This window comes from Dactylosporangium thailandense (assembly GCF_059739745.1).
In genome coordinates this window covers 2779524-3002176 of the sequence record NZ_AP029195.1, presented here as the reverse complement: position 1 = coordinate 3002176, position 222653 = coordinate 2779524, and the positions used below count along the sequence as shown (strand labels likewise).

The following is a 222653-nucleotide window of genomic DNA, read 5'->3' as shown; positions in this document are numbered from 1 at the left end:
CGCAGGCGGTTGGCGGGCAGGGCCGCGAGGTGGTAGCCGCGCGTGATCGTGCGCGCGAGCAGGCCCGACAGCGGCACCTGCAACGGGTTGGCGACGGCCTCCCTACCACCGAGGTCGACCACGAAGCCGAGGTCGCGGTGGCGGTACCGCCGAAGCCGCCCGATCCCGTAGGAGGCCGCGACATTGCTCGCGACGAGCCGCCCCTGCCGCACCGCGTGCTGCGCGGTCGTCGGCGTGTAGCGGCCGGGGTTGTACAGGTCCGGCACCGCGGCGCCGTCCCCGCAGGCAAAGACGTCGGGAAAGCCGAGCACTCGCAGGTGCGCGTCGACGCGGACGCGGCCCGCCTCCGTGGGCAACCCGGCGCGTTCGACGACCGGGTCGGGCCGTACGCCGACGCACCAGACCAGAGTGCGCGAGGGCACATCGCGCCCGTCGGTGAGCGTGACGCCGCCGGCCGTCGCCTCCCGCACCGAGGTGCCGAGCCGCACCTCGATGCCGCGCCGCCGCAGGACCCGCTCGGCGCCGGCCGCCATGCGCGCGTCCATGCCGGGCAGCACCTGATCGGCCGTGTCCAGCAGCAGCCAGCGCGGCGGCTCGTCGCGCAGGCGCGGGTGGCGGGCGGCGATGTCGGCGGTGAGCAGCTGGCCCTGGGCGGCGACCTCGGTCCCGGTGTATCCGGCGCCGACGACCACGAACGTCATCCGCGCCCGGCGCTCGGCGGCGTCCTCGGCGGCGTCGGCGAGCTCGATCTGGCGGATGAGGTGGTCGCGGAGGTACAACGCCTCGGGGATGCCGCGGAAGCCGTGCGCGTGGTCGGCCACGCCCGGGATGGGCAGCAGCTTCGTGACGCTCCCGGCCGCCAGGATCAGCCGGTGGTACTCCAACGAGCCCACATCCCCCTCCGGGCCCACGTACCGGACGGTGCGCGCGTGCGGGTCGACGGCGTCGACCTCGCCGAGCACGAGCCGCACCCCGGGCAGCGTGTCCGGCAGCGACACCGAGATGGCGCGCGCGTCAAGGGCGCCGCCCGCCACCTCGGGCAGCAGCGGCAGGTACAGAAAGTAGTCGGTGGGGTTCACGAGCACGACTTCGGCCGCGCCACGGGACCGGCGCAGCAGCGTCCGCGCCGCCTGGTAGCCCGCGAACCCCGCCCCGACGATGACGATGCGGGGGCGCCCCACGTCAGCGGTTCCCGAGCGCCTGCACCAGCTCGGCCTTGGTCATCGCCGACCGGCCGCGGATGTTGCGGCGCTTGGCCTCGGCGTACAGGTCGTCGCGCGAGCGCTCGGACCGGGGCTGGTTGCTGGTCGCCTTGTTCGGGGTGCGCGGCTTGTCCGAGGACTTCATCGTGCGCGTCGGCTTGCCCAGCTCCTGCCAGCTCGTCTCGGTCATCTCGACGCCGTGGCGCTTCGCGGCCCGCTTGATGCGCCGGAACGCCTCGGCCCGCTCGTCGTCGCTGGCGTCGCGCACCTGATCGAACCGCGCGATCGCGTTGCGCACGTGCGTGGCGTCGTTGAGCGGCTCCTTGCGCAGCCGCGGGAACGCGAAGGTGCTGTCGGACATCGCGTTGCGCTCGGCGGCGTCGAGGGTGCCGGAACGCTTCCTGTTTGCAGCCATACAGCACGGTTACCCGAAGCGGGATGATGTATTCGGGCCGCACTGCCGCCGTCGCGGCGACGCAAGGCCAACGGCGACGCAAGGCCAGACGCAAGGCCGACGGCGACGCAAGGCCAACGGCGACGCAAGGCCAGACGCAAGGCCGACGGCGACGCAAGGCCAGACGCAAGGCCGACGGCGACGCAAGGCCAGACGCAAGGCCGACGGCGACGCAAGGCCAGACGCAAGGCCGACGGCGACGCAAGGCCAGACGCAAGGCCAGACGCAAGGCCGACGGCGACGCGAGGCCAAGAGCGTCGCCCACGGGAGCCGATGATGCCGTGTCGTCCGGCGGAAGGGGGGGTAGTGGATCGCGTCGACGACGAAGGAGGCGACATGGAGACGTCCGCCACGTTCATCGGTACCGCGACCGTCCTGCTCCGGATCGGCACGTTCACCCTGCTGACCGACCCCAACTTCCTGCACCGCGGGCAGCGCGCCTACCTCGGCCACGGGGTGTCGAGCCGCCGCCTCACCGAGCCCGCACTCGGCCCCGACGACCTGCCCCCGCTCGACGCCGTCGTGCTGTCGCACCTGCACGGCGACCACTTCGACCGGATCGCCCGCCACCGGCTCCCCCACGACGTGCCCGTGCTCACCACCGTCCCGGCCGCGCGGCAACTCCGGCGGTGGCGCTTCCACGATGCCGTCGGGCTGCGCCCTTGGAGCGACATGGTGCTGCGCCGCGGCAACGAGACCCTGCGCATCACCGCGGTCCCGGCCCGCCACGGGCCGACCGGGCTGCACCTGGCGATGCCGACGACCATCGGCACCATCCTGGACTGGGAGGTCGACGGGTTCCGCCGGTTGCGCCTGTACGTCTCCGGCGACACCAGATTCAACCGGCGCCTGCTGCGCGACATCCCCGAGCGCTTCCCCGGCATCGACACGGCGCTGCTGCACCTGGGCGGCACCCGCATCCTGGGCGCGCTGGTGACCATGGACGCCCGCGACGGCGTGGCCCTGGCCAACCTGATCCGGCCGGACCGCGTGATCCCCATCCACTACGACGACTACGGCGTGTTCCGCGACCCGCTCTCGAACTTCCTCCAGCCGACGGTCACCGCCCACATCCCGGCCACGGTGCTGCCGATCCTGCGCGGCGAGACGGTGAGCCTGAAGGCGAGCCCGGTTCCGGCGTACGGCTAGCGGCGCTCGCGGGCCAGGCGCTCCAGGGCCGGCAGCGCGGCGGCGATGAGCTCCTCGTCCTGCTCGGTCAGGCCGGCCATCAGCCCGGCCAGGTGCCCGGCCCGCACGGCGCGGCGCCGCTCCAGCAGGTCGATGCCGGCCTGGGTGACCTCGATCAGCACGACGCGGCGGTCGGTCGGCTCGGCGGAGCGCACCACCAGGCCCTCGCGCTCCAGGCGCTGCACGAGCTGGGTCATGGCCGGCTGGGTCACGCCCTCCGCGGCGGCGAGGTCGGTCAGCTTGCGGGGCCCCTCCTGCTGCAGCCGCCAGATCGTCGACGCGGCGGTCAGGCTGATGTCGTTGGGCGGGTTGCCCTGCCGCAACAGGCTGAACACGCGCTCGACGGCGACGGTCAAGCGGGCGGGATCCAAGCCAGTCCGGGGCGCAACCATGCCCATATTGGAACACGCCGAGGTCAGGCCGGGCCGGGAAGCTCACGCACGGCGAGTTCCGAGCTGGTCGCCAGCACGATGCGCAAGTTCTTGCGGGCATAGCGACGGTTCTTGCCGGAGACGGTACGCTGAGCCCGTGGCGACGAGGCTCTCCGAGGTGGCGAAGTACGCGGGGTACAGCGAGGCGACGGTCAGCCGCGTCCTGCGCGACGTGCCCGGCATCGGCGCGGACACCCGCAACGCGGTGCTGACCGCGCTCGACGTGCTGGGCTACCAGCGCCCGACCCGGCACCGGCGCGAGCTCGGCAGCCTGGTCGGCATGGTGCTGCCCGACCTGCACAACCCGATCTTCCCCGCCTACGCGGAGGCGATGGCCGGCGCCCTGGTGCGCCAGAAGCTCATCCCGGTGCTGTGCACCCGCACCGCCGACGGGGTGTCCGAGGCGCACTACATCGAGATGCTGCTGGCCCGCAAGGTCGCCGGGATCATCTTCGTCGGGGCCAGCTACGTCGACGCCGGGCCCGAGCAGGCCAAGGCGCTGCGGGCCCGGCGGCTGCCGATCGTGCTCATCAACGAGGCCGACGAGAACCTCGGCGTGCCGCGGGTCGCCGTCGACGACGCGGTCGCGGTCGACCTGGCCGTCACGCACCTGCGCGACCTGGGCCACCAGCGGATCGGGCTGATCGTCGGGCCGCGCGGGCACGTGCCCTCGGAGCGCAAGCTGACCGAGTTCCGCAAGCTCGCCACCGACAGGCGGCTCGTCGCGCACACGATGTTCTCCATCGCCGGCGGGCAGTCGGCGGTCGCGCCGCTGCTGGAGGCCGGGGCGACCGCCGTGGTCTGCGCCAGCGACACGCTCGCCCTCGGCGCCATCCGCGGGGCCCGCAAGCAGGGGCTGCGGGTGCCCGAGCAGCTGTCCGTCGTCGGCTTCGACGACTCGGTCTACATGCCGATGATGGACCCGCCGCTGACCACCGTGCGCCAGCCGATCGGCGCGATCGGGGTGGCCGCGGTGCACTCGCTGGTCGCGCAGATCGAGCGGCGGCCGGTGCCCCTCGAGGAGGAGCTGTTCGAGCCCGAGCTCATCGTCCGGTCCTCGACGGCCGCCGCTCCGTAAGCGGTTGCGATCTACGCGATGGTTTTTGCACTCATCAGGCCGAGGGTGTCGACGACCCGGTTGGCGAAGCCCCACTCGTTGTCGTACCAGCCGACGACCTTGACATGCCGCCCGTCGACCCTGGTCAGCGCCGAGTCGAAGACGCACGACGCCGGGTCGCCGACGATGTCCGCGCTGACGATCGGGTCGGTGCAGTACGACAGGATGCCCTTCAGCGGGCCCTCGGCCGCCTCGCGGTAGGCGTCCAGCACCGCCTCGCGCGTCACGTCGAGCTCGACGGTCGCGTTGAGCTCGACCAGCGATCCGACCGGGACCGGCACCCGGATCGAGTCGCCGGACAGTCGCCCGGCCAGGCCCGGCAGCACGAGCCCGATCGCCTTCGCGGCGCCGGTGGTGGTCGGCACGATGTTCACGCCGGCGGCCCGGGCGCGGCGCGGGTCCCGGTGCGGGCCGTCCTGGAGGTTCTGCTCCTGCGTGTACGCGTGCACGGTGGTCATGAACCCGTGCTCGATCCCGGCCAGCCCGTCGAGCACGGCGGCCAGCGGGGCGAGCGCGTTGGTGGTGCAGGAGGCGTTCGACACGATGGTGTGGCGGTACGGGTCGTAGGCCTCGGTGTTCACCCCGTACGCGAGCGTGACGTCGGCCCCCGCGGACGGCGCGCCCACGAGCACGCGCTCGGCGCCGGCCTCCAGGTGCGCGCGGGCGGCGTCGGCGGCGGTGAACCGGCCGGTGGACTCGAGCACGATGTCGACGCCGAGCTCGGCCCAGGGCAGCTTGAGCGGCTCGCGCTCGGCCAGGGCCCGGATGCGCCGGCCGTCGACGACCAGCTCGTCGCCCTCGGCCGCGACCGGGCGCCCGAATCTTCCGAGGGTGGTGTCGTACCGCAGCAGCTGCGCCAGCGCCGCCGGCGCCGCGAGATCGTTGACGGCGACGACCTCCAGCTCGCTGCCGCGCTCGACGATCGCGCGCAGCACGCTGCGGCCGATGCGACCGAAACCGTTGATGGCAATTCGTCCAGACATGCGGCAATCGTCCCCGTCCGCCCGATCAGGCGACAGCGGACGGCTCGCCAGTCTCCGCAAGCATCTCGCCATGCGGCCGGGCGAAGGTCCGCCGGTACTCGCTGGGTGACGTGCCCAGGATCCGCTGGAAGTGCAGCCGCAGGTTTGCCCCGGTGCCGAGCCCGACCCGCGCCGCGATCTGCTCGACGCCGAGCCCGCTGCGCTCCAGCAGCTCCCGCGCCTGGTCGACGCGGGCGCGCAGGATCCACTGGGTCGGCGTGTAGCCGGTCTCCTGCACGAACCGGCGCGACAACGTCCGCGCCGACACGTTCGCGTTGCGCGCCAGGTCCTCGAGGGCCAACGGCTCCCCGAGCCGCTCGAGCGCCCACTGCCGGGTGGCGGCGAAGTGCTCGCCGACGGCCTCGGGAACGCTGCGCGGGATGTACTGCACCTGTCCCCCGCTGCGGTACGGCGCCGCGACGAGCCGCCGGGCGACCACATTGGACAGCGCGACGCCGTGGTCCCGCCGCACCAGGTGCAGGCAGAGGTCGATCCCGCTGGCCGCCCCGGCCGAGGTGAGCACCTCCCCCTCGTCGACGAAGAGCACGTCCTCGTCGACGCGGATGGCGGGGTGGCGCCGGGCGAGCTCGCGCGTGTAGTGCCAGTGCGTGGTGGCCCGCTTGCCGTCCAGGAGCCCGGTCGCGGCCAGCGCGAACGCGCCGGTCGAGATCGCGGCGAGCCGCACCCCGCGCGCGTGGGCGGCCCGCAGCGCGGCGACGACCTCGGCCGGCGGCTCCTCCCGGTCGGGATGCCGGTACCCGGGGATGAAGATCGTGTCGGCGGCGTCGAACGCGTCGAGCCCCTCGGCCACGTGGTAGGCCAGCCCGTCTCCCCCGGCGACCAGGCCGGGCGCGGCCCCGCACACGTGCACGGCATAGGGCATCCCCGGGCGGTTGGTGAAGACCTGCGCCGGAATGCCCACGTCGAGCGGCTTGGCCCCGTCGAGCACGAGCACCACGACTCGGTGGATCGTTCTCACCCGAGCAGCGTCACACCCGCGGCGGCCCCGGGGGAAGTGTCTGGAAAGCCACGGACCGCAAGTTTCCCGCCAGGGGTCCGGACGCGAACGACCGGACCCCGGCGGGTGGCGGTGCCGTCAGAGCGCCAGCCAGGCGCACCCGTCGGCCGGCAGGAGGCCGCCGAGCAGGGGCTCGCTGGTCAGGAGAATTTCGGTGTGGGCGGGGAGGCGGGCCGGGGCCGCGGTGAAGTTCACGACGCACGCGAAGCCCTCGCCGCGGCGGAAGGCCAGGACGCCGTCGTCGCTGGTGATCCAGGCGATGTCCTCCGGCAGCGTGGTCAGGTGCTCGCGGCGGATCGCGAGCGCCTGGCGGTACAACCGCAGCATGGAGGTGGCGTCCGGCTCCTGGGCCTCGACGGTCAGGGCCGACCAGCTCGCGGGCTGCGGGAGCCACGGCTCGGCCGCGCCCGGTGGCGAGAAGCCGAACGGGGCTTCGCCGCCGGACCAGGGCAGCGGGACGCGGCAGCCGTCGCGGCCGCGGTCGGTGTGCTCCGAGCGCTCCCACGTCGGGTCCTGGATGCGCTCCAGGGGGATGTCCTCGACCTCGGCGAGGCCGAGCTCGTCGCCCTGGTAGACGTACACGCCGCCGGGCAGGGCCAGGGTGAGCAGGGCGGCGGCGCGGGCGCGGCGGGTGCCCAGGGCCGGGTCCGTGAACGCGCCGTGGCGGCGGTTGCCGAGGTCGAACGTGGTGTCCTCGCGGCCGTAGCGGGTCACGTGGCGGATGGTGTCGTGGTTGGACAGCACCCAGGTCGGCGGGGCGCCCACGAGCCGGTGCGTGTCGAGGGTGTCGTCGATCGTCTTGCGGATCGCGTTGGGCTCCCAGGCGCAGCACAGGAACTCGAAGTTGAAGGCGGAGTGCAGCTCGTCCGGGCGCAGGTACCGCACGAACTGCGCCGTCGTCGGCAGCCAGACCTCGCCCACGAAGACCCGCGGGTCGGCGTAGGCGTCGGCGATGCGCCGCCAGGCGCGGTAGATCTCGTGGACGCCCTCGTGGTCCTGGTAGGGCAGGTCGGCCGGGTCCGGGTCGGCGCCCACGTCCGGCAGGCCGGGCGTCTTCATGAGGCCGTGGGCGACGTCGATGCGGAAGCCGTCGACGCCGCGGTCGAACCAGAACCGCAGCACGTCTTCGAACTCGGCCCGCACGCCCTCGTGCTCCCAGTTCAGCTCGGGCTGCTGGGGCGCGAACATGTGCAGGTACCACTCGCCGTCGGGCAGCCGGGTCCAGGCCGGGCCGCCGAAGTACGAGCGCCAGTCGTTCGGCGGCAGCTCGCCGCCGGCGCCGCGGCCGGGCCGGAACCAGAAGCGCTCCCGGGCCGGGTCGCCGGGCGGCGCGGCGAGCGCCGCCCGGAACCACGGATGCGCGTCCGAGCAGTGGTTCGGCACCAGGTCCACGAGCACCCGCAGGCCCTGCTCGTGCGCCTCGGCGAGGAAGCCCTCGGCGTCGGCGAGGGTGCCGAAGAGCGGGTCGATGTCGCGGTAGTCGGCGACGTCGTAGCCGCCGTCGGCCATCGGGGAGACGTTCCACGGCGTCAGCCAGAGCGCGTCGACGCCCAGTTCCCGCAGGTAGGGCAGCCGCGCCCGGAGGCCGGCGAGGTCACCGACGCCGTCTCCGTCGCCGTCGGCGAAGCTGCGCAGGTAGATCTGGTAGATGGCGGCGGTGCGCCACCAGCCGTTCGAACGCATGGAGCGTCTCCCCAATGAGGTTGCGGGTTTACCAGCCCGAGTTGCCCGGGCCGCGGGTGATCGGGTAACCGCCCGGGTTGTTGAGGCCGCCGGATGCGGCCCCGGTGACGGTCACGTAGTTGGCGGTGGCGGCGCCGCTGACGTTGAGCACGTCGATGCCCCAGGTGCCGGCGCCGGTGATGGTGAGGTGGTCCAGCAGCAGGTTGCCGATGCGGTGGCTGTCGCTGAGCAGCACCGCCTGGTAGGTGCTGTCCGCGATCGTGTTGTAGGACAGGGTCACCGGAGTGGTGATGTCGGACTGGTTGGCGTAGACCCACAGCGCGCCGAGGTTCGACTGCCAGTTCGGCTCGTAGCCGCCGGTGCGCGTGAGAGTGTTGCGGGTGACGGTCGTCGGGCCGCTGAACGGGATGCCGAAGCGGCTGCTGACGGTGATGCCGGCCGAACCCGTCACGGTGTCCGACACCAGGTTGTCCGCGGCCACGTTGCCGCTGCCGCCGTAGATGCCGATGCCGTTGGCCAGCAGCGGCGTCTGGACCGTGTTGAAGGTGTACGACGAGTTCGTCACCGGGTTCGTCTGGGAGAACATCGCCAGGGCGTCGTCGCCGGTGTTGCGCACCGAGGACTGATCGAAGCGCGTGTTGCTGACGTTGCCCAGGTAGGCGTTGAGGTTGGCGCCGTCGGCGAACGTGTTCGCGATGCGCAGCGCGGCGACGTAGAGGCCGTCGGTGCCCGCGGAGACCCACACGCCGGTCTTGGTGTGTTCGACGCGCACGTCGAAGAGCAGCGAGCCGGTGCCGAAGTTGCCCTCGATGCCGGTGTCGAAGTTGGCGTCGTCGCGGTAGGTGACGTCGCCGGACATCGTCAGGTCGGCGATGGTGACCCCGGAGCCGGTGGCGAAGAACCCGCCCTTGCCGTTGCGGCCCTTCACGGTGCTGTACCACTGCCCGGCCCCGCGCACCGCGACGCCCGCGAGGTTGATCCGGCTGGTGATGTCGAACGTCCCGGCCGGGATCCACACGCCCTGTCCGGCACTGCGCGCGGCCGACACGGCGTTGTTGATCGCGCCGGTGTCGTCCGAGCCGTCGCCGGAGGTGGCGCCGTAGGTGGTGATGGACACGAAGTTCGCCGGCATGGTGTACGCGGCCGCGGCCTGCTCGGCGTCGACGATGTCGATCGTGTACGAGCTCGCCGTGTCGGACGCGTCCTTCTGCAGCTTCAGGACGGTCCCGGCGGGCCAGTCACCGATCGTCGCGCGGGTCTCGTCGAAGAAGTGGTGCGCCGAGCCCTGCGAGGGCACGTTCGTGTACGGGTACGACCCGTAGACCCACGAGTAGCGGGACGTGAGCGTGATGTCCTTGACGTGGGTCCCGTTCGCGTAGAGCGAGATCGGCGCGCTCGCCCCGGCCCCGTCCGCGCTGTCCGGGATCGAGTAGCGGATCGTGAGCGCGTTGGCCGGCTTGCTCAGCGTGAACTGCACGTACTGCCCGGTGCCGGTGAGCTGGACGGCCTGCCGCCCGGTCGCCTCGCTGGCCACCGTGAGGAAGGTGCGGCTCGCGGCGAGCTTCGTGCCGTTCGTGGTCGCGTCGGCCGCGCGGTACTCGGTGTAGGGCAGCGTCGCCCCGCGGGCGGCCAGGGCCAGGCCGCCGGTGACGCCGACCGAGTCGATGTCGACGCCGCCGGTGTCGCCGCTGTCGACCTGCCAGCCGATGAGGTTGAGCCCGGCGCGGAGGGTGACGGTCTGGTTGGCGGTGAGCCACCCCGACCCGGCCGGCAGGTTCACGCGTCCGATCTTGATGCCGTTGACGTACTGTGACAGCGTGCGCACGGCACCGGACGTGTTCGTGTAGCGCAGCGAGACCTGCCGCGCGCCGGCGGCGGGCGCGTTCACGGACACGATGACCCGCGCGCCCACGGCGGAGAAGCCGGTCAGGTGATCGCCGGAGACGCTCGGCCCGCCGGAGAAGAACGCGGTCTCGGCCTCGTAGGTCGACGGAGATCCAGGCGGGGTCGATGTGGACGGGGTCGGCGAAGGGGCCACGCCGACGGTCAGGTTGTCGAGGTTGACGTTGCCGGAGTCGGTGCTGTCGAACCGGTAGGCGACCGTGGTGCTCGCGGCCGTCAGGTTCACGGCCTCGGTCGCCGTGGCCCAGGTGTCCCAGTTCGCCGTCGCCGGCAGGGAGATCTGCCGCAGCTTCACGCCGCCGGTGTACAGCGACAGCGTCATCGCGGCCCCGGTGCCGTTGGCGTAGCGCAGCGTCAGGGACGAGGTGGCCGGCACGGTGAAGCCGACCGACGCGCTGCCCTTGTTGCCGTCGGTGAACCCGCCGACGAACCCGGTGCCGGTGTATCCACTGTGGTCGGTGGCCACGACGGCCCCGCCCGACAGCGTGGCGTTCTCGGCCTCCAGGCCGCTCGAGGCGGCGGTCGACACCGTGACGCTGTCGAGGTTCACGTTGCCGGAGTCGGCGCTGTCGAACCGGTAGGCCACCGTGTTGCTCGCGGCCGTCAGCGAGACGGACTCGGTCGCCGTCGACCACGTGTCCCAGTTCGCCGTCGCCGGCAGCGAGATCTGCCGCAGCCTGGCGCCGTTGACGTAGAGCGAGAGCGTCTTGGCCGAGCCGGTGCCGTTGGCGTACCGCAGCGCCAGCTGGTTGCCGGCCTGCACGCTGAACGTGGTGGCGGCGCTGCCCTTGTTGCCGTCGGTGTACCCGGCGACGAACCCGCTGCCGGTGTATCCACTGTGGTCGGTGGCGACGGCGGCGCCCCCGGAGAGGGTGGCCGACTCGGCCTGGTAGGTGGCGGTGGCCGCGTCGGCGGGACGGGCGGCCAGGGCGACGGCGGCGGCCGCGATGGCCGCGGCGGTGGCGGCCGCCGCGACGATCAGTCGTCGTTGCATGTGGTGCTCCCTTCTAATGCGCGTAGACCTCGAACTCGGACAGCTGGGCGGCGGGCCAGCCGTTGTTCGCGGTGAAGGTCAGGGTGATCGTGCGCAGCGCGGCCGGCGGGAACGTGATGGTGACCGCGTTGCCCGTGTCCGGGTCGAGGGTGTAGTCCGTCGCCGGCACCAGGCCGTTGACCTCGATCGTCTCCGTGCGGGCGCCCCAGTTCGGCGGGAGCTTGAGCACGAGCCGGTCCACGGTGCGGGTGTCGCCGAGGTCGAGGGTCACGGTCTGCGGGAAGGCGTTGTTGGCGCTCTCGAAGTAGGTGCCGGGGTCGCCGTCGATCAGGTTGGCCGGCCCGGTCCAGGACAGCGCCTGCGAGCTGGACGTGATCTGCTGGCCGAGCGCGAGGTTGCCGTCCGGGTCGAAGCCGATGCCCCGGACGGAGACGACGTACGGCCCGGCGGGCGAGGTGGTGTCGACCATGATCCGCTCGGCGAAGACGCCGGCGTGGTCCGGGTCGAAGGTGACGGTGACCGTGCAGGTCGCCCCGACGGCGATCGTCGAGCACGGGGCGGTGGCCGTGTAGCCGGCCGGGGCCCGCAGCGCGCGGACGTCGATCGGCTTCGGGCCGGGGTTGGTGATGGTGAAGGTCTTGGTCCCGGCGGTGTGCAGGGCCAGGTTGCCGAAGTCGAGGCTGTCCGCGCTCAGCTTCAGCGCGCCGGCGGGCGGGAAGCCGCAGCGGGTGCCCGTCCACCCGAGGTTCCCGGGGCCGCGGTCGATGACAAAGCCACTGCCGCAGTCGTACTTCCCGGCGGTCGCGACCACCCACGAGAAGCGCGCGGAGCCGGGCGCCTGCAGCTGGAGCGCGAACGTCCCGGGCCGGATGATCGCGACCCGGTCCAGGCGCACGTTGTCGATGCGCTTGCCGAAGAACTGCACGGCCGCGAACGGGCTGTCCACGATGGACACGTCGTGCACGTCGACGGCACCGGTCATCGGGGCGTCCGCGGCGTAGAACCACAGCGCCGCGACCTCCTCGGGCGGGTTCGGCACCAGGTTCCCGGCGCGCAGCAGCACGTTGCGGGCGATGGTCGTGGTGCCCGCGAGCGGCACGGCGCCGAAGCGGTTGCCGACGTGGATGCCGCCGCCCTGGGTGACGGTGTCGGCGGCGACGCTGTCGGTGACGGCGTTGTCGCGGCCGCCATAGATCGCGAAGCCGTTGGCCAGCAGCGGGGCGATCACCGTGTCGTGCACGAACGCGTTGTCGTGGTCGGCGTTGCCATCCGACCACATCGCGAGCCCGTCGTCGCCGGTGTTGCGCACGAACGTGTCGCGGATGACGGTGTGGGCGACGCCGTTGTGGAGGTTCACGCCGTCGGCCATGGTGTTCTGGATGCGGGCGTGGCTCACGGTGAGCCCGTCGCTGGGCCCGTCGAACCACATGCCGACCTTGGTGTGCTCGATCCAGACGTCGTCCACCGTGGACCCGTGGCCGTAGGTCCCGCCCAGGCCGCTGTCCGAGGTGGAGTCGTCGCGGACCGTGGTGTCGCCGGCGATGGCGAAGCCGGACAGGTGCACGGCGGCGGCGCCGGTGCCGAAGATGCCGACGTTCGCGCCGCGCAGGACGGTGTGCCACGGCCCGGCGCCGCGCAGGGTCACGCCGTCCGCGGTCAGGTGCCGGGTGACCGCGTAGGTGCCGGCGGGCAGCCAGACCCCCTTGGCCTGGGCCTTCCCGGCGTCGAGGGCGGCCTGGATCGCCGCCCCGGAGTCGGCGGCGCCGCTCGGGTCGGCGCCGAAGTCGGTCGCGCTGAGGAAGCCGGACGGGCGGGCGGCGGGCGGGCCGGCCAGCTCGAAGTCAGCGAGGTCCACGACGACCGGGGCGGTGGCGGTGAACCGGACTCGGGAGCCGGCGGCCAGGGTGCGGCCGAGCAGCGCATGGACGTCGTCGAAGTAGTGGTGCTGACCGCCGTCGGCCGGGTTGTTCGTGTACGGAAAGTTGCCGTAGACGTGCGAGTAGCGGGTGGTGAGGGGCAGGTCGGTGCCGGTGGAGACGCGCAACCTGGCGTCCGGGCTGCCGTCGGGCAGCGAGTAGCGGACGTTCACCGCGTCGGCCTTGGCCTTGAGCGTGAACTCGACCCATTGGCCGGCCCGCAGCGAGACCGCGCGGCGACCGGACGCCTCGGCGGCGAGCTGGGTGAAGTCCACGGACGGGCCGACCCGACCGCCGTTGGTGGCCGCGTTCTCGGCCTCGTAGGTGGTGAAGGGAACGTTGGCGCCGGGCGGGGTGACACCGGCGGAAGCGGGGACCGGATACAGGATGACGGCAGCGAACAGCGCCGCCGCGAACATGCGACGTGACATGGGGTGTTTCAGCCCTTCAGGCTGCCGGTGGTGAGGCCGGACATGATGTTCTTCTGGAAGATGAGGAAGAACACGACGGTCGGAACGGCGGCGATGACGGCGCCGGCGATGACAACGTTCTGGGTGAGGCCCTGCGAGAAGGCGTAGATGCCGACGTTGACGGTCCGGTTGTCGGCCGAGGGCTCCACCAGCAGCGGCCAGAGGAAGTCCTTCCAGATGGCCGTGAGCGAGAAGATGGACACGACGCCGAGGATCGGCCGCGAGATCGGCAGGACGATCGACCACAGGCTGCGCAGCGGCCCGGCGCCGTCGATCGCCGCCGCGGCCATGAGGTCGGTCGGGATCGAGTCGAAGAACCGCTTGAGCAGGAAGATGTTGAAGGCGTTGGTGACCGCGGGCAGCCAGATCGCCCACGGGGTGTCGACCAGGTTCCAGTGCACCAGCGGCAGGTCGATGGCGGTGACGTACTGCGGGATCACCAGCACCGTCGAGGGAATCATGAGCGTGGCCAGCATCAGCGCCAGGATCCCGTTGCCGAACGCCGGGCGCAGCTTCGAGAACGCGTAGGCGGCGGCGACGTCGAAGACCAGCTGGAAGGCGAGGGCGCCGAAGGCGTACCAGACCGTGTTGAGCAGCAGCCGCCCGAGGCTCAGGGCCGTCCACGCCTCGGCGTAGTTGGCGGGCTGAGGGTCCTGCGGATACAGGGTCGGCGGGATCTGGGCGACCTCCGGGCCGGACTTCAGCGCGCCGGTCACCATCCAGTACAGCGGGCCGGTGAACACGATCGTGAAGAGGACCACGACGGCGATGACGATCGCCCAGTAGGCGCGGCGGGCGGCCGGGCGCTGGAGCCGGGCCGGGGAGATCAGCGTGCGGGCGGCGGTGTCCATGTGACTGCCCTCAATCCTGCTTCGGGCTCAGCCGCGCGTAGGCGACGGAGAAGCCGGCCAGCACGACCATGAGCATCACGCCGAGGGCGGCGGCGCCGTTGAGGTCGTTCTGCTTGAACGCGTGCTGGTACATCAGGTAGACCACCGAGGTCGCCGAGTCCTCGACACCGGCCCCGCCGGCCAGGATCAGCGGCTCGATGAAGACCTGCATGGTCGCCACGACCTGCAGCAGGAACATCAGCGACAGGATCAGCCGGGTCTGCGGCACGGTGACGTGCCACAGCCGCCGCAGCAGCCCGGCCCCGTCGAGCTCGGCCGCCTCGTAGAGCTCCCCCGGGATGTTCTGCAGCGCGGCGAGGTACACCAGGATCGAACTTCCGACGTTCATCCACGTCGCCGCGATGACGAGCGAGGGAGTCGTCATCGTGGTGGACTGCACCCACTGCGACGTCGGCAGGTGGACGGCGTGCAGGAGGTGGTTGAAGATGCCGGCGTCGCCCGGGTCGTAGGCGTAGCGGAAGAGCAGCAGCGCCGAGGCGGGCGGGAGCATCACCGGCAGGTAGACCACGGCCCGCAGGTAGCCCCGGGCGTGGCGCAGCTCGTTGAGCAGCACGGCGATGAAGAACGGCAGCGCGTACCCGATGACCAGGGCCAGCAGCGTGAACATCGCGGTGTTGCGCCACGCCGCGGCGAAGCTGGGATCGTGCCAGAGGCGCACGTAGTTGTCCCAGCCGACCCAGGTGGTGACCCCGCGCCGGGTGCGCTGGAAGCTCATGATGAACTCGCGGACCATCGGATACCACGAGAACACCGCGAAGCAGACCACCGCCCCGGCGAGGAAGCCGTGCCCGGTCAGGTTGTGCACCAGGCGTCGTTGCCACAGACGCTGCGTCTTCGGGATGGCGCGGGCCGGCCGCACCGCGCTGTCGAGCCGGACCGCGCCGTCCACTCAGGACTCCTGGGACAGGATCGTGTTGACCTTCTGCTCGGCCGTGCTCAGCAGGCCGTTGATGTCGGCGCCGGGCTGGGTGAGCACCGCGGACATCGCGGCGTCGAGCACGGCGTAGATGGCCTGGGCGCGCGGCGGCTCGGCCTTGATGGTGATCGGGTTGTTGGCGTAGGGCGCGTAGTCGGCCAGGTTCAGGTTGCTGTTGGCCTTCTTGAGCTCGTCGTCCTGCTGCTGCACGTCGGTGCCGGGCTTCCAGATGAGCGGCTCGGGCAGGCCGACGGGCACGCCCATCGCCTTCTGGGCCACGTAGTTGAACTGGCCCTGGCCGGGCGTGAACTCCTCGAAGGCGAGCCACTGCAGGCCGGCCTTGATCTGCGCCGGGGAGAGGCCCTTCTTGAAGAAGTAGCCGCTGCCGCCGCCGAGCGTGGTCTTCGCCGGGCCGTTGTCGCCGGGCATCGGGCCGATCGCCCAGTCCTCGTAGGCGCCCTTGAACTGGGTGACGATCGCCTTGATGGTGTCGGGCGCGCCGACGTACATGCCGACCTTGCCGGCGCCGGCGTTGGTGAGCAGGTCGGCCCACTGCAGCAGCTGCTTCTCGCCGACGCTGTTGTCGGTGAACCGCATGTCGTGCAGCTGCTGCAGCACCGCCTTGCCCTCGGTGGTGTTGAACGCGGCCTTCTTGCCGTCGTCGCTGACCACCGAGCCGCCGCGGGAGTACAGGGCGGCCGAGAAGTGCCAGCCGCCGGTGTTGCCGGCGCTGTACTCCTGGTAGCCCGCGATCCCGTTGCCGAGCGCGCTGATCTTCTTGGCCGCCGCGGCGACCTCCTGCCAGGTGGCCGGGGGCTTGGTGGGGTCGAGGCCGGCCTGCTGGAAGAGCTTCTTGTTGATGACGAGGCCGAGTCCGTAGCCGGCGTAGCCGATGCCGTAGGTCTTGCCGTTCTCGATGAACGGGTCCTTGATCGCGGGCAGGACCTTGTCCCAGTTCGGGATCGTGTCGGCGGTGATGTACTTGGTGATGTCCTCGGCCGCGTCGGCGTCGAGCACCTGGTCCAGGTCGGTCATGTACCCGTAGAACAGGTCGGCCTGCGTGCCGCCCTGCAGCCGGGCGGTGAAGTCCGGCGGGTTGTCGCACTGGCTGCCGACGGAGACGGTCTTCACGGTGACGCCGGGGTGGGCCTTCTGGAACGCGGCCACGTCGTCGTTCCACAGCTGCAGCGACTTGCCGCCGTTGTCGGTCTTCTGCGGCGGGCAGTCGACCACGATGGTCGTCGGGCCGTCGGCGGCGGTGTCGTCCTTGCTGTCGCCGCACGCGGCGAGCGTGGTGGCCCCGAGCGCGACGACGAGCGCCAAACGGAGTGCTTTTATCGACATCGATCTATCCCTTCAGGCGGACGGGATGCGGGAAAGGCTTTTGTTTCGTTTCGGTGTCGCAGACAGTACGAGTATTGCCGCCAGAAGTCCAGCGTTCGTTGCAAAAACTCGACAAGCCCGCCGCCCCGTCAGCGCGGTTTACCGGACCTGAAACCGCACTACAGCCCAGGTAGCAGCCGCTTAACCGATTCAGCCAGTGCGCTTTCCCGTCGATTCCGACGGCAATTGCCGTCGCCTTCTTGCGCAATTTCTGAGCCCATGATCGCAAGTCGTTGCAAACGATTCCGGGACACAAAAACAGAGCGGCGACGACGCGGGTGCGTCGTCGCCGCTCTGTCTGGTTGCGCCGGGCTTCAGCCGGGCCAGTACCCCGTCGCGCGGCGCACACCGATCGCGCCCGCCCGGTCCACCGCCGCCTTCACCACGGCGAAGATGGCGCCCTGCAACGCCGCCGCCACGAGGATCTCGCCCCAGGCACGATCCTCGTCGGTGGCGTTGGGCGCGTCGTCGTCACGCCCGGCGACGCGCCACACCTGCTTGAAGATCAGCCCGGCGGCGGCCCCGGCCGCGGCGCCGAGGAGCACCCCCACCGGCTTGTACGCCAGCTTTGCCATCCGCCCACTCATGCCGATCCGTTTCCCGGCCCGCCCACGGGCCAAACGCCATGCCGCCGCCGCGCCTGCTACCCACGGCGTCCGCCGCGAAACGAGACGTTTGAAATATTTGCCATTGGGCAAGTACCCGGCCATGGAGCTGTCGGTCACGATGTCGTGCCGCGGGGACGAGACGCTGCTCGAGTTATGCGGCGTACTCGACTACGCGTCGGTACCCTACCTGCGCCAGGTCGTCTACCGGCGCTTCGACGCGGGCAGGCACACGATCACGCTCGACGCGGCCGCGCTGCGACTGATCGACGCGGCCTCCATCAAGGTGCTGCTCTACCTGCGCGAACGCGCGCTCGGCGCGGGCGGCGACCTCCGGCTGACCGACGTGCGCGGCACCGCCCTCACCGCGCTGGAGATCGCTGGCGTCGCCAAGGAGCTCGACGCCTACGCCGGCGCCGGCTGGCCGGCCGAGGACCGCGCGAGCACCCCGGTCGACCTCGGGACCGTGCACCTCGGGCACGGGCACTGGCCCGTCGGCGTCACCGAGATGCTCCAGCGGCTGTCCGGCCTGAGCCCCGCCGACCCCCGCCGCGCCCGCCTCCGGGACGAGGTCATCGAGCTGTGCCTGCCGGCCGCGCGACACCTGGCCCGGCGCTACGCCGGCTCCGGCGAGCCGCTCGGCGACCTCGCGCAGGTGGCCGCGATGGGGCTGGTCAAGGCCGTGGACGGCTACGACCCGCAGCGGGCCGTCGAGTTCGGCGCCTACGCGAGCCCCACGGTGACCGGCGAGCTCAAGCGGCACTTCCGCGACCACATCGGCGCCGTCCGCCTCCCCCGCCGCCTGCAGGAGCTGCGGGTGCAGCTGAACCGGGCGCGCGACGAGCTCACGCTCACCCTCGGCCGCCCGCCCCGGGCCGAAGACCTCGCCGCCCACCTCGACGCCGGCGTGGACGAGATCGCCGAGTGCGTCGCCGCCGGTCACCTGCAGCGCCCGATCTCGTTCGACTCGCCCGCGACCGTGTCGGGCGAGCACGAGAACACGACCGTGGCCGACCTCGTGGGCGGCGACGACCCCGGCTTCGAGCTGGCCGACCTGCGCGCGTCCCTGCCGACGGCGATGGCCGGCCTGCCCGAGCGGGAGCGGCGCATCGTCGCGCTGCGCTTCTACGGCAACCTGAGCCAGTCCGAGATCGCCGCGCGCGTGGGCATCTCCCAGATGCACGTCTCCCGCCTGCTCACCCACGCGCTGGGATTCCTGCGCCGCCGCCTGGCGTAACCCCCCGGTACGCCAGACGGCGGCCGCTCATCACGGCTTCAGCAGGACCTTCAGCGTGCCGTCCCGCTTGGCCTGGAACGCCTCGTACGCGGCGGGCGCGTTCGCCAGCGGCACCCGGTGCGTCGCGAAGGACTCGACGCCGAGCGGGTCGCCGTCGCCCGTCAGCAGCGGCATGATGTCGTCCACCCACCGCTTGACGTTGGCCTGGCCCATCCGCAGCTGGATCTGCTTGTCGAACAGCACCATCATCGGCAGCGGGTCGGCCGTGCCGCCGTACACGCCCGAGATCGAGATCGTCCCGCCCCGCCGGACGGTGTCGATGGCCAGCTGCAGGGCCGCGAGCCGGTCGACGCCCGACTTCTCGATGAGCTTCTGCGCGAGCGCGTCGGGCAGCAGGCCCGCGGCGGTCTGCGCGAGCTTCCCCGCGGGCGCGCCGTGCGCCTCCATGCCGACGGCGTCGATCACCGCGTCCGGGCCGCGCCCGTCGGTCAGGTCCCGCAGCCATCCGGCCACGTCGTCGTGCGCCTCGAAGTCCACGACCTCGAACCTGTTCGCCCGCGCGCGGGCCATCCGCTCCGGCACCACGTCGACGCAGATGACCCGGTAGCCGCGGTGCACCGCGACCCGGCACGCCATGTCGCCGATCGGGCCGAGCCCGAGCACGACGATCGTCCCGCCCGGCGGCGCGCCGGCGTACTCGACCGCCTGCCACGCGGTGGGCAGCACGTCGGAGAGGTACACGAACCGGTCGTCGGTCGTCCCCTCGGGCACCTTGATCGGGCCGAACTGGGCCTGCGGGACGCGAAGGTACTCCGCCTGCCCGCCCGGCACCCGCCCGTACAGCCGCGTGTAGCCGAACAGCGCCGCGCCCTTCTCCTCCGAGCGCACCTGCGTCGTCTCGCACTGCGTCATCAGCCCCCGCCCGCACATCCAGCAGTGCCCGCAGGAGATGTTGAACGGGATCACCACCCGGTCGCCGCGGCGCAGGTGGGTGATGGCGGACCCGACCTCCACCACGGTGCCCATGGGCTCGTGCCCGAGGATGTCGCCCTCGGTCATGAACGGCGCGAGCACCTCGTACAGGTGCAGATCCGACCCGCAGATGCCGCTGGACGTCACCTTGATGATGATGTCGTTGGGCTGCTCGATGCGGGGATCCGGCACCTTGTCGACCCGCACGTCCCGCTTGCCGTGCCAGACCACAGCCCTCATGCCGCGGACCCCGGCACGGTGAGCGACGGCTGCGTCAGGTGAGTCATACGGCGCCCACTACCCGAGCGCGTCACCCGGAAACAAACCGGCCCCGCACCTCGCGGGAGGAGGTGCGGGGCCGGCGCAGAGCTGTCAGCTGCCTGAAGGGGGTACGTCGCCGCGCCAGGTGCCGGTCGCGGTGCCGCGCTTCTCGATGAACTCCTTGAAGCGCCGGGTATCGGCCTTCACCTGCATCGAGTCGGCGCCGATGGCGCTGCCCGCCTTCTCGGTCAGGCCCTGCGGCTGCCAGTCGAGCTGGACCGTCACCCGCGTGTCGGTGTCACCGAGCCGGTGGAACGTCACGACGCCCGCGTGCCGGGTGTCGCCGTCGGTGCTCTTCCAGGCGATCCGCTCGTCCGGGTGCTGCTCGGTGATCTCGGCGTCGAACTCGCGCCGCACGCCGCCGATCTTCGTCACCCAGTGGGTGTGCCGGGCGTCGACCTGCCGGATCGACTCGACACCGCTCATGAACTGCGGGAAGGACTCGAACTGGGTCCACTGGTCATAGGCCGTGTGCACCGGGACGTGCACGTCGATGCTCTCGGTGACCGTGCTCATGTCAACCTCCTTGCCGGTTCGGCTCTCCCCAATCGGATGCCCGGCGAGGAACGAGGAAAACGTAAGCGAGATCACGAACCGCCCGGAAGAACAAGCGCCCCGGCCTCGCAGTCCTCGGTCACGTTTCCTGACCGGTAAAGTCCCGGGCATGACGACGCTCGAACGACCCGGGCTCCGCGGGCTGAGCCCCGCCCTGATCCCGCTCGGCCTGATGTTCCTCGCGGTCGGGATGTCCACCGCCGTCGTCTACCCGTTCCTCGCGCTGTTCCTCAGCAACGACGTGCACGCCGGCCCGGTCCGGGTGACCGTGTTCCTGGTCGCGTCCCCGCTGGCCGGCGTGCTCGTCACGACGCTCGTCGGCCGGCTGTCCGACCGGGGGCCGTACCGGCGCAGGGTCCTGCTCGTCGCGGCCCTCGCGGGCCTGGCCGGCAGCGGCTTCACCGCGTTCGTGCGCGACTACTGGGTGCTGCTCGGCCTCTCGGTGACCGCGATCGCGCTGTCGGGCTCGCTGTTCCCGCAGACGTTCGCGTACGCCCGGCAGGTCCTCGAGCGCGACACCCCGGGCCGCGCGGCGCTGGGCATCAGCGCGATGCGCACGGTGTTCTCCCTGGCCTGGGTCGGCGGCCCCGCCCTCGCCGCCGTGCTGCTGGACGTCGGCGGGTTCCGGCTGCTGTACGGCACCGCCGCGGCCCTGTACGCGGTGGCGGCCGCGGTCGCCCTGCTCCGCCTCGAGGACCTCGAGGCGCCCCGGCCCGAGCACACCGACGAGTCGGCGTCGCCACTGAGCGTGTCGCGGATGATCCTCGGGGTGACCGTGGTCGCGTTCGTGGTGCTGCAGGTGCCGATGACACTCTGCGTGCAGGCGCTGCCCCTCTTCATCGAGCGGGACCTGCACCGCGACGCGTCCGCGGCCGGGCTGGTGCTGGGCCTGTGCGCGGCGCTGGAGATCCCGTTCATGCTCGGCCTGGGCGCGCTGACCACCCGGTTTCCCGTCCGCGCCCTGATCCTGGTCGGGGCCGTGGCGGGGGCCGCGTACTACGCGATCGCCTGGTGGGCGCCGAGCCTGTGGGTGCTCGTCGCGGCACAGGTGGTGAACGCGATCTTCATCTCCGCCATCTCCGGCGTCGCCATCACGTACATCCAGGACATGATGCCCACCCGGCCCGGCACCGCCACCACGCTGTACACCAACACGTTCCCGATCGGCGCGATGATCGCGGGGTCGCTGCTGGGGGTCTCGGCGCACTTCGGCTACCGCAGCGCCTTCGGCCTCGGTGCCGTGCTGTGCGCGGCCGGCTTCGTCCTGCTGCTGGTCACCCGCCCGCCACGGTCACCGGCCCGGCCGCCCGGCCAGGTCAGCTCCGCCAGTCGTCCGGGGGCTCCAGAGTCGGGTGCCGCACCGGTGGCAGGACCGCGGTGACCGTCGCGTAACCCTCCGCCAGCAGCGCGAGGTCCGAGCCCGGCACGTGCTCCGCCTCGCGCTCCCGTAGGGCGGTGCGCACGAAGCCGGTGCCGTGCTCGGCGACCGTCATCTGGACCTGGCCGAAGGGGGCGAGCGAGGCCGGGCGCAGGCCGGCAACGGCGTCCAGCGGGCGATCGGGCACGTTGAGGTTGAGCACCGTGCCGTCCGGGGCCGCGGCCAGCCAGTCCAGCAGGCCGGTCGCGATCGTCGCGGCGGTCGGCCAGTGGCGGGTCTCGTCGTCCACCGTCGACAGCGCGTTCAGCGCGACCTCGCCGAGGATGTTCAGGGACACCGCGAGACCGCGCAGGCCGTCGGCGGCGCCGGTGAGCACCGCGCCGACGGTGCCCGAGTGCAGGATCGCGTGCCCGGCGTTGGCGCCCCGGTTCACCCCCGACAGCAGCAGGTCCGGGGGGTCGCCGAACGCGCCGAGCCCGGTGAGCATGGCGATGTAGGCGGGCGAGGCCGGCACGGAGTACGCCCGCACCCCCGGCAGCCCGTCGAGCTCGACGGGCTCGTAGACCACGCGGCCGTCCGCGACCGTCGCGCTCAGTGCGGCCCCGGCCCCGCTGACCTCGGTGTCCGGCGCGGCGACGAGGACGTCGTGGCCGGCCTCGTGCACGGCCCGGGCCAGGTGCAGGATGCCGGGCGCCGCGAACCCGTCGTCGTTGGTGACGAGAACCCTCATGACGCCTCCAGCGGTTCGAGGTGCGTGCGGGTGAGCAGCTCGCGGACGGCCGAGCCCGGGCCGGAGCCGAGGCCGTGCCGGGTCACGTTGAGCGCGCCCGCCGCGGCGCCGGTGCGGATGGCCTCCTCCACGTCGCCGCCGCCGGCGAGCACCGCGGCCACCCCGGCGCTCATCGAGTCCCCGGCCCCGCGGTGGTCGACGACCTGCAGCCTCGGCACGTGTACGGCCGCCACCCGATCCTCGCCGTAGACCGCCAGGGCCGGCTCGTCCGCGCGGCTGACCAGCACCGCCCCGGCGCCCTCGGCGCGCAGCTTGCGAGCGGCGTCGACGAGCGCGGGCACACCGTCGTCGCCGGCGCGCCCGTCGGTGAGCAGCTCCTCGTGGCTGACCTTCACGAAGGCCGGGCCGCCCGCGACGACGGCCGCGAGCAGGTCGCCGGAGAGGTCCGCGACCACGGTGCCGCCGTTGGCCCCGATGTCGGCGGCGAGGCGCCGGTACGCGTCCGCGTCGACGATCGCCGGGTCGGCCGGCCCGCTGAGCACGCTGACGTCGGCGCGCAGGCCCTGCTCGAGCGCGGTGTCGTAGAGCTCGTCGAGGTCGTGGCGGGTCAGCGGCGGGCCGGGCTCCTCCGCGATCTCGGCGCGCTCGCCCTCGCGGCGGTCGTGGACGTACCAGCCGCTGCCCGCGCCCAGGGTCACCGCGTGCAGGGCGATCGCGGGGTCGAGGCGGCCGAGCACGTCGGCCAGCACGGCGCCGATCTCGCCGCCGACACCCACGCACAGCCGCACCTCGCACCCGAGCGAGGCGAGCATGCGGGCCTGCCACACGCCCTGCCCGCCCGCGTGCACGTGGAGGTCCTGCCGCCCCGCGTGGCGTTCGATCGTCACCGTGAGCACCGGCACGGGGGCGAACACCATCACCCTGCCGCTTCGCTCCGGACCGCTCATGCCCGGGTTTATGCCCCCCTCAGGGGCGGCCGAACCAGGTTTCGAGCGCCTTGTCGAGGCCGTCGAGCGTCGCCCCGCCCCAGGCCACCACGCCGTCGGGGCGGATGAGCAGGTTCTCGGGGCCGGGCACGGCGCTCACGCGACCGGCCCAGGCCGACGCGGCCCGGGCCCCGGCGCCGTCCGGCGTGGCGTCCAGCAGCAGCCCGCCCGGCGTGCGCAGCAGCTCGTAGAGGCGCGACGACCCCACGGGCCGGTCGGCCACGACGCGACCGGCCGCGGGGTGGTCGCTCGCGATCGGGTACGGCCGGTCGACGCCGGTCATGAGCCGGGAGAGGTGCGCGTTCGGCTCGTCGTAGGCGAGCAGGTCGGCGAAGAGCTCGCGCAGGGCCGAGGTCTGGGGGTCCGGCCGCATGAGGGCGATCTGCGCGCGGGTGTTGGCCAGCGCCGCCGCGGCGACCGGGGCGCGCTCGTCGCCGTAGGTGTCGAGCAGGCCCTCGGGCGCCCAGCCGGCGATGGTCGCGGCGAGCTTCCAGCCGAGGTTGGCCGCGTCCTGGAAGCCGAGGTTGAGGCCCTGGCCGCCGAAGGGCGGGTGCACGTGCGCGGCGTCGCCGGCCAGCAGGACGCCGCCCCGGCGGTACGTCGTCGCCAGCCGCGTGTTGTCGGTCCAGCGGGTGCCGGTGACCAGCGACTCGACCACCACCTCGGTGCCCGACACGCGGCGGAGGCTCGCCTCGATCTCGGCCCGGTCGAGCGGGCGGTCGCGGTCGGCGGGCGGCCCGTCGAACTCGACCGTCAGCACGCGCTGCGGGCCGGGGCCGTAGACGATCATGCCCGTGCCGGTGCGGTTCCAGCCCTTGGCGAGCGGGTTGGGCTCGGCGATGTCGACGAGCGCCTGCCGGCCGGTGATGGTGGCGGGCGTGCCCTCGAACCCGAATCCGGCCAGCCGCCGCACGGTGCTGCGGCCGCCGTCGCAGCCGACCACGAACCGCCCCGTGACGGTCGTGGCCGAGCCGGCGTGGGTCACCTCGACGCGCTCGCCGGCCAGCCCGGTCACCTCGTGGCCGCGCAGCACCGGGACGCCGAGCTCGCGGGCGTAGGACTCCAGCACCGCCTCGACCTGGGGCTGCTGCGCGAAGACGGGCATGGTGCGCAGCTCGGGGGCGCCCCGCAGGAGCCACAGGCCGGCGAAGTGCCCGAGCGGCCGGCCGGAGCCCAGAGCCGCGAGGACCGCCGGGTCCGGAGACGGGAAGCGCTCCAGCAGGCCCCGCTGGTCGAAGACCTCGGCCGACGCCGGGCCGACCGAGCCCGCCTTGATCTGCTGCGAGGGCTCGGCGAGCCGCTCCAGGACGACGACGTCGACGCCGTATCGGCGCAGCTCGGCGGCGAGAAACAGCCCGACCGGACCGGCGCCGACTACGATCGCCTCGTACGAATGCTTGAGTTCCACAAAATTTAGGGTAACCCAAAAATGCTCCGTGAGGAAAAGAAGGCGCTGGCCCGGGCCGCCATGGCCGACGCGGCCGCCGCGCTGTTCGGCGAGCACGGCTACGACGGCGTGGCGATGACGCAGGTCGCGCGGGCCGCCGGGGTCTCCGAGCAGACGCTCTACAACTACTTCCCGACGAAGGAGTCGCTCGTCTTCGACCAGGCCGAGGCGTTCGAGGCGAGCCTGCTGGCCGTCGTCGGCGACGGCGAGGACCCGATCGGCGCGTCCCGCCGCTGGCTGGAGGGCTTCCTGCTCGGCCGGGCCGCGCACCGCGCCCTCGAGTCCCCCGGCGGCATGGTCCGGCTCGTCGCCGGAAGCGACACCCTGCGCCGCGGCCTGCTCGACCTGGCCCACCGCGTGGCGGGCACGCTCGCCGGGCGGCTGCACCGGGCCGGCTACGCGCCAGCGGCCGCGACCGCCCTCGCCGACGCGCTGCTGGCGGTGTTCGTCCGGACCGTCGAGGACCTCGGCGCCGCCTCGAGCCGCCGCGCGATCCCCGCCGTCACCCGCCGCGCCCGCGAGGCCTTCGAGGCCCTGCGCCCGCTGGTACGGTCATGATCGTGCCGCCCCGGAGCGCCCTCTGGACCTCGAACTTCACGCGCTACTTCCTCGCCCGGACCGTGTCGGTGTTCGGCGACGCGATGCTCATCGTGGCCTCGGCCCTGGCCGTCGGGCACCTCTACGGCGCCACGGGCGTCGGCCTCGTGCTGGCCGCGTTCTCCGTCCCGTTCGTGGCCAGCATTCTCTTCGGGGGCGTGTTCGCGGACCGGATCGGCGCCCGCCCGCTCATGCTCGGCGCCGACATCGTGCGGTTCGCCGCCCAGGGCACGGTGGCGGCGGCGTTCTTCGTCGGTACTCCCGCGCTGTGGCTGCTGCTCGTGTGCTCCGCCGTGCACGGCGTCTCGTCGGCCGCCTTCCAGCCCGGCGTCAACGGCATCGTCCCGCTGGTCGCGACCGACCTGCACCGGGCCAACGCGACCATCAAGGTCTCCCAGTCGATCGCCCAGCTGCTCGGCCCGGCCACCGCCGGCGTGGTCTTCGGTTTCCTCGGCGCCGGGCCGCTCTACGCCACCGACGCCGCCACGTTCGCGGTGAGCGCGGTGTGCCTGGCGGGCCTGCGCCTCGGGACCGTGCCGCTGCCCGACGGGTCCACCTCGCCGCTGCGCGACCTCGTCGCCGGCTGGCACGCGTTCCGCTCGCGCACGTGGATCTGGAGCGTGATCCTGGTCTGGGTGGTGTACGGCGTGCTGCTCTTCGGCCCCCTCATCCCGCTCGGCTCCGTGCTCGTCAGCGGCCGCCTCGGCGCCCCCGCGTACGGCTGGACCGAGTCGGGCCTCGCGGCCGGCGCCATCGTCGGCGGCCTGGTCGCGCTGCGCCTGCACCCCGGCCGGCCGCTCGCGGCGGGAGCGGTCGCCATGTTCGGCTACGGCCTGCTCCCGCTCGCGATCGCCCTGCACGCCCCGCTCGCGCTGCTGCTGGCGGCCGCGGCGGTGAACGGCGCCGCGTGGTCGTTCTGGTCGGTGATGTGGCAGACGAGCGTCCAGACGCATGTCCCGCCCGCGATGCTGAACCGGATCACGTCGTACGAGGTGTTCGGCTCCGACGGCAGCCTCCCCGTCGGCCAGGCCCTCGCGGGCCCGGTGGCCGCGGCCCTGACCGCCGAGGCGGTGCTGGGCTTCTCGGTGGGCGTGAGCGTCCTGGGCTGCGTGGCCCTGCTGCTCATTCCCGCGGTCCGGGGCCTGCGCCGCATCGAGCACCGTGAGCCCGCCGCGGCGACCGCCGCCCGGTAGAGTCGGCCGCGTGGATCTGCAGGACACCGCCGCCCGGCTCGGCGTAGCCGTCGAGGACGTCGACCGCGTGCACCGGCTCGCCGGCGATCGGCCGTCGGCCCCGCTCCCCGCCCGGGCCGACGCGCCCGCGATCCTCGCCCGGCTCGCCGTGCCCGCGGACGACGCCGCCGAGATCCTGGCGGCCTGGCCGGACGCGGAGTCTCCACTGTGGACGCCGGAGCTGCGCTGGCTGCTCGACCGCTCGATCGCGCTCGTCCGCGCCGACCTCGGCGGGCACGGCTGGCTGCCGCCCGGCCCGGAGCTGCCGCGCGAACGGGGCCCGGCCTGGCGGCACCTCTACGTGTACGCCTACCTGGCTCTGGTCGACGTCGTGCTGGCCTACCACCGCGACCACGGCGTCCCCGAGTCCGTCTCCTGGGCATCGCTGGCGGACCTGGGCCGCAACCTCGCCGTCGACCGGCGGATGCGGGGCGAGGGCTGGCCGGTCATGCAGAGCTGGCTGACCCTGCACGCCCGCGGGGCCATCTACGAGCTCGGCCGCCTGCAGCACCACCGCGGCGGGGCCGTCATCGACCTGCACATCCCGGAGTCCGGCCCGATGACCCCGGAGGCGGTGACGGCATCGCTCGACGCGGGCCGTGCGTTCTTCCGGCGCCACTTCCCGGACGAGTCCTACCCCGCGTTCGCCTGCGGCTCCTGGCTGCTCGACCCGCAGCTGCTGGAATACCTGCCCGAGGACTCCAACATCGTGCGGTTCCAGCGGCGCTTCGAGCTGGAGCCCTACCGGGAGCCGGAGGGGCTGGACGCCGACGTCGAGGTCATGCGGTTCGTCTTCCGCACCCTGACCACGCCGCTGGATGAGCTGCCGCGCCGCACGGTGCTCGAGCGGGCGATCGCCGACCATCTGCGGGCCGGCCGCCACTGGCAGATCCGCCGCGGCCACATCCCGTTCTAGGTCCCGATCCGGCCGGCGTCGGACCGGCCGGGTCAGTCGCCGTCGAACCAGACCCAGACGTCGGGCTGCCACGGCAGGCCCGCGGCGACCAGCAGCTCCGCCACCGCGTCGCGGTTGGACTCGATGACCCGGCCGTCGCCGAGCACGCCGCGCTCCAGCAGCGCCCGGAAGCACGCCGCCAGGCCGTCCGGCCCCTCGCCGACGGCGACGAGGCCGAGCCGGGCCGAGATGTGCGCGGTCAGCGGCGCGAGGGAGTCGAAGGGCGTGACGGCGCTGTAGCCGTACTCGCGGCCGGGGTCGCCGGGGAGGGCGCCGTAGTCGTAGAACTCGGTGAAGGTGATCTTGTCGTCGATCGAGGACACCAGCAGGGTCAGCGAGAACAGGCAGCCGGTGTCCTCGCGGTTCGTGTCCAGCAGCCGGTACCGCCGCTCGTAACGCTCCTCGAACTCGAGGCCGAGGCCCCGGTAGAGCTCGAGCACCTCCGCGTGCGAGGCCGCGGTGAAGGCGGCAACGAACCGGCCGATCCGGTCGCCGGGCGCGATGTCCACGATGGACTCCGGGCGGGCCGCCGCCAGGTGCTCGGTCAGGCGGTCGATGTTGCCGTACTCCGTGACGATCTGCCGCCGCCCGTCCTCGCCACTGGACGAGGCTCCGGACGAGGCTCCGGACGAGGCTCCGGACGAGGCTCCGGACGAGGCGAACGTGATGGCCGGCCGGCGGCCGTCGGGCGCGATGGTGAGCGTCGCGTGCCCGGGCAGGTGCACCCACGGCACGGTGCTGTCGCGGCGCACGAGCAGCCCCGCCGCGGCGAGCAGGTCCGCGACCCGATCGCGGGCGCCCATCGGCGGCAGGTCGAGCTTGCCCCGGCCGGCGAGGTCGGCCATCGCGGCGATCAGCGCGCCGGGCGGGCCGTCGAGCCGCGCCTCCGCCCGGAACGACGTGAAGCGGCCCATCCAGCCAGAGCCGTCGCCGGTGTACTTCTCCCAGAACGTCAGCGTCCGGCCCACGGTAACCGCGAGGGTGCGCCGGTGACCGGTCGGCGTCGTGGAGACGTGCAGCACCTGCTCCGCGCTCATTGCTCACACGGTAGAACGCACGCGCCAGCGTGCCCGTCAGGGACGGGTGGCCCGCTCGAAGGCGATCCGCGCGTGGTGCAGGTCGTCCTCCTCGGCCGGGATGTCGAGGATGAACGACTCGACGCCCCGCGCGAGGTACCCGGCCAGGTAGGCGCCGACCTCGTCGTAGCCGCCGACGAGGTACGGGCAGAACGTGCGGTACGTGCCGAACGGATGCAGCCAGTAGACGTCCTCGACATCGCCGTCGGCCCGCACGCGCGACGAGAGCTCCGCGTGCCAGTGCGAGTCCGTCAGCCGGCGCACGATCCGGTGGCGGCGCTCCCCCATCGGGTCGCCCGGGAACCGCTCGTGCGCCGCCTTCCACGCCGCGGCCCGATCGGCGCGCGCGATGATGCCGAGCCGCACCCCGTTGCCGCGCAGCAGCGGGCCGCCGGCCGGGTAGTCGCTCACCGGGCGCGGGTAGGCGAACCGGAGGATCCCGAGCTCCTCGGCGCACCGGACGCTGCGCTCGCTGGAGCCGGACAGCACCAGCCGGGGCGCCAGCGCCGCCGGCGGCCGCTGCGGGATCGACGCCGCCTGGAGCCGGTAGTACCGGCCGTCGAAGGTGACCGGGCGCGGGGACTCCAGCAGCTGCCGCAGGACGGTGGCGTACTCCGTCAGCCGGTCGTAGCGCTCGTCGTGCCCGACGCCGGCGTCGCCCAGCGCCTCCAGGTGCTGCCGGGAGCCGCCCGTCACCAGGTTGATGTGCAGCCGGCGCCCGTGCAGGAAGGTGAGCGTGGCCGCCGCCCGGGCCGCGGCGTAGGGCGACGCGTAGACCGGCTGCACCGCCACCAGCGGGGCCGCCCGCTCGGCGCGCTCGAGGATGAACTGCGCGACGAGCCACGGGTCGATGAGCGTGTTGTCGGAGTAGACCAGCAGCCCGGTCGCGCCCGCCGCGTCCGTCCAGCGGGTGACGTCGGCGAGCCGACGCCGGAACGCTGGCCCGTCGACCTGCACCGATGCGGGCGCGGTCGTGTAGACCTCGACGGACGCGAATGGTTGCACGAGGCATGCTAGCGCGGGCCCGCGCAGCGCGATGTCCCGCGCGCGCACGCGCGGTTTAGCCCGGCGGGGAGGGGGTATTCGGGCAGTCCGTGATGGGGCCGTGGAAAGCGTAGAGTCAGGGAGCATGGCGGAGCCTCGGGGGATCGTCGTCGTCGGCGCCTCCGCCGGCGGGGTGGAGGCGCTGCGCACCTTCGTGGGCGGGCTGCCCGCCGACCTCCCCGGGGCCGTCTGCGTCGTGCTGCACGTGCCCCGCACCGGCACCAGCGCGCTGCCGCAGATCCTGAACCGCTCCGGTCTGCTACCGGTCGTGCACGCCACCGACGGGGCCGCGCTCGAGGCCGGCCACGTGTACGTCGCCCCGCCCAACCGCCATCTGCTCGTCCGCGACGGCCACCTCTCGCTCTCCCACGGGCCGGTCGAGAACGGCCACCGGCCCGCGGCCGACCCGCTGTTCCGCTCGGCCGCCCGCTGGTGGGGCGCGGCCGCGCTCGGCGTGGTGCTGTCCGGCAACCGCGACGACGGCGCCTACGGGCTGTCCGAGATCGTCCGGCAGGGCGGGACGGGGCTGGTCCAGGACCCGCACGAGGCGCTGTACCCGTCCATGCCCCGCCACGCCGCCGCCCAGTCCCCGTCGGCCCGGCCGCTGCCGGCCGCGATGATGGGGGCCGCGCTCGCCGAGCTGCTCGGCGAGCTGCCCGGGCCGGCCCCGCGCGCGGCGGTGGAGCAGGCCAAGATCGATGCGGAGGATGCGATGGCGGCGATGGAGGACGTCACCACCGACGAGATCGGCGGGATCCCGGCCGGGTTCGGCTGCCCGTCCTGCCACGGCGCGCTGTTCGAGCTGCCGGGCGCCATCGGGCGCTTCCGCTGCCGGGTCGGGCACGGCTGGTCGGCGACCGGGCTGCTGGACGAGCTCGGCGGCTCGCTCGAGGGCGCGCTGTGGATGGCGCTGCGCAGCCTCGAGGAGAAGGCGGCGCTGAGCCGGCGGATGGCCGGCGCGGCGAGCGTGCGGGGCCACCAGAGCACCGCGGAGCAGTACGCCGAGGCGGCCGGCGAGGCCGAGGCGGCGGGCAAGACCATCCGGCAACTCATCGAGCGGCTCGCCGCCCTGGAGAACGAAGCACCCGAGGACGCCCTGCCATGATCCCCGAAGCCGACGAGCTGATCTGCACCCACGAGCCGGACTTCCCCGTCGCCGTCCTGCGCGCGACCGGCCGGCTCGGCTTCGCCACCGTGCCCATGCTGCGCAACGCGGCCCAGAAGGCGCTCACCGACCATCCGGAAGTGCTGCTCATCGACGTGTCGCGCCTGCACACCGCCGACGACATCACCCTCACGGCGTTCCCGATGCTGGCGCGGCAGGGCGTGGACACCGGCACCGACGTGCTGCTCGTCGGGCCCGACCAGCACCTCCACGAGCAGCTGGAACGGCTCGGGATCGCCCGGCAGGTGCCGGTACACCGGGATCCCGAGGCCGCCCTGGCCGCCCACGCGTGCCTGCCCGGCCCGCGGCGCATGGAGGTCGAGCTGTCCCCGGAGCCGGACGCCACCCGGGTGGCCCGCGACCTCGTCGACCGGGCCTGCGAGCAGTGGAAGGTCGCCCCGCTGGCCGACACCGCCGCGCTGATCGTCACGGAGCTCGTCGCGAACGCCGTCGAGCACGCCGGCACACCGATCCAGGTCAGCGTCGCCCTGCGCAACCGGCATCTCCACCTGGCCGTCCGCGACGAGAGCCCATTGCCACTGGAGCGCTCGGGCGGCGAGGACGAGGAGCCGGGCCGCGGATTGTTGATCGTGGAGGGCATGTCCTCGGCGTGGGGCTGCGTGCGAACCACGGGCGGAAAGGTGGTGTGGGCGACGCTGCGCCTGCAGCCGAGGCGGTAGCGTGACGCGGTGACCCAACCCGATCCGGACTTCGAGGCATTGCTGGTTTACCTGAAGGAAGCTCGCGGCTTCGACTTCACCGGCTACAAGCGCTCGAGCCTGATGCGGCGCGTCGAGCGGCGCATGGCGCAGGTACCGCCGAACGAGTATTCGGAGTACCTCGACTACCTGCAGGTGCATCCGGACGAGTTCACGGCGCTGTTCAACACCATCCTGATCAACGTGACCGGGTTCTTCCGCGACCCGGACGCCTGGGCCGCGCTCAGCCGCGAGGTGCTTCCCCGCCTGGTCGACGGGCACGAGGGGCCGCTGCGGGTGTGGAGCGCCGGGTGCGCGTCCGGCGAGGAGGCGTACACCCTGGCCATCGTGCTGGCCGAGGCGATGGGCGTCGAGCGGTTCCGGGAGCGGGTCAAGATCTACGCGACCGACGTCGACGAGGAGAGCCTGGCCCACGCGCGGCAGGCGACCTACGCCGAGCGGGACATGGCGCAGCTGGAGCCGGAGCTGGTCGAGCGGTACTTCGAGCCCACCGGCACCCGGTTCACGTTCCGCAAGGACCTGCGCCGCTCGGTCATCTTCGGCCGCAACGACCTGGTGCAGGACGCCCCGATAAGCCGTATCGACCTGCTGGTCTGCCGCAACGCGCTGATGTACTTCAACGCCGAGACCCAGACCCGCATCCTGTCCCGGTTCCACTTCGCGCTGTCCCCCGGCGGGGTGCTGTTCCTGGGCAAGGCCGAGATGCTGCTCAGCCACGCCAACCTGTTCACCCCGCTCGACCTCAAGCGGCGGATGTTCCGCAAGGTGTCGCGGCCGGTGCTCAACGGGGGTGTCTACCTGGCCGAGCCGCCGCACACCCCGCCCCGCACCGAGCTGTTCGGCCTCGACCGGCTGCGCAGCGAGGCGTTCATGGCCAGCCCCGTCGCGCAGGTCGTGGTCACCGCCGACGGGCTGGTCGCGCTCACCAACCGGCACGCCGAGACGCTCTTCGGGGTCTCCCCGCGCGACATCGGCCGGCCCTTCCGCGACCTCGACCTGTCCTACCGCCCGGTGGAGCTTCGGGGGTACATCGAGCAGGCCCAGGTCGAGCGCCGGGTGGCCCGCATCGACGACGTCGAGCTGGTGACCGCGGCGAGCGAGAAGCAGTACCTCAACATCCAGATCCACCCGCTCGTCGACTCCGACGCCGGGCTGCTCGGCGTCGTGGTGATCTTCCAGGACATGACCGCGTCGCGGCGCCTGCAGGACGAGCTCGAGCACGCCAACCGACAGCTCGAGACCGCCTACGAGGAGCTGCAGTCCACCAACGAGGAGCTGGAGACCACCAACGAGGAGCTGCAGTCCACGGTCGAGGAGCTGGAGACGACCAACGAGGAGCTGCAGTCCACGAACGAAGAGCTGGAGACCATGAACGAGGAGCTGCAGTCGACCAACGACGAGCTCCAGTCGATCAACGACGAGCTGCGGGAGCGCACCGCCGAGCTCAACGACGCCAACTCGTTCATGGAGGCGATCCTCACCAGCCTGCAGGCCGGCGTCGTGGTGCTCGACCGCGAGATGCACATCCTGGTGTGGAACCGCCGCTCGGAGGACCTGTGGGGGCTGCGCCCCGACGAGGCCGTCGGCCAGCACTTCCTCAACATCGACATCGGGCTGTCCACGGACCGGCTGCGCCCCGCGATCCGGGAGGTGCTGACCGGCCGCTCGGAGCGCCAGGAGGAGGAACAGTCGGCCGTGAACCGCCGCGGGCGCACGGTTGACCTGCGCGTTGTGTGCTCGCCGCTCACCAGCGAGACCTCCGGGGTGATCGGGGCGATCCTCGTGATGGAGGTGGCCGGGGGCGCGAATCCGGCCGCAACGGGTGCATCGGCGCCGCCATCGGCATAGCGTGGGGGCTGAGGGGGCGGTCATGGACTTGACGATCACCATGTCACGACGCCCGGAAGCGACCCTGCTGGAGTGCTCGGGAGTGCTCGACTACGCGTCGGCGCCATATCTCCGCCAGATCGTGTTCGAGCACTTCGACGCGCGCACCGGCCGCGTCGCGGTCGATGTCGCCCATGTGCGGCTGATCGACGCGGCCGCGATCAAGATCCTGCTCTACCTGCGCCGCCGCGGCGAGCAGCTCGAGGCGGACGTGCAGGTGAGCGGGGCGAACGGGGTCGCGCTCTCGGCCCTGGAGATCGCCGGCGCGGCCAAGCAACTGCGCGCCTACGAGGAGCTGGACTGGCCGGTCGAGATCCGCCAGCGCCGGCCCCTCGACCTCGAGACGATCGAGCTGGGCCACGGGCAGTGGCCGGCCGGGGTGACCGAGCGCCTCCTGCGCCTGGCCGAGCTCGCCCCGGACGACCCGAACCGTTCCCGGATCCGGGACCAGGTGATCGAGCAGTGCCTGCCGGCCGCGCACCGGCTGGCCCGCCGCTACGACGGCGGCAGCGAGCCGGCCGCCGATCTCGCCCAGGTCGCCGCGCTCGGGCTGATCAAGGCGGTCGACGGGTTCGACCCGCAGCACGGCACCGAGTTCGGCACCTACGCGACGCCGACGATCACCGGCGAGCTCAAGCGCCACTTCCGCGACCGGGCCTCCGGCATCCGGATCCCGCGGCGCCTGCAGGAGCTGCGGATGGCGGTGAACCACGCCCGCGACGAGCTCACCCAGCGGCTCGGGCGCTCGCCGACCATCCCCGACCTCGCCGCGCACACCGGGCTGGACGAGGAGCAGGTGGTCGAGGCGGTCGGGGCGACCCAGGCGTACCGCCCGCTGTCGCTCGACGTGCCGACGCCGGGCATGGACGAGGACGGCACCATGCTCGACACGCTCGGCGGCGAGGCGCCCGAGTTCGGGCTGGTGGAGTACCGCGAGGCCCTCAAGCGCCTGATCGCCCGGCTGCCCCGGCGGGAGCAGAGGATCCTCTCCATGCGCTTCTACGGCAACCTCTCCCAGCTGGAGATCGCCAAGCAGGTCGGCCTGTCGCAGATGCACGTGTCCCGGCTGCTCGCGCACTCCCTCGACTTCCTGCGCCGCCACCTGCAGGCCGAGGACTAGGGCTACCAGCCACCCGGCGGAGCCTCGAGGTGGACGACCTTGGTCGCGGTCATCTCGTCCAGCAGCTCGGGGCCGTAGCCGAAGCCCTGCCCGCTGCCCCGGCGGGGATGGGCGGCCCCGCCCGGTGCTCCCCCGAAGACCGCGTTGATCTTGACGGTACCGGCCTCGAGCTGCTGCCAGGCCCAGTGCGCGTTGCTCATCGAGCCGGTCAGCACCGTGGCCGCCAGCCCGTAGGGCGTCCGCGCGGCCCGCCGCAGCGCCTCGTCGAAGGAGCCCACCGTCACGACGGGCGCGATCGGCCCGAACGTCTCGGTCTCCACCACCCGCATCTCGTCCGTGCAGTCGGCCAGCACCGTCGGCGGGTACCACGCGCCCGGCCCGTCCGGCGCCACGCCCCCGGCCAGCAGCGTCGCCCCGCGGTCGAGCGCGTCGACCACCTGCCCGTGCACGGCGGCCCGGTGGCGCAGATCGACCAGCGGCCCGATCTCGAACGCGGCCGCCTCCTTGACCAGCGCCAGCAGGAAGTCCTCGGCCAGGGCCGCGTGCACGTAGATCCGCTCGACGGCGACGCAGATCTGCCCGGCGTTCGCGAAGGCGCCGAGCGCGGCCTGCGCCGCGGCCCAGGCCGGGTCCACGTCCTCGTCGACGATGAGCGGGTCGCTGCCGCCGTTCTCCAGCAGCGCCTTCGCGCCGGTGCGGGCGGCCGCGGCGGCGATCCACCGGCCGGCGGCCGTCGAGCCGACGTGCGCGACCACGTCGACGGCCGACTCGGCGAGCGCCGCGCCGGTCGGGGCCGCCCCGGCGAGCATCGACAGCACGCCCGGCGGCAGGTGCGGGGCGAGCAGCTTCGTGAGCAGCCAGCCGGTCGCCGGGGCCCGCTCGCTGGGCTTGTAGACGACCGCGTTGCCGGTGACGAGGGCCGCGCCCAGCAGCCCGCAGGCGACCGCCACCGGGTCGTTCCAGGGCGTGATCGCGGCCACCACCCCGCGCGGCTCGGGCACCATGAGATCCAGCGCGCCCGGGTCGCCGCCGAGCGTGCGGCCGCCGCTCAGCGGGCCGAGCTCGGCGTACTGCCGCAGCGTCCCGGCCCCCGCCGCGATCGACGCGGCCGCCTCCGCCTCCGGCCTGCCCATCTCGGCCGACATGGTGCGGGCCAGCACGCCGGTCGCGTGCTCCACCGCGCTCGCCGCGGCCCGCAGCGCCTCGGCGCGGGCGTCCGGCGCGGTCGCCGCCCAGTCCGGCTGGGCCGCCCGGGCCGCCGCCACCGCCGCGGCGACCTCGTGCGCGGTGGCGGCCGGCGCGCTGGTCACCGGCGTGCCGTCGTGCGGGTCGATCACGGTCGACCGGTCCGAGCCGGCCGTCCACGCCCCGGCGATCAGGTGCTCAACGGTGTGCATAGGCCAGCGACCTTCCCCGCCCCGGTGCGCTCAAACGGTTCTCTTCGGAGAAGTGTTTTGGTTGATCCCGCGGCGGCGGGGGTAGGCGGGCCGGGCATGAGGGTCCTCGGCATCAACGCGATCTTCCACGACCCGGCGGCCGCGCTCGTCATCGATGGGCGCACGGTCGCCGCCGCCGAGGAGGAGCGCTTCAGCCGTCGCAAGCACGGCAAGCGGCCGGTACCGTTCTCGGCCTGGGAACTCCCGGAGCTCGCCGCCGCCTGGTGCCTGCGCGAGGCCGGGCTGCGCCCGGAGGACCTCGACGCGGTCGCGTACTCCTTCGATCCCGCCCTGTGCGGCGACCTCGGCAGCCTCGGCGTCCACGACCCGTGGGACGCGATGCGGGTCGACTACGCCCGCCGTGCGCCCTGGTTCCTGGCCGAGGCGCTGCCGGGGCTGGACCCGCAGCAGGTGCGGTTCGTCCCGCACCACGTCGCCCACGCCGCCTCCGCGGGCCTGTGCGCGGGCGGCGACGGGGCGGTCCTGGTGCTCGACGGGCGCGGCGAGACCGCCAGCCACCTCGCCGGCGTCTACCGGGACCGGGAGCTGACCACGCTCGCGGGCCAGCGCCTGCCGCACTCGCTCGGCCTGCTCTACGAGGATCTGACCAGGCACCTGGGCTTCCAGCACTCCAGCGACGAGTACAAGGTGATGGCCCTCGCCTCCTACGGCCGCCCGCGGTTCCTGCCGGAGCTGCGGGAGCTGGTGTACCCGACCGGGGACGGCGGCTTCGCGGTCGAGCCCGTCGACTGGGCGGCCCTGGCCAAGGCCCGCGCGGCCGACGGCGAGCTCACCGACGGCCACGCCGACCTGGCCGCGTCGGTGCAGGCGCGGCTTGAGGAGGTGCTGCTGGCCCTGGCGCAGTGGATCTTCGACGTCGCCGGGCGCCCCGCGACCCTCACCATGGCCGGCGGGGTGGCGCTCAACTGCGTGGCCAACGCCCGCATCGCCGCCGAGGGACCGTTCGAGCGCGTCTGGGTGCAGCCGGCGGCCGGGGACGCGGGCACCGCGCTCGGCGCCGCCCTGCACCTGTCCTCAGCGGCCGAGTGCCCGATCGCGCCGATGCGCGGCGCCGACCTCGGCCGCGGCTGGAGCGAGGCCGCGCTGGAGGACGAGCTGCGGCGGGCCGCGCTGCCCTACACCCGGCCGCCCGACATCGCCGCCGAGGCCGCCGCGGTCCTCGCCGGCGGCGGGATCGTCGCCTGGTACCAGGGGCGCGGCGAGTACGGGCCGCGGGCGCTCGGGCACCGCTCGCTGCTGGCCCACCCGGGCGAGAGCGCGATGACCGCCCGGCTCAACGACGTCAAGGGCCGCGAGCAGTTCCGGCCGATCGCGCCGATGGTGCGGGCCGAGCGGTTCGGCGAGGTCTTCGACGGCGTCTACCCGAGCCCGTACATGCTGTTCGTGCACCGCGTCCGTCCCGAGTGGACGGACCGGATCCCGGCCGTCGTGCACGTCGACGGGACCGCGCGGGTGCAGACGGTACACCCGGATGACGAGCCCCTCGTGGCCCGCCTGCTGGCGGAGTTCGAGGCGCGCACCGGCCTGCCCGTCGTGGTCAACACGTCGCTGAACACCGCCGGCCGGCCGATGGTGGACACGCCGCGCGAGGCGATGGAGCTGTTCGGCTCCGCGCCCGTCGACCTGCTCGCGCTCGGCCCGTTCGCGGTGCACCGGGCGGCGGCGTTCGGGGCGGGCCGGTGAACGTCAGCATCGTCGTGCCGACGCTGGGGCGCGGGAGCCTGCGCACGCTGCTCGACGCGCTCGGCCCGCTGCCGGACGGCGCGGAGCTGATCGTCGTCGAGGACCGGGAGCGCCGCGGCCCGGCCACCGCCCGCAACGCCGGCTGGCGGCGGGCGAGCGGCGACTGGGTCGTGTTCCTGGACGACGACGTGGTGCCGGAGCCGCAGTGGTACCGCCACCTCCAGGCCGACCTCGACGTCGACCGCACCGTCGGCGGGGTCCAGGGCCAGGTCCGGGTGCCGCGGCCGGCCGGGCGCCGCCCGACCGACTGGGAGCGGGTCACCATCGGGCTCGAGCACGGCGCCTGGCTGACGGCCGACATGGCGTACCGCCGCTCCGTGCTCGAGGCGACCGGCGGCTTCGACGAGCGCTTCCCGCGCGCCTTCCGCGAGGACGCCGAACTGGCCCACCGCGTGCGGCGGGCGGGCTGGCGGCTGCGGCCGGGCCGGCGCACCGTGACCCATCCCGTGCGGCCCGAGAGCCGCTGGGTGAGCCTGCGCAGCCAGCGCGGCAACGCCGACGACGCCCTGCTGCGCCGGTTGTACGGCCCGCACTGGCGCCGGTGGCTCGGCATCCCGCCCGGCCGCCGGCCCCGCCACGCGCTCGTCACCGCCGCGGCCCTCGGCGCGCTCGGCGCCCTCGCCCTGCCGGGCCGGTGGCGGTGGCTGTCCGCCGCGCTCGGCCTGGCCTGGGCCGGCGGCACCGCCGAGTTCGCGGCCACCCGCATCGCGCCCGGCCCGCGCACCCCGGCCGAGGTGGCCACCATGGCGCTGACGAGCGTCCTCATCCCGCCGCTCGCGATCGGGCACTGGCTCGCGGGCCGCTGGCGCTGGCGGGCCGCCGCATGAACCTCTTCGACGCCGTGCTCTTCGACCGGGACGGGACCCTGATCGAGGACGTGCCGTACATCAACGACCCCACCCTGGTCCGCCCGCTGCCCGGCGCCCGGGCCGCCCTCGACCGGCTGCGCGCCACCGGGCTGCGCCTCGGCGTGGTCACCAACCAGTCCGGCGTGGCCCGCGGGCTGGTCAGCACCGAGCAGCTGGCCCTGGTCAACGCCCGCATCGAGCAGCTGCTCGGGCCGTTCGACACCTGGCAGGTCTGCCCGCACGACGACGGCGACCGGTGCCCGTGCCGCAAGCCGCGGCCGGGCCTCATCCGCGCGGCCGCGCGGGCGCTGCGCACCACGCCCGAGCGGTGCGTGCTCATCGGCGACATCGGCCGCGACATGGAGGCCGCGCTCGCCGCCGGGTCCGCGGCCGTCCTCGTGCCCACGGCGGTGACGCTGCGGCGGGAGATCGCCGCGGCGCCGCTCGTCGCCGGAGACCTGCGCGCCGCGGCCGAGCTCGTGCTGGACCGCGACGAGCTGTTCCCGTCCGGCCGGCGCCGCCCGCACAACGCCGGGACCGTCGTCGTGGTCCGCCCCGACTCGGCCGGCGACGTGCTCCTGACCGGCCCGGCGATCCGCGCGGTCGCGGCCGGGGCGGCCCGGGTGGTACTGCTGTGCGGGCCGCGCGGGCGGGCCGCGGCCGAGCTGCTGCCGGGCGTCGACGAGCTCGTCGAGTGGCGGCTGCCCTGGATCGACCCCGAGCCCGACCCCGTGGACCCCGACGCCATGGACGCGCTCGTCGACCGCCTCGCCGCCGCGCGGGCCGACGAGGCGGTGGTGTTCACCTCCTACCACCAGTCGCCGCTGCCGACCGCGCTGCTGCTTCGGGTGGCCGGGGTCGGGCGGGTCAGCGCGATCAGCGACGACTACCCCGGCTCCCTGCTCGACGTGCGCCACCGCGTGCCGCCCGGCATCCCCGAGGCCGAGCGGGCGCTGTCGCTCGCGGCCGCGGCCGGGTTCCCGCTGCCGCCCGGCGACGACGCCCGCCTGCGCATCGCACCCCCCGCGGCCGGCACGACCACCCCGCTCAGCCCGGACGTCCCGTACGTCGTCGTGCACCCGGGCACGTCCGCTCCCGCCCGCGCCTGCCCCGCCGAGGTGCACCGCCGGATCGTCAAGGCCCTGGCCGCGGCCGGGTGGCAAGTGCTCGTCACCGGCTCGCACGCGGAGAAGGCGCTCACGGCCGAGGTCGCCGGCGACTTCGGCGTCGATCTCGGCGGCGCCACCGATCTGGCCGGGCTGGCCGGGCTGCTCGCCGGGGCCGGCTGCCTCGTCGTGGGCAACACCGGCCCGGCGCACCTGGCCGCGGCGGTCGGCACGCCGGTCGTCAGCCTCTACGCGCCGACCGTCCCCTTCGGACAGTGGGCGCCGTTCCGGGTGCCCGTCGTCCGCCTCGGCGACGCCGCGGCCGCCTGCCGCGACACGCGCGCCAAGGTGTGCCCGATCGGCGGCCACCCGTGCCTGTCGAGCGTGGACCCGGCCGCCGTCGTCGCCGCCGCCGAGCTGCTGTGGGCCGGGAGGCGCGGATGAACATCCTCCTGTGGCACGTGCACGGGTCGTGGACGACGGCGTTCGTGCGGGGCAAGCATCGGTACCTCGTGCCGGTGACCGAGGACCGCGGCCCCTGGGGGCGTGGCCGGGCCCGCACGTTCGACTGGCCGGACACCGTCGAGGAGGTCCCGCTCGACGGGCTGTCCGAGGCGGACGCCGACCTGGCCGTGCTCCAGCGGCCCGAGGAGCTGCGGCTTGTCCCGCCGGGGCTGCCCAAGGTGTACCTCGAGCACAACACCCCCCAGGGTGACGTTCCCCGCACCCGGCATCCGCTGGCCGACCGGGCCGACCTCGTCATCGTCCACGTCACCCACTTCAACGCGCTGTTCTGGGACTGCGGCGGCACCCGCACCACCGTCATCGAGCACGGCGTCGTCGAGCCCGCCGCCCGCTACTCCGGGGAGCTGGAGCGGCTCGCCGTGGTCACCAACGAGCCCGTGCGCCGCGGCCGGGTGACCGGCACCGACCTGTTCTCGCGCTTCGCCGCGGCCGCGCCCCTGGACGTCTTCGGCATGGGCGTCACGGGCCTGGCCGGCGAGCGGATCGCGGTCCACGACGACCCGCCCCAGGCCGCCATGCACACCGAGCTCGCCCGCCGCCGCGCATACCTGCACCTGTGCCGCTGGACCTCGCTCGGGCTCAGCCTCATCGAGGCGATGACGATCGGCGTGCCGGTCGTGGCCCTGGCCACCACGGAGGCCGTCGAGGCGGTGCCGCCCGGCGCCGGGGTGCTGTCCACGAACGTCGACGCGCTCGTCGACGCGGCGCTCTGGCTCATCGAGTCGCCCGGGGAGGCCCGTCGCCTCGGGGCCGCCGGGCGGGCCGCGGCCCTGCGCCGGTACGGCCTCGACCGCTTCCTGTCCGACTGGGACCGTCTGCTGGAGGACGAACTGTGCGTATCGCGATGATCTCCGAGCACGCCAGCCCGCTCGCCGCGCCCGGCACCGAGGACGCTGGCGGGCAGAACACCCACGTCGCCGGCCTCGCCGCGGCCCTGGCCGCGCTCGGGCACGACATCCGCGTCTACACCCGCCGCGACGCCGCCGACCGGCCGCCGATGGTGGTGACGGGCGATGGGGCCGGTAATGGGGTCGGCGTCGTGCACGTGCCGGCCGGACCCGCTCGGGCGCTGCCCAAGGACGCGCTGCTGCCGTACATGGGCGAGTTCGGCCGCTGGCTGGGCGCGCAGTGGGACGGCGGCCCGTGGGTGCCCGACGTGGTCCACGCGCACTTCTGGATGAGCGGGCTGGCCGCGGTGACCGCCGCCGGGCCCCGGGACATCCCGGTGGTGCAGACGTTCCACGCCCTCGGCGTCGTCAAGCGCCGCAACCAGGGCGCCGCGGACACCAGCCCGCCGCAGCGGATCGGCTTCGAGCGGCACCTCGGGCGGATCGCCGACCGGGTCGTGGCCCAGTGCCGCAACGAGGCCCGCGAGCTGACCCGCATGGGCGTGCCCCGGTCCCGGATCGCGCTCGTGCCGTCCGGGGTCGACCTGGACGTGTTCGCCCCCGAGGGCCCGGTCGCCCCGCGCACGGCCCGGCCCCGCATCCTCTCGGTGGGCCGGCTTGTCGAGCGCAAGGGCTTCGCGGACCTGATCCGGGCCATGCCCTACTGTCCCGGCGCCGAGTGCGTCATCGCGGGCGGCCCGGACCCGGCCGAGACCGAGCGGCTGCGGGACGTCGCCGAGCGGTGCGGGGTCGCCGCGCGGGTCCGCTTCGCCGGGCAGGTTCCCGTCGCCGGGATGCCGGCCTGGTACCGCTCCGCCGACGTGGTCGCCACGGTGCCCTGGTACGAGCCGTTCGGCCTCACCCCGCTCGAGGCGATGGCGTGCGGCCGCCCGGTCGTGGCCAGCGCGGTCGGCGGGCTGCTGGACACCGTCGTCGACGGCATCACCGGCGACCTGGTGCGCTCCCGCGACCCGCGCGCCCTCGGCCACACCCTGCGCCGGCTGGTCGACGACGACATGCGCCGCTACGCGTACAGCGCGGCCGCCCTCGACCGGGCCCGGCAGCGCTACTCGTGGCCGCGCGCGGCCGGGCGGCTCGAGTCGGTGTACCGCGCGGTGGCCGGCCGGAGCGTCGCGGCGGTGGCCCGATGAGGGCGCTCGACGCGCACCTGACCGCCCTGGCCGCCGCGATCGGCCCGTTCCGCCACGCGGCCGTACGGCTGGAGGCCTGGGGCGTGCGGCTCGCCGAGATCCTGGGCGACGGGGGCCGGCTCCTGGTCTGCGGCAACGGCGGCAGCGCGGCCGAGGCGCAGCACCTCGCGGCCGAGCTGACCGGCCGCCTGCGCGACGAGCGCACCCCGCTGTCCGCGATCGCGCTGTGCGCCGACTCGTCCGCGGTCACGGCGATCGGCAACGACTACGGGTACGAGGAGGTCTTCGCCCGCCAGGTCCGCGCCCACGGCCGCGAGGGCGACGTGCTGCTGGCCCTGTCGACCAGCGGCCGCAGCGTGAACGTGCTGGCCGCGGCCGCCGCGGCCCGTGAGTGCCGGATGCACACGTGGGCGCTGACCGGGCCCGGCCCGAACCCGCTCGCCCTGGTCTGCGACGAGGCCGTCTGCTGCGCCGGCGACGGGCAGGTGGTGCAGGAGCTGCACCTCGTCGCCGCCCACGTCCTCTGCGAGCACGTCGACGCCCACGTGGCCCGGCGCCGGCTGGTGGTCTCGTGAGCACGCGGCTGGTCGTCGTCGGCGACACGCTGCTGGACCGGGACGTCGACGGCTCCGTCCGCCGCGTCTCCCCCGACGCCCCGGCCCTGGTCCTCGACGAGGAGTCCACTGTGGACCGGCCGGGCGGAGCGGGCCTCGCCGCGCTGCTCGCGGCCGGCGACGGGCTGGACGTCACGCTGGTGACCGCGCTCGCCCACGACGCGGGCGGCCTGCGCCTGGCCGAGCTGCTCACCGCGGCCGCGGTGCGGCTGCACGCGGTCACGCTGCCCGGCGCGACCCCCGAGAAGATCCGGCTGCGGGCCCGCGGCCAGGTGCTGCTGCGCCTCGACCGCGGCGTCGATCCGGCGATCCCGCCCGAGCCCGAACCCGGCGACCTGCTCGACGTCGCCGACGTCGTGCTCGTCAGCGACTACGGCCGGGGCCTGACCGGGCGGCCGGGGCTGCGGGCGGCCCTGACGCAGACCCGCACGCCGGTCGTGTGGGACCCGCATCCGCGCGGCACCGCCCCGGTCCCCGGGACGCGCCTGGCCACGCCGAACGAGGCGGAGGCCCGCGCGTTCAGCGGGGACGCGGGCGGCGGGGGCCGGGTCGCCGCCGCCACCCGGGCCGGGCAGGAGCTGCGCCGCCGCTGGCGCACCGGGGCGGTCGCGGTCACCACCGGGTCGAGCGGGGCGGTGCTGTGCCACACCGGGCCGACCCCGCTCGTGGTCCCGGCGCCCCGGGTGTTCGAGGGGGACACCTGTGGCGCCGGCGACCGGTTCGCCACGGCGGCCGCGGCCGCGCTCGCGTCCGGGGCGCTGCCCTCGGAGGCGGTCGAGGCCGCGGTGGCCGCCGCGACGGGCTACGTCGGCCGGGTGCCGGCCGGGTCGCGCGAGCGGGAGAGCGTCGAGCGGGAGACCGTCGCGCGGGTCCGGGCCCGGGGCGGGACGATCGTGGCGACCGGCGGCTGCTTCGACCTGCTGCACGCCGGGCACATCGCGACCCTGGAGGCGGCCCGGGCCCTGGGCGACTGCCTCGTCGTGTGCCTCAACTCCGACGCGTCGGTCGCCGGCCTCAAGGGCCCCGAGCGGCCCGTCGTCGCCCAGGCCGACCGCGCCCGCCTGCTGCTCGCGCTCGCCTGCGTCGACGCCGTCGTCGTCTTCGACGAGCCGACCCCGGAGGCGACTCTCGCCTGGCTGCGGCCCGACATCTGGGTCAAGGGCGGCGACTACGCCGACGGCGGCCCGGAGCTGCCCGAGGCCGAGCTCGTCAAGCGGTGGGGCGGGCAGACGGTCATCGTGCCGTATCTCGAGGGCCACTCCACCACCAAGCTGATCGGGGGAAGACCATGAGCCGCTCCGTTCTCGTCACCGGCGGCGCCAGCGGCCTCGGGGCCGCCGTCGTGCGGGCCGCCCTGGAGGCCGGGCACCGCGCCTACGTCATCGATCGCCAGGACCCCGGCGGGGTGCCCTGGATCGAGTGCGACCTCGCCGACACCCGGGCCGCCGAGGCCGCCACCCGCAAGGCGATCGCCGGCCTCGGCGGGCTCGACGCGGTCGTCACCGCCGCCGGGACCGACGTGCCCGGCCGGCTCGCCGACGTGCCCGCCGAGACCTGGGAGCGGGTCGTCGCCGTCGACCTGCTCGCCCCGGCCGCCGTCATCCGGGCCGCGCTGCCAGCGCTCACCGAGTCCCACGGGCACGTCGTCACCGTCGCGTCCACGCTCGGCGTCAAGGCCGTCAGCGACGCGACCGCCTACTGCGCGGCCAAGTTCGGGGTCGTCGGGTTCACCCGGGCCCTGGCCGCCGAGCTCGCCGGGCAGGTCGGGGTCACGCTGGTCGTGCCCGGGGGCATGCGCACACGGTTCTTCGACGACCGCGCGGAGCAGTACAAGCCCGGCCCCGACGCGGTCCTCAACGACCCGGCGCACGTGGCCGCCGCGATCCTGTTCGCGCTCGGCCAGCCTCGCGGCTGCGCCGTGCGCGAGCTCGTCGTCTGCGCCGAGACGGAGACGTCGTACCCGTGATCCTCGTGCTGCGGGCCCTGGGCGTCGGCGACCTCGCCACCGGGGTGCCGGCGCTGCGGGGGCTGCGCCGCGCGTTCCCGGGCGAGCGGCTGGTGCTCGCGGCCCCGCCGTGGCTCGCCCCGCTGGCCGGGCTCACCGGCGCCGTCGACGAGGTGCTGCCCTGCGACGGGCTCGACGACGAGCTGCCGCGGCTGCGCCCGGCCGTGGCCGTCAACCTGCACGGCCGCGGGCCGCAGTCGCACGCCCTGCTGCGGGCCACCGATCCCGGGCGCCTGCTGGCCTTCGGCAACGGGCCGCGGTGGCGCCCCGACGAGCACGAGGTCGCGCGCTGGTGCCGGATGCTGCGGTGGTACGGCGTGCCGTGCGACGAGGCCGACCTGAGCCTGACCCGGCCCGCCTCCCCGCGACCGGGCGTCACGATCGTGCACCCGGGCGCCAAGTCCGGCCTGCGGCGCTGGCCGCCGGATCGCTTCGCCGCGCTCGCCCGCGCGCTGGCCGGGGCCGGGCACGACGTCGTCGTCACCGGCTCGCCACCGGAGGAGCCGCTGGCCCGGCGGGTCGCCGGGGAGGCGGGGCTGCCCGCGACCGCCGTGCTGGCGGGCGCGACGCGGCTGCGGGACCTGGCCGGGCTCGTCGGCCACGCGCGGCTGCTGGTCAGCGGCGACACCGGGATCGCACACCTCGCCACGGCCTACGGCACGCCGTCGGTCGTGCTCTTCGGGCCGGTACCGCCGCACCTGTGGGGCCCGCCGCCGGACCGTCCGCAGCACGTGGCCGTCTGGCGGGGCCGCGCCGCCGAGCCGGGCGACACCGCGAGCGAGGTCCCCCACCCGGCGCTGCTGGCCGTCACGGTCGGCGAGGTGCTGGCCGCGGCCCATAGGATTCGCGAGTGGAGACCTTCACAGCCGTCGACGGCACCGTCCTGGCCTGCCACCGCACCGGCGACGGGCGGCCCCTGATCTGCGTGCCCGGCGGGCCCATGCAGGCGTCGGCCTACCTCGGTGACCTCGGCGGGCTGGGCGCCCGGCGGCCGCTGCTCACCCTCGACCTGCGCGGCACCGGGGACTCGGCGGTGCCGGACGACCCGGGGACGTACCGCTGCGACCGGCAGGTCGACGACCTCGAGGCGCTGCGCGAGCACCTCGGGCTCGACACGATCGACCTGCTCGCGCACTCCGCGGGGGCGACGGTCGCGGTGCTGTACGCCGGCCGCCACCCCGGACGCGTCGGCCGGCTCGCCCTGATCACCCCGAGCCCGCGGCCGGTCGGCATCGAGGTCACCGACGAGGACCGGCGGGCCGTCGCCGAGCTGCGCCGGGGCGAGCCCTGGTTCGCCGGGGCGTTCGCGGCGCTGGAGCGGATCTGGGCCGGGACGGCCGCCGGGGACGACTGGGCCGCGATCACCCCGTTCGTGTACGGCCATTGGGACGACGAGGCCCGCGCGCACGCCGAGCGCGGCGAGCGGCTCACCAACCGGCAGGCCGCCGCCGCGTACTACGGCGCGGGCGCGTTCGACCCGGCCGGTGTCCGGGCCGCGCTCGGGCGCCTCGCGGCGCCGGTGCTCATCGTCGCCGGCGAGCGGGACATCCAGCTGGCGCCTCGCCACGCGGAGCGCTACGCCGCGCTGTTCCCGGCCGCGGAGCTCGTCATCGCGCCGGGCGCCGGTCACTTTCCGTGGCTGGACGATCCCTCATGGTTCGCCGACCGGCTCGCGGCCTGGGTGTGACGCACGCGGCTCGCAACACTCGGCGACACACGGAGATCCGGGGCTGAAGCGTCGCCCGCCTTCTGGCAAACTGCCCGAATGCAACCACCGGCGAATGGCTGGACCGTCGGACCTCTGCCACCCTCCGTGTACTGGCGCCGCCGTGCCATGGTGGTCGTCGCCGTCGTGGGCGTGCTGCTCATCGTGTGGATCTTGGTGCGGGGCGGGGGCGACTCCAAGCCGTCGGCGGTGAGCAGCGGCGCCGCCTCGGCCCGGCCCGGCCCGCTCGGTTCCAGCGCGGCCGGCGGCGGCCCCGCGACCGAGCCGTCGGCGCCCCAGATCGTGCCGGCCAGTCCGGACACCGGGGCGGACACCAGCGCGCCGCCCGCGACCGAGCGCAGCGCGCCCCCGGCGAACGTCGCCCCCTGCACCGACGAGCAGATCGCCGTCACGGTGACGGCGAGCCCGTCCCCCGGCCCCGTCGGCGGCACGTTCACGTTCGGCATCAACATCGCGAGCAGGGCCGCCGACTGGTGCTCGCGCGACCTGGGCCCGGGCGCGCAGGAGATCCGCGTCATGCAGAACGGCACCCTGCTGTTCTCCTCGGACGACTGCGACACCAAGACGACCAGCGACGTGCGGGCCTTCGCGGCCGGCGACGCGGTGCGGTACCGCTTCGTGTGGAGCAGCTACCGCACGACCCCGCACACGTGCGCGCCGGCCCAGAGCCCGGCCCCGGCCGGCACCTATCAGGTCGTCGCGCGCGTGGGCTCCAAGGTCAGCCCCGCGACCGACTTCACCATCAACCGCTGACGTCAGCGGACCGGGATCTGGGCCGTGACGGTGGCCTGATCGAACTCGGACACCCGCAGCGTGATGGTGAGCTTCCACGCGCCGGGCGCCGGGAACGTGATGTTGCCGAGGCCCTGGTTGCCCGTGACCGTGAACACCGGGTTGTCCATCGGCTCGATGCCGCGCTCGGGCAGGGCCGCGGTCACCGTCCACTCCACCACCGGCAGCGGCCGGCCCTCGGGCGTGTACGCGAACGCGTGGAAGCTGTTGTACTCGCTCACCGCCGCCGGGTACACCGCGAGCTGCAGCGCGTAGAGCGGGCTCGTCAGCGTCGTGGCGAAGCCCGCGGCCCGGGCGGCCGCCTGGGCCTCGACGTCGATCGTGCGCCCCGGCGTGAGCTGCACCAGCACGGCGCTCGCGGCCAGCACCAGCGCCGCGATGCCGGCCTCGAGCCCGACGGCCCGTCGCAGCCGTCCCGGCCCGCCGCCCGGGTGTCCGCCGGGCCAGCGGTCGCGCTGGACCATCCGGCGCGAGCCCGCGGCCACCGCCAGCACGGCCGCGACCAGCCCGGCCTTCACCACGAGGGTCCGGCCGTACGCACCGCCGGTGAGCGCCGCCCAGTCGCCCATCTGCACGAGGGCCTGGACCACGCCGGCCGCGACCAGCCAGTACACCGAGGCCATCGCCCAGCGCGACCACGACGGCAGGATCGTGCGCAGCTCGCGCGGGTCGGCGCGGCGCAGGAGCACCGCCCAGAGGGCGACGAGACCGCCCAGCCACAGGCCCATGGCGCCCAGGTGCACGACGTCCGCGGCCACCACCAGGGCCGCGTTCGGCGAGGCCACCGGGTGCCCGGTCAGCGGCCACGTGAGCAGGCCCGCCACGGCCGCCGCGAGCAGCCCGGCCGCGACGCGCCGGTCCGGGCGGCGGCGCAGGCGGGCGACGAGCGCGGCGGCGACGGCCAGGGCGAGCAGGCGGACCAGCAGCGTGACGCCGAACGGGCTCAGCACCACCTCGCGCAGCTCGGCGGGCGACACGTCCAGGAGCGCGGCCCCGGACGCCGCCGGGGCCTGGAGCCACAGCGCGCCGACGGTGCTCGCGGCCACCGCGACCACGCCCGCGCGGGCCAGGCGGAGCAGGGGGCGGCGGGGCAGCCGCCGGGGGTACCACAGCGCCAGCATCACCGCGGAGCCGATCAGCAGGACCAGCCCGAGGTAGCCGGCGTACTTCGCGACCGGGATCGCGACGCGCACGATCGGGTCGGTGCCGACGGGCATCGCCCCGGACGCCGCCCCGGCCGCGGGCGTGGACGGCGCGCCCACGGAGAACGTGAACGACCCCGACACCGGGTGGCTGTCGCCGGAGATGACCCGGTAGCTGACGACGTACGTGCCGTCGGCCCGGTCGCCCGCCCGCAGCCGGAAGGCGAGGCCGTCGTGGACCGGCCGCGGGTCGCCGTCGTCGACGCGCTTGCCGTCGGGGGCGAGCACCTGCGAGCGGCCCGGCACCACGCGGACGGCCTCGTTGAACGTGAGCCGGATCTCGGCCGGCCGCGACGCGATGACGGACCCGGCGGCCGGGCTGGCGCTCGTCAGCACCGCGTGCGCGGAGGCGGGCGCCGCGGGCGCGACGAACACGCCGAGCAGCCCCGCCAGCATCGCCAGGACCCACCATGTCGTACGCCGGCTCACGTCCACGCATACGAGCCCGGCCCCGCCGAGGTTCAACGGGGCCGGGCTCGGATTTCCGCGCTCTAGCTCAGCGCGTCCTTGACGTCGTGGGCGGCGTCCTTGACCCGGTCGCCGGCCTGCTTGAGGTTGGCCTCGTCCTGGTCCGCGCGGCCCTCGGCGCGCAGGTCCGGGTCGCCGGTGGCCGTGCCCCAGCCCTCCTTCGCCTTGCCCTTGACCTCTTCCGCCTCGTGCTCGACCTTGTCACCGAAGCTCATCGCCGTCTCCCAGGTGTGAATGCGGTGTTCCCACCCTTGTGGATGCCCGAATCGACCCGGGTCAAACGGCGCCTCGGCTCAGCGGTGCAGCACGCCCTCCTGCGCGAACGGTGCCAGGGTCGGCTCCGTGATCGGCACGTCCCCGAGGGCGGCGTCGATCGCGGCCAGCACGTCGTCGCTCAGGGGCACGCCCGCCGCGGCCGCGTTCGCGTGGACCTGCTCGGGGCGCGACGCGCCCGTGATGGCCGAGGCGACCTCGAAGCGGCGCAGCACCCAGGCCAGCGCGAGCGTCGGCAGGCTCACGCCCAGCCCCTCCGCGATCGGCACGAGCCGCTGCACCGCCTCCAGGAACTCCGGGCGGAGCACGAGGTCCTTCGACGCGCTCATCGCGTCGCTGGCGAACCGCGACCCCTCCGGCAGCGGCGCCCCGGGCCGGTATTTGCCGGTGAGCACGCCCTGCGCGAGCGGCGACCACACGATCTGCGAGATGCCGTTGGCCGCGCACAGCTCGAAGACCTCGGCCTCCGGGGCCTGCCACAGCATCGAGTACTGCGGCTGCGACGAGACGAACAGGTCCGGCCCCGCGATGTCGAGGGCCGCGCGGATCTGCTCGGGCGTCCATTCGCTGAAGCCGAGGTACCGCGCCTTGCCCTGCTCCACCACCAACTGCAGCGCCTCGACGGTCTCCTCGATCGGGACGGTGGTGTCGAAGCGGTGGGCCTGGTAGAGGTCGACGTGGTCGGTGCGCAGCCGGCGCAGGGAGGCGTCGATCTGCTTGGCGATCTGGGCGCCGGACAGGCCCTGATCAGTGTCGGACATCTGGCCCCACACCTTGGTGGCGAGGATGTACGAGTCGCGCGGGTGCTTGGACAGGATCTCGCCCCACGCCTCCTCGGCGGCGCCGCGGCCGTAGACGTTGGCCGTGTCGAAGAAGTTGATCCCGGCGTCGAAGGCGGCCTCGGTGCAGGCGCGGGTCTGGTCGGCCTCGATGCCGCCCGCGTAGGTCAGCCACGAGCCGATCGAGATCTCCGACACTTCCAGGTCGGAGCTTCCGAGCTTGCGAAAACGCATCACATCTCCAGCATCGCGGTGTGCAGTTGGGTCCTGGTCAGCGGCGGCTCCGGCAGTGCCGGCCCGGCCGCCCGGGCGCGCAGGCCGTCGAGGTTGAGGGCCAGGGCCCGGCGCCAGGTCTGCGGGGCCACGCCGCCGGTGGCGCGCACGATGGTGGACGTCGCCCAGAAGAGGTACGCCAGGTCCTCGACGGTGCAGTCCGGCCGCACGGCACCCGCCGCCTGGGCCCGCTGCAGCAGGCCGCGGGCGTGGTCCATCTGGGCGTCGCAGATCGCGGTGAGCGCCTCGGCGTCGGGGAAGCGGCGGCTCACCGCGTCGTTGAGCGCCGGGTTGCCCGCCTGGAGCTCGCAGACCATCGTGACGTACACCGTCAGCGCCTCCCACGGGTCCTCGATCGCCTCGGCGTGGGCGAGGGCGTCGCGGACCGCGGCCTCGACCAGGGCCGGCATCACGGCGTCGATGAGCGCGTCGCGACTGCGGAACCGGTTGTACAGCGTCCCGGGGCTCAGCCCCGCCCGCTGGGCGATCTCCTCGAGCGGCACCTGCAGCCCCCGCTCGCGGAACGCCTCGGCCGCGGCCGCCATCAGCCGCTCCAGGTTGCGCTGGGCGTCACGCCGCAGCCGTACCCCCTCCGTCACGCCCCAATCCTACGAGCCAGGAAGTTGACCCTACCCTCAAGTTATGCGTAACGTGAGGCCACCGTCAACTTCGGGAGGATTCGTGAGAACCATCGCCGTGCTCGGCGCCGGAACCGGCCTCGGCACCGCCGTCGCGCACCGCTTCGGCGGCGAGGGCCACCGCGTAGCGCTCGTCGCCCGCACCCCCGAGCGCCTCGGCGCGCTCGCGGCCGACCTGTCGGCGCGGGGCATCGAGGCCGCCGCGTTCCCGGCGGATCTGGCCGATCCCGCCGTCGTACCGGACCTCCTGCGCCGCATCGAGGACCGTCTCGGGCCCGTGGACGTGCTGGAGTACGCGCCGATCACCACCGAGCTGTTCGCCTCGACGGCCGGCCTGGACGCGGACGCGCTGCGGCACCACCTGAACCTGCACCTGCTCACGCCGGTCGAGCTCGTGCGCGCGCTGCTGCCGGGCTGGCGCGAGCGCGGCGACGGCGGCTTCGTGCTCGCCCAGGGCATCTCCGCCCTCAACCCGATGCCACGGCTGGGCGGCCTCGGCCCGGCGATGGCGGCCGCGCGCAACTGGGTGCTCGCGCTGCACGCCGAGCTCGCCGGCACGGGCGTCTACGCCGGGGTCGTGCACGTCGGGGCGATGGTCACCGGCAGCGCGGGGCACCGGGCGATCACCTCCGGCGCCCTGGGCGAGGGCGTCGACGTCTCGAACATCCCGCTGCTCGACCCGGCCGAGATCGCCGAGGCCATGTGGGAGCTGCTGGCCCGGCGCGACCGGGCGGAGCGGGTGCTCCCGGAGTCCTAGTAGGGCGCGATCGGGAAGTGCGCCGTCACCCGGAAGCCGCCCGTGCTCGCGGGCCCGGCGGTCAGCGCGCCGCCCGCGGCCTCGACCCGCGCGCGCAGGCCGGTGAGGCCGTGCCCGCCGCCGGGGCCGGCGACCGACCCGGGCACGCCGCCGGTGTCGGTCACCTCGACGGTGAGCCCGTCCGCCGCGTACCGCAGCTCGGCGGCGACCGTGGCGCCGGCGGCGTGCTTGGCGGCGTTGGTGAGGGCCTCCTGCACGACCCGGTACGCGGCCCGCCGCACGGGCTCGGGGAGGTCGCGGGCGGCGACGATGACCGGGACGAGGATCCACCGCGGGCACGTACTCGTTCGGCACGGTGGGCAGCGACGAGTCCGGCGCGGCCGCGGCGAGCACGGCGGCGGCGGCGAGGCTGGTCAGCGCGGGAACGCGGTGGGGACTGTAGGCGGCGGCGCTGTACGCGGCGATCGCGCCGGCGGTAGCTCACAGCCCGGTTCCGGCGGTCGAGAGGCCCTGGACGCCTCGGCGACACGCTCGTGTGGTGCAGTCTCCGGCGATGACACCTGTCGCCTCCTGGTCCGACGCCCACGCCACGGCCTGGGCCGCGGCCGGCCCACCGGCGCCCGCGCTCACGCCGCTCGGCGACGCGCCCGGCCGCGTCCTCGCCGCGCCCATCGTCGCGGCCGCCCCGTCGCCGGCCTTCGACGCCGCGGCGATGGACGGTTACGCCGTCGCCGGGCCCGGGCCGTGGCGGGTGGTGGGCCGCGGCCTGGCCGGCGGGCCGGCGCTCGCCGGGCCCCTGGCGCCGGGCGAGGCGATCGAGATCGCGACCGGCGCCCGGGTGCCCGCGGGGTGCCGGGGCGTGGTGCCGTACGAGGACAGCGAGCGCAGCGGCGAGACGGTGGCCGGTGCCGTCATGAGTCCGCACATCCGCCGGGCCGGCGAGGACGCGGCCGCGGGCGAGGTGCTGGTGCCCTCCGGAGGCCCGCTGACGGCGGCCGCCGCCGGGCTGTGCGCGCAGATCGGCGTCGATCGCGTGTGGGTGTACCCGAGGCCGGTCGTGGACGTGTTCGTGACGGGCGACGAGGTGATCCTGCACGGGCGGCCCGGCCCCGGCCAGGTCCGCGACGCGTTCGGCCCGCTGCTGACGGCGGTCGTCGCGCGGGCGGGCGGAACGCTTCGCACCTATGCCGCGGTCCCCGACGACGCCGGGGCGCTGGCGTCGTGCCTCGACACGTCCGCGGCGGACGTCGCGGTGGTCACCGGCTCGTCCTCGGCCGGGGCCGCCGACCATCTCCGCGCGGTGCTCGACGCGCGCGCGGCCGCCTGGCCCGTCGACGGGGTCGCGTGCCGCCCCGGCCACCCGCAGACCCTCGCGCGCACCGCGGCGGGCCGGTGGGTCGTGGGGCTGCCGGGCAACCCGTACGCGGGTCTGGTCGCCGCCCTGACCCTGCTGGAGCCGCTGCTGTCGGCCCTGTCCGGCCGGACGCGCCGCCCGCTGCCGATGCTGCCGGTCACCGGCCCGGCCGCGACGCACCCGGCCCACGCCCGGATCGTCCCGGTCGCGATGACGGCCGAGGGGCCGCGGATCGTGCCCGGCGCGCGCTCCGCGAGCCTGCGCGCCGCCGCGGCGGCGGACGCCCTGGCCGTGCTCGACGGCGCCTGGACGACCGGCTCGCCCGCCCCGCTCCTGCTGCTGCCCTGACCGGCCGGGCCGGTCAGTCCCGGCGCGGCGGCACGCCCTCGAGGACCTCCACCGTCACCTGGTGGTCGTCCCAGCGCACCCGGACCCGGCTCAGCAGCCGCGTCCCCGGCCACAGGATCTCGGCCCGGCCGACCACGACCTGCGGCAGGGCGAGATGACTGGGCTTGGGCAGGAAGCTCTTCACGTTCCCGGCCACGATGTTCATGAGCTCGCCGGCCGCGTCCTGGATGTCGTCGGGCTTGACCGACGACAGCTCGAGCATCTCCGCGGCCAGGGCCGCCGCCGCGCCCAGGCCGCCGCGCAGCACGACCGTGCCGAGCCAGGCGCCGGCCACGCCGACGCTCGCGGTGATCTCCGCGTCGGCCCCGGGCGGCTCCTCGTCCAGGACGACGGTCGGGCTGGTGCCGAGGTAGGCGGTCCACACCTGCCAGATGATGCCCTCGAGATCCTGGGGCGTGAGCGGCTCGTCGGCCATACCACCAAACCTACTAAACGAAACCCGCTGAATGCTGCCAAATACCGCTGAACCAGCTGGAATCGGGCCACGATCTGCCGCAGGTCGGAGGGAACCGGGTCACCAGGAGTGCATCGTCCCGTCCATCAGGCGGTTCACGGGCAGGGCGGCCGGCTGGTAGGGGTACTCGGCGGCCAGCGACTCGTCGATGTCCACGCCCAGCCCGGGAGCCTCGGAGGGGTGCAGGTAGCCGCCCTCGAAGTGGTACCCGTGCGGGAACACCGCGTCGGTCTCCGGCGTGTGCCGCATGTACTCCTGCAGCCCGAAGTTCGGCACCGCCAGGTCCAGGTGCAGGGCCGCGGACATGCACACCGGCGACAGGTCGGTGGCGCCGTGGCTGCCGGTGCGCACGTGGTAGAGCTCGGCCAGGTCGAAGATGCGGCGCAGGTGCGTGATCCCGCCGGCGTGCACGACCGTGGCCCGGATGTAGTCGATGAGCTGCTCGCGGACCAGGGTCTCGCAGTCCCACACGGTGTTGAACACCTCGCCGACGGCGATCGGGGTGGTCGTGTGCTGCCGGATGAGCCGGAAGCCCTCCTGCAGCTCGGCCGGGACCGGGTCCTCCATCCAGGTCAGCGAGTACGGCTCGAGGCTCTTGCCGAGGCGGGCCGCCTCGATCGGGGTGAGCCGGTGGTGCACGTCGTGCAGGAGCTTGAGCCGCGGCCCGAACTCCTCGCGGACCCGCGCGAAGACGGTGGGGACGTGGGTGAGGTACGCCTCCGTCGACCACGTCGCCTCCGAGGCGATCGCGGCGTCGGCCGGCTCGTAGAACAGCTTGTCCTTGCCGACCCCGTAGGTGGTCTGGAGGCCGGGCACGCCCGTCTGCACCCGGACCGCCCGGTAGCCGAGGTCGGCGTAGCGGGCCACCTCGACGAGCACGTCCTCGACGGTCTCGGCGTTGGCGTGGCCGTACACCGTGACGCCCTCCCGGCTGCGCCCGCCCAGCAGCTGGTAGACGGGCAGCCCGGCGACCTTGCCCTTGATGTCCCACAGGGCGGTGTCGACGGCCGCGATGGCCGACATGGTGACCGGGCCGCGCCGCCAGTACGCGCCCTTGTACAGGTACTGCCAGATGTCCTCGATGCGGTGCGGGTCGCGCCCGATGAGCGCCGGGATGACGTGCTCGGTGAGGTAGGCGGCCACGGCGAGCTCGCGGCCGTTGAGGGTGGCGTCGCCGACCCCGGTGACACCGTCGTCGGTGACGATCTTCAGGGTGACGAAGTTGCGGCCGGGGCAGGTGACGATGACCCTGGCGTCGGCGATGCGCACGTCAGTCGACCTCTTCCTTGACACGGGCGACGAGCTGGGTCGGGTTGACGATCCGCAGCGCGATCACGAGCAGCACGAGCATGGTCGCGGTGTAGACCACGGCCATCGCGTCGATGGACTGCTGGGCCCGGATGCCCGGCGACGCCATCTCCGCGTAGAGCTTCACGACCAGGGTGGAGGACTCCTCGTCGGCTGTGAGGAACGTCAGCTCGAACATGCCGATCGTACGCACCAGCACCAGAATCGACGCCGCGAGGATCCCGGGCACCAGCAGCGGGGCGAGGATGCGCAGGAACACCTGGCGGGTGCTCGCGCCGCACATGCGGGCCGCGCGCTCGATGGTGGGATCGATCTGCTCGATGAACGGGGTCATGGTGAGGATGACGAACGGCACCGAGGGCACCAGGTTGGCCAGGATGACACCCGACAAATGCCCGGCGAGGTCGTACTTGTACAGCACCGTCGCCAGCGGGATGCCGTACGTCATCGGGGGCATCAGGATCGGGAGCAGGAACGTGAGGTACACCAGCCGCTGCCCCGGAAAGTCGCGCCGGGCGAGCACGTAGGCGGCGGGGACCCCGACGAGCAGGGACACCGCGACGACGGCGAGGGACACCTCCAGGGTCACCAGCAGCACGTGCGGCAGCCCGAACTCGTCCCAGGCCTGGGCGTACCACTGCGCGGTGTACCCCTGCGGGAGCCAGGTGTCGAACCACTGCCGGCCGAACGAGCTCACGAGCACCGAGCCGACGACCCCGGCCAGGTTGAGCATGAAGAACACGACGGCGCCCCACACCAGCCACGCCGCGGGGCGGGCGACGATCCGGCGGCTCATCCCTTGCCTCCCGTGGGCCCGGTGTACAGCAGGGAGCGGCCGCCGAGCACGATCCCGATCACGACCAGCTCGACGAGGCCCATGACGATCGCGATGGCGCTGCCCTGCGCGAAGTCGTAGTGCTGGTAGCGGGCCTGCCACGCGGCGTACGCGATCACGCGCGTCTCCCCCGCCGGGTCACCGACGAGCACCGCGGACGGGAACACGCTGTAGGCGAGCACGAACGTCAGGCAGAACGTCGTCGCCAGCCCCGGCGCCAGCAGCGGCAGCGTGATGCGCCGGAAACGCTGCCACCAGCCGGCCCCGAGGGTCGCCGCGGCGCGCTCCAGGCTCGGGTCGATGCCGGACAGGTACGACAGCACCAGCAGGAACGCGAACGGGAACCCGGTGATGACCAGCGACAGGAACACGCCCCAGGAGTTGTGCACGAGCCGGATCGGGCTGTCGATGACCCCGGCGTCGAGCAGCAGCCGGTTCAGCCAGCCGGTCGGGCCGAGGTAGTTCAGCAGGCCCTGCGCGGTCAGCACCGTGCCGAGCGTGATGGGCACGACGAGCAGCGTGGTCACGGCCCGCTTGCCGCGGAACCGCCCCCGCATCCGGTAGGCGATCGGCACCGAGGCGGCGACGTTGAACACGGCGGCGGGCAGCGCGATGCGCAGCGTCGTCCAGATCGTGTCGCGGTCGTAGGCGTCGGCGAAGAAGCTGCGGTACGCCTCGAAGGGGCCGCCTCGTTCGGGCTGGAACGACAGCCCGACCCCGTAGGCGAACGGGTAGATGAACAGCAGCACGACGAACGCGGCGGCCGGTGCGAGCAGCCACAGCTGCCGGTCGATGCCGCGCTCGGCGAGCCGGTGCCGCAGCGCGACCATCAGTCCCACCCTTCCGCCGGGTAGACGAGGGCGTTGCGCATCGCGACGGTGAGCGGGTCCCCCGGGGCCAGCCGCGCGGTGGTGCGCAGGTGCAGCCGCAGCCCGCCGCCGGTCAGTGCCTCCGCGGCCATGTCGCGGCCCTGGTACTCCGCGACGTCCACGACGCACGGCAGCCCGTCCTCGGCCGGCACCAGGTTCTCGGGCCGGACGGCCACGACGACCCCGGCGCCCGGCCGGACGTCGCCGACGGCCGAGCCGGTGCACGGAACGCCCTCGATCCGCAACCTGACCCGGTCGCCGTCGACGGTCTCGGCCGTGGTGCGCAGCAGGTTGCGGAAGCCCATGAAGTCGGCGACGTGCGGGTTGGCCGGCCGGTCGTGCAGCTCCTCCGGCGAGCCGATCTGCTGCACCTGCCCGGCCCGCAGCACGACGAGCCGGTCGGCCAGCGACAGCGCCTCCTCCTGGTCGTGGGTGACGTAGACCGTGGTGAGGCCGAGGCGCTGGTGCAGCCGGCGGATCTCGGTGCGCATCTCCAGCCGCAGCTTCGCGTCCAGATTGGACAGCGGCTCGTCCATGAGCACCAGCGAGGGCGAGACGACGACCGCGCGGGCGATCGCGACCCGCTGCTGCTGGCCGCCGGAGAGCTGGCCGGGCAGCTTCGCCGCGTGCTCCTCGAGGCGCACCAGCCGCAGCGCCTCGTCGGTGCGCTGCCGGATCTCGGCCCGGGGCAGCCGGCGCATCCGCAGCCCGAAGGCGATGTTGCCGCGCACGCTCAGGTGCGGGAACAGCGCGTAATTCTGGAACACCATGCCGAAGCCGCGCCGCTCCGGCGGCAGCGTGTCGAGGCGCCGGTCGTCGAGCCAGATCCGGCCCTCGGACAGCGGCAACAGCCCGGCGAGGCAGTTCAGCGCCGTGGTCTTGCCGCAGCCGGAGGGGCCGAGCAGGGCGATGAACTCGCCCCGCTCGATGTCCAGGGTGAGGTCCGCCAGGGCGGCGTGACCCGCGAACCTGCGGGTCACGCCCTCCAGCCTCAGGGCCGGCCCGGTCATTTGTTCACCTTCGCGCCGCCGATCTCGCGATCCCACTTGTCGAACGCGGCCACGAGCGACTTGGCATCCAGCGGCGTCTCCAGGGGGTTGCCGGAGATCAGCGCGTCGTACTCGGGGCGGCCGTAGTCGGCGATCGCCTTCTGGCTGTCGGCGGGCGCCATGGACAGCGGCACGTCCTTGACCGCCGGGCCCGGGTAGAAGTACCCCTTGTCGTACGCCTTCGCCTGCTGCTCCTTGGTGAGCATGGACTTGAGCAGCAGCAGGATCGCGGACTGCTTGTCGGCCGAGACGCCCTTGGGCACGGTCACGTAGTGCGCGTCGGTGACCCAGTGGAAGCCCTGCAGCGAGCCGATCGCCGCCTCCTTCGGTACCTGGCCGAGCACGCGCGGGTTGATGTCCCAGCCGGTCGTGCTCGCGATGATCTTCGCGGAGCCGTTGGCCAGGCTCTTCATCGTCTCGCTCGTCGTCGACGGGTACAGCGTCACGGACTTGTTCAGCTCGGCGAGGTAGGCCCACGTCTTCTCCCAGCCGTTGACCGGGTCTTTGGGGTCCTTGTCGCCGAGCAGGTACGGCAGGCCCATCAGGAAGGTGCGCCCGGGGCCGGAGTTGGCGGGGCGGGCGTACTGCACCGCGCCCGGGTTCGCCTTGGCGTAGTCCAGCAGCTCCTGCGCGGTCTTCGGCGGGTTGGGCACCTTCGCCGGCAGGTACTCGATGAGCGGCCCGGACGGGTAGTACGTGACGGTGACGCCGAACTCGCCGGCCAGCTTCTGCATCGCCTGCGCGCCCGGCAGATAGTCGGCGGTGACCTTGCTCGCGATCGGCAGCCACAGGCTCTGGTCGATGCCGGCCGCGAGCCCGTCGACGCCGGTGAGCACGAGGTCGATGTCGACCCGCCCGGCGTCCTGCTGAGCCTTGATCTTCCCGGCGAGCTCGGGGGCGGTCGCCTTGGCGTACGTCACCTTCGAGATGACCTTCGGGTTCTGCTTGGTGAACTCGTCGATCATCCCCTGCGTGAGCTGCAGGTTCCCGGCGACGTCGAGGATGTTGAGGCTGACCGGGGCCGACGGGGTGTCCGGCACCGGGCCGCCGCTCTCGGCGGTGCTGCCGGCGGGCTTGTCGGGGGCGCCGCAGGCCGCGAGCGCGAGGACCGCGGTCAGGGCGAGGGCGCGTCGGGTGAGGGACATGGCGGAGTTCCCTTCACTTGCTGTCGCTTCACTTCAGGCGGCGGCGGGTCCGGTGCTGTCGCGGACCATGAGGTGGGACTCGAGCTCCCGGCGCCGGATCGGGTGGGCCGGGTCCTCGAGCAGTTGCAGGAGCAGGTCCACACCGGCCCGGCCGGTCTGCTCCTTCGGCTGGGCCAGGGTGGTCAGCGCCGGGCTGACCATCTCGGAGAGCACGATGTCGTCGAAGCCCATGACGCTGATCCGCCCGGGCACCGCGACACCGCGCGCCGCGAACCGGCTGAGCATGCCGATCGCGACCAGGTCGTTGTAGCCGAAGACCGCGGTCGCACCGGTGGCGAGCACCTGGTCGGCCGCGGCGACCCCACCGGCGAAGTTCGGCACCGCGTTGCCGGTCTCGACGAGGTCGACCCCCGCGGCCGCGGTGACCTGCCGCAGGGCCCGCAGCCGCTCCCGGTTGGACCAGGAGGCCTTCGGCCCCGGCACGTACGCGACCCGCCGGTGGCCGAGCGCGCTCAGGTGCCCGACGGCGTGCCGCAGCCCGCCGACGCTGTTCACGGTGACCGACGGCACCCGCCCGACGCGCCGGTTGAGCAGCACGATCGGGGTGTCGCCGGTGAGCGCGCGCACCTCGTCCTCGCTCATCCGCGGCGAGCACAGGACGATCCCGTCGACCTGCTTGCTGAGGTTGCGCACCAGGCCCGCCTCGGCGGCCGGGTCCTCGTCGGTGTCGGCGAGGAAGACGGCGTAGTCGAACTCGCGGGCGCGGGCCTGCACGCCCTTGACGACGCCGGGGAAGAAGGGATTGGCCAGGTCGGGCACGAGCAGCCCGAGGTTGCCGGTGCGCCCGGTGATCAGCCCGCGGGCGGCCCGGTTCGGGTGGTACCCGAGCGCGGCGACGGCCTGCCGCACCCGCAGCCGGGTGTCGGCGCGCACGAGATCGGGCGAGGCGAGCGCCCGGCTGACGGTGGACGCGGACACCCCGGCAGCGCGAGCCACGTCCTTGATCGTCACCGGCATCGATGCCTCCCATCGATCACCGTCGAGTTTGCAAACCTTTTCAGAATCTTGTCAAGAGGCCGGTCGCGCTTCGGGCGGCGACGGCATGGCGCATCGCCGCCGCCCGATCGGTGCGGAATCTTGTCACGAGCCCGGTCGCGCTTCGGGCGGCGACGGCACGGCACACCGCCGCCGCCCGATCGGTGCGGAATCCTGTCACGAGCCCGGTCGCGCTTCGGGCGGCGACGGCACGGCACACCGCCGCCGCCGCCCGATCGGTGCGCGGTCCCGGTTGCGCGGTCAGCGCCGGTGCAGACGCAGCAGCACGCCGGCGGTGGTGGCCACCCACACGGCGAGCGGCAGCCCGATCGCCAGCCAGTTCGGCACCCCGGGCAGCAGCAGGCAGAGCACGCCGAGGCCGGCGCCGGGCACAACGCTGACGCCGACGCCGATGGCCAGCGCGATGGCGGTCACCACCTCGCCCTGGTCGCCGCCCTCGGTGTCGGCGCTGCCCTCACCGTCCACGCCCCGCCAGCCGAGCCTGGCGGAGAAGCGGAGCGTGGTGCGCCGGCGCGCATCGCCGGTTCGCTGCGGATGGGCGGTCATCGATGATCGTTTCCTCCATGGAGTCCGTCTTGGACCACCAGAGGCCATCACGCAGTGTGTCGGATTTCAACCAGACGTCCCCACCCGCTCCGACCGCCCGAACCGTCAACACCCGGACCAGGGCCGCCACCTGGGAAATCGCCGCCGACCCCCGGTTGACCGGGAATGACCTGCCACGAATGGCCGACCGATGACCGTCCACGGTGGACCGGCCGGTCACGCACCGGTCACTCGACCCGTCATCGCAAACCGGACACAAAGCACGGCTACGGGGCTGCGCGGGCGTCCGTGGATGCTACAGAATGTGACATCTTCCGGCGCTGATCTCCCGCGAAAGGACCCCCGTCACCATGCCCCTCGCCGAGCGCGAGCCCGCCGCCGACGCGTCCCGCGGAACCAGCCGACTGCTCGCCGAGACCGAGGTCAACCGGCGACGGCCGAAATCCGCGCAGTACTGCCTGGAGGTCCGCCGTGAGCTCGTGACCAGGTACGGCGACCGGCCGTGGGCCGGCCTGGCCCGCGACGTGAAGCGCCGGTACAGGGTTCACGCGCACGAGAAGCCGCGGGTCCTCGCGCAACGGTTCGCCGGGCAGTTCGGGGCCGAGGCCGGTCCGCCCTGGAAGACCGTGGCGATGGTCCTCGACATCGCCGTGGACGTGGCGCGGCGGGATGAGGCCCGGGAGCGCTTCGCCGAGCTGTACCGGCAGGCCCGCGACGAACCGCCGCCCGGCGACCCGGATCTGAGCGCGCGGGCCGACGAGGGCGAGGAGGCCGACCGGCTGCGCCGGCGCCTGAGCCGGGTCGAGTTCGACGCCCTCGACAAGGGGCACAAGCTGCGCAACGAGATCCACTGGGCCCGGGCCGAGGCCGGGAAGGCACAGGGGGCTGCGAAGCGGGCGCGCTCGGAGGCTGAGCGGGCACGGACGGAGGCCGAACAGGCACGGACGGAGGCCGAACAGGCACTGACGGAGGCCGACCGCGCTCGTGCCGACTCGGAGCAGGCACATGCCGACGCCGACCATGCCCGTGCCGACGCCGAACGAGCGCGGGCCGACGCCGAACGAGCGCGGGCCGACGCCGACCATGCCCGCGCCGACGCCGATCGAGCGCGGGCCGACGCGGCGCGGGCACACGCCGACGCGGAGCGGGCCCGGCGGGATGTCGCACGCCTTCGCGAGGAGCAGACGGTGACCCGGCCCCCGATCGGCCGGGCGATCGCTTCCGCACCGGCCGCACCGGCGGCACCGACCACACCGACCACTGCGACGGCGGCGACATTGGCGAATCGCGCGCCGGAGGGGAACTCGACCGGTCAGCGGCCGGCCGACCAGGTGCAATGGTTCGCGCGGCCTTCGACAGCTCCAACGCCCCGCACCGCTGCGACGCCTCCGACGCCCCGCACCGCTCCATCGCCCCGCACCACGCCCTCCGGGACCGCGCCGGTCGAGGCCCCCAATGCCGGTGCGACGCAAGGCCGCACAGCGCGCCCGACCGGCCGCGCCACGCCCCCGACCGGCCGCGTCACGCCCCCGACACCACACGGTCACGTCACGCCCCCGACACCACACGGTCACGTCACGCCCCCGACACCACACGGTCACGTCACGCCCCCGACACCACACGGTCACGTCACGCCCCCGACACCACACGGTCACGTCACGCCCCCGACACCACACGGTCGCGCCACGCCCGCGACACCACACGGTCACGTCACGCACCCCGCACACGGTCGCGCCGCGCCTATGGCGCAAGGCCGTGTTGCGGTCCCGACGCCGGCCACGCCACGACCGGCTGTCGCCCGGGTGACGCCCCGTCATCGACCCGACGGCGTCCCGACGTCCGCACCGGTCACCGGTGACGGGGCGACAGCCTTTCCCCCGCCTTGGCTGGTTCCTCCCGCGCAGTCCGGGGCACCGCTACCGCCGCCGTTCGTGCCGGCCGGACCCGCGATCCGGGCGGCGCCACCGAAGGCCAGGCCCGCCGGCACGGCCACCCACCCGACGCTCGAACCGGACGTCGTCGGGGCGTCTACGTCACGCACGCACCGGCCGGCTGCGGTGCGGCGCCATCGGCGCATCACGCCGTGGCGTCGGGCCGTCAACAACCTGGTCACCCGGGTACGGCGCGGCGCCTCGATCGCGGCGCTGAGCCGGCACCACGACGGCCCCACGGCACCGGCCACCACCGCTGCCGCTACCACTGCCGCTACCACTGCCATGGCGGCGATCGGCCGGGCCCGGGTACCGGGCGCACCGATTCCCGCCGAGCCCCGGGCCGGCATGTGGATCGGCGCCCGGTACGTGCTCGCCTCGTCGCTCACCGACGGGACCGGGCACGTCTGGGTCGCCTGGGACCGGGCACGGCGATGTCACGTCCGGCTGCGCCGCATCACATCGAGCGCTGACGGCCGCTCCGAAGCGTTGCGGCTCGCACACGCGGCGGCGCGTCTGGCACATCCGTCGATACTGCCCGTCCACGCCGTGCTGAACGACGTGCACGCCTGGATCGTGACCGACGCGCCGTCCGGCCGGACCCTCACGGAGGTCGTTCGGCACGACGGGCCGATGAGCGAGCCGCGGGCCGGCCGCATCGGGCTGGCCATCGCCGACGCGCTGGCGGCCGCCCACCGAGCCGGCGTCGTGCACGGCCGCCTCTCACCGGACGACGTCGTGCTCGACGCGGACGACCGCATCTCCATCACCGGCTTCGGCATCGACCCGGACGTCACGTCCCGTCCCGCCGCCGACTACGCCGCGCCCGAGCGTCTCGGCCGGGAACGGCCCGGCGCGGCGGCGGATCTGTGGTCGCTCGGAGCCGTGCTGCATTTCGCCGTGACGGGCGTGCCGCCGTTCGATCTGTTCGGGTACTGGCGGACGCCGAGTGCGATCATGCGAACGCTGGCGTGGCCGATCGAGGTGTCCCGGGCGGAACGCCTCAAGCGTGTCCTGCGGTGGCTGTGCCAGACCGACCCCCATCGTCGGCCGAGTTTGCGGCAGGTTCGCCGGCACTTGCGGCACCTGGCGTCCGAGCCCCCGGTCACCCGCCGGGTGGCACCGCCTCCACCGGAGCTGGCGTTCGACCCGGTTCGGGCGGTGTTCGCACCGGCCGTGCGGCAACCCCCGCCGTCCCATGGTGACCTCGCCCGGGCGCCACGACCCGAGCGCACCCCACGGTCCAGGCAGGCCCCACGGGCGAAGCGATCCGGTGAGCACACGCATCCCGGGCCGGTGGCTCGGCGGCCCGGCAACCGTTCGCGGTGGCGGCTCTGGCTCGCCCTGGTCGTGGCGGGGGTCATCGTGGTGGTCGGCGGGGCAGCGCTGACCGCGATGGCCGCCGCGCCCTTCGGCCTGGATCTCGCCACGGTCAAGAGCATCGCGACCTGCGTCCTGATCAGCACCGCGCTGGTTCCGATCGCGATCGCCGCGGGAGCCGCCGCCGACTAGGGCACCATCAGGCCGCGCCAGCAGGGCGTGCGCACCGCGCGGTTTCAGGGGCGGGCGACCTCGAGCTGGCCATCGCGGACCCGGTCCGCGCCAGGAGGGCGAGCGCACCGCGGTTTCAGGGGCGGGCGACCTCGAGCTGGCCATCGCGGACCCGGGTGCGCAGCATGGTCTGGTCCGAGCTGGCCGGGCCGTGCATCGCGCGCCCGTCCGACAGGCGGAACACGCTGCCGTGCCACGGGCACTCCAGGCACGCCTCGCCGTCGATGTCCACCATGTGGCCCTCGGCCAGGGGGCCGCTGCGGTGCGCGCAGCGGGCCACGAGCGCGCTGAAGCGGTCGGTGCCGTCGTGGTGGTCGCGGTACACGACGACCGGGGTGTCCCCCACCGTGTACGAGCACACGCGCCCCTCCGCGATCGCCGGCACCGCGTCGATCCGGTGCCAGCCGTGCGGGACGAGCGGCAGGGCGGCCGCGGCGTGGCTGACCCCGGCGTCCTGGGCGAAGGCGAGGTGGCCGCCGAGGTACGCCCCCGCACCGGCGGCACCGAGCCCCGCGAAGGACAGGGCTCGGCCGCGGCGGTGGTCGCCGCGGGCGCGCGCCACGATCGACGCGGCGAAGCAGCCCAGCGCGGTGAGGTTGGCGGCGACGTGGACCACCGCGACGCGGCGCTGCTGCCGGGAGAGCGTCGCGTAGTCGGCGAGCCCGGTGACGGCCGCCGGCAGCGCCCCGGCGGTGCCGGCGGTCAGCAGCGTGGCGGCCGCGCGCCGGGTGCCCGGCGTGTCGCGGCCGGGCAGCGCGTCGAGCATCGCGGTGCTCATCCACGCACCGACGGGCAGGTGCACGATCGCGGGGTGCAGCGGGTGGCCGAAGCCGACGCCGTGCAGCAGCGCGCCGAGGCGGCCGCGGCCGGCGGTGGCCAGGGCGGCGCGGCGAAGCGCGTCGGCGATCCGGTCGAGCGGGTGAGCGGCCTCCAGGCGGGCGAGCAACGTAGCCATGGCGGCCGCTTGCCCCAGAACGGGCGGCCGAAACGAAAACCCGGAACAGGCGGCCGAAACGCAACCCCGGAACAGGCGGGCGAAACGCAACGGGTACCCCGCCGCAACCGTTGCGCGCTCAATTACGTCCCGGTGTCCGCCGATGGGACGACGTGAACTTCGCGATGGTGGGCAAGAGGCTGGACCGCGCGGTGCTCGGCTCGGTGCTCCTGGCCGCGTACGCTGTCGTGGTCTTCGCGGCCAACTTCGGCGAGCAGCGCACGCCACTGATGCTGATGTGGCTGGCGACGCCGATCTCGGTGCTCATCCCGGTCTGGACGGCGCTGCAGATCGCGCGCTCCGGCGCGTTCGCCCCGCCCACCCGGCGGTTCTGGCGGCATCTGGCGGTCGTCGCCGCGCTCGCCGGCCTCGGTACCGTCTTCAACACCGTCGACGCGATCGGCGGCACGGTGCCGAGCCAGGAGCTGTCGCCGTTCACCGTGGCCGTGTACGGCTCGGCGGTCCTGACGCTGCTGTGGGCCCTGTGGCGGCTGCCGATGGGCACCACGAGCGCGGACGAGCGGCTGCGCATCGGCCTGGACGCCTCGACGGTGCTCGTGGCGGCCGCGGTGTTCATGTGGCACTACCAGACTCAGCCGTTGCTGGAGTCCAACGGGTACCAGATCGCCTCCCTGGCCGTCGCGGGCTTCACGCTCGTGCTCGAGCTGGTCGCGGTCTTCGTCATCGTGAAGGTCGCGCTGTCCGGCCACGCGTTCGTGGCGCGGGGCGCGCTGCGGCTGTTCGCGTTCGGCATGTTCGCGGGCGCGTTCAGCGGCGTGGCGCAGCGGTTCATCCTCGACCAGCCGCACCTGAGCCTGCCCCAGGTGTCCGTGCCCGTCGTGCTCGTGTGCGCGACCCTGGGCGCGCGGCGTCAGCAGCACACCCTCGTCGAGCCGGAGGCGCCCCGGGCGGCGTCGCGGCGGCCGTTCAGCGTGCTGCCGTACCTCGCCGTCGCCGCCATCGACGTCCTGCTGCTCGCCTCGATCGCGGACGGCTCCTCCGACCTGGGCGTGACCGCGATCGCCGCCGTGGTGCTGACGGGGCTGGTGGTGTGGCGGCAGGTGACCGCGTTCCGGGAGAACACCACCCTGATGGAGCGCCTGGACTTCAACGCCACCCACGACGCGCTCACCCGGCTGCCGAACCGGGCGCTGTTCAACCAGCGGCTCGCCGGCGTGCTGGGCCGCAGCGGCGCCCCGCGGCCGGTCAGCGTGGCGCTGGTCGACCTGGACGACTTCAAGCTCGTCAACGACACGCTCGGGCACGGGGCCGGCGACGCGCTGCTCGTGGCCGTCTCCGCGCGGCTGGCCGCGAGCGTGCGCCCCGGCGACCTGGTGGCCCGCCTGGGCGGCGACGAGTTCGTCGTCCTGCTGGACGCGATCGATCCCGCCGAGGCCGGGGTCGTGGCGCAGCGCATGGTCGCGGCCCTGGCCGAGCCGGTCCTCGCCGACGGCCACGAACTGCTCGTGCGGGCCAGCATCGGCATCGCCGACGGCAGCACCGGCGACGACCCCGGGGAACTGCTGCGCCTCGCCGACATCGCGATGTACGCGGCGAAGCACGACGGCGGCAGCGGGTACCGGCGCTACGAGCCCGACATGGCGGGGGCGGTCGCGGGCTCGGCCGCGCTCGGCGCGCAGCTGCGCCAGGCGATCTTCGGCGAGGAGCTCTTCCTGGAGTACCAGCCGATCGTGACGCTCGGCGACGGGCGGCTGCGGGGCGTGGAGGCGCTGGTGCGCTGGAACCACCCGGCCCGCGGGCCCGTGCCGCCCGCCGAGTTCATCCCGGTCGCCGAGCGCACCGGGCTCATCGTCCCGCTCGGGGAGTGGGTGCTGCGCGAGGCGTGCCGGCAGCTGGCGGCGTGGATCGCCGAGTTCGGCCCCGAGGCCCCCGGTGTCATGCACGTCAACGTCTCGGCCCGGCAGCTGGCCGTGGCGGCGTTCACCGACACGGTGGCCGCGGCGCTGTCGGACTTCGGGGTGCCCCCGCACCGGCTCACCGTCGAGATCACCGAGAGCGCCGCGGTCGCCCTCGGCCCGGCCGTGGCCCGGCTCGAGGAGCTGCGCCGGCTCGGCGTGCGCGTCTCCCTCGACGACTTCGGCACCGACCAGTCCTCGCTGACGCTGCTGCAGGACCTGCCGGTCGACGAGCTGAAGCTGGACCGCTCGTTCGTCCAGCGCGACGAGTCCGGCCGCCGGGGCATCATGCCCGCCGCGGTGCTCGCGCTGGCGCGGGTCGTCGGGCTCGACATCGTCGCCGAGGGCGTGGAGCTGCAGTCGCAGGCGGACCGGCTGGCGGCGATGGGGTACCGCACCGCGCAGGGCTACCACTTCGCCCGCCCGATGACCCCGGCCGGCATCGACGGCCTCATCATCGAAGGAGCCCCGGCCCCCGCCGCGCCGCTGGGTGCGTGACGGCCGGCGGGCCCGCGTGGACCGAGCCGCGGGTCAGGTCTGCTGGTACTCGACGCCCGGGAGGTCGACGGGCCAGTGGCGGTTGCCGGCCTGCGGGTTCCAGGCGTCGTACTGCAGCCGCTGCGGCCCCGCGATCCCGTTCACGTCCCGCAGGGCGGCGACCACCCCCGCGGCCACCGCGCGCAGATCGGCCTCGCGGGCGGGGCGCGGCAGCACCCGGTGCCACAGGAAGCCCGCGTCCTCGTCCGGAGGCTGCCAGCCGTGCGACTCCAGGATGCGGCGGCCCTCGGGCGTGTCCTGCCGCGCGATCGGCGGCAGGTTCACGCGCTCGCCGGAGACCTCGGCGTGCAGCTCGTGCGCGTCCTGCGCGAACTGCGCGAAATCCCAGCTGCGGTCCTTCGAGCGGATCACGAGGAGCACCCCGTCGGCGAGGCCGGCCAGCTCGCGCGGCAGGGCCTCGGCGAAGGCGTCCCAGGTAGGCGGCGTCATTGCTGCGACTCTAACGCGATGCGCATCGGCCCATGTTTGTCGGGTGAGCGGGCCGGGCAGCCATGTGCCCATGACGACCATCACCGCTGACGACATCCGCGCGCTCGCGCAGTCGACCGACGCCGACCCCGCGCTCGCCGTGGCGCAGGACGGGGTGCGGCTCGTGGCCGAGGCCGCGGCGACCGACGGGCACATCGTCTACACCAAGGCCGACCTGGTGCGCGACTACGGCGAGGAGATCACCGACGTGCAGGCCGAGGTGCTCGCCGCCGGGCTGACGTCCCAGCTGGGCTGAACGGCCGCGCGGGCGCGGGCGGCGCCCGCCGCGGCCAGCTCCGCCGACAGGCCCAGGTGCCGGGTCGGGTCGAGCAGCGCCCGCAGGTCGGTCGCGGACAGGTACGTGGTCACGCGCGGGTCGGTGTCCAGCAGCCCCGCGAACGTGCCCTCGCCGGCGGCCGCCCGGTGCGCGGCGTCCGACACGACCCGGTGCGCCTCCTGCCGGCCGATCACCTTGCCCAGGGCCAGCATGACCGCCTCGGAGACGATGAGGCCGCCGGTGAGGCCGAGGTTCGCGCGCATGCGGGACGGGTCCAGCTCCAGGCCCTCGAGTACCACGGCGAGCCGGACGAGCTGGTCGCCGGCCAGGACGCAGGCGCGGGTCACGGCGTCGTCGAGCATCGCGGTGTACGCCCCGTCGGCCTCGTGGTCGGCGTGCATCGCCTCGAGCGCCTGGGGCACCAGCGCCCGGACCTGCGCCGAGATCGTCATCATGTCCTGGGAGAGCTTGGGGTTGCGCTTGTGCGGCATGGTGCTGCTGCCGACGTCGCCCGGGGCCGCGGGCTCGAGGACCTCGCCGTACTCGGTCTGCATCAGCGAGTACAGCTCCCGCCCGATCTTGCCCCCGGTGCCGGCGAGCAGGGCCAGCACGCACACGTACTCGGCGAGTCCGTCGGCGGTGCTGCGCGCCGGCACCGCCATCGGCCACAGCCCGAGGCGCTCGGCGAGGCGGGCCTGCACGCGCGGGCCGTCGGCGCCGAGGGCCGCGTGGGTGCCGACCGCGCCGCCGAGCATGGCGACGAACACCGCCGGCTCGCACCGGCGCAGGCGGTCGAGGTGGCGCAGGAGCTCGTCGATCCACACGGCCGCCTTGAAGCCGAAGGTGACCGGCACCGCGTGCTGTCCGTGCGTACGGCCGGCCATCGGCATCCGCGCCCCGCGCTCGGCGAGCCCGGCGGCGGCCGCGAGCACCCGGCCGAGCAGGCCCAGCAGCCGCCGGTGGGCGTCGCGCAGCAGCAGCGCATCGCCCGTCTGGGTGATGTTCTGGGTGGTCGCGCCCCAGTGCACCCAGCCGCCGTAGTCGGCGCCGACGACCCGGGTCAGCTCGGTGATGAGCGGCATCAGCGGGTGCCCGGTGGTCGCGATCCCGGCCCGGATGCGGCCCTTGTCGAGCCGGTCCAGGCGGGCCGCGGCGGCGATGGCCGCGGCCGCATCCGGAGGTACCACCCCGGCGTCCGCCTCCGCCAGCGCGAGCGCGGCCTCCACGTCCAGCCACCGCTGCCAGTGCCCCGCCGTCGTGAACAGCTTGCGGATGCCGGTCTCGGGAACGCTGTCATCAGTGAAACGGGAGGTGCTCATTACATGTGCATGCCCGCGAACCACGGCGGTCAATCCTCGCCGGTGAGCACCTTCAGCACGCCGGTGATCTCCAGGACGCGGTGCACCATGCCGCTCGCGCCGATCGCGCGGAGCCCGACGTCGGCCGCGGCGCCGCGACGGTACGCGTGCAGCATCGTCGCGATCCCGGTCGAGTCGAGCAGCGTCAGGCCGTCGAGGTCGACCACGATGTCGGAGACTCCGCGCACGGCGAGCGCCTCGTCCAGGGCCCGCTCCAGGATCGGCTGGGTGCCGAGGTCGACGAGGCCCCGCAGGCGGACGATCACCGTCGCCCGGCCGCCGGAGTCGCGGCCGACCTCCCGGTCCGCGATCAGGTCGCTGCCCACCGCGACAATATACAGTCGACCGGCGGCCCCCCCTGGCGAAGGCTAGATGGCGTCGAGCTCGGCGAGCGCGTCGGCGGGCAGCTCCAGCGCCGCCCCGGCGACGTTCTCCCGCAGGTGGGCGACGGAGGACGTGCCGGGAATCAGCAGCATGTTCGGCGAGCGCCGCAGCAGCCAGGCCAGCGCCACCGACAGCGGCGTGCTCCCCAGGCGCTCGGCGACCGCGCCGAGGGTCTCCGACTGCAGCGGCGAGAACCCGCCGAGCGGGAAGTAGGGCACGTACGCGATGCCCTGGGCCGCGGTGATGTCCACGAGCGCGTCGTCCTCGCGGCGGGCGATGTTGTACATGTTCTGCACGCACACCACCGGCGCGATCGCCTGCGCCTCGGCCAGCTGCTCGGCGCTGACCGTGCTCAGCCCCAGGTGCCGGATGAGCCCCTGCTCCCGCAGCTCCGCGAGCGCCCCGAACTGCTCGGCGATGGAGCCGGGCTCGGGCGCGTCGAAGCCGCCGACGCGCAGGTTGACCACGTCGAGCGCCTCCAGGCCGAGGTTGCGCAGGTTGTCGTGGACCTGCGCGCGCAGCTCGTCGGGGGTGCGCGCGTGCGGCCAGCCGCCCTGCTCGTCCCGGCGCGCGCCGACCTTGGTGACGATGTGCAGCCCGGCCGGGTACGGGTACAGCGCCTCGCGGATGATCTCGTTGGTGACGTGCGGGCCGTAGAAGTCGGCGGTGTCGATGTGCGTGATGCCGAGCCCCACCGCCTCGCGCAGCACCGCCACGGCGGCCCCGCGGTCCCTCGGCGGGCCGAAGACGCCCGGGCCGGCCAGCTGCATGGCGCCGTAGCCGAACCGGGTCAGGTCGAGGTCGCCGGTGCGGTAGACGCCGCCGGGAAGGTTGTTCGCTGTCATGGCTCCACCATGCCCACTGTGCTCGGACTCAGGCAGCGCCGCGCGCTTCCTGGGAGTGACAGGACCAGGATGGGCGCCGCCGAGCGGTCGTAGGCTGGGCTCGTGAGCACCAACGCGCTCGGCGAATACCTCCGGGCCCGGCGCGAGCTCGTCGACCCCGCCGACGCCGGCCTGCGCGTCGTGGGCGTCCGGCGCACGCCGGGGCTGCGCCGCGAGGAGGTCGCCACCCTCGCCGGCATCAGCGCCGACTACTACCTGCGCCTCGAGCAGGGCCGCGACCGCAACCCGTCGCCGCCGGTGCTGGAGGCGATCGCGCGGGTGTTCGGGCTCGACGCGGAGGCGACGCAGTACCTGCTGAGCCTGACCGCCGCCCGCCCGCGCGCCCCGCGCCGGCCCCGCCGCGAGACTGTCCCGGCCGGCGTCCGCCAGCTGCTCGACGTGATCGGGCTGCCCGCGTTCGTGGAGAGCCGCCTCTTCGAGGTGCTCGCCGCGAACCGCCTCGCGACCGCGCTCTCGCCGCGGATCCACCCCGGCGCCAACCGGCTGCGCGACATCTTCCTCGACCCCGACGAGCGCGACCTGCTGCCCGACTGGGAGCAGGCCCTCGGCGGGATGGTGGCGGCGTTTCGCACGTCGATCGCCGCGGACGCGGCCGACCCGCGGGTCGAGCGGCTCGTCGGCGAGCTGTCCCTGGCCAGCGAGCCGTTCCGCCGCCTGTGGGCGCGCCACGACGTGAAGCCCCTCGCGGGCGCGCCGACGCGGCTGCGGCACCCGGAGGTCGGCCTGCTCGAGCTGCGCCGGGAGAAGCTCGTGATCGGCGACTCCGGCGGGCAGCTGCTGGTGGTGTACCACGCCGAGCCCGGATCGGACAGCGCACGGGCGCTGGCTCTGCTCGGGTCGCTCGCCGCCGCGGCCCCCGTGGAGCGCGGCACGGCGGTATGAGCACGGGAACGGGCCCCCAGGCGGGTGCCTGGGGGCCCGTCCGATGGTACGAGCGCTGGATCAGCGCAGGACGTGCTCCTGCTCGTCGCGGTAGCTGGTCGTGTAGTAGTCCCCGACCTGCCGGCGGTAGTCGTCGGTGCCGAAGGTGCGCTCGTCGTACTCCGGCGAGTGCCTGATCTGGTCCTTCGTGCGGTCGACGTACACCTTGCGCTCCGCGTGGTCGACGTTGCGCACCGTCCCGGCGGGCAGCAGCACCTTGCGGCCGAAGATCCACGGCCCGGTGTCCACCACCACCCAGGAGTTGCCGACCTCGTAGGTGGCGCGGTCGATCGAGCCGATGTGGCCGTCGACGGCCTCGACCCGGTACCCGGAGAGATCCAGGTCGTTGCGGTGCTCCTCGGGGAACCGAGGATCCGCCGCGTCGGCGTTGAACGTCTCTCGCCACGCCCACGGCAGGAATGTGATCGGCTGCATGAGAGCCTCCTTTCACTGTCCTACGCGTCGGGTTACCCGCCCGCGACGGTCTCAACCGTCGATGGCATAGGGTCGCCGTGATCACGGACGTGGAAAGGATGCCACGGTGGCGCTCAAAGTCGGGATCGGCCTGCCCCAGCTCAAGGACTTCGACCCCCGCACCGCAGTCACGCGGGCCGCACGGGCCGCCGAGGAGATCGGCTTCGACAGCGTCTGGGTCTTCGAGCGCTTCCTGCTCCCCGAGGACCAGAGCGGCCCCCACGGGCTCTACAACGTGCCCGGTGCGCCCTGGCCGGTCCGGTACGGCGGCGTGCTCGACCCGCTCGTCGCGCTCACCCTCGCCGCCGCCGTCACCGAGCGGGTCGAGCTCGGCACGTGCGTGCTCGTGGCGCCGCTGCACGTGCCCGCGCGCCTGGCCCGCACGCTGTCCAGCCTCGACGCGGTCAGCGGCGGGCGCGTGGTCGCGGGCGTCGGCGCGGGCTGGAGCATCGACGAGTTCGCCGCGCTCGCCCCGCGCCCGCACGCCGAGCGGGGCGCGGCGCTGGACGAGTTCCTCGACGTCGCCGAGGCCGTCTGGGGACAGGACCCGGTGTCGTACTCCGGCGAGCGCTGGACGATCGCCCCGGCCGAGGTGGGCCCGAAGCCGGCCCGCCGCATACCCGTGTTCCTGGGCGGGTTCTCCGACGCGGCCCTGCGCCGCGTCGCGCGCCGCGGCGACGGCTGGCTGCCGACCGGGATGCCGCCCGCCGCCGTGGCCGCGACCCTCGCCCGGCTGCGGGAGATGGCCGGGGAGTTCGGCCGCGACCCCTCGGCGATCGCGTGCACGTTCCAGGTGGGGGTCTCCGGCACCCTGGAAGCGGTGCCGGAGGAGGGGCGCCGGCCGTACACGGGCAGCGTCGAGCAGATCGTGCGCGACATCGCGGCGCTGGCGGACGCGGGCGTCGGCCACGTGTTCCTGACGGTGTCGAACCTGGTCACGGAGATGGACGCCTACGTCGACGTGGCCGGCGAGTTCCACGCCCGCCTGCGCGCCGAGGGCCTGACGTGAGCCTGCAGCGCGCCGCGGCGCTGGTGGCCGCGGCGCGGCACGTCGTCGTGTTCACCGGGGCGGGGATGTCGGCCGAGAGCGGCGTGCCCACGTTCCGCGATGACCTGACCGGGCTGTGGGCGCGCTACGACGCCGGGAGCCTCGCGACGCCCGAGGCCTTCCACGCCGACCCCGATCTCGTGTGGGGCTGGTACGCGTGGCGCGCCGCCCGGGCCCGCGCGGCCGAGCCGAACGCCGGGCACCGCGCGGTGGCCGCGCTCGAGGCGGCGATCCCGGCCACGACGGTCGTCACGCAGAACGTCGACGATCTGCACGAGCGCGCGGGGAGCACGGCACCGATCCATCTGCACGGCAGCCTCTTCGCGCCGCGGTGCGTCGGGGACGGCGCGCACCCGGCCGCGCTCGCCGGCGCCGAGGAGCCGGACGAGGGGCCGGACGAGGGGCGGCGCATCGCCCCGCCGCGCTGCGTCACGTGCGGCGCGCTGGTCCGGCCCGGCGTCGTGTGGTTCGGCGAGGCGCTGCCGGAGCCCGCGCTGCACGCCGCGGTGGCGGCCGCGGCCGGCTGCGACGTGCTGCTGACCGTGGGCACGTCCGGCGTGGTGTACCCGGCGGCGGAGATCCCCCGCATCGCGGCCCGCGCGGGCGCCGCGGTCATCCAGGTGAACCCGGACGCGACCCCCGCTGGACGCGGTGAGCACCGTGAACCTGCGCGGCACGGCCGCCACGCTGCTGCCCGCCCTCGTCCCGGCCTGACGTCCCGCCGCCGTCACCCTGGCCGCGGCCGCCCTCGCCGCGGTGCTGCTGCGCCCGCCGCGCCGGATGGTGTGAACCGGACCCGCGCGGGGCGGATTGTGTGAACCGGACCCGCGCGGGGCATAGACAGGCCATGCCGTGGGTCCTGTGGGTGCTTGCCGGTGCCGTCGCCCTGCGCGGGGCCGGATGGCTCCTGCTCGCCTGGGACCGCCGGCAGCTGCGCCGCGGCGCCGGGGTGCGCACGGTTGCCGCCCGGGTCGCCTCAGGTTCCGCGAGCGTCCGCCGATGATCCGAACGGCGCTCAGTGCGCCGTATCGGAGTCGGCGGGGGGTTCTGCGGTGGCACAGCAGCGGGGTGTGCAGGTCACGGTCGCACGCGGGCGGTTGACGGCCGCGGTCGCCGATCGCGGGGTCATCACGAAGGCGTTCCTCGCCGTCCTGCTCGTGACGCTCGTGGCCACCGCCGTGGCCGTGGTGTCGCTGGCCCGGATGTCGAAGCTCAACGCCGACCTGCACGACATCAAGAGCCGCCACCTGGACAGCGCCGCGCAGCTGACCGAGATGCGGGCCGGCATGGCCGAGATGTACCGCAACATGCTCATCTTCTCCCTCTTCGTCGCCGGCGGCGCGCAGAGCCAGGCGGCCCCGTACCGCGCCGCCGCCACCACCGCCGACCAGCGCTTCGACGCCGCCGTCACCGCCTATCGCAGCCTCGCGGCCGGCTCCAGCGGCCGGCTCGCCGTGCTGGACCAGGTCACCGGGGACCTCGACCAGTACCGCACCCTGCGCAACGTCGTCGTGTTCCACGAGGCCCCGCCGGCCGGCTACACCGTGCCGCCCCAGGACCAGCTCGTCGCGGTGTCCACGAAGCTGGAGGAGGGCGTGGCCGCCACGCTGGACGACCTGCAGAAGCTCGAGGACCAGGAGGCGAGCGCGACGGCGGCGAGGGCCGACAAGCAGTACACCGACGCCCGCATCTACATCGTCTCGCTGCTCGTGGGCGGGCTCCTGATCGCCCTGGCCGCCGGTGCCTGGGTCGCCGGGATCCTGCGCCGCCAGCTCGCCAGCGTCTCCGAGGCCCTGCGGGCGCTCGCCGCGGCCGACCTGACCAAGCCCGCCGAGGTGTACGCCCGCGACGAGCTCGGCGAGATGGCCGCCGCCGTCAACGACGCCCGCGACGGGCTGCGCGGCACCGTGCGGGCCATCACCAGCGGCTCCCACACCCTCGGCGACAGCTCCCGGCAGCTCACCGTCGTCAGCGGCCGCATCGCCGCGAACGCCCAGGAGGCCGCGCGCCAGTCCGACGTCGCCGCGGGCGCGGCCGGCGAGGTCTCGCACAACGTGCAGACGGTCGCGGCCGGGGCCGAGGAGATGGGCGCCTCGATCCGCGAGATCGCCCGCAACTCCGGCGAGGCCGCCCAGGTCGCCGCCGAGGCGGTCGGGGTCGCCCAGACCACCAATGAGACCGTCTCCAAGCTCGGCGACTCCTCGGCCGAGATCGGCAACGTGGTCAAGGTAATCACCTCGATCGCCGAGCAGACGAACCTCCTCGCGCTCAACGCCACCATCGAGGCGGCCCGGGCCGGCGAGGCGGGCAAGGGCTTCGCGGTCGTCGCCAACGAGGTCAAGGAGCTCGCCCAGGAGACCGCCCGCGCGACCGAGGACATCTCCCGCCGCGTGGAGGCGATCCAGGCCGACACCGGCAATGCCGTCGACGCGATCGGCGAGATCAGCCGGATCATCGCGCGGATCAACGACTACCAGCTCACCATCGCCTCCGCGGTGGAGGAGCAGTCGGCCACGACCGCGGAGATGAGCCGCAGCGTCGGCGAGGCCGCGCACGGTGCGACCGGGATCGCCGGGAACATCTCCGGCGTGGCCCAGGCCGCCCAGGCGACCTCGGCGACCCTGGCCGAGGCCGACACCACCGTCACGGAGCTCTCGCGCCTGGCGGCCGACCTCCAGCGCGAGGTCGGCCGCTTCAAGCTCTGACGCCGGCTACCGCTTGCCCGGGCGCAGGAGCACCTTCGTCCAGCCGCCGTCGCGCCGGTCGAAGTGGTCGTAGCCGTCGGCCGCCTGCTCCAGCGGCAGCTCGTGCGAGACGAGGAACGACGGCTGCGCGCGGCCGGTGATGATGAGGTCGCGCAGCTGCCGGTTGTACCGCATGACCGGGCACTGCCCCGTGCCCATCCGCTGCCCCTTGGCGAAGAAGGTGCCGTAGTCGAACCCGATCCGGCCCTGCTTGGCCGGGCCGGTCGCGGCGCCGGGGTCGTCGGGGACGTACACGCCCACGACCCCGATCCCGCCGGTCGAGCGCACCACCTTGACGAGGTTGTCCAGCACCAGCTCCGGGTGCTCCTCGCCGCCCCGGTCGTGCGCCTGGTAGCCGACGGCCTCGACCCCGCAGTCGGCGCCGCGGCCGCCGGTCGCCTCGAGGATCTGCTCGGCCGGGTCGCCCCGGGAGAAGTCGACCGGGGTCGCCCCGATCTTCACCGCCAGGTCGAGGCGGTCCTGCTCCTTGTCGACCACGAACACCTCGGAGGCGCCGCGGATCATCGCGCTGTGCGCGGCGAGCAGCCCGACCGGCCCGGCGCCGAAGACCGCCACCCGGTCCCCCGGCCGCATCCCGGCCAGCTCGGTGCCGTGCCAGCCCGTCGGGAAGATGTCCGACAGCATCGCGAAGTCGTTCTCGTGCTCGATGCCGGGCGGCAGCTCGAGCAGGTTGAAGTCGGCGTACGGCACGCGTAGGAACTCGGCCTGGCCGCCGTCGTAGGGCCCCATGTTCGCGTAGCCGTAGGCCGCGCCGTCCATCCCGTCCGCCGGGTTGACGCGCAGGCAGAAGCTGGTCCACCCGGAGTCGCAGTTGCGGCACGTACCGCAGGCGATGTTGAACGGCACCGAGACCCGGTCGCCGGTCTTGACCCGGGTCACCGCGGGCCCGACGGCCTCGACGACGCCCATGTTCTCGTGCCCCAGGATCTTGCCCCGCTCGACGGACGTCCGGCCCTCGTACATGTGCAGGTCGGAGCCGCAGATGTTGGTCGTGGTGATGCGCACGATCGCGTCGGTCGGCGCCTGGATCGAGGGGTCGGGCACGTCGGCGAGCTCGACCTGGCGCGGACCTCGATAAACGACTGCCTTCATGACCCGTACGCTTACCCGGCCCCGTAGCACCGTAACGGCTATGGTCGAGCGGATGGCCCGCTTCACCGTCTCCGTCGAGGTTCGCGCGCCGGCCGCCGAGGTCTGGGCCGCGCTCGTGGACTGGCGCAACCACGCCCGCTGGGCGCCGCTCACCACGGTGCGGCTCACCACCGCGCGCATGGACGGGCCCGGCGCCGGGTTCGTCGCCCGGTCCCATCTCGGCCCGCTCGGCTTCGACGACCCGATGACCGTGGTGGGCTGGGAGCCGCCGGAGGGCGGGCGGCCCGGGCGGTGCGACATCGACAAGCACGGGCGGGTGATCCGGGGCCGGGCGTGGTTCCGCGTGCTGCCGCTGGAGGCCGGCCGCTGCCGGGTCGACTGGTCCGAGGACGTGACCGTCGTGCCGCACCGCCTCGACCGGGTGACCGGCGCCCTCGTCGCGGCCGTCGGCCGGGCCGGGTTCGGCCAGGCCCTGCGCAAGATGGCCCGCGAGGTCGAGCGCCGGTCCTGAGCGCCGCGCAGCCGCGGCGGTCGCCCGCTGCAGACCTCGGCTAGACTTCTCGACCGCGAAGTCCGACGGGGCGCGAGAGCGGGCAAAGGGGGACGGGCGTGACGCGGTTTGCGGCCGACATCGTCGCGGATCTGCGCCGGCGCATCCTCGACGGCGACCTGCGGCCGGGCGAGGACATCCCCAGCGCCAAGGACATCATGGCCGGGTGGGACGCCACGATGGCGACCGCGTACAAGGCGATGACCCTGCTGCGCGAGGAGGGGCTCGCGGCCAAGCACCGCGGGCCGGGGCTCATCGTCACCGCCGACGCGCCCACCGTCGCCGCCGCGTGGCAGCCGCCGCCGGCCCACGGCGACGTGACCCGGGCCCGGATCGTCAACGCCGCGATCGAGCTCGCCGACGCCGACGGGCTCGGCAACCTCTCGCTGCGCCTCATCGGCCAGCGCGCCGGCGGCCTGGTCACGGGCACGTTCTACAAGTGGGTGCAGGACCGGGCCGAGCTCGAGTTGCTCATGGCCGACGCGGTCTTCGCCAAGCACCCGCCGCCGAAGCCGGCCGGCCCGTGGCGGGCGCAGCTGGAGCGGCTCGCCCGGCTGCACTGGCGGCTGTACCGCCAGCACTCCTGGCTCGCGCTCACCGTCTCGTTCACGAACCCGGAGCTCAGCCCGGCCACCCACCTGGCCTGGGCGCAGCGGGCCCTGGAGGGCCGGGCCGACGCGCAACCGCTGGCGGCGGTGCTCGTCAACTTCGTGCGGGGCAGCGCGATGAGCCTCGAGCAGGAGGAGCGCAGGGCGCGCAGGGCCGAGGCGGACGCGGACACGGAGCTGTTCGAGTTCGGCCTCAAGCACCTGCTCGACGGCTTCTAGACGGCTTCTGGAAGTCTGCTAGAAGACACTGCGGCGACGCTCGGCCGCGGCGATCGCCGGGATGTCGTCGAGGCGGTCCAGCTGGGCCAGGGGCTGCCGGAGCCGGTGGTTGCCCGCCAGCTGCTCCCGGTGGTGGTGCAGGAAGGCCCAGTAGCCGGCGGTGTACGGGCACGCGTCGGGGCCGTCGCGGTGGCGGGGGTCGAACGCGCAGCCGCCGCAGTAGTCGCTCATGCGGTTGATGTAGGCGCCGCCGGCCGCGTAGGGCTTGGTGACGAGCCGGCCGCCGTCGGCGTACTGGCTCATCCCGATCACGTTGGGCGTCATCACCCACGGGTACCCGTCGACGAAGCACCGCGCGAACCAGTCGGCCACCGCGCCCGGGTGCCAGTCCCGCTGCAGCGCCAGGTTGCCCAGCACCATGAGCCGCTGGATGTGGTGCACCCAGCCGGTGTCGCGGACCCGGGTGAGCACGTCGCGCAGGCACGCCGAGGTGAGCGCGTCCGGGTCGAGGTCCGCGAACCAGGCGGGCAGCCGGCGGCGGGCCTTGAGCGCGTCGCGGTGGGCGTACCGGGGGCCGAAGTACCAGTAGCAGTGCCACACGTAGTCCCGCCAGCCGAGGATCTGCCGGACGAACCCCTCGACGCCGGCGAGCGGGGCGGCGCCGCGGCGGAACTCGGCCTCGGCCCGCCGCACCACGTCGAGGGGGTCGAGCAGCCCGAGGTTGAGGCTCGCCGAGAGCAGCGAGTGGGCCATGAGCGGGTCGTCGCGCAGCATCGCGTCCTCGTGCGGGCCGAACGCGGGCAGCCGGTGCTCGAGGAAGTGGGCCAGGCGCGCCTCGGCCTCGGCCGCGGTGACCGGGAACCGCCGCGGCCCGTCCCGCCCGACGAACGCGATGCCGTCGTCGCGCTCCCAGCGGTCGAGCTCGGCACGGACCCGCTCGTCGATGTCGTCCTCGGCGATCGGCGGCGGTGGCGCCAGCCCGAGCCCGGCCGCCCCGCGCGGCGGCGGTTGCCGGTTCTCGGCGTCGAAGTTCCAGCGCCCGCCGGCCGGTTCGGCGCCGTCCATGAGGATGCCGTGGCGCTGCCGGGCGTCGCGGTAGTAGTCCTCGAGCAGCAGCCGGGGCCGCCCGTCGGCCCAGCGCACGAAGTCGCCCGGCTCGGTGATGAACCCGCGCGGGGGCAGCAGGGTGGCGTTGCCGATGCTCCTGACCAGGTCGCGGGCCGGGCGCGAGGTCGGGTGGCAGACCTCGACGGGCTCGGTGCCGACCGCGTCCCGGTAGCGCTCGGCGACCACGAGCTCGGCCCGGCCGCCGAGCTCGGCGGCCCGGTGGCGCAGGGCGGACAGGACCAGGTGGGCCTTCTGCCGGTGGTACACCCTCCGCCGGAACACACCCTTGGAGATCACGAGCAGGACGGGCTGGGCGGCGTCCTCGAGAAAGTGCGGCCCCAGTTGGTCCGCGAACAGCCAGCGCCGCTTCATGCCCGCGATTCTCCTGGTGCGGGGCCCGGGCCCGCGTGAAAGCCGCAGGTTACCACCCGTTCGGAATCGACGCACAATTCGACGCAACAGTTGTAATGTTGCAATATCGGCGTTACGGTCGAGATCAGAACTACAGCCCCCCGCTCCGCGTGAGGTCCCTCGTCCATGACCACCGACATGCACACCCGATCCGCCCCGACGTCGGCCGCCGCGCGCCGCCGGGCCGAGGACGCCGAGGCGCTGGCCCTGCTCAGCCTCCTCGCCGACCTGCCCGAAGGCCCGGACCGCAGCCGGGTCCGCACCCGAATCATCGAGCTCTACCTGCCGCTGGCCGGCCACCTCGCCGCCCGTTTCCGCAACCGCGGCGAGCAGCAGGACGACCTCGTCCAGGTCGCGACCGTCGGCCTCATCAAGGCCGTCGACCGCTTCGACCCCACCCACGGCGCCGCCTTCATCGGCTACGCGATCCCCACCATCACCGGCGAGCTCAAGCGCCACTTCCGCGACCACTGCTGGGACGTGCGGGTGCCCCGCCGCGTCCAGGAGACCCGCCTGCGCATCAACCGCGTGGCCGGCGAGCTGACGCAGCGCCTGGGCCGCTCCCCCACGGTCGCCGACCTGGCCGCGGCGCTCGACGTGAGCGAGGAGGACGTGATCGAGGCCCTGGACGCCGGTCGCGCGTACCGCGCGCTGAGCCTCGACGCCCCCGCCACGACGGAGGCCGACGGCCCGACCGACCTGGGCAACATGCTCGGCGAGCCGGACTCGGCGCTGGAGCGGTTCGAGACCCGCGAGGCCCTGCGGCCGCTGCTGGCCCGCCTCCCCGAGCGCGAGCAGCGGATCATCGCGATGCGCTTCTTCGGCAACCGCACCCAGACCCAGATCGCCGCCGAGCTCGGCCTGTCCCAGATGCACATCTCGCGCCTGCTGGCCAAGACCCTGCACACCCTGCGCGGCCAGCTCACCCGCGGCTGAACGGGCCGCGATTCCCCCGCAGTGGGGAACGCCATGGCCCGCGGCGGCCGGTAGCGTGAAGATCCCAGGCATCAGGAGGACAGCGTGGCCAGCGGTACCGTGAAGTGGTTCAACTCCGAGAAGGGCTTCGGCTTCATCCAGCAGGATGGCGGTGGCCCCGACGTCTTCGTCCACTTCTCGGCGATCGTCGGCACCGGCTACCGCGGCCTGGAAGACGGGCAGAAGGTGGAGTACGAGGTCGCCCAAGGCCCGAAGGGCCCGCAAGCGGAGAACGTGCGCCCCGTCTGAGGGCGCACGTCTGAGCGCAGCCCCTCGGGAGTGCCGCATGCCGTGACCGTGCGGCACTGCCGAGGGGCTGCACCCAGTCAGAACCACCCCGTCAGATCCGCGCGCCGACCGCCTGGCCGTTCGACGGCACCAGGAAGCTCGACGACGCGATGCTCCCATCGGCGGCGCGCGGGCCGGTGATGACGGACTGGTCGGTGCTCTGCAGCGGCCACGAACCGCCGATGTTCCACGAGTTGCCCGACGCGCTCGACGAGCCCAGCGCCACCGCGGTCTTGTTGCCCACGGCCAGGTTCGCGGTCAGCTTCGAGGTGGATCCGCCGTCGAAGTCGAAGCCGGTCTTGGCGTTGTTCCAGGCGGTGTCCCGGCTCACCGTAATGGTGCCGGTGTTGCCGTTGTCGGTGAAGCCGTGCGCGGCGTTGGCGAACGACATGCTGTTGGTGACCGCGTGGTTCGCCGCGGGGCCGGTGCCACCGCTGCCGCCGAGCTTGAAGCCGTTGCCGTCGCCGGAGAAGCCGGGGATGTTCCAGCGGTTGTAGCCGTTGCCGTAGGCGATGGTGTTCTGGATCGTCACCGGCGAGGTGAACATCCACAGGTCGAGGCCGTCGTCCACGTTGTTCCACAGCCGGGCGCCGCGCACCACGTTGCCGGAGCCGCCGCCCTCCTTGATGCCGAGCCCGTCGGCGCTCTCGCCGTTCTTGCGCGGGTCGCGGTTGTTGTAGCTGTCCAGGTTCAGGATCTGGTTGTTCGCCGAGCTGCCCTGCAGCTGGAAGCCGGTCTCGTAGTTGTCGTGGGTCGACAGCCGCTCGAACGTGTTGTTGTTGCAGTTGGCGCAGTAGACCGCGTACGGGCCGTGCACGATCTCGAGCCCGGCGATGCGCCAGTAGGAGGCCTCCATGTGGATGGCGCCGCGCTGCGCGGCGGGGATGGTCGAGCCGACGGCGCCCGGGGTGTAGGCCAGGGCCTCGCCGTCGACGGTGACCTTCTCGCCGTTGTACGCCGTGAGCGTGATCGGCGCCGACGAGGTGCCGCTCTTGGTGATCTGGATGTTGGCGGTCAGCGCGTACGTGCCGCCGCGCACCGCGATCGTGCCGCCGGCGGAGACGAGGCCGATCGCCTTCTGGATCGTGGCCAGCGGGGCGGCGAGGGTGCCGGGGTTGGCGTCGGAGCCGTTGACGGCCACGTAGAGGGTGGTCGCGGCGGCGCCGGCGGGGGCCGGGGTCGCGAGGATGCCCGCGGCCGTCGCCAGGGCGGCGGCCGCGAGCCCGTGAAGGTACCGATGCATGGTCTCCTCCTTGAGGAAAACGCTTTCCTCGCGGAGGCTAGGCCGAGCATCGATCGATGTCAAAGCGCTGGGAAACTTACAGCGGCGGGGTCGCGCGTCGAACAGCGTCGACTCCCGCCACGCGGCGACGGCGAGCACGCGCCGCTGGTGTTCGCCGTCGGCGAGCGCCTCCGCCGCGTGCATGTCGAGGCAGAACGCCAGCCGTCGACGATCGAGGCGCGCATCTTGACCAGGTGCAGCAGGCGCGGCTCGACCGTCCGGCGCCCGTACCGCTCCAGCTGCGACAAGACCGCGTACCCCTCGGGCACGACCTTGACCCACTCCATACGTTGCCCCATGCCGGCACGACGGGCCGACGGCCCGCAACCGTGACAGTCCGCCGCGTGAGCCCGATCACGCGAACGGGTCGCGGCCCGTTTGTAGGCTCTCGTCCCATGGCCGCTGAGATCGTCGTCGTCACCCCGCCCGAGGAGCCGCCCTCCTCCTGGGACGCCGCGCTGTTCCTGGCCGGGCCGACCCCGCGCGCCCCCGAGGTGGCGAGCTGGCGGCCCGAGGCCATCGAGCTGCTGCGCGAGCGCTGGACCGGCGGCCGGCTCGTGGTCTTCTCCCCCGAGCCCGCGACCGGGGTCGTGCGCGACTACACCGGGCAGATCGCCTGGGAGGAGGCCGGACTGCACCTCGCGGACCGGATCGTCTTCTGGGTGCCCCGCGACCTGGCCACGATGCCCGCGTTCACCACCAACGTCGAGTGGGGCACCTGGCACCGCAGCGGCAAGGCCGTCTTCGGCGCTCCGCCGCAGTCCCCGCGCAACCGCTACCTCTTCGCCGGCGCCCGGGCCGAGCACGTGCCCACCGCGACGTCCCTGCCCGAGACGCTGGACCTCGCCCTCGAGGGCCTGACGCCGGGCGCGCACCGCGGCGGTGCCGAGCGCGAGGTGCCCCTGGCGGTGTGGCGGACGAGCAGTTTCCAGCGCTGGTACCGCGCCCAGTCCGAGGCCGGCAACGAGCTGCTCGGCGCCCGGGTGGAGTGGGTGTTCCGCCGCGGCCCGGGCCGGCGCCAGGTGGTGTACTGGGCCCTGCGCACGGACATCCGCGTGGCCGCCGAGAACCGGGTGAAGACCGGGCAGATCGTGCTGTCGCGGCCGGATCTGTCCAGCGTCGTGCTGTACCGGCGCGCGCCGGCGCTGGACGAGACCCTCGTGGTGCTGGTCCGCGAGTTCCGTTCCACGGCCGCGACCGGCGACGGCTTCATCCACGAGCTGCCGGGCGGCGCGGGCCCCGACGACGTGCCCGCGCTCGACCAGGCCGCCGCCGAGGTCCGCGAGGAGACCGGCCTGACCCTGCCCGCGTCCCGGCTGCGCTCCCACGGCAGCCGCCAGGTCACCGGCACCCTCTCCACCCACCGCGCGCACCTGTTCTCGGCCGAGCTGACCGGCACCGAGGTCGCGGCGCTGCGCGCGGCGGCGGGCACCCCGTTCGGCGAGCCCGGGACGACGGAGCGGACCTGGGTGGAGCTGTGGACCTACGCCGAGATCCGTGACGCGAACCTGGTCGACTGGTCCACCCTCGGCATGCTGGCCCAGGTGCTCGACGGCCGTAGGGTGTGATCGATGACGGATCTGTATTTCCGGGTGCGCCTCGCCGTTGTGGCCGGGTTCGCGGGCGGCGCGCTGGCGGCGATGCTGCTGCCCGGCCGCTACCGGGGCTGGGCGGCGCTCGCGGCGGTGCTGATCGGGATCCTCGCGCCGTTCGTGTACGTCCGGTGGCGCCGCCATCGTCGTCAGTAGTGCACGAACCGGGCCCGTTCGAGGAGGGCGAGCGCCGAGTCGGTGGCCTTGCCGATGACGGCGAGCAGCACGATCGCCAGCAGCATGACGTCGGTTCGGCCGGTGTTCTGGCTGTCGATGAGCAGGAAGCCCAGGCCCATCGAGGACGCGATCAGCTCGGCCGCGACCAGGAACAGCCAGCTCTGCGCCAGCCCGAGCCGCAGGCCCGACACGACCGCCGGCAGAGCCGCGGGGAACAGCACCGTGCCCAGCAGCGTCGCGCCCGACCGGCCGTACGCGCGGCCGACCTCCACCAGGTGCGGGTCGACCCTGGCGAGGGCGGCGGCGACCGTGGAGTACACCGGGAAGAACGCCCCGATCGCGACCAGCACGATCTTCGGGGTCTCGTCGATGCCGAGCCAGAGCAGCAGCAGCGGCACCCAGGCGAGCGAGGGCACGGCCCGCAGCGCCTGGATCGTCGGGCCCAGCAGCGCCTGGGCCGCGCGGGACAGGCCGACCAGGCCGCCGAGGGCGAGGCCGGCCACCGAGCCCGCCACGAAGCCGAGGAACACCCGCTGGACGCTGATCGCGATGTGGTGGCCGAGCTCGCCGCGCCGGGCGAGCTGCCCGAGCGCGGCGAGGACGTCCGCGGGCGGCGGCAGCTGGCTCGCGGACCAGACGCCGCTCGCGCTCGCGGCCTGCCACGCGCCCAGCAGGAGCACCGGCACGACCGCGCCGGCCAGGAGCGCCCAGGAGCGTCTCACTTCGCGCGGGCCTGCGCGAACCGCGGCTCGAAGAGCGACTCGAGCGCCTGCCGGCCGTCCTCGGCGGTCTTGATGTTGCCGTCCGCGACGAGCACCGGCAGGATCGTCTCCAGGACCTTGCGCTGGGCCTCCCCCGGCACCGGGTCGACGTCGAGGGCGGTCCGCTCGGTGAGCACGAGCCGGGCCACCGCCGGGGAGACCTTGGACTCGCGGGCGAGCAGGTCGACGGCCGGGCCGGGGTTGGCCGCGATCCAGGCCTTGGCCTTCTCGTAGGCGTCGACGACGAGCTGGGCCACGGCCGGGTACTTCGCCAGGAAGGCCTCGCGGGCGTTGAGGGTGCCGTAGGAGTTGAAGGCCTTGTTGCGGTAGATGAGCTTCGAGCCGCTGTCGACCTGGGTCTGGGCCATGATCGGGTCGAGGCCGGCCCAGGCGTCGACGTCGCCGCGTTCCAGGGCCGCCTTGCCGTCGGCGTGCTGCAGGTTCACCACCTCGACGTCCTTCGAGGTCAGGCCGGCCTGCTGGAGGGCCTGGAGGAGGAAGAAGTACGGGTCGGTGCCCTTCGTCGCCGCGACCTTCCTGCCCTTGAGCTGCGCGACGGTGGTGATCGGGGAGTCGCGGCCGACGACGATCGCGGCCCACTCGGGCTGGCTGTAGATCGACACGACCTTGATCGGGGTGGCGTTCGCCCGGGCCAGCAGCGCCGCGGCGCCCGCGGTCGAGCCGAAGTCGACGGCCTCGGCGCGCAGCGACTCGTTCGCCTTGTTGCTGCCGGCCGACAGGACCCACGTCACCTTGGTGCCCTTGGCCTGCAGCTCCTGCTCGAGCCACCGCTGCTCCCGCAGGACCAGGCTGGCCGGGTTGTAGTAGGCGTAGTCGAGGCGCAGCTCCGCCGGGGCGTCGCCCCCGCTCGCGGGCGGCGGCGCGGCGGGCGCGCTGTGCTCGCCCTCCACGCAACCGGACGTGAACAGGGCGGCGGCCACGGCGACGGCGAGGGCGGCGCGTTTCATCGGGGATCCTCCGTGATCGGGGGCACGCCCAGCCGGGCGAGCAGGTCGGCGCGCAGGGTCGCGAGCACGGCGTCGCCCCGGTCGCGCGGGCGGTCACCGGGAACGTCAAGGGCGTGCACGATGGCGGCGCCCGGGCGGCCGGGCTCCGAGCCGAGCAGGACCACGCGGTCGGCCAGGCGCAGGGCCTCGTCGACGTCGTGGGTGACGAGCAGGACCGTCGTGCCGGTGCGGCGCTGCACCCCGTCCACGAGGTCCTGCATGCGCAGCCGGGTGAGCGCGTCCAGCGCCGCGAACGGCTCGTCGAGCAGGAGCACCCCGGGCCGGCGGGCCAGGGCGCGGGCGAGCGCGGTGCGCTGGGCCATGCCGCCGGAGACCTGCCGCGGCCGGTGCCGCGCGAAGCCGGCGAGCCCCACGACGTCGAGCAGCTCGGCGACCTCGGCCCGGGACCGGGTCCGCGGGGTGCCCCGGGGCAGGCCGTAGGCGACATTGGCGGCGAGGCTGCGCCACGGCAGCAGGCGCGGCTCCTGGAACATCACGGCGCAGCGGGTCTCGATGCCGCGCACCGGGCGCCCGTCGACGGTGACGGTCCCGGCGGTGGGGTGCTCGAGGCCGGCGACGAGCCGCAGGAGCGTCGACTTGCCGCTGCCGGACGCGCCGAGGATGGCCACGACCCGCCCGGCCGGCAGATCCAGGTCGATGTCGCGCAGCACGACGTGCCCGGCCCAGCGCCGACCGGCGCCGCGCAGCCCGACGGGCACGGCGGCGGTCGCGAGGGGTGCGATCGTCACGCGGGCATATTACCTATAAGATCGATAGAGTAAATAGAGAAACCTCAGCGCAGGTATGCCAGCTCGGGGAAGGCGCGGCGGTACGCCGCCAGGAGGCGACCGGCGATCGCGTCGGAGGCGACCAGCGGATGGATGGCGAACGCCCGGCGGGCCGCGGCCGCCGAGCCCGTCGCCGCCGCCTCCAGGACCGCGCGCTCGCTCGCCTTCACCGCGGCGGTCAGCGCGGCCTGGCCGGCGTCCAGCGGGGTGACGGGCAGCGGCCGGGCGCCGGCGGTGTCCACGGCGCACGGCACCTCGACGATCGCGTCGGGGTCCAGGTGCGGCAGGGAGCCGCGGTTGCGCACGTCGAGGATGAGCCGGGCCGGGCCGCCGCCGGTGAGGGCGCGCATCAGGGCCAGCGCGATGTCCTCGTATCCGCCGGTCGACGGGCCGGCGGCGAAGTACGTGGCGTCCCGCTCGGCCCGCACGCCGTCCCAGATGGACAGCGCGTCGGCGGCCGGGTCGGCGAGCTGGCGGTACAACCGCCGCTGTTGCTCCTGGAGGAACTCGCCGCGGGTCGGGCCGCTCGGCGACGCGATCGGGTCCTCGTAGTAGTGAAGGTATTCGTTCGGGATCGAACGACCGTCCACGCGGAGCCAGCCGAGGTGGTTCAGGCCCGCGTAGTCGAACGCGTCGAAGCGGCGGCACAGCGAGGCGGGCGAGTCGCAGATGCCGATCACGCGGTCGCCGAGGTGGGCGGCCATCGCCTCGGTCACCAGGCCGGCCGGGTTGGTGAAGTTGACGACCCATGCCCCGGGGACGACCTCGGCGATCCGGCGGGCGAAGCCGGCGGCCACCGGCACGGTCCGCAGGCCGAAGGACACGCCGCCCGCGCCGACGGTCTCCTGGCCGAGCACGCCCTCGGCGATCGCGATCCGCTCGTCCAGGACCCGGCCGGCGAGCCCGTGCACGCGGATCGCCGAGAACACGACGTCGGCGCCGGTGAGCGCGACAGTGAGATCGGTGGTCGCGGTCACCCGGGGCGCGGAGGCGATGCCGAGGGCCTGGGCGGCCAGCACCCGCTCGATGGCCGCGAGCCGGCCGGCGTCGGTGTCGAACAGCGTCACGGCGTCGACCAGTGGATCCCGCAGCAGCGCGCGGTGGATGAGCGGCACCCGGAAGCCGCCCCCGCCGAGGATCGTGAGCCTCATGCGGCATCGGGGAGCCGGGCGATGGTGGCCATCGCGCGGCGGGTCCGGCTCAGGTCGCCGCTCGGGATGAGGTCGTCGAGGAAGCCGTAGGCCTCGTCGCGCGTCGCCGCCCGCCACGCGGCGATGTCGCCCCAGCCCGGCGCCGACAGCGAGCCGCCGAAGTGGCGCACCGACAGCGCGGCGACGAGGTTGGCGAAGGCGAGGCGCTCCCGCAGCGGGCGCTGCCACAGGGTCGCGGCGATGAAGCCGGCGTTGAACACGTCACCGGCGCCGGTCGGGTCGAGGGCCTCCACCGGCACCGCCGGGGCGGCGACGATCTCGCCGGTCGCCGCGTCGATGGCCAGGGCCCCCTCCGCGCCGCACGTGACCACGGCCAGCGGCACCCGGTCGGCGAGCCGGCGCAGCGCGGCCCGCGGGGTGTCGGTGCGGGTGTAGTGCATCGCCTCGCCCGCGTTGGGCAGGAAGGCGTGGCAGTCCTCGAGCAGGTCCAGGGCCGCGGCCGGCCAGGCGGCGGTGTCGTCCCAGCCGACGTTGGCGAAGACCAGCGTGCCGGCCCGGGCGGCGCGGCGGACCCACGGCAGGGGCTCACCGGTCAGGCTCACCGCGGCCGCCGTGGCCGCGGGCAGCTCCCCGACGAGGCCGCCGGGGCGCGCGGGGGCCGGGTGGGCGTGGCTGATCATGCTGCGGTCGCGCTCGTAGGCCAGCGACACCGTCACCGGCGAGTGCCAGTCCTCGAAGCTGCGCGACGGGCCGAGGTCGATGCCCTGCTCGCGCAGCACGTCGCGGCAGAACTCGCCGTAGGCGTCGGTGCTGAACGCCGCGCCCAGGCCCGTCCGCAGGCCCAGGCGCGCGGCGGCGACCGCCAGGTTGGCGATGCCGCCCGGCGACGAGCCCATGCCCGGCGCCCACGTCTCCTCCCCCGGCCGCGGCAGCCGCCGCAGCCCGGTGAAGACGATGTCGAGGTAGACGTCACCGGACACGAAGAGGTCCATGGCGACAACCCTATGCCGGTTAAGCCGATCGGCCCAGTAGGGAATCGGCAAGATGATCTGTGACCTCCCGCGCGTCGTCCTCGATCCCGTGGATGAAGGTCGACTTGCGCCGGCGCAGGACGGGCAGGCCGAGCGCGTACAGCCCGGGGACCCCCTCGACCACCCCGCCGTCGTGGCGGAGCCGGCCCTTGGCGTCGACCACGGGCACGTCCAGCCAGCCGTACTCGGGCCGGAAGCCGGTCGCCCAGACCACCGTGCGGATCTCGCCGCCGGCGAGGTCGAGCTGCAGCCGCGGCCGGGCCGGCACCCGGGTCGGCTCGGGCCGCTCGTCGGACGGGTCGCCGGCCCACGCGTCGAACGTGTCCAGCAGCCGCGCGAGCTTGAGGTCGGCGAGGGAGAACAGGTTGCGCAGGCCGCCCGAGAACAGCGCCCGGCCGTCGCGCAGCGCGGCCCACCGCCCGACGAGCTCGACGCCCATGTCGGTCAGCGCGTTGAGGTCGAGGGTGCGGCGCTTCTCGTCGCCGACGAGCTGCGGCGAGGAGAGCTTGCGGGCTCGCTCCAGGTCGTCGATCTCGTCGTGGCGCTGGTCCCACACGCCGGCCGCGTCCATCCACCACAGGACGTCCTTGCCGCGGTACAGGCGGGGCATGCGCACGTGCTCGCCCACGGACAGGGTGACCTTGCGGCCGGAGCGGTGCAGCTCGGCCGCCAGCTGCACGCCGGTCGCCGAGGCGCCCACGACGAGCACGCCGCCCTCGGGCAGGTCGGCCGGCCCGCGGTACGAGTGCGGCGTGATCTGCGTGATCGAGGACGGCAGGGCGGCCGCGAACGCCGGGACGACCGGCGTGTTGCAGGCGCCGCTGGCGATGACGACCGCGCGGGCCCGCAGATCGCCGTTGATCGAGAAGCCGTCGTCGCCGGCGCGCAGCGAGGTGACCTCGAACCCCGTGCGCACCGGCGCTGGCTCGGCGAACCGGTCGATGAACGACGCCACCTCGGCGCTGGTCATGTACCCGTCGGGGTCCGGGCCGTCGTAGGACTGGCCCGGCAGCCGGGTCAGCCAGTTCGGGGTCAGCAGGCGCAGCGAGTCCCACCGCTCGTGCCGCCACGAGTTCGCGACCTCGCCGCGCTCCAGCACGACGTGGTCGATGGATCGCCGGCTCAGGAAGTGACTCGCCGCGAGGCCGGCGTGACCGGCCCCGACGACGACCGCGGTGACGCGCTCAGGCAACTTCGACCGTGACGTCGGTCGGGTTGGTCAGGGCGTCGAAGACGGCGGAGCGCTTCTGCGACTGCGCGACGAGGGCCTCGATCTCCTGGCGGGAGGCGTCGGCGTCGATGTTGAACGTGACCTTGATGCCCTCGTAGCCGTTGCGCACGTCCCCGTCGCCGAGGATGCCGCGGATGTCGTGCTGGCCCTCGACGTGGGCCTCGACCGAGCGCAGCTGGATGCCCCGGTTCTGCGCGACGCTCGCCACACCCGCGGTGAGGCACCCGGCGAGGCCGACCAGGAGATACTCGATCGGCGTGATGCCGTTGTCCTCGGCGGCGAAGACGGCGGGGTGGTCGGCCTCGAAGGTCGACTGGGCCTTGTGGGTCTGCTCCTGGCCGAGGCCGAAGAACTTCTCGATGGTGGTGGTGCTGTGCACGCCGTGGTCCCAGCGCGAGGACGCACGCCAGGTGAACTGGGCGGCCTCGGGCGCGTCCTTGAGCGCCTGGCGAGCGTCCAGCAGGGCCTGGACGTTGACACCGTTGTCGGCTGTCGTCATATCGTGTGCTCTCCTCTACGGTACCGAGCTACCCATTATGCTGGTCCGATTACCTATAACACCCACTAGGGCGATGGACAATACACTGATAGTCGAGACGCAGTACCTCGACCTGCCGGACCCGGTCCAGCTTGACTGCGGCCGCGAGCTGCACGCGGTGCGGGTCGCGTATGAGACATACGGCAACCTTGCTCCCGAACGGGACAACGTGATCCTCGTGTGCCACGCCCTGAGCGGCGACGCACACGCGGCCGGCCTGTCGGCGAGCCCGTCCGAGGCCGGCACGCGGGACGGTTTCGCGGCCGAGGATCGCGACGGCGCCGCCGGGAAAGCTCTCGGATGGTGGGACGGCATGATCGGCCCCGGGAAGGCGTTCGACACCGACCGGTACTTCGTCGTGTGCACGAACCTCCTCGGCGGCTGCCGCGGCACCACCGGCCCGGGCTCGGTGAACCCGGAGACCGGCCGGCCGTACGGATCGGACTTTCCGGTCATCACCGTCGCCGACATGGTCCGCACCGAGCGGGCCCTGCTGCGCGAGCTCGGCATCGAGCGGCTCGCCGCGGTCGCCGGCGGGTCGCTGGGCGGGATGCAGGCCCTGGAGTGGGCGGTGCTCCACCCCGACGAGGTCGACGCGATCGTCGTCATCGCCAGCACCCACGGGCTGCACCCGCAGGGCGTGGCCTGGAACTTCATCGCCCGCGAGTCCATCATGGGCGACCCCGCGTGGCAGGGCGGTCACTATCACGGCACCGGCCGGGCGCCCGACGCCGGCATGGGCGTGGCCCGGATGGTGGGGCACATCACCTACCTGTCCGCGCCCGCGCTGGAGGACCGCTTCGGCCGCCGGCTGCAGTCCGCCGACGACATCCGGCACACCATCGCCGAGCCGGAGTACCAGGTCGAGAGCTACCTGCGCCACCAGGCCGGCTCCTTCGTGCGGCGCTTCGACGCGAACACCTACCTCTACCTCTCGCGGGCGCTGACGTACTTCGACCTGGCCCGCGAGCACGGCGACGGCTCGCTGGCCAAGGCGCTGGCCGGGGTGCGGGCGCGCACGCTGCTCATCGCGTTCAGCTCCGACTGGCTGTATCCCCCGAGCGCCTCGCGGGACATCGAGGCCGCCCTGGCCGAGCACGGGCTGCCGGTAGAGTTCCACCTGATCGAGGCGCCCTACGGCCACGACTGCTTCCTGCTGGAAGAGGCCCGGCAGACGCCCATCATCCGCCGGTTCCTCGGCGAGGAAGGCACAGGCGAGTGAGCGACGAATCCAGCGCTTTCAGGGCCGAACGGGAGCACGAGTTCGGCTTCGAGACCCGGCAGCTGCACGCCGGGCAGCGGCCCGACCCGAACACGGGCGCCCGGGCGGTGCCGATCTTCCAGACGACGAGCTACGTGTTCGAGGACCCCGAGTCCGCGGCCGCGTACTTCAACCTGCAGGAGTACGGCAACACGTACTCCCGCATCATGAACCCGACCGTCGCCGTCTTCGAGGAGCGGGTCGCCAACCTGGAGGGCGGCACGGGCGCGGTCGCGTTCGCCAGCGGCATCGCGGCCCAGGCCGCCGCCCTGTTCACGCTGCTGGAGCCCGGGGACCACGTGGTGTCGTCCTCGGCGCTGTACGGCGGCACCGTGAACCAGCTCAAGCACCTCCTGCGCAAGATGACCGTCGAGCTGACCTGGGTCGACCCCGACGACCCGGACGCGTGGCGGGCCGCGGTGCGCCCGAACACGAAGGCGTTCTTCGCCGAGACCATCGGCAACCCGGCCGGCAACGTGCTCGACATCGCCACCGTCGCCGGGATCGCCCACGAGCACGGGCTGCCGCTCATCGTGGACAACACGTTCGCCACGCCCTACCTGTGCCGGCCGATCGAGTGGGGCGCCGACATCGTCGTGCACTCGGCGACGAAGTTCATCGGCGGGCACGGCACGAGCATCGGCGGGGTGGTCGTCGAGGCGGGCACCTTCGACTGGTCCAACGGGCGGTTCCCGGTCATCGCCGATCCGTCGCCGGCCTACCACGGGCTGGAGTTCCACGAGACCTTCGGCGCCTACGGGTACCTCATGAAGCTGCGCGCCGAGACCCTGCGCGACCTCGGCGGGGCGCTCTCGCCGTTCAACGCCTTCCTGTTCCTGCAGGGCCTGGAGACGCTCTCGCTGCGCATGGAGCGGCACGTCACCAACGCGCTGGCGGTCGCGGAGTTCCTCCAGGCGCACGAGCTGGCGAGCAACGTGACCTACGCGGGCCTGCCCGGCAGCAAGTACAAGGCGCTCGTGGACAAGTACCTGCCGCGCGGCGCCGGGGCGGTCTTCTCGTTCGACTGCGCCGGGGGCCGCGAGGGCGGGCAGAACCTCATCCGCGGCGTGACCCTCTGGTCGCACCTGGCCAACGTCGGCGACGCCAAGAGCCTCGTCATCCACCCCGCCAGCACGACCCACCGCCAGCTCAGCGACGCCGAGCTGGCCGCGTCCGGGGTCGGGCCCGGCACGGTGCGCCTGTCGGTGGGCACGGAGAGCGTCGCGGACCTGCTCTGGGACCTCGAGCAGGGCTTCACCTACGTCAGCAAGGCGGCCTGATGGACCCCCAGCGCTTCCAGGACCCGACCACGATCCAGCGCGTCCTGCACACCGCACGCACCGTGGCGATCGTCGGCCTGTCCGCCAACGAACTGCGGGCGAGCTACTTCGTCGGTTACTACCTCAAGCGCCACGGCTACACGGTGATCCCAGTCAACCCGCGCGAGCCGCGGATCCTCGGCGAGACGAGCTACCCGAGCCTCGCCGAGGTGCCGGTGCCGATCGACGTCGTGAACGTGTTCCGCGCCCCGGCCGCCGTGCCGGGCATCGCGCGCGAGGCGGTGGCCGTGGGCGCGAAGGCGCTGTGGTGCCAGTTCGGCGTGATCAGCGACGAGGGCTCGGCGATCGCGGCGGACGCGGGGCTGGACGTGGTCGTGGACCGGTGCGTGAAGATCGAGCATGCGCGGTACGTCGGGCGCATGCACTGGCTCGGCTTCAACACCCAGCGGATCACCTCGGTCCGCACCGGCCTGCAGTGAGGATCAGCGACCCGGGACGGCTCGATCGACCACGACCTCGTAGACGAGATCCGTGGTGATGGAGCCGACCCGGGCCAGCTCGCCCGTGATGCGGGCCAGGTCCGGCATGTCCGCGGCCAGCACCTCGGCGACGTAGCAGGCCTCGCCGGTAACCCGCACGCACCGCACGATCTGCGGCTCGCGGGCCAGCACCGCGGCGACCTGGTCGTAGCGCTCGCCGTGGACCTTCATCCGCACGACCGCCCGCAGCGGCAGCCCGCACGCGGCCGGGTCGACCCGCGCCGTGTAGCCGGTGATGACGCCGCGCTCCTCCAGGCTCAGCAACCGGACCCGGGTGGCGGACGCGCCGAGGTGGATCGCGGCGGCCAGGGCGGTCAGCGACGCCCGGGCGTCCTGCTGCAGCGCGGCGATCAGCCGCCGGTCGATGTCGTCGAGCGGGCCTGCGGTCATCGCGGCAATCTACCGCGGAATCCACGGCTCCCATCCGGGTCCGCCGCACGATCGGGCTGCCCGCGACCGCGCGCCGCCCCGTAGCGTCGTAGCCATGACCGAGTTCGCCTACGTCGACGTCTTCGCCGCCGCCCCGCTGACCGGCGCGCCGCTCACCCTCGTCCCGGACGCCGACGGGCTGAGCGACGCGCAGCTGCGGGCGATCGCGCGGGAGTTCAACCAGTCCGAGACCACGTTCGTGCTGCGCAGCGACGTTGCCACCCGCCGGCTCCGGTCGTTCACCCCGACCGGCGAGGAGGTCTTCGGGGCCGGGCACAACGCGCTGGGTGCCTGGCTGTGGCTGGCCGAGTCGCTGCTGGAGGGCGACTCGGCCACGTTCCACCAGCAGATCGGCGCCGACATTCTGCCGGTGTACGCCCGGCGCCGCGACGACGGCCGGATCGTCATCAGCATGGAGCAGTCGCCGCCGGTCTTCGGGGCCTCCGTGGCGGACCGGGCCGGGCTGGCCGCCGCGCTCGGGCTCGACGAGGACGACCTGGTGCCCGACCGGGCCGCGCGGGTCGTCTCGACGGGCGCCGGGCACCTGCTCGTGCCGGTGCGCTCCCGCTCGGCCGTCGACCGGGCCGCGGTGCACGCCGACGCGCTCGTGGCCGCCCTGCGCGCCGTCGGTGGCGAGGGCTGTTACGTGTACACCCTGGAGTCCGGCGTCTACGCCCGGTTCTTCAACCCCGCCATGGGCATCCCCGAGGACCCGGCCACCGGCACGGCCGCCGGCCCCCTCGCCGCGCTGCTCGTCGCCGACGGGCTCGCCGGCCCGGACGTGGTGATCGAGCAGGGCCACGCGATGGGCCGCCCGAGCCGGATCCTCGTCACCGTCGACGGCCCGCGGGTCCTGGTCCGCGGCTCCGGCGTCGTCACCGCGACGGGGACGCTCACGATCGGTCCGCGCCCCTCGGTCAGCGCCGATGACGAGCGGTTCCTGCGCCGCGCGATCGAGCTCGCCACCCGGGCCCGGGCCGCCGGCGAGGCGCCGTTCGGGTCGCTGCTGGTCGACGCGGCCGGAACGGTGCTGGCCGAGGAGCACAACACCGTCGCCTCCGACGGGGACATCACCGCGCACCCGGAGCTCAAGCTGGCCCGCTGGGCCGCCCGGCATCTGACGCCCGCGGCCGCGGCGGAGGTCACGATGTACACCTCGTGCCAGCCGTGCGGCATGTGCACGGGCGCGATCGACCGCTCCGGCCTCGGCCGGGTCGTCTACGCGCTGTCCACGGCCCAGCTCGGCCGCCGGCTCGCGACGGTCACGCAGGACGGCCCGGCCCTGCACGCGTCGGCGCGGGCCGCCGTCGAAGGGTTCTACGCCTGACAGAATGGCCTGGTGAGGCGCGAGGCGAGCATCATGCATCTCGACCTCGACGCCGCGTTCGCGAGCATCGAGCAGCGGGACAAGCCGTCGCTGCGCGGCCGGCCGGTCGTCGTGGGCGGGATCGCCGGGCGCGGGGTGGTGGCGACCGCGTCGTACGAGGCGCGGGCGTTCGGCGTCCGCTCCGCGATGCCGACGTCGGAGGCGCGGCGGCGCCTGCCGAGCGGGGCGGCCTATCTGTCGCCGCGCTTCGAGGCGTACCGGCGCACCAGCCAGGTCGTGATGGAGGTGCTCCGCGAGGTCTCCCCGCTGGTCGAGCAGGTCTCGATCGACGAGGCGTTCGTCGACCTGGCCGCGGGCGGCCACGACTGCGCGGTGCCCGCCGTCACCGAGCTGGCCCGCGGCATCAAGGCGCGCATCGCCGCCGCGACCGGCGGGGTGACCGGCTCGGTCGGCATCGGCACGTCGAAGCTGGTCGCGAAGATCGCCTCCGACCTCGACAAGCCCGACGGCCTGACGGTCGTCGGCCCGGGCTCGGAGCTGACGGTGCTGCACCCCCTGCCCGTGACCAAGCTGTGGGGCGTGGGCCCGGCTACCGCGGAGCGGCTGCGCCAGGCCGGCATCCGCACCATCGGCGAGCTGGCCGCCCGCGACCTGGTCGACCTCCTGGCGTGGTTCGGCCAGGCCCACGGCAACGGCCTGTTCCGCCTGGCCCGAGCCGACGACGACCGCGCCCTGGTGCCGGAGCGCGACACCAAGTCCGTCTCGGCCGAGGAGACCTTCGGCACCGACGTCGCCGACCGCGCCCGCCTGGAGCGCGAGCTGGACCTGCTCGCCGACCGCGTGGCCCGGCGCCTGCAGGCCGCGGGCCTGTCCGGCCGGACGGTGACGGTGAAGGCCCGCTACTTCGACTTCACCACCATCACCCGCTCGGCGACCCGCGACCAGCCGACCGACGAGCCGCGCGCCGTGGTGGAGGTGGCCCGGCGCCTGCTCGCCGACATCGACGTGACGGGCGGCCTGCGCCTGCTCGGCGTCGGGGTCTCCGCGCTGTCGGAGTTCGCCCAGGACACGCTCTTCCCCATCGGAGGGGCGCCGGCGGTCGTGGACTCGCCCGCCCCGGAGCCGGTCGCCGCCGAGCCCGTCGACACCGAATGGCGCACCGGCCAGGACGTGCGCCACGACGAGCACGGCCCCGGCTGGGTGTGGGGCGCGGGCCTGGGCCGCGTGACCGTGCGCTTCGAGGGCCCGCTGACGCCCCCGGGCCCGGTGCGCACCTTCAAGGCCGACGACCCCGCGCTGCACCGCGCGCCCCCACCGGACTGGCGCTGACCGATATCGTCCTGGTGTGCCCGCGCTCAGCCCGCCCACCGTAGACGTCCACGAGTCGTTCCTGGCCGCCATGGCCGAGTTCGTCGCCGAGGGTCGCGGCGGCCCCGACGACCACAGCATGATCGCGCACGAGCTGCGGGAGTTCTCCCCGTCCTGGGCCTCGCCCGCGGGCTTCGCCGGCTACGTGTCGGCGCTGCGCGCGCAGGCGCAGGAGGAGACGCCCCGGCCCGAGGGATTCGTCCCGTCGACCTCCCTGTGGTGGGCCGAGGGCGCCGACTACTACGGGCGCCTCGCGATCCGTCACCGGCTGACCCCGCACCTGCTGGAGGGCGGCGGCCACATCGGCTACGACGTCCGCCCGACGGCCCGGCGCCGGGGCTACGCGACGCGGATGCTGCGGGCGGCGCTGCCGATCGCGCGCTCCCTGGGCATCGAGACCGCCCTGCTCACCTGCGACACGACGAACATCGTCTCCCGGCGCGTCATCGAGGCGAACGGCGGCGTGCTGGAGGACGAGCGCGACGGCACGCTCCGCTTCTGGGTGCCGACCGCCTGACGGCCCACGGTCACGGGACGGCGTCGCCGCCCCGTGACCGTGGACGCCGCGGTCGATCAGCGTCGCCGCAGCGCGAACACGCCCCAGCCGAGATACCGGCGGCGATAGCGCACGTACCGCAGCGCGGCGGTGTCCAGCTCGGCCCGGACCACGCCGGCCAGCTCGTCGTCCGGGTTGGCGTCGAGCCAGGTGCGCAGGCTGAACCACTGGGCCGCGGCGTAGCGGTCCCAGCTGTCCTCGTCGGCCAGGACCATCTCCACCACGTCCCAGCCGAGCCGCCCGAACGACTCGACGAGCCCCGGAAGGTCGTCGTACTCGCCGCGGTCCTGGAAGCCGCAGCCCTCGACGGTCGCCTGGTCGGGCGGGTCGAGGCGCCAGAACGGCTCGCCGACGAGCAGCAGGCCGCCGGGCTTGAGGCTGCGCTCCAGCAGCGTCAGCGTGCCCGCGACGCCGTCGCCGATCCACGTCGCGCCGATGCAGGCGGCGACGTCGACGGGCTCGGGCAGCACGAAGCCGGCGGCGTCGTCGTGGACGAACGCCACGTGGCCGGCGACGCCCAGCTCGGCCGCGCGGGCCTCGGCGGCGGCGAGGAACACGGTGCTGATGTCGACGCCGGTGCCGTGGATGCCGTGGTCGCGGCTCCAGGTGCACAGCATCTCGCCGCTGCCGCAGGCGAGGTCGAGCAGGGTCTGGCCGGGGCGCAGCCGGACGGCGGCGCCGAGGGTCGCGAGCTTGTGCTCGGTGAGCGGGTTGTGAATGCGGTGGTCAGCCTCGCGGATGGCGAAGATGCGCGGAAGGTCCACTTCGGAGAGTCCTCACGTCGGTCGGATGGGTCGGCAGGGTGAGGACGGGCGCCGGCATCAAGCCACCTCCAAGAGACGTGAGATCTGCCCGACGATAACCGCTAGGAGCCGATCGCGGCGACCGGTTTCCGGGCAAGCAGCGGGCCGACGAGCTCGGCGAGGATCCGGGGACCGTGCTGGGTCAGGACGGACTCCGGGTGGAACTGGACCGAGGCGAAGGCCGGGCCGCGCAGCGCGTGGACCTCGCCCGTCGCCGGGTCCTGGGCCACCTCGAACGCCGCCGACGGGGACGCCTGCGCGGCGAAGGTGTTGTAGAAGCCCACGAGCTCGGGCCGGCCGAACAGGTCGATCTCGCGCTGGACGCCCTGGTTCGGCCGGGCGCGGCGGGTCAGCGACAGGCCCAGCCGGGCCGCGAGGATCTGGTGGCTCAGGCACACCGCCAGCAGCGGCCGGCCCGCGGTGAGCGCGGCGTCGGCGAGGTCGTGCAGGCGGGCGATCTTCGGGTGGCGCCGGTCGCTCGGGTCGCCGGGTCCGGGGCCCAGCACGAGAAGGTCATGGTCGGCGGAGGCCGGTTCGTCGTACCGCACGACGTCCACCGCCAGGCCCAGGGACCGCAGTTGCAGGGCCAGCATCGCGGTGAACGTGTCCTCCGCGTCGACGACCAGGGCGCGCCGGCCGGCGAACTCGCTGGAGGTGGGCGGGTCGCCGAGCCAGAAGCCGGCCAGGGTGTCGTTGCGCCGGGCCAGCGCCGCCAGCACCGACGGGTGGCGGGCCAGGTGCAGGGGCGCGGGACCCGACGGGCTCCCCGCACCGCGCAGGGCACCCAGCAGGGCCGCCGCCTTGGCCTCGGTCTCGGCGGTCTCGGCGCCCGGGTCGGAGTGGCGCACCAGCGTCGCGCCGACGTCGATCGTCACGCGGCCCGCGGCCGAGATGTCGGCGGTGCGGATGAGGATCGCCGAGTCCAGCTCGCCCGGGCCGATGAGGGCCGCTACGCCGCTGTAGTAGCCGCGGCCGGTGCGCTCGTGGCGGGCGATGACACGGCAGGCGCTCTCCAGCGGGCTGCCGGTGACCGTGGGGGCGAACAGCGTCTCGCGCAGGATGTGCCGGGGGTCCAGGGCGGTACGGCCGCGGATGAGGTACTCGGTGTGCGCGAGCCTCGCCATCGGGCGCAGGTATGGGCCGTCGACGCGGCCGCCGGCGGGGCAGACGCGGGCCATCATCTTGAGCTCCTCGTCGAGCACCATGGCCAGTTCGTCGGTCTCCTTGCCGTCGGCGAGGAAGCCGAGCACGTCGGGCAGGGTCGGGCCGCCGCGGCGGTACCGCAGGGTGCCGCTGATCGGGTTCATCACCGCCTCGCCGTCGCGCACGCTGATGTGCCGCTCCGGAGTGGCGCCGACGAGTGTGCGGTCGCCGGTGTGGACGAGGAACGTCCAGTAGGCGCCGGACTCGCCGAGCAGCAGCCGGCGGAAGCAGGACAGGGCGTGGGCGAGGCGGTAGTCGGCGATCGCGGCGGTGAACGTGCGGCGGATCACGAAGTTGGCGCCCTCGCCGCTGCCGATCTCGTCGTCGATGACGCGCCGGACGGTCTCGGCGTAGTGGTCGGCGCCGAAGCCGCCGTCGACGGGCACCTCGACGTCGGGCAGCAGCGCGGCGGCGAGGCCCACCGGCAACACCTGGCGATCGGCGACGCGCAGGGCGAGCAGGCCGGTGTCGTCGTCGACGCACGCGAAGCCGCGCTCGCGGATCTGCCGGAACGGCACGAGCGCGAGGACCGTGCCGGTGGCGGGCAGCTCGGCGATCGTGTCCACGGTGGACAGCGCGCCGGTGAGCACCTCCACGCCGTCGGCGCTGCCCGGGCGGTACAGCAGGGCGAAGGGCTCCATCACAGCACCGCCGCCGTGGTGGTGACCACCGCGCACCGGCGGGCCGCGTAGGTCAGGGCGAGGCGGTGCTCCTCGGCGGAGAGGTCGCCGACCGCGTCGGCCACCAGGAACGGCTGGATGTCGTGGCTGAACGCCTCCACGAGCGTGGCGAGCACGCCGATGTGCGCGTAGACGCCGCACACGACGAGCTGGTCGCGGCCGGCCGCCCGCATCCGTGCGAGCAGGTCGGAGCGGACGAAGGCGCTGTAGCGCCACTTCGTGAACACCCAGTCGTCCGGCCCCGGGGTCAGCGGCTCCACCACCTCGCGGTCGGCCGGTGTCATGGCCATGCCGGGCCCCCAGAAGTCGGCGAGGAGCCCGCGCTGTTCGCTCGTCATGCCGCCGGGCTGCACGGTGTACGCCACCGGCAGCCCGGCCCCGCGGTGCAGGGCGGCCACGTTGCCCACGAGCCGCTCCCGGAACTCGGGGGCGAAGGGCCGCAGGAAGTACCGCTGCATGTCGTGGATCAGCAGGACCGCGCGGCGCGGGTCGGGCCGCCAGCCGGCCGTGTTCGCGGGCAGGTCGCCTTCGGCGGGCAGCGGATAGGGCGGGATCGGGGCCATGGCCATGGAACGGTCCTCCTAGACGCCCAGGGTGGCGCCGCCGTCGACGGTCAGCGCGTGCATGGTGATGTGCCCGGCCCGGTCGGACAGCAGGAACACGACGGCGTCGGCGACGTCGTCCGGGCGGGCGAGCTTGCGCAGCGGAATGCCGACGCGGTAGGCGTCGAGCCGCCCGTCGATCGTCGCGCGGCGGCCGCTGTCGTCGTGCCACATGCCGCGCAGCATGGGCGTGTCGGTGGAGCCGGGCGCGACCAGGTTGCAGCGGATCCCGTGCGCGGCGACCTCGAGGCCGAGGCACTTGGTGAACATCGTGGCGGCCGCCTTGGACGCCGCGTACGCCGCCATGCCCTGCCGCGGCGTGTCCGCGGCGTTGGAGGCCACGGTGACGATGGCGCCGCGGCCGCGCGGGAGCATGCGGTTCACCACGGCCCGGCTGACCACGAACACGCCGGTCGTGTTGACGGCGAAAGTGTCCCGCCAGTCCTCGTCGGAGAGCCGGGCCGCGTCGTCGATGCGCAGGACCCCGGCCGCGTTGACGAGGTAGTCGATCGGGCCGCCGCGGTCCTCGACGGCGGCGACGGCCGCCTCGACCTCGTCCCGGCGGGTCACGTCGGCCGGGACGGCGAGCACCCGCAGGCCCTCGGCGACGAGCCCGGCGGTGGCCTCACGCAGCGCCCGGGCGTCGCGGTCGAGGGCCGCGACGAGCGCCCCCTGCCGGGCGAGCGCGGCGACCACGGCGGCGCCGATGCCGCCCGCGGCGCCGGTCACGAGCGCGATCTTGTCCTGCACGGGGCCTCCTCAGCCGTTCCAGGCCGCCACGACGGCCATCGCCTGCTCCGGGTTGAGCCGCGGGTCGCACAGCGTCGTGTACTTGTCCCCGACCCGCTCGGCGTGGGTCGCGTCCGCGGCGCACTCGGTGACGTCGTCGGGGGTGGTCTCCAGGTGCAGCCCGCCCGCGGTACCGCCCGCGCCGCGGACCGCGCACTGGAAGCCACGGACCTCCTCGACGACGGCGTCGAGGTACCGCGTCTTGAGCCCCTGCGCGGTGGTGACCGTGTTGCCGTGCATCGGGTCGACGAGCCAGATGACGGGGTGCCCGGCCGCGTGCACGGCCGCGACGAGCCCGGGCAGCCGCTCGGCGACGTGCCCGGCGCCGAGCCGCGCGATGAACGTGAGCCGGCCGGGCTCGCGGTCCGGGTCGAGCCGCGCGCACAGGGCCAGCAGTTCCTCGGCGGTGGTGGCCGGGCCGACCTTGCAGGCGACCGGATTCACGACGCCGGCCAGCAGCGCCACGTGCGCGCCGTCGGGGTCGCGGGTGCGCTCGCCGATCCACGGCCAGTGCGTCGAGGCGAGCAGCCGGCGGCCGGAGGCGGTGCGGCGCAGCTGCGGCACCTCGTAGTCCAGCAGCAGCGCCTCGTGGCTGGCCCAGGTCGTCGGGATCCGGCTCAGGTGGGCGAGCACCTCGCGGGCGGTGTGGTAGCCCGCCACGAGCCGGGCCGGGTCGGGGCGGCGGCCGCGCTCGTCGGGCTCGGGGGCGTTGACCAGGTGGCCGCGGTACACCGGAAGCTCCCGGCCGCCGACGACCTCCGTGGCGCGGCTGCGCGGCTTGGCGAGCTGGCCGGCGAGGCGCCCGACGCGCAGCACGGGCCGGCGGGTGAGCTGCTGCAGGGCGCCGGCGAGCATGTCGATGAGCCCGGCCTTGCGCACGACGTCGCCGTAGGTGCACTCGGCCGGGTCCTCGGCGCAGTCGCCGGCCTGCACGACGAGCGCCTCGCCGGCGGCGACCGACGCCAGCCGCTGCCGCAGCCGCAGCACGTCGGCCGCCCGCACCAGCGGCGGCAGGTGCGCCAGCCGGTCGCGGGCCGCCTCGAGCCCGGCCGGGTCGCCCCAGTCCGGCTGCTGGGGCGCCGGTCGCTGCCGCGGCAGGGCCCCGCGCTCAGCCATCGGTCAGCGCCCTGGCGATCGCGATGGTCCGGCGGATCTGGAACTCCACCGCGGCGAGGTTGTCGTCGGTGACGTTGCCGGGCTCGTTGCGCGAGACGTTGCCGGCCCCGTACGGGTTGCCGTTGCCCGGGCGGAACAGCACCGGATCGGTCGAGCCGGTCGGCACGATGATCGCGCCCCAGTGGCAGAACGTGTTGTGCAGCGCCAGGATCGCGCTGACCTGGCCGCCGTGCGGGGCCGAGCCGGACGCGAAGGCGCCGACCGCCTTGCCGGCCAGCCGGCCGCCGATCGAGGGCTCGGCGGTGGTGTCGAGGAAGTGCAGCAGCTGCGGCGCCGGCAGGCCGAAGCGGACCGGGGTGCCGACCAGGATCGCGTCCGCCCATTCGAGGTCGTCGAGGGTCGCGGCGGGCACGTGGGCGGTGGCCTCGGCGTGCCGGCGCCACGCGGCGCGGTCGGTGACCGCCGGCTCGTCGACCAGCTCCGGCACGCGGCGCAGCCGGACCTCGGCGCCGGCCTTGAGCGCGGCGTCGGCGGCCGCCTCCGCGAGCCGGAACACGTTGCCCGTCGAGGAGTAGTAGATGACTGCGACGTTGGACATGCGGCCATCCTCGGCGCCGGCCCCAGCCCGGCTCAATTCCTATCAATCAAGTATGTCAAGTGCGCCCGTGACCACCGCCGCGGCGCCCAGCACGGTGGCCCGCGCACCTAGGCGCGGCGCCGTCCGGCCCGGCACGGTGGGACCGTGACCGATCCCCTGACGCACCTGTGCACCGAGGTCTTCGCGGGGCTGCCCCGGCGGGATCAGCGCCGCCGCGGCGCCGAATACGTGGCGGGCCTGCTGCGCACGCCCGGCCGCAAGTCGATCCGCAACATCGCCGGCGGGGCCGGGGAGCAGCGGCTGCACCACTTCGTCAGCGACTCCACCTGGGACTGGCGGCCGGTGCGGGCGGCGCTGCGGCGGCACCTGCTCGGCGTCGAGCCGCCGGACGCCTGGGTCGTGCGCTCGATGTTCATCCCGAAGGCGGGCGCGCACTCGGTGGGGGTGGCGCGGCGCTTCTGCCACACCCGCGGCGCCGCCGTCAACGCCCAGCACGCCGTCGGGGTGTGGGCGGCCACGGCCGAGTGGGCCGCCCCGGTCGGCTGGCGGCTCCACCTCGCCGCGACCCCGCCGGCCGACTGTCTCGCCGAGGCCTACCTCGAGCAGGCCGCCGCCGGCGACCGCCGGCCGGTGGTGCTCGACGCCCGCGGGTGCGACGCCGCCGCGCTGATCGGGCGGCTGCGGGCGGCCGGGGCGGCGGTGCTGGCCCGGGTCGACCCGGACACGCCGGTGTGGACGAACGCTCGGCCGCCGGGGCACGGCGACGGTCCGCTGCCCGCGTCCCGGCTCATCCGGATGGACCCGCACATTCGCCGGCCGCTGTTCGGCGGCGGGTTCGCCGCGGCCCGCCCCGCCCGCGTGACCGGTCGCGCCGACGACCTCACGCTGCTGGGGCTCGAGGACGCGGTGTGGCTCACCGACCTGACCGGCCGGGGCCCGGCCGAACTGGCCCGGCTGGCCGCGCTGCCCGCCCGGGTCGACGAGGACCTGGCCGCGATCGGCGACCGGGTCGGGCTGCGCGACTACACCGGCCGCTCGTTCGCGGGCTGGCACCGCCACGTGACCCTCGCCTCCGCCGCGCACGCCGTGCTCGTCCTCGAGGGAGTGGACCGTCGTGCTGACGCTGCGTGAAACAGACCCCGGATCGCCGATCGCCCTGCTCGGCACCGGCGTGGGCCTACCCGGCCAGATCGTCGACAACGCCACGGTCGCCGGGCCGGCCGGGGTCACCGCCGAGTGGGTGACCGAGCGCACCGGGATCCGGCTGCGCCGCTGGGCCAAGCCCGACGAGGCCACCTCCGACCTCGCGGCCGCGGCGGGCCGGGCGGCGCTGCAGGACGCCGGGGTGCGCGCCGCGGACCTGTCCCTGGTGCTGGTGGCGACCTCCACGCCGGACTCGCCGCAGCCGCCGACCGCGTCGCTCGTCGCCGACGAGCTCGGCGTGGCCCCGGGCACGGTCGCGTTCGACCTCAACGCGGTGTGCAGCGGGTTCGTCTTCGCCCTCGTGACCGCGGAGCGGCTGCTGCGCGCGTCCGGCGGGCACGCGCTGGTGATCGGCGCCGACGTGTACAGCCGCATCCTCGACCCCACCGAACGGCGCACCGCGGTGCTCTTCGGCGACGGCGCCGGGGCCGTGGTCCTCGGCCCGGGCGGGCGCCCCGGCCTCGTGGCCGCGCGGCTGGCCACGTTCCCCGAGGCCCACGGGCTGATCCGGGTGCCCGCGGGCGGCAGCCGCATCCCGGCGACGGCCGACTCGATCGACGCGGGGCTGCATCACTTCGCGATGGAGGGCCGCGCGGTCCGCGACTTCGTGCTGGAGACCGTCGCGCCGGCCATCCGCGACTTCGTCCGCGACGCCGGGGAGATCGCGGCCTTCGTCCCGCACCAGGCCAATCCGAACCTCGTCGCCGACCTCGCCGCCGCGGTGGGCATCGCCCCCGGGCGGACCGTGGTCACCGGCGCCGAGCACGGCAACACCGGCGCCGCATCGGTGCCCACGGCCCTGCACCACGCCCGGTCCGGGCTGCACCCCGGAGACCTCGCCCTGCTGGCGGGCTTCGGCGGGGGCATGTCGGCCGGGCTCGCCCTGCTCCGGTTCTGAGGAAGGTGTACCGCATGGAAGTCGACGAGTACCTCCACCGCATCGGCGCGGCTCGCCCGGCCCGGCCCGACCTCGACGGCCTGCGGCACCTGCAGGAGCGCCACGTGCTGACGGTGCCGTTCGAGAACCTCGGCTACCACCTGGACGAGGAGATCCACCTCGGCGGCCCGGTCGTCGACAAGATCGTCCGGCGGCGGCGCGGCGGCGGCTGCTACGAGACCAACCCCGCGTTCGGGCTCCTGCTCACCGCGCTCGGCTACGATGTGGCGATCCTGCCCGGGCGGGTGTTCCGGCCCGGCGGCCTCGGCCCGCCGTACTGCCACCTCGCGCTGCGGGTCACCGTCGGCGGGGTGCCGTGGCTGGTCGACACCGGCTTCGGCCGCAACAGCCGCCGTCCGCTGCGGCTCGACGATCCCGGGCCCCAGGCCGACCCGCACGGCGTCTACCGCGTCCGCGACGGCGAGGTGACGTGCGACGACCGGCCGCTGTACCGCGTCGACGACCGCCCCGCCGAGCTCGACGACTTCCGGCCGACCCTGTGGTGGTGGCGCACCAGCCCTGACTCGCCGTTCCTGCAGGACGTGTTCTGCTCGCTGCCCACCGAGACCGGCCGGGCCACGCTGCGCGGCCGCCGGCTGACCGTCGACGGCACCGCCACCGAGCTCACCGACGACGCGGCCGTGTTCGCCGCCTACCGCAAGCACTTCGGCATCGACCTCGACCGGCTGCCCCGCGACCCGCTCGCCACGGCCGCCGGCGTCATCCTCGACGACACGCCCGGGAGCCGATCGTGACCCACCCCGACGAATACCTCCGCGCGATGCTGCGCTGGCACTTCTCCCCCGCGACCGGTTCGCCGTTCTGGCTGGAGCGGGCCGGCTCGCTGGGCTTCGACCCGATCGCCGACATCGCCGGCTTCGACGACCTGGGCCGCTTCCCGAACGTCGCCGGCGAGCTGCGCACGGCCCGGGTCGAGGACCTGATTCCGCGAGGGTTCGGCCCCCGCCCCGACGTCTTCGGCGTCTTCGACAGCGGCGGCACCACCGGCGCGCCGAAGCGGGTGGTGCTGCTGACCGAGTGGCTCGACGAGCTGCTCGCCTGGAGCAGCGAGCAGCTGGACCGCCACGGCGTGCCGCACGGCGTCAACTGGCTCTCCGTGGTCCCGTCCGGCCCGCACATGGTCGGGCCGGTCATCGCCCGGCAGGCGGCCCTGCGCGGCGGGCTCACGTTCACCGTCGACCTCGACCCGCGCTGGGTGAAGCGGCTCGTGGCCGCGGGCGACACCGCCGCGGCCGCGGCCTACGGCGAGCACCTCGTCGAGCAGGTCGCGCACGTCCTGCACAGCCAGGACGTCGGCGTGCTCATGATCACGCCGCCGGTGCTGGAGCGGCTGGCGCGCCGCGACGACCTCGTCAAGCTCGTCAACGCGAAGGTGCGCGCCATCAACTGGGTCGGCACGCAGATGGACCCCGACACCCGCCGCCTGTACCGCACCGAGGTGTTTCCCGGCGTGGTGCTGTACAGCGGCTTCGGCTCCACCATGATCCTGGGCAACGCCAGCGAGCGGCCCGGGCTCGGCGACGACGACCCGTGCGTGTACGACCCGTTCTCCCCGCACATGAGCTTCCGCGTCGTGGACCCGGGCACCGGCGAGCCCGTCGCGCTCGGCGAGCGCGGCCAGGTCGTGATGCACCACGTGAGCCGGAGCTTCCTGCTGCCCAACAACCTCGAGCGCGACTACGCGACCCGCGTCGCCGGCGTCGACGGGCAGGTGGGCGACTCGGTCGCGGACGTCGCGCCGGTGGCCACGTTCGACGACGAGGTCGTCATCGAGGGGGTGTACTGATGGCCGTCGCGCTGGACGCGCTGGGCCCGCGCGGGCCGTACCGCGCGCGCCGGACGCTCACCGTCCCCGACGTGACCGGCGCTCCCGTCGCGTCGCTGAGCCTGGTGCCGCGGCTGTACGTGAGCCGGACCCTGGCGGCGCTGCGGCCGGTGCGCCCGCTGCCCTACGAGGAGCGGATCGCGGCGCTGGCCGCGGCCGCCCGGCACTTCACCGGGGACGAGATCGCCGGGCTGTCCTTCGCCGAGTACGAGCGGGCGGTGGCGCGGGTGTCCGGGGTGCCGCTGACGGTCGTGCAGGCCGCGACCGCGTCCATCGCCGAGACCGCCGCACGGGCCGGGGAGACCACCGGCCTGCCCCGACCGGCCGGGGCCGCCGGCGACTGGCGCGATCCGCGCACCCGGGACGGCAGCGCGGTGTGGACCCGCCGCGGCGCCGTCTTCGGCGTGCACGCGGCCGGCAACCATCCTGGCCCGCACGGGCTGTGGCTGGAGGCGGTGGCGCTGGGCTACCGGGTGGCGGTCCGCCCGTCGCGGCGCGAGCCGCTGACCCCGCACCGGCTCGTCACCGCCCTGCACGCGGCGGGCCTCGGCGCGCACGTGGCACTGCTGCCCACCGACCACGACGCGGCCGGGGAGCTGCTGCGGGGCGCCGACCTCGGCCTGGTGTACGGCGGCGACGACGTGGTCGCGAAATACGCGGGCACCACGATCCTGCCGCAGGGCCCCGGCCGCGCGAAGATCCTGCTCACCGCGGGCACGGACTGGCGCCGGCACCTCGACACGATCGTCGACTCGGTCGCCGGCCAGGGCGGGGTGGCGTGCATCAACGCGACGGCCGTGCTCGTCGACGGCGACCCGGCCCCGCTCGCCCGCGCCCTCGCCGAGCGCCTGGCCGCGCTGCCCAGCCTCCCGCCGCAGGACCCGAAGGCGGTGCTGCCGGTCCAGTCCCTCGAGGGCGCCCGGGCCCTGTCGTCCTTCGTGCTCGCCCAGTCCGCCGGTACCGTCCCCTGGCTGGGCGGCACCGGCATCGCCGACGACCTGGGCGACGGCAGCGCGGTGCTGCGCCCGGCGGTCTTCCAGGCCCCGCGCGCGGACGCCCGCCAGCTGCGCGTGGAGGTGCCGTTCCCGTGCGTGTGGGTGGCCCCGTGGTCCCCGGCGGACGGCCTGGCCCCGCTGCGCGACTCCCTGGTGCTGACCGTCTTCACCGGCGACGACCGCCTGGTGGACGACCTGCTGGACGAGCCGACCATCGCGAACGTCTACGTCGGCGACCACCCGACCCACTGGCTGCGCCCGGGCGTCCCGCACGACGGCTACCTGGCCGACTTCCTGATGCGCACCAAGACCGTCATCCGCTGAGCCCGGCCGCGTCGCGACGGTCGCGGAAGGTGCGGCGGTACTCCCCCGGCGCCACCCCCACGACCCGGTGGAAGTGCCGGCGCAGCGTGGCCGCGGTGCCCAGGCCGGTGGCGGCGGCGATCGCGTCGAGGCCGTCGTCGGTGTGCTCCAGCAACTCCTGCGCCCGCCGGATGCGCTCGGTCAGCAGCCACCGCAGCGGCGTGGTCCCCGTCGCCGCCCGGAAGTGCCGGGCGAGGTGGCGGCTGCTCAGGTTGGCCCGGCGGGCCAGGTCCTCCACGGTCAGCGGCTCGTGCAGCCGCTGCGACGCCCAGGCGAGCAGCGCGGCGAGGGGGCGGTCCCGCGGCGGCGGCATCGGGGTGGCGACGAACTGGGCCTGCCCGCCCGGCCGGTGCGGGGGCACCACGAGCCGCCGGGCCACGGCGTTGGCGACGGCCGCGCCGTGGTCGCGGCGGACCAGGTGCAGGCAGAGGTCCAGCGCGGCGGCCTTGCCGGCGGAGGTGAGCACGCTGCCCTCGTCGACGTAGAGCACGTCCGGGTCGACCTCGACGCGGGGATAGCGGGCGGCGAGCGCCCCGGCGTACTGCCAGTGCGTCGTGGCCCGCCGCCCGTCCAGCAGCCCGGCCGCGGCGAGCACGAACGCCCCGGTGCACAGCGACGCCACCCGCGCGCCGGCCTCGTGCGCCGCCCGGACGGCCGCGACGAGGTCCGCGGGCGGGTCGGCGTCCAGCTCCGCCCAGCCGGGCACGATCACGGTGCCGGCCCGGGCCAGCCGGTCGAGCCCGGCGTCGGGCTCCAGCAGGAAGCGCCCATCGGCCCGCACCGGCGCCGCACCGCAGATGACGACCTCGTACCAGTCCGCGACCGGCACCGGCGCGGCCGAGCCGAACAGCTCGTAGGCCAGCGCCAGCTCGAAGTGCAGGACCCCGTCGGCCACGGCCACCGCCACTGTGCTCACGTCCGAAACTGTACGCATCTCGTCGTTTCCGACGCTCACGCTGCCCGCCGCCGGTCGGCACGATGAACGCATGGATCTCGCAGGCACTCCCGTGACCGTCTACGGCGCGTCCGGGCACACGGGCCGGTTCGTCACGGCGCACCTCCTCGCGCGCGGCCTCGTCCCCGTGCTCGCCGGCCGCGACCCGAGCCGCCTCACGGCCGCGCCGGGCCTCGACGTGCGCCCGGCCGCCGTCGACGACCCCGCGGCGCTGGACCGCGCCCTGGCCGGCTCCGCCGCTGTGATCAACTGCGCCGGCCCGTTCGCCGCGACGGCCGGCCCGGTCATCGAGGCGGCACTGCGTGCCCGGATTCCGTACGTGGACGTGGCCGCCGAGATCGAGGCCAACGCCGACACCTTCCGCCGGTACGCCGGCCGGCCCCTGCCGATCGCGCCGGCGATGGCGTTCTACGGCGGCCTGGGCGACCTGCTGGTCACCGCGGCGATGGGCGACTGGGCCGACGCCGACCGCGTGCACGTGGCCTACGGCCTGGACAGCTGGCACCCGACGGCCGGCACGCGGGCGGCGGGCGAGGTGTCCCACCGGCGCCGCGGCGGCCGCCGGGTCCGCTACACCGGCGGCCGCCTCGAGTACCACGACGACCAGCCCCGGATCGAGCGCTGGACCTTCCCGCCCCCGACCGGCGCGCGGGACGTCGTCGCCGAGTTCTCGATGGCCGACCTCGTGACCGTGCCCAGCCATCTCGCCGTGCTCGAGGTGCGCACCTCCATGGCGGTCGAGGCGGCCCGGGACCTGGCCGCACCGGACACGCCGGCCCCGGTCGCGGCCGACGCGAGCGGCCGCTCCGCCCAGTCCTTCGTCGTCGACGCGGTGGTGTACCGCGGCTCGGAACAGCGCCGCGCCTCGGCGACCGGCCGGGACATCTACGCCGTCACCGCGCCGCTCGCCGTGGAGGCCGTCACCCGCATCCTGACCGGCCGCACCCGCACGACGGGCGCGGCGTCGGCGGGCGCCATGTTCGACGCGGCGGACTTCCTGGCCGCGCTGGCCCCGGACATCGCCGTCTCGGCATAAAGGGTCGCGCGGGCGGCGCCGCGGCGGCAGAATGCGCACCATGTTCGCCGACCGCTGGCCGCAGTTGCTGATGCCGTGGACCGCCGACGACCTCGCCGTGCGAGCGGCGGCCTGGCCGATCATGACCTCGCCCCGGCCGGGCCTGCGATACCAGGAGCGGATCGCTCGCCTGCAGCCGCCGCAGTGCTACTACCGCACGGAGCGGGGCATGGCCAAGCAGCGCCGCCTGGCGGCACGCCTCACCCAGGCCCGCGTGCGGGCCCGGCACCTCGCCCGCCGCTCCCGCGGCTGAGCCGTCAGGCGCTCACGAGCGGCTCATCCTCGGCCGGGGCCGTGGAGCGGCGGAAGTTCAGGCCCACCAGCACGGTCAGCAGGATGCCGATCGCGGCGATCACCACCGCGTCGCGCAGCCCGGCCGGGCCACCCGCGCCCGCGTTCGCGACCGCGACCAGCGCGGCCAGGCCCACCGCCGAGCCGACCTGCTGGCCCGTCGACACGATCCCCGACGCGATGCCCTGGTCGAACAGGGCCGTGCCCGTCGTCGCCGCGGCGAACATCGTGGTGTAGATGACGCCCTGGGCCAGGTTGAGCACCACCATCGACGGCAGCAGCGCCAGGTAGGAGCCGCCCGCGCCGATGCCGAGGCCCAGCGCCAGGGTCGCCACCGAGCCCACGAGCAGGCTCGTCACCAGCGTGGCGCGGTTGCCGAAGCGCAGCGCGAGCCGGCCCCCGGCCAGGGAGCCGGCCGCGCCCGCGGCCATCGGGATCACGTAGGCGAGGCCGGTCTGCAGCGCCGAGTAGCCGAGCACGCGCTGGAAGTGGACGGTCAGGAAGTACAGCAGCGTCCCGAACGTCGCCATGAACAGCAGGGTCAGGACCACCCCGGTGCTGAGGTTGCGATTGGCGAACAGGCGCAGCGGCATCAGCGGCGACCCCGAGCGGGACTCGATCGCCAGGAACGCGGCGAGCAGCACCACGCCGCCGGCCGCCGAGGCCAGCAGGGGCGGCGAGGCCCAGCCCAGCACCGGGCCCTGCACGAGGGTGAACACGATGAGCGTGACCCCGGCGGTGGCGGTGAGCGCGCCGGCGACGTCGAAGCGTCCGGCCGCGCGCGGGCCGTCGGCGGGCAGCAGCAGCACGGCCCCGGCGACCGCGGCGGCGGCGAGCGGAACGTTGACGTAGAACACCGCGGCCCAGCCGAACGCCTCGGTGAGCACGCCGCCGAGCAGCGAGCCGAGCACCATGCCGCCGGCGCCGGCGGCCGCCCAGACGGAGAACGCCCGGTTGCGCTCGCGGCCCTCCTCGAACGAGGTCGCGACCAGCGCGAGCGTCGCCGGGAAGAGCAGCGCGCCGCCGAGGCCCTGCACGGCCCGGGCGGCGACGAGCAGCCCCGCGTGGCCGGCGAGGCCGCCCGCGAGCGAGGCGACCGCGTAGAGCGCCAGCCCGGCGACGAAGACCCGGCGCCGGCCGAGCAGGTCCGCGGCGCGGCCGCCGAGCAGCAGGAAGCCGCCGAAGGCGACCGCGTACGCGCTGACCACCCACTGCAGGTTCTGCGCCGAGAACCCGAGGTCGGCGCCGATGCGGGGCAGGGCCACGTAGACGATGTTGTAGTCGATGGACGTGATGAGCTGGGCGAGGCCGAGCAGGGCGAGCAGGAGCCCGCCCCGGCGGCGTGGTGCAGTGGTCATGACGACCCTCCGGACGGATTGTCGAGCAGGTAGCGCCACCGGCCGTCGGGGCCGCGGCGGGCCACGTCGGTGGCCGTGCCGGTGACCGCGACCGGCTCCCCGCCGGGGCCGTCGAGCTCGGTGACGTGGTCGGTGAGGATCAGGGCGATGCCGTCGGCCTCGTAGATGTGCCGGACACGGATGTCGATGTGGCGTATCCCGGCGAGAAACCCGGCGATCGCGTCGCGCAGGGCGCCGCCGGTGACGGTCTCGCCGGGCCGGGTCGCGAGCAGCGCGGCGGGTTCGAAGAGCCGCAGGGCGGCCTCGACGTCCCGCTCGGCGTAGGCGCGGGCGACCGCCGCGGCCAGCTCGCGCGGATCGGCCGCACCGCCCCGCCGCGCTCGGACGACGACCTCGAGGCTGTGCCCGTCGAGGCTGTCGAAGTAGAAGCCGCGGTGGTTGACGACGCCGGGGCCGTAGTGCAGCGGGCCCGCCCAGAACGGCCGGCCCGCCGCCCGCAGCCGGGCCAGGATCGCGTCCCGCTCGCCGGCGCTGACCTCGAACGCGTAGTGCAGGCCGGGCACGGCGCCGTCGGCCGGGGCGAACTCGAGCAGCAGCCCGTCGGCGAGGCGCACCGCCGGGAACGGGCCGGAGCGCTCCGGCTCGCCCAGGCCGAGGATCCCGGCGAGGTCGAGCGCGGAGCGCAACGGGTCACGGGCGGGGATGAACGTGTGGTCGAGCCGGATGCCCATGGCGCGGTCAGGCCGTGCCGAGCAGGGCGGCGCGCCAGGACTCGTACCGCACGCGCCCCTCGCCCTCCCAGAACCCCAGCACCTCCGGCGGGAGACCGCCGGTGAACTGCGCCCGCTCGTGGTCGGTGGCGTCCTGCAGGCCGATGCCGAGGAAGACCAGCGCCTTCTCCGGCGGGATGGAGGCGTGGCCGCGCAGCTCGAACGCCTGCCACTCCGACGGGGTGATGTGCTCGCGGATCAGCGGCAGGACGTGCTCCTCCTCGTCGGCGAGGTGCTCGTCGGTCACCTTCGAGATCCGGGCCACGACGTCGGCGAGGCGGTCCCGGTCGGCCGCGGCGGCGGAGGCCCGCCAGACCGGCCCCAGCGCCGCGGCCTCCTGCAGCAGCCCGTGCAGCTCATCGTGCTGGCGCTCCATGCGGTGCACCAGCTCGGCGTGCGGGCGGGCCCGGCGCAGCAGCGGCGGCCACAGCAGCTCGTCCTCGCCGACGTGGTGCTCGTGCAGCGAGCCGGTGATGTCGGCCAGGTGCTCGGCGACGATCGCGGCGCGCTCGCGGTCACCGTCGGCGACGCCGGCGACGAGGCCGGCGAGGAGGCGCAGTTCGCGGCGGTACACCTGGTGCACCCAGGCCATCCCCCACGGGTCGAGGGTCTCGGACACGATCGGGCTCCTTACGGGACGACGACGAGCTTGCCGAGGGTGTGCCGGCGCTCGAGCAGCTCATAGGCCTCGGCGATGCGCTCCAGCGGGAACGCCCGCACCGGCACCTCGAGACGCCCGTCGGCGACGAGGGCGGCCAGCTCGGCCAGGACCTCGGGCCGGGACGCGTCGTTGCTGCCCTGGGCCTTCACGCCGTGCTGGGCGACGGCGGCGAAGTTGATGAGGGTGTCGATCCGGTCCGGCTGGACGCCGAGGCGCAGCGCGAGGTCGACGTAGTCGGCGCCGAACGCGTCGATGAACGCGTCCACCTTCTCGCCGGCCGCGGCGCGGACGCGCTCCTCGACGCCGTCGCCGTAGGCGACCGGCACGACCCCGTGGGCGCGCAGCCACTCGTGGTGGTCCTCGCCGGCCAGGCCGACGACGGTGGCGCCGGCGAGCCGGGCGAGCTGTACCGCGATCGTGCCGACCCCGCCGGCGGCGCCCGCGACGACGACCGTGTCGCCGGTGCCGGCGCTGATCGCGCGAACGGCGGCGTAGGCGGCGGCGCCCGCGGTGTAGAGGGCTCCGGCGACCTCCCACGGCACGCCGGCGGGGCGGTCGGTCAGGTGGCTCGCGGGGACGGCGACGAGCTCGGCGTGGGTGCCGCGCTCGTCGGTCCAGCCGATGACCTCGCGGCCGGTCCCCTCCACGACGCCGGCGACGTCGCGGCCCTGGCGGGACGGGAACGTGGTGGGGTACACCTTGTCGAGAAACCCGCCGCGGATGCCCGACTCGACCGGGTTCAGCCCGGCGGCGCGGACGCGGACGAGCACCTCTCCCTCGCCCGGCACCGGCGCCGGCTCGTCGGTCACCTGCAGGACGTCGGGGCCGCCGAAGCGGTCGAACCGCACGACACGGGCCATGGTCACTCCTTGAACAGTCTTGTCGAATCCGGACAAGACGACCGTGGCACCGGCGGGGCCGGGTGTGAATCGGACGGTTCTGCCTAGGATCGCCAACCCTGGGCTGAGCGGGTGAACCTGACGAAACACGCGCGACCGGGTTGGCGGCCGAGCGGGCCCGGCGCAGAATCGGGGCTCATGCGCGCCGCTTACCTGCACGAGCTAGGAACGCCGGACGTCATCCGCTTCGGCGAGCTGGCCGATCCCGTCCCGGGCCCGACCGACGTGCTGGTCGAGGTGCGGGCGACGACGGTCAACCCGGTCGACACGTTCGTGCGCTCGGGGCTGTTCCGCACGCTCCTGCCGATGCCGTTCGTGGTCGGCCGCGACCTGGCCGGGGTGGTCGTGGCGGCCGGTGCGGGGGCGCCCGGGTTCGCGCCCGGCGACGCGGTGTGGTGCAACAGCCTCGGCCACGCGGGCCGGCAGGGGGCCAACGCCGAGCTCGCGGTCGTGCCGGTCGAGCGGCTGTACCGCCTGCCGCCCGCCGTCGCCCCGCAGACCGCGGTGACCATGGTGCATCCGGCCGGCACCGCCTACCTCGGGCTGTTCACCCACGGGCGGCTGCGACCGGGTGAGACGGTCGTCGTGGCGGGCGCGGCCGGCAACGTCGGGGCCGCGCTGGTCGTGCTGGCCGCGGAGGCGGGCGCCCGGGTCGTGGCGATCGCGTCGGCGCGCGACGCCGAGCACTGCGCGGCGCTGGGCGCCGCCGAGGTCCTCGACTATCGCGCCGCGGACCTGGACGCGCGGCTGGCGGAGGCGTGCCCGGGCGGTGTCGACGTGTATCTGGACACGGCGGGCCGCAACGACCTCGAGAGGATCGTGGAGCGGCTGGCGTTCCGCGGCCGCGCGGTGCTGCTGGCCGGCGCCGGGACGCGGCCGGTGCTGCCCGCCGGCGCGCTCTACATGCACGACCGCACGGTGACCGGGTTCGTCATCTCGCACGCGACCGCGGCCGAGCTCGCGGAGGCGGCGGTGACGATCAACCGGCTGCTGGCCGCGGGCCGGCTGCGCCCGCGGGCGACGGTGGAGCTGCCGCTGTCGGCCACCGCGGAGGCGCACCGCATGATCGAACGGGGCGAGCTGCGCGGGCGCCGGGTGGTCCTTCGTCCCTGAGCCGTTTTCTGCTCCGGTCCGTCGGGCGCACGACCGTTGCTCCCGTCAGGAATCCCGGCGTCCGCCGTGGCGCGGCCGAAGCCGCTCACGCCTGTACCTCTGCTCACGCCGGTACCTCTGCTCACGCTTTGGCCTCCGCACCGCCCGACAGGGTGTCGCGCAGGCGGAACAGGCGCAGGGCGAGCTGCAGGTCCAGCGCCTGGATCGGCCGCTGCCAGTCCGGGCCGAGCAGCTCCTTCACCCGCTCGAGGCGGCGCGCGACGGTGTTCGGATGCACGTGCAGCCGCTCGGCCGCGTTCGTCGGGCTGCCGCTCGCGGCGAAGTACGCGTCCAGCGTCCGGGTCAGCTCGGTGAACCGCCTCCGGTCGTGGTCGAGCACCGGCCCGAGCACCGCGTCCACGAACGTGTCGACGCCCTGCCGGTCGGACAGCAGCACCCCCAGGAAGCCCAGGTCCCGCCCCGAGGCCCCGCGCCCGGCGAGCTCCAGCGCGGTGAGCGCGTCGAGGCAGCGCAGCGCCTCGACGTGCCCGGCGGCGACGGCGGCGGCCCCGCGGACCGGTCCGGCCGCCCCGACCGTGACCGGGGCGCCGAGCAGCGCCGAGAGCTCCTCGGCGGCGCTGCGTGCGGCCGCGCCCGGGTCGGCGCCGGGGGCCACCACGACGAGCCGGCCGTCGCGCACCCCGCCGACGCCGCCGATGCGGCGCACGTACGACACGGCCCAGCCGGCGGCGGCGTCCGGGGTCTCCGGGCGGGCGGCCAGCACGACGTGGGGCCGGTCGAGGTCCAGGCGGAGGCGGTGGGCGGCGCGCTGCAGGCGGCGGCGGGACCGCGGCGGGTGCATCAGCAGGTCGTCGAGCAGGTCGTCGCGGGCATGCTCCTCGACGGCGACGCCGGCGTGCTGGCGCAGCACGACCGCGGCCGCCTGGGCGACCAGCGGCAGCAGCTGCCGGTCGGCGGCGCCGAGGACCCGCTCGGCCCGCACCAGCACGGTGCCGAGCGGCCGGCCGCCGGCGAGGGCGGGCACCGCCCAGATCCCGCTGTCCAGCTCGCGGGGCTCGCGATGGGGACCGGCCGGCTGGTCGGGCCACGGCGGCGCGCCGTCCTCGTCCCCGCCCGGCGCGCGGCCGGTCGCCAGGGCGCGGCCGTCGGCGTCGCAGAGCCGGACGGCGGCGTCGAGGCGGCGGGCGGCCTCGTCGACCAGGTCCTGCGGATCGCCGGCGGCGACGGCGAGGTCGACGAGCGCGTGGTGGGCGGCGCGCAGCTCGCAGGAGCGGCCGAGCCGGGCGGCGGTGCGCGCGGTGGTGTTCTCCAGCCCCGAGAGCCGGGCGACGGTGCGCTCCAGCAACCGCGCCTTCTCGATCGCGGCCCCGGCCAGCTCGGCGAACGAGGCGAGCAGCGCGCACTCGCCCGCGGTGAAGGCGCGCGGGCGACGGTCCGCGGCGAAGAGCACCCCGAACGGCCGCTGCCCGAAGCGCCCGGCGCCGATCCCGAGCCGGACGACCACGACGGCCCGCAGCCCCTCCGCCGGCGGCAGACCCTCGGCCGGCGACCCGTCGGCGCCGGACGTCCAGTGTGGCCCGGAGCCGCGTAAGGCCGGCCCGGCGAGGCCTTCGTCGCGCGGCAGGCGATGCCCCGGCGCGAGCCCCGAGGCCAGCCCGTCCACCGCGCGCACGGCGAACTCGGCGCGCTCGTCGTCGAGCACCGCCACGAACGCGAGCGCGCAGCCGAGCAGGCGGCGGGCGTGGCGGGCCACGACGGGTAAGAGCGCCTCCAGGTCGCCGGCGCCGGCGAGGTCGTGGGCGGCGTCGACGAGCGCGGCGAGCCCGCGGTGCTCGTCGGCGGGCGGGGCGGGACGCGGTTGCACGGCACACACCTCCATGGACCCACGTCACTGCGTCGGCCGGTTCGAGCTAACACCAGTCCCGGTAGTCGCTCAAGTACGCTCCGTGTTACAAATCCTGGACACCCGATGTGTTGACTAGGACAACTGATCCTTGGCTACGCCACCCCGCGGGAGGCCATGATGGCTGACATGAACCGTCGCGAGCTCGCCGACTTCCTGCGCCGCTGCCGCGAGCGCCTGCAGCCGCAGGACGTGGGCCTGTCCTGCGGTGCGCGGCGCCGCACGCCGGGCCTGCGCCGCGAGGAGGTGGCCCAGCTCGCGGGCATGTCCGCCGACTACTACATGCGGCTGGAGCAGGCGCGCAGCCCGCAGCCGTCGATGCAGCTGCTGGCCCCGCTGGCGCGGGCGCTGCGGCTCAACGACGACGAGCGGGACCACCTCTACCTGCTGGCCGGGCACCGTCCGCCCGCGGGGCGACACGCGGGCGACCACGTGCGCCCGGGCCTGCTGTTCCTGCTCGACCGGCTCACCGACGCGCCGGCCCAGATCCTCAACGACATCGGCGACCTGCTGGCCCAGAACTCGCTGGCCGAGTCGCTCTTCGGCGGCGTGTGCTCGACCCAGCCGCAGAACCGCAACATCGTCTGGCGCTGGTTCACCGACCCGTCGGTGCGAGCCGCATATCCCGAGCCGGACCGCGAGCACTACAGCCGCCTGCACACCGCGGACCTGCGCGCGGCACTGGCCCGCCGCAGTGGCGACCAGGCCGCCCTCGACCTGGTGCGGCGGCTGCGTGCGGCCAGCCCCGAGTTCGCCGAGCTGTGGGAGCGCCACGAGGTCGGCGTGCGCCGCAGCGGCAACATCCGGGTCGTCCACCCGACCATCGGGCTGATCGACCTCAACTGCGAGCAGCTCCTCTCGCCCGCCGAGGACCAGCACCTGCTGCTGTTCACGCCCAGCCCGGGCACCCAGAGCGCCGAGCAGCTGCAGCTGCTGCGCGTCGTGGGCCGGGAGCTGTTCACGAGCTGAGCGGCGAACCGGGCCGCACGGGGGCACCCGTGTGCCCAAAAAACTACTTGTCCGATAGGAGTAACAGAAAATTTAAGAAGGGAGCACGATGAGCAGCATCCCCCTGGTGGACCTGCGGCCGTGGTTCAGCGGATCGCCCGCGGACCGGGCCGCCGTCGCCGCCGAGATCGACCGGGCCCTGCAGGTGTCCGGTTTCCTGCTGATCACCGGGCACGGGGTCCCGCAGGAGCTGCGCGACCGCACCCGCGCCGCGGCCCGCCGGTTCTTCGCGCTGCCGGAGGCCGAGAAGCAGCCCTTCGCCGTCGCGCCCGGCGGCCGCGGCTGGATCCCGCCCGGCGCCGAGGCCAACGGCTACCTCGAGGGCGTGGAGTCGCCGCCGGACCTGAAGGAGTCGTACTCGGTCGGCTCGTCCGTCGAGGCGGCCGACCCGGCCTCGGACCTCGGCTGGCATCCGGCGAACGTGTGGCCGGCCGCGGTGCCGGAGCTGGAGGCGAGCGCCCGCGAGTACATGGACCGCATCCGGGCGCTCTCCGACGAGCTGCTGACCATCTTCGCCGCCGCGCTGGACCTGCCGGCGGACCACTTCACGCGGCACACGCGCTTCCCGAAGTACACGCTGAACATCAACCGCTATCCCCCGCTCAGCGAGGTCGGCGCGCCCGGCGACGGGCAGTTCCGCATCGGCCCGCACACCGACTTCGGCACGGTCACGGTCCTCGATCGCGAGCCCGGCGTCGGCGGGCTGCAGGTGTTCACGCCCGAGGGCGAGTGGGAGGACGCGCCGTACGACCCGGCCGCGTTCACCGTGAACATCGGCGACCTCATGGCCCGCTGGACCGGCGACCGCTGGCGCTCCACCCGGCACCGGGTGCTGCCGCCGCAGGCCGCCGCCCCGGACGAGGACCTGGTGTCGCTGGTCTTCTTCTACGTCAGCGACCGCGACGCGCGCATCGCCTCGCTCGAGCCGCCGATCGGCCGGGAGGCGTACCCGGAGATCTCCGCGTCGCAGTACCTCTTCGAGAAGCTCCAGGCGATCAGCGTCCGCTGAGCGTCCCGCCCGCGCCGGCCCCCACACGCCCGGGGGCCGGCGCGCCGCATCCGAAGGAGGTGCCGTGTGGGCACCGCACCACCCCCGCCACATCTCGCCGTCGCCCTCGACGGCGCGGGCTGGCACCCGGCCGCCTGGCGGTGGCCGGACGCCCGGCCCCGTGAGCTGCTGCGCCCCGGCTACTGGATCGACCTGATCCGCCGCGCCGAGGACGGCGGCCTGGACTACGTCACGATCGAGGACTCGCTCGGGCTGCAGACGTCGCGGTACGACGGCCCCGACGGCCGCGTCGACCAGGTCCGCGGGCGCCTCGACGCGGTGCAGGTCGCGGCCCTCGCCGCGCCCGCGACGAGCCGGATCGGCCTGGTGCCGACCGCGACCGTCACGCACACCCGGCCGCAGGACACCGCGCGGGCCGTGGCCACCCTCGACCGCCTCAGCGACGGCCGCGCCGGCTGGCGGCCGCAGGCGTCCAACCGGGCCGACGAGGCCGGTCACTTCGGCCGCCGCACGCTGCCGCGCTTCGACCTCGCCGACATCGACCGGCCCGAGATCGCGCCGGTGTTCGCCGCCCTCTTCGACGAGGCCGGCGACCACGTCGAGGCGGTCCGGCGCCGCTGGAGCGCCGCCCCGCCGCCGCAGGGCCATCCGCCGGTGATGGTGCTCGCACACGCCACGGTCCCGTACCGGCTCGCGGCCCGCGCCGCCGACGTCGTGTGGATCACCGCGTTCGACGCGGCCCGGGTCCGCGCTATCGTCGCGGAGGTGCGTGCGGCGCAGCGGGCGGCCGGGCGCGCCGGGGAGACCCTGCACATCTTCGGCGACCTCGTGGTCTTCCTCGACGCCGGCACCGGGGCGGCCAAGGCCCGCAAGGACCGGCTCGACGAGCTCGCCGGCGAGGTCTTCCACACCGACACGCTGGTCTTCGCCGGCTCGCCCGCCGAGCTCGCCGACCTGCTGGCCGAGTGGCAGGAGGCCGGGGTGACCGGCTTCCGGCTGCGCCCCGGCGCGCTGCCGCACGACCTGGACGCCATCGCGGGGCTCCTCCCGGCCGAGCTGGCCCGGCGCGGGGCGCTGCGCCCGCCCGGCGGCGGCACGCTGCGCTCGCGCCTCGGCCTGGGGGCGGTTCGATGAGCGTGTTCGTGGTGGACGACGACCCTGACGACCCGGGCGGCCCGGACCCGTTCGCCGTGCTCGCGTCGGTGGCCGGCCGCGACGATCTGACCCGGCTCGTGGCCGTGGTCGCGACCGACGGCCGGGAGCCCTACGAGATCGCCCGCAAGCTCGCCAGCCTGGACCACCTCAGCGGCGGCCGGGCCGGCTGGCGGCCGACCGGCGACCCGGCCCGGACCGCGGCGTTCGTCACCGCCGTGCACGCGCTGCTGGACTCGTGGCGCGCCGACGACCTCGTCATCGCCGGCGGCACGTTCGTGGCGCGGCCGGACGTGGGCTCGTTCCGCCACCGCGACGCGTACTTCGACATCGCCGGCCTGTTCAGCCTGCCTCCCGGCCCCCAGGGCCGGCCCCCCATCGTGGAAGACGGTGCCCGATGACCCACCCCGCCCGGCTCCCCTCGCTCACCGGCCTGCGGTTCCCGGCCGCGCTCCTCGTGTTCGTGTACCACGCCTCCCTGCAGCTGCCGAGCACCACGCTGTTCACGGACCAGACGTTCGCCGCACACTACGCGACGGCCGCGGCCCAGCTCGGCGCGCTCGGCGTCACCTTCTTCTTCGTGCTCAGCGGCTTCGTGCTGACCTGGTCGGCACGGGAGCGGGACACCCCGGGCGCGTTCTGGCGCCGCCGGCTGGTGAAGATCTACCCCAACTACGTGGTCGCGTGGGTGCTGGCGATGGTGGTCTTCGCCGCCGCGTACACCCCGGCCGGCCAGGCGACGCTCAACCTGTTCATGCTCCAGGTCTGGGTGCCCGACTTCTTCACCAACCTCAGCGTCAACCCGCCGAGCTGGTCGCTGGGGACCGAGGCGTTCTTCTACGCGGCCTTCCCGCTGCTGCTGCCGCTCGTCAACCGCATCCGGGCGGAGCGGCTGAAGTACTGGATCGCCGCCACCGTCGCCGGTGTCGTGGCCACCCCGGCGCTCGCCTACGCGCTGCTGCCCGACGCGCCCGGGGTCCCGGGCGGCTGGGCGGCGTCGGAGTCGCAGTACTGGTTCGCCTACTTCCTGCCCCCCGTCCGGCTGCTCGACTTCGCGCTCGGCATCCTGGTCGCCCGGGCCGTCGCCCTCGGCCGGTGGCGGGACATCGGGCTGGGCTGGTCGGCGCTGCTGCTGGCGGTCTCGGTGCCGCTGGCCTCGTTCGTGCCGTACCTCTACGGCCAGCGCGCCGTGACCATCGTGCCCATCGCCCTGCTCGTGGCGGCGGCCGCGAGCGCCGACGCGAGCGGCCGCGGGACCTGGTTCGCCGCCCGCCCGGCCCGCTGGCTCGGTGAGGTCTCCTTCGCGTTCTACCTGCTGCACTTCATCGTCATCACCGGCGGCCGGACCCTGCTGGGCCGCACGTTCCCGACCCCGGCGGCGATCGGGCTCATCCTGGCCGAGCTGCTGGTGGCGACCGCCGCCGCGGCCGCGCTGTACACCTGGTTCGAGCGCCCGATCACCCGCCGCTTCTCCGCCCCGCGGCGCGACCCCGCCGCGGCGACCCCGGCCCCGCAGCCGGTCCACTGAGGAGGTTCCCGATGACCACTCCCGTCCTCGTGTTCGGCGGCGGCGGCCGGGTCGGCCGCGCCGTCGTCGACGAGCTGCTCGCCGCGGGTGTGCCGGTCCGGGCCACCGGCCGCGACCCGGACCGGCTGCGGCTGCCGTCCACTGTGGAGACCGTCCGCGCCGACCTGACCGACCCGGACTCGTTGCCGGCCGCGCTCAAGGGCGTGCGCAAGGTGTTCCTGTACGCGGTGCCGCAGGGCGTCGAGCACTTCACCGGGGCCGCGCGGGAGGCCGGCGTCGAGCACGTGGTGCTGCTGTCGTCCGACACGGTGCTGGACCGGATTCCGGCCCGCCGGGCGATCGCCGACATGCACCGGACCGTGGAGCGGGCGCTCGACGCGTCGGGGCTCGCGACCACGTACCTGCGGCCGGACAACTTCGCCAGCAACGTGCTGCTGTGGGGCTGGGCGGCCTCCATCCGGGCCGAGGGCGTGGTGCGCTTCCCCTATCCGGAGTCGCACAGCGACGCGATCCACGAGCGCGACATCGCCGCCGTCGCCGCCGCGGCGCTCACCCGGCCCGGGCACGAGGGCGGGCGGTACCTCATCACCGGCCCCGAGTCGGTGACCCAGCGCCGCCAGGCCGAGCTGATCGCCGAGGCGATCGGCCGGCCCGTCCGGATCGAGGAGCTCACGCCGGAGCAGGCGCGGCGGGTGTACGCCGAGATCGTGCCGGAGTGGGTGCTGGACGCGACCCTCGGCTACTGGGCCGCGACCGACGGGGTGCCGTACGCGGTGAACGACCTCGTCGAGCGGATCACCGGGCGGCCCGCGCGCACGTTCGCGCGGTGGGCCCGCGAGCACGCCGCCGAATTCTGACCTGACAGATCTGGATTCGCGGCTTTGACCAGCATCGATCACGCTGGCGACGATGGATGCATGGCCGACAATCCCCTGTTCGAGTCGCGCGCCGAGGTGCGGGTCAACGCCAGCCCGGCGCGCGTGTACGCCGTCGTCAGTGATCTGCCGCGCAGCGGCGAGTGGAGCTCCGAGTGCCTCGGCGGCCGGTGGGTCGCCGGGGCGCCCGGCACCGTCGGCGCGGTCTTCCGCGGCGACAACCGCCGCGCCGAGGACGTGGTCGCCTGGGCGCCCGTCGTGCGCGGCGACTGGAGCACCGAGGCCGAGGTCGTCGCGGCCGAGCCGGGCCGGGCGTTCCGGTGGGCGATGCGCGACAGCACCGGCGCCGCCCAGGACAGCATCTGGGCGTTCGAGCTGGCCCCGGACGGCGAGGGCACGACCCTCGTGCACCACTTCCGGATGGGCCGGCCGACCGAGGGCATCCGCAAGATCGTCTCGGGCCTCGACGACACCGCCCGGGCGCGCTTCTTCGCCGAGTGGGGTGAGAAGGTCGCCGGCGACCTGGCCGACACCCTGCAACGCATCCGGCTCGTCATCGAGAAGGACGCGTAGGGGGCCGTCATGCTGCTGCAACGCATCGGCAACCGCGGCATCCGGCTCGGCACGCTGCTGGAGCGGGCCGCGGCCCGGCACCCGGACAACCCCGTGGTGCTCGACCATCCGCTCGCGATCGCCCCGCGGCTGGGCCGGCGCACGACGGTCGCGGCCCTCGCCGACCTCGTCGCCGGCACCGCCTCCCGGCTGTGGGCGGCCGGGGTGCGCCCCGGCGACCGCGTCGTGGTGCACAAGTCCGACGGCTTCGACATCACGCTGCTGGCCCTCGCCGTCGCCCGCGCCGGGGCCGTGCCGGTGCTGCTGTCGCCGAAGCTCGACGGCGCCACCGTCGCCGAGCTGGTCCGCCGGGTCGACCGCCCCTACCTGCTCACCGACGCCGCGAAGCTGCGCGACCACCTGCCCGCGGCCGTCTTCGACCTCGCCGCGCGAGTGCTGCTGGCCGAGGGCGAGCACCCCGGCGCGACCGCCCTGGCCGAGCTGGACGACGTGCCGCGCATCGCCGCGGTGACCGTCCCGCCCGAGCACCCGGCCCTCGTCACGCACACCTCCGGCACCACCGGCACGCCGAAGCTGGCCGTCCACACCGGACGGACGCTGCAGGCGCGGTACCGCCCGCAGGCCTCCGTCGCCGCGCTCGTGCGCCGCCGCCGGCCGGTCGCGATCCACGTGTCGTTCGTCCACTCGCGGCTGTTCACCGCGCTGGCGATCACGCTGCTGCGGGGCTTCCCGCTCGTCGTGCTCGCCGACGACGACCCGGCCCGCGCCGCCGAGCTCTTCGCCGACGTCCGCCCCGGCGTGCTGGAGGCCCACCCGAACACGTTCATGCGCTGGGAGGAGCTCGCGGCCGACCCGCGGCGGCCGCTGGCGTCGGTGCGGTACTTCAGCAGCACCTTCGACGCGATCCACCCGCGCACCGTGCGCCGGATGCTCGCCGCCTCGGCCCACCGCTTCCCCGTCTTCGGCCAGCTCTACGGCCAGAGCGAGGTCGGCCCCGTCGTCGCGCGGGCGTTCACCCGGCACCGCCGCGAGGACGCCGACGGCCGCTGCGTCGGGGTGCCCTTCCCCGGCATGACCGGCGTGCGGGTGGTGAGCCGCGACGGGCGGCGGGTCAGCGCGCGCTCGCCGGGCTTCATCGAGGTGCGCACCGACGGGCGGGTGCTGACCTACCTCGGCGAGGACAGCCGCTACGAGCGGCAGCGGACCGGCTCGTGGTGGCGGATGGGCGACCTCGGGTACCGCACCCGCTGGGGCTGCCTGCACCTGCTGGACCGCGAGGTCGACGAGATACCCGGCTTCGGCAGCACGCTCGCCGCCGAGGACCACCTCTTCGCCCGGCTCGACGAGCTCGCCGAGGTCATCATCGTCCCCGGCGGCGACGGGCGCCCGGTGCCGGTCGTGTGCACGAAGCACGACCGGCCGCTGGACCGCGACGCCTGGCGGGCCGCGGCCGCCGGGCTGCCGCCGCTGGCCGAGCCGGTGCAGTGGCGCCTCGCGGACCTGCCGCAGACCGCGACGACGAAGATCAAGCGACTGGAGCTGGCCCGCCGGCTGGAGGCCGCGACGTGAGCACGGACGTCATCGTCGCCGGGGGCGGCATCGGCGGCCTCGCCACCGCCCTCGCCGCGGCCGCGCACGGGCACCGGGTCACCGTCCTGGAGCGCGGCGCCGCCTTCACCGAGCTGGGCGCCGGCATCCAGCTCGCCCCGAACGGCCTGCACGCGCTCGACCGGCTCGGCCTCGGCGCCGCGACCCGGGCCGTCGCCACGCCGATCGACGAGCTGCGGTTCATGGACGGCGTGACCGGCGAGCACGTGACGAGCATGCCGCTGGGCGAGGGCTACCGGGACCGCTTCGGCAGCCCGTACGTCGTCGTGCACCGCGGCGAGCTGTACCGGCTGCTGCTGGAGGCCTGCCGCGACACCGCGGGCATCACGCTGCGCGCGGCCAGCCCGGTGGCGGGCTTCCACCAGGACGCGGCCGGCGTCACCGCGCTGCTGGCCGGCGGCGGGCGGGTCGGCGGGGCGGCCCTCGTCGGCGCCGACGGCATCCACTCCGCCGTGCGGGCCGCCCTGGTCGGCGACGGCGCGCCGCGCAACTCGGGCATCACGGTGTACCGCGCGATCATCCCCATGCACGAGGTCCCCGAGCACCTGCAGTCCCGCGCGGTGACCTGGTGGTGCGGGCCGAAGTGCCACTTCGTGCACTATCCGATCGCCGGCGGCCGCTACCTGAACCTCGCCGCCAGCCGCGACGACGGCGCCCCGCGTCCGTTCGCCGGCCGCCCCGCGACCGCCGCGCACGTGCGGGCCGAGCTCGCCGCGCTGCCCGCCGCACGGCACCTGCTGGAGCTGGGCCGCGACTGGCGCTCCTGGGTGCTCGTCGACCGCGACCCGGTGCCGGGATGGACCGACGGGCGGGTCACCCTGCTCGGCGACGCGGCCCACCCGATGCTGCACTACGCGGCGCAGGGGGCCTGCCAGGCCCTCGAGGACGCGGTGACGCTCGGCGGGCTGCTCGGCGACGGGCCGGGCGGGCTGCTGGAGTACCAGCGGCGCCGGCTCGAGCGCACCGCGGCCGTGCAGCGGGCGTCGCGCGACAGCATCCGGCTCTGGCACGCCGCCGGGGCCGCGGCGGCGCGGCGCAACGCGGCCCTGGCGGCGATGACGGCCACGCAGCTGCACGACGCCGTGGCCTGGATGCACGCCGAGCGGATCGGAGCGTCCCGATGAGCGGACACCTGGAGCTGTGCATCGTCGGCGGCGGGCCGCGCGGGCTGTGCGTGCTGGAGCGGCTGTGCGCGCAGGAGCGCCACGACCCCGCCTTCGCCTCCGTCACCGTCCACCTGGTCGAGCCCGGCGAGCCGGGGCCGGGCGCGGTGTGGCGCACGGGGCAGTCGCGGCTGCTGCTGACCAACACGGTGGCGGCGCAGATCACGGTCTACACCGACGACAGCGTCGCCATCGCCGGGCCGGTCGAGCCCGGTCCGAGCCTCTACGACTGGGCCCACGGGCTCGCCCTGCTCGGCCCGCTCGCCGACGCGGACCCCGACACCATGGCGGAGGCCTCCCGGCTCGGCCCCGACGACTACCCCAGCCGCGCCCTCTACGGCCGGTACCTCGCCGACAGCTTCGCCCGCGTCGCCGCCGCCGCGCCCGCGCACGTGACGGTCCGGGTGCACCGCTCCCGCGCGGTCGCGATCGCGGACACCAGCGGCCTGCCCGGCGGGCCGCAGGGCGTGCGCCTCGAGGACGGCACGCGGCTGCACCGGCTCGACGCGGTGGTGCTCGCCCAGGGCCACGTGCCCGCCCAGCTGCCGCCGGCCCAGGCCCGCACGGCGAGCCTGGCGCGCGTGCACCGGCTCGTCTACCTGACCCAGGCCAACCCGGCCGACGTCGACCTCTCCGTGCTCGCGCCCGCCGCCCCGGTCCTCGTGCGGGGCCTCGGCCTGAACTTCTTCGACTACGTCGCCCTGCTCACCGCGGGCCGGGGCGGCCGCTTCGAGCGCCACGGCGACCGGCTGCGCTACCGGCCCAGCGGCGAGGAGCCGCTGATCTTCGCGACCTCCCGCCGCGGGGTGCCGTCCCACGCGCGCGGCGAGAACCAGAAGGGCGCGTCCGGCCGGCACACGCCCCGGGTGCTCACGCCCGCCGTCGTCGACGAGCTCCGGCTGCGCCGCGGCACGCTGCGCTTCGGGCGCGACGTGTGGCCGCTCATCGCCGCCGAGGTGGAGACGGTGTACTACACGACGCTGCTCGGCCTGCCCGACCCGGCCGCGTTCGCCGCCCGGTACCTCGCCGACCCCCGCGCGGCGCTCGACGAGCTCGGCGTCGAGCCGGCCGAGCGCTGGGACTGGGAGCAGCTGGCCCGCCCGGCCGGCCGGCGCCGGTTCGCGGGCCGCGCCGAGTTCACCGCCTGGGTGCTCGAACACCTCGCCCAGGACGTGCGGCAGGCCCGGCAGGGCAACGTCGGCGGCCCGCTGAAGGCCGCGCTGGACGTGCTGCGGGACCTGCGCAACGAGGTGCGGCTCGTCGTCGACCACGGGGGCCTGGACGGCGCCTCCTACCGCGACGAGCTCACCGCCTGGTACACCCCGTTCAACGCGTTCCTGTCGATCGGCCCGCCCGCGTCGCGGATCGAGGAGCTCGGCGCGCTGATCGAGAGCGGGATCGTGACGCTCACCGGCCCGGGCACGCAGATCCTGGCCGACACCGCCGACCCCGCGTTCGTGGCCGTGTCCGCGGCCGTGCCCGGCGAGCCCGTGCGGGCCGCGGCGCTCATCGAGGCCCGGCTGCACGACGTCGACCTGCGCCGCACCGGCGACCCGCTGCTGCGCCACATGCTCGACACCGAGCAGTGCCGGCCGTACCGCATCCCGTGCTCCGACGGCGGCGACTACGTCACCGGCGGCCTGGCGGTGACCGAGCGGCCCTACCGCATCGTCGACGGCCACGGCCAGGCGCACCCGCGCCGCTTCGCCTACGGCGTGCCGACCGAGTCGGTGCACTGGGTCACGGCCGCGGGCATCCGCCCCGGCGTCGACTCGGTGACCGTCGGGGACGCCGACGCCATCGCGGCCGCCGTGCGCGGACTCGGCCCCGCCCCGGCGCCGAAGCCGGCCCCGTCGATCTCGGGGGTGGTCGTATGAGCGGGTTGCTGAGTCCGGTCAGCGCCGGCACGCCCGTGGAGGAGCTCGTGTCCGACCGCGCGTGGCTGCAGGCGATGCTCGACGCCGAGGCCGCGCTCGCCCGCGCCCAGGCCCGGCTCGGCACCGTGCCCCCGCAGGCCGCGGCCGTCATCACGCGCACCGCCCAGGCCGCCCTGTTCGACGTGCGGGCCCTGGCCCTGGCCGCCCGGCGGACCGCGAACCCGGTCGTCGGCCTCGTCCAGGCGCTCGCCGCACGGGTCGCCGAGCTGGATCCGCCCGCCGCCGAGTACGTGCACCGCGGCTCCACCAGCCAGGACATCCTGGACACGGGCGCGATGCTGGTCGCGAGCCGGGTGCTGGACCTGATCCGCGCGGACCTGGCCCGGACCGCGGCGGCGCTGGCCGGGCTGGCGCTCGCGCATCGGGACACCCCGATCGCGGGCCGGACCCTGGCCCTGCAGGCGGTGCCGACGACGTTCGGGCTGAAGGCGGCCGGCTGGCGCGGCCTCGTCCTGGACGCCGACGCGCGCCTCGCCCGCCTGCTCGACGGCGGCCTCCCGGTGTCGCTCGGCGGCGCGGCCGGCACGCTGGCCGGCTACCTGACCGACCGCGAGGCATCCTTCGCCGACGCGCTGGTGACCGCCTTCGCCGACGAGACCGGCCTGGCCCGCCAGCGCCTGCCCTGGCACGCCCTGCGCACGCCGGTCGCCGACCTGGGCGCGGCGCTGGCGTTCACGACGGGCGCGCTGGGCAAGTTCGCGGTGGACGTGCTGACCCTGGCCCGCACCGAGATCGGTGAGGTGAGCGAGCCCCCGGGCGGCGTCTCGTCGGCGATGCCGCACAAGCAGAACCCGGTGCTGGCCACCCTCGTGCGCAGCGCCGCCCTGCAGGTCCCCGCCCTCGCGACCGGCCTGACCCAGGCGCTGCTCGCCGAGGACGAGCGCTCCGCGGGCGGCTGGCACGCGGAGTGGCTCCTGCTGCGCGAGGCCCTGCGCCTGGCCGGCGGCGCGGCCCACACCGCGGCCCTGCTCGCCGAGGGGCTGCGCCCGGACCCGGCCCGCATGCGGGAGAACCTGTCCCGCACCGGCGGCCACATCGCCTCGGAGCGCCTGTCGGCGGCGCTGACCCCGCTGCTGGGCCGATCCGCGGCGCGCCGGCTCGTCGCCGAGGCGACCGCGTCGGACGAGCCGCTGACCGGGCACCCGCTGCTGCTGGAGCACCTGACCCCGGCCGAGCTGGAGACCCTGTGCGACCCGGCCGGCTGTCTCGGCGCGGCCGCCCACCTCGCCGGCACCGCGCTGGAGTGAGCAGTGTGGTGAAGTCGGCGACCCCGCCGTGATCCTGCCCGTAGCGTTCGGGGCATGGGGATCATCGCGACGGCCCCGAGGACGACGTCGTCGCCTACGGGGCCGCCGTCGGGCTCGATCTCACCCGGAAGCGCCGGTGGTGGCAGCGTCGAGGGCCTTGAGCAGCTCGGCGGCCAGCGGCGCGGCCGAGGCCGGGTTCTGGCCGGTGAAGAGGTTGCGGTCCACGACGACGTAGGGCTTCCAGATCTCGCCGCGCTCGAAGTGCACGCCGAGGGTGACCAGCTCGTCCTCCACGAGCCAGCGGGCGCGCGCGGCCAGGCCGACCGCGTTCTCCTCGTCGTTGGTGTACGCCGTCACGCGGTAGCCCGCGAACGGGGACTCGCCGTGGCGCCGGGTCGCCAGCATCGCGGCCGGGGCGTGGCAGACGATCGCGAGCGGCTTGCCGGACGCCAGGGCCGCGGTCAGCAGGCGGCCCGAGTCGGCGTCGTCCCACAGGTCCTGCATCGGGCCGTGGCCGCCGGGGTAGTACACGGCGTCGTAGTCCTCCAGGCGGGCGTCGGCCAGTCGCAGCGGGCGGCGCAGCTCCTCGGCCGCGCGCAGCACGCCCTCCTGGTCCAGGGCCGCCTGCTCCCCGCCCGCCATCGACGGGCGCAGGCTCATCGCGTCGACGTGCGGGACCACGCCGCCCGGGGTCGCGACCTCGACGGTGTGGCCGGACCCGGTCACGGCGCGGTACGGCGCCGCGAACTCCTCCGCCCAGTAGCCGGTCGGGTGCCGGGTGCCGTCGCGCAGCGTCCAGTAGCTCGCCCCCGTGAGCACGAACAGGATCTTCGCCATGCCGCCAAGGGTGCGCACCGCGGGAGTGAGCGGGCGTAGCCCTATTTGAGTCCTTCCGCCGCCCGCGCCTCGTTCGCGGCCAGGGCGCTGGACAGGGTCCGGGCGGTGTCGATGAGCGGCACGTGGCTGAACGCCTGCGGGAAGTTGCCCACGAGGCGCTTCTCTTGGGTGTCGTACTCCTCCGAGAGCAGTCCGACGTCGTTGCGCAGGGCCAGCAGCCGCTCGAACGTCTCCCGGGCCTCGTCGTGGCGGCCCATGAGCGCGTAGTTGTCGGCGAGCCAGAAGGTGCAGGCCAGGAACGCGCCCTCGCCCGGCGGCAGCCCGTCGACATCAGAGTCCTCGTGCCGGGTGTACCGCTGGACGAAGCCGTCCTCCATGAGGTGCGCCTCGATCGCGGCGACGGTGCCGGCCACGCGCTCGTCGGTCGCCGGCGGGAACCCGACCAGCGGGACCATGAGCATCGCCGCGTCGAGCTCCTCGGAGCCGTAGTACTGCGTGAACGTACGCCGCCCGGGGTCGTACCGCTTCCGCAGGATCTCGGCCCGGATCGCCTCGCGCGGCTCGGTCCAGCGCTCCACCGGGCCGTCGAGGTCGAACTCCTCGGTGGCCTTGACCGCGCGGTCGGCCGCGACCCAGGCCATCAGCTTCGAGTGCACGAATCTGAAGGAATGGGCGACGTCGACCGGCGTCGCGGCATCAACGCTCGGCGGCGGTACGCGGCCGGGACATTGCCCGTTCCCACCCGCCGGATCGGTCGGCTGATCATGGTCGGGGAGCCGGTCACCGGTCTGCGCGGCGAGCCCGGGCAGACCGTGGTCTATGCCCGGGTTTCGTCGGCCGATCAGCAGGCCGATCTGGACCGGCAGGTCGCTCGGGTCGCGGTGTGGGCCACCGGCCGGAAGCTCGGCGTGGACCGCGTGGTGACCGAGGTCGGCTCCGCATTGAACGGGCATCGCAAGACGTTCCTCGCTGCTGCGCGACCCGGTCGTGTCGACGATCGTGGTCGAGCACCGTGGTCGGTTCGCCCGCTTCGGCGCCGAGTACGTCGAAGCCGCAACCGGAAGCGACCCGGTGTGAAGACCGTCCAGGCGTACCGGTTCGCGCTTGACCTGACCTCAGGTCAGGTGCGGGATGTCCTGGCGCACGCTGGGGCGGCCCGGGTTGCGCACAACTGGGCGCTCGTGAAGGTCAAGGCCGTGCTGGACTGGGCCGACTCCCGAACCGGGAGACGGGCGGGGCGGCCGGTCGGGTTTCCGCGGTTGAAGTCGAGCCGGACCGCATGCACGTCGTGCTCCCGCGGCTGGGCCGGTTGAAACTGCACGAGTCCGCCCGCAAACAGCCGCTCAGGGCGTGAAGTAGTTGCACACGATGCTGAGCGTCGAGCGCGCCGAGGTCATCCGGCTCGGTTCGAGGGTCTCGGCCCAGAACTCGACCTTGCGATGGAGGTGCTGCGCGTCGGTCTTGATCGGCACGCTGACGGTGCTGGTGATCAACTCGCCCTTCCCGTCGGCAATCTTGTGGACGTACGGCGCCGGGTCGTTGCCGTCCGTCGAGTGGATCTGGACCTTGACGGTCGCCGCTCCCCGCGCGCCGATCGCCACCTCGTAGTTGATCACGATGAGCACGGTCGGCTGACAGGTCACGATCAGGTTTTTGATCACGTCCAGCTTGACCCGCGCGACGCGCGCGCCGGAGGTCGCGGGCGCCGTCGTGGTCCGGGTGGCCGTGGGCTTCGCGGACTTCGCCGGGGCCGGCTTGCCCGATGCCGAGGCGGGCGGCGGGGCCGGCGATTCGACGGCCGGGCTCGCCGAGGTGGTGTCGGCGGCGGGCCGTGCGGAGCCCGTCAGCGTGGGCGGGGACGAGCAGGCGGACAGGGCACACGTCAGCAGGGCCGCGGCCGTCAGGCGGCGAAGGTCGATCGGCACGGCCGGGATCTTACGGGGCAACGGCGGGCGCGGGCAGCCGCTACAGTCGCGGGCGTCGATGCTCCAAGGAGGACGAGATGCGTCGCTTGATGGCGGTCCTGTTCGCACTGCTGGTGGTGGGTGCGCCGATCGTGGCCCGGGACGATGCCGCGCCGGCCTCAGCGGCGACGGTCGTGGGCGGCGACCCCAAGACCTACCACGACGCGGGCGAGACCCGGCCGGAGTAGTCAGGCCGACCCGGCTCGGGCGGCGAGCGCGCGGGCCAGGCGCTCGCCCTCCGGCCACGGCCCGAAGCCGGTCTTGGAGTCCAGATGGCCAACGGGGCCGGCGTCGAAGAGCTCCGCGCCCCAGTCGCGGGCGAGCCCCGCGGCCTGCTCGAAGGTCGCCGCGGGGTCGTTGCGGCTCGCGACCACGAGCGCCGGGAACGGCAGCGGGTCGCGGGGCACCGGGCCGCAGACGAAGTCCGGGCTGGGCCCGTCCCACTCCGGGTCCAGCCACGGCGGCGTGACCAGCATCGCGGCGCGCACGGGCCCGGTGTGCCGGCTCGCCCAGATCGCGACCGTCAGGCATCCGCCGCTGTGCGCGACCAGCACGGCCGGCTCATCGCAGGACCCGATCGCGGCGTCCAGCGCGGCGACGCGGTCCTCGGCGACGTACGGCGGGCCCGGCGGTTCCGGCGCCCAGGAGAACTCCGGGTAGTCCTCGGCCCAGCGGCGCGACCAGTGTTCCGGGTATGGCCGGCCGCGGCCGGGCACCAGCAGGAACCGAGTCATGGCGCCGAGCGTAGTGCCGGGCAACGCTACCGTGGGACCATGAACAACGGCCTGGCTGACGACTTCCTGCTGCTCGCGCTCGACGACCACGGCAAGAACCCGATCGGCGACCTGCGCCTGAACTACGGGCTCGCCGGGGCGGTCCTGCTCGACCTGGCCCTCGCCGGCCGCGTCGACATCGCCGAGGACCGGGTCACGGTGCGCGATGCGACGCCGACGGGCGACCCGGTGGCGGACGAGGCGCTGGCCCGCATCGCGGCCGGGGAGAAGCCGCGCAAGGCCGACGCCTGGATTCAGCCGCTCGCCGACGGGCTGCGGGCCAAGGTGCTCGACCGCCAGGTCGAGGCGGGCGTGCTGCGCAAGGAGCAGGACCGCGTGCTGTGGGTGTTCCCGCGCACCCGGTTCGCGTCGGCGACGGGTGCGCAACCGGCCGCCGAGACCGCGGTGCGCGCCGAGCTGACGGCGGCCATCGACGGGGACGGGCACGGCGAGGTGCCCTCCCGCGCCGCCGCGCTGATCGGGCTCGTGCAGGTGAGCGGGCTCGCGGAGGAGGTGTTCCCGGGCCGGCCCAAGGAGGAGCTGCAGGCGCGCTTGAACGCGATCACCGCGGGCAACCGGGCCGCCGATGCCGTGCAGCAGACGGTCCGGCGCATCCAGGCCGTGATCGGGTCGACGGCCGCGATCACCGCGGCCACCTCGGCGGCGACGACCGCCGCGATCAGCTGAGCCGCCTCGCCGTCGTCACGGGCGCCGGGCGGGGGCTCGGGGCGGCGCTCGTGGACGTGCTCGCCGAGCGCGGATGGGACGTGGTCGGCTGCTCGCGCACCAGGACGGGCGGGGCGAGCGTCGTGCAGGACGTGCGCGAGCCGGTCGGGGCCGAGCTGCTGGCCGCGATCGGCGGGCGGCCGGTCGACGCGCTGGTCAACAACGCCGGTGTCGGCGCGCCGGGCCGGCCCCTCGCCGAGTGCGATCCGGAGTCGATCCTGCACGCGGTCGACGTCAACGTCGCCGGGCCGCTCCGGCTCGTGCAGGCGCTGCTGCCCCGCCTGACCGCCGCGCCGGCGCCGCTCGTCGTGAACGTCTCGTCGCGGCTCGGGTCGCTGCGCGCGCAGGCCGCGGGCGAGTTCGCCGGGCGGAGCACCAGTTATGCGTACCGCATCGCCAAGGCCGCCCAGAACATGCTCACGATCGCGCTGGCGAACGAGCTCGCCGGCCGGGTCCGCTGCTGGGCGGTGCACCCGGGGAGCCTGACCACGGCCATGGGCGCGGCCGGCGCGACGACCCCGCCCGAGCTGGCCGCGGCCCGCCTCGCCGACCTGCTCGACAGCCCCGATCCGCGATCGCCGCGGTACCTCTCGCTGGACGGCCCCGAGCTCGACTGGTGAGCCCCGGCCGAGCCTCACGTCCGCGCCGGCCGCACGCGCGCGGGCGCGGCCCGGTCAGCGAGGGCGAACGCCAGGGCCAGCACGATCAGGCCGAGGCAGATCAGGGCGGCGTGCAGCAGGGCCGTCCGGTGGCCCGCCAGGCTCGCGGGCGCGGCCAGCACCACGCCCGTCACCGCCGCGACCGACACGCCCGCGGCCAGCCGCTGCGACAGTTGCAGCACCGCGGCGCTCAGGCCGTTCGCGCCCGGCGGGGCGTGGCCGAGCGTCAGGGCCTGGTTCGGCGCGTTGACCAGGCCACCGGCCGCGCCCGTCACGAGCTGCGCGAGCGCCAGCGCGAGCACGACCCCGCCGACGGGCAGGAGGCGCACGGCCGCCGCCTCCGCGGCCACGCTCGCGGCCGCGACGCCCAGGGCGGCCGTCACGCCCGCGCGGCCGTAGCGGGTCACCACGGCGGTGCTGAGGAAGGAGGCCGCGGCGAAGCCCACCGCGCCGGGCAGCGTCAGGGCGGCCGTGATCAGCGGGTCGTAGCCGAGGCCGTGCTGCAGGAAGAGCGACAGTGCCAGGCCCAGGGCCAGCGTGGCGCCGAAGTAGCACATGGCCACGAGCGTGCCCAGGACGTACCCCCGGCTGCGCATCAGCTCCGGGAGCAGGACCGCGGTCCGCCCGCTCGCGGCGTAGCGGCGCTCCCACAGGACGAACGCGGTGCCCGCGACGGCCGCGGCGAGCAGCCAGCGCCAGCCGCCCGCGGTGCCGGTCAGCGGGAGGACCAGGGCCAGGATCGCGGCGGCCAGGAGGGCCAGCCCGAGCGGGTCGAGGTCGGTGCGGTGGTCCGGGCGGCGCGCGGCGGGCAGGTGGCGGGCCGCGAGCGGGAGCATGGCGAGCGCGAAGGGCAGGTTCAGCAGCAGGACCAGCCGCCGGCCGAGGTCGGGGCCGGTCAGCTCCAGCACCAGGCCGCCGACCGGCGGGCCCAGCGTGGCGGCGAGCCCGCCGACCGCGGCGTACGCGGCCAGCGCCCGCGCCCGGTCCCGGCCCGTGAACAGGTCCTGGAACAGGCCGATGATCTGCGGGTTGACCGTGCCGGCGCCGACGCCCTGGGCGAGCCGGGCGCCGGCCACCAGCCAGGCCTCGTCGGCGGTGCCGGCGACGACGGCCCCGGCCGCGAACAGCGCGAGGCCGCCGACGAACAGCCGGCGCCGCCCGGCCACGTCGCCGATCCGGCCGGCCGGGACCAGGGCCAGGCCGAAGGAGAGCGAGTAGCCGGCCACGATCCACTGCAGCGCCGCCGGGCCCGCGCCGAGCGACTCGCGCAGCGCGGGCACGACGATCGTGAGGACGGACTGGTCGAGCAGTGTGGTGAAGCCCGCGCCGAGACAGACGAGCAGGACGGCGCGGTGCGGCATGGCCGATACTATATCAACTCGATAGGATTAGCCGCCATTGTTGGGCTGGAACTTGGGCATCACGGTCTTCGTGCGGGCGGCCGCGCTCGTGGTGCTCTGGATGGTGTCGAACATCGTGCGGCCGAGCACCGCGTGCGCCTCGACCGCCGGGTGGGTCGCGCCGTAGTTGTCGAGGTCGCCCAGGCCCTCGGCGAAGAACCCGTAGACCAGCGCCGGGGAGCCGTCCGCGCCGAACATGACGCCGGCCTCGTGCCGGGCCGCGCCGAGCGTGTTGAAGTCGGCGCCGTACTTGGTCGCCACCCGGCTGCGCTCCTCCGAGGACATGCCGCGGCGGATGCCGTCGTGGTAGCCGTTGATCCACCGCAGGATGCTGAGCAGGAACGCGCACGAGCCCGCCGACAGCAGCGTCCCGTTGGCCAGGCGGGTCAGCAGGTTGGTGATCTCGTGCGGGGTGGTGGTGCCGAGAAAGAACCGGTTCGGGTTGGCCACCGGCTCGACCCGGGTGTGCACGAACCCCTTGGCCGCGAGGATGTCGTTGATCTCCAGCGCCGGGACCACCCGGCCGCACATGCGCACGGCCGTGTTGTCGGACACGAGCAGCATCGCGGTGAGGAAGTTCGCCACGGTGATGTCGTCGCCCCAGACGGTGTGCAGGAAGTAGATCCCGCTGCCGCCGAGGATGATGTCGGCCTGCAGGTCCAGCTTCTGCCCGAGGGTGAGCTGGCCCCGGTCGACCTTGTCCATGACGGCGGTCGCGACGGCCAGCTTCTGCACGCTGTACCCGTTGACGACGTGATCGGCGTCGTCCTCGATCACGTTCTCCATCGCGCCCGCGGCGTTGACCCGCGTGACGTGCGAGTACCAGGTGCCGCCGGCCTTCGCCTTCTGCCGCGCGTAGACCCGCCGGATCTTCTCGGCCGGCGGCAGCTTCGCCAGGTCGTCCTCCTTCGCCGGCGCCGCGGCGGCCGTCCCGCCCGCGACCAGCGCCGCGGTCGCCCCGGCGCTCGCCGCCAGCGCCGCCCGGCGGCTCATGCCCATCGCCATGCATCCTCCCCGTTTGTCAGATTTGTCAACTCCCGGGCAGGTTATGCGGTTCGGCCGCGGCATTCAAGCCGTCGAATGCGTTCAGCCCACGCTCTCGGGGCTCTCGGGCTGCAGGTAGATGTGCCGGGCGATCGGCACGAAGTCGCGGATGTGCGCGCGGGCCTCGTGCAGCGCCGCGGCGACGTCGGCCCCGGCCGGCACCCCCACCCTCGCCGTGACCATGAGCTCGTCGTGCGCGAGGTGCACGACGCTGAGCTGGCTGATCGAGCGGATGTCGGCCGCCAGCAGCGCGAGCTCGATTCCGTCGGTGTCCGCGGCCCGGGCCGGCGCGAGGGTGACCAGGCCGGCCAGGCGCGCCGCGAGGACGAGGTCGACGGCGGCGATGGCGGCGGCGACGGTACCGGCGGCAACCGTGTCGAGCAGCCGGGTGTGGCTCAGGTGGCAGGCGGTCGCCCCGGCGAGCACGGCGAGCGTGGCGGCGGGCGCGGCCAGGTGCAGGGCGACGCCGAGGGACGCGCGGATCCTCGGGTTGTGGCGCAGGTACGCCCGCCACGACGCCGCCCCGCGGTCCCGGTTCGCCGCGCGCCCGATCGCGACCGCGGCCGCGAGCTGCGCGGCGAGCGCGGCGGTGAGCGCGAACCGGGCGGTGCTGGACGGCCCGACGCACGGGATCGGCCCCGCGGGCGTGACGGCCGCCCAGACGACCGAGATGGCGGCGAGCGAGGAGAGCGCGACGGCACCGGCGAGCGGGAACAGCAGCCGGTCCCGGCGCGGCGGGGCGTGGTCCTTACCCGGCGCCAGCGTGACGAGCCCGGCGACGGCGAGCGCGACCGCCGCCAGCACGAGCGTCGCGGTGGTCGTGGCGTACGCGAGCCCGAGCAGCGCGGTCGCCGAGGCCCCGCCGCCGATGGCGATGCGCCGTGCCGTAGTGCCCACGACGCCCATGCAACGCGGGAGCGTGCGATTCCGTCAATAGCGTGAGGAACCTGGGCGAGTGATCTTGTACAGTGAAATCCCCCTTGACCAGCAGGAGCCGGCCCGTGACCACTCCGGATGCACCCGCCCGCCGACGCGGCGCCCAGCGCCTGCCCGGCCGGGATCCCAGATGGGCGCGGCTGCTCATCGCGTTCGGGCTCGTGTTCACGCTCCTGGCCGGCGGGGCGCTCGCGGGCAAGGAGGCGCTGTTCAAGTACGCCACCCGCAGCGTCGCCCAGGAGAACCTCCTCGGCGACAGCGGGCGCCAGGCCGAGCAGCGCGGGCACGTCGACGTCAAGGGGGCCAAGAACATCCTGCTCATCGGCGTCGACGCGCGCCCCGGCCAGGACCCGGCCGAGCTGGTGCGGGCGGACTCGATCATCATCCTGCACATCCCGGCCAGCCATGACCAGGCCTACCTGGTGTCGATCCCGCGCGACACCTGGGTGAAGATCCCGCCGTTCGACAACGGCGCGAAGCAGTACGAGGGCGGCCACGACAAGATCAACGGTGCCTACGCCTGGGGCGGCGACGGGCTCACCGGTGCCGGCCAGCGCGCCCACGCCGTCGAGCTGCTCGCGCTGACCATCAAGTCGCTGTGGGGCATCACCTTCGACGGCGCCGCGATCGTCGACTTCACCGGCTTCCAGCAGGTCGTCGAGGTGCTCGGGGGCGTCGACATGTACGTCGACGAGGAGACGACCTCGGTGCACATCGGCCACACCGCCAACGGGGAGTACGCGGTGCCGTTCCGGCAGTTCACGCGCTCCGACGGCGGCCAGGGCCTGTCCGCGGTGCCGGGCGTGACGCCGCAGGTGTACCACGTCGGCTACCAGCACCTCGAGCCCTGGCAGGCCCTCGACTACGTCCGCCAGCGCGAGCTGCTGCCCAACAGCGACTACGACCGGCAGCGCCACCAGCAGCAGTTCCTCAAGGCGCTGTTCAAGAAGATCCTCAGCTCCGACGTGCTCACCGACCCGGGCCGGCTCAACGACGTCCTGCGGGTCGTGGGCAAGGCGATGACCATCGACAGCGGCGGCATCGACCTGGCCGACTGGCTCTACGCGATGCGCGGCATCGGCGCCGACGACCTGCTCACGATCAAGACGAACAACGGCACCTTCAACAACGCGCCGGGCGTGTCCAACGCCGAGACCCTCGACCAGACGACGCTGGACCTGCTCGAGGCGGTCCGCACCGAGCGGGTCCAGGCCTTCGTCGCGGGCCACCTGGACCTGGTCGCGCCCAGCTGACCGCGCCGCGAGGCGTGAGGGGCGCCCCGGCGGGTAGGGGGCCGGGCATGACGATTGGACTGCTTCGCGGGGCGCTCGCCGGCGCGGCCGGGACCACCGCGCTCAACGCCGTCACCTACGCCGACATGGCCGTGCGCGGGCGGGCCGCCAGCGGCGCGCCGCAGGAGCTCGTCGCGCGGTTCGCCGAGGACGCCGGGGTGTCCGTGCCCGGCGACGAGAACGTCCGCGAGAACCGGCTGCAGGGGCTCGGGCCGCTCGTCGGCACCGGGTCCGGCGTCGCCGTCGGGGCGCTCGCCGGGCTGCTGCACCACGCGCTCGCGCGCCGCGGCCACCGGATGCCCGCGGCGCTGGAGGTCGCGCTCATCGGCGGGGCGGCGATGGCCCTCGCCGACGTGCCGCTGACGGTGCTGCGGGTCAGCGACCCGAGGACGTGGACGGTCAAGGACTGGGTGAGCGACATCGTGCCGCACCTCGTGTTCGGGGCCGTCACGCTCGCGGCGCTGCGGCGACCAGGTACCGCTCGGCGTCGGCGGTTTTGAACGTCAGGCCGTGCCCCGGGGCCGACAGGTCCGGGCGCAGCTCGCCGCCCTCGCCCGGGCTGGTCGTGCCGTCCAGGAGCATCGACTCGATGCGGACGTGGTCGTGGAACCACTCCAGGTGGCGCAGGTTCGGGGTGGCCAGGGCGGCGTCGGCGTGCAGGGCCGGCGCGCAGTGGCCGGACAGCTCGAGCCCGTGCGCGGCGGCCAGGCCCGCGACCCGCTGCCACTCGGTGATGCCGCCGCAGCGGGTGACGTCGGCCTGCAGGCAGTCGACGGAGCCGAGGAGGCGGGCGAAGTACGGCAGGTCGTAGCCGTACTCCCCCGCGGCGACGTCCGCCCCGACGGCGGCGCGCACCCGGCGCAGGCCGTCCAGGTCGTCCGACGACACCGGCTCCTCGAACCAGCGCAGCTGCGGGAACTCGTCCGCCAGCCGGATCGCCCGCTTCGCGGTGTAGGCGCCGTTGGCGTCCACGAACGGCTCCCGGCCGGAGTCCACCAGCAACCGGGTCCGCTCACGGTCCCGGGGGCCGCCGATCTTGATCTTCGCGCGCGGGATCGCCGCGTTGTCGTCCAGCCACGAGCGCAGGCGGCGGTCGTCCCAGGTGATGAAGCCGCCGCTGGCGTACACCGGCACCGACGGGCGCGCCGGGCCCAGCAGGGTCGCCAGGCGCACGCCGAGCAGCCGCGCCTTGAGGTCCCACAGGGCCGTGTCCACCGCGGAGACGGCCGTGCCCGCGACCCCCGGCCGGCCCGCGTTGCGCACGGCCCGGACCATCGCCGCGTTGATCCCCGGCACGTCGAACGCCGGGCGGCCCACCACGTGCGCGCTCAGCATCTCGCCGATCAGGTGCCCGGCGGCCGCGGGCGCGTAGGTCCAGCCGAGGCCGGCGACCCCCTCGGCGGTGACGTGCACGACGACCATGGTGGTCGCGTCCCACTCCAGGGTGCCGTCCGCCTCGGGGCCGTCGGTCGGGATGCGGTACGCCGCCCAGCGCAACCCATCGATCTCAGCGGACACGGTCGCCGGGCCGGTGGGCGATGCGCCGCTCGGGATAGGCGCCCAGGACCTCGCCGTGCACCGCGGCGTTGAGGACCTCGGCGAGGTGTACGGCCCGGCGCCCGGTGTCGGCGTCCTCGATCTGGGTGCGGCACGAGAAGCCGTCGGCGAGCACCAGCGTGCCCGGGTCCGCGGCGCGCACGGCCGGCAGCAGCGCCTGCTCGGCGCAGGCGATCGAGACCTCGCGGTGCCCGGCGGTCATGCCGAAGTTCCCGGCCAGCCCGCAGCAGCCCGAGTCCAGGTCCTCGGCCTGCAGCCCGATCGCCTTCATGACCGTGGCGTCCGCGTCGGCGCCGAGGACCGCGTGCTGGTGGCAGTGGCGCTGGACGATCGCGCGCACGCCGCCGGGCACCTGGGGCGCGAAGTCCGGGGCCCGCTCGGCGAGCAGCTGGGCGAGCGTGACGGTCTGCCGCGCGAGGCGGTCGGCGTCCTGGTCGCGGCCGAAGAGCTCGCCGAGGTCGGAGCGGAACACCGCCGTGCACGACGGCTCCAGCCCGACGAGGGGCAGGCCGGCGCGCATGTACGGGGCGAGGGTGCCGACGGTGCGCCGCAGCACCCGTTCGGCCACCCCGAGCTGGCCGGTGGAGATCCACGTCAGGCCGCAGCAGACCGGCTTGGGCGGGACGAGGACCTCGAAGCCGGCCGCCTCCAGCACGCCGACGGCCGCGGCGGCGATGGCGGGGGCGAACGCGGTGGTGAACGAGTCCGGGAAGAGCACGACCCGGCCGCGCTCGCCGGTGCCGCGCGGGGTGCGCCGGCGCAGCCAGCGGTCGATGCGGGCCGGGGCGAAGCGCGGTACCGAACGCTTCGGGTCGATCCCCGCGAGCCGCTTGGCGCCGGGCACCCTGGCCAGGGCGTTGGCCAGGTCCGGGGCCAGGGACGCGGCCCGCCCGATCAGGGGCAGCCAGCCGAGGGAGTAGTGGTCGCGGGGGCGCAGCCGGCCCTTGTAGTGGTGGTGCAGGAACTCGGCCTTGTAGGTGGCCATGTCGACCTGCACCGGGCAGTCGCTGCGGCAGCCCTTGCAGGCCAGGCAGAGGTCGAGCGAGTCGTGCACGGCGGTGCTGCGCCACCCGTCGTCGATGACCCCGCCGTTGACCATCTCGAACAGCACCCGGGCGCGGCCGCGGGTCGAGTGCTCCTCGTCGCGGGTGACCTGGTAGCTCGGGCACATCACGCCGCCGTCGGGGCCGGTGCGCCGGCAGTCGCCGACCCCGGCACAGCGCAGGGCGGCCCGGGCGAAGCTGCCGTCGTCCTCGAAGTAGCCGAACCGGGTCGCGGGCTGGGCCGGGGCGTAGTCGGCGCCGAGGCGCAGGTCGCCGTCGAGCGGCCGGGCGTGCACGACCTTGCCGGGGTTCATCCGGCCGGTCGGGTCGAAGATGGCCTTGAACTCCTCGAAGGCGCGGACGACCTCGTCGCCGTACATGATGGACAGCAGCTCGCCGCGGGCCTGCCCGTCGCCGTGCTCCCCCGACAGCGAGCCGCGGTGCTCGACGCACAGCTTCGCGGCGCGCGTGACGAACGCGCGGTAGTGGGCGATCCCGGGCTCGCTGGTGAGGTCGAACGGGATGCTGCAGTGCACGCAGCCCTGGCCGAAGTGGCCGTACAGGCTGGTGGCCCCGTAGCCGAACTCGTCCAGCAGCTCGATGAGCGCGCGCAGGTAGTCGCCGAGCCGCTCCGGGTCGACCGCCGAGTCCTCCCAGCCGGGCCAGGCGTCGGGGCCGTTCGGGGTGCGCGCGGTGGTGGCCAGCCCCGCCTCCCGTACCTTGGCGAGCCGCTGCCGCATGGCGTCGTCCTCGAGGATGGTGCCCGGCCCGTCGTGCTCGGCGACGACGGCCCGCGCCGTGTCGAGGTCGGTGAAGTCGGCCATCAGCCAGGCGCGCCCGTCCGGCAGCACCTTGAGGATCTCGGTCGGCCGGTGCTCCTCGCGCTCGTACCGCAGCAGCTTCTCGTCCAGCCCCTCCAGCTGGATCGGGGAGTGCCGGGCCACGCGCGGGGCCGCGTCCCCGGCCTCGGCGATGCCGGGGAAGCCGAGCAGCACCGACACCTGGTGCTTCGGCCGCGGCAGCACCCGCATCTCGGCCCGCAGCACGACCACGCAGGTCGACTCGGTGCCGACGAGCGCGCGGGCGACGTGGAAGCCGTGGTCGTCGCGCAGCTCGGGCAGGTTGTAGCCGGAGACGCGGCGCGGGATGTCCGGGAAGCGGGTCGCGATCTGCTCGGCGTAGCGGTCCCGCAGCTCGTGCAACGCCCGGAAGATGGCGCCCTCGTCCGGGTCGTGCCCGGCGCCCACCCACATGCGGGTGCCGTCGTACGTGAGCACCTCGAGCCGCTCGACGTTGGCCGCGGTGGTGCCCGACCACTGCGCGGTCGCCCCGCACGAGTTGTTGCCGATCATGCCGCCGATCGTGCAGTGCGAGTGGGTCGCGGGCTTGGGCCCGATCACGAGATCGTGGCGGGCCAGCACGGCGTTGGCGTCGTCGAGCGCGGTGCCCGGCAGGATCACCGCGGTGCGGGCCCGCACGTCGACGGACTCCACCCCCCGCACGTACTTCGAGAAGTCCAGCACCACCGCGACGTTGCAGCACTGCCCGCCCAGGCTGGTGCCGCCGCCCCGGGACACGATCGGCACGTCGTGCTCGCGGCAGACCCGCACGGCCTCCACCGCGTCGTCGACGTCCCGCGGGCAGACCACGGCGATCGGGACCTGCCGGTAGTTGGAGCCGTCGGTGGAGTATGCGGCCCGGGCCCCCGCGTCGAAGCGCACATCGCCCCGGACCGCCCGGCGCAGCGCCTCCTCGAGGCCGGCCGGGTCTCGCGGCGGGGCGCTGCGCCGGGCAGCGGGAGTCGGAAGTGAGACGACCGCCATCGTTCAGCCCTTCAGCTTCTGGATCTTGTCCTTGAACAGCGTGGTGGCGATCGCGGCCGGATGCGGCTGGCCTCGCAGGAACGCCGCCGCGAACTTCTTCGCCTGCTCGTAGGTGACGCTGGCCGGCAGCGGCGGCTCGTTCGGGTCCACGGCCACGTCGACCAGCGCCGGGCCGGCGTGGGTGAACGCCTCCCGCAGCGCGCTGGGCAGGTCGCCGGGCTTGTCGACGCGGGCGCCGAAGCCGCCGCAGGCGCGGGCGATCGCGGCGAAGTCGGGCGCCGGCTCGCCGAAGCGCACGCCGTGCTCGGGGAAGCCGAGCACCATCTGCTCCCACAGGATCTGGCCCAGGGAGTTGTTGTTGTTCACCACGACCTTGATCGGCAGCCCGTAGCGGACCGCGGTGTTGAACTCGGCCATGAGCATCGCGAAGCCGCCGTCGCCGATGAACGCGATCACCTGCCGGCCGGGGTGGGCGTGCTGGGCGGCGATCGCGTACGGCAGCCCCGGCGCCATCGTGGCGAGGGTGCCCGAGAGGTAGAACTCGCGGCCGCCACGGATCTGCCAGTGCCGTGCCGCCCAGGTCGCGATCGTGCCGGAGTCGCAGGTGAGGATCGCGTCGTCGGCGCCGAGCGCGTCGAGCTGGGAGGCGAGATACTGCGGGGCGATCGGGTCACGGTCGGGCGACTCCAGGGACGCCATCTGCTCCCGCCAGTCGCGGACCTTCTCCTGGTACCGATGCAGATGCTCCTGGTCCTTGCGCTCGAGCAGGGGCAGCAGCGCCTCCAGGGTGGCCCCGACGTCGCCGACGAGGGGCACGTCCGTGGCGACCCGGGTGCCGGCCCGGCTCGGGTCGATCTCGATCTGCACCACCTTGGCGCTGCCGGGCTTGGGCAGGAACTTCGTGTAGGGGAAGTTCGTGCCGAGCATCAGCAGGACGTCGATGTCCTCCATCAGATCCTCGCTCGGCTTGGTGCCGAGCAGGCCGAGGCCGCCGGTCACGTAGGGCGAGTCGTCCGGCACGACCATCTTGCCCGACAGCGTCTTGACGATCGGGGCGCCGAGCGTGTCCGCGACCCGCTCGACCAGCGGCCCGGCCCCGCGCGCGCCGATCCCCGCGAGGATCCCGATCTTCCGCGCCGAGTTGAGCAGGTCGGCCGCCGCGCGCAGATCGGCGTCGCGGGGCCGCACCGCCGGCGCCAGGTAGACGGGCGCCGTCGTCGGCGGCACGACGGGGGCCACGGTCTGGTACGGGTCCTTGCCCGCCGGTGCGACCTGGATGTCGTTCGGGATGGTCAGGTGGGCCACGCCCCGGCGGGCGTAGGCGGTGCGGATCGCGACGTCGACGAGGGTCGGCAGCTGCGCCGGGTTCATGATGATCTGGTTGTACTCGGCCACGTCCTCGTAGAACCGGTCGAGGTTGACCTCCTGCTGGTAGGCCGTGCCGAGCACGCTGGACTCCTGCAGGCCGGTGATCGCGAGCACCGGGACGTGGTCGAGCTTGGCGTCGTAGAGCCCGTTGGCCAGATGCACGCCGCCCGGCCCGGACGTGGCCAGGCACACGCCGATCCGGCCGGTGGTCTTGGCGTGGGCGGTGGCCATGAACGCCGCCGCCTCTTCGTGGTGAACCAGGACGAACCGCACCTTGTCCTGGTTGCGGCGCAGCCCCTCCATGATGCCGTTGATGCCGTCACCGGGCAGCCCGAACACCGTGTCGACGCCCCACTCGGCGAGCCGGGAGATCAGTACCTCAGCCGTAATCGCACCCATGTTGAAGGCCGCTACCCGGCAACGATCAGGTCAAACTGCCCCCTGCCACGTTCCGGTTTGACCGGGTTCCGGACGGGTAGCGGGCAGAACGTGTCCCGGGTGACGGCCCTGTTCTGCTGGTGCGAGGTGACCTGGACGCTGCTGTCGTTCACGGCGACCGCCGAGCAGATCGCGGTCGGCGTGGCCGTGAGCCTGACCGCGGCGCTCGCCTGCGCGCCGCTGGGCCCGGTCGCAGGGCCGTGGCGGCTGCTGCGGCCGCGGCGCCTCGGGCCGCTGCTCGCGCTCGCGGCGTCCGTGGCGGTCCGCGCGGTCGTGGCGAACCTGCGGCTCACGCGGCTGATCTGGTCCCGCCGGCGCCCCGGCAGCGCGATGGTGACGGTCGCGACCAGCGCCCGCTCCGACGCCGAGGTGACCGCCGTCGGGCTGCTCACCTCGATCATCGTCAACTCGCAGCTCGTCGACGTCCATCAGGGCCGGCATCGGCTGCGGTACCACACCGTCGAGGCCGATGCCGGGCGCGACGACATCAACGGGCCGATCGAGGCCCGGGTCCTGGGGGTGACCCGCCGATGACGACCGTGTTCTGGGTGGCGGCCATCGGTCAGCTGGTGATCTGCGGTCTGCTGCTCGGCCGGGTGTTGGCCGGTCCGGCGACCGGCGACCGGATCGTCGCGCTCAACATGATGTCGACCCAGCTGACCCTGGCCGTGTTCGCGTTCGCCGTCGTCGCCGGGCGGGCGATCTACACCGACACCGCGCTGTGGCTGTGCTCGTTCAGCTACCTCGGGGCGCTGGTCTGGGCGCGGTACCTGGAGCGGGGGCTGCTGTGAGCACCGTGATCGCGGGCGTGCTGGTGGGCATCGGGCTGCTGACCGCGTTCTCCGGCGCGGTCGGGGTGCTGCGGATGCCGGACACGCAGCTGCGCATCCAGGCCTCGTCGAAGACCGTCAGCCTCGGCGTGCTGCCGACGCTGCTCGCGGTCGTCGTGGCGACCGGGGTCGACAGCGTGTACGCCTCCCGCGCCCTGATCGTCGCGCTGCTCGTGCTCGTCATGAACCCGCTCGCCGCCCATGCCCTCGCCCGTGCCTGCGCGCAGCGGGACTGACCGTGTTCTGGGTCGCCGACTACCTCGCGTGCGCGCTGCTGCTGGTCTCCGGGGTCGCGGTCGTGCGGATGCGCAACCCGGTCGGGTCGGTGATGGCGCTGTCCGCGCTCGGGCTGGTGCTGTCGCTGCTGTTCGTGCTGCTCGGCGCGCCCGACGACGCCCACGCCGAGATCGTGGTGGGGGCGATCGCGCTGCCGACGCTGTACCTCATCGCGCTGGGCAAGATCCGCACCGCGGTCGAGGACGAGCAGGCCGCGCCGCCCCACCGGCCCCGCCTCGGGCTCGCGGTCGCCGGCGCGGTGACGCTCGTGCTCGCCGCCGCGGTGTGGGTGCTGCCCCGGGAGCACGCCGCCCTGTCGGCGCTCGCCCGGCAGGCCTACGACGGGGCCCTGCGCGACTGGCACAGCACCGAGCCGGTGGCCGCGATCGTCTACGGCTACCGCGGCTTCGACACCCTCGGCGAGACGTTCATCCTGCTCGCCGCGGTCGTCGGGATCGGGCTGCTGGCCCGGCGCCGGGAACCGCGCCGCGGCTTCGTCGGCGAGGCGGCGGCCGGGGAGCGGGAGCAGCGGGGCGTGCGCACCGGCGAGCACGGCACCACCGGGGCGGAGCGGCGGGCGCGCGGCGCCGAGGCGGCCGAGACCGGGACGGCTCCCGGGTCGCCCGCGATGACCGTCGTCGTGCGGGGCGGGGTGCGGGTCGTCGCGCCAGTCCTCGCGGTGGCCGGGCTGTACCTGGTCGCGTGGGGGTACTCCCCCGGCGGCGGGTTCCCGGCGGGGGCCGTCGCGCTCGGGGTGGTGCTGCTGGCGTATGTGGCGTACGGGTACGACCGCGTGGAACCGCTGATCCGGGCGGACCGCCTCGAACCCGCGGAGCTCGCCGGGGCGCTCGCGATCGTCGCCATCGGCGCGCTCGGCCTGCCGCTGGCGGGTTCGGTGTCGGCGAACTTCCTGCCGCTCGGCCCGCCCGGCACCATCCGCAGCGGCGGCATCCTGCAGGCGTTCTCCTTCGGCGAGCTGCTCGAGGTCGGCACCGGGCTCACCCTGGCCGTGTTCGCGCTGCTCACCATGGGCCACGACTGGGCCACCGAGTCGTGATCCTCGCCAACTACCTCACCGCCGCGGCCCTGTTCGGGATCGGGCTGCACGCGGCCGTGACCCGGCGCAACCTCGTGAAGATCGTCATGGGGCTCTCGCTCATGGAGGCGTCCGGGTATCTCCTGCTGCTGTCCATGGCCTACCGCGCGGGCTCCACCGCGCCCGTGCTCATCGACCCGGCCCCGGGGCAGGCCGGCAACGTCGCCGACCCGATGCTGCAGAACATCTGCCTGACCGCGATCGTCATCGGCGTCGCCATCACCGGCGTGTTCCTCGCCGTCGTCGTGCGGCTGGCCCAGCACCACCGGACCGTGGACGCCGCCCGCATCCGCGACCTGCGCGGCTGACGTGCTCACCGCCGAGGCGCTGCCGCTGGCGGTGCTGGCCCCGATCGCGGGCGCGGTCCTCGCCCCGCTGCTGGCCCGGTTCTCCGCCCGTCTCTCGCTCGCGACCGCCCTGCTGGCCGTCGTGGCCTCGGTCGGCGTCCTGGCCGTGTGTGCCCTCACCGCCCGGGGCGAGACCGTGTACCTGGGCGGCTGGCGTCCCATCGGCATCGCGTACGTCGCCGACCCCTTCGGCCTCATCATGGCCCTGACCGCGGCCGTCGTCGGCGCGCTGGCGACGCTGGCGACGCTCTCGGGCCTGGCCGAGCTGGGCCCGCGCGAGCTGGGCGGCTACGCGTGCCTGTCGCTGCTGCTCATCGCGGCCGTCGTGGCCGGGTCGCTGACCGTGGACCTGCTGCACCTGTTCGTCTGGTTCGAGGTGGCAGGGCTGGCGAGCTACGCGCTGACCGGGTTCTTCCTCGAGCGCCCGCACGCGGTCGAGGCCACCTTCAAAATCGTCGTGCTCACGTCCGTGGCCGGGTTCCTGATCTTCATCGGGACGGCGCTGCTGTACCAGTCCCACGGCGCCGTCCTCATGAGCGCCCTGTTCCCGGGGCCGCCCGGCGTGCTGGACCGCATCGCCGCCGCCCTGCTCCTGGCCGGCCTGGCCACGAAGGCGGGCCTGATCCCGTTCAGCGGCTGGCTGCCCGACGCCCACACCGCCGCGCCGGGCCCGATCAGCGCGCTCTTCTCGGGCATCCTGGTGAACTTCGGCATCGTCGGCATCGCCCGCCTGCTCGACGCCGGCATGCCCGGCCACGGCGCGCTCATGGTGCTCGGCTGCGCCTCGGCCCTCGTCGGCGCCGCCGCGGCCGCGGTGCAGGACGATCTCAAGCGCCTCCTGGCGTACGACACGATCTCCCAGGTCGGCATCGTGACCACCGGCCTGGGCGCCGCGAGCGCCGCGGGCACCCGGGCGGCCGTCTACCACCTGGTCGGCCACGCGCTGTTCAAGGCCCTGCTGTTCCTGGTCGCGGGCGCCGTCGTGCACAACACCGGCGCCACGCGGCTGTCGGAGCTGGGCGGCCTGTTCCGCCGCAGCCCCGCCCTGGTGCTGCTGTTCCTCGTGGGAGCGGCCGCGATCGCCGGGGTGCCGCCGCTGAACGGGTACGTCTCCCTGAGCCTGCTGCACGCCGCCCTGCACCCGACGCCGGCCGCGCTGGCCGCGGTGCTCGCGGCCCAGGTGGTGACGGTGGCGGCCCTGACCCGGGTGGTGCGGGCCATGTTCGCGCGCACCGAGGATCCCCGCTTCGCCCGCGACGAGCGCCTGCGCCCGGGCCTGACCGCGGCGCTGACGACCCTCGCGGCCGCCTGTTTCGCCACCGGGGTCGCCTTCCACTGGATGAGCGGCGTGCCCTGGACCGACCCGTTCGAACTGCTGAGCACCGCAGCGAGCGTGGCGCTGGGCGTGGTGCTGTCGGCGTGGGTGGGCCCGCGCGCGGACGGCCTGCGGGGCCGCCTGGCCGTCGTGGCCACGGGCTCGGTGAACGACTACACCCTCTACCAGGCCCTGGGGTTGCTCGCCGTCTGCGCCGCGCTGCTCGCCTGACGCCCGCTACGCCGTGTGCCGCAGCGGATCGCGGTTCGGAGCGCTCACGCGATCACGGTACGGATGCCGAGGCCGACGAGCACCGCGGCGGCGATCCGCCGGACGATCGTGCTCGCGGTGGCGGAGCGCAGCGACCGGCGGGCCCGGCCGATCAGCACCGTCCAGCCGAGCAGCCACACGGTGATCAGGGCGGCCTGCGCGGTCGCGAGGACGAGGATCTGCGGGAGGATGGCCGCGGCGGGGTCGAGAAACTGCGGCACCAGGGTCAGGAAGATCGCCGCGGCCTTCGGGTTGAGCACATTGCCGAGCAGCGCCTGCAGATAGGCCGGGCGCCGCCCCGGTTCATCGGCGGCGGTGGCGGCCGGCTTGGCCCGCCACGTCCAGATGCCGAGCCCGATCAGGTAGGCCGCGCCCGCGAGCCGTACCGCCGCGAACACCTCGCTGGAGCGCATGACCAGCGCGGACAGCCCGACGGCGGCGAGGGTGGCGTGGACGTACAGGCCGGTGACGGTGCCGAGGATGACGGGTGTCGCGTGCCGCGCGCCGGCGCGGGCGACCCGCTGGGTGAGCAGCGTCAGGCTCGCGCCGGGCATGGCGATCAGCGGCAGGATCGCCACCAGGAAGGCGGCGACGTGCGCGCGCATCAGAGCACGACGCGGTAATGGGTGACGATGTTCCAGGCGTCGTCGAGGACGTGGAACGCCAGTCCGGGCGGCGCGCCGAGATCCGCCAGGTGCTCGCTCTCCCACGGCAGCCGCAGGGTCCAGGTCACGCCCGGCGCGACCAGCACCGGCCGGCCGGCAAAGGTGGCCGCCGCCGCCGTGTGCGCATGGCCGGCGAGCACGGCGATGACGTTCGGGTGGCTGCCGAGCAGGGCCGCCAGCGCGGATTCCTGTTGCAGCAGCATCGAGTCGGGCAGCGGGTGGTGCAGCGGCACCGGCGGATGGTGCAGCGCGATCACCGCCGGGTTGCCGCCCGGCTCGTCGAGAGCCCCGGCGAGCCACGCGAGGGTCTCGTCGTCCAGGAGCCCCTCGTCGCGACCGGGAATGGTCGAGTCGCACATCAGGATCTCCAGGCCGCCGATACGGTGACGCCGGTTGATCGGGCCGTCGGCGGCGGGCTCACCGGCCAGCGCCTTGCGGTACGCGGCGCGGATGTCGTGGTTGCCGGGGCAGGTCAGCACCGGAAACGGCGCGGCCAGGAGCCGGGCGGCGGCCTCGTACTCGGCCTCGTCGCCGTTGTCGGCGATGTCGCCGGTCACGAGCAGCGCGTCGACGGGTCGCGGCAGCCCGCGCAGGTAGTCCATGACGTTCCCGGCGCGAGCAAGGCTCCGCTCGGATCCGTCGAGGTGCAGGTCACTGATGTGCGCAAGCAGCAGCACGATCTACCCCCGTTGCCTAATGGGATCGAGGCGATCTAACGATAGGTACAGTACCATCGTCGGCGTGGAATATTGGAATCTCTCGCTCTCTTTGGTCAGCACGATCCGCCACGACGGCAACGGCGGCGCGGCGGACGACCTCGACACCGTCGAGGGCCTGGCCGACTGGCTGGCCGCGGCACCGGATCTCGGCGTCGTGCCCGCGACCGAGGACCTCCGCCTACGGGTGACGGAGCTGCGCGCGGCGGTCCGATCGCTGTTCGCGCGGGCGGTCCGCCCGCTGGAGCCGAGCCGGGCCGACGCCCACCATCTGATCGACGTCGAAACGGCGCTGGCCCGGCTGAACGCCGCCGCCTCCGGCCTCGGACCACCGACGCTGCAGTGGCCGCCCGACGGCGCGCCGCGCCTGACCTTTCAGCTCACCGCGACCACGGCGGAGGGCCGCCTGCTCGCGACACTGGCCGAGGCCGCCACGAGGTTCCTCGCCGGGCCTGACGTCACCCGGCTGCGCGCGTGCCCGGCCCCGCGGTGCGTGCGCTACTTTCTGCAGGACGATCCACGCCAGGCCTGGTGCAAGCCGTCGTGCGGCAACCGCGCCCGCGTCGCCCGCCACTACCAGCGCCACCGCAATACGTGAGAGCCCCGGTATCGTGTCGGCGTGGGTGACGATCCGCTCGTCAATGGCACGAACCTGTCCCTCAGGCTGCGGCGCGACTTCACCGTTGCCGACGCCGACCGGCTCCTCGCGACCGCCCGCCGCGCCTACCGCGACCTCAATCCGGGCGCGAGCACCGAGGAAGCCCGCGAGATGGTGTCGTGCGCCGCGGACGCGCTGTTCGTCCTGCTCGAACACGCCGGACTGGTGGGCGACGCGGTCGACGGCCGGCTCGCGGGCGACACCGCCGACGGGCTGACGGTCGGGGGATGGCGGGCCCAGGTCGTGCTCGACGAACCACGTCCGCTGTCCACCGAACCCCGGCGCGACTGCTTGCGCCACGATGACGTCTTCGCAGTTCCGCCCGGCGACGTCGACTGACGACATCGCCCAAGGCGCCGGATCAGGCGTATCGGTATTCGCTGAGGGGCGCCCGGACCCTGCGATCCAGCACGACAACCGCCCCGGGGCCGCCGGGCTCAGGACAGTGCGGGCCGTGCACGTCGAGGCCGGCGAGGTCGGTTGTGATCGCGGCCGAACCGAAGTAGGCGGGGTCGAGGACGTAGGCCACGCGGGTGCCGGCTCCGACGGGAGCGTCGAACGGCACCGGCGGCTCGACCGGCCGTGCACCGGCGAGCCGCTGCCGGAAGCCGCGGCCGTCTCGCCAGACCTCGACGGTGGACTGCGAACTCACGGCGGCGGCCGCGGAGCTCGACCAACGCACGGGTGTGAGCAATGAGTCGTAGTAGCCGAGCCTCGGCACATCCTGGCCGGCCAGCGTCTCCGCCTGGTCATCCGTCACCGAGAATGCGAGGTCGGCGGTGATCTCCGCAACGACGTCGGGCGCGTGGTTCGCGGCGACGCTGGTTCCCGGATGGAAGGCGTGCGCCACGACCGTGCGAAGCACCCAGGTCGGCAGGCGAGGATCTGTCCTGCTCGCCCCGAAGTGCATACCGGGTCGCCCGCGGACGGCCTCGTCGAACTCCAGAACCGTGATGTCCGCGCGGCTGTACCTGTGCTCCGTCATGCGTCGGACGCTATCCCTGTCAGGCGTCGCAGCCCCGGGACCACGTCGTGGCGGCGTGGCGCGAGGCCGGCTCGAAGGTCGTCCGGAACGGCTCGCCCGCCTCGGCCGAGGATCAGTGCCACCGCCGCCGTCACGCCGACGACGACCTTCGCCGCGACCGTTCGCCGCGTCATCAGGGCGGCGGCGACGCCGGCCAGGACCGACATAGCGCCACGGGATGGCCAGGGCCAGCGACTCCACCACCGCCGCGGCGAGCGCGACCTACCCGAGAACCACTGCGACGGGCCCGCGCCCCGGCCGCACCGAACTGTCCAACACCTCAGCCTTCGGGTCGATCCGCCGCACGGTTTCCTGTGGACAGATCAGGGCCTGCCCTTCAGGGACTTCGTCACGCGGTTGTCCGGGCGGGTCACGACGTAGCAGTGGACCGTGCGATCGCCGAGGTCCCACCGGTCCGGATTGCCGCCCGTCGGGACGACGCGCAGGTCGGAGCGGCTCTCGAACTTCGCCTTCGACTCGCCCAGGAACTCCCCGGCCTTCGTGTCGCAGGCCTGCGTCACCTCGTCGACCAGCTTGGTGATGCCCGGGTACGGAATGTCGCGGCCGACGTACAGCCCGACGTACTCGCCGTTGTGGGGCTGGGTGCAGTCGATCGGCACCAGGCGGTCGATGCTCTTGTACCACCCTTGCCCGTCCGGGATCGCGAGCACGTCCACGCACGCCAGCGCCAGCGGGCGAGTGCCGCGCAGGCCGTCCTTCAGGCTGCCGGTGCGCTGCCGGGACGTGAACTCGTCGGCGGAGAACTCGAACAGCGCGCAGCGGTACTCACGCGCGCCCGCGTTCCACTCCTCCGTCGACGGGACGATGACCGCGAGGCCCAGCCGGCCCTCGTGCCAGTCGCCGCCGACGTACTCCCGGGCGGCCGCGTCGCAGTCGCCGTAGACCTCGCGCGTCTTGTTCTCCGGCGGTGTCGTGAGGCGGCCGACGCGGACGATCTCGGCCTGGTGCTCCTTGGCGCAGTCTATCGGGTTGAGCGTGACCGGGCGGTAGTCGTACATGTCCAGCGACTGGCCCGTGTGACACATGCCCACAGCCGGCAGGGCAGGCTTCGACGGCGATGCCGAAGGAGCGGCCTCGGAAGGACTGCCCGCGGGTTTCGCCCCGTCGCATCCGGCCAAGCTGAGCAGTACCAATGCCGCAATGAAGGCCCGACGCACCCGCACATGATCGCACGAGCGGCGACCGGCCTCGGTGCCGGTCAGTTGCTGACGTGGGCGGTGTTGTCGAGCCACTGCCGGGCGAGGTCGGCGTCGCCCTCGACGGTGACGCCGGTGGCTTCGCGGTCGGCGAGCGGGAGCCGGCGGGTCAGGATCAGCAGCAGCGACTGGGCCGGGCCCGTCACCGTCACATCGGCCGGCCGGGTCCCGCAGTGCCACGCCGCACCGTCGGGCCGCCGATCGACGAACCACGCCCCCGCGTCGCCGTCGACGTCGGTGGCCAGCCACTGCAGGGTCTGCCCGCTGCCCCGGATGGCGTGCGCGGACTCGGACCGCTGCATCGCCCATGTCGGGGAGGTGAGCATCGCGAGGTGGTTGCTGATGAGCGCGGCCGCGATGCCGGCGTCGATGTCGGCGGGCCGGTCCGCCGCACGGTCGGCGTCAAAGCCGTGGACGACCGACTCGTTGAGGACGCTGGTCATCCAGAACCGCGCCCCGGTCCGCTCGTCCCCCGCGGCGTTGAACACCGGCGCGTCGAGCGCGTCGTCGGAGCACGCGCTCGCGACCCGCTGCGCGGACTCCGACAGCCACGCCGGCCACTCGCCGGGGTCGGCCGGCAGTACGGCAACCTCCGTGGGCAGCTGCGTGGGGTCGGTGATGCGCCGCTCGATGATCTCCGCGACCCAGTGCTGGGTCTGGCCCACGTGCCCGACCAGGTCGGCGATCGTCCACCCGGGGGTCGTCGGCACGGCGGCGTCAGGCCCGGCCGCGGCGGCCGACTCCGCGAGGCGCCGCGTGTGTTCGACGATCGCTCGCCGGGCGTGCTCCGCGTTCAGCTCGATCATGGGATCGTCCTTCCTGTCCGTGTAGCGCGTTGCGGGCGTGGCCCGGCACCCGTCCATCCCAGCACGTCGGCCGCGATCAGGCAGCGGGACCCGTCAGGCCTGAAGCCCCCAGGCGCGCTCCAGGGCGAGCGCGAGGCGCCAGCGCCACGGCTCAGCGGTACCGCCGGCCCAGGGGTATTCGTCCGTGAAGTTCGGCCAGTCGACGGTCAGTGCCAGCACGCTCTCGGCGCAGAACGTGTCGGCCTCGGCGCCCAGCTCGGGGCGCAGCAGGTCGCGGACGAGGGGCAGATCGGGTGCGGCGAGCTCGGCCAGCAGCACCGCGTCGTAGAGGTCCTTGCCCTGGGGGTAGGCGTCGGTGGCCAGCCACAGCAGCTTCCACGCCAGGGCGAGCCCGAGCGGCGCGGCCAGCACCGGGCGGTCGATGCCGGGCAGCGTGATCGGCTCGGGCGGCAGCGGCAGCGGCTCGCCGAAGACCACGTCGATCTGGATGCTGCCGCTGGGGCCGCCGTCGCCGATGGCGAACGGTACGGCGAGGCGGCGGCCGTCCGCGCGCTCGTAGGTCCAGATCTCGGAGTGCGCGATGCGGTCGGGGCGCAGGCCGGCGCCGGGTTCGGCGGCGAGCGCGGCGGTGATGCCGTCGAGCAGTTCCCGCGCCGCATCGCTGCCGCTGGTGATGGTGTGCGGCGTGACGACGAAGTCGAGGTCGCCGGGGTCGCGCGCGGCGTCGCCGACCCACGCGGCCATCGTGACGCTGCCGCGCAGCACGAGGTGGCCGGCCCAGCGGCTGCGGGCGATCGCGCCGAGGGCGTGTTCGAGGGCGGCGCGGCGGGCCCGCCGCCACCGCCGGCCGGTGTCCTCGTCGGCGAAGGCGGGCTCGCCGGCCCGGTAGGCGTTCGGGTACTGCTGCACGGCCGGGTCGAACGCCGCGGTCTGCCGCACCGACTCGTCCTGCGGCACCGGCAGGTACGTGGGCGGGTAGTGCGGGGAGCCGGCCGGCGCGGAGCGCATCGTGGCCTCGCGGGCGTCCTTGCGCCACGACTCGGGCCGGCGCGTGATCCAGCCGCGGTCGTGGCCGAGGTTGGAGTCTTCGACGACGTACTCCTGCTCGACCTCGACCACGTCGAGGCCCGCGTCGCGCAGCGCGGCGGTGAGCCGCTCGAGCCGCTGCGTCGCGGTGTCCAGACCGGCGTGGTAGCAGCGCTGGGTCAGGAACCGCTCCTGCCCTCCGCCGTCGTGGCGGCGGCGTGCGTTGCGCGACAGGCGGGCGTCGTGGGCCGCGCCGACCTCGGCGGCCGTCTGCATGGCCGCGACCGGGGCGGCCGGCAGGGCGAGCTTCACGTGGTGCTCGAAGTAGCGCCCCGAGGGCTCCGCGGCGGCCTCGTCGTCGGTCCGCGGCAGCCCCTCGCACCACGGCGCCGCCTCGATCTTCAGCCGGGCCGCGACGAGCCCGCGCTCGCGCAGCCGCTCCTGCCACTCGGCGGCCACCTTCCGGGCCTGGGCGAGGGTGCCCTGCGCGGGCAGGCTGAGCATCGGCTGGGACGGGTTCTGGCCGCGGTCCAGGACAATGTGGACGAACTTGACGTCGTACCGCTCGGCGAACCGGGCGAGATCCGCGCCGTGCCGCGCCTCGACGGTCACATGGATCTCGAACGCCCCGGTGATCTCGGCCACCGGGGCAGCGTAGCCCGGCGGCGTTCGAGGGCGAGCAGCGCACCGCCCGCGGCTCCGGCCGTCGCCGCGCCGCCGTGGATGTCGCCCAGCACCAGCAGGGCCAGCGCGGCGAGCAGCGTCACGGCGGCGGCCACGCGCGGCCGGCGGCCCGATCCGAGCGTCAGGGACGCGACGGCGAGGGACGCGGCCAGGCCGAAGTCGACCAGCGAGGTGCCGCCGCCGACCGGCTGGACCACCAGGCCCCACAGGCCGCCGAGCACCTGCACCACGAGGGCCAGCAGCAGCCACCGCGCCGTGCCCCAGAGCCGCTCGGCCATCGTGCCGAGCACGGCCAGGGCGAGCAGGTTGAAGATCGTGCCCGGCCAGCCGCCGTCCTGGACGAAGCACGACGTCACGAGCCGCCACACCTCGCCGTGCGCGATCGCGGACCGGTCGCGGCGCAGCGCCTCGAACAGGGCCGGCGCCACCGTCAGCTGCAGCCCGGAGACGACGGCGACCAGCCCGAACAGCACGGCGGTCGCGGGCGGGAGACGCCGCCCGGCGGCCAGGCCGGCGCCCGCCACGCCGGCGGTCACGAGCAGCACGAGATAGAGGACCGTCTGCGGCATCCGCTAGAGATACCATGCGGCGGTCACACGACGGTGATCACGGCATCGGCGACGGCCGGGTTGCGCAGGAGCCGGGAGCGCAGGTCGGTGACGTGGTCGACGAGCTCGGCGCCGGGGCGGGCGCGCACGTCCGGGCACGGCTCGACGTTGACGGTGACGAGCAGCTGGGACGGGCCCACGTACACGGCCCGAAGCTCGCGCACCTCGTGAATCCACGGCTGCGGCCCGATCTCGTCGCGCAGGGTCTCCATCACGTCGTCGGGCGCGGCGGCGTCGATGAGCAGCGCCTTCGAGCGGCGGGCGAGCAGCCACGCCACCACCGCGAGCAGCACGCCGATGGCCATGCTCGCGGCCGGGTCCCACCAGGCCCAGCCGGTCACCATGTGCAGCACGAGCGCGATCAGGGCGAGGGCGATGCCGATGAGCGCGGCGGAGTCCTCGAGGTAGACGGTCGTGGCGCTCGGGTCGGACGCGCGCCTCAGGTGATCGCGGACCGAGCGGCGGCGGGCCTTCGCGTCCGAGCGCAGCTGGCGGCGTGCGGTCAGCCAGCTGTACCCCTCGAACCCCGCCGACACCACGAGCACCCCGATGCCGATCCACGGACTCTCCAGCGGCTCCGGCACGAGCCAGCTGCGCACGCCCTCGGCGATCGACAGGATCCCGCCCACGAGGAAGATCCCGAGGGCGGCCAGGAACGCCCAGAAGTACCGCTCCTGCCCGTAGCCGAACGGGTGCCGGCGGTCGGGCTCGCGCCTGGAGCGGCGCAGACCGAGCCACAGCAGCACCTCGTTGCCGGTGTCGGCGGCCGAGTGCATGGTCTCGGCCCACAGGGCGGCCGACCCGGTGAGGAGCGCCGCCACCGCCTTCGCCACCGCGATCGCCAGGTTCGCGCCCGCGGCCACGACGACGGTCCGGGTGCTGCTGCTCTCGCTCTCTGCCATGCACCCATCGATACCCGCCCGAACTGTTTTGACGCGGTTCGAACCCGGGTAAAACCGCATCCGTGCGACCCCGAATCATCGCCACCGCGCTGACCGGGCTGCTCGTGGTCATGTGCGGGCTGCTCGGCTACTGCTCGGTGCGCCCGCCGGACCATCACGACTTCAAGGTCGCGGCCGGGACGACCGCGCAGGCGGCCCACGACGCGCTGCTCACCGCGGACCTGACCGGCGGGGCCGTGCGCGACGGGCGTGCGACGACGCTGTACGCGACGGTACTGCTGGACGACAGCGCGAAGAGCCTGGCCTCCGCGGTGCGTGACTTCGCCGAGCTGCCCCCGCCCGACGACGCTTCCACGGCGCTGCGCGACCGGCTCCTGCCGCTGCTCGCCGAGGCGGTCGCGCGGCTGCAGGACGCCGCGGCCGACCCGGCGCGCACCGAGGGCCTGCGGCCCCTGGCGGAACGGCTGACCCGGTCGTGAAGAAGACGTTCGCCATCACGCTCGGCATCCTCACCGCGATCGGCGGCTTCGTCGACATCGGCGACATCGTGGCCAACAGCCAGGCCGGGGCCCGGTTCGGGATGTCCCTCGCGTGGGTCGTGCTCGTCGGCGTCGTCGGGATCTGCGTGTACGCCGAGATGGCCGGCCGAGTCGCCGCGGTCTCCGGCCGCCCGGTGTTCGACCTGGTCCGCGAGCGCCTCGGCCCGCGCGCCGGGCTGGTCAACCTCGCCGGCTCCTACCTCGTCACGGTGCTGACCCTCGGCGCGGAGCTCGGCGGCGTCGCGCTCGCGCTGCAGCTGGCCACGAGCGTCAACTACCTGCTGTTCGTGCCCGTCGTCGGATTCGTCGCCTGGGTCGTGCTGTGGCGCACGAAGTTCGAGACGATCGAGCGGGTCTTCGGCCTGCTCGGGCTCGCGCTGGTCGTCTTCGTCGTCGCGCTGCTCAAGCTCGACGCGCCCTGGCACGAGCTGTGGCGGCAGGCGTCGCACCCCGGCCCGAGCGGCGAGGAGAACTGGGGCACGTACTCCTTCCAGGCCATCGCGCTCTTCGGCGCGGCGATGACACCGTACGAGGTGTTCTTCTTCTCCTCCGGCGGCGTCGAGGAGCGCTGGACGGTCAAGGACCTCACGGTCAACAAGGCGAACGTGTTCATCGGCTTCCCGCTCGGGGGCCTGCTCTCCCTGACGCTCATGGCCACCGCCGCGGTCGTGTACCACCCCCTGGACATGCGGCTGGACACGATCGGCCAGTCCGCGCTGCCCGTGGTGCTGGCCCTGGGCAAGCTCGGGCTCGCCGTGGCCATCCTCGGCTTCTTCGCGGCCACGTTCGGGGCGGCGATGGAGACGGGGCTCTCGGCCGGGTACACCATCGCGCAGTACTTCGGCTGGTCCTGGGGCAAGCGGCTGAAGCCGACCCAGGCGGCCCGCTTCCACACCGTCGTGCTCGTGAGCGTCCTCATCGGCCTGGCCGCGCTCGCGACCACCGTCGATCCGGTGCAGCTGACGGAGTACACCCTCATCTTCAGCGCGATCGTGCTGCCCCTGACGTACCTGCCGATCCTGGTCGTCGCCAACGACCGCGACTACCTGGGCGAGCACGTCAACGGCCGGCTCGCCAACACGCTCGGGCTGCTCTATCTCGTCGTCATCCTGGTCGCCGCCGTGGCCGCGATCCCGCTCATGGTCATGACCGGAATGGGAGGCTGACCATGCCGCTGCTCATCGGTTTCGACCTGCTCGACCGGCAGATCGTCGACCTGGCCGGGGAGCCGGTCGGCAAGGTCGACGACCTGGAGCTCACGCTCGGCCCGGACGGCGTGCCCCGCATCGCCGCGCTGCTGGTCGGGCCGCAGGCGCTCGGGCGGCGGCTCGGCGGGCGCCTCGGCGGCTGGGTCTCCAGCGTCGCGGGGCGGCTGTACCCGGCCGAAAATCCGGACCCGATGCGCATCCCGTGGTCCGTCGTCGCGCGCACCGACAGCGCCGTGCACCTCTCGCTGCGCCGCGAGCTGCTCACCGAGCCGGCGCTGGAGGAGTGGCTGCGCGAGCACCTGATCGGCCGGATTCCGGGGGCCCACGATGCCGGCAACTGACCCCGCCCCGGCCGGCCTTCGCGCCAGTGACCTGCTCGGGCGCCGCATCGACGGTACCGCCGGCCGCGTCGCCGATCTCGTCGTGCGCAACGGCGCGATCGTCGCGGTCATCGTCACCCGGCGGCCGTGGGGCCGCCTGCTCGGCTACGAGCGTGAGCAAGTCGCCGGCCCGTGGCTGCTGGAGGTGCTGGCGCGGCGGATCCTGCGCCGCGACAGCGTGGAGATTCCCTGGTCCCGGGCAGCGCCGAGCCTGCTGCGCGGGATAGCCGCGCAGCCGGGGCGCCGCGATTACTGATGCGCCGACACGCGAGAGGGACACGCATTACTCCAGCGCGCCGCGTCCCGCCCGCGGGGCGGGCAACGCGCCCTTTCCCGTCGTACTCTGCAGTTGCATGTGCATCTTGCCGAGACGAACAGGGGTTGCGAGCGTGACCGTGCTGGACAAGACGCCGCGGCTGTTCGGCATCGTCGCCGATCCCGAGGACGACGGCCACTTATCGGTCGTCGCGTGGGGGCACGAGCTGGCCGGGCACGCGGTGACGAGCTGGTTCCTGGCCGACGGGCGCATCGAGGTGGCGGTCTTCGGCTCCGCGCAGGACGCCCTCACCACCGCCGAGGCCCTCTACCCCGCCACCCTGATGTGGCTGCCGATTGGCGATACGCCCCCGAATCTGGAAGGTTGATCCGGGAAAGGGGGCACGGAGGTTGTCGGATGCTGTAACGCGGCGGTGGCAGGAAGCCGACGAGGCCGTCGAGTCCCTCGTGGCCGCCCTGAGCGCCCTGGTCGCCCGGGCCGAGCACCGCAGCAGCCGCAAGCGCCCGCGGGGCCGGGACCTGCCGAAGCGGCGCACCAAGAGCGCCCGCCGTTACCTGGCCGAGGTCATCCGCTCGCACCGCCTCGCGCCGGGCCTGCGGGTCGACCGGAACATGATCGCCGCGCTGTTCACCGGGCACCGCGAGCTGGTCGGCAACCCGGTGCTGGTCGTCGCCGTCGCCCAGGCCTGCGGCATCATCGCGGGCCGGAAGCTGACCGGCAAGGAGGCGGCCCGGATGCGCGCCGCCAGCGAGCGCGTGGCGCGCCTGATCAGACGCGCCCAGGAGGCGGGGCCGGTCCCCGCCCAGGCGCCGATGCCCATCCCGATCCCGGCACCGGCACCGGCACCCCAGCCGGCCGTGGAGACGTCTCCGGTGCCGGTCCGAGCCCCTGAGCCCGAGCCGGCACCCGAAGCCGACGCCTCCCGCACCTACTGGCCGATCGCGGCGGTCGCCCTGCTGCTCGCGCTCGTCGCGCTCTGGGCCTTGCTGGCACGCTGAGCCAGCAGCACCCGCGCGACCATGGCCGGGGTCAGCAGCGACTGCGGCGGGCGCATGAGGTTCGAGACCTCGAGGAAGCGCCGGGCCACGGCCGCGTCGACGCCGGTCGCGCGCTGGACCCGGGCGACGTACGCGTTCAGCACCTCCATCCGCCGCGTCCGCGCCCCCTCCACGTCCGGGTAGGCGAGGTCCCCGCCGGCCGACATGTCCCAGGGGACGTCCACGATCCGCCCCGCCCGCGCGTAGAAGCGCCGCGGCAGCCCGTCGATGCCGTCGCGGGCCGCGAGCCCGAGCGCGCGGGCCTGGGCGACGGCGACCGTCATCCCCTGGCCGTACGCCGGGTTGAACGCACACACCGCGTCCCCGATCGACACGAACCGCTCGGGCAGCCGGGTCATCCGCTCGTAGTACCGCCGCACGCTGCCGGGCAGCCGCAGCCGCACCGGGTCGCCCAGCGGCTCCGACGCGGCCAGGAGCCGGTGCAGCCCCGGGTCGGGCAGCTTGGCGGCGAACTCGAGGAACTCGTCGGGGTCGGTGGGCGGGGCCTGCCCGGCACCGACGCCGAGCAGCGTGACCATCCACCGGTCGCCGTCGACGCCGAGGGCGATGCCGCCGTAGGGCCGCGCGGGCCCGCCGGGCGCGTTCAGGATCGCCGCGAAGTCCTCGCGCCCGGGCACGCGGCGGTACTCGCGGGAGACGTACACCGTGCCGGCGTCGATGCGCTCCTCGACCGGCCGCTCGAAGCCCAGCGCGGCGAGCCAGGTCACGCCCCGGTTGCCGCGCCCGGTGGCGTCGACGACGAGATCGGCGTGGACCTCGTGCTCGGCGCCGTGCGCGGGCCGGACGGTCGCGCCGGTGACCCGGGCGCCGTCGAAGAGCAGGCCGGTGGCCTCGTGGCCGTCGAGCACGACGACGCCGGGCAGCGCCGCGACCCGCCGGCGCAGCACGGACTCGAGCAGCGCCCGGCTGACGCAGAGCCCGGCGAGACCGGAGACGGCGCGGGGTGCGGGCCGGTCGCCGAAGACCCAGACGCCGTCGCGCTGCAGGTCGAGCGGAACCGCGCCGTGCTCGGCGAGCTCGTCGACGATTCCGGGGAAGAGCTCCTCGATCACCTGCCGGCCGTGCGCGAGGAGTCCGTGGGCGTGCTCGGCCTGGGGGACGCCGCGGCGCGGCGTCGGCCCGTCGGGCAGGGTGTCACGGTCGAATACAGTGACGCGCTCGAAGGAGTCGAGCAGGGCGCGGGCGGCGGTGAGCCCCGCGATGCTGCCCCCGAGCACGATGGCGTGGCGCTGAGAGTCGGACATGCCCTCCAATTATGTTGACCGATTCGTGACCGGCCGTCAGCAACGAGACACTGTCCGGCTGTCAGCGTTCTGTATCACCGCTGGTGAGGGCGTCGTGGGCCCGCTGGCGCATGGCCGGGGGGATGAGTTCCAGGAGCTGGTCGGGGCGCAGGGGCAGGTCCAGCAGGCTGAGCTTGATCCGGCTGCGGCTGGCGTGCTCGGCGGCGGAAAAGCGCACGATCTCGGCCGCGGCGCGGCGCAGGGTCGTGGTGATGCGGTCGCCGGGGCCGAGGGTGGCGGCGGCGGTACCGTCGACATCCACCGCGATCGGCGCGCTGTCCGGGGCCACGGTCAGGCTCACCCGGTCGCCGGCGCCGAGGACCACCGCGCGGCTGATGCCCGCCATCGGGGCGACCGGCGTGACGACGACGGCGTCCGAGGACGGCGACAGCACCGGGCCCCCGGCCGCGTAGTTGTAGGCCGTCGAGCCGGTCGGCGTCGCCACGACCACGGCGTCGGCCTTGTAGTAGCCGTACCGCACGTCGTTCACGGCCAGGTCGACGGAGACGGCCCCGGTGCGCACCGCCCGCGCGAGGACCACGTCGTTGAAGCCGAACCCGGTCGCCAGCGCCTGCCCGTCGGCGCTCGCCTCGAGCCCGGCGTGCCGCTCGATCGTGAAGTCGCCGGCCGCGAGCCGGGCGAGCGCGGCGGGCAGCTCGGGCGGCGAGACCTCGGCGAGGAACCCGAGATTGCCGTGGTTGACCCCGAGAATCGGCACCGGCCGGTCGACGACGAGCCGCATCGCGCCCAGGATCGTGCCGTCCCCGCCGAGCGCGATGAGCCCGTCGACGTCCGCCACGAACGCGTCGTCGGCGACGGTACCGACGGCGTCGGGCAGCCGCTCCCGGTCCCGTTCGCGGGCGACGACCCGGACGGGATGCTCACCCGCGGCCGCGAGGATCGCCGCGACGGACTCGGCGACCGGCTTGCGCGGATGCAGCACGAGCCCGACGGTGCCGACCTTGTCTTCGACGCGCATGCAACCAGTCTGCCCGCTCCCGCCGCCGCGCACCGCCGCGGGGCCGCGCGGACGCGCATGCGACCGGTGTGCCCGCTGCCGCCGCCGCGCACCGCCGCGGGGCCGTGCCCGGGTGCGGCTCAGGTGTGCGCGTGCCGGCTCAGCGCCGCGTCCACGTCGGCGTCGGTGAGCTGGGCGAAGTCGGTGTACCACTGCCCCACCGCGGCGAAGTTCTCGGGCGTGTGCAGGCAGACGACGGTCACGGCCTCGGCGAGGCGCTCGCGGGCCTGCTCCGAGCAGACGGGCACGGCCAGGACGATCCGCTCGGGGCGCCGCGCCGAGAGCCAGCGCACGGCGGCGTGGGCGGTGACCCCGGTGGCCAGGCCGTCGTCGATGAGCACCACGTGGCGGCCGGCGACCGCCGGGGCCGGCCGCCGCCGGCGGTAGCGCGCGACCCGCCGGTCCAGCTCGGCCCGCTCGGCGGCGACGGTCGGGGCGAGGTCGGCGGCGGTCAGGCCGAGGTAGCGCAGGGCGGTGTCGTCGAACACGGGCGGCCCGTCCTCGGCCATCGCGCCGACGCCGAACTCCACGTGCCCGGGCGCCCCGATCTTGCGGACGATGACGATGTCGAGCTCGGCACCCAGGCGCTCGGCCACCGGCACGGCGACGGGTACCCCACCGCGGGGCAGCGCCAGCACCAGCGGCTCATCGCCGGCCAGTCCCTGCCGCTGCAGCTCCACGGCCAGGGCCCGCCCGGCCTCCGTACGGTCGGCGAACAGCATCGCGGCCTCCTCAGGCGGTACCGAACCCTCTACCCGCTCCGGGCGCGGCCATGCGTGATCGGTCGACCGGCGGGTAGGCGGATCCCATGAGCACTGCAATCCAGTCCGCCGGGGTCGTGCTCGACGCCGACGTGACCGTGCCGCCGGACTCGCGCGGGCTGGTGCTGTTCGCGCACGGCAGCGGCAGCTCGCGCCTGAGCCCGCGCAACCGCATGGTCGCCGAGCGCCTCAACGGCGTCGGGCTCGCCACGGTGCTGACCGACCTGCTCACGCCGGCCGAGGACGAGTCGCCGCTCGACGCGCGCTTCGACATCGGGTTGCTCGCCGAGCGGCTGACCGGTGTCGCCGACTGGATCGCCGGCCTGGCGGTGCCGGGCCGGCTCCCGCTGGGGCTGTTCGGCGCGAGCACCGGCGCGGCCGCCGCCCTGCTGACCGCGGCCGAGCGCCCCGGCCAGGTGCGCGCGGTGGTCTCGCGCGGCGGCCGCCCCGATCTCGCCGGTTCTCGCCTGCCCGAGGTCACGGCACCGGTACTGCTGATCGTCGGCGAACGCGACGAGGCGGTCCTCGAGCTCAACCGCGCCGCGGATCGCGAGCTCGGCGGCGAGTCGGCGCTGTGGGTCGTGCCGGGCGCGACGCACCTGTTCTCCGAGCCCGGCACGCTCGGCCAGGTCGCGGGCGCGGCGGCGCAGTGGTTCGCCCGCCACCTCGCCCACGTCGAGCTGAACCTGGACGACTACCTCCCCGACGCCTGAGACGGGCGCGGCCGGAAAGCGCCGCGCCCGCCCCTGGCTCCGCCGGGCGGCTCAGCTCGCGTAGGCCTTCACCTCGAGCAGGCCGACCGAGTTGGTGCCGTTGGACTGCAGCAGCACCCGCAGCCGGGTCGTGGAGACCTGGGTGAAGGTCACCGTGATGTACGCGTTCGCGGTGACCGGGTAGCCGCTCGCCCCGGGCACGTCGGCGTACGCGCTGCCGGTCCAGTACTGCAGCTTCCAGCTCGAGGGCACGTCGATGCCCTGGTTGTCGTCGAACAGGTACACCTGCGCCCGCTTGAGCGTCTGGGCGCCCGTCCACTGCAGTTCGGCCCACTGCTGCCCGCTGTTGGGCCACGTCCCCCAGCGCGGGTTCACGCTGTCGTTGGACGAGGGCGGGTCGATCCCGTCGTTGATGGCGTTCACCGACTCCCACGGCGACGTGTACGACGCCGACGGTGTCGCCGAGCGCGCGAGGTTGCTGTCGGGCTGGGACTGGCCGCCCTTGATCAGGAACAGGTTGTCGGCGACGTTGTAGTACCTCGACAGGTACGAGCCGGTCGGCGGGTTGGTGCTGTAGTAGTCGTCGTGGTTGCAGTCCAGCCGGTCGTCGTGCGACCGGTTGGTGCACACCGTGCGGATGACGACGCTCGGGTCGTCCTGGTAACACATGACGTCCCACTCGTCGACGCAGTGGCCGAAGCCGGACGCGTTGGGCGCGTTGTTGTTGACGGCGCCGAGGGTGTGGCCGAGCTCGTGCGCGGCCACGCCGGCGACCCAGCAGCCGTTGTCGGCGCGGGCGTACTCCGGGCCGGTGTTCGACCGGTTGGCGTCGCTCTTCGTGGTGTCGCCCGCGAGCCCGCCGATGCCGCAGTACACGTTGGCGTCGACGAACTGCAGGTACTTACGGTCGGTGCGGGTGTACCCGGCCGCCTTGACCGCGTTGAGCAGCGGCGCCCAGTCGTTCGCGTTCAGGGCGGAGTCGGCGATCGTCACGTCGCGGACCACGGGCCGGCAGGCGCCGTTGACGGTCTCGGTCACGTACCGCACGTGCCGCTCCCCGCCGGTCTCCTTCGCGCTCTCGTTGAAGATCGTGTCGACGCCCTCGGCCAGGGTGCGGAACGTCTCCAAGTACTGCGCGTACCGGCTGGTCGAGCCGTGGACGTAGAGGACCTCGACGCGCTTGCCGCTGGTCCCGTCGCCCTCGCAGACGGCAAGCGCCTGGGTGGACGCCGCGGCCGCGGCCAGCGGCTGGATGCTCGACTTGACCTGCAGCCCGGCCGGCGGCGCGTCCGGGCCGTGCGTGCACATGACGGGGCTGGTCCCCTTGACCTCGAGCAGGCCGGCGCCGCACGGTCCGGCGGGGCGGCGCTGCAGGCCGTTGTACACGAGCCCCTTCGCGGGCTCGTCGGCCGGCACGGCCGTGAGGTCGGCGGTCCGGCTGGTCCGCTCGCCGGCGTAGGCGGTGCCGGCGAGGATACCGGTGACGACGAGGCCGACGGCGGCGACCACGGCGACGACGATCCGTGTGGGTCCGGATCTGGGCATGAGGCGATCTCCCTTCCCAGGGTGAGACGAACGTCGATTGCCCCATATGGGAGACATCGACGAAAGCCTTTTCGAAAACCCTGGCGGCACCGATCGCCGCAAGTCAATGCTTGTGACGACTTGTGCCAAGACTTAACCGCCACCAAAGTCAGCCCGCGCGCGCCGAAAACCTTTCGACGTGAAAGGTTCACGGACTCCCCCGCGAGGTTCGCCATCGCGCGCGCCGCCCGCCGCCGCGCGGCAGTCCGATCACGATCATCGGGAAGCCCATTGAGCGCGTATCGCGACCACCGGCCGGGCCGATTTCGATCAGTCCGGCGGTGATCGCAGGCGGGCGACGCCTACCCCGGCCGCTGGTCCCGCGATTCGGTCTGAGCCCACAGCGGCGTCGCAGGGTTCGGCTCAGGAGCGGGCAACGCGGGTCGCGGAGCCGGCTCCGGGCCCGAGGCGGGCGGCGGGACCGGGGTCGAGTCGCGCGTCGGGGTCGAGTCGGGCGTCGGGGTCGAGTCGGGCGGCGGTGTCGGGGCCGCCGCCGCGGCGCGGGCGGCCTGGCGCTCCTGCCACAGCTGCTGCGTCCGGCCGCCCACCTTGCGCGCGACCCCGGCCGTGCGGTCCCCGAGCTCCCGCGCCCGCTTCGCCCCCGCCGCGCCGAGGGCCTGCGACTGCTGCCCGACCTTCGAGTTGAGCGCCTGCTGCACCGGCGCGGTCTGGATGAGCCGCTCCGCGCCCTGCCGCGCGACCGCCGCCGCGTCCGCCGCCGCCGCGGCCGTTTTGCGCGCCGCGGCCGCCGCCGCGTCCGTGGTCCGCCGCGCCGCCTCCGGCAGGTGCTCCGCGCCGCGCCGCCGGGCCGCGGCCGCCGCCTCCGCCGCAACCTGAGCCGCGACCACCGCCGCGTCCGCGCCCATGCGCCCGGCGACCAGCGCCGCGCCCGAAACCTGCTGACCGGCGACCACGGCCGCGCCCGAAGCGCGCTGACCGGCGACCAGCGCCGCGCCGGAGGCCCGCTGGCCGGCGACCACCGCGGCGCCGGAGGTGCGCCGGGCGAGTTCGGCGGCGCGGGCCGCGACCTGCGCGTAGAGGGCGCGCCGGACCACGATCGTGCCGGCCGCGCGGTCGACGAGCGTGCGGTGCCGGGGCCCGAACGCGGGCAGCAGGTTCACCCACCACACCAGCGTGGCGACGGCGAGCACGAGGACACCGAAGGAGAATTCGCCGTACACCGCCAGCGCCAGCCCGATCCCGACCAGCCCGGTCTCGACCAGCGTCGTGGCGAACGCGCGCCGCAGCGCGAACCGCCCGCCCGCGCCGGCCGTGCCCACCCTGGTGTCGGCGAGCACCTTGCCGAGCGTCGCGCCCCGCCAGGCGAGCATCGACCCCTGGTACGCGAACTGCAGCACCGGCACCGCGAGCACGGCGAGGATGAGCGGCAACGCCAGCTCGAACCACCGGCCGGAGGCGACCGCCCGCAGCCCGCCCTCGCCCGCGCCGCGGTGCGTGACGAGCCCGACCAGCCGGGCGACCCCGGCCTGAGCCGCGACCCCGCCGACGTATTCGGGCAGCCCGCGCACCAGGTCCCAGAACGCGAACGCGACGAGCGCCAGCCCGGGCACCATGACGATCAGGTAGTCGATCCACCATCCGAAGAGCCGGCGCCCGAGCCCGGCCCGCTTGGGCTCCGTGACGACCTCGGCGGGCGGAACCGGAGCCGGAACGACCCAGGGCTGCGGCTGGTACGAGGGATCGAACACGATGACTCACCTTAGAGCATGCCCCGCCCCTGTGGCGCCCGACGAACCCCGCCGTCGGCTACCTCGGCACCAGGTCCGGCACCGCGGTCACCGGCGGGTGGGCGGAGGCGCCGGCCCTGTTCGTGATCATTCTCGGTCCGGGCTTCCTGAATCCCCTGCGGACGTCTGGGCGCTGACGAGGTCGGGCTCCGCCTTGGGCCGGGGGCGGGTGCGCCACAGCACGAGGACGGCGGCGATGAAGACGATCGCGCTCGTGAAGGTGTTCAGGCGCAGGCCCAGGATGTGGTTCACGGTGTCGACGCGGAGCATCTCGACCCACCCCCGGCCCACCGTGTAGGCGGCCACGCACAGGGCGAAGGCCCGCCCGTTCGTGAGGTGGAAGCGGCGCTCGGCCCAGATCACGAGCGCGGCGACGCCGAGGCACCACAGCGCCTCGTACAGGAACGTCGGGTGGTACAGGGCGATGTCGCGGGTCGCGGCCGGGCGGTGCGCGGGATCGATGCGCAGCGCCCACGGCAGGTTGGTCGGCCGCCCGTAGAGCTCCTGGTTGAAGTAGTTCCCGAGCCGGCCGATCGCCTCCGCGAGGGCCACCCCGGGCGCGGCGGCGTCGGCGAACGACGGCAGCGAGATCCCGAGGCGCCGGCAGCCGATCCAGGCACCGACCGCGCCGAGCGCGATGGCGCCCCAGATGCCGAGGCCGCCGTCCCAGATGAACAGCGCGCGGATGGGGCTGCGGCCCTCGGCGAAGTACAACTCCGGGTCCGTGACGACGTGGTAGATCCGCCCGCCGGCGATGCCGAACGGAACCGCCCAGATGGCGACGTCCACGACGTCCTCACCGCGGCCGCCGGAGGCCACCCACCGCCGCTGCGTCAACCAGACGGCGACGATGATCCCGGCGATGATGCACAGCGCGTAGGCGCGGATCGGCACCGGGCCGAGGTGCCACACGCCCCGCGCCGGGCTGGGGATGGCGGCGAGCAGCGGCTGAAGCTCCATCGGACTACTCTTGCACGGCGCGCGCGGTGACCAGCCACAGCCCGGCGGGTAGCCGGTAGCCGGTGCCCGGGACACGGAAGCGGTCGAGCAGCCGGGCCGCCCCCGCACGGGCCGCCGCCCGGCCGTCCGGTCCCGCGGCGCGGTACGGCGGGCCCGCCGGCCCGAGCTCGATGAGCCACTCGGCGACGATCTCGGGCTCGTCGGGCGGCTCGAGCACGACGTCGACCGGCTCGACCGCGATCACGCCGAAGCCGGCCGCGGCGAGGATCCGGTACGCGCGGCCCGGGTCCGCCCACGCGAACGGGCCCGGCTCGTCGCCGACCGGCAGCGGCGGCAGCGCGCCCAGGTGCGGTGCGGCGCCGAGCAGGGCCGCGGGCAGCCACGGGTTCGCGGCCGCGTCCCGGAAGACGGTGGCCGCCAGCGGGGCGCCCGGGCGCAGCGAGCGGCGGATGGCCGAGCAGTCGGCGAGCAGCATCAGCGCGGTCCGGGAGAAGGCCGCGTCGAACGGCGCGCCCGGGATCTCCCGGACGGCCTCCACGTCGGCGCACACGAACGCGACGTCCGGGAAGCGGCGGCGGGCGGCGGCGATCATCTCGGCGGAGACGTCGACGCCGACCGCGCCCAGTTCGGCCGTGGAGCCGCCGCAGCCGCAGCCCACGTCGACGATCCGCCGCCCGGCCCCGGCCCCGAGCCACTCGATCGCCGCGGCTCCCAGCGGGCGTCCGACGGTGTCGGTGCGCTCGGCGTGCCGGACCCACCCCGGCGCGGCCTGCGACCAGAAGCCCGACATCAGAAGGGCATCTCGTCGCCGTCGACGGTCAGCACCCGGAAGCCGGCCGCCAGCGCGGGGTCGAACCCGTCCTGCTGCGCGGCGAGTCCCGCGGCCCGCACCAGCCGCTCCGACTGGAACCGGCGGAACGCGTCCTCGTCCTGCCACACGTTGACGATCCGCCAGCCGCCCTCCATCGGCCCGGCCACGTGGGCCAGCAGGCCCGGCGGGCGGTCCGGGCCGAGGTTGCGCTCGACCATGCGGAAGATCTCCTCGCTGACCCCGGGCATGTCCTGCACGACACCGAACGGCATCGCCACCACCTCCGTTGAATAGAGTGAACCTCTATCCAATAGAGGACTACCCTACAATGGTGGCTGTCAAGCGTCGGTACGAGTCGGCTCGGCGACAGGAGCAGGCGCGGCAGACGCGGCGGGCGATCCTGGGCGCGGCCGCGAAGCTGTTCGTGGACCCCGGCTACGCCGCGACCCCGCTCACCACCGTCGCGGCCGAGGCGGGCGTGGCCATCCAGACCGTCTACGCGGTGTTCGGCAGCAAGCGCCAGCTGCTCTCCGAGCTGGTCGACGTCACCATCGCCGGCGACGACGAGCCGGTGGCGCTGCCCGAGCGGGACTTCGTCGCCGAGATCCGGGCGCTGGCCGACCCGCGGGCCAAGCTCGCCCGCTACGCCCGGCACCTCTCCGGCGTCAACGCGCGGCTCGCCGACGTCCTCATCGCCCTGGCGGGGGCGGCCAGCGCCGACCCGGACGCGGCCGAGATCTGGCGCAAGAACGCCGACGAGCGCCGGCACGGGATGCGCATGTTCGCCACCGACCTTGCCGGCTCCGGGGACCTGCGACCCGGCCACGACCTCGAGTCGGCGGCCGACGTGCTGTGGCTCGCCATGGACATCCGCAACTACGACTGGCTGGTCCGGCAGCGGGGGTGGAGCGTCGAGCGGTACGAGCGCTGGTACGTCGACACCGTCGCCGCCGCGCTGCTCGGCCCCGCCTAACGCACCCAGGCCATCGACTCGCCCGTCGCCAGCTCGTACCGCAGCACCTCGGCGAGCAGGACCAGCCGCCCGTCGGGGAGGCTCCGGCACCCGGGCCACACGATCCCGCGCAGCCTGGGGTTCTGCACGACCCGCAGCGACTCGCTGGAGTCCAGCTCGTGTCCCTGCTCGTCGCACCAGGCGACGACGGCGGCCCAGAACCGCTCGATCGCCGCCCAGGCCGCGATGGTCCGCGGCCCGCGCAGCGGCAGCAGCTCGTCGGTGCTCAGCAGGTCCGCGGACCCGTGCGAGGCGGCGTTCTGCAGCCCCTCGACGAAGCGCAGCGCCTCCCGCTGGGCGACCTCGTCCCCGCCGAGCAGGTCCTCGGCCGCGGCGAGCGCCGGAGCGATGCGTCCGCCCTCGCGGCGCAGCACCTCCATGACGACGTCCGGCACCGGGATCGCGCCGCCGGCGGTGGGCAGCCCGGCGGCGGCCATGAGCCGCTGGACGGGCGGCAGCGGACGGCGTTTGAACAATGGCACGGCGCGATCATGCCAGCGGCGGGACGCGGGCGGGCCGGGCGGGTCAGGTCGGCAACGGCCGGGTGGGGCGGGTCAGGCTCGCACCAGCTCGTAGTCGCGGATCGCGGCCATCACCTCGTCGCCGGCCGTGGTCAGGTCGGCCAGGTCGGCGTCGGTGAACGCGTGCGGCTCCCCGCCCATCACGCAGTGGGAGCCGAGCACGTGGCCCGCCGGCAGCCGCAGCGGGACCCCCGCGTACGAGCGGATCAGGCCCGCCCGCACGATCGGGTTCGCGCTGTGGGCCGGGTCCTGCGCGAGGTCCTCGGCGATGAACGGCGCGCCGTCGAGGACCACCTGCGGGCAGAACGCGAACTCGTTCGGCCCGCCGCCGGTGGCGACCAGCAGGTGCTCGCCGTCGGAGGCGCCGATCGTCGCCGTGGCGGCCAGTGTGGCGGTCGCGGTGTCGAGCACGGCCTGGACGGCCGCGATGGGCATCCCCAGGCGCTCGGCGCTGTGCCGGCAGATGGCCTGCAGGCGCTCGCCCAGGCCGGGATGGAACAGGTCGTACGTGGCCAGCCCGCGCATCCGCTCCAGGTTGGCGATCTGCTCACTGTGCCGGTCCATCTGTGTCCCCCGTTCCGCGATGCCTGCTCATAAACGGTTACCCCGGCCCGCCGCCCGGAACCGCGGCCGACGCGTCGAGATCGCGCTCGCGCTCGCGGATCAGGTCGTGCACGGCCGAGAGCCGCACGAACGTCGCCGCGCGGATGGCCAGGCTGCGCCCGCACAGCGCGGTGACGGGGTCGGCGGCGAGCATCGCCGCGATCAGCCGCTCCAGCGCCGCCGGATCCGTCTCCCGGCCGGTGAGCTGGGCCTGGCGCAGCAGGTCGCTCCACAGCTGCTCGGTTCCCGCGCCGTAGAGGCGGTGCAGGGACTCGCGGGCCTCGGCGAGGTCGGGGCGCGACATCTCGTACGGCCCCGTGTTCACATCGGTCACAGCTGCCTCGGTTCTCAGTAGGTGAACTTGGCGACCATGCCGTTGAGCCGCACAGCCAGCCCGGCCAGGTCGTCGGCGGCGCGCTGGCTGTGCTTGGCCGAGCCCGAGGTCGCCGTGGTCACCTCGGCCACCCCGGAGAAGTTCGCCTGCACCTCGCCGGCGCCGCGGGCCGCGTCGTTGATCGAGCGGGTCATCTCGTTCGTGGTCGCCGACTGTTCCTCGACGGCGGCCGCGATCGTGTGGCTGAACTCGGTGAGCTGGCCGATCACGTCCTCGATGCGCTGCATCGCCGCGCTTGCCCCGTCGCTGCCGGCCTGGATCGCGCCGATCCGCTTCGTGATGTCCTCGGTGGCCCTGGCGGTCTCCTGGGCCAGGTCCTTGACCTCGCTCGCCACGACGGCGAAGCCCTTGCCCGCGTCGCCGGCCCGGGCCGCCTCGATGGTGGCGTTGAGCGCGAGCAGGTTGGTCTGCTCGGCGATCGAGGTGATGAGCCGGACGACCTCGCCGATCTGCGTGCTGGCCTGGCCGAGCGTGGTCAGCTGCTCGGTGGTGCCGCGGGCGATCTCCAGCGACTGGTTGGCGACCTCGGCGGCCCGCGAGGAGGTGGTGGCGATCTCCTGGATCGACGCGGTCATCTGCTCGGCCCCGGCCGCGACCGACTGCACGTTGGTGTTCACCTCGTCGGCGGCCTGCGCGGCCGATGTCGCCTTGCCGGAGGCCTCGGTCGCGCCGAGGTTCAGATCGCCGCTGACCTTCGACAGCTCGGCCGCGGCCGAGCTCAGGGTGGCGGCGGTACCGGCCAGATCCTGCACGGTCGCGCGGACCGAGGCCATCGCGGTGTCGAGGTCCTGGCCCATCCGCCCGAACTCGTCATTGGTGGACAGGTTCGACGTCGCGGTCAGGTTCCCGGCGGCGAGGGCCGCGATCGTGTCCCGCACCCGGTTCACGCGCCGGCTGGTCTGCCGCGTGATCATCACGCCGGCGACCGTCATGCCGATGAGCAGGACGAGCACGCCGACCACGATCGAGGTCTTCGTCCGGTTCTCGGCCGAGCTGGCCGCGGCGGCGCGCACCGACAGCAGGCTCGACTCCTCGCCGCCCATCGCCGTGGTGATGGTGCGGATCTGGTCCATCACGGTCTTGCCCGCGTTGGTGAGCACGACCTTCTGGGCCGCGTCGAAGCCGGAGGCCCGCCGCAGGTCGATGGTCTGCTTGAGCTCGTTGAGCTTGGCGGTCACGAGCGGGGCGAGCTGGTCGAGGCGCTGCTGCTGGCGGGCGTTGTCGGCGGTGAGCGTGCGCAGGGCCTGCTGCTCGGCCGCGAGATCCTGCAGCGCCTGGGTGTACGGCGCCAGGTAGGAGTCCTCGCCGGTGATGAGGAACCCGCGCTGGCCGGTCTCGGCGTCCTTGAGGCTGGAGTTCAGCGCGTCGAGCCGGCTCAGCACCTCGTAGGTGTGCCGGACCTTGCCGGTGTTCTCGACGAGGGAGTCGACGGAGAGGTACGCCACCGTGCACACGGCCCCGAACACCACCGCGATGCCGACAAAGATGACGCCCAGCTTGAGCCCGATCGTCGCCCGCGGCGGGCGCGCCGTGGCCGTGGTGGACATGCTCGTCATCGCTTCGCCGCTCCTCGCGCGTTGCCTGGCAATGAGGTCGTACGTCCCATCGGCTCCGTCGCCGGACCGGCTGAGAGAAACCGCACAAAAGCCGCCGAGCCGGTGCGGTTGCGCCCGTCCGGCACGCTGGGGTGGTGAACCGGCTCGCCGCGTGGTGGCTCGCGTCCCGCGTGCCGCGCTACTGGCTCGGGCCACACTGGCGGCGCCTGCTCGCCGCGGCCGAGGGCGGCGACCGGGCGGCCGTCGCCGCGATCGCGCGGCTCGCCGGGCGGCTGCCGGCGCCGACCGAGTCCGTGGCCGAGGCGCTGTGGGCGCTCGTGCTCGCGCGGCCGGACCCGCACCCGCGGCTGTGGCACAACATGCGCCGGACCGGCGGGGTGCGCGCCTGGCTCGCCGGGGCCGACGGGCCCGAGCGGCTCGACACCGACGAGCACCGCCGGATCGCGGTCGAGCTCGCCGGCCGCGAGGACGGGCACCCGGCGGCGGACGCGGCCCGGCGGCGCATCCTCGAGTCGCGGGACCCGGCCGTGCTGGAGGCGCTCGGCGGCCTCGCCCCGCAGCGGCCCGGGCTCGCCGCGTGGTGCGCCGCCAACGACGTGGTCCCCGACGACCCGGCGACGGCCGCCGTGCTGTTCCTCGTGACCGGGCAGCTGCGGCGGTACCGTGCGATCGACCCCGGCGGCCACCACCTCTCGGCCGCGTTCGCCGCCGCGGGCCCCGAGCGGCGCGAACGGCTGCTCGCCGCCGTCGCCGCGGCCGACGACATCGACGTCGTGACCGTGGCCGGCGCCGAGCCCGAGCTGTGGCGCATGATCTGGCGGCTGACCCCGGCCGAGGCGGTGACCGCGGCGGGCCGGCTCGGCGGCTGGCGACCCCGCGCGGGCCGCGACCGGCGGCTCTTCGACATCCTCACCGCGGGCCGGTCCGCGGCGGTCCACCCGTTGCCGGCGCCGTTCCAGCGCCGCCTCCCGGCCGACGTGCAGGACGTCGCGCTCGCGCCGGACGGCGGGCGCGTCGCGGTGCTCGCCGACGGCACGCTGTACGACATCGACGTGACGACCGGGCAGGAGCACCGCTATCGCGTCGAGTACTCCTACAACGCCCACCTGTACCGGGTCCCGCACTGGCAGGCGTCCGCCCGGATGCTGGCCCATCTCGGCGACGCGGTCATCGGCATCGACAAGGCCGGCCTGTGCCACTACGCGGGCGGCCGGCGGCGCATCCTGCTGCGCGGCGACGTCTGGGCCAACGTGCTGCGGACCGGCGACGGCTTCGTGGCCGACCAGGGCGACGGCCGCCTGTACTTCGGCACCGCCGCCGGCGTCGACCGGCACACCGACGCCGCGGCCGACGAGCTGCGGCGGCACCGGCGGCGGTTGGAGTACGCCTACGGCCACTGGCTGGCCGTGAGCCCCGGCGGCGCCCACCTCGCCCTGTCGGTGCCCGAGGCCCTCGCCGTGCTGGACCCGTCCGGCGCCCCCGTCGCGACCCTGCTGCCGCAGCCGCACGCGGACCGCCGCCCCGACGGCGACGAGGAGCGCTACGAGGGCTTCTCCGGCGTCGCGTTCGTGGCCCCGGACGCGTTCGTGGTCCTGGAGCGCACCCGCGCGGCCGAGGGCACCGCGGTCTCGCTGACCCGGTGGCGCGTCGCCGGCCGGGAGCTGGTGCGGGAGGCGTCCGCGGCGCTGGACGGCGGCCGCAACCTCGACGTCGTCGACGACACGACGCTGCTCGCGCTGGAGAGCCCCGACGGCGCGACGGTCGTGTTCCGCGACGGCGTCACGCTCGAGCCGGTCGAGCCGCCCGGTGCCGCGGGGCTGGAGCCGGACCACTATCCGCGGGGCGCCCGGGGCCGCTTCACGATCACCCGCGAGCACGGCTACAAGAACACGGACGTCACGGTCGGCCTCGCGCCGGTGTACCGGCTGCTGTCCACGCCGATGGGCGCCATCGCGCCGGCGGCGCTGGACGAGCTGGAACGCGTCCTCGACACCGGCCCGCCGGGCCTCCCCGCGCGGCCGCTGCTGGAGACCCTGCGGGAATGCCTGCGGCTGCGCTTCGCCGACGAGGTCGGGCTCGGCGTCTTCGTGCCCGGCCCCACCGACATCGAGCTGGGCTCGTGAACAGGCTCGCCGCGTGGTGGCCCGCCGCCCGGGTGCCCGCGGACTGGTCCGGGCCGGCCTGTCGCCGGCTGCGGGCCTCGTGGCGGCCGTTGCGAACCTGGGCTATCGTCGCGGCCGTTGATACGGCTGTTTCGATCCACGGGGGATGTCACATGCCACGTCGCTCACCGCTGCTCGCCGTCCTCGTCCTGGCCGGCGCCGCCCTCGCCACCTCGGGCTGCCTGGGCCTGCCGGAGCCCGAATCCGAGCCCGCGCGCCCGGCCGCCGGGCCCTCCGCCAGCCGCTCGCCCCTGCCGCCGCCGGCCAAGGACGACGTCGTCGCGCTGCTGACGAAGCTGATGGAGGCGCAGTACACGTACCACGTCGAGAGCAACCTGCCCGACGATGCCACCGGCAAGGTGAGCGCGACCGGCGGCTACGACCACGCGGGCCAGGTGTTCGAGGAGGACGTCACGGTCACCGGCACCGGCAGCAGCGACGGTCACCGGCACCGCATCGTGTTCGGCCACGACCTCTACAGCCGGGACAAGGACTCGCAGACGTGGGTCCACCTGGATCTGTCGAGGCTCAAGAGCCAGGCGCTGGACGGCGTGGACATGGACAACCCCACCGGCCTGGCCACGTTCACGAAGAGTGTCGTCTCGGCGACGGCGAGCGGCCCGCACGCGTACAAGGGCCTCTTCGCCCCGATGCAGAGCGGCGAGGAGTTCCTGCCGGTCGGGCGCCCGAGCGTCATCGCCTTCTCCACCAAGAACGCGCCGTTCACACTGGAGACCGACGAGCAGGGCAACGTGACCTCCATCCGCATCGAGATGGAGCTGCAGGACAAGCCCACGTTCGTCGCGACGACCACGTTCGCCGGGCACGGCCAGGCGCTCGCCACGAAGCGGCCGGCCAAGAACAAGACCGCCGAGGCGGACAGCATGTACTACCGCTGACGCCGCGCGGCGGGCTCAGGTCCCTGGGTGCTTGCGCCCCTCCGGCTACTCCAGGGCAGGCTCCCCGGCCGTGGCCGGCCCGACCAGCATCGCTCGACGTGGACCACTATCCGCGCCGCGGCTGTGCTTCGGCGTCGAGGTGGCGCTCGGCTCCTTCGCGCCCGGCGAGACGGGCATCGGGCCCGGCATCGGCGCTCCGGGTGAGCCGGGCCAGGAGCTCGCTCATCGCCACGCCGAGCGCCGCGACGCCCGCGCCGAAGATCACTACCCGTACGTCCCGCTGCCGCATCGTCCTCGACCTCCTCGCCTCCACCGTCTCGCCTTCACCATGCGCCGCGCGGGCGGCCGGGCGCAGGAGGCGGGCGACCCGTCCGGGGCGGGTCGTTCGGCCCGGCCCCACGTGCGGGGGCTTTAGACTTCCAGCACCGCCTTGCGCTGGGCGGACGTCGGCAATATGGTGACGTTTGTCGATTAGACAGCGTTGTTAACAGTGCGGAGGCGGGCCATGCGGTGGAAGCTGGGCCGAGTGGCCCTCGCGGCGGTCGTCGCCGCCGGCGTGTCCGCCGTCGCCGTGGCCGAGCCCGTCGCCGCGGCGCCCGACCGGTCCGCCTACGCCGGCATCGTCCCCGCGCCCGTGTCCGCGCGCGCCGACCGCGGCGCGTTCACGATCGACCGGCACACCACGATCACGGCCGGGACGGGCGCGCGTGGCGTCGCCGACTACCTCGGCGGCGTCCTGCGACTGCCCGTGCGCGGGCCGGGCCGCGGTGGCAACACGATCCGGCTCGTGCTCGCCGGGCGCGACGAGGGCAACGAGAGCTACCGGCTCGACGTCGCCCCCGGCGCCGTGACGATCACCGCCGGACGCGCGTCCGGGCTCTTCGCGGGCGTGCAGACGCTGCGGCAGCTGATCACCGGCGGGACCATTCCGGCCGGGCACGTGAGCGACGCGCCGCGGTTCGCCTACCGCGGGGCCATGCTCGACGTGGCCCGGCACTTCTTCACCGTCGCGCAGGTCGAGCGGTACATCGACCAGCTCTCGCAGTACAAGATCAATACTTTGCATCTGCACCTGGCCGACGACCAGGGCTGGCGAATCCAGATCACCAGCTGGCCGCGCCTGGCGACCTACGGGGGCAGCACCGCCGTCGACGGCGACCCGGGCGGCTACTACACCCAGGACCAGTACCGCGCGATCGTCGCCTACGCCGCGAGCCGCTTCATCACCGTCATCCCCGAGATCGACCTGCCCGGCCACACGAACGCCGCGCTCGCCTCCTACGCCGAGCTCAACTGCGACGGCGTCGCCCCGCCGCTCTACACCGGCACCGAGGTCGGCTTCAGCTCGCTGTGCGTCGGCAAGGAGATCACCTACCGCTTCCTCGACGACGTCATCCGCGAGCTCGCCGCCATCACCCCCGGCAAGTACCTGCACATCGGCGGCGACGAGGCCCACTCCACCAGCCAGGCCGACTACATCACCTTCATGAACCGGGTCCAGGGCATCGTGGCCGCGCACGGCAAGCAGGCCATGGCCTGGCACCAGATCGTGAGCGCCACCCCGCTGCCGGCGACCGTCGCGCAGTACTGGGACACGACCAACGACAACCCCCAGGTCGCCGCGGCCGCCCAGCGCGGCACGGGCGTGGTCCTGTCGCCCGCGAACCTCGCGTACCTCGACATGAAGTACAACGCCGAAACGCCGCTCGGGCAGGACTGGGCCGCCCTGATCGAAGTCTCCGACGCCTACGGCTGGGACCCCGGCAGCTACCTGACCGGCGCGCCGGCGAGCGCGATCCGCGGCGTCGAGGCTCCGCTGTGGACCGAGACGCTGCGGACCTCGGCCGACCTCGAGTACATGGCGTTCCCGCGCCTGCCGGCGATCGCGGAGCTCGGCTGGTCGCCCGCGTCGACCCACGACTGGGCCGCGTTCCGGCTGCGCCTGGCCGCTCAGGCGCCCCGCTGGCGGGCACAGGGCATCAACTTCTACCGCTCGCCGCAGATCCCCTGGCCTAGGGGCTGAATGGACTGGGGGTCGGAGCGAGGCGAGGCTCAGGCGTCGGCTGGGGCCGCGCCGGGCGCGCCCCGATACCGGGGTTGTATCGGGGCGTGACCGGCGTGGTTCCGGGCGGCGTCTGAGTCCGCCGCAGCCCGGCCATCCACTTCGATTCAGCCCCTAGCGCCAGCTGAGCTCCGCCACGCGCCGGAAGTTGCCGCCCAGAATCCCGGCGACCGCCTCCGCCGGATACCCCCGCTCCAGCAGCGCCGCCTCGACCCCGAGCAGGCCCTCCGGCGGCATGAACCTGATCGGGCCCCAGCGGGTGTAGCACTCCGGGAACAGCGACGGGTTCGCGACCATCTCCGCGTTCAGGTCCGCGTGGTCGAACGAGTAGTCGGTCGCGAGCCCGACGTGCTCGGGGCCGACGAGCTCCACGGCGTAGTCGATGTGCCGGACCAGCGCCTCCATCGAGGGGTCGTTCGGGCCGAGGAAGATCCCGACGCCCGCGATGCCGACGACGCCGCCGGTCGCCGCGCACGCGCGGGCCTGCTCGTCGGTGATGTTGCGCGGGTGGTCCCAGAGCGCGCGCATGCACGAGTGGCTGTAGACCACCGGCAGCGCCGACACCTCGCACAGGTCGAGGCCGGTCCGGGCGCTGCAGTGCGAGCCGTCGGGGACCATGCCGACGGCGTTCATCTCCCGCACCAGGTCCCGGCCGTAGGCGCTCAGCCCCTCGTCGGTCGCGTCGAGGCACCCGCAGCCGGCCGCGTTGCGCTCGTTGTACGTCGGCAGCAGCGTGCGGACGCCGAGGTCGTAGTACTGCCGCACCCGGTCCAGATCGCCCTCGAGCGGCCCGGAGTCCTCCAGGTCGAACGCGACCGAGACCCCCTCTGAGCCGATGTCGCCGACCCCGGACACGAGGCGCAGCCGGTCGTCGGCCGCGATCCGCCGCCGCCAGTCGTCGAGGATCGCGAGTACGAGGTCCGCGCTGTGCGGCGCGTACCCGACGTTCACCGACACGAAGCTCCCGCCCGGCCGCGCGTAGCGGGCGAGCTCGCCGACGTCCGCCCCGACGGTCAGCGGCAGGCAGCAGTGCTGCTCCCACAGCAAGGTCATCATCAGATCCCGGGAGGCTTGCGCTCGTCGGCGGAGCCGGCTTCCGCTCCGGCGACGACGGTGGCGAGCGCGGCGCCGTCCAGGGCGGGCTCGGAGACGGCGGCGGGCGGCTCCTCCTCGTCGTCCTCGTCGGCCGGGGCCGGGCCGACCGCCGAGGCCAGCAGCGCCGAGTTCGGGATGTTGAGCGGGCCGTCCTTGGTCTCCAGGACCGTGTAGAGCAGCCCCGCCGAGACGATCATCCCCTTGTGCGGCCCGTTGAGCGCGCCGGACATGACCCGGACCTGCTGGCCCGGCACGTACGGGCGGGCGAAGAGCAGGACCAGCCCCGCGAACAGGTTCCCGAGGATCGGCTGGGCCGCCAGCCCGACGACGATGCCGGTGATCGCCCCACCGACGAGCACCTGCCGCAGCTGCACCCCGAGCAGGTCGCACACCGCGAGGACGGCGATGAGATAGCCGCCAAGCAGCACGAACAGGCGCAGCGGCGTGCCGGCGGCGTTCCCGGCGCGGGCGACGGCGACCCGCTGCACCTCGCGGGCGGCGGTACGGCTGGCGGCCACCCCGAAGATCGCCGTCAGCAGCGCGCACCCGTAGGCGATCAGCCGTATCCGCAGCTCGGGGTCGCGCACGCCCCCGATGTCATGCCCGGTGATGAGGAAGGCGAGCGCGAGCGTCCCGAACACGATCGTCTTGCGGAAGTCGGGCCGCACCTTCATCTCGATCGCGCGCAGCCCGGCGAAGGCCCCCGGCGCGTGTACCGCCCCGTTCTCGCCCCGCCGGCGTCCCAGCCAGCCCATCGCCCGTCCTTTCACCCGGTTGATCACCATCGGCGACCCTACCGCGCCCGGACGGCGCCTCGGCTCCCCGGGCGGACCTCCGCGCACGCCGCGAAGGACGTCCGGGCGACCGGGTCGCCTGGTTGCGAGCGGCGCGCTATTGTTGCGGGCACGAATGGACTTCGAGACTTGTGCACATGGGGGCAGCCATGGGACGCGGACGGGCCAAGGCCAAGCAGACGAAGATCGCGCGCGAGCTGAAATACTTCAGCATGCCGACCGACTTCGTGGCGCTGGAGCACGAGTTGAGCGGCGAGCCACACTCCGCCGCCCAGCCGATGGAGGACTCCGGCGAGTGGTCCGACGACGATGACCTCGCGGGCCGGCGGCAGTAGGCCCCTCACCCCGCGGTGAAGCTCGCGGTGAAGCCTGGCCACCATGTCGGTAGCCAGGCTTCGGCGGACCAGGCCGCGAGGCAGACCAGGCCGCGAGGTCGATCAGACCGCGAGGTCGAACTGGTAGAGGTTGTACTTCGCCATCAACCCGGTCAGCTTGACCGTGTACTGCGGGTCGGTCGCATAGCCCGCCTTGTGCATCTCGGCCACGAAGCGGTTCGGGTCGTTCTTGAACTGGAAGGCGACGCTGTAGCGGCTCAGTGACGCGAGCGTGGCGCCGTGGTCACGGAACGAGTCGGCGGCGCTGCCGTACTTGCGGAACGACGCCGTCGTCGGGAAGCACTGCCCGGCCGGGGTGCACTCGCTCGTGTTGTGGCTCGCGCAGCCGATCGCGTACGAACCCTGGCCGTTGCACTTCATGCCGAAGAAGTTCTTGTCCACAGTGGACAGGGCGCTCTTGCCCCAGCCGGACTCGAGGATGGCCTGGGCCAGGGTCACCGACGACGGCACGCCGTGCTCGCGCTGGCTCTGCTGCGCGCCCGGCACCGACGCGGCGATGAACTCCTCCTGGCCCATGGTGCCGTTCGGCTCCGGCAGGATCACCGGCGGCGAGCCCGGCTGGCGGCAGTCGCCGCTGTGCGAGCGGCACGAGAACATCGGGCCGTCGGCGGGCGCGGCCGCGGCGACGCCGGCCCCCACGGCCAGCGAGACGAACGTCGCCGCGAGGGCGGTGGCGAGCGTACGCCGGATTCCGGGGAACATGAGCGACTCCTGTCGGGCGGTCGGTGCGTGGACTCACCAACCGTCGGACGCGCGCGGCGCACCGCAGTTCGCGCGACGGTGCGATGCGGTTGCCGCGAATCCGGCCGGTTACCGGATGGCGCCATCGCGTCACATTGGGCGGCAGTGACGGCAGTGACGGGCGGCTGCCGCGCTGCCAGCTCGGCCTGGAGCGCGCCCGTGAAAGCCTGGAGCGCGCCCGTGAAAGCCCAGAGCGCGCCCGTGAAAGCCCGGAGCGCGCCCGCGAAAGCCCGGAGCGCGCCCGCGAAAGCCCGGAGCGCGCCCGCGAAAGCCCGGAGCGCGCCCGTGAAAGCAGGTGTCCGGTTTTCACGGTGATTGCCGGGGATCCGCGCCCACGGCCGTAGACTCCCCGGCGTGCCAGAGACGTTCATCGTTGCCTTCCGCGGCGACGGCGAGGGTGTCGAGGAGCTCAGCTGGGGCCAGCGCGAGCTGTGGGGCGGCATGGTCCGGCAGCGCACCTGGATGCCGATGGGGCTCGTGCTGCCGCTGGCCGCCGGGACGACCGCCGAGGACGTGGCGGCCGAGCTGCGGTTCATCCTCGAGCGCTTCCCGTCGATGCGCACCCGGCTGCGGCTGCGCCCGGACGGGCCGCCCCGGCAGGTGGTGGCGGCCGCCGGCGAGGTGGCGGTGGAGCTGGTCGACGCCGCCGACGACGCCGACCCGGCCGCGGTCGCCGCGCAGGTGAGCCGGCGCCTGCACGAGACCGCGTTCGACTTCGAGCGCGACTGGCCCGTGCGCACCGCCGTGGTCCGGCACCGGGGCGCGCTGACCCACCAGGTGACCGTCGTGTGCCACCTCGTCAACGACGGCTTCGGCGGGCTCGTGCTCGCCGGAGAGGTGGCCCGCTGGCACCGCGGCGGCGGGCTCGTCGCGCCCTCGGACGCGATGTCACCGCTCGAGGACGCGATGTCACCGCTCGAGGACGCGATGTCACCGCTCGAGGACGCGATGTCACCGCTCAAGGACGCGATGTCACCGCTCGAGCAGGCCCGGTGGCAGCGCTCGGAGGCCGGGCGGCGGCAGTCCGCCTCGGCGCTGCGGCACTGGGAGAAGACGCTGCGGGCCATCGCGCCGCGGCGCTTCCCCGGCCCCGTCGACGTGCGGCGGCCGCGGCACTGGCAGGCCGGCCTCGCCTCGCCGGCGCTGCACCTGGCCGCCCAGGTGGTCGCGCGGCGGACCGGCACCGACCGGACCACGGTGCTGCTGACCGCGTTCGCCGTGGCGCTGTCGGCCGAGACCGGCATCCATCCCGTGGTCGTGCGGGTCGTGGTCAGCAACCGCTTCCGGGGCGCCCTCGCCGGCTCCGTGAGCCCGGTGAGCCAGCCCGCCCTGTGCGTGCTCGACGTCGCGGGCCGGCCCTTCGACGAGGCCGTGGCGCTCACGGGGCGGCGGACGCTCACGGCGTACAAACACGCCTACTACGACCCCGATGACCTCGACGCGCTCGTCCGGCGCGTCAACGCCGAGCGCGGCGAGGAGGTCGACATCGCCTGCTACTTCAACGACCGGCGCCCGCCCGCCACAGCCGACGGCCCGGTGCCGGCCGCGGCCGAGATCCGCGCGGTGCTGCCCGCGACCACGTTCCGCTGGATCGCGAAGCAGGACCGGCCCAACGAGCGCATGTTCGTCACGATCGCCGCCGAGCCGGGCACCGTGCACCTGGACATCTGCGGCGACACCGGGCACATCCCGCCGGGGGCGCTGGAGGCGTGCGCGCGGGGCATGGAGGCGGTGACGGTCGCCGCCGCTACGACGCCGTCACCCGGCGCAGGCTCCGGTCGAACACCGTGACGAGCAGGAACAGCACCGCCGCGCCCAGCATGATCCAGGCCAGGTGGTGCATGCCGCCGGTGCTCGCGTGCCGGCCGAACGACGCGGCGGTGGCGGCCGAGGCGACCATCGAGCCGAGGTAGCCGAACGTGCGCAGCAGCCCGGCCGACGATCCGATGCGCTCCGGGTCGGCCTGGAAGTAGACGGCGTTCTGCAGGCCCAGGCTGTTGGCGCCCTGTGGGATGCCGAAAATGACGGAGACCGCGACGAGCATCCACAGCGGGCTGGCCGCGGTGAGCGCGAGCATCAGCGCGCAGGCGGCGAGCTGGCCGGCCCCGCCGAGCAGCAGCTTCGACAGCACGCCCGGGCGCCGTCCGATGGTGACCGAGAAGCCGATGCCGACCAGGAACATCGGGATCTGCACCAGGCCGGCGCCCAGCGGGGAGAGCCCGTAGCCCTCCTCCGTCCACTGGGTGAAGCCGTAGAGGAAGGCGTAGGACACGACGTAAGCCACGAGCGACCGGCCGTAGGTGGCGACCAGGGGCAGGTTGCCGCCGAGCACCCGCAGGTCGATGAACGGTGTCCGCGTGCGCAGCTCCCGCACCGTGAACGCGGCGCCGAAGGCGACGGTGAGCACCGCGAGGTACCAGGCGGCGGGGTGCGGGTCCATGAGGAACAGCAGCAGCGCGACGAGCATGGCCGCGAACAGGCCCATGCCGGCCAGGTCGATCCGGGCGGCCAGCGAGGCCTGGTCGGCATTGCCCTGGTCCCGGGCCTCTACGCGTCCGGTGCCGCGCTCCTTCGGCAGCCGCAGCGCGCCGAGGGTCACCGCGAGGACCGACAGCGGGATGTTGACCGCGAACGTGGCGCGCCAGCCGCCGAGGCCGATGAGCAGGCCGCCGAGCAGCGGGCCGATCACGGCGATGGTCTGGTTGGCCACGGCGAGGGCGGCGAGGACGCCCGCCGGGCTGTCCCGGCCGGTCCGCTCGGCCTCGCGGCGCAGCAGGGCCATCGCCGCGGGGTAGCCGGCGCAGGTGCCGAAGCCGAGCACCACGCGGGCGGCGATGAGCACGCCGAAGTCCGGGGCCAGGGTGCCGGCGATGCCCGCGACGCCGACGAGGGCGGTGCTGACGAGGAACAGGCGGCGGGGGCCGTAGAGGTCGATGAGCCGGCCCACGATCGGCTGGCCGAGCGCGGTGGCCAGGTAGAGGGCCGAGACGAGCCAGGCGGTCCGCGACGGCGGGGCCCCGAACGCGGCGCCGATCGGGATGAGCGCCACGGCGATGATGGTCGAGTTGATCGGGTTGAGGATCGAGCCGAGCATCATCAGCAGGACGAGCCGGCGGTCGAGCCCGCTCGCGGGCTCACGCATGGGCGAGCCGCTCCAGCACGGCCATGGCCGCGATGACCGTCAGGCGTTCCTCCTCCGTACAGCGGTGCTCGAACTCGGCGGCCAGCCACTCCCCGCGAGCCTGCCGGCCGGCCTCGGCCCGTTGCCGGCCCGCGGGGGTGAGCGCGATCAGCTGGCGGCGGCCGTCGCCGGGGTCGGGCCGCCGCTCGACCAGGCCGAGGTCGGCCAGCGCGGCGACCTGGGCCGCCATCGACTGGTGCCGCATGCCCTCGGCGGCGGCGAGGTCGCTGTTCGCGAGGCCGTCGCGGTCCAGGAGCCGGGCGAGGACGGTGGCCTGGGTGAGGCTGATGTCGCCGGTGTCCCCGGCGGCCCGGATGCGGCGCCGCAGCCGGCCGATGACGGCCCGGACGGCCCGCGAGGCGTCCACGGCGGACGGGGAGGGGTGATCGTCGACCATATCCGCAGTCTACCTGCGCAGTTCACCTGTGCAAATCGTCCACTCGCCCAGGTGTGAAACCGCCGATCACCCCGTGCGGCCGCGGCGGCCCCGTTAGGGTCGGCTTCGAACGCGCGCCGTGGCGGTCAGCCTGGCGGCCCTGGGCGTGCTGCGGCGCTGAGGCACGGGCCCGCCCAGTCGCTCGTCGTCGCCGATCGGAAGGTCCGTCCCGTCATGCCGCGCCTGCGTGCCCTCTCCCCCGCCGACCTGCGCGCCTCGGTGGTGGTATTCCTCGTCGCGCTGCCGTTGTGCGTCGGGGTCGCCATCGCCTCCGGCGTGCCCGCCGAGGTCGGGCTCGTCACCGGGATCGTCGGGGCGCTCGTCGCCGGGGTGCTGCCCGGCAGCCGGCTGCAGGTGTCCGGGCCTGCGGCCGGGCTGACGGTGCTCGTGGCCGAGGCCGTGGACGCGTACGGAATCGCGGCACTCGGGGTGCTCGTCACCGCGGCCGGGCTGCTGCAGGTGGCGCTCGGCGCGCTGCGGCTCGGGCAGTGGTTCCGGGCGATCTCCGTCGCGGTCGTCGAAGGCATGCTCGCCGGGATCGGGCTGCTGCTGATCGTCGGGCAGGTGTACACGATGAGCGCCGTCGCCGCCCCCGCCTCCGGCCATGGGAAGCTGCTGCACCTGCCGGGGGTGCCGGGGCACGCACTGCTGCCCGCCGTGGCGGTCGGGGCCGGCACCATCGCCGTGCTCGCCGTCTGGCCGCGGATGCCCGCCGCCGTCCGGCGGGTGCCGGGGCCCCTCGCGGCCGTCGTGCTCGCCGCGGCCGTGGTGTCCGCCGCGGGGCTGCGGGTGCCGATGGTGGAGGTGGAGGGGCTGCTGCAGGCGGTACACCTGCCGGAATTCGGCAATGTGGGAGAGCACGGGCTCGCGCTGGCCGGCACCGTGGTCGCGCTCACGCTCATCGCGTCCGCGGAGAGCCTGTTCTGCGCCGCGGCCGTGGACCGCATGCACGACGGCCCGCGGACCGACTACGACCGCGAGCTCGTCGCCCAGGGGGCCGGGAACACGGTGTGCGGGCTGCTCGGCGCGCTGCCGATGACCGCGGTCGTGGTGCGCAGCGCCGCCAACGTGCAGGCCGGGGCGCGCACCCGGGCGTCGCGGGTGCTGCACGGCGTGTGGCTGCTGCTCTTCGCGGCGCTGCTGCCGGCGGTGCTCGGCCTCATCCCGGTCGCGGCCCTCTCCGGCGTGCTCATCCACGCGGGCTGGCGACTGCTGCCGATGGGCCAGCTGGCGCGGCTGTGGCGCACGCACCGCGGCGAGGCCTGGGTCCTGATCGTCACCGCGGGCGCGATCCTCGCCGTGAACATGTTCGAGGGCGTCCTGATCGGGCTGGCCCTGGCGATCGCGAAGACCGCCTGGGAGACGTCACACCTGCAGGTGACGGTCGGCCGCGGCGCGCGCGACCCGGAGGCGGTGCGGCTGGTGCTGAGCGGGAACGCGACGTTCCTGCGGCTGCCGAAGCTGCTGCAGACCCTCGAGTCGGTGCCGGAGGGGCGGGCGGTGGAGGTCGACCTTTCGGCGGTACACCACCTGGACCACGCCTGCCGCTCGGCCCTCAGCGAATGGTCCGAGCGCCGCGGCGCCGAGTTGCCGCCCGAAAAAAGCCGCGCGAGCATGTCGAGGATCGGCTAGCGGTTCCGACCGGATGGTGAACCGAGACCCACAGGGAGAGGAACCACGCAGATGAGCAAGGTCTTCACGAGCATCGCGGCGTCGCTGGACGGCTACGTCGCCGGGCTCAACCAGACCCTCGAGCACCCGATGGGTGACGACGTTTTCGGGGGCCCGGAGAGCGTGCTGCACAAGTGGATGTTCGAGGCGCGCGAGGAGAACGCGGCGGAGCTCGCCGAGATCACCGACGCGGGCGCGTTCATCATGGGCCGCAACATGTTCGGGCCGATCCGGGGTGAGTGGGACCTCGACTGGCGCGGCTGGTGGGGCGAGGAGCCGCCGTACCACGCCCCCGTCTACGTCCTCACCCACCACCCGCGCGAGTCGCTGGAGATGGACGGCGGCACCACGTTCCACTTCGTCACCGACGGGATCGAGTCGGCGCTGGAGCAGGCCCGCAAGGTCGCCGGCGAGCGGGACATCTCCGTCGCCGGCGGGGCCTCGACCGTCAACCAGTTCCTGGCCGCGGGCCTGCTGGACGAGCTGCGGCTGCACGTGGCGCCGGTGCTGCTCGGCCGGGGCGAACGGCTCTTCGAGGGCATCGGCCGGATCGGGCTCACCCAGGTGTCGGCCCGGCAGACGTCGCTGGTGACGCACCTGCGGTACACCATCGAGCACTAAAGTCGTTCGATCCAGAACTGGACGGACGTCGGCGGGAGGGTCAGGGTCAGCACCGGGCCGGTCTTGTCCACCAGGTTGGCGTTACGGGACGTCGGTGTGTACTGCTGCCCCTGGAACGCCCGCGTCGAGCCGGTGTCGACGGTGTACGTCACCGTCGACGTCCCCCGGTTCGTGAACGCGAAGACGAGCTTGCCCTGGGGCGTCTTCCAGGCCATGATCCGCTGGTCGGTGCGCACCGTGGCCTCGTCGACCGCGTAGCGCACCGAGTTCCACGGCAGGTACTTCACGAACCCGTGAATCCCGTTGAAGTTCTGCGGGTTGTAGTCCCAGTGTCCCTTGGCGATGCCCGCGAACTTCGTGAAATCGTCGTCGTCGTACGGGCGCCAGTAGCCCAGCGAGTACCCCGACGACTCGGAGTTGTAGGTCGGCTTCAGGGCGTGCAGCCAGAACCACGTCGGCGCGTTCTGGAACGTCATCCAGTTCATGATGGACTGGGCGGTGTTCACCATCTTCCAGTCGCTCGTCGGCACCTGGTACTCGAACTCGTTGGAGAACACCGGCTTGCCGGCCGCGTCGCTGGTGTAGTCGTTCTGCAGCTGGTCATTGCTGTCGGAGCCGATGCGGTGGAACGACCACCCGTTGACGTAGGACAGCGCGGTCGCGTCGGCGCGGATGAGCGCGCCGCCGCGGCCCCGCTGGCCGTTGTCGGCGTCGGCGTGGATGAACACGTCGGGGAACGCCGCGCGCACCTTGGGCGCGACGGCCTTGAACGCCTTGTAGTACTGGTCGTTGCTGTAGCCGCAGCAGGAGTAGGCGACCCCGGCGACGCTCGGCTCGTTCTGCAGGCTGAACATCTTGACCGGCAGGCCGTTGTCGCGCAGGTAGGTCAGGTCGCGCACGATCGCGTCGCCGAACTGGTCCAGCCAGCCCGGGTCCGTGGAGGCGATGGTCCCGCCGACGTAGCTGCCGTTGGACTTCCAGCCGGGGGCCGGCGACCAGTACTCGGCGGAGACGCCCTCGATCCCGGACTGCGCGACGAGCTCGGCCAGCTCGCTCATCTGCGTCGACCAGCGGCCGACGATCTGCTTCTGGGCCGGGTCCAGGCCCCGCAGGTAGAGCCCGAGCGCGAGGCGGAGGTAGCGGAAGCCGCGGTCGTCGCGGATCTTCAGCAGGTCGCGGTACATCCGCGTGCGCTCGGTGGCGACCAGGTCGTGCGGCACCGAGGTGGTCGCGGCGGGCAGGCCGTTGTTGCCCGATCCGATCGAGTCGGACTGGATCTCGACGCCGAGGCCGAGGATCGTCTGGCGGGGCTGGTCGTGGCGGATGACGTAGTCGGTGGCGGCCGCGCTCGCGGGGCGGGCGAGGGCGGAGGCGCCGATCACGGCGCCGGCGAGGCCGATGGCGGTGCGTCGGGTCAGGGTCATGGCGGTCCCTCCTGGAGTGGGGGCAGGCCGAGCTTGGCTCGCGGGCCGGGGCGTAGCAGTGCGGCGGTCTGGGCCGCGCTGGCGCCGCCGTCGAGGACGAGTTCGGTCCCGGTGAGGTAGGGGGCGGACAGGGCGTAGGACACCGCGGCGGCGATGTCGTCGGGTGTGCCGAGGCGCTGGGTTTCTGCGAGGCGGGCGAGGTCGTCCGGGTCGGTGAGCCGGGTCTCGGTGTCGGGGGTGCGGACCCAGGCGGGGGTGATGGTCACGGCGCGGATGTCGTACCGGCGGTAGTCCACGGCGAGCTGGCGGGTGAACGCGGCGAGGGCGGCCTTGGAGGCGCTGTAGGCCGGCAGGCCCGGGAAGTGGCGGGTGGCGTGGATGGAGCCGATGGTGATGATGACGCCGTGGCGCTGCTCGATCATGCCGGGCAGGACGGCGCGGGCGCACAGGAACGCGGAGGTGACGTTGGTGTCCAGGACGCGGTGCCAGTCGGTGAGGGTGGTCTCGTGCACCGGTGCCCCGGTGGTGACCCCGGCGCAGTGCACCAGGGCCGCCACCGGGCCGATGCCGCCGAGCGCGGCCGCGACGCCGTCCTCGGTCGTGAGGTCGCCGTCGCCGCGGTCGACGCCGTGGACGTCGAAACCGTCGGCGGCGAGCCGGGCCGCGACCGCCTCGCCGATCCCGCCGGACGCCCCCGTCACCAGCGCCCGGTCAGGCACGGAACACCTCGTACTGCGCGATCAGCTCCTCGTCGAGCGTCACGCCGAGCCCCGGCCCGTCGGGCACGGCCAAGGCACCGTCCACGAGGGACGGACGTTGCACGGGCAGGTCGTCGCGCAGCGGGTTCGGCAGCCGGTTGTACTCGTAGATCGGCACGTTCGGCGTGGCCGCCGCGAACTGCAGCGCGGCCGCGAGCCCGACCGCCGAGCCGACCCCGTGCGGCGAGACGTCCACGTGGAACGCCGAGCACAGCGCGGCGATCCGGCGGGCCTCGGTGATGCCGCCGGCCCGGGTGAGGTTGGGCATGACGACGTCCACGGCGCGCTGCTGCAGGAAGTCGCGGTACCCGTAGCGGCTGAACTCGCTCTCCCCCGTCACCACCGGGATGCGCACGGCCGCGCGCACCTCGGCGAGCCCGGCCACGTCGTCGGTGGCGAGCGGCTCCTCCAGCCAGCGCACGCCGAGCGGCTCCAGCGCGAGCCCGAGCCGCACCGCGGTCTTCACGTCGTAGGCGCAGTTGAGGTCGACGTGCAGCGCGGCCCGGCCGGCCAGCGCGTCGACCACCGCCTCGGCGTGCGCGAGGTCGGTCGCCTCTCCCCGGCCCAGCTTGAGCTTCACCGCCCGGAACCCGGCGTCCACGAAGGACAGTGCCCGCTCGGCGGACTCCGCGGTCGTCGGCAGGAACGGGATCGGGCTGGCGTAGACCGGCACGGTGTCGCGGACCGGCCCGCCGAGCAGCCGGTGCACGGGCAGCCCGGCGGCCTTGCCCCGCAGGTCCCACAGCGCCAGGTCGACGCCGCTGATCGCCTCGAGGTAGAAGCCGCCGGTGCGCCCGGCCCCGGCCTGCGCGCCGTACATGAGCTCCCACAGCGCCTCCGACGCGCCGGCGTCCCGCCCGAGCAGCATCGGCCCGAGCAGGCTGCCGACGATGGTCGCGGTGACGCGCGGCTCCGGCAGCCCGTAGGCCTCGCCGATGCCCTCCAGCCCGTCGGTCGTTCGGATACGAACGAGGGTGGTGTACTGCCCGAGCCGCGGCAGCACCCGATGGCTGGACGCGGGGGTCAGCAGCCACTCCGGCACCGCGTCGAGGCTGCCGTAGACCCGCTCGAAGGGCGCGGACAGGGCGATGGCCTCGACGGAGGCGATGGTGAGCTTCACGGGATCCCTTACTTGATGAGGTCGTTCATCCGGTCGCGGGCCGAGGTGAGCGCCTCCTTGACCTGCTTCTTGCCGATGAGGATCGACTGCACCTCCTCGGCGAGCACCTTCTCCATCTGGGAGAACTGCGGATACCCCCAGAACGGGCTCGCGCTGGAGTTCGCGCCGATCTGCGCGGTGAACTCGGTCGCGAACTTGTCGTTCTTCACCGCCGCGTCCGCCAGCCCCGCATTGGTCGTCGGGGGCAGCCCGGTCTTGGTGAAGTACTCCACCGCATACGACGAGTCCGTGGTGATCGTCTTGGCGAAGTTCGCCGCGGCGGCCGCGCCGGAGCCGTTCATGACCGCGATGACCTGCCCCCAGGCAAGGTGCCGCGGCTTGTCACCGGCGTTCTTCACCGGCCGCGCAACGGGGGTCATCTTGGTCCCGAGGTCTTTGTCCGGCGATGACTTGGCGACCGTCGCTTTACCGCCGATCGCGTCCTCGTAGAACGCGGTCTTACCCTGCGACATGAGCGCCCGCGCATCGACCCGGTTCACGTCCGGCGCGATCAGCTTCTGGTCATACAGCTTCTTGTACCAGGTCAACGCCTCGACACTGCCATCGTCCCCGATCACGACCTTGTTGTCCCGCACGATCGGCGACCCGAACTCCCACATCCACGGAATGACATCCTTGAGCTGATCCACCTTCGTCATACCCGCCCACGGCACGATCCCGTTCCCAAGACCCTTCACCGCCATGAGCGCCGCCTCGAACTCCGCGACCGTCTTCGGCGGAGCCGTGACCCCGGCCCTGGTGAGCAACTCGTTGTTCGCGATCAGGCCGATACCCGCGAACGTCCACGGCAGCCCGTACTGCGTGCCCTTCGACTGCCCCAGCGAGAGCGCGGCCGGGGCATAGTCGAGGCCGCTCGCCACGCTCGTGAGGTCCAGCAGCTTGCCGGTCGCGGCAAGGGTGGCCAGCCACGCGACGTCGAGCTGCACGGCCCCGGCGAGCTGCCCGCCCTGCACCTGCAGGAGCAGCTGGTTCAGGTAGTCGTTGTAGGGATACGACGGCGTCGTGATCTTCACGCCGGCATTGGCCGAGGTGTACTTCGAGATCTGGTCCTGCATCGGCTGTTTCGTGACCGCCTCGTTGAACGACCACGAGGTGAACGGGAACTCCTTCACCCCGTCGTCCTTGAGGCCTTCGGTGCCGGCGGGAGTGGGGGCCTGGGTGGAGGGGGCGCAGGCGGCCAGGGTCGATAAGCCGATCGCGCCCAGGAACGTGCGGCGGGTGATGCTCATGCTGTGACTCCAATGCGGGGGTGTTCAGCCCTTCACGGCGCCGGCGGTGAGGCCGGCGACCAGATAGCGCTGCAGAACGGTGAAGCCGATGACGACGGGAAGAGAAACGACGAGCGAGGCGGCCATCAGGTCCGGCCAGGCGGTCTCGAACTCGCCGAGGAACGTGTTCACCAGACCCGGCGGCAGCGTCTGCTTGTCCGGACCGGCGAGCGTGAGCGCGAAGATGAAGTCGTTCCAGCCCCGGATGAACGCGAACAACCCCGTCGCCACCAACCCCGGCAGCGACACCGGCAACAGAATCCGATGGATGATCGCGCCCTGCCCGGCCCCGTCGACCTTCGCCGCCTCGATCAGCTCGTCCGGGATCGTGTCGAAGAAGCCCTTCAGCATCCACACGCACAACGGCAGCGTGAACGTCGTGAAGGACAGGATCAGCGCGAGGTACGAGTCGCGCAGGCCGACGGCGCTGAACACGAGGTACAGGGTGATCAGCAGCACCGCCTGCGGGAACATCTGCGAGGCGAGCACCAGGTACATGAGCGCGCGCCGGCCGCGGTAGCGGAACTTCGCGAACGAGTAGCCCGTGTAGGCCGAGACGACGACGGTCAGCACGGCGGTGACGGCGGAGACGAACAGGGAGTTCAGCAGGTACCGCAGCAGCTTGGGGTTCTCGAAGATGCTGCCGAAGTGCTCGAACGTGATGTGGTCGGGGAAGAAGTGCGGCGGGAAGCGGAACACGCCCTGGGTCGGGGTCAGGGCGGTGACCAGCACCCAGTAGACGGGGCCGAACGCGAACACGCCGATGACCGCGATCGTGCTCGCGGCGAGCCAGGGCCGCCGCCTCACGCCCGCTCACCCCGCTCCGACAGCCGGACGTAGACCACGACCAGGGCCAGGATCAGCACGAGCCAGAGGGCGCCGAGCGCGCTCGCCTTGCCGAGGTCGAAGGCCTTGAACGCGGTGTCGTACACGGCAACGGCGAACGTCGTCGTCGAACCGGCCGGACCACCACCGGTGAGCACATAGATCATGTCGAAGTGCTGCACATTCCAGATCACCTCGAGCAGCACGACAATCCCGAGAATCCCGCGCAGATGCGGCAGCGTCACATGCCAGAACCGCGCCACCGCACCGGCACCGTCCAGCGCCGCGGCCTCATGCAGCGCCGACGGCACCGTCTGCAGACCCGCCAGCAGCATCACCATGATCCACGGAAAGCTCGCCCAGCTCTTGGCCACGATGACCGCCGCCATCGCGGTGCCGGGCCGGCTGAACCACGAGATCGGCTCGTCCGTGATGTGCAGCGTCGTCAGCACCCCGTTGAGCAGCCCGTAGTTCGCGTTGAAGATCCACAGCCAGACGAACGAGACCACGACGCCGGGGATGACCCACGGGAACAGGAACAGTCCCCGCAGGACGGCCCGGCCGCGGATCCGGGCGTTGAGGGCGAGGGCGAGCGCGAAGCCGATGACCACCGGCACGACCGTCGAGGCGACCGTGAACACGAGGGTGTTCTGCAGCACCGGCCAGAAGTTCTGCGACAGTACGGCCCGGAAGTTCTCCAGGCCCACGAACGACCGGCCCGGCAGCACCAGGCTCTGCCGGAACAGGCTGGTGCTGAGCGCGCCGGCGAGCGGGTAGAGCACGACGGCACCCAGCAGCGCGAGGGCCGGGAGGGTCAGCAGGAAGCCGAACGTACGGTCCTTCATCGGGGCTCCTCGGTCTGCGCCACGCTCGGGTGGTCGTCGTCGAGGTCGATCAGCTCCGGGTCGAGGTGCGCGCGCAGCTCCACGCCCAGCTGCCACTCGACGTGGTCGCGGGCGGCGCGCTCGGCGTCGTCGGGGTCGTGGCGGCGCAGGGCGTCGAGGATCGCGGCGTGCTCGGTGATGACCTGACCCCAGGCCGGATCCACGCGCACGCCGACGCGGTAGTGCTGGACGCGCAGCAGCGCGAGGTCGGTCATCTCGCGCAGCGTCGCGTAGCGGGTGGCGGTGGCGATGCCGGTATGGAACCGCCGGTTGAGCTCGGACATGGGGGTGAGCCGCCCGCGCTCGAACTGGAAGCGCATCTGCTCGTGCAGCTCCCCCAGCTCGTCCAGCTCGCCGTCGCCGATCGTGGTGGCGGCGACCCGGGCCGCCAGCCCCTCCATCGCGCCACGGGCGAGGTAGACGCCGCGCATCTCGCGCAGGGACAGCGGGGCCACGTGCGCGCCCGCGTGCGGGTTGGGCTGCACGACGAGCCCCTGGCCGGTGAGCTTCTGGATGGCCTCGCGCAGCGGGATCTTGCTGATGCCGAGCGAGCGGGACAGCGCGTCGATGTTGATGCGGGCGCCCGGACGCAGCTCGCCGGCGAGGATGGCCCGACGGAGCCGGTCGTACACGACATCGGCCTTGGTCTGGAAGCCGTCGAGCCGTTCCACGCCATCTCCCCAGGTCAGGCGATCGTCGTATACTATCGATCGCATGCGACGCAGTGTTGCACCGCAACCGGACACAGCGCAAGAGCTCGATGCAGATCCGCCGCGGGCGTGACGTCGCCGGGTCAGCGGTTTTGTGCGGCGGCGGCGCGCAGCAGCTTTGCGCGCGCGAGGCCCACCGATCGGCACGGCGACGGCACCGGCGGCACCGCCGGCGCCGTCAGTCCACGAGGGACTGGGTGCCGAGGACGATCGCGAGCGCGAGCCGCTCGGCGTCCTCGGTGCCGGGCTCGGCGGTGTAGACGGTGATCCGCAGGTCGTCCTGGGCGACGAGGAGCGCGTCGCAGTCCAGCGTGATCCGGCCCACCGCCGGGTGGTCGACGACCTTGCGCTTGGACGGGTCCGGCGGCGGGGGCGGCGCCTCGGCGTTCCAGAGCTCGCCGAAGCGCGGGCAGGCGTCGGCGAGCTCGCCGATGAGCCGGCGCAGGGAGCGGTCGGCCGGGTACCGCGCCGCCGTCAGCCGCAGGTCCGCGACGAGCCGGGCCTCGTGCTCGGCCTGCTCCCGCGGCGTGTGCACGACCCGGTTGCGCGGGCCGGCGAGGTTGCGCCAGATGGCGTTCCGCTCGAGGCCGCGCCACGTCGTCGTCTCGCCCATCAGCGCGTCGTAGGCCGCGTTGGCCAGCACGAGCGTCCAGGTGGCGTCGTAGACGACGACCGGCGTGTACGAGAGCCGGTCGAGCAGCCGCTGCACGCTCGCCGTGACGCGCGACGGCACGACGTCCCGCCCGGGGGTGGCGTGGCCGGCGAGACGGTACAGCAGATCGCGCTCGGGGTCGGACAGCCGCAGGGCCCGCGCGAGGGCCTCGACGACCTGGGCCGAGGGCGCGGTCGCCCGCCCCTGCTCCAGCCGCGTCAGGTAGTCGGCCGAGATCCCGGCGAGCGCGGCCAGCTCCTCGCGGCGCAGCCCGGTCGCGCGCCGGCGCCGGCCCACGGGCACGCCGACGGCCTCGGGCGTCACCCGGTCCCGGCAGCGGCGCACCATCGCGCCGAACTCCCACGACTCCATGGGTCCAGTCTGCGCGCGGGCGCCGCCGCTGTCCTGGTCCTGGCAGTCCTACGACAACGCGACGGCTGCCTAACGCCCGGGCCGGGGCCGCACAGTCGGGACATGACCACCACGCTGATCACCGGACCGACGCGGGGCCTCGGCCGGGCCGCGACCCTCGCCCTGGCCGCCAAGGGCTCCGATCTCATCCTTCTGGGCCGCAGCGGCGGCGCCCTGTCGCAGATCGCCCGCGAGGCGCGCGCACTCGGCTCCACCGTGCACGAGGTCGGCGTCGACCTGGCCCGCCTCGCCGACGTGCGGGCCGCCGCCGCGACGGTGCGCGAGCTGCTGGACTCCGGCGCGGCCGGCCCGCTGCGCGCCCTGGTCGCCAACGCCGGAGCCATGTCGGCCGATACCCGCACCGCGTCCGCCGACGGCTACGAGCTCACGTTCGCCGTGAACTACCTGGCGCACGCCCAGCTCATCGGCGACCTGCTCGGCTCGCTCACCGAGCCCGCGCGGATCGTGCTGCTCGGCTCGAACACGTACCACCAGAACTTCTGGCGACGCCTGCTGGGCGTGGCCCCGGCGAGCTGGGGCGACCCCGTCGACATCGCCCGCCCGGCGACCGGCGGGGAGCACCCGGGGATGCAGGCGAGCGGCACCGCGTACTCCAACGCCAAGCTTGCCCTGCTGTACTACGCCCACGAGCTGCAGCGCCAGGCCGGCCCCGGCATCGCGGTGTCCGTGTACGAGCCCGGCTGGATGCCCGGCACCGCCCTGAGCCGCGACGCGCCCGCGGCGTTGCAGGCCGTCGGCCGCGCCCTCGGCCGCCTGCCCGGCGTCGCCACCCCGCAGCGCTCGGGTCCGCAGCTCGCGTCGATCGCGCTCGACGAGCGCTGGTCCCACCTGCGCGACGGCGCGTTCGTGGTGCGCGGCAAGGTGACCGAGGTGCAGCCGATCGCGCACGACCGCGACCGGGAACGCCGCCTGTGGGCCGCGACCGCGGAACTCCTCGCCCGCGCGTAGGAGCCGTTCGCCGACCGCGGGCTGCTCACCGCCTGACGCGCTCGCCCGCGGGGTCGAAGGGCGCACGGCGGTGCACGGCGACCGGCACGAGGGTGCCTCCGACGTTGACCTGCCAGGCGCCGCCGTCGCTTGGCCGCACGTAGGCGAGGGCGACGCACGCGCCGAGGGTCTCGCCCCACGCCGCGGACGTCACCTGCCCCGCCGGCACGCCGTCGCACAGGACCAGCTCGCCGCCCCACATCATCACGTCCGGGTCCCCGGCGACGAGCGACACCAGGCGCTGCCGCGGGCCGTCCGCCTTGGCCCGCTCGACGGCCTCGCGGCCGAGGAACGGGATGCCGGAGCCGAGCTTGCAGGCGAACAGCAGGCCGGCCTCGGCGGGGTTCGTGTCCGGGCGCAGGTCGGAGCCCCAGGCGCGGTAGCCCTTCTCCAGCCGCAGGGAGTTGATCGTGTAGTAGCCGGCCTGGGTGGCGCCGGCCTCCACCAGGTGCTCGTAGACGCCGGCGGCGAACTCCGACGGGACGTACAGCTCCCAGCCCAGCTCCCCCACGTAGGTGATCCGGGTCGCGCGCACGGTGGCGTGGCCGAGGTCGAGCTCCCGGCTGGTCGCGAACGGGAACGCGGCATCGGAGAGGTCGGCCCGGGTCAGCGCCTGCAGCAGGGCGCGCGAGTCCGGCCCCATCACCCCGTAGACGGCGTAGGCGGAGGTGACGTCGGCGACGGTCACGTGCCGGTCGGCGATGTGCCGGCGAATCCAGTCGCGGTCGCGCTGCACCGAACCGGAGCTGGTGACGAGCAGGTACTCGTCGCGGGCCAGCCGCGTGACGGTCACGTCGGACTCGTAGCCGCCGCGGGCGTTGAGCATCCCGGTGTAGACCGCGCGGCCGGTCTCCACGGCGACGTCGGCGGTGCACAGCCACTGCAGCAGGTCCTCGGCGTCGCGGCCGGCGACGAGCAGCTTGCCGAACGACGTCTGGTCGAACACGGCCACCGACTCCCGGGTCGCCCGCTGCTCGGCGGCCGACCACTCGAGCCAGCCCGGCTTGCCCCAGGTGTACTCCACCTGCCCGTTCGCGTTCGCGGGGGCGAACACGTTCACCCGTTCCCAGCCCATCTTCGAACCGAAGACGGCGCCCGCGGCCGCCTGCAGGTGATAGGCGGGCGAGCGGCGGAACGGCCGGGCCGAGGTCAGCTCCCGGTTGGGCCACGGCACCTCGTAGTGCAGGCCCAGGATCTCCGCCACCCGGTCGTGCAGCCACTGGTTGTTGCCGTGGAACGGCGCGAACCGGCGGATGTCCACACTGGACAGATCGCTGGTCGGCTCGCCGCTCACGATCCACTCCGCCAGCGCGCGCCCGGCCCCGCCGGCCGAGGCGATGCCGACGGAGTTGAAGCCGGCCCCGACGAAGAAGTTCCTGACCTCCGGCGCCTCGCCGAGGATGAACTGGTTGTCGGGCGTGAACGACTCGGGGCCGTTGTAGAACTTCTTGATGCCGGTCTCGTGCAGCGCCGGGATGCGTTGCTGGGCGTTGTCCATGAGGATGCCGAAGTGCTCCCAGTCCTCGTCGAGGAGCTGGAACTCGAAGGGGTAGGGCAGCCGGTCGGGCGCGACCCAGGGCTTGGCCTCGGGCTCGAACCCGCCGACGACGAGCCCGCCCACCTCCTCCTTGAAGTAGGTGTACCCGTCGGGGTCGCGCAGGATCGGCAGCATCCGGTGCACGCCCTCGATCGCCTCGGTGACGACGTAGAAGTGCTCGGCCGAGTGCAGCGGCACGTTGACCCCGGCGAGCGCGCCGACGGCCTTGGCCCACTGCCCGGCGCAGTTGACGACGATCTCGGCCTCGATGTCGCCCGCGTCGGTGCGCACGCCCGTGACGACGCCGTCGCGCACGTCGACGCCGATCACGCGCACGCCCTGCGCGATGGTCGCGCCGCGGTCGCGGGCGCCCTTCGCGAGGGAGTTCGTGACGTCGGTGGGGTTGGCGGTACCGTCGCCCGGCAGCCAGATCGCGCCCACCAGGTCCTCGGAGGCGAGGATCGGGTACAGCTCCTTCGCCCGCTGCGGGCTGATCAGCTCGCACTCCAGGTCGTAGGCGGCCGCCGACGCCGCGGTGCGCTCCAGCTGGACCATCCGGTCCGGGGTGCGGGCGACGGTGACGCCGCCGCAGCGCTTGAAGCCGGTGCCGAGCCCGGTCTCCCGCTCCAGCTCGCTGTAGAGCCGGGCGGAGTACTGCACCAGCCGCGTCCCGCTCTCCGTCGAGCGCAGCTGCCCGACGAGCCCGGCCGCGTGCCAGGTCGTGCCGCTGGACAGCCGCCCCTGCTCGACGAGCACCAGGTCGGTCCAGCCGAGCTTGGTCAGGTGGTAGGCGACGCTGGCCCCGATGACGCCACCGCCGATCACGACGACGCGGGCGCGGGACGGCAGGGCGCTGCTCATGCCCGCGACGCTAGCAGCGCTCCCCCGGCCTGAAAAGGTCTAGACATTAACGCTGAGCGAAATGCGGACCCGGTCGGGGCGGAACAGGTCGGTGGCGTGCTCGACGGCCAGCCCCGCCGCGGTGTGGACGGTCCGCTCGATGCGCATGAGCGGGCTCTGCGCGGCCACCCCGAGCAGCCGCGCCTCCTGCGGGCCGGCGATGACCGGCTCCAGCGACTCGCGGGCGGTGTGCGGGTGCTGCCCGTAGCGGCGGCGCAGCAGCTCGTACAGCGAGCCGGTCAGCCGCTGCTCGAGCAGGTCGGGAAACGGCTGCACCGGGAAGTAGGAGCGCTCGAGCGCGAGCGGCGCCCGCCGGGCCGTGCGGACCCGAACGATCTCGTGCACCGGCGCGTTCGGCCGGACCCCCAGCGCGGCGGCGACGGCGGCACCGGCCGGCACGGTCGCGGCCGAGACCATCCGCGCCCCGGCGCGCACGTTGGCGCGGCGCATCTGCTCGGTGAAGCCGGCGAGCCCGGTGAGGTCGCACTCGATGCGCGGCTCGCTGACGAACGTGCCCCCGGACCGCCCCGCCTTGCGCACGACCGTCCCGAGCGCCTCCAGCGAGGCCAGCGCCTGCCGCAGCGTCATCCGGCTGACCCCGAGCCGGGCCGCGAGGTCCTCTTCCCGCGGCAGCCGGTCCCCGGGCACGAGCTGCCCGCGCCCGATGACGCCGGCGAGCCACTGTTCGATCTGGGCGTGCACCGGCGGCCCGCCGCGGGCCGACCAGCGGGGCACGGCGGCCAGCCAGTCAGCACCCGGCTCAGCGGCGGTCACGACACGAACAGTAGCCGCGGGGTCAGGCCCACCGGTAGCGGGTCTCTGACGACTCCGGGCCGGCCGCGAAGGCGAACGCCTTGTCCGGCCGGACCCGGTAGAGCTGGACGGTCCCGGCCCGCACGGCGCCGGCGAGGTGATGCCAGGTTCCGTCCTCGCGGGTGATCTGCCAGCCGTAGGCCTCCTCGAACGCGGTCGCCACGGCCTCGCGGGTGTCCTCGTCGGTGACCAGGCTCGCCGTGCCCTCGATGACGTAGTCCACGCCGGTCAGGGTTGCGGTGCCGGCGGTCAGCACGCAGTGCCGGTTGGCGCCGAGGTTGCGGGCCTTCTGCTCCTCGTCGCCGGTGGTGAACCACATCGCGCCGTGCGCCCAGATCGCCAGCAGCGGTGTCACGTGCGGCCGGCCGTCGGGGCGCACCGTGCACAGCTGGAACTTCTGGATCCGGCGCAGTGCCCACTCCGTCGCCTCCCACGGCACCGGGGCGGCGCCGGCGGAGGAGTACGGGCCGAGGCTGGTCCGCGGCGGGGCCGGGTCGCCGGTCATGGTCGCTCCTCGTCTCGGGCGAGATGGTCGGCCAGGATCGCGGTGACCGACAGGGCGGTGTCGAAGTTCGGCAGGAGCCGGGTCTTCGTCAACGCGAAGGCTACGCCCCGCGCGGGGTCCGCGTAGGCGTAACTGCCGCCGCCGCCCGGCCATCCGAAGGCCGCGGAGCGCTCCTCGGCCGGGGCGCCGATCCGGCCGAGCGGGAAGCCCAGCGCCATCCGCGCCGGCGTGCCGAACACCCGGTCCGTCCCCTCGAACGCGAGCGCGGACAGCTCCGCCAGGCGCGCGGCGTCCACGAGCCGGCCCCGCAGCAGGGCGTCGAACATGGCGGCCAGGCCCCGCGCGGTCGCGCTGCCGACCGACGGGATGTCGGCCCGCAGGATGCCCTCGTCGTTGCCCAGATCCGCGCTCGGCCCGCTCTCCCACGGCACAAGGATCCCGTCCGGGAGAGCCGGTCGCTGCCGCGCGGGCTGCTCCAGGCGCGCGAAGCCCGGCAGCGCCTCCGCCGGAGCGCCGAAGTACAGCTGCCCGTCGATGCCCAGCGGCGCCGTGACCCACTCCCGGAGCAGCTCGTGCATCGACCGCCCCGTCGCGCGGCGGGCCAGCTCGCCGACGAGGAAGCCGAAGGTGTACGAGTGGTAGCCCGTCGCGGTCCCCGGACGCCAGCGCGGCTCGGCGGCGGCCAGCGCGGCACACACCCTGGGCCAGTCGGGCAGCTCGGCCGGGGTGATCTCGCGCGGCATGGCCGGAAGGCCGGTCGTGTGGGTCAGCACGTGCCGCAGCGTCGTCGTGGCCTTGCCGTGCCCGCCGAACTCGGGCCAGAGGTCCGTGACCGGGGTGTCGTAGCCGAGGAACCCGCGCGCGACGAGCAGGTGCGCGATCGTGGCCGCCATGTTCTTGCCGGTGGAGAAGCTGAAGATCGGCGTGCCGGAGGTGAGTGGGCGCCCGGTGGCCGGGTCGGCCGAGCCGGCCACCGCGTCGACGACGAGTGCGCCGTCCCGGTAGACGGCGACCTGCACACCGGTCTCCGCGCCGGTGCCGACCAGCGTGTCGATGTACCGCTGCACCCGTTCCTGGATCTCACCCCTCGGCACGGCCCTCCCGCTGCTTGCAGTTTGCAACCACAAGCAGCCTAAGCCGAGCGGTGGCGGCTCGCAATCACTCGGCGCTCACACGAACCTCCACAGGTGGTCGTCGGTGCCGTTGTCGTCCCAGATCAGCACCTGGGCACCCTCGGCCGTCGAGGCGCCGTTCACGCCCAGGACCCGGCCGCCGTTGGCGGACTGGATGCGGAAGTAGCCGTTCGCGCCGTAGCGCAGCCGCCAGCGGCGGTCGTTCGCGCCGGTGTCCGGCAGCTGCACGGCCCGGGCCCCGTTCGCGGTGCCGTTGTTCTCGACGCCGAGGACCTTGCCGCTGTTGCCGTTGCGCAGGCGCAGCCAGCCGCCGGTGTCCACGACCGCGGTCCACAGGTGGTCGCTCGTGCCGTTGTCGCCCCACTGCACGAGCAGGGCACCGTCCGCCGTGGACATGTTCGTGACGCCGAGGAGCAGGCCGCTGCGCAGGTTCTGGATGCGGCGCGTGCCGTCGGGCAGGAAGCGCCACAGGTTGTCCGCCGAGCCGTCGTCCGGCGACTGGACCGCCTGCGCGCCCTGGGCCGTCGAGCCGCCGAGGACCGCCAGCAGCTTGCCGCTGTTGACGTTGCGCAGCCGGTGGGTGCCGTCGCCGTTGTCGGCGATGGTCCACCGGTGGTCGGCGGTGCCGTTGTCCGTCCACTGCAGCACGTTCGCGTCGTCCGCGGTGGACATGCCGGTGACGCCGAGGACCTTGCCGCTGTTGAGGTTGCGCAGCCGGACCGCGGTGCCGTCGAGGACGAGCTCCCAGCTGTGGTCGGGCGTGCCGGTGTCGCCCCACTGCAGGGCGAGGCCGCCGTCCGCGGTGGACATGTCCCGCACGCCGAGCACCAGGCCGCTGGCGGCGTTGGCGAGCCGGAACGTGGACGCCGCGGCGCCGGTGCTCCAGTAGACGGTGTAGTTGAAGCCCTGGGCGTCGTGGAACGGGCCCAGGCCGACCGTGGCGTTGTTCGCCGTGGCGGTGAACGTGAGCGCCGTCGTGCTCGTGCGGGTGACCGACGACGGGGTCAGCGCCGGCAGGGCGGACAGGGCGGTGGTGCCGTAGTTGCCGGCCAGGACGACCGGGCCGTAGGTGAGCGCGACGACGTTGGCGTTGTCGTTCGCCGCGCGGACCGCCACGGCCATGGGCAGCCGCACGGTGACCGTGTCGCCGGAGGTCCAGGTGCGGGTCAGCGAGGCGTAGGTGCCGGGCGTGGCCGCGACGGACTGGACGGTGCCGTTGACGCTGATCGTGGCGCCATCCGCGGGAAGGGGTGAGGTCCAGGCCGGGATGCGCACGCGCATGGTCCACGAGCCGCTCGCGGTGCCGGTGACCGTCAGGGTGGTGGTGTCGCTCGCCGGGTAGGACGTGGACTGCGTGACGGTGATGCCGCGCTGGGTCCAGGTCAGCACCGAGGGGACGAACAGGTTCACGGTCAGCGTGGTGCCGTTGTAGAAGTAGATCGAGTCGGCGAGCTTCGTGTTCACCTCCACGCCGGTGCCCTGGCAGCACCAGAAAGAGTCGTAGTCGGTGCTCCACGTGCCGCCGCCCCACGCCGGCCCGACCCCGCGGCGGCCGCCGGGCTTGAGCGGGGTGAAGTAGGTGACGTGGCCGTGGGCGTCGGCCGGGTTCTGCGCGCCGATCACGTGGTTGAGCAGGGCGCGTTCGAAGAAGTCGAAGTAGGCGGCCTGCTCCGGCTGCAGCAGCCACAGCTCGCGGGTGAGCTTGAGCATGTTGTAGCTGTTGCAGTGCTCGCAGGTGTCGTTCGTCAGGTAGCCGGCGATGGCGTTCGGGGCGCGGAAATGCTCGGCCTGGCTGTTGCCGCCGATGACGTACGAGTGCGCGCCCGTCGCGATCGCCCAGGCGTTGACGGCGATGTCCCGGTAGCGGGTCGTGCCGGTCGCCTTGTACTCCCGCGCGGCCCCGATCCACTTCGGCACCTGCGTGTTGGCGTGCAGGCCGTTGAGCTGGTCGGTGTTGGACGCGAGCGGGTTGAACACCGCGGCGTGGTCGAAGCGCTGCGCGGCGGTGAGCCAGCGGGCGTCGCCGGTCTGCTGGTAGACGTCGGTGAGCACGGCGTTCATGCCGCCGAACTCGGTGCCGAGCACCGCCTGCATCTGGCTCGCGCTGAGCCGCCCGGTGCGGGTGTCCACCCAGCCGCACAGCGCCAGCAGCACATCCCTGGCCTGGGTGCCGCCGATGTACCGCCACACGTCGAGCAACCCCGCGAGGGTCTTGTGGATGCAGTACCAGGGGACGTTGCCGTTGCTCAGCGTGCCCGACTCCAGCGCGGTGAAGTCCGACTCGGGGAATCCGGACAGGTATCCGGCACCGAATCCCGCGGCCGCGTTGTTGCCCTGGCAGGCGGCCAGCCCCGCGACCATCGCGTTCGCCTTGTCCCGGCAGGTCGTGTCGCCCAGCGTCGCGTAGGCCTGGGCCCAGGCGCTGAGCAGGTGGCCCTGCATGTGGGTGCGGAACGGGAACGTCGGCGCGTCCCAGCCGCCCGTCGCCGCCGCGCCGTTCGTGGACAGCCGGTGGTTGGACCGGAAGTTGTAGAGCATCCGGTCGACGTCGAGGAACCGCAGGTACGCCAGCGTCCGGCTCTGGTTGTCGAGGAACCGTCCGGCGGTCAGCCGCACCTGGCTCAGGTCGAACGGGTAGGCCGCGACGCCGATGTCGGCGCGGGCGGGCGCGAGCGCCGCGGCGGCGGGCGGCTCGGCGAGGCCCGCGGCGGCGCCGGCCGCGATCAGCGAGGCGCCGCCCGCGCGCATGACGGCGCGGCGGCTCACGGGAGAGGTCAGCACGAGTCCTCCGATGTTAGCGCTCACATCGTGGCGGTGAGGTGAGCGCCGGGAGACGGGTTGGCGGAATGCTGGCCAGTCTTAGCGATGTGTGCCGATGTGTCAATACGCGCGCGTCACAGGTCTCCGAGGGCGGTCAGGGGCGACTCGACGCAGTCGGCGACGTAGCGCAGGAAGCCGCCCGCCGCCCCGCCGTCGCACACGCGGTGGTCGAAGGCGAGGGTCAGCTGGCTCACCTTGCGCACCGTGAGCTGCCCGTCGACGACCCACGGGCGGTCGATGATCCGGCCGATGCCGAGGATCGCGACCTCGGGGTGGTTGATGATGGCGGCCGAGCCGTCGACGCCGAAGACGCCGTAGTTGTTCACCGTGAACGTTCCACCGGTCAGGTCGGCCGGGGCCAGGGTGCCCTCGCGCGCGGCCCGGGTGCGCCCGGCCATCGCCGCCGACAGGGCGCGGGTCGCCAGCCGGTGCGCGTCGCGGACGACCGGGACCACGAGGCCTCGGTCGGTCTGCGCGGCGATTCCCAGGTGTACGTGCCGAGGTATGACGATCTCGTCCCCCTCGACGCGGGCGTTGAGCTCGGGATGGCGTGCGAGACCGAGCAGCGCGAAGCGCGAGAGCAGCCCGAGCAGGCTCACGGGATGCTCGGGGTCGCGCGCGTTGAGCTCGGCCCGGGCCGCGAGGAACCCGGTCGCGTCGACGTCGACCCACACGGTCGCCTCGGGGATCTCGCGCCGCGACCGGCTGAGCTTCTCGGCCGCGGCCTTTCGCAGTGCGATCCGCCGCTCACCGACGGCGACCGGCCCGGCAAGCGCCTTCTCGACGTCGGCACGGCGGATCAGACCCTCCGGCCCGGTGCCCACCACCTGCTCGAGATCCAGTCCGCCGTCGCGGGCGAGCCGGCGCACGAGCGGCGAGATGACCCGCACGGGACCCCGGTGCGGCACGGCGGCAGCGGCGCGGCGGCTCCCGCGCCGGCGGCGGGTCTGCGTGGTGGTGCCGTAGCCGATGAGCACGTTGCCGCTCACGACACCCGGCTCCTGGAGCCCCTCCACCGGCGTGACCGTGATCAGCGGCGCGCCGACCCGGACCATGGTGCCGGGGGCGGCGTGCAGGGCGGTGACGGTACCGGCGAAGGGAACCGGCACCTCGACCGACGCCTTGGCCGTCTCGACCTCGACGACGGGCTGGTCGACGCGCACGGTGTCGCCGACGCGCACCATCCAGGACAGCACCTCGGCCTCGGTCAGGCCCTCGCCCAGGTCGGGCAGGCGGAAGTCAGGCATGGTCGTCCCACTGCAGCTTGGCGACGGCGTCGAGGATGCGGTCGGCGTTGGGCAGGTGATGGTGCTCGAGGTGCGGCGGAGGATAGGGGATGTCGAGGCCGGTCACGCGCAGGATCGGGGCCTGCAGGTAGTGGAAGCACTGCTCCTGCAGGCGGGCGACGACCTCGGCGCCGTACCCGCCGAACCGCGCGGCCTCGTGCACCACGACGGCGCGGCCGGTCCGGCGCACGGAGGCGGTGACGGTGGCGTCGTCGAACGGCGACAGGCTGCGCAGGTCGATCACCTCGAGGTCCCAGCCCTCCTCGACGGCCGCGTCGGCCGCCTCGAGCGCGGTGGCGACCGTGCCGCCGTAGGTGATGACGGTGGCGTCGCGGCCGGGGCGCCGCACGAGCGCCCGGTCGATCGCGGGGCCGTCGGGCGTGAGGGGCTCGGTCTCCTTGGACCAGTACCGCCGCTTGGGCTCCAGGAAGATGACCGGGTCGGGGCAGGCGATCGCCTGGCGCAGGAGCCGGTACGCGTCCGACGCCGTGCCGGGCGTGACGACCCGCAGCCCGGGCGTGTGCGTGTAGTACGCCTCGGACGAGTCGCAGTGGTGCTCGACGCCGCCGATCCCGCCGCCGTACGGCACCCGCACGACGATCGGCAGCTCCACCTTGCCGCGGGTCCGGTTGCGCAGCTTCGCGAGGTGGCTGGTGATCTGCTCGAAGGCCGGGTACGCGAACGCGTCGAACTGCATCTCCACGACGGGGATCATCCCGTTCATGGCCATGCCGATCGCGGTGCCGACGATCCCGGACTCGGCCAGCGGGGTGTCGAAGACCCGGCCGTCGCCGAACTTGGCCGCGAGCCCGTCGGTGACGCGGAAGACGCCGCCGAGGGTGCCGACGTCCTCGCCGAACACGAGCACCCGGGGATCGTCGGCGAGCGCGTCGGCCAGGGCGGCGTTGAGCGCCCCGGCCAGGCTGACCTCCGTCGGCCGCTCCACCATGCTGGTCATGCCGTCACCTCCGCAAGCTCCGGCGCCGGCACGAGGAAACTGTGTTCATGATGAGCGGCCCCTCCGCTTCGCTCCGGACCGCTCATGCCGCCCCCTCCGCGATCTCGGCCAGTTCGCCCAGGAGCTCGGCCCGCTGCGCGACCAGCGCCGGGGTCGGCTTCGCGTACACGTGCTCGAACAGCTCGGCGGGGTCGAGCACCGCGTCGGCGTTCATCTGCTCGCGGGCCGTCGCCGCGAACCGCTCGGCCTGCTCGGCGAAGTCGGATGCGACGGCGTCGTCGAGGATTCCGGCGGCGCGCAGGTACGCGTCGAGGCGGCTCAGCGGGTCCCGCCGCAGCCAGGCCTGGACCTCCTCGGCCTCCCGGTAGCGGGTCGCGTCGTCGGCGTTGGTGTGGGCCTCGATGCGGTACGTCAGGGCCTCGATCAGCGTCGGGCCCTCCCCCGCCGCGGCGTGCGCGATCGCCTCGGCGACCACCGCGTGCACGGCGGCCGCGTCGTTGCCGTCGACCAGGCGGGAGCGCATGCCGTACCCGACGCCCTTGTACGCCAGCCGGGGCGCGGCGGTCTGCTTGTCCAGCGGCACGCTGATCGCGTAGCCGTTGTTCTGCACCAGGAACACCACGGGCGCCTTCCACACCGCGGCGAAGTTCAGCGCCTCGTGCGTGTCGCCCTCGCTGGTCGCGCCGTCGCCGAGCAGCACCACGGCGACCTGGTCCTCGCCCTTGAGCCGCGCGGCGTGCCCGAGGCCGACCGCGTGCAGGGTGTTCGTGGCCAGCGGGGTGCACTGCGGGGCGACGCGGTGCTCGTGCGGGTCGTAGCCGCAGTGCCAGTCGCCGCGCAGGAGGGAGAGCACCTCGGCCGGCGGGACGGCGCGGGACACGATCGCCACGGAGTCGCGGTACGTCGGGAAGAGCCAGTCCTGCTCGCGCAGCGCGAGGACGGCGCCGACCTGGCACGCCTCCTGCCCGTGCGAGGACGGGTACACCGCGAGGCGGCCCTGCTTGGTGAGCGCGGTCGCCTGGGCGTCGAAGCGGCGCCCGATCGTCATCCGGCGGTACAGCTCCAGCAGGACGGCCGCATCGGGCATGGCGAGTTCGCCTGGGCGTGCTTGGCCCTCGGCGTCGATCAGGCCGAGCGGGGTGGTGCTCGGCAGCAGCGCCTCGATGGTGGTCACCGTCCAGATTTTCGGCCCCCGCCTGGCCATCGGTCCAGGTCATGACTACATTCGAAGACGAATGGCTCTCTGGTACGGTCCGCCGGCTCCAAATGTTCGATCCGGCGGCCCGGCGACGGCGTGTGAGGAGACGGATGGCCGAGCTCGACGACGTTGACCGGCGGATCGTCCAGGCGCTGCGGGCCGACGGCCGGGCGTCGATGCGCGCCCTGGCCGAGGCGCTGCACATCTCCCGCGCGAACGTCTACGCGCGCGTCCAGCGCCTCGAGGCCGACGGCGTGATCACGGGCTATGCGGCGACGATCGATCCGCAGCGGTACGGCCTGGGCGTGGCCGCCTACGTGTACGTGAACATCTCGCAGCACTCCTGGAAGGCGGTACGGTCGCGAATCCTGGCGCTGCCGGAGGTGGACCACGCCGCCCTCGTGTCGGGCTCGCACGACCTGGTGCTGCTCGTGCGCACGCGCGACACGACGTCGCTGCGCGAGCTGGTGCTGACCCACCTGCAGGGCATGCCGGAGATCACCTCGACCGAGACGGTGCTCATCTTCGACGAGCTGCGCAGCCCGTAGGCTTTCGGCCATGACAACGCTGGAGGAGTTCGCCGCGCTCGCCGCGCGGGAGCACGGCCTCGTGGTCGTCTCGACCGTGCGGGCCGACGGCACCGTCCAGGCGTCGGTGGTGAACGCGGGGGCGATGGCGCACCCGCTGACCGGGACGCCGTCGCTCGCCTTCGTCACGTACGGGAAGGTGAAGCTCGCCAACCTGCGTGCCCGGCCCCGCGTGACCGTGACGGCCCGGGCCGGCTGGGAGTGGGCCACCCTGGAGGGCACCGCGACCCTGATCGGCCCGGACGACCCGGCTGCGGGCGTCGACGCGGACCGGCTGCGCCTGCTGCTGCGCGAGGTCTTCACGGCGGCGGGCGGGGAGCACGACGACTGGGACGAGTACGACCGGGTGATGGCCGAGCAGCACCGCACGGCCGTGCTCATCGAACCGGCCCGCGTCTACAGCAACGGCTGAGGCTCAGGCCTCGATCTCGGCCGGGGTCCCGGGCTCGAGCCAGCGCACCGGGGCCGAGCTCGCGGCGAACGCCCGCTCGGCGGCGGCCCGGCCCTCGCGGAAGTGCTGCCAGCCCTCGTAGTGCACCGGCAGGTCGACCGCCGGGCCGGCGAGCTTGCGGGACGAGGTGCCCCAGCCGAACGTGTACCGGCGGCCGGGCGGGTCGAACGTCGGATCGGTCAGCAGCCGCCAGCCGCCGACCTCGATCAGGACGGTGGGACCGCCGACGTGCGTGACACGCATGGTCATCGTGCGCCGATGGTACTAGGGCGTCCGCGGGGTGTCGCCGTGCACGCGCTGCTCGTCATCGGGATCGTGACGATCGTGGGCGTCCTGCGCACCGGCCTCGACGCCGCACACGGCCGGGGCGTCCACGGCACGTTCCACGTCGACGAGCGCCGGCCGTGTTTACAGATCGATCGGGACGGCATCAACCCAATAGGCGCGATTCCCGTCGCGTCGGTCGTGAAGTTCCTGGACCCGCCGCTCGGCCTCATGCCTTGTGAGGAACGCGGCCACCGCGCCGGGACGGTTCTCCTCTTCGCTGCCGTGCTGCACGACGTACAACCAGCGCCCCTTGTCGCCGGCATCGACCGCGGTCGCCAGTTCCTGCACCGAGGCGTACCTGGCCGTCAACTCCCCATCGGGCCCGCCTCCCAACACTCCGAGCCGCCAAGGAGGTGTACGGCCGTCGGAGAGATCGGCGGCGAAGGGACTCGGCTCCCAATACTCGCCGTCGTCCTCACAGAACCCGGTGGCGAGGCAGACGATGTGGTCGCCGATCCCGTCGGGGCCGACCAGTTCGAGCACCTTCTCGTCCCCGTGCGATCGAGACATCCTGCCGAGGATCTCCTCCGCAATCGGCTCGGTGGCAACCCTCACCCGCAACGTCGGGTAGCTCAGCCGCCTCAGGTACAACGCATCCACCGGCTTGAACAGGAGATCAACTCTCGTGCGTGGCCAAGCATCGAGATCCGCGTCCGTGTCCGGGTCGTACTTCACGCTGCGGAACAGCAGTTGGCTGTGCGATCCGGAATAGCCCCAGAGTGAGAACGGCCGGTCCCACTCGAACAGCACGGCCCCAGGCCGCATCTGGCGGTCGACGACCCATTCCCTTCGCATGGCGCGGAACCCTATCGCGGTTCGGGCGACCGCAGCGTCAGGATTTAGGAGCCGCGTTGTTACGCAGCGACTGCTTCGACGGGTTCTCCCGGCGGCGAACGTGACACCAAGGCGGACGAGGGCGACGAGGTTGGCGCGTTGACCGCCCGCCGTTCCGCAGAACCGACGGCTGCCCGACATGGGCTCTCGCGACTATGCCTGTTCTCCTACTCCTCGTCACGAAGCCGTGATCGGGCCTGCTCGACCAGTTCGGCATAGTTCGCCGAGAACAGCTGGACCAGTTCACGCTCGAGCAGGCAGGTCAGGTTCCACAACGCCCGCTGTTCGGCCTGATCTTCGACGAGGTCACCGAAGCGGTCGGTCTGCTCATCGATGCGCCCCAGCCATTCGAACAACACCAAGGCCTCGTCCTGGGTGAGGCTGATCCGCACATCGTCCTGCTCCACCAGCGGAGCTTATGCCGCCCTCGCCGTGTCCACAGCGACGACACCCGACCGGTGCGGCACCACCCGTGCCGTCCTACGAAGTGGTCGTCACGTCGAACACCGCAGCTCGGCCGGTTGCTCCGCACGCGTAGGCGATGCGCGCGTCCACCGGCCTCAGTTCGACGTCGAGGGTGGCGGGCTGCCAAACCAGCACGAATTTGCCGGAATCTGATGTCTCCAATGTCACGGTGGTTTGGTAGTCGCTCAGGAAGCTGGAATTTTCGGTGATCCGGCCCCAGGCGTTTATCGTTCCGTTCGCAATGCTGTGGTCGCTCGCCCAGCCGAACAATTGCCAGTCGCGCCCGGTGTGCACCGCGAACTGGATCTGACAGTCACGGTCGATACGTCCTCGGATGGTCCAACTTCCGGTCATGAAGACGGCCGGTCCGGTCGTGCGGGTCAGCCGCGCGCCGTTCAGACTCTCGAAGTGCCTTGCCTGGGCCTCGCCCGATGGCGATTCCAGCAGCTCCGACGACAGCGCGGCCTCAGCCGAGATCGACGGAGCCGTGAACAGTTCGCGCCAAGCTGCGATCCCCACCGAAACGACGGCGGCCAGCGACAAGGCGATGACCGCCGCGGCGTACCGCTGCGGCAGCCATCGGTGCCTCGTGTCCACGGCCGGCGAGTTGGTCATCCCCGGGTATGCCCGCCTGGCACACCACCGTTGCCTCCGACGGCTGGCTGGTGCGTTCCCAACGGTTCTGGGTGGTCGACCACTGAACAGATAGGCGCCAAAACCCCCACTCCGATCCCATTCACCGCCGTGCTCGCCCCACCCTAACCAGACCTACCGAACCCGAGTTTCACCTTTCAGAGCGGTACGGCCGCCGATCCGGAGGCAGCCACCACGAGCGGTAGCGGGCGGCACCGGCCGTAGCCGGCGCCGCCCGTCGATCACGTCACTTGCAGCTACCGACGAGACAGGTGCTCCACAGCGAGTGGGTGTAGCTCACGCCCGCTCCCTTGACGGGTCCGTTCTCGGTGCCCAGCCAGCCGCCGGCCGGGTTGGTGCCTACCGAGACGTCCCAGTCGCTCCAGTCCGGGGCTCCGTTCGGCTTGAGACCGACGCCGGCGCCCCACCGGCCCACCGAGCCGGAGACCGACGCGGCCTGCCGGCCGCTCGACTTGTGCGCGTACCCGACGGTCGGGAAGCTGAACCCCAGGCCGGCGCTGGTGGAGACGGCGTTGCTCAGGCTCAGCTTGCCGTTCTGCCACTTGGCTTTCCAGCAGACCTTGTGGACGCAGAACGACTCCGTGACGAAGACGTGTTTCCACAGATAGCTCTGGATGGTCTGGCCTTTGGGACCCGGGTACTTGCCGCACTTGCGCATGTACGGGTCCGCGCCCGCGCAGTGGTTCCACGCATCCACCTTCTTCTTGAGTGCGGCCGCCCTGGCCTTGGCGATCTGCTCGGCCCGCCGCTTCGCCGCCGCGTACTCCCGGGCGGCCGCCCGGGCCGCGGCCTGCCGCCTCGCGTAGTCGCAGCTGTCGCAGTAGTGCGTCTGCGCCTTCTTGGCCTGGTACCTCTGGTAGTCGCAGCCGTCGCAGTAGTGGTGACTGGCCGGGCTGGACGCCTTCTTCTTCTTTTTCGATCCGGACGACTTCTTCTTCTTCGGCGCCGGGGCGTTGTCGTAGCCACCGCAGCCGTCGCAGTAGTGCCCGCCAGGCAGCACCCGCCACTCACCGTCCGCGTCGTTCATCGTCACGGGAGTGTTGTTCGCGTACGCGTACGCGTTCATCTGCTGCGGATCGCTGGGATCGATGATCGGGTCGACCGAGAGGAAGCGCCCGGTGTCCGCGTCGTACTCGCGGGCGCCCAGCTGGGTGAGGCCGATCGACGAGTCCACGTTGCCGCCGACGTAGCCACGGTCCGTCGTCCAGGTCGGGGCTGCCCCGCGCAGCTCGCCGAACGGCAGGTAGCGGCGCTGCGTGACGGTCAGGTCGTCGGCGTCGATGGACAGTTGCGCCGTACCCATCCGGTCGGCCGCCTCGAACGTCAGCCCTCCGGACGTCGTGCGCACCGCCGTGACCGAGCCCAGCGCGTAGTACCGGGTGGCGGACAGGGCGCTGGTCGACCTGGTGAGCTTCAGCTCCGCCGGTCCCAAGTAGACGGTCACCGCGCCGGGATCCCGCCGGATCAGGCGGTTGCCGTCGGCGTCGTAGAGGTACTCGGTGGTCTTGCCGCCCTCCACCACCTTGCTCAGGTTGCCCTCGGCGTCCCAGGTGAGGATCTGCGCCGAGCCGGCCACGGTACGCCCGGTGGTGTTGCCGTCGGCGTCGTAGGTGAAGCTGTTCGTGGTCCCGGAGGTGGTGACAGTGGACAGCGCGTGCGGCCGGCTCGCCCCGGCCGCCGGGTAGGTCGAGGTACTGGTCGTGCCCGTGCCCGTGGTGGTGTTGTAGTTGGTCTCGGTCAACCGGTTGCCGGTCTTGTCGTACGTCCAGGACTGCCAGTAGGGCGCGGGGCCGCCCAGGATCGCCGCGCTCGGCGAGGTCGCGCACCCGTTGGTCGCTGTCCACGCCGACGTGAGCCGGCGCAGGTAGTCGTACCTGAAGCACTGGGTGTCCGCCGCGCCGCCGGCCGGGGTGTCGGCGATCCGGGTGACGTTGCCGGCCGCGTCGTACGTGTAGTTGACGTCCGAAACGTGCATCGGCGCCACGCTGCGGTCCACGACCGCCCGGGTGAGCCGGTGGGTCGAGTCCTCGTAGAAGAAGGTCTGCGCCACCTGCTTGCCACTCACCGACTGCAGCGTGTACTGCAGCGGCTCGTCGTACACCGAGTAGGTCGCCGCGGTGAGCAGCGTGGACAGCCCGGTCTGGGCGGTGGTCAGCCGTCCGTCGGAGTCGTAGCTGTACCGCAGGGTCTCCGCGGTCAGCCCGCCCATCGCCGGATAGGTCACGACCTGCGTCTGGCCGGTGTCGGTGTACCCGGTGTTGAACTTGTAGGTGCCCGCCAGGCTGCCCTCGGCCGGCGGGATCGTCACCGAGGTCCCCAGCGGGCGGTACCTGGTGTCGTAGTTGGTGACCGTCGTGCTGTACGCGGCGCCGCCGACGTAGCGGGTCGACCCGGTCGGCTGCCCCTTCGCGAGGGTGTCGTACGTCCAGTCGGCCAGCCTGGTGCCGGACGTGGACCCGCTGTACTCCGCCGTCTTGCGGCCCAGCGGGTCATAGGTGTACGCGAGCGTGTTGCCCTGGGCGTCGGTCGTGGTCAGGAGCTGGTCGGCGTTGTCGTAGGTGTAGGTCGAGGTGCCCTTGTCCGGGTCGACGTCGGTCACCTTCCGGCCCCGCAGGTCGTAGGTGTACTTCCAGACGTTCCCGGCCGCGTCGGTCACGCTCGCCAGGTCACCGCCGGGCGTGTAGGTGTACGTGGTCGCGTCGTAGCTGCCGGTGGCCGCGCCCGACGTGTACTGGCGCAGCTCGGTGGTCTCCCCGTCCGCGTTCGTGATCGTGGTCGTGGCGGTCCCGCCGGCCGGCGGCGTGACACTCGTTCGGTCCCCGCCGTAACTGGTCGTGGTGCGCCACTTCTCCGTGCCGTACGAGAGGAAGATCTTGGTGGTTTCCCGCTCGTCGCCGTCGTAGACGGTGACCATCTGCCCCGGAACAGTGTTGTCGGTGACGGTCAGCAGCGTGGTGCCCGCGGTCCCGTCGTTCCAGTAGGCCCCGTTCTGCTTCACCAGCAGGCCCCGGGAGTCGTAGAAGTCGTCGGTGACGATCCGGCCGCCGCCGGCCGCCGGGCTCTGGGTCTGCCGCTGGCGCAGCTGCCCGTCGAAGAACGCGTACTGCGACTGGTAGGTGCCGTCGTCGCGGATGGTCTGGGTCGTGACGACGTTCGGCGCGGCCGTCTGCACGAGGTAGGTGAACTTGTAGCTCGCCGAGGCGCCGCCCAGCTTGGACCGGTCCGCCAGCCACACCGCGCTGAGCCGGCCGAGCGGGTCGTAGGTGAGGTCGGTACGCCGGTTGTTCGGGTCGACGATGACGGTCTCGCTGCCCCAGGCCGGCTCGAAGGTCGTCGTCGTCACGTGCCCCATCGCGTTGGTGACCGTACTCGCCGTGACCGGGCCGCCCGACGCCGGCGTGAAGTCGGTCTTCGTCTTGGCGTCGAGAGCATCGTATTTCTCGATCACCCGGCCGTAGCGGTCGTAGACGGACCGCTCCGACTGCACGTACACCGGCGTGCTGCCCGAGTAGGACGCCAGCTCCTGTTTCAGGGTCTCCTCGCCCCGGGTCGGTGCCGATCCGAAGGTCGTGGCACCGTCGTAGAAGGTCCGCACGTCGGAGATCACATTCGACGGGTACGAAGGCGTGGTCGTGCACGCCACCGACACCCGCTCCTGCCGCACCACGTAGCTGGTCAGCCAGGCCGACGTGTTGCGGGCATAGGTGGTGCGATTGCACTCCTCGTCCCCGGTCACCGACGTGTCGCCCAGGTCGTTGGCCTGGACCGGCATCCCGTACGAGTCGAAGGTGGTCTGCACCTCGGTGCGCCGCCAGCCGCCCGCCGCGAGCGCCAGCCGGGTGCGCTTGCGGGCGACCCCGACGAGGTACGCCTTGGTGCTGCCGTGGGTCGAGGTCGGCGACGAGATCCAGGGGTCTGCGATCGCCCCGTCCAGCACGCTGCCACCGGCCCCGCTGTAGCTGATCTCCTCGCGGGTGAAGCCGGCCAGCGCCGGGCTGTCGGTGACCGCGGTGCCCTCCGAGTCGGTGACCGACACGCTGCGCGTACCGTTTGTCAGCTGGTCCCCGTTCATGCCCCGGAAGTACAGCGTCTCGGTCTGCGACGGTGCCTGGCCGGCCGCACCGTGCGTCACGCGCACCCTGCCGTACCCCCGCCACTCGCTCCAGCTGCGGTACTTCGCCGGCGTCAGCTCGTTGTCGTCGTGGTGCCAGGCGGCCCCGCCGAGGTACTCGTAGTCGGTCTCCTCGATCCCGGCCAGCCCGGACTGGTCGTCCTCGAGCACCTGGATCGGCACGTACTTGTGGAACCAGTCCAGCTGCGGGGAGAGGGCACCCTCCGGCACCCAGTACGCCGGGAAGCAGCGCTTGGTGTTGGAGTCCGGGGTCGGTGCGGCCGCCCGCGTGCACTCCTTGGCCGAGTAGTTGACCCGGGTGTGCCCGCCGGACTCGTCGTAGATGTCGGTGACCCGCCACTTGTACATCGGCGGGATGCCCTCCTCGGCATCCACCCGGTTCTCCAGCTGGGTGCCCTCGAACGTGACCGCCGGCAGCGCGCTGGTGCCGCCGACCTTGCCGGTCCGGGTGATCGAGGCCAGCCACAGCGCCGGCGAGGTGCCGTCGCCGGGGTCACGGAACTCGTAACCCAGCGCCCAGCCGTCGACGTCCTTGTAGGTGGTGCCGGAGACCAGCACCTGGGTGGTGACGCCCGCCAGCCGCTTGCGCGACCAGAACGTCGGCGCGTACAGGTTGGTGCAACTCGCACCGGAGGCGCACGCCTGGTCGTACGGGGTGTCCGGCCAGTTCTTCGCGGTGTCCTTGGTGATCGCCCCGGTGCCGCAGGTGGCACCGGCCGCGCACCGCTCCTCGACCGCGAGGTTCACCCGCATCGGGGCCGCCGCCGAGTACATCGTGTCCGCGCGCTGCCCGTAGTCGATACGGCTCAGGTACCCGGCGCGGACGTATGAGGTGCCGGCCGACGCGGTCAGGTTGCGCCCGTAGGAGTTCGTCTCGGTCGTGTAGAAGTACGACATCGCGTTGCCGTCCGGGTCCACGACATAGTCCAGATTCCAGCGGTACGCCTGAGTGCAGTACGAGGCCGCGAAGGTGGACGCGTGGCACGGCTCTCCCGCGTCGTTGCCGAACACCGGCGCGGTCCACGCCGAGTTGGTCACCTCGTTGCCGCTCGCCCACCCCGGCAGCCGGTTGAGCCCGTAGTAGAACTGCGTCCCGTCCGGCGCGGTGACCCGCCAGTACTCGCCGTCGTTGTCGCCGTTGGTGGCCCCGGTCAGGTGCTCGATCCGCGACCCGTCGTCCTGCTTCTTGCGCCACACCCCGGTGCTGTCGTCCTTGACCAGCTCGACGGCGTCGCCGCCGGCGGCCAGGAACGCGTTGTCCGTCTCCCAGCACAGGTCGTACGGCTTCGTCGTGGTGGAAACGTCGTCGGAGCACGACTTGTAGCGCCGCTCGATGAAGCCCTCGCTCAGGTCCCAGCCCTCGCCGACCCAGGAGGACTGGTTGTTGGTCGCCGCGGTCCGGCCGTCCACGCTGCCCGAGGAGTAGCGCAGGTCCAGGTCCGGCTCCGGGCCGCCCAGCGACGGGGGCACGTCCATCGGGTACGTCCACGCGAAGTCGCCGGACGAGCCGCCCGCCTCCCACGACGACGAGGCGGACAGCTTCGTCGCCTTGTAGTCGCCGGCGCTGCCGGCCGGCGCCGCGGTCGCCGCGAGCGTGGTCACCGTGCCGCCGGTGAGCGAGACGTCGGCGGTCAGCGTGCCCTTCGCCGTGGCGTTGTCGGTGTCGACCGGCGTGCCGGCCTGGCACTCGGCGCGGGCCGGGGTGCTCAGCGCGCACGCCGGCAGCTGGACCAGCCGCAGCCGGGACGCCCAGTCGCCGCCCCACGCGTTGCGGAACGACGAGTAGTCCACGGTCACCTTCGCCTGTCCGGGGCTGTCCCCCTTGACCTGGAACAGCAGGCCGTCGACGCCGGCCCGCTCGGTGGCGGCCCGGTCGAGCACCTCGACCGTCGCCTTCCCGCCGGTCGGCCTGCTCAGGTACACCGGCAGGCGGCCGGCCCGCGCGCGGGTGGCGCCCAGGGTCACGTCGGCGGCGCCGGCGGCCGGCCAGTCCACCTTCGCCGGGGTACGCAGCACCGACTTGTCGGCGGCGGGCTTCGCGGCCTTCGGCGTGAAGTTCTTGCCCGGCACGGATCGTTCGTTCTGGGCGGCGGTCTTCCACTGCACCGGCGCGGCCTGCGCCGGCGTGGCGGGCACCGCCTCCTGGCCGGCGGCCACCACGGCCACCGCCAGCACTCCGGCCAGCACGCGCCGGCTCACGGTTCGGTGTTTGCGCATGATCGGTCCCCCGTTCATTCCGCGTCGGCGATGGCGCTGTAGATGTCGAATACCGCCTGGTCGCTCAGGGCGCCCGAGTAGACCCGGACGTCGTCGATGGCACCGGTGAGATACTGCGAGAACGTCACGTTCGACGCCTGGCCTCGGCCCATCAGCAACGCGCCGGCCGCGTTCCACGCGCTGGCGTGGTCGGTCTCGTCGACCGCCTGCCCGTCCACGTACAGCCGCAGCTTGTGGTCCTGCGCGTCGTAGACCGCGGTGAGGTTGGTCCACACTCCGACCGTCGGCACGTCGAACAGGTCGCTCGCCTCGCGCAGGGACGACCCGGACGCGTCCGTGGCCGAGGTGCGCACCGACCAGAGGTACGAGGAATAGTCGGTGTTCCACGCCCAGCCGAGGTTGAACGCGCCGACTGCGGTGCCGAGCTGGCTCACCGCGATGCCGTTCTTGGTGAGCGCGGAGGGCTGCACCCACGCGCTCACCGAGAAGCTGCCGTCGGTGCGCGCGGCCGGGCCGGACGCGGTGAGCACGCCGGTCGTGCCGTTGACCGCGACCGCGTTGCCGCTGACGCCGGCGACCCGGCTGACGCCCGCGGACGACCACGTGGCCGGGTGGGCGCCGGTGGCGTCGGCGGCGGTGGTGCCGGAGGTCTCGTCCATCTTCCACTGGCCGGCCAGGCGGGGGACCTGCTGCAGCTCACCGGGGAGCAGCACCCGGTCGTACGCCTTGACCGCGTCGATGCGGCCGGGCCAGTACTCGCCGAAGGCGCCGGCCACCTGCGACCGCCCGATCTGGAAGACGCCGGTGGCCGCCCACGGGGTCGTGTACGCCGTGGTCGCCTCGAGCACACCGTTCACGTACAACCGGATCTGTCCCGCCGTGGCGTCGTAGACGCCGGCCAGGTGCACCCACGTGTTGGCCACCGGCGCGGTGGTCGAGATGGCCCGCACGAACGTCGTCGTGTCCGCGTCCACCGTCGTCCGATTGAAGATCCACTTCTTGTACGAGGAGGAGTAATAGAGCGTGAACGTACTGGCGTGCGCGCCGATCTGGGTCACCGCGACGCTGTTGTGCGACAGGTCGGTCGTGTAGACCCAGGCGCTCACCGAGAACGACTTCATGGTGTCGAGCACCGGCCCGGTCGTCGCCGCGTACCCGCTGGTGCCGTCCAGGGCGAGGCCGCCGCCGTCGAAGCCGTCGTTCCAGGTGGCACCGCCGCCGAGGGAGGCGTCCCGGGCATTGGCCGAGGAGTCCACCGCCGCGGTGGCGTCGCCGGTCTCGTTGAGCTCCCAGTCGCCGGTCGGGGCGGGTGGGGAGCCGGCGTAGAAGACGATGGTGGCCACCTCTGACTTGTTGCCGGCGCGGTCCACGGCGCGGACCTGCAGCCAGTTCACGAACCGGTCCGGGGTGACCGCGAACGTCACCGATCCGCCGGCCGCCGACGGGGTGGCGGTCTTGCTCAGCGCGGTCGCGTCGCCGTTGACCGCGTACTCGTACTTCACGACGTCCGTGCCGCCGTTCGCGCTCACCGTCACCGAGGAGGCCACGCCCATCACGGCGTCACCCTCGGCGTTGTCCGGGAACGCGCTGGAGGCGACGGCCGGGATCGGCGGCCGCGTGGCGTCGATCTGGAACTCGCACCACGAGCTCCACGCGCTGACGTCCGTGCCGTCCTCCGAGCGCACCCGCCACTTGCCGATCTGTCCGTTGCTGAACGCCCCGGCCGGGATCGCCTTCGCCACCACTGTCGGTTTCTTGCCGGCCACCGACGCCGACGTGTACTCGCCGACCGCGGCCGTGCCGTTCGAGAGCCACCACTGGAAGTGCGCCATCACGGCGTTGTCGGCGTCGCTGACCGAGGCCCGCAGCGTCGGGGTCGTGGTGCCGATGACCAGCCGGCCGGTGCCGGTGGTGCAGGTGGTCGAGCCGTCCGTGCTGAGGTTGGTCGGCGCGGCCGGCACGGTGTTGTAGACGATGGTGATCGACGGGGTGCTCTTGAACCGTTTCCAGGACAGCGTGTCCTTGTTGGACTCCGCGGTCGCCGACGCCCTCATGCCCTCGGTGATCGAGGTCGAGCCGTTCGCGGCGGCCTTGACCACGTGCGGGGTCACGGTGAACTCCACGCCGCCGGCCGGGCAGCTGGACGACCACCCCTTCGCCAGGCTCTTCGCGGCCAGTTTGCTGATCCAGCTCGGCTGCTTGCTCCAGGTCGTCGCCGACGTGATGCCGCCGGTCTCCCAGACCTGCACCTCCCGCGCGGTGCACGACCGCGACCACACCTCCTGCGTCTGCAGGGTGGCCTTGATGATGTGCTTGCCCTTCACGCCCGAGGTGTCGAAGCGGAAGAACGACCGGGTGATCTTGCCGTCGGTCGCGTCGTAGCCGACCCGGGCCTCGTCCTCGGCGTCGTTCGCGCCGTTCCAGAACGAGGTGGTGGGCAGGTTGCTCCACACCTGCGTCCAGGCGAGCTTCGACCCCGACCAGGACGGGTCGATGTAGACCGGGTAGCGGGTCGCCGTGCCGGTCAGCAGCTGCCGGTCGGGCTGCAGCGCGAGCGCCCCCGGGGTGACCTCGACGCCCATCCGGCGCACCACGCCGCCCGGCACCGCGGCCGAGCCCTGCCCGGTGGAGTCCCACATGTACGGCGCCGGAGCCTCGAACACCGCGTTGCCGCCCGCGTCGGCGGCGGCGAGGCTGCCGTCCGCGCGCGTCGTCATCTTCACGCCCTTGGTGGCGGTGGCCAGCTTCAGGGAGGCGAGGGCCGGGTTGGCCGCGGCCGCCGCCGACTTGACCACGAGCAGTTCGGAGAAGCCCTCGGCCTCGGCCCGGACGGTCAGGTCGACGCCTGGCAGGACCTCGGCGTACGTGGCGGTGTCGCCGGACAGGATCGGCGCCGGCAGCGTCCCGGGCCAGGCCAGCGACAGCTCACTGCCGTTGCGCCGCATCCGGGCCAGCGCAGCGGTGCCGCCGCCGGAGAAGGACATGTCAAGCACGGCCGCGGCCGGCGCGACGGTGCCGTCGGAGTTGCGCCGCAGCGTCGTGTCCACCGGAACCCAGCTTGCACCGCGGCGCACCCGCACCGCCTCGATGCTCTGGGTCAGCGTGAACGTGCCGTCCGGGTTGGCGAGCACCTGCTGGTGCTCGTCGCGCAGCGCGGTCGCCTCGACCGGCTTGCCGGAGGCGACCGCCCGGGCTTGGGCCGCCTGCTCGCTCAGGGTCGCGGACGGCGCCGCCGACGCGACTTCGGGCGCCGCGAGCGGCGCGATCAGAGTGGCGGACAGCGCCGTCACCACGGCCAGGATCGATGGGACAGCAGGCATGGTGCCTCCCGTGAACATGCCTCTGACGCACGCGTTATCGCGTGCGAAGGGGGTGCTGAAGCCGATGTCGAAGTGACCGCCCGGTCAGCTGGCCGGGGTAGGCTCATCTTCAGCGCGCCACTCGACCATCTATTCAGGGTCGACAATCTCTTGAGAAAATCTTGCGCCACGGGCGTGTGGGTCGCAGACGCAGGTCAGCCGCATGGAGACCGGGCCGCCGGAGCAACACATCGACCGATTGCGGTTCTGGGCAGCACCCTTGCACACCCCGCACGACCTGCTGTTGCGCCAGCCGAAGTCACCCCTCCGCCGCAACGTTCGGTCGGCGGCCAGA

216 protein-coding genes and 2 pseudogenes (1 of these 218 only partly in view) are annotated in these 222653 nt (G+C 73.9%); 95 read left to right on the top strand and 123 right to left on the bottom strand.

The window, feature by feature from the left end; genetic code table 11:
* Both AC6JBM_RS13525 and AC6JBM_RS13520 read right to left on the bottom strand, forming a co-directional pair.
* Positions 1-1181 carry the 5' portion of an NAD(P)/FAD-dependent oxidoreductase gene (locus tag AC6JBM_RS13525; protein WP_497983951.1) on the bottom strand. It extends 121 nt beyond the left edge of the window, so only the first 1181 of its 1302 coding nucleotides appear in the window; it begins with the start codon at positions 1179-1181; its stop codon lies off the left edge, out of view.
* A 1-nt stretch (position 1182) separates the two neighbouring features.
* Positions 1183-1617: a DUF6582 domain-containing protein gene (locus AC6JBM_RS13520; protein ID WP_497983950.1), complete on the bottom strand. Its 435-nt coding sequence runs from the start codon at positions 1615-1617 to the stop codon at positions 1183-1185.
* A gap of 375 nt (positions 1618-1992) precedes the next feature.
* On the opposite strand from AC6JBM_RS13520, the gene AC6JBM_RS13515 reads away from it, so the two are divergent.
* Positions 1993-2805: an MBL fold metallo-hydrolase gene (locus tag AC6JBM_RS13515; RefSeq protein ID WP_497983949.1), complete on the top strand. Its 813-nt coding sequence runs from the start codon at positions 1993-1995 to the stop codon at positions 2803-2805.
* On the opposite strand, the gene AC6JBM_RS13510 is transcribed toward AC6JBM_RS13515, so the two are convergent.
* A complete protein-coding gene (locus AC6JBM_RS13510; protein WP_350625144.1) occupies positions 2802-3200 on the bottom strand; it encodes a MarR family winged helix-turn-helix transcriptional regulator in 399 nt (132 codons plus the stop codon). The genes AC6JBM_RS13515 and AC6JBM_RS13510 overlap by 4 nt on opposite strands.
* A 172-nt stretch (positions 3201-3372) precedes the next feature.
* On the opposite strand from AC6JBM_RS13510, the gene AC6JBM_RS13505 reads away from it, so the two are divergent.
* The gene (locus tag AC6JBM_RS13505; protein WP_497983948.1) at positions 3373-4353 is read left to right on the top strand and encodes a LacI family DNA-binding transcriptional regulator; all 981 of its coding nucleotides are present in this window, start codon (positions 3373-3375) and stop codon (positions 4351-4353) included.
* Positions 4354-4364: 11 nt separating this feature from the next.
* Here the strand turns inward: AC6JBM_RS13505 and gap are convergent, their stop codons facing one another.
* The 9 genes from gap to AC6JBM_RS13460 form a co-directional block, all read right to left on the bottom strand.
* A complete protein-coding gene (gene gap / locus AC6JBM_RS13500) occupies positions 4365-5375 on the bottom strand; it encodes a type I glyceraldehyde-3-phosphate dehydrogenase (protein ID WP_350625148.1) in 1011 nt (336 codons plus the stop codon).
* 25 nt (positions 5376-5400) lie between these two features.
* A complete protein-coding gene (locus tag AC6JBM_RS13495; protein ID WP_497983947.1) occupies positions 5401-6393 on the bottom strand; it encodes a GlxA family transcriptional regulator in 993 nt (330 codons plus the stop codon).
* 117 nt (positions 6394-6510) lie between these two features.
* Positions 6511-8115: a glycoside hydrolase family 13 protein gene (locus tag AC6JBM_RS13490; RefSeq protein WP_497983946.1), complete on the bottom strand. Its 1605-nt coding sequence runs from the start codon at positions 8113-8115 to the stop codon at positions 6511-6513.
* A 28-nt stretch (positions 8116-8143) separates the two neighbouring features.
* Positions 8144-11011, bottom strand: a complete 2868-nt coding sequence (locus tag AC6JBM_RS13485) for a carbohydrate-binding protein (RefSeq protein WP_497983945.1) — start codon at positions 11009-11011, stop codon at positions 8144-8146.
* A 13-nt stretch (positions 11012-11024) separates the two neighbouring features.
* Entirely contained in the window at positions 11025-13358 is a 2334-nt protein-coding gene (locus tag AC6JBM_RS13480; RefSeq protein WP_497983944.1) for a glycosyl hydrolase family 28-related protein, read from the bottom strand.
* An 8-nt stretch (positions 13359-13366) separates the two neighbouring features.
* Positions 13367-14248 carry a carbohydrate ABC transporter permease gene (locus AC6JBM_RS13475; RefSeq protein ID WP_497983943.1) on the bottom strand — a complete coding sequence of 294 codons (882 nt, stop codon included), beginning with the start codon at positions 14246-14248 and terminating at the stop codon, positions 13367-13369.
* A 10-nt stretch (positions 14249-14258) separates the two neighbouring features.
* Positions 14259-15197: a carbohydrate ABC transporter permease gene (locus AC6JBM_RS13470; RefSeq protein ID WP_497983942.1), complete on the bottom strand. Its 939-nt coding sequence runs from the start codon at positions 15195-15197 to the stop codon at positions 14259-14261.
* Entirely contained in the window at positions 15198-16568 is a 1371-nt protein-coding gene (locus AC6JBM_RS13465; RefSeq protein ID WP_497983941.1) for an ABC transporter substrate-binding protein, read from the bottom strand.
* 353 nt (positions 16569-16921) lie between these two features.
* On the bottom strand, positions 16922-17182 hold the full coding sequence (locus AC6JBM_RS13460; protein WP_497983940.1) for a DUF4235 domain-containing protein: 261 nt from the start codon (positions 17180-17182) through the stop codon (positions 16922-16924).
* 133 nt (positions 17183-17315) lie between these two features.
* Here AC6JBM_RS13460 and AC6JBM_RS13455 point away from each other — a divergent pair, with 133 nt between their 5' ends.
* On the top strand, positions 17316-18449 hold the full coding sequence (locus AC6JBM_RS13455) for a sigma-70 family RNA polymerase sigma factor (RefSeq protein WP_497983939.1): 1134 nt from the start codon (positions 17316-17318) through the stop codon (positions 18447-18449).
* 30 nt (positions 18450-18479) lie between these two features.
* On the opposite strand, the gene AC6JBM_RS13450 is transcribed toward AC6JBM_RS13455, so the two are convergent.
* Both AC6JBM_RS13450 and AC6JBM_RS13445 read right to left on the bottom strand, forming a co-directional pair.
* The gene (locus tag AC6JBM_RS13450; RefSeq protein ID WP_497983938.1) at positions 18480-19661 is read right to left on the bottom strand and encodes a zinc-dependent alcohol dehydrogenase; all 1182 of its coding nucleotides are present in this window, start codon (positions 19659-19661) and stop codon (positions 18480-18482) included.
* 132 nt (positions 19662-19793) lie between these two features.
* The gene (locus AC6JBM_RS13445) at positions 19794-20258 is read right to left on the bottom strand and encodes an SRPBCC family protein (RefSeq protein ID WP_497983937.1); all 465 of its coding nucleotides are present in this window, start codon (positions 20256-20258) and stop codon (positions 19794-19796) included.
* Positions 20259-20406: 148 nt separating this feature from the next.
* Here AC6JBM_RS13445 and AC6JBM_RS13440 point away from each other — a divergent pair, with 148 nt between their 5' ends.
* Entirely contained in the window at positions 20407-21678 is a 1272-nt protein-coding gene (locus AC6JBM_RS13440) for a sugar efflux transporter (protein WP_497983936.1), read from the top strand.
* Here the strand turns inward: AC6JBM_RS13440 and surE are convergent.
* The 3 genes from surE to AC6JBM_RS13425 are packed head-to-tail and all read right to left on the bottom strand — an operon-like array spanning position 21614 to position 24799.
* Positions 21614-22405, bottom strand: a complete 792-nt coding sequence (gene surE / locus AC6JBM_RS13435) for a 5'/3'-nucleotidase SurE (protein WP_497983935.1) — start codon at positions 22403-22405, stop codon at positions 21614-21616. The genes AC6JBM_RS13440 and surE overlap by 65 nt on opposite strands.
* Positions 22402-23352: a 1-phosphofructokinase family hexose kinase gene (locus AC6JBM_RS13430; RefSeq protein ID WP_497983934.1), complete on the bottom strand. Its 951-nt coding sequence runs from the start codon at positions 23350-23352 to the stop codon at positions 22402-22404. Before AC6JBM_RS13430 ends, surE begins: the two co-directional genes overlap by 4 nt.
* A 19-nt stretch (positions 23353-23371) precedes the next feature.
* Positions 23372-24799, bottom strand: a complete 1428-nt coding sequence (locus tag AC6JBM_RS13425; RefSeq protein WP_497983933.1) for an FAD-dependent monooxygenase — start codon at positions 24797-24799, stop codon at positions 23372-23374.
* 21 nt (positions 24800-24820) lie between these two features.
* On the opposite strand from AC6JBM_RS13425, the gene AC6JBM_RS13420 reads away from it, so the two are divergent.
* From AC6JBM_RS13420 to AC6JBM_RS13410, 3 genes are read left to right on the top strand one after another with little or no spacing between them, the layout of a single operon-like run.
* Positions 24821-25396 carry a TetR/AcrR family transcriptional regulator gene (locus AC6JBM_RS13420; RefSeq protein WP_497983932.1) on the top strand — a complete coding sequence of 192 codons (576 nt, stop codon included), beginning with the start codon at positions 24821-24823 and terminating at the stop codon, positions 25394-25396.
* A complete protein-coding gene (locus AC6JBM_RS13415; protein WP_497983931.1) occupies positions 25393-26628 on the top strand; it encodes an MFS transporter in 1236 nt (411 codons plus the stop codon). Before AC6JBM_RS13420 ends, AC6JBM_RS13415 begins: the two co-directional genes overlap by 4 nt.
* Before the next feature lie 10 nt (positions 26629-26638).
* Entirely contained in the window at positions 26639-27583 is a 945-nt protein-coding gene (locus tag AC6JBM_RS13410; protein ID WP_497983930.1) for an acyltransferase domain-containing protein, read from the top strand.
* Positions 27584-27615: 32 nt separating this feature from the next.
* Here AC6JBM_RS13410 and AC6JBM_RS13405 read toward each other — a convergent pair whose 3' ends face one another.
* Together AC6JBM_RS13405 and AC6JBM_RS13400 are read right to left on the bottom strand one after the other, a co-directional pair.
* Complete coding sequence (locus tag AC6JBM_RS13405) at positions 27616-28659, bottom strand: hypothetical protein (RefSeq protein ID WP_497983929.1); 1044 nt, start codon at positions 28657-28659, stop codon at positions 27616-27618.
* Positions 28660-28695: 36 nt separating this feature from the next.
* Complete coding sequence (locus AC6JBM_RS13400; RefSeq protein WP_497983928.1) at positions 28696-29703, bottom strand: LLM class flavin-dependent oxidoreductase; 1008 nt, start codon at positions 29701-29703, stop codon at positions 28696-28698.
* A gap of 124 nt (positions 29704-29827) precedes the next feature.
* Between AC6JBM_RS13400 and AC6JBM_RS13395 the strand changes: the two genes are divergently transcribed.
* The 4 genes from AC6JBM_RS13395 to AC6JBM_RS13380 are packed head-to-tail and all read left to right on the top strand — an operon-like array spanning position 29828 to position 34633.
* The gene (locus AC6JBM_RS13395) at positions 29828-30847 is read left to right on the top strand and encodes a chemotaxis protein CheB (protein ID WP_497983927.1); all 1020 of its coding nucleotides are present in this window, start codon (positions 29828-29830) and stop codon (positions 30845-30847) included.
* A complete protein-coding gene (locus tag AC6JBM_RS13390; RefSeq protein WP_497983926.1) occupies positions 30844-31587 on the top strand; it encodes an ATP-binding protein in 744 nt (247 codons plus the stop codon). Before AC6JBM_RS13395 ends, AC6JBM_RS13390 begins: the two co-directional genes overlap by 4 nt.
* Positions 31588-31596: 9 nt before the next feature.
* Positions 31597-33474, top strand: a complete 1878-nt coding sequence (locus AC6JBM_RS13385; protein ID WP_497983925.1) for a CheR family methyltransferase — start codon at positions 31597-31599, stop codon at positions 33472-33474.
* Positions 33475-33496: 22 nt separating this feature from the next.
* On the top strand, positions 33497-34633 hold the full coding sequence (locus AC6JBM_RS13380) for a SigB/SigF/SigG family RNA polymerase sigma factor (protein ID WP_497983924.1): 1137 nt from the start codon (positions 33497-33499) through the stop codon (positions 34631-34633).
* Positions 34634-34635: 2 nt separating this feature from the next.
* On the opposite strand, the gene AC6JBM_RS13375 is transcribed toward AC6JBM_RS13380, so the two are convergent.
* Positions 34636-36030 (bottom strand): aldehyde dehydrogenase family protein, encoded by a 1395-nt coding sequence (locus tag AC6JBM_RS13375; RefSeq protein WP_497983923.1) that lies wholly within the window; start codon positions 36028-36030, stop codon positions 34636-34638.
* 96 nt (positions 36031-36126) lie between these two features.
* On the opposite strand from AC6JBM_RS13375, the gene AC6JBM_RS13370 reads away from it, so the two are divergent.
* The 11 genes from AC6JBM_RS13370 (at position 36127) to AC6JBM_RS13320 (ending at position 47448) form a co-directional block, all read left to right on the top strand.
* Positions 36127-37773 carry a carbamoyltransferase family protein gene (locus AC6JBM_RS13370; RefSeq protein ID WP_497983922.1) on the top strand — a complete coding sequence of 549 codons (1647 nt, stop codon included), beginning with the start codon at positions 36127-36129 and terminating at the stop codon, positions 37771-37773.
* Complete coding sequence (locus AC6JBM_RS13365) at positions 37770-38660, top strand: glycosyltransferase family 2 protein (protein ID WP_497983921.1); 891 nt, start codon at positions 37770-37772, stop codon at positions 38658-38660. Before AC6JBM_RS13370 ends, AC6JBM_RS13365 begins: the two co-directional genes overlap by 4 nt.
* The gene (locus AC6JBM_RS13360; RefSeq protein ID WP_497983920.1) at positions 38657-40231 is read left to right on the top strand and encodes an HAD-IIIA family hydrolase; all 1575 of its coding nucleotides are present in this window, start codon (positions 38657-38659) and stop codon (positions 40229-40231) included. The genes AC6JBM_RS13365 and AC6JBM_RS13360 overlap by 4 nt, the downstream gene beginning before the upstream one ends.
* Complete coding sequence (locus tag AC6JBM_RS13355; RefSeq protein ID WP_497983919.1) at positions 40228-41160, top strand: glycosyltransferase; 933 nt, start codon at positions 40228-40230, stop codon at positions 41158-41160. The genes AC6JBM_RS13360 and AC6JBM_RS13355 overlap by 4 nt, the downstream gene beginning before the upstream one ends.
* The gene (locus AC6JBM_RS13350) at positions 41145-42350 is read left to right on the top strand and encodes a glycosyltransferase (protein WP_497983918.1); all 1206 of its coding nucleotides are present in this window, start codon (positions 41145-41147) and stop codon (positions 42348-42350) included. The genes AC6JBM_RS13355 and AC6JBM_RS13350 overlap by 16 nt, the downstream gene beginning before the upstream one ends.
* On the top strand, positions 42347-42925 hold the full coding sequence (locus tag AC6JBM_RS13345; protein WP_497983917.1) for a D-sedoheptulose-7-phosphate isomerase: 579 nt from the start codon (positions 42347-42349) through the stop codon (positions 42923-42925). Before AC6JBM_RS13350 ends, AC6JBM_RS13345 begins: the two co-directional genes overlap by 4 nt.
* The gene (locus tag AC6JBM_RS13340; RefSeq protein ID WP_497983916.1) at positions 42922-44256 is read left to right on the top strand and encodes a PfkB family carbohydrate kinase; all 1335 of its coding nucleotides are present in this window, start codon (positions 42922-42924) and stop codon (positions 44254-44256) included. Before AC6JBM_RS13345 ends, AC6JBM_RS13340 begins: the two co-directional genes overlap by 4 nt.
* A complete protein-coding gene (locus AC6JBM_RS13335; RefSeq protein WP_497983915.1) occupies positions 44253-44930 on the top strand; it encodes an SDR family oxidoreductase in 678 nt (225 codons plus the stop codon). Before AC6JBM_RS13340 ends, AC6JBM_RS13335 begins: the two co-directional genes overlap by 4 nt.
* Entirely contained in the window at positions 44927-45889 is a 963-nt protein-coding gene (locus tag AC6JBM_RS13330) for a glycosyltransferase family 9 protein (RefSeq protein ID WP_497983914.1), read from the top strand. The genes AC6JBM_RS13335 and AC6JBM_RS13330 overlap by 4 nt, the downstream gene beginning before the upstream one ends.
* Entirely contained in the window at positions 45820-46656 is an 837-nt protein-coding gene (locus AC6JBM_RS13325) for an alpha/beta fold hydrolase (RefSeq protein ID WP_497983913.1), read from the top strand. Before AC6JBM_RS13330 ends, AC6JBM_RS13325 begins: the two co-directional genes overlap by 70 nt.
* 78 nt (positions 46657-46734) lie before the next feature.
* The gene (locus AC6JBM_RS13320) at positions 46735-47448 is read left to right on the top strand and encodes a hypothetical protein (protein ID WP_497983912.1); all 714 of its coding nucleotides are present in this window, start codon (positions 46735-46737) and stop codon (positions 47446-47448) included.
* Between the two features lie 2 nt (positions 47449-47450).
* On the opposite strand, the gene AC6JBM_RS13315 is transcribed toward AC6JBM_RS13320, so the two are convergent.
* From AC6JBM_RS13315 to AC6JBM_RS13300, 4 genes are all read right to left on the bottom strand, one after another.
* A complete protein-coding gene (locus AC6JBM_RS13315; RefSeq protein ID WP_497986451.1) occupies positions 47451-49085 on the bottom strand; it encodes a copper resistance CopC/CopD family protein in 1635 nt (544 codons plus the stop codon).
* Between the two features lie 95 nt (positions 49086-49180).
* Positions 49181-49372: a CsbD family protein gene (locus AC6JBM_RS13310; protein WP_350623833.1), complete on the bottom strand. Its 192-nt coding sequence runs from the start codon at positions 49370-49372 to the stop codon at positions 49181-49183.
* Between the two features lie 78 nt (positions 49373-49450).
* Entirely contained in the window at positions 49451-50443 is a 993-nt protein-coding gene (locus tag AC6JBM_RS13305; RefSeq protein ID WP_497983911.1) for an aldo/keto reductase family protein, read from the bottom strand.
* Positions 50443-51081: a TetR/AcrR family transcriptional regulator gene (locus tag AC6JBM_RS13300; protein WP_497983910.1), complete on the bottom strand. Its 639-nt coding sequence runs from the start codon at positions 51079-51081 to the stop codon at positions 50443-50445. Before AC6JBM_RS13300 ends, AC6JBM_RS13305 begins: the two co-directional genes overlap by 1 nt.
* An 82-nt stretch (positions 51082-51163) precedes the next feature.
* Here AC6JBM_RS13300 and AC6JBM_RS13295 point away from each other — a divergent pair, with 82 nt between their 5' ends.
* Complete coding sequence (locus AC6JBM_RS13295) at positions 51164-51877, top strand: SDR family NAD(P)-dependent oxidoreductase (RefSeq protein WP_497983909.1); 714 nt, start codon at positions 51164-51166, stop codon at positions 51875-51877.
* On the opposite strand, the gene AC6JBM_RS13290 is transcribed toward AC6JBM_RS13295, so the two are convergent.
* Positions 51874-52158 (bottom strand): ATP-binding protein, encoded by a 285-nt coding sequence (locus tag AC6JBM_RS13290; protein ID WP_497983908.1) that lies wholly within the window; start codon positions 52156-52158, stop codon positions 51874-51876. The two genes, AC6JBM_RS13295 and AC6JBM_RS13290, sit on opposite strands and share 4 nt — an antisense overlap.
* Positions 52159-52430: 272 nt before the next feature.
* Between AC6JBM_RS13290 and AC6JBM_RS13285 the strand changes: the two genes are divergently transcribed.
* Complete coding sequence (locus AC6JBM_RS13285; protein WP_497983907.1) at positions 52431-53579, top strand: molybdopterin molybdotransferase MoeA; 1149 nt, start codon at positions 52431-52433, stop codon at positions 53577-53579.
* A 13-nt stretch (positions 53580-53592) separates the two neighbouring features.
* Here the strand turns inward: AC6JBM_RS13285 and AC6JBM_RS13280 are convergent, their stop codons facing one another.
* The 9 genes from AC6JBM_RS13280 to AC6JBM_RS13240 form a co-directional block, all read right to left on the bottom strand.
* Positions 53593-54054: a chemotaxis protein CheX gene (locus AC6JBM_RS13280; RefSeq protein ID WP_497983906.1), complete on the bottom strand. Its 462-nt coding sequence runs from the start codon at positions 54052-54054 to the stop codon at positions 53593-53595.
* Positions 54055-54153: 99 nt separating this feature from the next.
* A complete protein-coding gene (gene manD / locus AC6JBM_RS13275; protein WP_497983905.1) occupies positions 54154-55362 on the bottom strand; it encodes a D-mannonate dehydratase ManD in 1209 nt (402 codons plus the stop codon).
* 1 nt (position 55363) lies between these two features.
* On the bottom strand, positions 55364-56197 hold the full coding sequence (locus AC6JBM_RS13270) for an ABC transporter permease (RefSeq protein ID WP_497983904.1): 834 nt from the start codon (positions 56195-56197) through the stop codon (positions 55364-55366).
* Positions 56194-57066 (bottom strand): ABC transporter permease, encoded by an 873-nt coding sequence (locus AC6JBM_RS13265; RefSeq protein ID WP_350623816.1) that lies wholly within the window; start codon positions 57064-57066, stop codon positions 56194-56196. Before AC6JBM_RS13265 ends, AC6JBM_RS13270 begins: the two co-directional genes overlap by 4 nt.
* Complete coding sequence (locus AC6JBM_RS13260) at positions 57066-58115, bottom strand: ABC transporter ATP-binding protein (protein ID WP_497983903.1); 1050 nt, start codon at positions 58113-58115, stop codon at positions 57066-57068. Before AC6JBM_RS13260 ends, AC6JBM_RS13265 begins: the two co-directional genes overlap by 1 nt.
* Positions 58112-59299 (bottom strand): extracellular solute-binding protein, encoded by a 1188-nt coding sequence (locus AC6JBM_RS13255; protein ID WP_497983902.1) that lies wholly within the window; start codon positions 59297-59299, stop codon positions 58112-58114. Before AC6JBM_RS13255 ends, AC6JBM_RS13260 begins: the two co-directional genes overlap by 4 nt.
* A 33-nt stretch (positions 59300-59332) precedes the next feature.
* The gene (locus AC6JBM_RS13250; RefSeq protein WP_497983901.1) at positions 59333-60316 is read right to left on the bottom strand and encodes a LacI family DNA-binding transcriptional regulator; all 984 of its coding nucleotides are present in this window, start codon (positions 60314-60316) and stop codon (positions 59333-59335) included.
* 279 nt (positions 60317-60595) lie between these two features.
* On the bottom strand, positions 60596-60901 hold the full coding sequence (locus tag AC6JBM_RS13245) for a hypothetical protein (protein ID WP_497983900.1): 306 nt from the start codon (positions 60899-60901) through the stop codon (positions 60596-60598).
* Positions 60902-61167: 266 nt separating this feature from the next.
* Positions 61168-61986, bottom strand: coding sequence for a hypothetical protein (locus AC6JBM_RS13240; protein ID WP_497983899.1), 819 nt, complete (start codon positions 61984-61986; stop codon positions 61168-61170).
* 1131 nt (positions 61987-63117) lie between these two features.
* Between AC6JBM_RS13240 and AC6JBM_RS13235 the strand changes: the two genes are divergently transcribed.
* A complete protein-coding gene (locus AC6JBM_RS13235) occupies positions 63118-64344 on the top strand; it encodes a protein kinase domain-containing protein (RefSeq protein ID WP_497983898.1) in 1227 nt (408 codons plus the stop codon).
* A 115-nt stretch (positions 64345-64459) separates the two neighbouring features.
* Here the strand turns inward: AC6JBM_RS13235 and AC6JBM_RS13230 are convergent, their stop codons facing one another.
* Positions 64460-65338, bottom strand: a complete 879-nt coding sequence (locus tag AC6JBM_RS13230; RefSeq protein WP_497983897.1) for a Rieske (2Fe-2S) protein — start codon at positions 65336-65338, stop codon at positions 64460-64462.
* 152 nt (positions 65339-65490) lie between these two features.
* On the opposite strand from AC6JBM_RS13230, the gene AC6JBM_RS13225 reads away from it, so the two are divergent.
* Positions 65491-67791 carry a putative bifunctional diguanylate cyclase/phosphodiesterase gene (locus tag AC6JBM_RS13225; protein WP_497983896.1) on the top strand — a complete coding sequence of 767 codons (2301 nt, stop codon included), beginning with the start codon at positions 65491-65493 and terminating at the stop codon, positions 67789-67791.
* A 33-nt stretch (positions 67792-67824) separates the two neighbouring features.
* On the opposite strand, the gene AC6JBM_RS13220 is transcribed toward AC6JBM_RS13225, so the two are convergent.
* Positions 67825-68280 (bottom strand): TY-Chap domain-containing protein, encoded by a 456-nt coding sequence (locus AC6JBM_RS13220; protein ID WP_497983895.1) that lies wholly within the window; start codon positions 68278-68280, stop codon positions 67825-67827.
* A 70-nt stretch (positions 68281-68350) separates the two neighbouring features.
* Here AC6JBM_RS13220 and AC6JBM_RS13215 point away from each other — a divergent pair, with 70 nt between their 5' ends.
* Complete coding sequence (locus AC6JBM_RS13215) at positions 68351-68575, top strand: hypothetical protein (RefSeq protein WP_350623799.1); 225 nt, start codon at positions 68351-68353, stop codon at positions 68573-68575.
* On the opposite strand, the gene AC6JBM_RS13210 is transcribed toward AC6JBM_RS13215, so the two are convergent.
* The 3 genes from AC6JBM_RS13210 to AC6JBM_RS13200 are packed head-to-tail and all read right to left on the bottom strand — an operon-like array spanning position 68506 to position 71183.
* The gene (locus AC6JBM_RS13210) at positions 68506-69915 is read right to left on the bottom strand and encodes a class-II fumarase/aspartase family protein (protein ID WP_497983894.1); all 1410 of its coding nucleotides are present in this window, start codon (positions 69913-69915) and stop codon (positions 68506-68508) included. The two genes, AC6JBM_RS13215 and AC6JBM_RS13210, sit on opposite strands and share 70 nt — an antisense overlap.
* A gap of 29 nt (positions 69916-69944) precedes the next feature.
* On the bottom strand, positions 69945-70280 hold the full coding sequence (locus AC6JBM_RS13205) for an STAS domain-containing protein (protein ID WP_497983893.1): 336 nt from the start codon (positions 70278-70280) through the stop codon (positions 69945-69947).
* Between the two features lie 42 nt (positions 70281-70322).
* Positions 70323-71183 (bottom strand): aldo/keto reductase family oxidoreductase, encoded by an 861-nt coding sequence (locus AC6JBM_RS13200; protein ID WP_497983892.1) that lies wholly within the window; start codon positions 71181-71183, stop codon positions 70323-70325.
* Positions 71184-71285: 102 nt separating this feature from the next.
* Here AC6JBM_RS13200 and AC6JBM_RS13195 point away from each other — a divergent pair, with 102 nt between their 5' ends.
* Complete coding sequence (locus tag AC6JBM_RS13195) at positions 71286-72125, top strand: helix-turn-helix domain-containing protein (RefSeq protein ID WP_497983891.1); 840 nt, start codon at positions 71286-71288, stop codon at positions 72123-72125.
* A 60-nt stretch (positions 72126-72185) separates the two neighbouring features.
* Here the strand turns inward: AC6JBM_RS13195 and AC6JBM_RS13190 are convergent, their stop codons facing one another.
* A complete protein-coding gene (locus AC6JBM_RS13190) occupies positions 72186-72599 on the bottom strand; it encodes a PRC-barrel domain-containing protein (RefSeq protein WP_497983890.1) in 414 nt (137 codons plus the stop codon).
* A gap of 106 nt (positions 72600-72705) precedes the next feature.
* Here AC6JBM_RS13190 and AC6JBM_RS13185 point away from each other — a divergent pair, with 106 nt between their 5' ends.
* The 4 genes and pseudogenes from AC6JBM_RS13185 to AC6JBM_RS13170 all read left to right on the top strand — a co-directional run bounded on the left by AC6JBM_RS13185 (position 72706) and on the right by AC6JBM_RS13170 (position 76391).
* Positions 72706-73647, top strand: a complete 942-nt coding sequence (locus AC6JBM_RS13185; RefSeq protein WP_497983889.1) for an LLM class F420-dependent oxidoreductase — start codon at positions 72706-72708, stop codon at positions 73645-73647.
* Positions 73644-74400, top strand: a pseudogene (locus AC6JBM_RS13180) (NAD-dependent protein deacylase). The gene AC6JBM_RS13185 and the pseudogene AC6JBM_RS13180 overlap by 4 nt, the downstream one beginning before the upstream one ends.
* A gap of 133 nt (positions 74401-74533) precedes the next feature.
* On the top strand, positions 74534-74689 hold the full coding sequence (locus AC6JBM_RS13175) for a hypothetical protein (RefSeq protein ID WP_497983888.1): 156 nt from the start codon (positions 74534-74536) through the stop codon (positions 74687-74689).
* A 49-nt stretch (positions 74690-74738) separates the two neighbouring features.
* The gene (locus tag AC6JBM_RS13170; RefSeq protein ID WP_497983887.1) at positions 74739-76391 is read left to right on the top strand and encodes a methyl-accepting chemotaxis protein; all 1653 of its coding nucleotides are present in this window, start codon (positions 74739-74741) and stop codon (positions 76389-76391) included.
* A 6-nt stretch (positions 76392-76397) separates the two neighbouring features.
* On the opposite strand, the gene AC6JBM_RS13165 is transcribed toward AC6JBM_RS13170, so the two are convergent.
* On the bottom strand, positions 76398-77543 hold the full coding sequence (locus AC6JBM_RS13165; RefSeq protein WP_497983886.1) for a glutathione-independent formaldehyde dehydrogenase: 1146 nt from the start codon (positions 77541-77543) through the stop codon (positions 76398-76400).
* 40 nt (positions 77544-77583) lie between these two features.
* Between AC6JBM_RS13165 and AC6JBM_RS13160 the strand changes: the two genes are divergently transcribed.
* Positions 77584-78054, top strand: a complete 471-nt coding sequence (locus AC6JBM_RS13160) for an SRPBCC family protein (RefSeq protein ID WP_497983885.1) — start codon at positions 77584-77586, stop codon at positions 78052-78054.
* A 98-nt stretch (positions 78055-78152) separates the two neighbouring features.
* Positions 78153-78920: a GntR family transcriptional regulator gene (locus AC6JBM_RS13155; protein ID WP_497983884.1), complete on the top strand. Its 768-nt coding sequence runs from the start codon at positions 78153-78155 to the stop codon at positions 78918-78920.
* 18 nt (positions 78921-78938) lie between these two features.
* On the opposite strand, the gene AC6JBM_RS13150 is transcribed toward AC6JBM_RS13155, so the two are convergent.
* On the bottom strand, positions 78939-80399 hold the full coding sequence (locus tag AC6JBM_RS13150; protein WP_497983883.1) for a cryptochrome/photolyase family protein: 1461 nt from the start codon (positions 80397-80399) through the stop codon (positions 78939-78941).
* Positions 80400-80564: 165 nt separating this feature from the next.
* Here AC6JBM_RS13150 and AC6JBM_RS13145 point away from each other — a divergent pair, with 165 nt between their 5' ends.
* Positions 80565-81374 carry an RNA polymerase sigma factor SigF gene (locus tag AC6JBM_RS13145; RefSeq protein WP_497983882.1) on the top strand — a complete coding sequence of 270 codons (810 nt, stop codon included), beginning with the start codon at positions 80565-80567 and terminating at the stop codon, positions 81372-81374.
* Between the two features lie 84 nt (positions 81375-81458).
* On the top strand, positions 81459-81662 hold the full coding sequence (locus AC6JBM_RS13140) for a cold-shock protein (protein WP_350623773.1): 204 nt from the start codon (positions 81459-81461) through the stop codon (positions 81660-81662).
* 91 nt (positions 81663-81753) lie between these two features.
* Here AC6JBM_RS13140 and AC6JBM_RS13135 read toward each other — a convergent pair whose 3' ends face one another.
* Positions 81754-82944, bottom strand: a complete 1191-nt coding sequence (locus tag AC6JBM_RS13135; RefSeq protein ID WP_497983881.1) for a right-handed parallel beta-helix repeat-containing protein — start codon at positions 82942-82944, stop codon at positions 81754-81756.
* Between the two features lie 434 nt (positions 82945-83378).
* On the opposite strand from AC6JBM_RS13135, the gene AC6JBM_RS13130 reads away from it, so the two are divergent.
* Both AC6JBM_RS13130 and AC6JBM_RS13125 read left to right on the top strand, forming a co-directional pair.
* A complete protein-coding gene (locus AC6JBM_RS13130; protein ID WP_497983880.1) occupies positions 83379-84551 on the top strand; it encodes a nucleoside 2-deoxyribosyltransferase domain-containing protein in 1173 nt (390 codons plus the stop codon).
* Positions 84552-84554: 3 nt separating this feature from the next.
* Positions 84555-84731 (top strand): hypothetical protein, encoded by a 177-nt coding sequence (locus tag AC6JBM_RS13125; protein ID WP_497983879.1) that lies wholly within the window; start codon positions 84555-84557, stop codon positions 84729-84731.
* Here the strand turns inward: AC6JBM_RS13125 and AC6JBM_RS13120 are convergent.
* Genes AC6JBM_RS13120 through AC6JBM_RS13090 form a run of 7 tightly spaced genes read right to left on the bottom strand, consistent with a single transcriptional unit; the run spans position 84725 to position 91220 of the window.
* Entirely contained in the window at positions 84725-85474 is a 750-nt protein-coding gene (locus AC6JBM_RS13120) for an ABC transporter permease (protein ID WP_497983878.1), read from the bottom strand. The genes AC6JBM_RS13125 and AC6JBM_RS13120 overlap by 7 nt on opposite strands.
* Positions 85471-86481, bottom strand: a complete 1011-nt coding sequence (locus AC6JBM_RS13115) for an aliphatic sulfonate ABC transporter substrate-binding protein (RefSeq protein WP_497983877.1) — start codon at positions 86479-86481, stop codon at positions 85471-85473. Before AC6JBM_RS13115 ends, AC6JBM_RS13120 begins: the two co-directional genes overlap by 4 nt.
* Positions 86478-87269: an ABC transporter ATP-binding protein gene (locus tag AC6JBM_RS13110; protein WP_497983876.1), complete on the bottom strand. Its 792-nt coding sequence runs from the start codon at positions 87267-87269 to the stop codon at positions 86478-86480. Before AC6JBM_RS13110 ends, AC6JBM_RS13115 begins: the two co-directional genes overlap by 4 nt.
* 44 nt (positions 87270-87313) lie before the next feature.
* On the bottom strand, positions 87314-88459 hold the full coding sequence (locus AC6JBM_RS13105) for a family 4 glycosyl hydrolase (RefSeq protein ID WP_497983875.1): 1146 nt from the start codon (positions 88457-88459) through the stop codon (positions 87314-87316).
* On the bottom strand, positions 88456-89451 hold the full coding sequence (locus tag AC6JBM_RS13100) for a carbohydrate kinase family protein (RefSeq protein ID WP_497983874.1): 996 nt from the start codon (positions 89449-89451) through the stop codon (positions 88456-88458). The genes AC6JBM_RS13105 and AC6JBM_RS13100 overlap by 4 nt, the downstream gene beginning before the upstream one ends.
* Positions 89452-89470: 19 nt before the next feature.
* Entirely contained in the window at positions 89471-90682 is a 1212-nt protein-coding gene (locus AC6JBM_RS13095; RefSeq protein WP_497983873.1) for an NAD(P)-binding domain-containing protein, read from the bottom strand.
* Positions 90675-91220 (bottom strand): OsmC family protein, encoded by a 546-nt coding sequence (locus AC6JBM_RS13090; RefSeq protein ID WP_350623753.1) that lies wholly within the window; start codon positions 91218-91220, stop codon positions 90675-90677. The genes AC6JBM_RS13095 and AC6JBM_RS13090 overlap by 8 nt, the downstream gene beginning before the upstream one ends.
* Before the next feature lie 73 nt (positions 91221-91293).
* Between AC6JBM_RS13090 and metX the strand changes: the two genes are divergently transcribed.
* The 3 genes from metX to AC6JBM_RS13075 are packed head-to-tail and all read left to right on the top strand — an operon-like array spanning position 91294 to position 94279.
* On the top strand, positions 91294-92481 hold the full coding sequence (gene metX, locus AC6JBM_RS13085) for a homoserine O-acetyltransferase MetX (RefSeq protein WP_497983872.1): 1188 nt from the start codon (positions 91294-91296) through the stop codon (positions 92479-92481).
* Positions 92478-93800, top strand: a complete 1323-nt coding sequence (locus tag AC6JBM_RS13080; RefSeq protein ID WP_497983871.1) for an O-acetylhomoserine aminocarboxypropyltransferase/cysteine synthase family protein — start codon at positions 92478-92480, stop codon at positions 93798-93800. The genes metX and AC6JBM_RS13080 overlap by 4 nt, the downstream gene beginning before the upstream one ends.
* Positions 93800-94279, top strand: coding sequence for a CoA-binding protein (locus tag AC6JBM_RS13075; RefSeq protein WP_350623747.1), 480 nt, complete (start codon positions 93800-93802; stop codon positions 94277-94279). Before AC6JBM_RS13080 ends, AC6JBM_RS13075 begins: the two co-directional genes overlap by 1 nt.
* A gap of 3 nt (positions 94280-94282) precedes the next feature.
* Here AC6JBM_RS13075 and AC6JBM_RS13070 read toward each other — a convergent pair whose 3' ends face one another.
* Positions 94283-94729: an Lrp/AsnC family transcriptional regulator gene (locus AC6JBM_RS13070; protein WP_497983870.1), complete on the bottom strand. Its 447-nt coding sequence runs from the start codon at positions 94727-94729 to the stop codon at positions 94283-94285.
* A 94-nt stretch (positions 94730-94823) separates the two neighbouring features.
* On the opposite strand from AC6JBM_RS13070, the gene AC6JBM_RS13065 reads away from it, so the two are divergent.
* From AC6JBM_RS13065 to AC6JBM_RS13055, 3 genes are read left to right on the top strand one after another with little or no spacing between them, the layout of a single operon-like run.
* Positions 94824-96095 carry a PhzF family phenazine biosynthesis isomerase gene (locus AC6JBM_RS13065; protein WP_497983869.1) on the top strand — a complete coding sequence of 424 codons (1272 nt, stop codon included), beginning with the start codon at positions 94824-94826 and terminating at the stop codon, positions 96093-96095.
* Between the two features lie 12 nt (positions 96096-96107).
* Positions 96108-97424 carry a DNA polymerase IV gene (locus AC6JBM_RS13060; RefSeq protein ID WP_497983868.1) on the top strand — a complete coding sequence of 439 codons (1317 nt, stop codon included), beginning with the start codon at positions 96108-96110 and terminating at the stop codon, positions 97422-97424.
* A 16-nt stretch (positions 97425-97440) separates the two neighbouring features.
* Positions 97441-97980: a GNAT family N-acetyltransferase gene (locus AC6JBM_RS13055; RefSeq protein WP_497983867.1), complete on the top strand. Its 540-nt coding sequence runs from the start codon at positions 97441-97443 to the stop codon at positions 97978-97980.
* 56 nt (positions 97981-98036) lie between these two features.
* On the opposite strand, the gene AC6JBM_RS13050 is transcribed toward AC6JBM_RS13055, so the two are convergent.
* The 6 genes from AC6JBM_RS13050 to AC6JBM_RS13025 all read right to left on the bottom strand — a co-directional run bounded on the left by AC6JBM_RS13050 (position 98037) and on the right by AC6JBM_RS13025 (position 103810).
* Positions 98037-98783, bottom strand: coding sequence for an SAM-dependent methyltransferase (locus tag AC6JBM_RS13050; protein WP_497983866.1), 747 nt, complete (start codon positions 98781-98783; stop codon positions 98037-98039).
* A gap of 101 nt (positions 98784-98884) precedes the next feature.
* Positions 98885-100666, bottom strand: coding sequence for an anthranilate synthase family protein (locus tag AC6JBM_RS13045; RefSeq protein WP_497983865.1), 1782 nt, complete (start codon positions 100664-100666; stop codon positions 98885-98887).
* The gene (locus tag AC6JBM_RS13040; protein WP_350624763.1) at positions 100666-101274 is read right to left on the bottom strand and encodes an isochorismatase family protein; all 609 of its coding nucleotides are present in this window, start codon (positions 101272-101274) and stop codon (positions 100666-100668) included. The genes AC6JBM_RS13045 and AC6JBM_RS13040 overlap by 1 nt, the downstream gene beginning before the upstream one ends.
* A 12-nt stretch (positions 101275-101286) precedes the next feature.
* A complete protein-coding gene (locus AC6JBM_RS13035; protein WP_497983864.1) occupies positions 101287-102057 on the bottom strand; it encodes a 2,3-dihydro-2,3-dihydroxybenzoate dehydrogenase in 771 nt (256 codons plus the stop codon).
* Positions 102058-102066: 9 nt separating this feature from the next.
* Positions 102067-103212 carry a 3-deoxy-7-phosphoheptulonate synthase gene (locus AC6JBM_RS13030; protein WP_497983863.1) on the bottom strand — a complete coding sequence of 382 codons (1146 nt, stop codon included), beginning with the start codon at positions 103210-103212 and terminating at the stop codon, positions 102067-102069.
* The gene (locus tag AC6JBM_RS13025) at positions 103205-103810 is read right to left on the bottom strand and encodes an NAD(P)H-dependent oxidoreductase (RefSeq protein ID WP_497983862.1); all 606 of its coding nucleotides are present in this window, start codon (positions 103808-103810) and stop codon (positions 103205-103207) included. The genes AC6JBM_RS13030 and AC6JBM_RS13025 overlap by 8 nt, the downstream gene beginning before the upstream one ends.
* A gap of 144 nt (positions 103811-103954) precedes the next feature.
* Between AC6JBM_RS13025 and AC6JBM_RS13020 the strand changes: the two genes are divergently transcribed.
* The 5 genes from AC6JBM_RS13020 to AC6JBM_RS13000 are packed head-to-tail and all read left to right on the top strand — an operon-like array spanning position 103955 to position 109115.
* A complete protein-coding gene (locus AC6JBM_RS13020) occupies positions 103955-104941 on the top strand; it encodes an IS701 family transposase (protein ID WP_497983861.1) in 987 nt (328 codons plus the stop codon).
* Positions 104925-105911, top strand: coding sequence for a 3-oxoacyl-ACP synthase III family protein (locus AC6JBM_RS13015; protein ID WP_497983860.1), 987 nt, complete (start codon positions 104925-104927; stop codon positions 105909-105911). Before AC6JBM_RS13020 ends, AC6JBM_RS13015 begins: the two co-directional genes overlap by 17 nt.
* A 14-nt stretch (positions 105912-105925) precedes the next feature.
* On the top strand, positions 105926-106705 hold the full coding sequence (locus AC6JBM_RS13010; RefSeq protein WP_497983859.1) for an arylamine N-acetyltransferase family protein: 780 nt from the start codon (positions 105926-105928) through the stop codon (positions 106703-106705).
* Positions 106702-107757: an AMP-binding protein gene (locus AC6JBM_RS13005; RefSeq protein WP_497983858.1), complete on the top strand. Its 1056-nt coding sequence runs from the start codon at positions 106702-106704 to the stop codon at positions 107755-107757. The genes AC6JBM_RS13010 and AC6JBM_RS13005 overlap by 4 nt, the downstream gene beginning before the upstream one ends.
* Positions 107757-109115, top strand: a complete 1359-nt coding sequence (locus tag AC6JBM_RS13000; protein ID WP_497983857.1) for an aldehyde dehydrogenase family protein — start codon at positions 107757-107759, stop codon at positions 109113-109115. Before AC6JBM_RS13005 ends, AC6JBM_RS13000 begins: the two co-directional genes overlap by 1 nt.
* On the opposite strand, the gene AC6JBM_RS12995 is transcribed toward AC6JBM_RS13000, so the two are convergent.
* A complete protein-coding gene (locus tag AC6JBM_RS12995; RefSeq protein ID WP_497983856.1) occupies positions 109105-110088 on the bottom strand; it encodes a helix-turn-helix domain-containing protein in 984 nt (327 codons plus the stop codon). The genes AC6JBM_RS13000 and AC6JBM_RS12995 overlap by 11 nt on opposite strands.
* Positions 110089-110140: 52 nt before the next feature.
* Here AC6JBM_RS12995 and AC6JBM_RS12990 point away from each other — a divergent pair, with 52 nt between their 5' ends.
* Positions 110141-111145 (top strand): NAD(P)H-binding protein, encoded by a 1005-nt coding sequence (locus AC6JBM_RS12990; RefSeq protein ID WP_497983855.1) that lies wholly within the window; start codon positions 110141-110143, stop codon positions 111143-111145.
* A 40-nt stretch (positions 111146-111185) separates the two neighbouring features.
* The gene (locus tag AC6JBM_RS12985; RefSeq protein WP_497983854.1) at positions 111186-111437 is read left to right on the top strand and encodes a hypothetical protein; all 252 of its coding nucleotides are present in this window, start codon (positions 111186-111188) and stop codon (positions 111435-111437) included.
* A gap of 4 nt (positions 111438-111441) precedes the next feature.
* Here AC6JBM_RS12985 and AC6JBM_RS12980 read toward each other — a convergent pair whose 3' ends face one another.
* From AC6JBM_RS12980 to AC6JBM_RS12965, 4 genes are read right to left on the bottom strand one after another with little or no spacing between them, the layout of a single operon-like run.
* The gene (locus tag AC6JBM_RS12980; protein ID WP_497983853.1) at positions 111442-112833 is read right to left on the bottom strand and encodes an MFS transporter; all 1392 of its coding nucleotides are present in this window, start codon (positions 112831-112833) and stop codon (positions 111442-111444) included.
* Positions 112830-113564, bottom strand: a complete 735-nt coding sequence (locus AC6JBM_RS12975; protein ID WP_497983852.1) for a DUF4440 domain-containing protein — start codon at positions 113562-113564, stop codon at positions 112830-112832. Before AC6JBM_RS12975 ends, AC6JBM_RS12980 begins: the two co-directional genes overlap by 4 nt.
* Positions 113565-113571: 7 nt before the next feature.
* Positions 113572-114222 carry a hemerythrin domain-containing protein gene (locus tag AC6JBM_RS12970; RefSeq protein WP_350624734.1) on the bottom strand — a complete coding sequence of 217 codons (651 nt, stop codon included), beginning with the start codon at positions 114220-114222 and terminating at the stop codon, positions 113572-113574.
* A gap of 11 nt (positions 114223-114233) precedes the next feature.
* Entirely contained in the window at positions 114234-115124 is an 891-nt protein-coding gene (locus AC6JBM_RS12965; protein ID WP_497983851.1) for an NADP-dependent oxidoreductase, read from the bottom strand.
* 177 nt (positions 115125-115301) lie between these two features.
* On the opposite strand from AC6JBM_RS12965, the gene AC6JBM_RS12960 reads away from it, so the two are divergent.
* Positions 115302-116276 carry a zinc-binding dehydrogenase gene (locus tag AC6JBM_RS12960; protein ID WP_497983850.1) on the top strand — a complete coding sequence of 325 codons (975 nt, stop codon included), beginning with the start codon at positions 115302-115304 and terminating at the stop codon, positions 116274-116276.
* A 121-nt stretch (positions 116277-116397) separates the two neighbouring features.
* On the opposite strand, the gene AC6JBM_RS12955 is transcribed toward AC6JBM_RS12960, so the two are convergent.
* Complete coding sequence (locus tag AC6JBM_RS12955) at positions 116398-118140, bottom strand: helix-turn-helix domain-containing protein (RefSeq protein WP_497983849.1); 1743 nt, start codon at positions 118138-118140, stop codon at positions 116398-116400.
* A 168-nt stretch (positions 118141-118308) separates the two neighbouring features.
* Between AC6JBM_RS12955 and AC6JBM_RS12950 the strand changes: the two genes are divergently transcribed.
* From AC6JBM_RS12950 to AC6JBM_RS12900, 11 genes are all read left to right on the top strand, one after another.
* Entirely contained in the window at positions 118309-119148 is an 840-nt protein-coding gene (locus AC6JBM_RS12950; protein WP_350624730.1) for a helix-turn-helix transcriptional regulator, read from the top strand.
* An 88-nt stretch (positions 119149-119236) separates the two neighbouring features.
* Positions 119237-120196 (top strand): isopenicillin N synthase family dioxygenase, encoded by a 960-nt coding sequence (locus AC6JBM_RS12945; RefSeq protein ID WP_497983848.1) that lies wholly within the window; start codon positions 119237-119239, stop codon positions 120194-120196.
* 66 nt (positions 120197-120262) lie between these two features.
* The gene (locus AC6JBM_RS12940; RefSeq protein WP_497983847.1) at positions 120263-121330 is read left to right on the top strand and encodes an LLM class flavin-dependent oxidoreductase; all 1068 of its coding nucleotides are present in this window, start codon (positions 120263-120265) and stop codon (positions 121328-121330) included.
* Positions 121327-121749: an LLM class flavin-dependent oxidoreductase gene (locus AC6JBM_RS12935; protein ID WP_497983846.1), complete on the top strand. Its 423-nt coding sequence runs from the start codon at positions 121327-121329 to the stop codon at positions 121747-121749. Before AC6JBM_RS12940 ends, AC6JBM_RS12935 begins: the two co-directional genes overlap by 4 nt.
* A complete protein-coding gene (locus tag AC6JBM_RS12930; protein ID WP_497983845.1) occupies positions 121746-122876 on the top strand; it encodes an acyltransferase family protein in 1131 nt (376 codons plus the stop codon). Before AC6JBM_RS12935 ends, AC6JBM_RS12930 begins: the two co-directional genes overlap by 4 nt.
* 11 nt (positions 122877-122887) lie before the next feature.
* Complete coding sequence (locus AC6JBM_RS12925) at positions 122888-123733, top strand: NAD(P)H-binding protein (protein WP_497983844.1); 846 nt, start codon at positions 122888-122890, stop codon at positions 123731-123733.
* 60 nt (positions 123734-123793) lie between these two features.
* Positions 123794-124324 (top strand): SRPBCC family protein, encoded by a 531-nt coding sequence (locus AC6JBM_RS12920; protein ID WP_497983843.1) that lies wholly within the window; start codon positions 123794-123796, stop codon positions 124322-124324.
* Positions 124325-124333: 9 nt separating this feature from the next.
* Positions 124334-125893, top strand: coding sequence for a class I adenylate-forming enzyme family protein (locus tag AC6JBM_RS12915; protein WP_497983842.1), 1560 nt, complete (start codon positions 124334-124336; stop codon positions 125891-125893).
* Positions 125890-127056, top strand: a complete 1167-nt coding sequence (locus tag AC6JBM_RS12910) for an FAD-dependent monooxygenase (RefSeq protein ID WP_497983841.1) — start codon at positions 125890-125892, stop codon at positions 127054-127056. Before AC6JBM_RS12915 ends, AC6JBM_RS12910 begins: the two co-directional genes overlap by 4 nt.
* The gene (locus AC6JBM_RS12905; RefSeq protein ID WP_497983840.1) at positions 127053-128972 is read left to right on the top strand and encodes an FAD/NAD(P)-binding protein; all 1920 of its coding nucleotides are present in this window, start codon (positions 127053-127055) and stop codon (positions 128970-128972) included. The genes AC6JBM_RS12910 and AC6JBM_RS12905 overlap by 4 nt, the downstream gene beginning before the upstream one ends.
* Positions 128969-130279 carry a nitrosuccinate lyase gene (locus AC6JBM_RS12900; RefSeq protein WP_497983839.1) on the top strand — a complete coding sequence of 437 codons (1311 nt, stop codon included), beginning with the start codon at positions 128969-128971 and terminating at the stop codon, positions 130277-130279. The genes AC6JBM_RS12905 and AC6JBM_RS12900 overlap by 4 nt, the downstream gene beginning before the upstream one ends.
* A gap of 120 nt (positions 130280-130399) precedes the next feature.
* Here AC6JBM_RS12900 and AC6JBM_RS12895 read toward each other — a convergent pair whose 3' ends face one another.
* Both AC6JBM_RS12895 and AC6JBM_RS12890 read right to left on the bottom strand, forming a co-directional pair.
* Positions 130400-131116: a type 1 glutamine amidotransferase domain-containing protein gene (locus AC6JBM_RS12895; protein WP_497983838.1), complete on the bottom strand. Its 717-nt coding sequence runs from the start codon at positions 131114-131116 to the stop codon at positions 130400-130402.
* A 41-nt stretch (positions 131117-131157) separates the two neighbouring features.
* Positions 131158-131772 carry a glycoside hydrolase family 15 protein gene (locus AC6JBM_RS12890; protein ID WP_497983837.1) on the bottom strand — a complete coding sequence of 205 codons (615 nt, stop codon included), beginning with the start codon at positions 131770-131772 and terminating at the stop codon, positions 131158-131160.
* Between AC6JBM_RS12890 and AC6JBM_RS12885 the strand changes: the two are divergent.
* Positions 131756-132172, top strand: a pseudogene (locus AC6JBM_RS12885) (IS607 family transposase); the annotation flags it as partial. The gene AC6JBM_RS12890 and the pseudogene AC6JBM_RS12885 sit on opposite strands and share 17 nt — an antisense overlap.
* A 287-nt stretch (positions 132173-132459) precedes the next feature.
* Here AC6JBM_RS12885 and AC6JBM_RS12880 read toward each other — a convergent pair.
* A complete protein-coding gene (locus AC6JBM_RS12880) occupies positions 132460-133041 on the bottom strand; it encodes a hypothetical protein (RefSeq protein WP_497983836.1) in 582 nt (193 codons plus the stop codon).
* A 77-nt stretch (positions 133042-133118) separates the two neighbouring features.
* On the opposite strand from AC6JBM_RS12880, the gene AC6JBM_RS12875 reads away from it, so the two are divergent.
* Complete coding sequence (locus AC6JBM_RS12875; protein WP_497983835.1) at positions 133119-133268, top strand: hypothetical protein; 150 nt, start codon at positions 133119-133121, stop codon at positions 133266-133268.
* Here AC6JBM_RS12875 and AC6JBM_RS12870 read toward each other — a convergent pair whose 3' ends face one another.
* On the bottom strand, positions 133269-133814 hold the full coding sequence (locus tag AC6JBM_RS12870; protein WP_497983834.1) for an RBBP9/YdeN family alpha/beta hydrolase: 546 nt from the start codon (positions 133812-133814) through the stop codon (positions 133269-133271).
* Positions 133815-133853: 39 nt separating this feature from the next.
* On the opposite strand from AC6JBM_RS12870, the gene AC6JBM_RS12865 reads away from it, so the two are divergent.
* Together AC6JBM_RS12865 and AC6JBM_RS12860 are read left to right on the top strand one after the other, a co-directional pair.
* Positions 133854-134540: a GOLPH3/VPS74 family protein gene (locus AC6JBM_RS12865; protein WP_497983833.1), complete on the top strand. Its 687-nt coding sequence runs from the start codon at positions 133854-133856 to the stop codon at positions 134538-134540.
* The gene (locus AC6JBM_RS12860; protein WP_497986450.1) at positions 134537-135199 is read left to right on the top strand and encodes an SDR family NAD(P)-dependent oxidoreductase; all 663 of its coding nucleotides are present in this window, start codon (positions 134537-134539) and stop codon (positions 135197-135199) included. The genes AC6JBM_RS12865 and AC6JBM_RS12860 overlap by 4 nt, the downstream gene beginning before the upstream one ends.
* A 14-nt stretch (positions 135200-135213) precedes the next feature.
* Here AC6JBM_RS12860 and AC6JBM_RS12855 read toward each other — a convergent pair whose 3' ends face one another.
* The 3 genes from AC6JBM_RS12855 to AC6JBM_RS12845 form a co-directional block, all read right to left on the bottom strand.
* Positions 135214-136599 (bottom strand): MFS transporter, encoded by a 1386-nt coding sequence (locus tag AC6JBM_RS12855; protein WP_497983832.1) that lies wholly within the window; start codon positions 136597-136599, stop codon positions 135214-135216.
* Positions 136600-136626: 27 nt separating this feature from the next.
* Positions 136627-137643 carry a serine hydrolase gene (locus AC6JBM_RS12850; protein WP_497983831.1) on the bottom strand — a complete coding sequence of 339 codons (1017 nt, stop codon included), beginning with the start codon at positions 137641-137643 and terminating at the stop codon, positions 136627-136629.
* 81 nt (positions 137644-137724) lie between these two features.
* Positions 137725-138579, bottom strand: coding sequence for a hypothetical protein (locus tag AC6JBM_RS12845; protein WP_497983830.1), 855 nt, complete (start codon positions 138577-138579; stop codon positions 137725-137727).
* 104 nt (positions 138580-138683) lie between these two features.
* Here AC6JBM_RS12845 and AC6JBM_RS12840 point away from each other — a divergent pair, with 104 nt between their 5' ends.
* Positions 138684-139871 (top strand): LCP family protein, encoded by a 1188-nt coding sequence (locus AC6JBM_RS12840; RefSeq protein ID WP_497983829.1) that lies wholly within the window; start codon positions 138684-138686, stop codon positions 139869-139871.
* A gap of 47 nt (positions 139872-139918) precedes the next feature.
* Positions 139919-140410 (top strand): hypothetical protein, encoded by a 492-nt coding sequence (locus tag AC6JBM_RS12835; RefSeq protein ID WP_497983828.1) that lies wholly within the window; start codon positions 139919-139921, stop codon positions 140408-140410.
* Here the strand turns inward: AC6JBM_RS12835 and AC6JBM_RS12830 are convergent.
* Genes AC6JBM_RS12830 through AC6JBM_RS12820 form a run of 3 tightly spaced genes read right to left on the bottom strand, consistent with a single transcriptional unit; the run spans position 140358 to position 146100 of the window.
* Positions 140358-141428: an enolase C-terminal domain-like protein gene (locus AC6JBM_RS12830; RefSeq protein WP_497983827.1), complete on the bottom strand. Its 1071-nt coding sequence runs from the start codon at positions 141426-141428 to the stop codon at positions 140358-140360. The two genes, AC6JBM_RS12835 and AC6JBM_RS12830, sit on opposite strands and share 53 nt — an antisense overlap.
* Complete coding sequence (locus AC6JBM_RS12825; RefSeq protein ID WP_497983826.1) at positions 141418-144333, bottom strand: FAD-binding and (Fe-S)-binding domain-containing protein; 2916 nt, start codon at positions 144331-144333, stop codon at positions 141418-141420. Before AC6JBM_RS12825 ends, AC6JBM_RS12830 begins: the two co-directional genes overlap by 11 nt.
* A gap of 3 nt (positions 144334-144336) precedes the next feature.
* Positions 144337-146100 carry a thiamine pyrophosphate-dependent enzyme gene (locus AC6JBM_RS12820; protein WP_497983825.1) on the bottom strand — a complete coding sequence of 588 codons (1764 nt, stop codon included), beginning with the start codon at positions 146098-146100 and terminating at the stop codon, positions 144337-144339.
* A 99-nt stretch (positions 146101-146199) separates the two neighbouring features.
* On the opposite strand from AC6JBM_RS12820, the gene AC6JBM_RS12815 reads away from it, so the two are divergent.
* Genes AC6JBM_RS12815 through AC6JBM_RS12790 form a run of 6 tightly spaced genes read left to right on the top strand, consistent with a single transcriptional unit; the run spans position 146200 to position 150234 of the window.
* Complete coding sequence (locus AC6JBM_RS12815; RefSeq protein WP_497983824.1) at positions 146200-146673, top strand: Na+/H+ antiporter subunit E; 474 nt, start codon at positions 146200-146202, stop codon at positions 146671-146673.
* Positions 146670-146930: an MrpF/PhaF family protein gene (locus AC6JBM_RS12810; protein ID WP_497983823.1), complete on the top strand. Its 261-nt coding sequence runs from the start codon at positions 146670-146672 to the stop codon at positions 146928-146930. Before AC6JBM_RS12815 ends, AC6JBM_RS12810 begins: the two co-directional genes overlap by 4 nt.
* Positions 146927-147205, top strand: coding sequence for a monovalent cation/H(+) antiporter subunit G (gene mnhG / locus AC6JBM_RS12805; protein ID WP_497983822.1), 279 nt, complete (start codon positions 146927-146929; stop codon positions 147203-147205). The genes AC6JBM_RS12810 and mnhG overlap by 4 nt, the downstream gene beginning before the upstream one ends.
* Positions 147206-147207: 2 nt before the next feature.
* Positions 147208-148302 carry an NADH-quinone oxidoreductase subunit J gene (locus tag AC6JBM_RS12800; protein ID WP_497983821.1) on the top strand — a complete coding sequence of 365 codons (1095 nt, stop codon included), beginning with the start codon at positions 147208-147210 and terminating at the stop codon, positions 148300-148302.
* Positions 148299-148649 (top strand): sodium:proton antiporter, encoded by a 351-nt coding sequence (locus tag AC6JBM_RS12795; protein ID WP_497983820.1) that lies wholly within the window; start codon positions 148299-148301, stop codon positions 148647-148649. The genes AC6JBM_RS12800 and AC6JBM_RS12795 overlap by 4 nt, the downstream gene beginning before the upstream one ends.
* A 1-nt stretch (position 148650) precedes the next feature.
* A complete protein-coding gene (locus tag AC6JBM_RS12790) occupies positions 148651-150234 on the top strand; it encodes a complex I subunit 5 family protein (RefSeq protein WP_497983819.1) in 1584 nt (527 codons plus the stop codon).
* A gap of 44 nt (positions 150235-150278) precedes the next feature.
* Here AC6JBM_RS12790 and AC6JBM_RS12785 read toward each other — a convergent pair whose 3' ends face one another.
* Positions 150279-150878 (bottom strand): LysE family translocator, encoded by a 600-nt coding sequence (locus AC6JBM_RS12785; protein ID WP_497983818.1) that lies wholly within the window; start codon positions 150876-150878, stop codon positions 150279-150281.
* Positions 150878-151615, bottom strand: a complete 738-nt coding sequence (locus tag AC6JBM_RS12780; RefSeq protein WP_497983817.1) for a metallophosphoesterase — start codon at positions 151613-151615, stop codon at positions 150878-150880. Before AC6JBM_RS12780 ends, AC6JBM_RS12785 begins: the two co-directional genes overlap by 1 nt.
* 64 nt (positions 151616-151679) lie before the next feature.
* On the opposite strand from AC6JBM_RS12780, the gene AC6JBM_RS12775 reads away from it, so the two are divergent.
* Together AC6JBM_RS12775 and AC6JBM_RS12770 are read left to right on the top strand one after the other, a co-directional pair.
* The gene (locus tag AC6JBM_RS12775) at positions 151680-152252 is read left to right on the top strand and encodes a CGNR zinc finger domain-containing protein (protein ID WP_497983816.1); all 573 of its coding nucleotides are present in this window, start codon (positions 151680-151682) and stop codon (positions 152250-152252) included.
* Positions 152253-152273: 21 nt separating this feature from the next.
* Positions 152274-152651 (top strand): hypothetical protein, encoded by a 378-nt coding sequence (locus tag AC6JBM_RS12770; RefSeq protein WP_497983815.1) that lies wholly within the window; start codon positions 152274-152276, stop codon positions 152649-152651.
* Positions 152652-152673: 22 nt separating this feature from the next.
* On the opposite strand, the gene AC6JBM_RS12765 is transcribed toward AC6JBM_RS12770, so the two are convergent.
* From AC6JBM_RS12765 to AC6JBM_RS12735, 7 genes are all read right to left on the bottom strand, one after another.
* Complete coding sequence (locus AC6JBM_RS12765; protein ID WP_497983814.1) at positions 152674-153297, bottom strand: hypothetical protein; 624 nt, start codon at positions 153295-153297, stop codon at positions 152674-152676.
* The gene (locus tag AC6JBM_RS12760) at positions 153294-153503 is read right to left on the bottom strand and encodes a hypothetical protein (RefSeq protein WP_497983813.1); all 210 of its coding nucleotides are present in this window, start codon (positions 153501-153503) and stop codon (positions 153294-153296) included. The genes AC6JBM_RS12765 and AC6JBM_RS12760 overlap by 4 nt, the downstream gene beginning before the upstream one ends.
* A 156-nt stretch (positions 153504-153659) precedes the next feature.
* Positions 153660-154382: a septum formation family protein gene (locus AC6JBM_RS12755; protein WP_497983812.1), complete on the bottom strand. Its 723-nt coding sequence runs from the start codon at positions 154380-154382 to the stop codon at positions 153660-153662.
* A gap of 173 nt (positions 154383-154555) precedes the next feature.
* The gene (locus AC6JBM_RS12750; RefSeq protein WP_497983811.1) at positions 154556-155359 is read right to left on the bottom strand and encodes a maleylpyruvate isomerase family mycothiol-dependent enzyme; all 804 of its coding nucleotides are present in this window, start codon (positions 155357-155359) and stop codon (positions 154556-154558) included.
* 93 nt (positions 155360-155452) lie between these two features.
* A complete protein-coding gene (locus AC6JBM_RS12745; protein ID WP_497983810.1) occupies positions 155453-157030 on the bottom strand; it encodes a nucleotidyl transferase AbiEii/AbiGii toxin family protein in 1578 nt (525 codons plus the stop codon).
* On the bottom strand, positions 156994-157638 hold the full coding sequence (locus AC6JBM_RS12740) for a rhomboid family intramembrane serine protease (RefSeq protein WP_497983809.1): 645 nt from the start codon (positions 157636-157638) through the stop codon (positions 156994-156996). Before AC6JBM_RS12740 ends, AC6JBM_RS12745 begins: the two co-directional genes overlap by 37 nt.
* A gap of 23 nt (positions 157639-157661) precedes the next feature.
* On the bottom strand, positions 157662-158579 hold the full coding sequence (locus AC6JBM_RS12735) for a cation diffusion facilitator family transporter (RefSeq protein ID WP_497983808.1): 918 nt from the start codon (positions 158577-158579) through the stop codon (positions 157662-157664).
* A gap of 62 nt (positions 158580-158641) precedes the next feature.
* Between AC6JBM_RS12735 and AC6JBM_RS12730 the strand changes: the two genes are divergently transcribed.
* The 6 genes from AC6JBM_RS12730 (at position 158642) to AC6JBM_RS12705 (ending at position 161981) form a co-directional block, all read left to right on the top strand.
* On the top strand, positions 158642-159058 hold the full coding sequence (locus tag AC6JBM_RS12730; RefSeq protein ID WP_497983807.1) for a hypothetical protein: 417 nt from the start codon (positions 158642-158644) through the stop codon (positions 159056-159058).
* Positions 159055-160284, top strand: coding sequence for an NRAMP family divalent metal transporter (locus AC6JBM_RS12725; RefSeq protein ID WP_497983806.1), 1230 nt, complete (start codon positions 159055-159057; stop codon positions 160282-160284). The genes AC6JBM_RS12730 and AC6JBM_RS12725 overlap by 4 nt, the downstream gene beginning before the upstream one ends.
* 2 nt (positions 160285-160286) lie before the next feature.
* Entirely contained in the window at positions 160287-160667 is a 381-nt protein-coding gene (locus AC6JBM_RS12720; protein WP_497983805.1) for a hypothetical protein, read from the top strand.
* Positions 160654-160962 carry a hypothetical protein gene (locus tag AC6JBM_RS12715; RefSeq protein WP_497983804.1) on the top strand — a complete coding sequence of 103 codons (309 nt, stop codon included), beginning with the start codon at positions 160654-160656 and terminating at the stop codon, positions 160960-160962. The genes AC6JBM_RS12720 and AC6JBM_RS12715 overlap by 14 nt, the downstream gene beginning before the upstream one ends.
* A 133-nt stretch (positions 160963-161095) precedes the next feature.
* Positions 161096-161350 (top strand): hypothetical protein, encoded by a 255-nt coding sequence (locus AC6JBM_RS12710; RefSeq protein ID WP_497983803.1) that lies wholly within the window; start codon positions 161096-161098, stop codon positions 161348-161350.
* A 22-nt stretch (positions 161351-161372) separates the two neighbouring features.
* Complete coding sequence (locus AC6JBM_RS12705) at positions 161373-161981, top strand: hypothetical protein (RefSeq protein WP_497983802.1); 609 nt, start codon at positions 161373-161375, stop codon at positions 161979-161981.
* Here AC6JBM_RS12705 and AC6JBM_RS12700 read toward each other — a convergent pair.
* The 3 genes from AC6JBM_RS12700 to AC6JBM_RS12690 form a co-directional block, all read right to left on the bottom strand.
* Positions 161912-163285, bottom strand: coding sequence for an NAD(P)/FAD-dependent oxidoreductase (locus tag AC6JBM_RS12700; RefSeq protein WP_497983801.1), 1374 nt, complete (start codon positions 163283-163285; stop codon positions 161912-161914). The genes AC6JBM_RS12705 and AC6JBM_RS12700 overlap by 70 nt on opposite strands.
* A 61-nt stretch (positions 163286-163346) precedes the next feature.
* Positions 163347-164303, bottom strand: a complete 957-nt coding sequence (locus AC6JBM_RS12695) for an NAD(+)/NADH kinase (RefSeq protein ID WP_497983800.1) — start codon at positions 164301-164303, stop codon at positions 163347-163349.
* Positions 164304-164422: 119 nt separating this feature from the next.
* Positions 164423-165064, bottom strand: coding sequence for a phosphoribosyltransferase (locus AC6JBM_RS12690; protein WP_350624692.1), 642 nt, complete (start codon positions 165062-165064; stop codon positions 164423-164425).
* 86 nt (positions 165065-165150) lie between these two features.
* Between AC6JBM_RS12690 and AC6JBM_RS12685 the strand changes: the two genes are divergently transcribed.
* Positions 165151-165816: a dienelactone hydrolase family protein gene (locus AC6JBM_RS12685; RefSeq protein ID WP_497983799.1), complete on the top strand. Its 666-nt coding sequence runs from the start codon at positions 165151-165153 to the stop codon at positions 165814-165816.
* Between the two features lie 51 nt (positions 165817-165867).
* Here AC6JBM_RS12685 and AC6JBM_RS12680 read toward each other — a convergent pair whose 3' ends face one another.
* The 5 genes from AC6JBM_RS12680 to AC6JBM_RS12660 form a co-directional block, all read right to left on the bottom strand.
* Positions 165868-167361 carry a DUF7402 domain-containing protein gene (locus tag AC6JBM_RS12680; RefSeq protein WP_497983798.1) on the bottom strand — a complete coding sequence of 498 codons (1494 nt, stop codon included), beginning with the start codon at positions 167359-167361 and terminating at the stop codon, positions 165868-165870.
* Positions 167362-167702: 341 nt separating this feature from the next.
* Positions 167703-169109: an RDD family protein gene (locus AC6JBM_RS12675; protein WP_497983797.1), complete on the bottom strand. Its 1407-nt coding sequence runs from the start codon at positions 169107-169109 to the stop codon at positions 167703-167705.
* A gap of 126 nt (positions 169110-169235) precedes the next feature.
* Entirely contained in the window at positions 169236-170108 is an 873-nt protein-coding gene (lgt, locus tag AC6JBM_RS12670) for a prolipoprotein diacylglyceryl transferase (protein ID WP_497983796.1), read from the bottom strand.
* Between the two features lie 4 nt (positions 170109-170112).
* Positions 170113-170898 (bottom strand): class I SAM-dependent methyltransferase, encoded by a 786-nt coding sequence (locus AC6JBM_RS12665; RefSeq protein WP_497983795.1) that lies wholly within the window; start codon positions 170896-170898, stop codon positions 170113-170115.
* Entirely contained in the window at positions 170898-171191 is a 294-nt protein-coding gene (locus AC6JBM_RS12660) for a hypothetical protein (protein ID WP_497983794.1), read from the bottom strand. The genes AC6JBM_RS12665 and AC6JBM_RS12660 overlap by 1 nt, the downstream gene beginning before the upstream one ends.
* A 56-nt stretch (positions 171192-171247) precedes the next feature.
* On the opposite strand from AC6JBM_RS12660, the gene AC6JBM_RS12655 reads away from it, so the two are divergent.
* Positions 171248-171892: a TetR/AcrR family transcriptional regulator gene (locus AC6JBM_RS12655; protein ID WP_497983793.1), complete on the top strand. Its 645-nt coding sequence runs from the start codon at positions 171248-171250 to the stop codon at positions 171890-171892.
* Here AC6JBM_RS12655 and AC6JBM_RS12650 read toward each other — a convergent pair.
* The 4 genes from AC6JBM_RS12650 to AC6JBM_RS12635 form a co-directional block, all read right to left on the bottom strand.
* Positions 171889-172413: a hypothetical protein gene (locus AC6JBM_RS12650; RefSeq protein WP_497983792.1), complete on the bottom strand. Its 525-nt coding sequence runs from the start codon at positions 172411-172413 to the stop codon at positions 171889-171891. The genes AC6JBM_RS12655 and AC6JBM_RS12650 overlap by 4 nt on opposite strands.
* 72 nt (positions 172414-172485) lie before the next feature.
* On the bottom strand, positions 172486-173016 hold the full coding sequence (locus AC6JBM_RS12645; protein ID WP_497983791.1) for a GAF domain-containing protein: 531 nt from the start codon (positions 173014-173016) through the stop codon (positions 172486-172488).
* A gap of 37 nt (positions 173017-173053) precedes the next feature.
* Positions 173054-173389: a hypothetical protein gene (locus tag AC6JBM_RS12640; protein ID WP_497983790.1), complete on the bottom strand. Its 336-nt coding sequence runs from the start codon at positions 173387-173389 to the stop codon at positions 173054-173056.
* A 14-nt stretch (positions 173390-173403) separates the two neighbouring features.
* On the bottom strand, positions 173404-175005 hold the full coding sequence (locus AC6JBM_RS12635; RefSeq protein ID WP_497983789.1) for a methyl-accepting chemotaxis protein: 1602 nt from the start codon (positions 175003-175005) through the stop codon (positions 173404-173406).
* Between the two features lie 134 nt (positions 175006-175139).
* On the opposite strand from AC6JBM_RS12635, the gene AC6JBM_RS12630 reads away from it, so the two are divergent.
* Together AC6JBM_RS12630 and AC6JBM_RS12625 are read left to right on the top strand one after the other, a co-directional pair.
* On the top strand, positions 175140-177128 hold the full coding sequence (locus AC6JBM_RS12630) for a hypothetical protein (protein ID WP_497983788.1): 1989 nt from the start codon (positions 175140-175142) through the stop codon (positions 177126-177128).
* Positions 177129-177280: 152 nt separating this feature from the next.
* Positions 177281-178066, top strand: a complete 786-nt coding sequence (locus tag AC6JBM_RS12625) for a hypothetical protein (protein ID WP_497983787.1) — start codon at positions 177281-177283, stop codon at positions 178064-178066.
* A 106-nt stretch (positions 178067-178172) separates the two neighbouring features.
* On the opposite strand, the gene AC6JBM_RS12620 is transcribed toward AC6JBM_RS12625, so the two are convergent.
* Positions 178173-178355: a hypothetical protein gene (locus AC6JBM_RS12620; protein WP_497983786.1), complete on the bottom strand. Its 183-nt coding sequence runs from the start codon at positions 178353-178355 to the stop codon at positions 178173-178175.
* A 216-nt stretch (positions 178356-178571) separates the two neighbouring features.
* Between AC6JBM_RS12620 and AC6JBM_RS12615 the strand changes: the two genes are divergently transcribed.
* Positions 178572-180089: a beta-N-acetylhexosaminidase gene (locus AC6JBM_RS12615; protein ID WP_497983785.1), complete on the top strand. Its 1518-nt coding sequence runs from the start codon at positions 178572-178574 to the stop codon at positions 180087-180089.
* A 153-nt stretch (positions 180090-180242) separates the two neighbouring features.
* Here the strand turns inward: AC6JBM_RS12615 and AC6JBM_RS12610 are convergent, their stop codons facing one another.
* Both AC6JBM_RS12610 and AC6JBM_RS12605 read right to left on the bottom strand, forming a co-directional pair.
* Positions 180243-181184, bottom strand: a complete 942-nt coding sequence (locus AC6JBM_RS12610) for a dipeptidase (protein ID WP_497983784.1) — start codon at positions 181182-181184, stop codon at positions 180243-180245.
* On the bottom strand, positions 181184-181978 hold the full coding sequence (locus AC6JBM_RS12605) for a mechanosensitive ion channel domain-containing protein (RefSeq protein ID WP_497983783.1): 795 nt from the start codon (positions 181976-181978) through the stop codon (positions 181184-181186). The genes AC6JBM_RS12610 and AC6JBM_RS12605 overlap by 1 nt, the downstream gene beginning before the upstream one ends.
* Before the next feature lie 188 nt (positions 181979-182166).
* Here AC6JBM_RS12605 and AC6JBM_RS12600 point away from each other — a divergent pair, with 188 nt between their 5' ends.
* Positions 182167-182352 carry a DUF3073 domain-containing protein gene (locus AC6JBM_RS12600; protein WP_350624676.1) on the top strand — a complete coding sequence of 62 codons (186 nt, stop codon included), beginning with the start codon at positions 182167-182169 and terminating at the stop codon, positions 182350-182352.
* A 102-nt stretch (positions 182353-182454) separates the two neighbouring features.
* Here the strand turns inward: AC6JBM_RS12600 and gsmA are convergent, their stop codons facing one another.
* Positions 182455-183114, bottom strand: a complete 660-nt coding sequence (gsmA, locus tag AC6JBM_RS12595) for a sporangiospore maturation cell wall hydrolase GsmA (RefSeq protein WP_497983782.1) — start codon at positions 183112-183114, stop codon at positions 182455-182457.
* Positions 183115-183507: 393 nt separating this feature from the next.
* Here gsmA and AC6JBM_RS12590 point away from each other — a divergent pair, with 393 nt between their 5' ends.
* Positions 183508-184944 (top strand): condensation domain-containing protein, encoded by a 1437-nt coding sequence (locus tag AC6JBM_RS12590; protein ID WP_497983781.1) that lies wholly within the window; start codon positions 183508-183510, stop codon positions 184942-184944.
* Here AC6JBM_RS12590 and AC6JBM_RS12585 read toward each other — a convergent pair.
* Complete coding sequence (locus tag AC6JBM_RS12585; RefSeq protein ID WP_497983780.1) at positions 184901-186295, bottom strand: MFS transporter; 1395 nt, start codon at positions 186293-186295, stop codon at positions 184901-184903. The two genes, AC6JBM_RS12590 and AC6JBM_RS12585, sit on opposite strands and share 44 nt — an antisense overlap.
* A complete protein-coding gene (locus AC6JBM_RS12580) occupies positions 186288-186731 on the bottom strand; it encodes a MarR family winged helix-turn-helix transcriptional regulator (RefSeq protein WP_497983779.1) in 444 nt (147 codons plus the stop codon). The genes AC6JBM_RS12585 and AC6JBM_RS12580 overlap by 8 nt, the downstream gene beginning before the upstream one ends.
* Positions 186732-186944: 213 nt before the next feature.
* On the opposite strand from AC6JBM_RS12580, the gene AC6JBM_RS12575 reads away from it, so the two are divergent.
* Positions 186945-188402, top strand: coding sequence for a SulP family inorganic anion transporter (locus AC6JBM_RS12575; RefSeq protein ID WP_497983778.1), 1458 nt, complete (start codon positions 186945-186947; stop codon positions 188400-188402).
* Between the two features lie 51 nt (positions 188403-188453).
* A complete protein-coding gene (locus tag AC6JBM_RS12570) occupies positions 188454-189062 on the top strand; it encodes a dihydrofolate reductase family protein (protein ID WP_497983777.1) in 609 nt (202 codons plus the stop codon).
* Here the strand turns inward: AC6JBM_RS12570 and AC6JBM_RS12565 are convergent.
* The 8 genes from AC6JBM_RS12565 to AC6JBM_RS12530 form a co-directional block, all read right to left on the bottom strand.
* Entirely contained in the window at positions 189059-190486 is a 1428-nt protein-coding gene (locus AC6JBM_RS12565) for a glycoside hydrolase (RefSeq protein WP_497983776.1), read from the bottom strand. The genes AC6JBM_RS12570 and AC6JBM_RS12565 overlap by 4 nt on opposite strands.
* Positions 190483-191205 (bottom strand): SDR family NAD(P)-dependent oxidoreductase, encoded by a 723-nt coding sequence (locus tag AC6JBM_RS12560; protein ID WP_497983775.1) that lies wholly within the window; start codon positions 191203-191205, stop codon positions 190483-190485. The genes AC6JBM_RS12565 and AC6JBM_RS12560 overlap by 4 nt, the downstream gene beginning before the upstream one ends.
* On the bottom strand, positions 191198-192364 hold the full coding sequence (locus tag AC6JBM_RS12555) for a mandelate racemase/muconate lactonizing enzyme family protein (RefSeq protein WP_497983774.1): 1167 nt from the start codon (positions 192362-192364) through the stop codon (positions 191198-191200). The genes AC6JBM_RS12560 and AC6JBM_RS12555 overlap by 8 nt, the downstream gene beginning before the upstream one ends.
* A gap of 8 nt (positions 192365-192372) precedes the next feature.
* Positions 192373-193653 (bottom strand): extracellular solute-binding protein, encoded by a 1281-nt coding sequence (locus tag AC6JBM_RS12550; RefSeq protein ID WP_497983773.1) that lies wholly within the window; start codon positions 193651-193653, stop codon positions 192373-192375.
* 24 nt (positions 193654-193677) lie between these two features.
* Positions 193678-194499 carry a carbohydrate ABC transporter permease gene (locus AC6JBM_RS12545; RefSeq protein WP_497983772.1) on the bottom strand — a complete coding sequence of 274 codons (822 nt, stop codon included), beginning with the start codon at positions 194497-194499 and terminating at the stop codon, positions 193678-193680.
* Entirely contained in the window at positions 194496-195362 is an 867-nt protein-coding gene (locus AC6JBM_RS12540) for a carbohydrate ABC transporter permease (RefSeq protein WP_497983771.1), read from the bottom strand. The genes AC6JBM_RS12545 and AC6JBM_RS12540 overlap by 4 nt, the downstream gene beginning before the upstream one ends.
* Positions 195359-196117 carry a GntR family transcriptional regulator gene (locus AC6JBM_RS12535; protein WP_497983770.1) on the bottom strand — a complete coding sequence of 253 codons (759 nt, stop codon included), beginning with the start codon at positions 196115-196117 and terminating at the stop codon, positions 195359-195361. The genes AC6JBM_RS12540 and AC6JBM_RS12535 overlap by 4 nt, the downstream gene beginning before the upstream one ends.
* Positions 196118-196289: 172 nt before the next feature.
* Positions 196290-197135, bottom strand: coding sequence for a helix-turn-helix transcriptional regulator (locus AC6JBM_RS12530; protein ID WP_497983769.1), 846 nt, complete (start codon positions 197133-197135; stop codon positions 196290-196292).
* Positions 197136-197237: 102 nt separating this feature from the next.
* On the opposite strand from AC6JBM_RS12530, the gene AC6JBM_RS12525 reads away from it, so the two are divergent.
* A complete protein-coding gene (locus tag AC6JBM_RS12525) occupies positions 197238-198143 on the top strand; it encodes an SDR family NAD(P)-dependent oxidoreductase (protein ID WP_497983768.1) in 906 nt (301 codons plus the stop codon).
* A 25-nt stretch (positions 198144-198168) separates the two neighbouring features.
* Here the strand turns inward: AC6JBM_RS12525 and AC6JBM_RS12520 are convergent, their stop codons facing one another.
* From AC6JBM_RS12520 to pdhA, 8 genes are all read right to left on the bottom strand, one after another.
* Positions 198169-200580, bottom strand: a complete 2412-nt coding sequence (locus tag AC6JBM_RS12520) for a GcvT family protein (protein WP_497983767.1) — start codon at positions 200578-200580, stop codon at positions 198169-198171.
* A gap of 39 nt (positions 200581-200619) precedes the next feature.
* The gene (locus AC6JBM_RS12515; protein ID WP_497983766.1) at positions 200620-201393 is read right to left on the bottom strand and encodes a GntR family transcriptional regulator; all 774 of its coding nucleotides are present in this window, start codon (positions 201391-201393) and stop codon (positions 200620-200622) included.
* Between the two features lie 22 nt (positions 201394-201415).
* Positions 201416-201937 (bottom strand): pyridoxamine 5'-phosphate oxidase family protein, encoded by a 522-nt coding sequence (locus AC6JBM_RS12510; RefSeq protein ID WP_497983765.1) that lies wholly within the window; start codon positions 201935-201937, stop codon positions 201416-201418.
* Complete coding sequence (locus tag AC6JBM_RS12505) at positions 201934-203031, bottom strand: serine hydrolase domain-containing protein (RefSeq protein ID WP_497983764.1); 1098 nt, start codon at positions 203029-203031, stop codon at positions 201934-201936. The genes AC6JBM_RS12510 and AC6JBM_RS12505 overlap by 4 nt, the downstream gene beginning before the upstream one ends.
* A gap of 75 nt (positions 203032-203106) precedes the next feature.
* The gene (locus AC6JBM_RS12500; protein ID WP_497986449.1) at positions 203107-205818 is read right to left on the bottom strand and encodes a beta-L-arabinofuranosidase domain-containing protein; all 2712 of its coding nucleotides are present in this window, start codon (positions 205816-205818) and stop codon (positions 203107-203109) included.
* Positions 205819-205964: 146 nt separating this feature from the next.
* The gene (locus AC6JBM_RS12495) at positions 205965-207137 is read right to left on the bottom strand and encodes a dihydrolipoamide acetyltransferase family protein (protein WP_497983763.1); all 1173 of its coding nucleotides are present in this window, start codon (positions 207135-207137) and stop codon (positions 205965-205967) included.
* Positions 207130-208125 carry an alpha-ketoacid dehydrogenase subunit beta gene (locus AC6JBM_RS12490; protein WP_497986448.1) on the bottom strand — a complete coding sequence of 332 codons (996 nt, stop codon included), beginning with the start codon at positions 208123-208125 and terminating at the stop codon, positions 207130-207132. Before AC6JBM_RS12490 ends, AC6JBM_RS12495 begins: the two co-directional genes overlap by 8 nt.
* Positions 208126-208216: 91 nt before the next feature.
* Positions 208217-209338 carry a pyruvate dehydrogenase (acetyl-transferring) E1 component subunit alpha gene (pdhA, locus tag AC6JBM_RS12485; RefSeq protein WP_497983762.1) on the bottom strand — a complete coding sequence of 374 codons (1122 nt, stop codon included), beginning with the start codon at positions 209336-209338 and terminating at the stop codon, positions 208217-208219.
* Positions 209339-209442: 104 nt separating this feature from the next.
* On the opposite strand from pdhA, the gene AC6JBM_RS12480 reads away from it, so the two are divergent.
* Positions 209443-209880, top strand: coding sequence for an Lrp/AsnC family transcriptional regulator (locus tag AC6JBM_RS12480; RefSeq protein WP_497983761.1), 438 nt, complete (start codon positions 209443-209445; stop codon positions 209878-209880).
* A 10-nt stretch (positions 209881-209890) separates the two neighbouring features.
* A complete protein-coding gene (locus AC6JBM_RS12475; RefSeq protein ID WP_497983760.1) occupies positions 209891-210331 on the top strand; it encodes a TIGR03618 family F420-dependent PPOX class oxidoreductase in 441 nt (146 codons plus the stop codon).
* A 3-nt stretch (positions 210332-210334) separates the two neighbouring features.
* Here the strand turns inward: AC6JBM_RS12475 and AC6JBM_RS12470 are convergent, their stop codons facing one another.
* The 7 genes from AC6JBM_RS12470 to AC6JBM_RS12440 form a co-directional block, all read right to left on the bottom strand.
* Complete coding sequence (locus AC6JBM_RS12470; RefSeq protein WP_497983759.1) at positions 210335-210619, bottom strand: hypothetical protein; 285 nt, start codon at positions 210617-210619, stop codon at positions 210335-210337.
* 15 nt (positions 210620-210634) lie between these two features.
* Positions 210635-210757, bottom strand: coding sequence for a hypothetical protein (locus AC6JBM_RS12465; RefSeq protein WP_497983758.1), 123 nt, complete (start codon positions 210755-210757; stop codon positions 210635-210637).
* Between the two features lie 21 nt (positions 210758-210778).
* On the bottom strand, positions 210779-211492 hold the full coding sequence (locus AC6JBM_RS12460; RefSeq protein ID WP_497983757.1) for a hypothetical protein: 714 nt from the start codon (positions 211490-211492) through the stop codon (positions 210779-210781).
* 206 nt (positions 211493-211698) lie between these two features.
* The gene (locus AC6JBM_RS12455; RefSeq protein WP_497983756.1) at positions 211699-211938 is read right to left on the bottom strand and encodes a hypothetical protein; all 240 of its coding nucleotides are present in this window, start codon (positions 211936-211938) and stop codon (positions 211699-211701) included.
* A gap of 73 nt (positions 211939-212011) precedes the next feature.
* Positions 212012-212611, bottom strand: coding sequence for a hypothetical protein (locus tag AC6JBM_RS12450; protein WP_497983755.1), 600 nt, complete (start codon positions 212609-212611; stop codon positions 212012-212014).
* A gap of 265 nt (positions 212612-212876) precedes the next feature.
* A complete protein-coding gene (locus tag AC6JBM_RS12445) occupies positions 212877-218999 on the bottom strand; it encodes an RHS repeat-associated core domain-containing protein (protein ID WP_497983754.1) in 6123 nt (2040 codons plus the stop codon).
* A gap of 14 nt (positions 219000-219013) precedes the next feature.
* Positions 219014-222319: a LamG-like jellyroll fold domain-containing protein gene (locus tag AC6JBM_RS12440; RefSeq protein WP_497983753.1), complete on the bottom strand. Its 3306-nt coding sequence runs from the start codon at positions 222317-222319 to the stop codon at positions 219014-219016.
* Positions 222320-222653: the final 334 nt, after the last annotated feature.

Coding starts and splice junctions, on each gene's coding strand:
- AC6JBM_RS13395 (WP_497983927.1), top strand. CDS start 29,828: ATGGCGGAGCCTCGGGGGATCGTCGTCGTCGGCGCCTCCGCCGGCGGG.
- AC6JBM_RS13040 (WP_350624763.1), bottom strand. CDS start 101,274: ATGGCCATGGCCCCGATCCCGCCCTATCCGCTGCCCGCCGAAGGCGAC.
- AC6JBM_RS13245 (WP_497983900.1), bottom strand. CDS start 60,901: ATGACCGCCCATCCGCAGCGAACCGGCGATGCGCGCCGGCGCACCACG.
- AC6JBM_RS12735 (WP_497983808.1), bottom strand. CDS start 158,579: ATGGCAGAGAGCGAGAGCAGCAGCACCCGGACCGTCGTCGTGGCCGCG.
- AC6JBM_RS13200 (WP_497983892.1), bottom strand. CDS start 71,183: ATGACAGCGAACAACCTTCCCGGCGGCGTCTACCGCACCGGCGACCTC.
- AC6JBM_RS13405 (WP_497983929.1), bottom strand. CDS start 28,659: ATGAGCGCGGAGCAGGTGCTGCACGTCTCCACGACGCCGACCGGTCAC.
- AC6JBM_RS12585 (WP_497983780.1), bottom strand. CDS start 186,295: ATGCGTGAGCCCGCGAGCGGGCTCGACCGCCGGCTCGTCCTGCTGATG.
- AC6JBM_RS12600 (WP_350624676.1), top strand. CDS start 182,167: ATGGGACGCGGACGGGCCAAGGCCAAGCAGACGAAGATCGCGCGCGAG.
- AC6JBM_RS12810 (WP_497983823.1), top strand. CDS start 146,670: ATGACGACCGTGTTCTGGGTGGCGGCCATCGGTCAGCTGGTGATCTGC.
- AC6JBM_RS13000 (WP_497983857.1), top strand. CDS start 107,757: ATGGCCGTCGCGCTGGACGCGCTGGGCCCGCGCGGGCCGTACCGCGCG.
- AC6JBM_RS13215 (WP_350623799.1), top strand. CDS start 68,351: ATGACGACCATCACCGCTGACGACATCCGCGCGCTCGCGCAGTCGACC.
- AC6JBM_RS13175 (WP_497983888.1), top strand. CDS start 74,534: ATGCCGTGGGTCCTGTGGGTGCTTGCCGGTGCCGTCGCCCTGCGCGGG.
- AC6JBM_RS12965 (WP_497983851.1), bottom strand. CDS start 115,124: ATGGCCCGTGTCGTGCGGTTCGACCGCTTCGGCGGCCCCGACGTCCTG.
- AC6JBM_RS12610 (WP_497983784.1), bottom strand. CDS start 181,184: ATGATGACCTTGCTGTGGGAGCAGCACTGCTGCCTGCCGCTGACCGTC.
- AC6JBM_RS12690 (WP_350624692.1), bottom strand. CDS start 165,064: ATGCTGTTCGCCGACCGTACGGAGGCCGGGCGGGCCCTGGCCGTGGAG.
- AC6JBM_RS13375 (WP_497983923.1), bottom strand. CDS start 36,030: ATGCACACCGTTGAGCACCTGATCGCCGGGGCGTGGACGGCCGGCTCG.
- AC6JBM_RS13520 (WP_497983950.1), bottom strand. CDS start 1,617: ATGGCTGCAAACAGGAAGCGTTCCGGCACCCTCGACGCCGCCGAGCGC.
- AC6JBM_RS12680 (WP_497983798.1), bottom strand. CDS start 167,361: ATGCCCAGATCCGGACCCACACGGATCGTCGTCGCCGTGGTCGCCGCC.
- AC6JBM_RS12950 (WP_350624730.1), top strand. CDS start 118,309: ATGAACCGTCGCGAGCTCGCCGACTTCCTGCGCCGCTGCCGCGAGCGC.
- AC6JBM_RS12700 (WP_497983801.1), bottom strand. CDS start 163,285: ATGTCCGACTCTCAGCGCCACGCCATCGTGCTCGGGGGCAGCATCGCG.
- AC6JBM_RS13160 (WP_497983885.1), top strand. CDS start 77,584: ATGGTCGAGCGGATGGCCCGCTTCACCGTCTCCGTCGAGGTTCGCGCG.
- AC6JBM_RS13230 (WP_497983897.1), bottom strand. CDS start 65,338: ATGGCTACGTTGCTCGCCCGCCTGGAGGCCGCTCACCCGCTCGACCGG.
- AC6JBM_RS13360 (WP_497983920.1), top strand. CDS start 38,657: ATGAACCTCTTCGACGCCGTGCTCTTCGACCGGGACGGGACCCTGATC.
- AC6JBM_RS12865 (WP_497983833.1), top strand. CDS start 133,854: ATGAACAACGGCCTGGCTGACGACTTCCTGCTGCTCGCGCTCGACGAC.
- gsmA (WP_497983782.1), bottom strand. CDS start 183,114: ATGTTCCCCGGAATCCGGCGTACGCTCGCCACCGCCCTCGCGGCGACG.
- AC6JBM_RS13415 (WP_497983931.1), top strand. CDS start 25,393: ATGATCGTGCCGCCCCGGAGCGCCCTCTGGACCTCGAACTTCACGCGC.
- AC6JBM_RS13260 (WP_497983903.1), bottom strand. CDS start 58,115: ATGACCGGGCCGGCCCTGAGGCTGGAGGGCGTGACCCGCAGGTTCGCG.
- AC6JBM_RS13430 (WP_497983934.1), bottom strand. CDS start 23,352: ATGAGCGGTCCGGAGCGAAGCGGCAGGGTGATGGTGTTCGCCCCCGTG.
- AC6JBM_RS12525 (WP_497983768.1), top strand. CDS start 197,238: ATGACCACCACGCTGATCACCGGACCGACGCGGGGCCTCGGCCGGGCC.
- AC6JBM_RS12740 (WP_497983809.1), bottom strand. CDS start 157,638: ATGCCGCAGACGGTCCTCTATCTCGTGCTGCTCGTGACCGCCGGCGTG.
- AC6JBM_RS12685 (WP_497983799.1), top strand. CDS start 165,151: ATGAGCACTGCAATCCAGTCCGCCGGGGTCGTGCTCGACGCCGACGTG.
- AC6JBM_RS13165 (WP_497983886.1), bottom strand. CDS start 77,543: ATGAAGGCAGTCGTTTATCGAGGTCCGCGCCAGGTCGAGCTCGCCGAC.
- AC6JBM_RS12495 (WP_497983763.1), bottom strand. CDS start 207,137: ATGCCTGACTTCCGCCTGCCCGACCTGGGCGAGGGCCTGACCGAGGCC.
- AC6JBM_RS12625 (WP_497983787.1), top strand. CDS start 177,281: ATGCCACGTCGCTCACCGCTGCTCGCCGTCCTCGTCCTGGCCGGCGCC.
- AC6JBM_RS12475 (WP_497983760.1), top strand. CDS start 209,891: ATGACAACGCTGGAGGAGTTCGCCGCGCTCGCCGCGCGGGAGCACGGC.
- AC6JBM_RS12660 (WP_497983794.1), bottom strand. CDS start 171,191: ATGCCGTTCGGTGTCGTGCAGGACATGCCCGGGGTCAGCGAGGAGATC.
- AC6JBM_RS12945 (WP_497983848.1), top strand. CDS start 119,237: ATGAGCAGCATCCCCCTGGTGGACCTGCGGCCGTGGTTCAGCGGATCG.
- AC6JBM_RS12565 (WP_497983776.1), bottom strand. CDS start 190,486: ATGACCCTGACCCGACGCACCGCCATCGGCCTCGCCGGCGCCGTGATC.
- AC6JBM_RS12765 (WP_497983814.1), bottom strand. CDS start 153,297: ATGACGGAGCACAGGTACAGCCGCGCGGACATCACGGTTCTGGAGTTC.
- AC6JBM_RS13390 (WP_497983926.1), top strand. CDS start 30,844: ATGATCCCCGAAGCCGACGAGCTGATCTGCACCCACGAGCCGGACTTC.
- AC6JBM_RS13190 (WP_497983890.1), bottom strand. CDS start 72,599: ATGCAGCCGATCACATTCCTGCCGTGGGCGTGGCGAGAGACGTTCAAC.
- AC6JBM_RS12985 (WP_497983854.1), top strand. CDS start 111,186: ATGTTCGCCGACCGCTGGCCGCAGTTGCTGATGCCGTGGACCGCCGAC.
- AC6JBM_RS12915 (WP_497983842.1), top strand. CDS start 124,334: ATGCTGCTGCAACGCATCGGCAACCGCGGCATCCGGCTCGGCACGCTG.
- AC6JBM_RS12720 (WP_497983805.1), top strand. CDS start 160,287: ATGCCGCTGCTCATCGGTTTCGACCTGCTCGACCGGCAGATCGTCGAC.
- AC6JBM_RS12870 (WP_497983834.1), bottom strand. CDS start 133,814: ATGACTCGGTTCCTGCTGGTGCCCGGCCGCGGCCGGCCATACCCGGAA.
- AC6JBM_RS13445 (WP_497983937.1), bottom strand. CDS start 20,258: ATGAGCACGGTCACCGAGAGCATCGACGTGCACGTCCCGGTGCACACG.
- AC6JBM_RS13145 (WP_497983882.1), top strand. CDS start 80,565: ATGACCACCGACATGCACACCCGATCCGCCCCGACGTCGGCCGCCGCG.
- AC6JBM_RS12575 (WP_497983778.1), top strand. CDS start 186,945: ATGCCGCGCCTGCGTGCCCTCTCCCCCGCCGACCTGCGCGCCTCGGTG.
- AC6JBM_RS13310 (WP_350623833.1), bottom strand. CDS start 49,372: ATGAGCTTCGGTGACAAGGTCGAGCACGAGGCGGAAGAGGTCAAGGGC.
- AC6JBM_RS13345 (WP_497983917.1), top strand. CDS start 42,347: ATGAGGGCGCTCGACGCGCACCTGACCGCCCTGGCCGCCGCGATCGGC.
- AC6JBM_RS13075 (WP_350623747.1), top strand. CDS start 93,800: ATGGACCCCCAGCGCTTCCAGGACCCGACCACGATCCAGCGCGTCCTG.
- AC6JBM_RS12990 (WP_497983855.1), top strand. CDS start 110,141: ATGGATCTCGCAGGCACTCCCGTGACCGTCTACGGCGCGTCCGGGCAC.
- AC6JBM_RS13030 (WP_497983863.1), bottom strand. CDS start 103,212: ATGGCTGAGCGCGGGGCCCTGCCGCGGCAGCGACCGGCGCCCCAGCAG.
- AC6JBM_RS12540 (WP_497983771.1), bottom strand. CDS start 195,362: ATGAAGGACCGTACGTTCGGCTTCCTGCTGACCCTCCCGGCCCTCGCG.
- AC6JBM_RS13025 (WP_497983862.1), bottom strand. CDS start 103,810: ATGTCCAACGTCGCAGTCATCTACTACTCCTCGACGGGCAACGTGTTC.
- AC6JBM_RS12750 (WP_497983811.1), bottom strand. CDS start 155,359: ATGATCGAGCTGAACGCGGAGCACGCCCGGCGAGCGATCGTCGAACAC.
- AC6JBM_RS12480 (WP_497983761.1), top strand. CDS start 209,443: ATGGCCGAGCTCGACGACGTTGACCGGCGGATCGTCCAGGCGCTGCGG.
- AC6JBM_RS13490 (WP_497983946.1), bottom strand. CDS start 8,115: ATGCGTTCGAACGGCTGGTGGCGCACCGCCGCCATCTACCAGATCTAC.
- surE (WP_497983935.1), bottom strand. CDS start 22,405: ATGAGGGTTCTCGTCACCAACGACGACGGGTTCGCGGCGCCCGGCATC.
- AC6JBM_RS12820 (WP_497983825.1), bottom strand. CDS start 146,100: ATGGGTGCGATTACGGCTGAGGTACTGATCTCCCGGCTCGCCGAGTGG.
- AC6JBM_RS13210 (WP_497983894.1), bottom strand. CDS start 69,915: ATGAGCACCTCCCGTTTCACTGATGACAGCGTTCCCGAGACCGGCATC.
- AC6JBM_RS13285 (WP_497983907.1), top strand. CDS start 52,431: ATGACACCTGTCGCCTCCTGGTCCGACGCCCACGCCACGGCCTGGGCC.
- AC6JBM_RS13250 (WP_497983901.1), bottom strand. CDS start 60,316: ATGCCGGTGACGATCAAGGACGTGGCTCGCGCTGCCGGGGTGTCCGCG.
- AC6JBM_RS12715 (WP_497983804.1), top strand. CDS start 160,654: ATGCCGGCAACTGACCCCGCCCCGGCCGGCCTTCGCGCCAGTGACCTG.
- AC6JBM_RS13460 (WP_497983940.1), bottom strand. CDS start 17,182: ATGGCAAAGCTGGCGTACAAGCCGGTGGGGGTGCTCCTCGGCGCCGCG.
- AC6JBM_RS13320 (WP_497983912.1), top strand. CDS start 46,735: ATGCAACCACCGGCGAATGGCTGGACCGTCGGACCTCTGCCACCCTCC.
- AC6JBM_RS12760 (WP_497983813.1), bottom strand. CDS start 153,503: ATGTCGGTCCTGGCCGGCGTCGCCGCCGCCCTGATGACGCGGCGAACG.
- AC6JBM_RS12925 (WP_497983844.1), top strand. CDS start 122,888: ATGACCACTCCCGTCCTCGTGTTCGGCGGCGGCGGCCGGGTCGGCCGC.
- AC6JBM_RS12570 (WP_497983777.1), top strand. CDS start 188,454: ATGAGCAAGGTCTTCACGAGCATCGCGGCGTCGCTGGACGGCTACGTC.
- AC6JBM_RS12460 (WP_497983757.1), bottom strand. CDS start 211,492: ATGCGAAGGGAATGGGTCGTCGACCGCCAGATGCGGCCTGGGGCCGTG.
- AC6JBM_RS12905 (WP_497983840.1), top strand. CDS start 127,053: ATGAGCGGACACCTGGAGCTGTGCATCGTCGGCGGCGGGCCGCGCGGG.
- AC6JBM_RS12635 (WP_497983789.1), bottom strand. CDS start 175,005: ATGACGAGCATGTCCACCACGGCCACGGCGCGCCCGCCGCGGGCGACG.
- AC6JBM_RS12895 (WP_497983838.1), bottom strand. CDS start 131,116: ATGGCGAAGATCCTGTTCGTGCTCACGGGGGCGAGCTACTGGACGCTG.
- AC6JBM_RS12695 (WP_497983800.1), bottom strand. CDS start 164,303: ATGCGCGTCGAAGACAAGGTCGGCACCGTCGGGCTCGTGCTGCATCCG.
- AC6JBM_RS12995 (WP_497983856.1), bottom strand. CDS start 110,088: ATGCGTACAGTTTCGGACGTGAGCACAGTGGCGGTGGCCGTGGCCGAC.
- AC6JBM_RS12445 (WP_497983754.1), bottom strand. CDS start 218,999: ATGCGCAAACACCGAACCGTGAGCCGGCGCGTGCTGGCCGGAGTGCTG.
- AC6JBM_RS13420 (WP_497983932.1), top strand. CDS start 24,821: ATGCTCCGTGAGGAAAAGAAGGCGCTGGCCCGGGCCGCCATGGCCGAC.
- AC6JBM_RS13265 (WP_350623816.1), bottom strand. CDS start 57,066: ATGGTCGCGCTGCGGCACCGGCTCGCCGAGCGCGGCATCGACCGGCAG.
- AC6JBM_RS13450 (WP_497983938.1), bottom strand. CDS start 19,661: ATGAGGGCTGTGGTCTGGCACGGCAAGCGGGACGTGCGGGTCGACAAG.
- pdhA (WP_497983762.1), bottom strand. CDS start 209,338: ATGGCCAGGCGGGGGCCGAAAATCTGGACGGTGACCACCATCGAGGCG.
- AC6JBM_RS13065 (WP_497983869.1), top strand. CDS start 94,824: ATGACCGAGTTCGCCTACGTCGACGTCTTCGCCGCCGCCCCGCTGACC.
- AC6JBM_RS13475 (WP_497983943.1), bottom strand. CDS start 14,248: ATGGACACCGCCGCCCGCACGCTGATCTCCCCGGCCCGGCTCCAGCGC.
- AC6JBM_RS13465 (WP_497983941.1), bottom strand. CDS start 16,568: ATGTCGATAAAAGCACTCCGTTTGGCGCTCGTCGTCGCGCTCGGGGCC.
- AC6JBM_RS12550 (WP_497983773.1), bottom strand. CDS start 193,653: ATGAGCATCACCCGCCGCACGTTCCTGGGCGCGATCGGCTTATCGACC.
- AC6JBM_RS13090 (WP_350623753.1), bottom strand. CDS start 91,220: ATGACGACAGCCGACAACGGTGTCAACGTCCAGGCCCTGCTGGACGCT.
- AC6JBM_RS12620 (WP_497983786.1), bottom strand. CDS start 178,355: ATGCGGCAGCGGGACGTACGGGTAGTGATCTTCGGCGCGGGCGTCGCG.
- lgt (WP_497983796.1), bottom strand. CDS start 170,108: ATGGAGCTTCAGCCGCTGCTCGCCGCCATCCCCAGCCCGGCGCGGGGC.
- AC6JBM_RS13305 (WP_497983911.1), bottom strand. CDS start 50,443: ATGCGTTTTCGCAAGCTCGGAAGCTCCGACCTGGAAGTGTCGGAGATC.
- AC6JBM_RS12900 (WP_497983839.1), top strand. CDS start 128,969: ATGAGCGGGTTGCTGAGTCCGGTCAGCGCCGGCACGCCCGTGGAGGAG.
- AC6JBM_RS12835 (WP_497983828.1), top strand. CDS start 139,919: ATGACGATTGGACTGCTTCGCGGGGCGCTCGCCGGCGCGGCCGGGACC.
- gap (WP_350625148.1), bottom strand. CDS start 5,375: ATGTCTGGACGAATTGCCATCAACGGTTTCGGTCGCATCGGCCGCAGC.
- AC6JBM_RS12470 (WP_497983759.1), bottom strand. CDS start 210,619: ATGACCATGCGTGTCACGCACGTCGGCGGTCCCACCGTCCTGATCGAG.
- AC6JBM_RS12785 (WP_497983818.1), bottom strand. CDS start 150,878: ATGCGCGCGCACGTCGCCGCCTTCCTGGTGGCGATCCTGCCGCTGATC.
- AC6JBM_RS13255 (WP_497983902.1), bottom strand. CDS start 59,299: ATGTCCCTCACCCGACGCGCCCTCGCCCTGACCGCGGTCCTCGCGCTC.
- AC6JBM_RS12605 (WP_497983783.1), bottom strand. CDS start 181,978: ATGGGCTGGCTGGGACGCCGGCGGGGCGAGAACGGGGCGGTACACGCG.
- AC6JBM_RS12960 (WP_497983850.1), top strand. CDS start 115,302: ATGCGCGCCGCTTACCTGCACGAGCTAGGAACGCCGGACGTCATCCGC.
- AC6JBM_RS12665 (WP_497983795.1), bottom strand. CDS start 170,898: ATGTCGGGCTTCTGGTCGCAGGCCGCGCCGGGGTGGGTCCGGCACGCC.
- AC6JBM_RS13355 (WP_497983919.1), top strand. CDS start 40,228: ATGAACATCCTCCTGTGGCACGTGCACGGGTCGTGGACGACGGCGTTC.
- AC6JBM_RS13070 (WP_497983870.1), bottom strand. CDS start 94,729: ATGACCGCAGGCCCGCTCGACGACATCGACCGGCGGCTGATCGCCGCG.
- AC6JBM_RS13235 (WP_497983898.1), top strand. CDS start 63,118: ATGGCGGCGATCGGCCGGGCCCGGGTACCGGGCGCACCGATTCCCGCC.
- AC6JBM_RS13220 (WP_497983895.1), bottom strand. CDS start 68,280: ATGACGCCGCCTACCTGGGACGCCTTCGCCGAGGCCCTGCCGCGCGAG.
- AC6JBM_RS13440 (WP_497983936.1), top strand. CDS start 20,407: ATGACGACGCTCGAACGACCCGGGCTCCGCGGGCTGAGCCCCGCCCTG.
- AC6JBM_RS12440 (WP_497983753.1), bottom strand. CDS start 222,319: ATGCCTGCTGTCCCATCGATCCTGGCCGTGGTGACGGCGCTGTCCGCC.
- AC6JBM_RS13150 (WP_497983883.1), bottom strand. CDS start 80,399: ATGAAGCGGCGCTGGCTGTTCGCGGACCAACTGGGGCCGCACTTTCTC.
- AC6JBM_RS12500 (WP_497986449.1), bottom strand. CDS start 205,818: ATGCGCGCGGGCGGCGCCTCGCTGATCGCGGCCGGCGCCGCCGCGGGC.
- AC6JBM_RS13480 (WP_497983944.1), bottom strand. CDS start 13,358: ATGTCACGTCGCATGTTCGCGGCGGCGCTGTTCGCTGCCGTCATCCTG.
- AC6JBM_RS12980 (WP_497983853.1), bottom strand. CDS start 112,833: ATGACCACTGCACCACGCCGCCGGGGCGGGCTCCTGCTCGCCCTGCTC.
- AC6JBM_RS12520 (WP_497983767.1), bottom strand. CDS start 200,580: ATGAGCAGCGCCCTGCCGTCCCGCGCCCGCGTCGTCGTGATCGGCGGT.
- AC6JBM_RS13270 (WP_497983904.1), bottom strand. CDS start 56,197: ATGAGCCGCCGGATCGTCGCCCGCCCCGCGGCGTGGCTGGTGTGGGGC.
- AC6JBM_RS13380 (WP_497983924.1), top strand. CDS start 33,497: ATGGACTTGACGATCACCATGTCACGACGCCCGGAAGCGACCCTGCTG.
- AC6JBM_RS12530 (WP_497983769.1), bottom strand. CDS start 197,135: ATGGAGTCGTGGGAGTTCGGCGCGATGGTGCGCCGCTGCCGGGACCGG.
- AC6JBM_RS13240 (WP_497983899.1), bottom strand. CDS start 61,986: ATGGTCGGCGTCGGCCCGCGCTCGTTCGGCGTCGGCCCGCGCTCGTTC.
- AC6JBM_RS12850 (WP_497983831.1), bottom strand. CDS start 137,643: ATGGCGATGGGCATGAGCCGCCGGGCGGCGCTGGCGGCGAGCGCCGGG.
- AC6JBM_RS12920 (WP_497983843.1), top strand. CDS start 123,794: ATGGCCGACAATCCCCTGTTCGAGTCGCGCGCCGAGGTGCGGGTCAAC.
- AC6JBM_RS13515 (WP_497983949.1), top strand. CDS start 1,993: ATGGAGACGTCCGCCACGTTCATCGGTACCGCGACCGTCCTGCTCCGG.
- AC6JBM_RS13010 (WP_497983859.1), top strand. CDS start 105,926: ATGGAAGTCGACGAGTACCTCCACCGCATCGGCGCGGCTCGCCCGGCC.
- AC6JBM_RS13370 (WP_497983922.1), top strand. CDS start 36,127: ATGAGGGTCCTCGGCATCAACGCGATCTTCCACGACCCGGCGGCCGCG.
- AC6JBM_RS13105 (WP_497983875.1), bottom strand. CDS start 88,459: ATGAGGCTCACGATCCTCGGCGGGGGCGGCTTCCGGGTGCCGCTCATC.
- AC6JBM_RS12935 (WP_497983846.1), top strand. CDS start 121,327: ATGAGCGTGTTCGTGGTGGACGACGACCCTGACGACCCGGGCGGCCCG.
- AC6JBM_RS12535 (WP_497983770.1), bottom strand. CDS start 196,117: ATGCGATCGATAGTATACGACGATCGCCTGACCTGGGGAGATGGCGTG.
- AC6JBM_RS13280 (WP_497983906.1), bottom strand. CDS start 54,054: ATGGCCGACGAGCCGCTCACGCCCCAGGATCTCGAGGGCATCATCTGG.
- AC6JBM_RS12580 (WP_497983779.1), bottom strand. CDS start 186,731: ATGGTCGACGATCACCCCTCCCCGTCCGCCGTGGACGCCTCGCGGGCC.
- AC6JBM_RS13100 (WP_497983874.1), bottom strand. CDS start 89,451: ATGGACCTCTTCGTGTCCGGTGACGTCTACCTCGACATCGTCTTCACC.
- AC6JBM_RS12755 (WP_497983812.1), bottom strand. CDS start 154,382: ATGTGTCACACGGGCCAGTCGCTGGACATGTACGACTACCGCCCGGTC.
- AC6JBM_RS13125 (WP_497983879.1), top strand. CDS start 84,555: ATGACGGATCTGTATTTCCGGGTGCGCCTCGCCGTTGTGGCCGGGTTC.
- AC6JBM_RS12655 (WP_497983793.1), top strand. CDS start 171,248: ATGGTGGCTGTCAAGCGTCGGTACGAGTCGGCTCGGCGACAGGAGCAG.
- AC6JBM_RS12825 (WP_497983826.1), bottom strand. CDS start 144,333: ATGGCGGTCGTCTCACTTCCGACTCCCGCTGCCCGGCGCAGCGCCCCG.
- AC6JBM_RS12975 (WP_497983852.1), bottom strand. CDS start 113,564: ATGGGCATCCGGCTCGACCACACGTTCATCCCCGCCCGTGACCCGTTG.
- metX (WP_497983872.1), top strand. CDS start 91,294: ATGGACAATACACTGATAGTCGAGACGCAGTACCTCGACCTGCCGGAC.
- AC6JBM_RS13485 (WP_497983945.1), bottom strand. CDS start 11,011: ATGCAACGACGACTGATCGTCGCGGCGGCCGCCACCGCCGCGGCCATC.
- AC6JBM_RS12930 (WP_497983845.1), top strand. CDS start 121,746: ATGACCCACCCCGCCCGGCTCCCCTCGCTCACCGGCCTGCGGTTCCCG.
- AC6JBM_RS13135 (WP_497983881.1), bottom strand. CDS start 82,944: ATGCATCGGTACCTTCACGGGCTCGCGGCCGCCGCCCTGGCGACGGCC.
- AC6JBM_RS12645 (WP_497983791.1), bottom strand. CDS start 173,016: ATGGACCGGCACAGTGAGCAGATCGCCAACCTGGAGCGGATGCGCGGG.
- AC6JBM_RS13335 (WP_497983915.1), top strand. CDS start 44,253: ATGAGCCGCTCCGTTCTCGTCACCGGCGGCGCCAGCGGCCTCGGGGCC.
- AC6JBM_RS13045 (WP_497983865.1), bottom strand. CDS start 100,666: ATGGAGCCCTTCGCCCTGCTGTACCGCCCGGGCAGCGCCGACGGCGTG.
- AC6JBM_RS13115 (WP_497983877.1), bottom strand. CDS start 86,481: ATGAAACGCGCCGCCCTCGCCGTCGCCGTGGCCGCCGCCCTGTTCACG.
- AC6JBM_RS12490 (WP_497986448.1), bottom strand. CDS start 208,125: ATGGTGGAGCGGCCGACGGAGGTCAGCCTGGCCGGGGCGCTCAACGCC.
- AC6JBM_RS12615 (WP_497983785.1), top strand. CDS start 178,572: ATGCGGTGGAAGCTGGGCCGAGTGGCCCTCGCGGCGGTCGTCGCCGCC.
- AC6JBM_RS12875 (WP_497983835.1), top strand. CDS start 133,119: ATGCGTCGCTTGATGGCGGTCCTGTTCGCACTGCTGGTGGTGGGTGCG.
- AC6JBM_RS13315 (WP_497986451.1), bottom strand. CDS start 49,085: ATGCTGGCGGGGCTGCTCGGCGTGTTCGTCGCGCCCGCGGCGCCCGCC.
- AC6JBM_RS13130 (WP_497983880.1), top strand. CDS start 83,379: ATGGCCGCTGAGATCGTCGTCGTCACCCCGCCCGAGGAGCCGCCCTCC.
- AC6JBM_RS12855 (WP_497983832.1), bottom strand. CDS start 136,599: ATGCCGCACCGCGCCGTCCTGCTCGTCTGTCTCGGCGCGGGCTTCACC.
- AC6JBM_RS13455 (WP_497983939.1), top strand. CDS start 17,316: ATGGAGCTGTCGGTCACGATGTCGTGCCGCGGGGACGAGACGCTGCTC.
- AC6JBM_RS12510 (WP_497983765.1), bottom strand. CDS start 201,937: ATGACCGGCGACCCGGCCCCGCCGCGGACCAGCCTCGGCCCGTACTCC.
- AC6JBM_RS12450 (WP_497983755.1), bottom strand. CDS start 212,611: ATGACCAACTCGCCGGCCGTGGACACGAGGCACCGATGGCTGCCGCAG.